Genomic DNA, 169,122 nt, shown 5'->3' with positions numbered 1-169,122 from the left:
CGGAAGTTAAGCTTCTCTGCGCCGATGGTACTGCACTCGGGAGGGTGTGGGAGAGTAGGTCACCGCCGGACAATCTTTCGAAGAAGCCCCACACGAACCGTGTGGGGCTTCTTCGCGTTCGGGGAGGGTCCCGGCTTCGGCCGGAACCCTTTTCCGCATTTCCGGCGGGGTGTTCCTCTTTCCAGGGTGTTTGTCGCGGGGCGCCGCGGGTGCTGGGGGTGGGCGGGCGCCGGCTCAGGGGACCCGCTCGTGGGTCGCCTCGACGGCCGATGGGCCGGTGGCCCGATGGGCCGGTGGCCCGATGGGACGGTGGGGCGCCGGATCGGCTCGCGGCTGGAGGCGCGCTGGTGTAAGGCGCAGGTACGGCTTCCGGTGGGTCTTAGTGGGTTCTGCCTCTGGTCAGTCCGAGCTGGCCCACTTCGGAGACTGAGGGCTCGTGTCCCGCCCTGCTCGGAGGAGGCTGAGGGGGCTTAGTCAGTTCCGCCTTGCAGGAGAGCCGTGGGGTTCGTATCCGGCCTCCGGTCCGATGTTCCTTCAGCGCCGTCCTTGGGGGCGGCCCTGCGCCTCCGCTGAATGTCGGCCGTTATCCGCCTGCGTGCGGTGGGCTAATCCCGCGATCGTAGACAGAGTTCAGGTGTCATCAGTCCGCAGACGCGCGGCACATCTTCGAGTTTCGAGGCCGGTCCCCGCCTACGCAGCCGATGGGATGAGACGGAGACGTTGGGGACGAACGGGGGGTGCGGCGTGCCCTTCGGCACTTGATGTATCCCGGCATATGCCACGCATCCCCGGACTGTCCACTTCACTCTGAGGCTTCCACGGGCTCTCGGGGCCTCTCGACCTCCTGGCCAGGTGCCCGGTGAGGAGGCTGGCTGGCCTCGATGCTCCGTCGATCTATGGAGTGGCGCTGGGTGGCTCTGCTGGTCGGAGCAGTGGGTTGGGGTGCCCTCGGATCGTTCTCCCCAGCAGAGTCGCTCACAGGTCCACCTACCGCGCACACGCAACCCGCCACCTCACGCGGTGCAGGGTTGGGGGCTGTGGGGGTGATGGTGGGGAGATGGGAGAAGGGCCTCACGCTGGGTGCGTGGGGCCCTTCTGTTGTTGGGGTCAGGATTTGGTGTTGACGTAGGTGACGGCGTATCTGGTGGCTACGGAGGTCCAGGGGACGGTGATCACTACGCCGTTGCGTTCGAAGACGCGGGCCTTCTCGGCCTCGGTGCCGTACTTCTGGGGGAGGGTGGCGAGTTCGGTGGCCTTGCCGGTGGCGGCGTCCAGGCGGATGAGGCGGGGGGCCAGGTCGCGGCGGTCGCCGGTTTCGACGGCCAGCAGCCCCTGGTCGTCGGCACGTACGTAGGTGAGGATCGTGTCGTGGGTGCCGGACGACTCCCACAGCTGCTTGCCGGTCTTGAGGTCGTAGGCGAGGGCCTTGTTGCGGGAGCGCATGCTCTGCGGGACGTTCTCCGGGAACGTGGCCAGGTAGAGGCGGTCGCCGTGGATGGTGTAGCGGCGTTGTTCGAACAGGCCGTTGACCATCGCCACGGTGTTCATGGCGAGCATGTCCACCTCGGGGGTCTTGAACTCGGTCACCTTGGTGGCGGCGTCGGAATAGACCGTGAAGTTGTTCTGGCCGCCGGACTCGCTGCGGATGATGGCGGGAGAGGCTGACAGGAGGCTGGTCATGAGGCTGAGCTGGCCCAGCGTGGCCTGCTTGGTGATCTTGCCGGTCTTGGGGTCGATGTACTGGAGGCGGGTGCCGCCTCGGAAGGTGCAGTCGAGGATGACGGCGACCCGGGTGGCGGCGGTGTTGATGTCCTTGATGTGGCAGCCGTCGTCGGCGGACGCGGCGGCGCTCCACAGTTTGTGGCCGTCGGAGAGGCGGTAGGCGACCACCGCGTCGTCCAGCTCGGTGACGGCCACGCCCTCGGCGCTCATGATGCGGGGGACGTTGATGGAGTTCGCGAGGTTGGACTTCTCGGCCGGGATCTTGATCTTCCAGGTGAGCTTGCCCGTGGTGGCGTCGATGCCGGCCAGGTGGTCGCAGGAGTTGCTGCTGCCGTACGCGATGGCGGCCTTGCCGCCGGACAGGTCCGGGGTGGCGCCGCAGAGCTGGGCGCCCGGCGAGGGGATGCCCCAGGAGCGTTTTCCGGACGTCAGGTCGTAGGCGAGGACGCCGTCCTTCTGGGCGCGGATGACGACCTTGTCGGTCAGCCAGCTGCCGAAGGCCAGGGCGGTGGTGAAGTCCCAGCTTCCGGCGTTGGGGAGGGGGACGTCCCATTCTGCCCCGTCGCCGCCTCCGTCGCCGAACGCGGTGATGCCGCCGCCGGGCGTTCCGGTGGTGGCGACGAACCAGGCGGTGCCCGTGCTGACGGAGAGGAGGACCACGGCCGCGCCGGTGGCCAGCAGGGCGGTCTTCCACTTGGGCCGGGGGCTCTGCTGCGTGGGCGTGGGCGCGCTGCCGTACGGTGTGCCGCTGCCGGGTGCGGGGGGCTGCGGGGGTTGGCCGTAGGGCGAGGGTGCGCCGGGGGAGGGAGGGTTCGGCGGGTAGGTGGGCTGGTTGCCCATGGGAGGCGGATATGGGGGTTGGTTGCCCGGTGGTGGTGAGTAGGGGGGTTGGTTGCCTGGTGGCGGTGGGTATGCGGCTGGGTTGCCCGTTGGCGGGGCGTACGCGCCAGGAGAAGGGGCGTACGGGTTGGCGGGCGGTTGCTGGTAGCCGGCGGGTGGGTAGGCGGCCGGTCCCGTGCCTTGCGGGGGGTACGCGGCCGGGTTCTGGGGCCACGGCTGCGCGGGCGGAGGGTAGGCGCCGGGGTTGGGAGCCGGCTGGCCGTACGGGTTGGGGGGTGGGGAGCCGTACGGGCCGGGTGGGGTGTTGGAGTGGTCGGTCATGGTTGTTCCCCGTTCAGGCCAGCTGCCCGCGGACGTAGGACGCCCACTGCCGTTCGAAGTCCGCCTTGCTCACGCCCAGCACCTTGAACAGTGCCGCCTCGCTGTCGTCGCCCTTGGCCCGGTAGGCCGCGATCACCGCGCTGGTCAGCTTCTGCTCGCCGTACCGCTGGGCGATGTAGCGCATGGCCAGGTGTCCCATCAGGTAGTGCACGTTCGTCATGCCGTTGGAGTCCCACGACGGGTTGTCGGGAAGCTGGCCCGAGAAGCGGGTGCTGAGGCGGCCGGCCAGGTAGGCGCGGCCTTCCTGGAAGCGGATGTTCTGGTTGATCGGGTGGCCGCGGTTGGCGGAGTACTCGGCGAAGCCCTCGATGACCCAGTTGGGCTTGCCGAAGAGGGAGAAGTCGGCGCTGTCCAGCCCGGCCAGCAGGGAGTGGGCCAGCTCGTGCGTGCTGATCTCCAGGATGCCCTCGGACGACCGGAAGAAGGACGTGGTGGTGTCCATGACCACCCGGGTGCCGCCGACCTTGACGTCGTCGCCCAGGGAGGCCCAGGCGAGCATGGGGATGGACACGCCCGCTTCGTGCGCCTTCTCCTTGCGGAACAGGTTGCCGAGCTGGTTCTGCCCCTCGACCAGCGCGACCGCGAACCCGGCCGGCACGGGTGCGGTGGCGTCGCCGTTACGCTTCCAGAAGTCCAGGTTCTTCTTCGCCGCACTGGCGACCACCGGGGCGACGCGCCTGGCCATGGCCGCGTCCTGGGGACGGGACAGGACGATGCTGGCGCCCGCGCGGACCACGGTGATGTCGGGCCAGATGTCCCATGGGCCCGGGTAGTACACGGACTTGCTGCCCTCGGTCACCATGGGCGGCGGCGCGCCGTCCACCTTGGTGACGACCAGTGGTGCGTCCTTGGACGCCTTCTCCAGCGTCCAGCGGTACCACTCCGAGACCGGCCGCAGGTCGATGCCGGCGAACCGGTGGACGAACGCGACGTCCTGGGTGAACTTCAAGGCTCGCCCGAAGCTGTCTTCGGCGCGGCCCTCGCGACGCATCACCTTGTACGACGCCTCGCTGAGCGGCACCTTGCGCAGGTTCGTGAACACCTTGCGCTGGTCGCGGACGAGGGCCGCGTTGCCCTTGTCGAAGATCGAGGTGAACGCGTCGGCGTTCCCGCTGCTCAGCGCCTTGCCGTGCTCGTAGACCAGCTTCTCGATCTCCTGGTCGGTGACGATCACGGCGTTCGGGTCGCTCTTACCCGCCGCCTCCTGGCGGCGCAGCGGGTCCTGGGCGCCGTTGATGCGGCCGCGCAGGACGAGACCGACGCCGGCGCCCACGGCGACCGCCACCACGAGCGAGACGATGCCCATGGTGACCCAGAAGCCGGTCCGGCGCCTGGGTGGAGAAGGAGGACTGGATGGAGGTGGTGGAGGCGGCGGCTGCATGGCCGGCCACTGTTGCTGCTGCTGTTGCCCCTGATACTGCGGAAAAGTCGGCCCCGTTGTCACTTTTGCCCCGAGAGTGCTGACAAACCCCGAAAGAGGGGAATCGTACCAGTGGCCACATCGCGCGTCTCCGGGGTGGTGGGGGTCTTTGTGGAGTGGTGAGTAGGTGAAGATGATTTCCGGCGACTCGTAGCGCGGTGTTGCCATTTTTCGTGATAATTCACCGCATGATCGCGGGCAGCCTGAGGACGCTTCCACGGCTGGCCATCGCGCTCGCCCTCCTGCCGCCGCCGCTGCTCGCCCCGGACACGGCCGCGGGCGCGGCGCTGACCACCCACGCGGCGCGCGGGACCGTGAGCGCGCGGGCGGTGACGCCGGGGACGGTGAGTAGGCACGCAGAGCCGGTGACCGTGCACGCCGCGCCCGGGCCGGTACGCATGCCGCACCGCCTCGGCCCCCCGGCGATCGCCGGAAAGGTCCCGGCCGAGAAGCCGAAGGCCGTGAAACCCGTCCCGGCCAAGAAGATCACCGAGCGGCTGGACCGCTTCCTGGCGGGCCGGCCGGGCCCGGTCACGGCCATGGTCAGGGATCTGACGACCGGCCGCGTCTACCGCTACCACCCGGGCGAACGGCTGATCACCGCCAGCACGGCCAAGGTCCAGATCCTGATGGCGCTGCTGCTCGGGAAACGGTGGCGCAAGCTGCCCGAGTCCGTCAGGCGCGACGCCGAGCTCATGATCCGCTACAGCGACAACCACGCGGCCGACCGCCTCTGGTTGCGGATCGGCGGCGCGGCGGGCTTCACCGAGGCCGGCCGGAGGTTCGGCCTCAAGCACACCAGGGGCGTGCCGGGGGACTGCGTCGACCTCTACTGCTGGGGCATCACCGAGACGTCGGTGGACGACCAGGTCCGCCTGATGAAGGCGCTGGTGTCCGGGAAGAGCCCGCTCAAGTCGAAGGAGCGCGCGCAGGTGCTCAGGCTGATGGGCGCGGTCGTCCGCGGCCAGGACTGGGGCCTGTCCGCCGCGGCCTGCGCGGGCGAGCGGGTGCGCCTGAAGAACGGCTGGCTGAAGCGCGTCTCCAACGGGCGCTGGGCCACGGTCAGCGTGGGGCTGATCCGGGGCCGCGGCCACGACTACGCGGTCGCCGTCCTCACCGAGGGCAGCGCCGAGGTGGGGGACGGCATCGCGACCGTCGAGGGCGTCGCCGCGCGGATCATGCGGGAGTTCCGGTGGTGCCCGGCGTGACCAGCCGGTAGCCGACGCCGCGCACGGTCTGGATGAGCTGGTCGTCGTTGTCGCCGAGGCGCGCGCGCAGCCGTTTGACGTGCACCGCGATCGTGTTCGTCGACGTGGTCGCGGCGGCGTGCCACACGTGCCGCATGATCTGCTCGCGGGTGACCGTGCGGTCGGCGTTGCGCATCAGGTACTGCAGCAGCTCGAACTCGCGCAGCGGGAGGTGCACGGCGCGGCCGTCGACGCGTACCTGGTAGGCGTGGACGTCCAGTTCGACGCCGCCGACGGCCAGGACCTTGCGGGACTCGGGGGAGGCCGCCTGGATGAACGGCAGCAGTTCCGGCACCCGGTAGGGCCGGGCCACGCAGGCCGCCGCCCCCGCCGCGAGCGCGCGTACGGCCTGTTCGGCGTTTCCCTCGCCGACGCCGAGCAGGACGGGCACGGCTCGCGCGAGCCGTACCGCGCGGACGAAGTCGACCGCGTCGATGACCGGGAGCGTGGCCGACACGAGCACCACGTCCGGCTGCAGCGCCCCCGCCTGCAGCAGCCCTTGGGCGCCGTCCGGCGCGCCGGTGACGGCCACGCCCTCGCGTTCCAGCGCCGTGGCCAGGTCATCGACCACGGCGTCGTCGGGGTCGGCGATGAGCAGTACGGGCTTGGTCCGCGTGTCCCCGTTCATCGTGGATGCCGCCTGCTGTGGGGTCATCAGCCGAAGCGTCCCGTGATGTAGTCCTCTGTCGCCTTCTCTGAAGGGTTGGTGAACATGCGGGAGGTCTCGTCCATCTCGATGACCTTGCCGGGCTTGCCCTGGGCGGCCAGGTTGAAGAACGCGGTCCGGTCGCTGACCCGGGCGGCCTGCTGCATGTTGTGGGTCACGATCACGATCGTGAACTCTTCCTTGAGCTGGGCCATCAGGTCCTCGATGGCCAGCGTCGAGATCGGGTCGAGCGCCGAGCACGGCTCGTCCATGAGCAGGACCTGCGGCTTGACCGCGATCGCGCGGGCGATGCACAGACGCTGCTGCTGACCGCCGGACAGGCCGGCGCCGGGCTTGTTCAGCCGGTCCTTGACCTCGTTCCAGAGGTTGGCGCCCTTCAGCGACTCCTCCACGATGCCGTCGAGGGTGGACTTGCCGACCCGGCCGTTGAGGCGGAGCCCGGCGGCCACGTTCTCGTAGATCGACATCGTGGGGAACGGGTTGGGGCGCTGGAAGACCATGCCGACCATGCGCCGGACCGAGACGGGCTCGACGGTGGGGGCGTACAGGTCCTCGCCGTCGAGCATGACCTTGCCCTCGACGCGGGCGCCGGGGATCACCTCGTGCATGCGGTTGAGCGTGCGCAGGAACGTCGACTTGCCGCATCCGGACGGGCCGATGAACGCGGTGATCGAGCGCGGCTCGATGGTCATCGACACGTCCTCGATCGCCTTGTGCGACCCGTAGTACGCGTCGAGGCCCGAGACCTGGATCTGCTTGGACATTGTGGCGGTTACCCCCTATCGGCCCCTGGCGGGCCTGCGCCACCAGGCGATCAGGCGCGCCACCAGGTTGAGCAGCATGACGATCAGGATCAGCGTGAGGGCTCCGGCCCAGGCGCGGTCGATGGCGGTGTCGTTGGGACGGGCCGCCTGGTCGAAGACGAAGAGCGGAAGGCCCATCTGCGGCCCGCTGAACGGATCGTTGTTGATGGAGTCGGTGAAGAACACCGTGAGCAGCAGCGGCGCGGTCTCGCCGGCCACGCGGGCGACGGCCAGCATGACGCCGGTGACGATGCCGGTGAACGCGGTCGGCAGCACGACCTTCAGGATCGTGCGCCACTTGGCCACGCCCAGCGCGTACGAGGCTTCGCGCAGGTCATTGGGCACCAGCCGGAGCATTTCCTCGGCCGATCTGACCACGGTCGGCATCATCAGGATCGACAGCGCCAGCGCGCCGGCGAAGCCGGAGAACGGGTTGCCCAGGAAGAGCACCCAGAAGGCGAGGATGAACAGGCCGGAAACGACTGAAGGGACGCCGGTCATGACGTCCACGAAGAAGCTGATGGCCCGGCTCAGGCGGCCGCCGTGGCCGTACTCGACCAGGTAGATGGCGGTGAACAGGCCGATCGGGACCGAGATGAGCGAGGCCAGCAGGACCTGCTCCAACGTGCCGACGATGGCGTGGTAGGCGCCGCCGCCGACGTCGCGGGCGCCGATGTTCCGCATCGAGTGGGTGAGGAACTCCAGGTCGAAGCGGGCCAGGCCGTTCGAGATCACCAGCCAGAGGACCGACACGAGCGGCACCACGGCCAGCGCGAACGCCAGGTAGACCAGCCCCTGGACGAACCTGTCCTTGATCCGGCGGCCGGTTGAGATGTGCTGGATGGTCATGCCCCCACCGCCCTGAACTCCTTGCGCCGGTTGATCACCATGCGTGCGCCCATGTTGACCAGCAGCGTGATGACGAACAGCACCAGACCGGAGGCGATCAGCGCGCCCCGGCCGACCTGCGTGGCCTCGCCGAAGCCGTTGGCGATGTTGGCCGCGATGCTGTTGGCGTGCGGGGTGAGGATCTCGAAGCTGATGTCGAAGGTGGCGGGGAAGATCAGCGCGACCGCGATGGTCTCGCCCATCGCGCGGCCGAGGCCGAGCATGGCGGCGCTGATGACGCCGGGCCGGCCGAACGGCAGCACGGCCATCCTGATCATCTCCCAGCGGGTGGCGCCGAGCGCCAGGGCCGCCTCCTCGTTCATCTTCGGGGCCTGGAGGAAGACCTCGCGCGAGATGGCCGCGATGATCGGCAGAATCATGATCGCCAGGACGATGCCGCCGGCGAGCATGGTCTTGCCGCCGATGGCCCCCTCGCCGGAGAACAGCGGGAACCAGCCGAGGTGCTCGTTGAGCCACTGCGACGGCGTGCGCAGCAGCGGCACCAGGAACGTCACGCCCCACAGGCCGTAGACGACGCTGGGCACGGCGGCCAGCAGGTCGACCAGGTAGCCGAGCGGCCCGGCCAGGCGGCGGGGCGCGTAGTGGGAGATGAACAGCGCCACGCCCACCGCGATGGGGGTGGCGATGACCAGCGCGATCGCCGAGCTGAGTACGGTGCCGAAGGCCAGCGCGCCGATGCCGAAGACCTGGCTGCCGTTGGGCTCCCAGATCAGGTCGGTGAAGAAGTTGCCCTTGTTCGCCTGCAGGGCCGGGACGGCCTCGCTGATGAGGAACACGGCGATGGCCGCCATGATGCCCAGCAGCAGGACGCCGGCGCCGGTGGAGACGAACTTGAACGGGCCTTCACCATGGCTGCGCCGCGAGGCGGACCGGCGCGTGGCCGGCCCGCCCCCACGGGTACGAACGTTGGTCGTCATGTTCTGCTAGGAGATCGCGCCGACGGCGGTGCGGACCTTGGTGAGCAGCTCGCCCGCGAGCGGGGCGTAGCCGAGGTCCTTCAGCGCGGCCTGGCCCTCGTCGCTGGAGGTGTAGGTGAGGAACTCCTTGACGAGCTTGGCCTGCTCGGGCGCGAGGCCCTTCTCGCAGGTGATCTCGTACGTCACCAGCACGATCGGGTACGCGCCCGCCGTCTTGGTGGCGTAGTCGATGCTCAGCTTCAGGTCGTTGCCGGTGCCGGTGATCTCGGCGGTCTCGACCGTCTTGGCCGCGCTGTCGGCGGTCAGCTCGACGAACTCGCCGGAGCCGTTGGCCACCTTGGCCTTGCTGAGCTGGGAGTTCTCGGCGAAGGAGAGCTCGACGTAGCCGATGGAGCCCTCGGTGCTCTTGACGCTGGCCGCGACCTGGTCCGAGCCCTTGGCGCCCTGGCCCTTGGCCTCGGCGGGCCACGCCTTGGCGGGCTCGTACGGCCAGCCGGCGGTCGCCTTGAGGAACTTGGTGAAGTTGTCGCTGGTGCCCGACTCGTCCGAGCGGTGGAAGGCCGAGATCGGCGTGGACGGGAGCTTGGCGTCGGGGTTGTCGGCCTTGATGGCCGCGTCGTCCCACTTGGTGATCTTGCTGTCGAAGATGCCGCCGATGGTCTTGGGCGACAGCTGCAGGCCGTCCACGCCGGGGAGGTTGTAGACCACCGCGACCGGGCCGGTCACCATCGGGATGTTGATGGCCTTGCCGGTCTTGCACCGGGCGTCGGCCTGGGCGGGCTCGCCCTTGTCGTCCTTGAGAGCGGAGTCCGAACCCGCGAAGTCGACCGTGCCCGCGATGAACGACTGCACACCGGCACCCGAACCGCTCGGCTGGTAGTTCAGGCTCACGCCCGAGTTCTTGGCCTGGAAGTCCTTCTTCCACTGGTCGATCGCGTTGGCCTGGGCCGACGAGCCGGCGGCGTTGATGGTGCCGCTCAGGCCGTTGTCGTTGCCCGCGGCGGGAGCGCCGGCGGAGCTGGTGGCGGTCGTGCTCCCGGAGCTGTTGTTGTCTGTGCCGCACGCAGCGAGCGAGAGCGCGCCGACGACGGCGACGGCGGCGAGCCGGCCTGCATACTTCACGGTTGGTTCCCCTCACTTGGTCCTTAGTCGTCCATGAAGTTATGCAGGCAAAGTGACTCAGACCCCCCAACAAGGGTGAACGTTCGGTGAACGCGCCTGGTCCTCTCCATCAATTTGACCAGCGAAGATGGGATACATGAGCTATCGCGTGTGTCTCGTGTGCATGGGCAACATCTGCCGTTCCCCGATGGCGGAGGTGGTGCTCCGCCGGACCCTGGAGGAGCGCGGGCTCGGCGGCCGGGTGGTCGTCGAGAGCGCGGGCACCGGCGGCTGGCACGCCGGCGATCCGATGGACGAGCGGGCGCTGGGCATCCTGGCCGAGCACGGCTACGACGGCGCCGCCCACCGCGCCAGGCAGTTCACGCGGGACTGGTTCGACCGCTACGACCTGGTGCTGGCGATGGACCGGGACAACGCGGCCAACCTGCGCCGCCTGGCGCCCGCCGGCGTCGAGGTGCGCCTGTTCCGCTCGTTCGACCCCGGCGCGCCGGACGGCGCCGAGGTGCCCGACCCCTATTACGGTGGCCGCGAGGGTTTCGAGGAGGTGCTGACCATGCTGGAGACGGCCGCCAAGGGCGTGGCCGCGCACATCGCCGATGCGATCGACTGAGGACCTCGGCTCCTCCCACGGATGGCGGCTGCAGCGCGGCGTCCTGGAGGACGGGCGGCAGGTGTTCGCCAAGATCGGGCCTGCCTCCGGCGTGTTCGCCTCCGAGGCCGCCGGGTTGCGCTGGCTGGGGGAGGCGATCACCGTGCCCGAGGTCGTGGAGGCCGGTCCCGACCGGCTGGTGTTGTCGTGGGTGCCGCAGGAGGCGCCCACCGCCGAGGCGGCCCTGCGGTTCGGCCGTGACCTGGCCCGTCTGCACCGCGCCGGGGCGGCCGGGTTCGGCGCGCCCTGGCCGGGGTTCATCGCCGAGCTGCCCATGGACAACTCGCCCGACGGCGACTGGCCGTCCTTCTACGCCTCCCGGCGGGTGTTGCCGTTCCTGCGCAGGGCGCGGCTGCCGGCCGCGGACGTGACGCTGGTCGAGCGGGCCGTGGCACGGTTCGCCGAGGTGGCCGGGCCGCCGGAGCCGCCCGCCCGCCTCCATGGGGATCTGTGGAGCGGGAACGTGTTGTGGTCCGGCGGCACCGGGGTGCTGATCGATCCGGCGGCCCACGGCGGGCACCGGGAGACGGATCTGGCCATGCTCGCCCTGTTCGGGCTGCCGTACCTGGACCGGGTGATGGGGGCCTATCAGGAGGAGTTCCCGCTCGCGCCGGGGTGGCGGGCGCGGGTGCCGCTGCACCAGCTCCATCCGCTGCTGGTGCACGTGGTGTTGTACGGAGCTTCCTACCGCGACTCGTTGATGAATGCGGTCGCCCGGGTGTTGTCGCTCTGAACAACCGATAAAGAAATAGGGGATCCAGCCCCGCGATGCATTTCTCCACCCAAGGGGAGAAAAGAGGACGGCGGCCGGGTAAAGTTGGCGGATTTCGTATCCGGCGGCCCCGGCCGAAAACTCATTAAGGCGTTTCCTTCTTCCCCCTGAGTCAATTGGAGGGCGCATGGCGGACGACCCCACGCACGGCGCACTGGCCCTGACCCCGCTGGTCTGGGGCCCGCCCGGAGCCCGGCCCGACGAACGCAGGCTGCGCCAGCTCGGGCAGGCGCTGGCCGAGGTGCTGACGGGCCGCCGCCCGCCGGAGTCGGTGGCCGACCGGCTCACCGGCGGGGCCTACCGCGACCTCGTCAGGGCCGGGCGGATGATCTCCGCCGATCGGCCGCCGTTCGTCGGGAGCCCGCACGTCAAGGAGCCTAGGGAAGGGGCCGTCGAGATGTGCGTGCTGGTGCACTGCGGCGAGCGCAGCCACGTCCTGGCCGTACGGCTGGAGCGGCACGGCCACCGCTGGTTGTGCACCGACTTCGAGACGGCCTGAAGCGGGCTCAGGAGGTGATCGTGGTGCCGTTGAGCCGGTTGAGCACCTCGTCGTGGAGGGCGCCGTTCGTGCAGACCAGGCTGCCGCCCTCCAGGCCGCGCACGCCGGCGAGGTCGGTCCAGACGCCGCCGGCCTCCTCGACGATCACGGTCAGGGCCGCCATGTCCCAGGGCGACAGCTCCGGCTCGGCGGACACGTCGACCGAACCCTCGGCGACCATCATGTGCGACCAGAAGTCGCCGTACGCGCGGGTGCGCCAGCAGGCGCGGCCGAGGTCGAGGAAGTTGTCCAGCTTGCCGAGCTCCTCCCAGCCGCCGAAGCTGGAGTAGGAGAAGGAGGCGTCCTCCAGCGCGGTGACCGAGGAGACGCTCATCCTGGTGGCCTTGGCCAGGCTCCTGCCGGTCCAGGCGCCGCCGCCGGTCGCCGCCCACCAGCGACGGCCGAGCGCGGGGGCCGACACCAGGCCGACGACGACCTTGCCGTACTCCATGAGCGCGATCAGCGTGGCCCAGACGGGCACGCCGCGCACGTAGTTCTTGGTGCCGTCGATGGGGTCGATGATCCACGACCGGGCTCCCCACCCGGTCCTGCCGAACTCCTCGCCCACCACCGCGTCGCGCGGCCGGGCCCGGCGCAGCGTGCCGCGGATGGCCTCCTCGACAGCGCGGTCGGCGTCGCTGACCGGCGTCAGGTCGGGCTTGGTCTCGACCTTGAGGTCGACCGCCTTGAAGCGCCGCATGGTCAGGTCGTCGGCGGCGTCCGCCATGACGTGAGCGAGGCGTAGATCGTCGTTGTAACCCTGCACGGTCAGCCACGCTATCGCGTCGGTCGTGCCGGACATCAGTCACCGGCGACCCTTTTCTGGTAACTCCCTTTTCACCTACTGACCAGTAACATGTCTCCTATGTCCACTGATGTAGGTGCCTTCCTTCTCGAAACCGTTCCATTCGCCCGGACGTTGGGGATCGTGTTCGACGCGGTCGAGGACGGCCGGGCGGAATGCCGGCTGCCCGACCGGCCCGAGCTGCACAACCACGTGGCCGGGCCGCACGCGGGCACGCTGTTCACCCTGGCCGAGTCGGCGTCGGGCGCGGCGGTGCTGTCCAGGTTCGGCGACCAGCTCAGCCGCAGCGTGCCGCTGCCCACGACGGCGACCATCGAGTTCCGGAAGGTGGCCCTGGGGGAGGTGCGGGCGCAGGCGCGCGTGGCCGCCTCAAGAGAGGAGGTCGTCGGCAGGCTGGACGCCGGCGAGCGGCCGGTCTTCGACGTGCTGGTCGACGTGCGCGACGCGGCCGGCACCCTGGTCTCCAGCCTCACCGTCACCTGGACGCTGCGCCCCAACCGCCCCTGACCGGCCGACGATCAGGCGGCGGGCTCGTCGGGGGCGCCCTCGCGGCTGGACAGCAGGCGGCGCAGCGACTCCAGGCGGGCCGGGTCGGCGTTGCCCGCGGCCGCCCAGGCGTCGAGCGCGCAGCCGTCGCCGAGGTGGGTGCAGCCCTTCGGGCAGGTGACCGTGCCCTCCACCAGGTCGGGGAAGGCGGCCAGCACGGTCTCGACCGACACGTGGGCCAGGCCGAAGCTGCGCACCCCCGGCGTGTCGATGATCCAGCCGCCCTCGGGCAGCTCCAGCGCGACGGCCGAGGTGGAGGTGTGCCGGCCGCGGCCGGTGACCGCGTTGACGTGCGAGACCGCGCGGTTGGCGTCAGGGACCAGGGCGTTGACCAGGGTGGACTTGCCCACGCCCGAATGGCCCACCAGCACGCTGATGCGGCCGGCCAGGTGGTCGCGCAGCTCGTCGAGCGAGCCGCCCTTGTGGACCACGATGTGCGGCACGCCCAGCGGCTCGTACAGGGCGACCAGCTCGTCGGGTGGGGCGAGGTCGGACTTGGTCAGGCAGAGCAGGGCGTCGATCTCGGCGTCGAACGCCGCCACCAGGATCCGGTCGATCATCCGGGGCCGGGGCGGCGGGTCGGCCAGCGCCGTGACGATCACGAGCTGGTCGGCGTTGGCCACGACCGGGCGCTCGATGCCGTCGGTGTCGTCGGTGTCGTCGGCCGAGCGGCGCAACATCGAGGTGCGCGGCTCCACGCGGACCACCCTGGCCAGCGTGTCGGGGCGGCCCGACACGTCGCCGACCAGGGCCACCCGGTCGCCGACCACGATGCCCTTGCGGCCGAGCTCGCGGGCCTTCATGGCGACGACGAGCCGGCGCTGCTGCTGCTTGCGTCTGTGGCCGCGGTCGGGCTCGACCAGGGTGGTGTAGCGGCCCCGGTCGACGGCGACCACGAAGCCCTCCACGGCGTCCTCGTGCGCGGGACGGATGCGGGTGCGCGGGCGCGAGCCCTTGCCCGGCCTGACCCGTACGTCGTCCTCGTCGTACTCCCGCTTTCTCAGCGGTCCGCTCCCATGCGCTCGCTTCCTCTCACGCCGGACCCTCCTGCGAAGTGCCCCCGCCGCCTGCCCCGAAACGCGCGACCATCACCGCTCATCGGGACTCCAGCATCGCCGCCCACATCTGGACGAACTCGGGCAACGTCTTGGCGGTCGTCGCGATGTTCTCCACCTCCACGCCCGGCACGGCGAGGCCGATCACGGCCCCGGCCGTGGCCATGCGGTGGTCGTCGTAGCTGTGGAACACGCCGCCGTGCAGCGGGCGGGGACGGATGAGCAGGCCGTCGGCCGTCTCCTCCGCGTCGCCGCCGAGGGCGTTGATCTCGGCGGCCAGCGCGGCCAGCCGGTCGGTCTCGTGGCCGCGCAGGTGGCCGACCCCGCGGATGCGGCTCGGCGTGGTGGCCAGGGCGGCCAGCGCGGCGATCGTGGGGGTCAGCTCGCCCACCTCATGAAGGTCGGCGTCGAGGCCCTTGACCTCGCCCGTGCCGGTGACGACCAGGTCGGCGCCGTCGCGGGTCACCGTGGCGCCCATGGTGGTGAGCAGGCCGCGCAGCGCGTCGCCCGGCTGGGTGGTCTCCGCCGGCCAGCCCGGGACGGTGACCGCGCCGCCCGTGACCAGCGCGGCGGCCAGGAACGGCGCCGCGTTGGACAGGTCGGGCTCGACCGTCATGTCCCTGGCCGCGATCGGGCCCGGCTCGACCCGCCACACGTCGCGCTCGGTGTCGTCGACCGTGACCCCGGCCTCCCGCAGCATGTGGACGGTCATCTCGATGTGCGGCTGGGAGGGCACCGGCGGGCCGACGTGCCGGATCGTCACGCCCTTGGCGAAGCGCGCCGCCGTCAGCATCAGCCCCGAGACGAACTGCGAGGAACCGGAGGCGTCGATCGTGACCTCGCCGCCGGTCAGCGGCCCGGTGATGGTGAAGGGGAGCGCGTCGTTGTCGAGGCGGGCCCCGAGCGTGCGCAGGGCGTCGAGGATCGGGCCCATCGGACGCCTGCGGGCGTAGGGGTCGCCGTCGAAGAAGACCGGCCCGTCGGCCAGCGCCGCCATCGGCGGGACGAACCGCATGACCGTGCCCGCCAGCCCGGCGTCGATGCGCGCGCCGCCGCGGATCGGGCCCGGCCGCACCTCCCAGTCGACCGCGTCGGTGGTCTCGCGCACGGCCGTCAGCGTGGCGCCGAGCGCGCGCAGGGCCGCCACCATGAGGTCGGCGTCGCGGCTGCGCAGCGCCTGGCGGACGACGCCCGGACCGTCGGCCAGCGCGGCGAGCAGCAGCGCCCGGTTGGTGACGGACTTGGAGCCGGGCAGGCGGACGGAGGCGTTGACGGGCGTGTCGGCCGTCGGCGCGGGCCAGTGCTGAGCGGGCATGTCCAAAGCCTACTGGCCCTGGTACGGCCCGTTCACGGCCTGTGGACGACGCGCCGCCCTCCCGCCGGCCGATCCGCCCCGGCCGGACGCGCCGCCCTCCCGCCGGCCGGACCGCCCCGGCCGGAGGCGAAGCCGCGAGCGCAGACCCGGACGTATGGCAATGTGGGGACATGTGCGGTAGATACGCCTCGGCGCGCAAGAAGCACGAGCTGCTGGAGGAGTTCCAGGTCGAGCTCGACGGCGAGCCCGACAAGGAGCTGGGCGCCGACTTCAACGTCGCCCCCACCAAGAACGTCTACGCGGTCATGAGCCGGTCCTCCAAGGAGGACGAGCACCCGGTCCGGCAGCTGCGGATCGTCAGGTGGGGCCTGGTGCCGGTCTGGGCCAAGGACCCGTCGATCGGCTCCCGGCTGATCAACGCCAGGGCCGAGACGCTGGCCGAGAAGCCGTCGTTCCGGCAGGCGTTCGCCAAGCGCAGGTGCCTGATCCCGGCCGACGGCTACTTCGAGTGGATGGCCGTCGAGGGCGAGAAGAAGAAGCAGCCGTACTTCATCCATCCGGCCGACGGCGGTGTGCTGGCCATGGCCGGCCTGTACGAGTTCTGGAAGGACCGTGCCCGCGACGACGACGACCCGCTCAAGTGGCTGGTGACCTGCACGGTCATCACCACGGACGCCGAGGACCAGCTCGGCCGCATCCACGACAGGATGCCCATGATGATCGAGCGCGACCGCTGGGCCGACTGGCTCGACCCGGGCCTCACCGACACCGAGCGCGCCTCACGACTCCTGGTGCCCGCGGAGGCCGGGAGGCTGGCAGCATATCCCGTTTCTACTGATGTCAATAATGTCCGGAACAATGGGCCGGATCTCATCAAACCGCTGCCCGACGAGGAGGAAGCCGGCCTTTTCTAAAGGTGTAAGAAGCATGGTAAGTGGGCATTCGGTGAGGAAAGCGATGCGACCGTTCACTCGGTGTCACCGCCACAACATGCCCCTTATCGCGCCGGGCGGGACAACCGGGGAGTCCTGGCCGCGGGCTTCCCCCTTTTCACCCGGAGGTGCGGATTCGTGGACGTCACGACCGCTCGTCAGCGGCTCGAAGACATGCTCGCGGAGCTGGACCGCTCGATCGGGGTGCTCCAGGGCGACCCCGTCGCGATCCGCGAGTACTCGGCGGCCGACGCGGGCTCCGACCTCACCGACGCCGACCGCGCCCAGGCCATGCTCACCGTGGCGACCGCGCAACGCCGCGCGGTGACCGAGGCGATCAGGCGCCTGGACGAAGGCGCGTACGGCAGGTGCGTCGACTGCGACCAGCCGGTGCCCGAGGGCCGGCTGGAGGCCCGGCCGGAGGCCGCCCGCTGTGTGCAGTGCCAGGGAAGACGCGAACGCCGCCGCTGACACCCGCGCGGAAGCCGGCGGCCGCCGGGAGCCGGGAGGCGGCTCAGCTCTTGCGCGCGCTGGCCACCAGGTGGATGCCCACCGTGTCGTCGTCGTCGGGATGGGCGTCGAGCTCGGTGCGCACGAGCCAGGTCAGGGCCCGCCCGTCGGACCCGAGCACGTGGTCCACCGTGGACGGCGACAACACCGTGCGCGGCCGCATCCACTCCACCTCGAGCCCCGCCCCCATCAGCAGCTCACGGAGCTGGCCGCTGCTGAAGCAGCGCGTGATGCTGCCGTCGGGCCAGGGCACCAGCATGACCTCGCCGGTCTGCCGCAGGTGCTGCCACTGCTCCTGCTCGGCCAGGATCGCCATGCCGAGCACCAGCGAGTCGACGCACACCAGCGCCCGCCCGCCCGGACGCAGCACCCTGGCCACGTCGCTCATCGCCGACTCGGCCATGAGCTCGATCGACATCGCGCGTTCCTCGGCGACCACCGCGTCAACGCTCTCATCGGGAAGAAACGCCAGATCGTCGGCGCGTACGTGCCGAACCCGGTCGGCGTCCCGCAAACGGGACTGCGCGTCCACGGTCCGGCGGAAGTCGAGCACTTCGATCACCCGGTGTCCCGCCCTCGCGGCCTGGCCGGACCAGCGTCCGCGGCCGCCGGACAGATCGAGGATCACCGACGGTTCGCCGGGGAGCCAGCGGTTCAGTTGCTCGGCGGCGACGGCGCGGTAGAAGGTCCAGTACGGCCCGAGCGTCCCAGAGCCGTTCAGTTCCTCGGCCGGAATGGGCAGCACACGCGACTCCTGAGTTCCGGAAAAAGGGCTACCAGCCGGTACGTATGGACGTTCCCCGCACCGGGTCCTCTGTACCTTCTATCTTGCGGGAACAGACAAGGGCGCGGGCGTGTTGCGACGAGCATGCTCACATTGGAAAGACCGCGCCCCGATGACCAGGAGGTCATCGGCCAGCGGGTATTCTCCCCTGAGTACGGTGTACCGCCACAGCCGGCCACCGGTGATCTTAGGGGGGTGGGTCCGGTGCCCGCGACAGGCGCGGAGACTCTGGAGCAGCGCAGCGAGCGGTTCGAGCGCGACGTCATGCCGTATCTCGAACAGCTCTACTCCGCCGCGCTCCGGATGACCCGGAATCCAGCGGACGCGGAGGACCTGCTTCAGGAGACCTTCGCCAAGGCGTTCGCGTCGTTCCACCAGTTCCAGGAGGGCACGAACCTCAAGGCGTGGCTCTACCGGATCCTGACGAACACGTTCATCAACAGCTACCGCAAGAAGCAGCGTGAGCCCAAGCAGTCCGGCACCGAGGAGATCGAGGACTGGCAGCTCGCGCGCGCCGAGTCCCACACCTCCAGCGGGCTGAAGTCGGCCGAGGTCGAGGCGCTGGAGCACCTCCCCGACGGCGACATCAAGCAGGCGCTCGCGGCGCTGCCGGAAGAGTTCAGGATCGCCGTCTACCTCGCCGACGTCGAAGGCTTCCCCTACAAGGAGATCGCCGACATCATGGGCACTCCCATCGGCACCGTGATGTCCAGGCTGCATCGGGGACGCAGGCAGCTCCGGGGCCTCCTAGAGGACTACGCCCGCGAGCGCGGCCTGGTCCCCTCGGAGGGATCGAAATGAGCTGTGGCAACCCGCACGACACCGACTGTCGCGAGGTGCTGGACAAGGTCTACGCCTATCTCGACGGCGAGCTGACCGACGGTGACGTCTCCGACATCCGCGTGCATCTCGACGAGTGCAGCCCGTGCCTGAAGGAGTACGACCTCGACAAGGCGGTCAAGGCGCTCGTGGCCAAGCACTGCGGCTGCGACCCCGTCCCCGCCGATCTGCGTTCCAAGGTGCTGGCTCGCATCGAGCAGGTGAGGTCGGAGCTGGCCGACTAGGATTCACGCCATGCGCGTCCTAGTCACCGGTGGTGCCGGTTTCATCGGGTCGAACCTCGTCGACCGCCTGCTCGCGGACGGACACGAGGTCGTGGCCGTAGACGACCTGTCCTCCGGCAGCAGGGACAACCTGGTCAACGCCGCCGAGAGCGACCGCTTCAGCCTGCACGTCCTCGACGTGCGAGACCCGGCGATCATCGGGCTGGCGGCCGAGCTGCGGCCCGAGGTCATCTGCCACCTGGCCGCCCAGATCAGCGTACGCAGGAGCGTCGCCGACCCCGTGCACGACGCCCGGCTCAACGTCGAGGGCACCGCGTCGGTGCTGACGGCGGCCAAGGAGGGCACCACGCGCAAGGTGGTGTTCGCCTCGTCGGTGGCGGTCTACGGCCGGCCCGCCACGATCCCCGTGCCCGGCGACGCGCCCACCGACCCGCGCTCGCCGTACGCGGCCTCCAAGCTGAGCGCCGAGATCTACCTGGCGACCTTCCGCGCCCTCTACGGCCTGGAGTACACCACGCTGGTGCTCTCCAACGTCTACGGCCCGCGCCAGTCGCCCGACGGCGAGGCCGGCGTCGTGTCGATCTTCACCGACGCCCTGCTCAACGGCACCCCCACCGTCCTCTACGGCGACGGCACCCAGACCCGCGACTACGTCTACGTCGACGACGTGGTCGACGGCTTCGTCCGGGCCTGCGGCAGCGAGGGCAACGGCCGCCGCTTCAACCTCGGCACCGGCATCCAGACCACCGACAGGCGCCTGCACTCGCTGATCGCCGACGCGGCCGGGGCCCCGGACAAGCCGGGCTTCGCGCAGCCGCGCGTCGGCGACCTGCCGGCGATGGCCGTCGATCCGGTGCCCGCCCACGAGGGGCTTCGCTGGGAGCCGCGCACCGACCTGCCGACCGGCGTGAAGAGCACCGTGGCCTGGGCGCGGAGTCGCGCCAGGTAGTTGCTTGATTACACTTTGCTTGCGATTTCCCGCTCGGCCCGTACGGTGACGTCCTGTTCTGTAGCGTGAGCTCCAGAAGTCGACGTGGAGGCATGTGGGATGTTGAAGGACAGGTTCACCCGGTCGCTCGCCGCCGTCATCGTGGTCACCTCGACGGTGGTCCTGGCCGGCATCGGCGCGCTTCCGCCAGGGGTTTCCTGGACCTGACCGCCGTAGGGGGCCGCAATGCGTGACCTGCCCTGGCCCGCGAGGGTCTACCTGGTCGCCGTGATCGCGGCGGCGGCCGCTCTCATCGGGCACAGCGCGATCGTCTCCGGCCCGCTCGTGGCGCCGGAGAATCTCGACATCCTGCTGGTGCTCGCGCTGCTCTTCCTGGTGTGCGAGTCGATGCCGACGCTGCTCAACGTGGAGCAGTTCGCGGTGTCGGTGAGCTTCTCGGCGTCGCTGGCCGCGGTCGTGCTGATCGGGCCGGAGGGCGCGGCGCTGGTGGGGCTCACCGCCGCGGTCAGCGTGCGCCCGGGGCTGCCGCTGATCAAGCGGCTGTTCAACGGCGCGCAGTTCGCCATCTGCGGCTACGCCTCCGGCTGGGTCTACGAGTGGCTGCACGGCACGGTCGGGGTGCCGCGGGTCAACGAGTTCGACAGCCTCATCGGCCCCTACGCCGCCGCGACCGCCGTGTTCGTGCCGCTCAACATCGTGCTCACGCTGACCATGATCAGCCTGGCGACCAGCGTGCGGGCCACGGAGGTGCCGCTGCGCGGGATGGTCCAGTTCCTGCTGTCCTATCTTGGTTACGGCACGTTCGGGCTGTTGGTGGCCGGGTTGTGGGCGACCGTGCAGTCGATCTCGGCGGTGCTGGTGCTGATGCCGCTGTTCGTGGCCCGGTGGGCGTTCGGCCAGTACCACGCCCAGCAGCGCTCCTACGACGCCACCATCGCCGCGCTCTGCCAGGCCGTCGAGACCAAGGACTACTACACCCGGGGCCACTGCACCCGCGTCTCGCTCGCCTCCAGCATGATCGCCGAGGAGATCGGCATGAGGCTCGAACGCCTGCGCGCCATCCGCTACGCCGGCATGCTGCACGACGTCGGCAAGCTGGGCGTGCCCACCAAGGTGCTGCAGAAGGACGGCCCGCTCACCGAGGGGGAGCTCGCCGCGATCCAGCTCCATCCGATGCGCGGGCTGGAGATCGTCCGCGGCATCGGCTTCCTCGACGAGGCCTACGCCGGGATCATGCACCACCACGAGCGCCACGACGGCACCGGCTACCCGATGGGCCTGGCCGGCGACGAGATCCCCGAGTTCGCCAAGGTGATCGCGGTGGCCGACGCGTTCGACTCGATGACCTCCGACCGTTCCTACCGGGGGGCGCGCCCGGTCGAGGTGGCCGTGGAGGAGCTGCGCAAGTGCGCCGGCACGCACTTCGACCCGGTCATGGTGGCCGCGTTCATCAGGGCGCTGGAACGCACGCCCTGGCAGCCGCCGCGCCGGGTCGAGGCGCCGCCGCCCGACGCCGCCGAGGCGACGATCAAGGACCACGACGACCCGACGATGCCGATCCAGGTCGTGAGCGGGCCATGACCACCACAGAGCGCGTCCGGCGCGCCGACCGGGCACCGGCCACCGTCCTGCGCCGGCTCGACTCCGGCCAGTTGTTGCTGATCTGCGCGGCCGGGCTGGTCGCCGTCGCGGGCGTGGCGCACACGGCGGCCGTGGGGCTCGACCGTCCGGAGATCGCCATCGGGTTCGGCGCGTTGATCGCGGTCGGCGAGCTGGCCCGGCTGACCATGCCGGGCAACCGGGAGGTCGCGCCCATCGGCGCCGCCGCGGCGCTCGGCTACACCCTGCTGCTCGACCTCAGCCAGAACCAGCTGCGCCACTCCGCGCTGCAGGTCGTGGCCGTGATCGCGGCCGGGATGATCGCGGGCGCGCTGCCCCACCTGGCCGTCGGCCGGCCGCCGCGGCTCGACGCGATGGCCCGCCGCCTGCTGACCGGCGCGCTGCTGGCCTTCGCCTTCCGCCCGCTGGCCGACCCGCTCTACCAGCTCACCAAGCCGCCGCCGGGCGCCCACACCTGGTGGCCGGCGCTCGTGGTGATGGTCTCGCTGATCACGGTGACGCTGCTGGTCGACGTGCTGATCGCGGCGCTGCTGAGGGCCGAGCGGCTGCGCACGGCGTTCCGGGTGGCGGTGCGCGACGAGATCAACATGGCGTTCCCGCTGGGCGCCGCGGTGGCGGCCTCCGGCGTGCTGCTGGCGCTCGCCACGCACAGCATGGACCTGGTGGCGTTGCTGGTGTTCGCCGCGCCGCTGCTGGTCACGCAGGTGGCCTTCCGCAAGTACGCCGGCATCCGCGCCACCTACCTGCAGACCGTCCGCGCCCTGTCGCGGGTCACCGAGGTCGGCGGCTACGTCGAGCCAGGCCACTCGCGCCGGGTGTCCCGGCTGGCCGTGGCGGTCGGCCGGGAGCTGGGCATGGCCGAGCCCGAGCTGCTGGAGCTGGAGTACGCGGCTCTCATGCACGACATCGGCCAGCTCTCGCTGCGCGACCCCATCCCGGGCGGCGCCACCGTGCTGGCCGATCCGGAGCAGGCGCGGCGCATCGCCGAGCTGGGGGCCGAGGTGATCAGGCAGACGGGCGTGCTCGACCGGGTGGCCGAGGTGGTCCGCCGGCAGTGCGACGAGATCGCCGACGACCCGCCGCTGTCCAGCCGCATCATCAGGGTCGCCAACGCCTACGACGACCTGGTGGGCCCGTCCACCGACCGCGACCGGTCGGGGGCGGCGCTGGAGCGCATCAGGCTCACGGCGGGCAGCGCGTACGACGCCGCCGCGCTCGACGCCCTGACCCGGGTGGTCGGCAGAGGCCGCGTGTAACTGATTGCCCGCCTTTGTGGGGTTCCTACAGATCATTCTCCGCTGATCGGTACTTCACGGGAAAAGGGACGAGCCGCCGCCGGTCATAGGGTTGTCCGCGTGATTGCTGAGACGCTCGGACCCGTTCTGATCGCCAACCGTGGTGAGATCGCCCGGCGGATCATCCGTACGGTCAGGCGGATGGGACTGCGTGCCGTCGCCGTGCATTCCGAGGCCGACGCCGGGCTGCCGTTCGTGCGCGAGGCCGACGAGGCGGTGCTGATCGGCCCGGCCGACCCCGCGCGGAGCTATCTCGACCCCGCCAGGGTGCTGGACGCGGCCCGCGCCACGGGAGCGGGCGCGGTCCATCCCGGTTACGGCTTCCTGTCGGAGAACGTCGCGTTCGCGCGGGCGGTGATCGAGGCCGGGCTCGTGTGGATCGGGCCGTCGCCGGAGTCCATCGACCGCATGGGCGACAAGATCAACGCCAGGAACCTCATGGAGCGGGCGGGCGTGCCCGTCGCCGCGGGCACCAGGGAACCGGTCACCGACCTGGTCGCGGCGCTCGACGCGGCTGAGCTGATCGGCTATCCGGTCATGGTCAAGACCGCCGGCGGCGGTGGCGGGATCGGCATGAGCGTGGCCCGTGACGACGCCGGGCTGGCCAAGGCGTTCGAGCAGGCGGCCAGGGCGGCGGCCAGGTTCGCCGCGGCGGCCGCGGCGGGCGGCGCGGGCGACGCGCTGGCCGGGCCCGCGGTCCTGCTGGAGCGCTACGTCGAACGTGCCCGCCACGTCGAGGTGCAGATCCTCGGCCTGCCCGACGGCCGGGTGCTGGCCCTGGGCGAGCGCGACTGCTCGGTGCAGCGCCGCCACCAGAAGGTCGTCGAGGAGTCGCCGTCCCCCGGCATCGGCCCCGAGCTGCGCGAACGCATGCTGGCCGCGGCCGTGCGGGCCGGCGAGGCCGTCGGCTATCTCGGCGCGGGCACGGTCGAGTGCCTGGTCGACGCCGACGCCCAGGACTTCGTGTTCCTGGAGATGAACACCAGGCTCCAGGTCGAGCACCCGGTCACGGAGCTGGTCACCGGCCTCGACCTGGTGGAGTTGCAGCTCCGCGTGGCCGCCGGGGAGAGCCCGGAGATCACGGTGGCGCCCGAGGGGCACGCGATCGAGTTCCGGGTCTACGCCGAGGACCCCAGACGTTTCCTGCCCGGCCCCGGCCGGATCACCACCTGGGACGAGCCCGCCGGCGACGGCATCCGCGTCGACTCCGGCTACGCGGCGGGCGACACGGTGACCATGTTCTACGACCCGCTGATGGCCAAGCTGTGCGTGCTCGGGGCCGACCGTACCGAGGCGCTGGAGCTGGGCCGCAAGGCGGTCGCGGAGTTCGTCGTCGAGGGGCCGAAGAGCAATCTGCCCTTCTGCGCCGAGCTGCTGGAGAACCCGGCATTCGTCGCGGGAGACTACGACACGGGTCTGGTCGGGCGAATGCGGCCCTGACCCGGTCGACATTGTTGGTGACGTCGGAAGAGGAGAGCGCCGGTGGCCGAGGTACGCGCCGAGATGGTGGCGAACGTGTGGAAAGTGGTCGTCCGGGAGGGCGAGGCGGTGTCCGAGGGGGACACGCTGGTCATCCTCGAGTCGATGAAGATGGAGATCCCCGTGCTCGCCGAGGACGGGGGCGTGGTGTCGCAGCTCAAGGTGGCCGAGGGCGACGTGATCCAGGAGGGCGACCTGATCGCCGTCATCGACTGAGGCGGGCCAGGAACCTGGCGCGGTCGACGACCGTCCGCTCGACCGTGCCGCGGCCCACGAGCGTGCCCTTCAGGTCGCGAGCCTCGAAGGCGAAGACCAGGCGGCGGCCGTCCACGCCGGTGAGCTCGGCGGTGAGCTGGACGTGGTCGCCGACGGCGCTGGCGGCCAGGTGTTCGAGCTCGACCCGGGTGCCGACGGACGTCTCGCCCTCGGCCAGGTGCGGGCGCACGGCCTCGACGGTGGCCCGTTCGGCCAGCGCGAGCAGCCTGGGCGTGGCCAGCACGGGAACGTCGCCGCTGCCGGCTCGCTCGGCTGTGTCCGATCTCTCGACCATGGTGAGCAGTTGCGAGCGGAGGCCAGGTGAGAGCGTCATGGGGGTCAGCCTACCGAGGGCGGTCCTGATCTCCAGGAAACGCGGACAACACCGCCCATAAGGCTCCAGGATAGGGTTTGTACGGCTTGCGGCATATGAGTGGCATATGGGGCTGCTGAGACAGGTACACTCTCGGAGTTTCCGTGACCACTGTGTTACCTCACCGCGACAAAAGTTCGCTTTGTTGGAGAACCGCGGGGTGGGCGAGGTTACCGATGTAGGGGGGTAGCGGGGGAGTCATGGTGGCCCAAGGCACGACGCTGGCGGGGCGGTATCGACTGGATACCCGCATCGGCGCCGGCGGCATGGGCGAGGTGTGGCGAGGCGAGGACATCGTGCTCGCCCGCACCGTCGCCGTCAAAGTGCTGCTCCCAGGCCGCATGGATGATCGCGGGTTCGTCGCCAGGTTTCAGGGGGAAGCCAGGGCGATGGCCACGATCAACCATTCCGGCGTGGTCGACGTCTACGACTACGGGGTGAGCGGCGACACCGTCTACCTCGTGATGAAGTTCGTGGACGGGGAGCCGCTCGACCGGCTGCTGGCCCGGCTCGGCCGGATCCCGCCACAGGCGGCCATGGAACTCATCGCGCAGGCCGCCTCGGCCCTGCAGGCGGTGCACGACCAGGGAATCGTGCACCGAGACGTGAAACCGGGCAACCTGCTCGTGCAGCGCGACGGCACGCTGGTGCTCACCGACTTCGGCATCGCCCGTTCCGACCTGGCAAACCGGCTGACCGACGCCGGCATGGTGCTCGGCACGGCCGCCTACTGCGCGCCCGAGCAGGCCGAGGGCGAGCCCGTCACGCCCGCCGTGGACATCTACGCGCTCGGCGTGGTCGCCTACGAATGCCTGGTGGGACAGCGGCCGTTCGACGGTGACAGCGCGGTCACGATCGCGCTCAAGCACATCCGCGAGGCCCCGCCGCCGCTGCCCGCCGACATCCCGCCGCAGATCCGGACGCTGGTGGAGGTGGCCCTGTCGAAGGACCCCGCCCGGCGTTTCCCGACGGCGAAGGCCATGAGCGAGGCGGCCCGCGCGGCCGGCCAGGGCCAGCCGATCACGCCGGTGGCCGAGATCGCGCCGCCGGCCACGGGCGCCACGATGGCCGCACCGCCCGAGTCGTACCAGACCGGTGCCTACCAGGCGGGCCACTCGCAGCCGACGGGCGCCCACCAGCCGGGCCAGCCGCCCGCCTACCCGGGAGGGCAGCCGCCGGCCGGGGCCGGCGCGTTCCAGACCGGGGCGCACCTGCCCGCGTCGTCGGAGGAGACCACCGCGGCCGTCGGCGAGCGCCGTCCGGGTGGCCGCCGCGCCGCCAAGGCGCCGCGCAGGACCGGCCTGGTCGTCGGCCTCGCGGTCGCGGTGGTGCTCGGCGTGGGCGCGGGGGCGGTCGCGCTGACGGGCATGGTGCCCGGCGCGCCGACGCCGACCGTCACGGCCTCCAACGATGGCGACAGCGACGACATCCCCGGCCCGACGAAGACCGGTTCCAAGAGGCCCAAGCCTTCGACGACGCCTCCCACGAAGACGGCCGTGCCGCCCACGACCCGGCCGCCCACGCACCCCGAGACCGAGGAGCCGACGGAGACGGCGGAACCGACGACCACGCCCACCACCACCCCGACCAGCACGAAGGGACCGACCAAGTCGCCGTCGAGCACGCCGACGACGACGGTCAAGCACATCACGGTGCCCAAGGTCGCCGGGCTGCCCTTCCTCAAGGGTCAGGAGATGGTCGAGGCGGCGGGGCTGCTGGTGCGCGTCCGCGACACGTCCGTGACCACCGACGACCCCGCCTGCCGCAGGATCACCAAGACGGTGCCGGCCGGCGGCACGGTCGTCCCGGAGACGAAGGTGGTCACGCTCTACGTCATCGACGGCATCTGCACGACGCCGACGCCGTCGCCGTCCCCCACGGCCACGCCGAAGTCGTAGGGGGTCAGATCCCGGTGGTGTTGCGCGGGTAGGCGATCTGCGGGTCGGTGGCGATGTTCACCATGTACGGGATGCCGGAGTCGAACGCCCTGCGCAGCGCCGGCCCGATCTCCGACGGCTTGGTGACCAGCTCGCCGCCGCCGCCCAGCGCGGTCACGACCTGGTCGTAGCGGCACTGCGGCTGGAGGTCGGCGGCCACGTCGTAGCCGTACAGGAACTGCATGGGGTGCTTCTCCAGGCCCCACATGCCGTTGTTGCCGCAGATCATGACGACCGGCAGCCGGTGGCGGACGAGGGTGTCGACGTCCATCAGGGAGAAGCCGGCGGCGCCGTCGCCGAGCAGGAGCACGACCTGCGAGGACGGGCGGGCCAGGCGGGCGGCGATGGAGTAGCCGAGCCCGGTGCCGAGGCACCCGTACGGGCCGGGGTCGAGCCAGTTGCCCGGCTGCCTGGGCTCGACGTACTTGCCGGCGTAGGAGACGAAGTCGCCGCCGTCGCCGATCACCACGGCGTCGTCGGCCAGGACCTTGCCCAGCTCGCCGTAGATGCGCATGGGGTGGATCGGGTCGGTGTCGGCGGCCAGCAGTTCGGCGTCGCCCTCGATCGCGGCGGCGGCGGCCTCGGACAGCGTGGACAGCCAGGAGGCGTACGAGCTGGGCTTGACCCCCGCGTCGCCGCAGGCCGCGCCGAGGCTCCAGAGCACCACCGACAGGTCGCCCGCGGCCTTGGCGGCGGGCTGCATGTGGGTGGCGAGCTGCGAGGGCGCGTCGGCGATGTGCACGACGCGGGCCGGCGCGCCGTCCTTGCCGCCGAACTGGCCGTAGCCGAGCCGGAAGTCGAGCGGGGTGCCGATCACGATGACCAGGTCGGCCTGGGAGAAGGCCACGCTGCGGGCGCGGGTGACGAGCAGTTCGTGCCCGGCGGGCAGGATGCCGCGGCCCTGGCCGTTGGGGATGACCGGCAGCCGCCAGGTCTCGGCGAAGTCGCGCGCGGCCTCCTCGGCCCGGTCCATCCACACGTCGGAGCCGTAGACCAGCACCGGACGCTCGGCCTCGGACAGCAGCCGGGCGATGGCGGCCAGGTCGTCGGGGTCGGGCTCCAGCGGCGAGGGCGACTGCGTGTGCACCTCGTGGGCGGGCGAGGGGGCGAACAGGTGGTCCATGTAGAAGTCGAGGAAGACCGGGCCGCGCTGGGGCGCGACGGCGGTGCGGAAGGCGGACTCGACGTCCTGGCCGATCGAGTCGGCGCCGGAGGCGGTGAACGACAGCTTGGTGATCGGGCCGAGCAGCGGCGGGTGGTCCATCTCCTGGAGGGCGCCGCTGCCCCAGCGCGACTGCGGGGCGCGGCCGCCCATGACGACCACCGGCGAGCCGTTGAAGTGCGCGGTCGCGATGCCGCTGACGCCGTTGGTGATGCCCGGCCCGGCGGTCAGCACGGCCAGGCCGGGCTTCCTGGTCAGCCGGGCCGTCGCCTCGGCGGCGAAGACCGCGCTCTGTTCGTGGCGCACGTCGAGGATGCGCATGCCCTCGTGGACCGCGCCGTCGTACAGCGGGAAGACGTGGCCTCCCGAGAGCGTGAACATGGTCTCGACGCCGTAGGCCTTGGACACGGCGACGGCGACGTCACCGGCGTGCTTCGCAGACTCCATGCCGGGAACTTACCAACCAGTGACAAGAGTAAACAGATCTCAAGGCTTGCGTCCGGCCGCGTCCTAGCCCTGTCCACAGCAGACGCGGACCGAGCCCAGCGGCGCCCGCGCCTCGACCTTCCGGGGCGCGCCCTTCACCGCGTCGACCTCCACCTCGGTGCGGCGACCCTCGGTCGTCACGTCGTAGGCCTCCGGCGGCAGCCGCAGGTCGACGTCGCCGGTGGCCCGCGCGACGGCCCTCACCGTGAGCGGCGGGTTGGCGAAGTCGAGCCGTACGTCGCCCGAGCCGGTCTCGACGTCGGCCTTGCCGCCGAGCATCACGTTGCCGGAGACGGACCCGGAACCGGACCTGGCCCAGACCTCGCCGGTGACGCCGTCGGCCCGCACGTTCCCCGACACGGTCGTCAGCCGCACGTCGCCGACCACGTTGCTGACCCCCAGTTCACCGACGGTCGTCCTGGCCTCGACCCCGGTCTCGAAGGGCACCAGCAGCGTGTAGTCCGCCCGGCACACCGGGCCGTCCGGCTGCCGCGCGGCCCCGCAGCGGATGTCCAGCCGCAGGGTGTCGCCGGTCCAGTCCTCGGTGATCACCGGCCGGTCGATCGAGGTCCAGTTCACGGACCGGGCGATCGTCAGCTCTCCCGCGGGGCCCGGCACGATCTCGACGCTCACCTCGCCGCTGCCCGTGGTGACCTTCAGCGTGTCCAGCGCGAACGGGACCGTCCTGGCCCGTGTCTCCTGCGGCGCGGTGGCGCGGGCGAACCCGTTCCAGACCAGCAGGACGGACAGCAGCAGGGCGGCCACCGTCGTCACGGCTCCCGCCGTCAGCCAGATGGTCCTCACGGCATGCTCCTGATCTTGAGGAACTGCAGGACGGCGAGGACCCGGCGGTGATCGCCCTCCGCGGGGGACAGGTCGAGCTTGGTGAAGATGTTGCCGATGTGCTTGCCCACGGCTCCCTCGCTGAGCACGAGGGCCTGGCCGATGCCGGCGTTCGAGCGGCCCTCGGCCATGAGCTTGAGCACCTCGTGCTCGCGGGGCGTCAGCCGTTCCAGCGGGTCGCTGTCGCCGCGCAGCAGGAGCTGGGCGACCACCTCCGGGTCGAGGGCGGTGCCGCCGCCGGCGACCCTGCGCAGGGCGTCGATGAACTCGGCCACGTCGGCCACCCGGTCCTTGAGCAGGTAGCCGACGCCGCCGGCCGCCGTGGACAGCAGCCGGGCGGCGTAGCGTTCCTCGACGTACTGGGAGAGCACCAGCACGGCCAGGCCGGGATGCTGGCGGCGCAGCACGAGAGCCGCGCGCAGCCCCTCGTCGGTGTGCGTGGGCGGCATCCGGACGTCGGTGATCACCAGCTCCGGCCGGTGCTCCTCGACGGCCCGCAGCAGGCCCTCGGCCTCGTCCACGGCCGCCACCACCCGCATGCCGGACGCGTCGAGCAGCCTGACCAGCCCCTCGCGCAGCAGGACGGAGTCCTCGGCCAGCACTACTCGCACGGCAGCTCCACCTCGATCGTGGTCGGCCCGCCGAACGGGCTGGACAGGCGCAGCGTCCCGTCCACGGAGTCGATGCGCTGGGCCAGGCCGCGCAGGCCGGTGCCGCCGTCGAGCCGGGCGCCGCCGCAGCCGTCGTCGTGGACGAGCACGTGCAGGCGGTCGCGCTCGCGCCGGACCGTCACCTCGGCCCTGGTCGCTGCGGCGTGTTTGGCGATGTTGGTCAGTGCTTCGGACACGATGAAGAAGGCCACCGCCTCGATGGTCGGGGAGGCGCGCCGGTCGATGTCGACGCGCAGGCGTACGGGGAGCGGGGCGCGGGCCGCGACGCCGGACAGCGCCGCGTCGAGCCCTTGGTCGTTGAGCACGGCCGGATGCAGGCCGCGGACGAAGTCGCGCAGCTCCTTGAGCGCCTGCTTGGCCTCCTCGTGGGCCCGCTCGATCGCCTCACGGGCGGGCTCGGGCAGGTCGGTGAGGGTGGCCCTGGCCAGGCCGAGGTTCATGGCGAGCGAGACCAGGCGCTGCTGGGCGCCGTCGTGCAGGTCGCGCTCGATCCTGCGGCGCTCGGCGTCGGCGGCGTCGATCACGCCGGCCCGGCTCTCGGTCAGCGTCTCGATGCGCTGCCCCAGCTCGGTGCGGCTGGGCCCGAGCAGCGTGCGCGCCACCGACAGGTCGAGCGCCGCCATGCCCCTGGCCAGGACCGGGGCGAGCAGCAGCAGCGCCAGGCCGGTCGCCGTGGTGATCCCCATGATGACCGGATCGCGCAGATCGACGAGGAAGACCAGCGGCGGCGCCTGCACCCGCGGCGGCACGAACGACAGCAGCCCCACCACGGCCCCGCCCCACGCCAGCGCGACGAGGAAGGCCGCCGCCGCGCCCACGAAGGGCGACAGCAGGTGGTAGGCGATCTGCCGCCAGGTGGCCGCCCTGCGCCAGCCGGCCGGCGCCACCGGCGGCGGGATGCGGACGCCGAGGAAGGCCGCGAACCTGGACCGCTGCACCCGGGTGAACACCGGGATGCCGCGCCGCAGCACCGGCGGGGCCACGGCCAGCAGCAGCGTGAGCCCGCCGAGCACCACGGCGACCGGCAGCCCGATCATCACGTGGGACGTGTCGAGCCAGGCACGCGCCGACCAGGGACGGGGGACTTTCATGCGTCAAAGGTATTGACCCACCAGACCCCCACGAAATGGGCCTGGTGTGCCGGTGGACGGTAGAGCTAACCCCACCCTCGAACAATTGCCGCAAAGCGAACATCTCACTCCCCAACAGACCAAGGGGAGGTTCGGATGTTCGCAGCAGGGGTCGCCGCGCTGGCGGCCGCGTCCACGGTCCTGGGCGGCTTACCGCACGGCATGTTGTTCCTGGAGAAGCACCCGCCCGCCAAGCAGTGGGAGACCTACACCGTCAAGAACTCCGCCACGCTGCCGCTCCAGCTCGACCCGTGCCTGTCGCACCGGCGGCGGGACGGCGGCCGGCTCACGGCGCGGGCCGTCCTGTACTCCAGCGAGGACGAGATGAAGTACGAGCAGCTCGTCGTCTACCGGAGCGTCCGGCACGCCGAGGCCGCCATGCGCGTCCTGCGCGCGGACCTCAGGCGCTGCGCCGACGTGGGCAAGGGCGTCAACCGCCACCGTTACTTCACCAAGCCCCTGGACGTCGGCGACGACGGCCTGCGCGCCGGCGGCCGGTTCTTCGAGAGCGGCGAGCACGCGATCGCGGTCAGGCGCGGCGCGGCGCTCTACATCGCCGGCGAGTCGGCCTGGCCCACGAAGAGCCTGCCGCTCAAGGGCTTCCGCGGGCTGATCGACCAGGCACGCCGGATGACCGTCAAGGTCTGCCGCCTGCCCGAGGCCGCCTGCTAGAGCACCCCCACCCGCCGCTTGAAGGCGGGCGGGTCGAAGGAACCGCCCAGCGTGGCGCCCAGCCCCTCGCGCGCCAGCTGGGCGAACGCCTCGCGGCCGAGTCGCCCGGCCCCTTCGGGCAGCACTCCCGCCAGCGGCCGCGCGGCCAGCATCTCCAGGTCGGCGACGTTGCTGCGCTCGGCGATCCCGGCCTCCCGCGGCCAGCGCCCGATCACCACGCCCGCCGGGTCGAGCCCCCGGTGCGCCAGCGCCTCCAGGGTCAGCGCCGTGTGGTTGAGCGCCCCGATCCCGGCCCCCGCCACGACCAGCACCTGCGCGCCCACCAGCCGGGCCAGGTCGGCGATCGTCGTGCCGTCCTCGTCGAAGCGCACCAGCAGGCCGCCGGTGCCCTCCACGACGACCAGCCGGTTGCTCTCGGCCAGCTCCTCGACGAACCGCGCGGCGGCCGTCAGCGACACCGGCGGCACCCCGGCCACCCGCGCCGCGGCGGCCGGTGAGAGCGGCTCGCCGAAGCGCGCCAGCTCGAACGTGGTGCTCGCCCCGGAGAGCCGGATCACCTCGTCGACGTCGTGCCCGCCGCCGGTCTGCGCCGGCTTCACCACGGCGACGGACGCCCCCCGCTCCCTGGCCAGGGCGGCCACCGCGGCCGTCACGACGGTCTTGCCCACGCCGAAGTCGGTGCCGGACACGACGAGAACGCTCATCGTCCCAGCCTAGAAGCCGCCGCCCGCCATCCCGGTCAGGGACGCCGCAGCCGCGTGACGAACTTGTACCGGTCGCCGCGGTAGAGGGACTGCGCCCACTCCACCGGGTGGCCGTCGGCGTCGAAGGCGTGGCGGGTCAGCAGCAGCATCGGCAGGCCGACGTCCACGCCCAGGGCCTTGGCGTCGTACGGGGTGGCGAGCACGGTCTCGATGATCTCCTCGGCGTCCGTGAGCCGTACGTTGTAGGCGTTGTGCAGCGTCTCGTACAGGGAGGCGTGCACCTCCAGCTCCCGGCGCAGGCGGGGGAAGCGCCGCGCGGACAGGTGGGTGGTGTCGATCGAGACCGGCTCGCCGTTGGCCAGCCGGAGCCGGTGGATGCGCAGCACCCGGCCGCCGGGGTTGATGGCCAGCCGCCGCGCCAGGGCCTCGTCCGCGGTGATGTAGCCGATCTCCAGGATTTTCGTGTCCGGCTCCAGGCCCGCCGTGCGCAGGTCGCCGATGTAGGAGGTGAGCTGGAGCACCTGCGCCACCTTCGGCTGGGCCACGAACGTGCCCTTGCCCTGGATGCGCAGCAGCCTGCCCTCCACGACCAGCTCGGTCAGCGCCTGGCGGACGGTGGTGCGCGAGGTCTCGAACCGCACGGCCAGCGTGCGCTCGGGAGGCAGGGCGGTGCCCGCGGGCAGGCTCTTGGTGAGCTCCAGAAGACTGCGTTTCACGTCGTAGTACTTGGGAACGCGGGGGCCGTCGTCGGTCACGCTCTCACCTTCACTTCTGGCACGGCGGTGAGGGCGTGTCTGATCACCGCGAGATCATCGGAACTCATATCGGCCCGAGCGGTCAACCACCTGGGAGGACGGCATATCCGCACGGAGCGCGCACACCGCCAAGTACGCGCGAATCCGGGCAGCTCAGACTGATTGTGAAGGATATCCACAGCAGCGTGCGCGATCGCAACCGAGGCCGGTGTCAGGCCCGCGTCGTCGAGGAGCCCCCCGCCCGTGTCGATCACCTCCGGCAATGCCCGTGAAGCCCCGTCATGGGGATCGAGCGATCCCGCCGTGTGACGGTTCTCACAGTATGAGATTCCCCGAAAGTCGCACCGGGTGCACGACGACGCACCCGTGCCGCGCCCGTGTCCCGCCGTGCGGAGTCCTTCCCCGGCCAGGAGCTGCGCATTCGATCAGGGGGTCGGTTTGGCTGTTGGCGGCGAAAGCACGCATGATGCACTCGTGCCGACTCTCAGCGACCTCGTCGCCCGCCACACCGCACTCGACGAGGCGGACCTCGACTGGCTGCACTCGCTGGTCTCCGACTGGCAGCTGCTGGCCGACCTGTCCTTCGCCGACCTCATCCTGTGGGCGCCGCTGCTCGGTGAGAACGGCTGGATCGCCATCGCCCAGATGCGTCCCACCACCGGCCCCACCGTCTACCACGACGACATCGTCGGCAGCGTGGCCGCCAAGGGCGAGCGCCACCTCATCGACACGGCCTGGAACGAGCGCCGCATCTGCCGCGAGGGCGATCCCGACTGGTCCACGGGCGTCCCGGTGCGCGAGGAGACGATCCCGGTGCGCCGGGCGGTCGACAACGGCGAGGGCCGCTTCCTCGGGGTGATCCAGCGCTCCACGAACCTGTCCTCGGCCCGCACCCCGTCCCGGCTGGAGCTGACCTACCTGCAGAGCGCGTCCGACCTGGCGCAGATGGTGGCCGAGGGGCGTTTCCCGTTCTCGGGGGAGGAGCCGATCCTGGTCCGCTCGCCGCGCGTCGGCGACGGCCTGCTGCGGCTCGACCGGGCCGGGCGGGTCACCTACGCCTCGCCCAACGCGCTGTCGGCCTACCGGCGGCTGGGCCTGCACGCCGACCTGGTCGGCGCCGAGCTGGGCCGGGTGACGGCGACGCTGTGCTACTCCGACGAGCCGATCAACGAAGACCTGATGATCGTGGCCAGCGGGCGCGCGGCCAAGGAGACCGAGGTCGAGTCGGGCGGCACGATCGTGCAGCTCAGGGCCATCCCGCTGATCGTCGGCGGCGGCCGCATCGGCGCGCTCGTCCTCATCAGGGACGTCACCGAGCTGCGGCGGCGCGAGCGCGAGCTGATGACCAAGGACGCCACGATCCGCGAGATCCACCACCGCGTGAAGAACAACCTCCAGACGGTCGCCGCGCTGCTGCGCCTCCAGGCCCGGCGCCTGCAGGTGCCCGAAGGACGCGAGGCCCTGGAGGAGGCCGTGCGCCGCGTCGGCTCGATCGCCATCGTGCACGAGACGTTGTCGCACGCGCCGGAGGAGTTCGTCGACTTCGACGAGATCGCCGACCGGGTGATCGCGATGGCGGGCGAGGTGTCGGCGGCCGAGGCGGCGGTCACGCCGCGCCGGGTGGGCGCGTTCGGCGTGCTGCCCTCGCTCATCGCCACGCCGCTGGCCATGGCGCTGACCGAGCTGCTGCAGAACGCGTTGCAGCACGGGCGTCCCAGGCGGATGGAGGTGCTGGTCGAGCCCGCCCCCGACCGGCTCAACGTCACCGTCTGGGACGACGGGCGCGGCCTTCCCGCGGACTTCGACCTCGACAAGTCCACCAGTCTGGGGCTGCAGATCGTCCGCACGCTGGTGGAGGGGGAGCTGTCGGGCAAGCTCACGATCGAGCCGCGGGAGGGCGGCGGCACGCACGTCGGGTTGTCGATCCCGTTGCCGTCCGCCTGAGAGTCCGCCGGGCCGGGCGGCCGTCGTCGAGGGCGGCGCCCGGTCCGTACGAGCCTGGCCGCCGCGTACGCGTCGCGACGGGGTCTTGGCGGACACATCGATCACGCCAAGCTGGGCGGCTCCTGCGGGGAAGGCAGGGTCGATCGGAGGGGGATCAGGCGGGGCAGATCAGATGAGGCAGGTCAGGCGGAGGCGCGGGCACGGGCGCGGGCGGTGCGGCGCTTGAGGGCGCGACGCTCGTCCTCGCTCAGGCCGCCCCAGACGCCGGCGTCCTGTCCGGACTCCAGCGCCCACTTCAGGCAGGCGTCGACGGCCGGGCAGGACCGGCAGACCTGCTTGGCCTCGTCGATCTGGCTCAGGGCAGGGCCGGTGTTGCCGATCGGGAAGAACAGCTCGGGGTCCACGTCACGGCAGGCAGCTCGGTGGCGCCAGTCCATGCGTCCACTCCTTAGTAGATGGAACCTTTGGTCGGCTCCGTGCGGCTACTACTTTGTGAAGAGTTTCACTAACTCGCGCGAACAATTACCCGAATCCAGGTGTTGGACCGGGGTTGTCCGCCTGACGGCCGGAGGGCCTTGGGGGTGTTAAAGGTCCTACGTTCCGACGTCAGTCTTGAGCCTTCCAGCCACGGAGAGTGCACGCAAGGGGGTTGGGGCGAAGTTTTGGCGGTTATGGATGTCGGATGCGTCACACAATGACCGAATGTAACCAGCTAGACCAGAACTTGTAACGCGTTCGGGGTAGACCGGAACGTTACGGATTCGCGTTCTCCCAGGTAGTCCCCGTCCAGCTGGAAGGCCACGGGACGGTCGGCGGCGAGGGTGAACTCGGCCTCGTCGTGCAGCTGGACGAGGTGCTTGCCGGACGGGAGGGCGTCACTCTCCGTGAGGATCTGCCGGATCAGCCCGGCGATCTGGACGGGCCCCATCCGCCTCAGCCCGAGCAGGTCGAGCCCGGTCTCGAAGCTCGCCCACGGCGTCGGCGTCACCGGCTTGGCCCCCAGGTACGTCCACGGCGAGGTGTTGGAGACGATCGCCATGAACACGCCCTCGGCCGCCGGGATGCCCGGCCCGGACAGGGTCATCGGGGCGTGCCGTTTGTCCGTGGCCAGATAGTGCCGCAGAGCGGTGTTCACGTACCGGGCAGGAGTGGCCTTCCGCCCCGTGCCCCGCAGGCCCTCCACGGCCCGTACGACCTCGGCGTCGTAGCCCATGCCCGCGCAGAACGTGAAGTACCGGCTCTCTCCCTCCCAGCGCGCCTGGCCCAGGCCCACGGTCCGGCGCCGGCCCTCTCGCAGCGCCTCCAGGACCGCGCCGGTGGCCTCGACCGGCTCGTTCGGCAGGCCGAGGGAGCGGGCGAACACGTTCGCGCTGCCGCCGGGGATCACGATCAGTCCGGGACGGCCGGAGCTCGGATCGTCGGCCGGCGGGACGTCGTGGCCGTTGACCGGGTTGAGCAGGCCGTTGACGGTCTCGTTGATCGTGCCGTCGCCGCCGAGCACCGCGACCACGTCGAAGCCCTTGGCGCGGGCCGTGGCCGCCAGCGTCGCGGCGTGCCCCCGGTAGCCGGTCTCCTCCACCGACAGCTCCACGGCCGCGCCCAGCGCGCGGATCAACACGTCCCTCGTGCGGGCGTTGGTGGTGGTGGCCTTGGGATTGACCAGCAACATTGCGCGCATATCGCCAGCGTAGTCGCTGATCGCCGACCCGTTCGGGGTGGGGGAACATCACCGGCGGGACCGGACCCGGGGGCGGATAGGGTTTGGCTGTGTCGAAGCGTCCGTGGAGTTTGCTCGTCGCCGCCGTCGTCGTGGCCCTGGAGGGGCTCGTCGCGCTCGGGCTCGGCGTCTACGTCGCGGTGGAGACGGTGGTGAGCACGCCTGACAGTCTCACCACGGCCATCGCGGAGTCGGTCTTCGGGCTGCTCATCGGAGCCGGGCTGCTCTGGGTCGCCTGGGGCGGCCTGCTGCGGGCGGAGCGGTGGGGGAGGTCGCCGGGCGTGCTGGCACAGATCTTCCTGCTGCCCGTCGGGGTCACGCTCATCCAGTCGGACCAGCCACTGATCGGCGTGCCGCTGATCGTGGTCGCCCTGACCGGGCTGGTGGCGCTGCTCGCGCCCCCCACCACCCATGCTCTCTACGGGGACGGTTAGTCCTCCGCGGTCAGCCCCTCGCGCAACTGGGCGAGGGTACGGGCCAGCAACCGGGACACGTGCATCTGCGAGATGCCCAGCTCGGTCGCGATCTGCGACTGCGTCATGTTCCCGAAGAACCGCAGCAGCAGGATGCGCTTCTCGCGCGGCGGCAGCCGTTCGAGCAGCGGCTTGAGCGACTCGCGGTATTCGACGCCCTCCAGCGACTCGTCCACGATGCCCAGCGAGTCGGACACCGCCGGGGCGTCGTCGTCGCCGGAGTCGGGCGCGTCGAGGGACACCGTGGAGTAGGCGTTGGCCGACTCCAGGCCCTCCAGCACCTCCTCCTCGGTCATCTTGAGGTAGGAGGCCAGCTCGGCGACCGTGGGCGCGCGGCCCTCGCGCTGCGACAGGTCGCTGATCGCCTTCGTCAGCGAGAGCTTCAGCTCCTGCAGGCGGCGCGGCACCCGGACCGCCCAGCCCTTGTCGCGGAAGTGCCGCTTGATCTCGCCGACGATGGTGGGCGTGGCGTAGGTGGAGAACTCCACCCCGCGCTTGAGATCGAACCGGTCGATCGACTTGATCAGGCCGATCGTGGCGACCTGGGTGAGGTCGTCGAGCCACTCGCCGCGGTTGCGGAAGCGGCGGGCCAGGTATTCGACCAGCGGAAGGTGAAGCTCGACCAGCTCGTCCCTGATGCGCTGGCGTCGCGGTTCCTCGGGACCCAGCTCGGCCAGCTCGGCGAAGAGCAAGCGGGCACGAACCCTGTCGGGTACGGCGTGTTCGCTGGTGGCCATGGCTCCAGTCCTTTCCGTCACGCCGGCCTCGCTGCGCCTCGGCGCTTACGCAGGACGATCGCCATGCGGTCGGGGGAGTCGGTCACGGCGTCGACGTCGTCGGCCAGGGCGGTCAGCACCATCCAGGCGAAGTCGTCGCGCTTGGGGGCGGAGCTGCCGACGGTGGCCACCTCGACGCCGACCTTCATCACGTCGCCGGTCAGCTCGAACTCGGCGGTCAGGTCGGTGCCCGGAACCGCCTCGCTCAGCAACATGGCGCACGCCTCGTCGACCGCGATGCGCAGATCTTCGATCTCGTCCAGGGTGAAGTCAAGCCGGGCGGCCAGGCCGGCGGTGGCCGTGCGCAGCACCGACAGGTAAGCACTCGCGGCGGGGAGCCTGATGCTCACCACATCGCGGATGCCCGCCACACCCTCCGCACGCGTCTCGGTTTCCTCGGTCACGTTCCTCCTCGCGTTTCCGACGCCAACTGCAACTTACCGTCCCCGGGAGGTCCTTGGCGGATTCAGACTCGCCATCAACGGAAAAGGCTCTGTGCGGTCTGGACCGCACAGAGCCTTTTATGCCGTTTAGGCGGCCTTGGTCTCCCAGAAGATCTTGGAGATCTCGTCGATCTTGGCCAGCAGCTCGTCGGCCTTGCCGCCGTCGACGGTGCCCTTGGCGGCCGCGGCGCCCGCGAGCTTGGTGGCCTCCCAGAAGAGCTGGTGCAGCTGGGGGTACTGCTCCAGGTGCGGCGGCTTGAAGTAGTCGGTCCAGAGCACCCACAGGTGGTGCTTGACCAGCTCGGCCCGCTGCTCCTTGATGATGAGCGCGCGGGTGCGGAAGACCGGGTCGTCGCTGGCCTCGTACTTCTCCATGATCGCCTTGACCGACTCGGCCTCGATCCGGGCCTGGGCGGGGTCGTAGACCCCACAGGGCAGGTCGCAGTGGGCGGAGGCGACATGCTTGGGTCGTAGCAGTCGTGCGAGCATCAGAAAGTCCTTCCTTGATGCTGAATCAGCTTGGTCCACAACCGACCTTACTCGGGTCCCAACGCCTGTGGAGTAGGGGGTCTCTGCCCATGAGAGTGCGTGTCGAGGGCGATTCGATGCGTCCGGCGCTGGTTCCCGGCGACTGGCTCCTCGTCCGCCGGGGAGCCGCCGTCCATCCGGGTGACCTCGTCGTGGCCCGGCTGCCCGGCGACCCCGATCAGCTCATCGTGAAACGCGCCCAGTGGCACGGCGAGGGCGGCTGGTGGCTGGAGAGCGACAACCAGCGCGCCGGCGGGCGTCGCGACAGCTGGGACTTCGGGCCGGTCGAGGAGATCGTCGGGCGCGTCGTCCTGCGGTACTGGCCGCTGGTGCGCCGCAGGTGACCTCCCAGAGGCCCCCTCAGCCCTCCTGGGCGCTCCTGCGGCGCCGGTAGGCCGCCACGTTGGCGCGCGTGGCGCAGCGGGGGGAGCAGTAGCGGCGGGAGCGGTTGGAGGAGGTGTCGAGGAAGGCGCGGGCGCAGCGCGGCTCGTGGCAGCGGCCCAGCCGGTCGGCGCCCACCTCGGCGACGACGGCGGCCAGGCCCATCACCGCGCTGGCGGCGGAGTCCTCGGCCAGGTGGAGGTGCCAGCCCTGGCCGTCGTGGTCCGACAGCCGCGGGTGCACCGGATAGCGCACGAGCAGGGCGTTGAGGCGCTCGGCCACGGCGCGCGCGTCGCCCGCGACGTCGAACACGGCGGCCAGCTCGGCGCGCAGGGCGGTCAGCTCCGGGGGAGGGGCGGGATCGTTGATCAGGCGGACCGCCCACTCTGCGTAAGAGGTCAGGTCCATGCGGGAGTATTACACGAGTCGCCGGGCCCCCGGCACCACCGGGGGCCCGGACGGCTCACTCCTCCGGGTGCAGCACCCGGTGCAGGAACGTGCGGGTGCGCTCGTGCCGCGGGTCGCCGATCACCTGGGCGGGCTCGCCGTCCTCGACGACGACGCCGCCGTCCATGAAGACCACCCGGTCGGCCACCTGGCGGGCGAAGCCCATCTCGTGGGTGACCACGAGCATGGTCATGCCCTCCTCGGCCAGCTTGCGCATGACCGTGAGCACGTCGCCGACCAGCTCGGGGTCGAGCGCCGAGGTGGGCTCGTCGAACAGCATCAGGTCGGGGTTCATGGCCAGCGCCCTGGCGATGGCCACCCGCTGCTGCTGCCCGCCGGAGAGCTGGGTGGGGTAGGAGTCGCACTTGGCGCCGACGCCCACCTTCTCCAGGTTCTCCCGGGCCACGACCTCGGCCTCCCGCCTGCCGCGCTTCAGCACGCGCTGCTGGGCGATCATGACGTTCTGCAGCGCGGTCATGTGCGGGAACAGGTTGAACTGCTGGAAGACCATCCCGATGCGGCGTCGTACGGCGTCGATGTCCACGTCGGGGTCGGTCACCTCCACGCCCTGCACGAACACCTTGCCCTTGGTGGGCTCCTCCAGCAGGTTCACGCAGCGCAGCAGCGTGGACTTGCCCGAGCCGGACGGGCCGATGACGCACACCACCTGGCCCGGCTCGACCGTCATGTCGATGCCCTTGAGCACCTCGTTCCGGCCGAAGTACTTGTGCAGCCCTCGTAGCTCGATGGCGTGCGTCATTGGCTCCTCCGCTTACGCCCCTCGAGCCGGGACGCGAGGTAGCCCAGCGGGATCGTGACGATCAGGTACGTCACGCCGGCGACCATGATGGGCGTGGCGTTGGCGTACTGGGAGGCCAGGTCGTTGCCGAACTTGGCCAGCTCGACGTACTCGCCCGAGACGCCCAGGAACAGCACCAGCGAGGAGTCCTTGAGCAGGGACACGAACTGGTTGGTGGTCGGCGGGATCACCATGCGGATGGCCTGCGGGATGACCACCGTCACCTGCGCCCGGGTCGCGGACATGCCGAGCGACCTGGCGGCCTCCGTCTGGCCCTTGGGGACCGCCTGCAGGCCCGCCCGGAAGACCTCCGCCTGGTAGGCGGCGCCGACCAGGCCGAGGCCCAGGATGCCCTGTCCGTACGTGCCGAACGGCACCTCGAACCCGGGCAGCGCCAGCGGCAGGAAGGTGATCATCAGGAAGATGAGCAGCGCCGGCAGGCCGCGGAAGATCTCGATGTAGACGGTCGCGATCCACCGGTACGGCCGCACCTGCGACAACCGCATGAGCGCGAGCAGCAGCCCGAGCACGAACGCGAAGACGAAACCGCCCACCGTGTAGATGATCGTGTTGCGCAGCGCGATCGTGAACAGGTCGGGCAGCGCCTGCTTGGCCACGTCGGCCTTGGCGAAGTTCTGGGCGAGGCTGGCCCAGTCGGCGTACAGGACGACAGCGACGAGCGCGGCGGCCAGCACGACGTACTGGACGGCCCGCGTGATGCGCTGTTTCTTCCGAGGGCTGAGCCCGGCCCGGCCGGGCTCAGCGGTCGTCGGCTGGTCGGCCATGGATCAGCCCAGCTCGCCGGGCTTCTTGCCGAACCACTTCACGTAGATCTTCTCGTAGTTGCCGTCCTGCTTGGCCTTGGTGATCTCTTCGTTGATCGTCTTGAGCAGGGTCGGGTCGGCGCCCTTCTTCAGGCCGATGCCGTACTGCTCGCCGGTGTCCAGGCTGGCGATCAGCTCGAACTTCTCGGCGATCTCGGGCTTCTTCAGCCAGGTCAGCACCACGGGAAGGTCCTGGACGATCACGTCGGCCTGCCCGGCCTGCAGGGCCAGCAGCTCCTTGGCCGAGTCGGCGTACTCGGTGGGGTTGAAGCCCTGCTTCTTGACGTAGTCGAGGCCGGTCGTGCTGGCCTGCGCGCCCAGCTTGAGGTTCTTGGCCTTGACGTCCTCGAGGGACTTGGCGCCCGAGCCCTTCTTGGCCAGCAGCGCCTGGGTGGCGTCGAAGTAGGGCTCGGAGAAGTCGATGTTCTGCTTGCGCTCGTCGGTGATCGTCATGCCGGCGGCGGCCACGTCGCACTTGCCCGCGGCCATGGCGGCGCCGCTCTTGATCACCGCGAAGTCGATGTCCACGATGTTCTGGGTCACGCCGAGCTTCTTCGCGGCGAGGTCGACGATGTCCACGTCGAACCCGACGATCTTGCCGCTGTCGTCCTTGAACTGGAACGGCTCGTACGGGATGTTCGTGCAGACCGTGAGCTTGCCGGGCTGGACGAGCTTCACGCCGCCGGCCGCGGAGGCGCTCGCGCCGGTCGTGCTGCCGGAGGAGCCTCCGGTGTCGCTGCCACAGGCGCTGAGGGCGAGAGCGGCGGTCAGGGCGAGCGCGCCGACAGCGTAGCCACGGCGGCCCTTGGGGCTGAGGGCCATGTACGGCCTCCTCGAAAGAGTTATGCCACGTAACTTGCGTTTTGTGCAGTTTAAATGGGGTTTAGCTGCGGTCCGTCATCCTGCGTTTAACGATGCGTCAACGGAACGGCGTCGGCTCCGACACCATCGACCATCTCACCATGTGGCACTATGGGGAGACGGGTGACCCCCGTAACCCCTCAGAGACGACCGACGAGGGGGAGCTTGGCAGCTACCGAAGCCAGCCCACTCGCGCTCGTACGCCGAAGGTCTCTTCCGCTCCGATGAATACAGGGGTCGCTGTGTCTGCCACGCCCGCTTCTGCTTCCGTCGAACCGCTCGACCTCGATCCGGCCTTCGCGCTCCACCGCGGGGGCAAGCTGGAGGTCCGCTCGACTATTCCGGTCCGCGACGCCGACGACCTGTCGCTCGCCTACACGCCCGGCGTCGCCCGGGTCTGCACCGCCATCGCCGACAATCCTTCGCTGGTCAACGACTACACCTGGGTCTCCAACGTGGTCGCCGTCGTCACCGACGGCACCGCCGTGCTCGGCCTGGGCGACATCGGGCCGTCGGCCGCCATGCCGGTCATGGAGGGCAAGGCGCTGCTGTTCAAGGAGTTCGGCAACGTCGACGCCGTCCCGATCTGCCTCGACTGCACCGACGTCGACGCGCTGGTCGAGACCGTCGTGCGCCTCGCGCCGTCGTTCGGCGGCGTCAACCTGGAGGACATCAGCGCCCCGCGCTGCTTCGAGGTGGAGGACCGGCTGCGCGACCTGCTCGACATCCCGGTCTTCCACGACGACCAGCACGGCACCGCCATCGTCGCCCTGGCCGCCCTGCGCAACGCCGCCCGCCTGACCGGCCGCGCGCTCGGCGACCTGCGCGCCGTCGTGGCCGGCGCCGGCGCGTCCGGCGTCGCCGTCACCCGCATCCTGCTGGGCGCCGGCATCGGCGACATCGCGGTCGCCGACTCCAAGGGCATGATCTACGAGGGCCGCGAAGGGCTCAACCCGGTCAAGGAGGCCCTGGCCCGCGAGACCAACCGGGCCGGCCACACCGGCTCCACCGAGGAGGCCCTGGCCGGCGCCGACGTCTTCCTCGGGCTGTCCGGCTCGACCGTGTCCGAGGCGGCCATCGCGTCCATGGCGCCCGACGCCATCGTCTTCGCGCTGTCCAACCCCACCCCGGAGGTCCATCCCGAGGTGGCCGCCAGGCACGCCAGGGTGGTCGCCACCGGGCGCTCCGACTTCCCGAACCAGATCAACAACGTCCTGGCCTTCCCGGGGGTCTTCCGCGGCGCCCTCGACGTGCGGGCCACGACGATCACCGAGAACATGAAGGTGGCCGCCGCCGAGGCGCTGGCCGCCGTCGTCGGCGACGACCTGTCGGCCACGTACGTCATCCCGAGCCCGTTCGACCGGCGGGTGGCCCCCGCGGTGACCGCCGCCGTGGCCGCCCAGGCCCGCGCCGACGGCGTCGCGCGCGCCTGATCCGCCGTCACGAGCGGGGGCCGATCGGCCCCCGCTCGTTCTTTTCCGGCATCCGCCCAGGTCAGACGACATTGCGGTTTCCCGCCCGCGGCATGGGTAGGTGAGTTCCCCGTCCAGGTGAGCCGGGTCCAGGTCCTGACCCCGAGCAGGACCGGCGAAGGGATTGCGATGGAGTTCGCGTGACCTTTGGGAACTGCCGAAAAGCCTTTACGCAACGTGCTATAAAAATAGCTCTCTGTAAGGATGCGGGCGCCGACTCCTGTGACGAGGAGAGCGATGGAACGCGAGCCTAACCGACTGCTCCAGCAGCTCATCGCGGAGGCGGGTTTCTCCCACAAGGGATTGGCCAGGCGCCTCAACGACCTGGGGGCCGCGCGCGGCACCCCGGGTCTGAAGTACGACCACAGCTCTGTGCTGCGGTGGATCGGGGGTCAGAAGCCACGGGATCCCGTCCCGTGCCTGCTCACGGAGATATTCGCGCTGCGGCTCGGCCGCCCGGTGAGCTCGGAGGACCTGGGCATGCCGACCAACCTCACGCCCCTCGATCTCGGTCAGGAGTTCACCCACACGTGGCAGGAGGGGGTCGCGACCGTGACGGCGTTGTGGCGGGCCGACGTGGAGCGACGGAGGTTTCTGATCGACTCCACCTTCGCGATCGGGGCAGGATCCGTCGGAGCCATCCGCTGGCTGACGGCGCCTCCCGAAGGGCGTCCCAACGGCACCGGGGCGCGCCGGGTGGGCAGGGCCGACATCGCCGCGATCCACGAGGTGACCCGGTCCTTCGGCGAGCTCGACAACCGCTTCGGCAGCGGCCGCGTCCGCTCGTCCGTCGTGAAGTACCTCGACACCGCCGTCTCCCCGCTGCTCAAGGACGGCAGCTACGGGGAGTCCACCGGCAAGCAGCTGGCCGCCGCGGCCGCCGAGCTCACCCGTCTGGCCGGCTGGATGGCCTACGACATGGAGCAGCACGGCCTGGCCCAGCGCTACCTCATCCAGGCCCTCCGCCTGGCCAGGGGCGCCGACGACCACACCCTGGGCGGCGAGATCCTGGCCGGCATGGCCCACCAGGCCATCTACATGGGCCAGCCGGCCCACGCCCTCGACCTGGCCAGGGCCGCCCAGCTCGCGGCCCGGCGGGCCGGCGTCCAGACCCTGCTGGCCTCCGCGCAGGTCCTGGAGGCCCACGCGCACGCGGGCCTCGGCGACCCGAGGTCCTGCGGGGCCTCCCTGCACCAGGCCGAACTGGCCTTCGACGCCCGCAGGCCCACCGAGGAGCCGCGCTGGCTCAGCTACTTCGACGAGGCCTACCTGTCGGCCAAGTTCGCCCACTGCTTCCGCGACCTGGGGGAGGGGGAGCGCGCCGTGCGGCTGGCGCGGCGCTCCCTCGACATGGACACCCGGTACGTGCGGGGGCGCATGTTCAACCTGTCCCTGCTGGCTGCCGGGCTGCTGGAGTGCGGCGAGCTGGAGGAGGCGTGCCAGGCGGCGGGCAACGCGCTGGCGCTGGCGGGGGAGCTGCAGTCGGCGCGGTCCCGGTCGTACGCGGCCGACCTGCGGCGGCGGCTGGAGCCCTACAAGAACGAGCGGGCCGTCATGGCGCTGCGGGAGCGTACGCGCGAGCTCACGTCCGTGTGACGGCCCCGGGACGGGCGAAGCCCCGGGCCGCCTCTGTGGCGGTCCGGGGCTTCGCGGGTGGTCCTACTTGAGCAGTTCGCCGTTCGGGCCGACGACGCTCTTGGTCTCGGCGTAGTTGGCCTTGTTGTAGACGTCGGCCACCTCGCCGTCGAAGTAGGCGGAGCTGATGAAGTCGATCCGGTCGTTGCCGTCCTGGTCGTGGAACAGGCTCGTCACGCCGTTGACGTAACCGGTGCGCTTGCCGTTGTCGTACTTCATGAGCCAGGGGCCGCCGTCGGCGCCGCCGGTCATGGAGCACTTGAGCACCTGGTGCTCCTCGACCCGGAAGGTGTTGACCTGGTACGTCTTGGTGCCGGTCTTGCCGGAGCACCACTTCGGGGTCACGCCGGTGTAGGGCTTGTCGCCGTCGGGGTGGCGGGCGGCGGGGTAGCCGAAGACGGTGACCTTCTGGCCGCGCGGCTGGTTCCACGCGAAGCCCTGGCCGCCGACGACGTCGCCGAGCCGGCCCATGTCCTTGGCGACGCCGATGACGTACTCCGGCATGAAGTACTTGCGCGACGTGCCGGGCTTCACCCACTTCTGCGTGTAGAAGTGGGTGATCGTGAAGTTGCCGAACTTGTCGGTGCCCTTCTTGCCGAGCCCCTTGTAGGCGTCGAGCTGGGTCTTGGTGACCTGCTCGACGACCGGCTCGCCGAACTTGTAGCCGTTCCCCTTGCCGACCTTGGCGGCCTTGTACGCCTCCTCGCCGACCTCGACCTTCTCCAGCACGGCGTTCGGATAGTCAGGCCCGACGACGTCGGCCGGCTTGTCCTCGCCCTCCGACCAGCAGTCGCCCAGGTTCAGCAGGCACTTCTCGAACTCCTTGGCGTCGATCTCGCGCGGCTTGATCCACTTGTCGCCGCCCCACGCCTTGAACTCCTTGGCCTCCACCTGCTTCTCGCCGGCCAGGGCGAAACCGTTGTGGACGGCGACGAAGGCGAAGTCCCCGTCGTAGTCGTCGTAGGTGTCGAGGTCATAGGCGGTGAAGGCGTAGGCGCCGACGTAGACGCCCCAGGGGGCCTTGCCCTGGTAGTAGCCGGGTACGAACACCCACTTGCTGTAGACGTCCTTGGCGGTCTCGTAGACGCAGTGGCCGGCGGTCGCCACCAGGTTCCTGTTGCGCGCCTGGATCGAGGTCGCCGAGCACCAGCGGTACTTGCCGGCGCTGTCGACGAAGAAGACCTTGCCGATGGTCTTGGGCAGGTTGACGTTCTTGCTCGCGCTGGGCTTCGGAGCGCCGGTGGGGGCGGTCAGGCCGGGCTTGCCGTCGGGCGCGGCGTTCTCCTCGCCGCGGGCGGCGACCAGCTTGGTGACGTCTTTGGCGTCCCACTGGTACTCGGTCGCCTTGCGCAGCGCGGCGCCGTTGGAGTCGAGCCAGAAGTACGCGGCGCTGTAGGCGTCCGAGGGCTTGGCGGTGAGGTCGTCGGTGACCCAATGGGGGTTGGCGTCGGCGGGGACGGCAAGCGCGGCGGCGCTCAAGCTGGCAGCAGCGAGGGGGATGAGCAGGCGCTTCAAGGGAGGCTCCACACGGGGTTGTCAAGAAGGGCGTCAAAACCCTATCGACCCTTAAGTCACTCTGGTAAGGGTTCTTCTCGGTTTGTCGCCGGAAAGGCCGAAGGGCCCGGCAGATGCCGAGCCCTTCGGGTAAAGCGGGGTTGAGCGGAGGTTTGGACCCTCAGCCCGGTGTCATACCGAAGATCAGCTGTCGGCCTTCGGGATGAGGCTGCCCGACCACACCTTCGCCGCCGAGGAGTAGACCGCGTTGGTCTCACCATCGAAGTACGGCGAGGACATGTAGTCCCAGCGGTCGTTGCCGTCCGTGTCGTACAGAACGCTGGTCACGCCGTTGACGTAGCCCATGCGCTTGGCGTTGCTGTACTTGAGGAGCCACGGGGCGCCGTTGTAGCCGCCGGTGACGGCGCACTTCAGCGAGATGTGCTCTTCGATCTTCAGGCTCGGAACCTTGGTGGCCTTCGCACCGGTCTTGCCGTAGCACCACTTCGGCGTCACGCCGGAGTAGGGCTTCGAACCGTCGGGGTGCTTGGCGAAGGGGTAGCCGAAGGTACGGACGTACTTGCCGGTCGGCTGGTTCCAGGCGAAGCCCTGGCCACCGACGTTGTCGCCCAGGCGGCCGACGTCCTTGATCTCGTGAACGTAGATGAAGAAGTCGGTGCGGTAGAACTTGGTGTCGGTGCCCGGCTTGTACCACTGCTGCACGTAGTAGTGCGTCAGGGTCGCGTTGCCCTGGCGGTCCACCCACACAGTCGCGGGGTAGTCAGCCGTGGGAGCCGGCAGAGGCTTGCCAGCGGTCCACTTCGGGTCCTGCTTGAGGATGTAAGCGACGGCCTGGTTGTAGGTCACGTTCTCGACGACGGGCTCGCCGAACTTGTAACCGTTGCCCTTGCCGACCTTGGCAGCCTTGTAGGTGCCCTCGGTGACCTCGACCTGAGCAACCTCGGCGCCCGGGAAGTCGGGGCCGGTGGCCTCGGACTTGGAGCCACGCGCACGGTGGTAGTACTCGGCGGTCTTCGGGTCGAGGCGGCCCTTGTGGAACTCCTCGCGGCTGACCTCGACGTCCTTGGCGTCCTTGGTGCCCTTGTAGGCGTCGAACTCGGCCTTCGTGACCTGCTTCGACTTGTTGAGCACGCCGCCGACACCGTTGTAAACGGTGACGAACGCGTAGTCGCGGTCGAAGTCCTCGTAGTTCGAGAAGTCGTAGTGCGTGAAGGCCTGCTTGCCCACGTAGATGCCCCAGGGAGCCTTGCCCTGGTAGTAACCCGGGACGAAGACCCAGCGGGAGACGACCTCGTCGTTGGCGGCGATGTCGTACACGCAGTGACCAGCGGTCGCAACCAGGTTGCGGTACTGGGACTGGATGGAGGTGCCGGAGCACCAGTACAGCTTGCCGTCGCGGCCCTCGAAGAACACCTTGCCGATGGACTTCGGCAGGTTCACGTTCTGGGACTTGACCGTGGTGGTCTTCTCGGCGCCGATCGGCTCAGACTGGCCGGGCTTGCCGTCAGCGACGTACCCACCCTTCTGAACGATCTTCTTGACGTCCTTGTTGTCCCAGTAGTACGCCGTAGCGCCCTTCAGGGCAGCGTTGTCGGACTTGGTCCAGAAGTCCAGGACCTCAGCGGCCTTCTGCTCGCTGGCAGCGAGAGCGGCGGCGTCGACGTCCGGGTCGGCCTGGGCGGCACCGGCGAGGCCGGCAGCCAGCAGACCGGTGGCCAGCAGGGCGCCACCGGCGGGGAGGAGGATGCGCTTCAAGGTAACTCCTTGCGCTGTCGTGGAACGCCTCTTGCGTCCCATGCGTCAGTAAAGGGATAGCCAGGAACATACAGTGTCGATCTTGAACTCGGGTAGCCGCTTTGAGAGGAAAAGATGCGACAAGCCGGGCGTTATCGTTCTGTGATGTTTAGGTCCCTGGTGCGTAGGAGTCGGTAGAAGTCGGGCTTCCGGCTGTTTGCCCTGATCAACATAAAGAAGGTGTGAGCCGGTTCGGCGGGCCCGGCGGCTGCCCTTGATCCGGTTCGCTCGGGCAGTGTGACGCAGATCACATTGGGTTGATGGCACCGATTCGGCGTCGCATGCGTCCAAACGCCTTCACTTTCCGGCCCGGAAACGCCGAAGGGCCCGGCGGATGCCGGGCCCTTCGGTTGCTGACGGTACCTACGAACGGTCAGGACCGGTCGTCGGAAGCCGTCATTCAGACGATCTTGCCGGACCAGACGTTGGCGGCAGCCTTGTAGACGACGTTCGTCTCACCGTCGAAGTACGGCGAGGAGATGTAGTCCACGCGGTTGTTGCCGTCCTGGTCGTTGAAGGTGCTGGTGACACCGTTCAGGTAGCCCAGGCGCTTGGCGTTGCTGTACTTGAGGAGCCAGGGACCACCGTCGGCGCCCTCGGTCATGGCGCACTTGAGCGCCACGTGCTCCTCGATCTTCTTGGCGGCCGAACCGACCAGCTTCTTGGTGGTCTTGCCGTAGCACCACTTCGGCGTGATGCCGGTGTAGTTCTTGTGGCCGTCGGGGTGCGGCGCGGCCGGGTAGCCGAACACGCGGACGTACTTGCCGGTGGGCTGGTTCCACGCGAAGCCCTGGCCGCCGACGTTGTCGCCGAGGCGACCGGCGTCCTTGGCGAAGCCTTCGACGATGAAGAAGACGGTCTTGTAGTACTTGGTGTCCGAGCCCGGCTTGTACCACTGCTGCACGTAGAAGTGCGTGATGGTCCAGTTGCCACGGGCGTCCTTGACGACCTTGGCCGGGTACTTTGCGGCGTCCTTCTTCTGGTTCTCCAGGTAGGTGGAAGCCTGCGAGTCGGTCACGATCTCGGTGACGGGCTCACCGAACTTGAAACCGTTGCCCTTGCCGACCCGAGCGGCCCGGTAGGTGCTCTCGCTGACCTCGACCTTGCCGGCCTCGGCGCCGGGGAAGTCGGGGCCGGTCGCCTCAGGCGCGGTGCCCCGCTTGACCCAGAAAGCCTCCGTGGAGGTCGGGTCGAGCTTGCCCTTGCGGAACTCCTCGCGGCTGATCTCGACGTCCTTGGCGTCCTTGACGCCCTGGTACTTGTCGAACTCGGCCTTGGAGACCTGCTTGGAGGTGCCGCTGCCGAGCTGCACGCCGTTGTACACGGTCACGAACGCGTAGTCGCGGTCGAAGTCCTCGTACACGTCGAAGTCGTAGTGGGTGAAGGCCTGCTTACCCACGTAGATGCCCCACGGAGCCTTGCCCTGGTAGTAGCCGGGGACGAAGACCCACTTGGACATGACGTCGGCGTTGGCGCCGGTGTCGTAGACGCAGTGACCGGCCGTGGCGACCAGGTTGCGGTACTTCGACTGGAGCGAGGTGGCGGAGCACCACTTCTTCTCGCCCTTGCCGTTGACGAAGAACACCTTGCCGATGGTCTTCGGCATGTTGACGTTCTGCGTCTTGGCGGTGGTCTTCTTCTCCTCACCAATCGGGGCAGTGGTGCCCGGCTTGGTGTCGGCGCTGTAGCCGCCCTTGCTCTGCAGCTTGGCGACGTCCGCCTTGTCCCAGACGTTGGACTCGGTGGCGGCCCGGAGGGCGGCACCGTTGCTCTCGGCCCAGAACTGGGCGATGGCCTTCGCGTTGGCCGCGCTCGCCGCCATCGCGTCGGTGGAGATGTCGCTGTCGGCCGAGGCCGTACCGGCGAGGCCGGCGGCCAGGAGGCCGGTAGCCAGGATGGCGCCACCGGCGGGGATGAGGATGCGCTTCAAGGGAACTGCTCCTTGGTCTGTCGTGGGACGCAACAGGTGTCCCATGCGTCAGTAAAGGGATAGCAAGGAACATAGCCAGTGATCTCCGCAGGTGAAAGCCGTTCTGAGGGGATCGGTAAGGGCCCGTTTCGCCGTTACCGTGCTGTTATCTGTCAGAGGCTTTGGCGTGATGTTACCGGAAAGAGATGTTTCCGCTGGCCCTGAGGGGAATCTGTCGATCGGGACGAAAGTTCCGTTAGGGATCTGTTGCTCTCTGTGACCAGATGAATGTGATCCAGATCACAGGAACCAGATTGGGGCCCCATCCGTCTAAATCGGCCCGCCGCTCACAGGTGATCTTCAGGTTCGCCGCAGAAGCCTTCAGGTTTCGACAATCTGCCCGATTTTGTAGGGCTCTGAGGTCCTGCCTGCCCTGCGTGGTGTGTGGCTGTTTGAGGTGTTTGTCGCTTTTGGGCATGGCGAAGCCAGGGCGGGTGGCGCTGGGGGACCTGAAGGGGTCAGGGCAGAAGGATGGTGCGGACCGTCCGCCAGGAGGCCGCGTCGGCCGCGTTCAGCAGGTCCAGCTTGGGGACGGACGGGCTGTACGTGGTGGCGTCGAGGTGGCGGGCGGCGCCGCCGGCCTCCGTCAGCAGCAGGACGCCCGGCGCGTGGTCCCAGGGGAGCGTCCGGTGGAACAGCAGGAAGTCCTGATCGCCGTTCAGGAGGCGGGGATAGTCCACGCCGGCGCACTTAGTCCCCGGGGTGAGGGCGGCGAAGCGGGGTTCGGCCGCCGCCACGCGGGCCTTGGCGTCGTCGTCCAGGAAGCGGGTGAGGACGGCGCCGCGCAGCCGGGCGGGGTCGGCGGGAGGCGCGGCGCGGTGGACGGGGATGCCGTTCCGCCAGGCGCCGGAGCCGAGCTCGGCGACGTAGACGTCGTCCTCGGCCGGCCGCACGATCCAGGACGCGACCGTCTGGCCCGACCGGACCAGGGCTGCCATCACCGCGTACTCCGGGCGGCCCGCGACGAAGTTGGCCGTGCCGTCCAGGGGGTCGACCAGCCAGGCGGTGGGGGCGTCGTGCAGGGCGGACAGGAGCGCCGGGTCGGCGGAGGCCGCCTCCTCGCCGACGACGGGGGCGTCCAGGAGGGCGCGGAGGCGGCGGCTGATCAGCTCCTCGGCCTCGCGGTCGGCCACGGTGACCACTTCGCCCGGGGTCTTCTCCGAGACGTCGCCGGCGGACAGGGCGCGGAACCGGGGGAGGATCGCGATCTCGGCGGTCTCGCGAAGGATCTCGGTCACCGCGTCGATCAGCATGGGTCTCATGCTAGACATCGGGCGCTATGGGGCTGAAGGGGGTCTTTGTCCGTGGGGGCGGTCCACAGGTGGGCGTGCCAGTGCAGCACGCTTGCCTGTGGTCGGCGGGGCCGCCCCTGCTCGTTTCGGTCCTTGGGCCGGGGTTTCGGGCAGGGGCCGGCTGTCGCGGTCTCGGCTAGATGGTGGCGATTCCGGCGGCGCGCAGCTCGGTGCCGGTGAAGCGGAGCGTCCCGGCGTCGGGGTTCTTGGAGTCGCGTAGCGCGTAGGCGTCGTCGATGCCGGGGATCTGCGCGATCAGGACGCAGGTCTCCACGTGCTCGCCCTGTGGACCGCCGCCGCGAAGCTGGGTGAAGGGCACGTCATCGAGGTTGCCGACGTACAGGTCTGTCATGAGTGCTTCCTTTCGTCTCGTCAGCGGCCCTCGGGGGGATCGCCTGGAAGATACAAGCACTAGACATGATAAGACCTCCCCATGCCTTGAACGAGGTCGTCATTTGTCCTTGTAGGTTCTGCGTCCCTTAGCGTTTTTCTATGGCCTTGGTGGACAAAAGCGACCGCATCGACCATGTCGGACCGAACCTGGTGTGGCGGCAACTGGCCGAGGACGTCGAGAACGACATCGCCTCCGGCGCGCTGGCTCCCGGCGCCAAGCTGCCCGCCGAGCTGGAGCTGGCGAGCCAGTACGGCGTCTCCCGGGTGACGGTCCGGCGCGCGGTCAAGGATCTGGCGGAGCGCGGCCTGCTGGTCGTCGTCCATGGGCGGGGGACGTTCGTGTCGCGTGGCTCCGCGTAGGTGGGCCTGGCGCTGGGGCGCCCGCTACTTGGCGCCGGTGAGCCGTCCGGCCCGCTCGTTCTGTCTTGGGTGGTCACCAGCTGCGGACGCGGGGGCGGCGGCGCATGCGTTCCAGCATCGCCTCGTTGAAGGCCGCGGACACGGAGGCGAACTCACCGTCCTCGACCGCTCGGTCGACGTACGCCTTGACGTGGGGGTCGAGGGTGATCGTGACCTCCGGGGCCGTCGTGGCGGGAGCGATCGCGGGCTCGTCCTGGTCCTCGGTCATACCGACATCTTGCGCCACAAGGACTGGCGAATCACGCCCCGAAACGCTGCATATTCGACAGGCGCTACCCGGGCCGTTGCGGCCAGATCCGGGTTCGTCGGGCATGGGCTCCCAGGAAGCCCGGCAAATGAGGGGTGCGCAACGGGCGCAGGGGGTCACGGCTTCTTGCCGAGAACGCGGAGCCGGGAGATGGGCGCGGTGGGTGACCGCGGCTTTCCGGTGGGGACAGGTGAGGGCCCCGGCGGCAAGGAGCAACGCCGGGGCCCTCTCTCCCCTGGTGAGGGTCTACTTGTAGAGCTCTCCGTCAGGCCCCACGATCTTCCCCGACGGGAAGTTGGTGGCCGCCTTGTACACGGCCGCCGTCTCGCCGTCGAAGTACGGCGAGGTGATGTAGTCGATGCGGTCGTTGCCGTCCTGGTCCGCGAAGGTGCTGGTGACACCGTTCACGTAGCCGAGGCGCTTGGCGTTGCTGTAGTTCAGCAGCCACGGGCCGCCGTCGTAGCCGGGGGTGACGGCGCACTTCAGGCCGACGTGCTCCTCGATCTTGAGCCAGGACGCGCCCACGGCCTTGGCCGTCGTCTTGCCGTAGCAGTGCTTCGGCGTGACACCGCTGTACGGCTTGCTGCCGTCGGGGTGCGGGGCCGCCGGGTAGCCGAAGGTGCGGACGAACTTGCCCGTCGGCTGGTTCCAGGCGAAGCCCTGGCCGCCCACGGCGTCGCCGAGCCGGCCGGCGTCCTTGGACAGCAGGATGTAGTAGTGGCCGCCCCAGGCGCGCTTCGGGCCGCTGAAGCGCTCGAAGTCCTTGCGGTCCACCTGCTTCACGCCGTCGAACTGGATGCCGTTGTAGACGGTGACGAACGCGTAGTCGCGGTCGTAGTCCTCGTAGTTGTCGAAGTCGTAGTGGGTGAAGGCCTGCTTGCCCACGTAGATGCCCCAGGGGGCCTTGCCCTGGTAGTAGCCCGGGACGAAGACCCAGTTGGACAGCGTGTCGCGGTTGCTGTCCGTGTCGTACACGCAGTGGCCGGCGGTGGCGACCAGGTTGCGGTTGCCCGACTGGATGGAGGTGGCCGAGCACCAGCGGAACTTGCCGGACCCGTCGACGAAGAAGACCTTGCCGATGCTCTTGGGCAGGTTCACGTTCTGGGACGCGCCGGCCTTCTGGGCGCCGGTCGGCGCGGTCATGCCGGGACGGCCGTCGGGGTCGTAGCCGCCCTTGGAGACGACCTTCCGCACTTCCTTGGAGTCCCAGGTGTACTGCGTGGCCTGGCGGAGGGCGGCGCCGTTGGAGGCGATCCAGAAGGAGGCGATCGAGGCGGCCTGGGAGTTGCTGCCGGCCATCGGGTCGTGGGAGACACCGCCGTCGGCCTGGGCGGTGGCGGAGAGCCCGGCGGCCAGAAGGCCGGTCGCCACGACCGCGCCGCCGACGGGGAGGAGGATTCGCTTCAAGGTAACTCCAGGTTGCGCTGACAGGAGGCGCCTCTTGCACCCCGAAATTCAGCAAACGGACGACCCGGAACCTATAACGCTGACAGGGCGATGGGAAATTTTCGGTAGATCGTGTCAGCGCTCCCAGGTGGCCCCGTTACCGTACCGAGATCAATGGATCGGCTGATCACGTCTTGTGATCACGTGGTTGCATGTGACTTACGCCACATTTCCCGGTGTGGTGAGCGAGGCGGCGCGTCGGTAGACCTCAGCGGTGGTCGTGTCGAAGTACGGCGACGACACCGCGTCGTAGGCGCCCTTGGCGTCGGTGTTCCAGGTCAGGCTGTTGACGCCGTTCATGCTGCCGAGCCCGCGGGCCGCGTCGTAGCCGACCAGCCAGGGGCCGCCGCTGGCGCCGGGGCTGAAGCCGCATGGCTGGAGCCGGACGCCCTTCTGCAGGTCCCGCGCGGGAGCCACGGTCCAGTACGTGACGCTGCCCTGGCACGTCCGCAGCGTCTTGCCGTCGAACGGATGGGAGCCGTCGGGCTGCGCGCCGGCCGGGAAGCCGAACGCCGTCATGGGGGTGGCCGCCGGCTTCCTGTTGATCTCCAGCCCCTGGCCGCCCACGTTGTCCTGGAGCCGGCCGACGTCCTTCATCGTGTACGTGCCGTCCTTGGCCTGCTCCCAGACGAACCCGCGGTGCACGGTCACGAACGCGTAGTCGAAGTCGTAGTCGCCCTTGCCGGACCAGTCCTCGTGCATGCTGAGCGCGGCGCCCACGTAGATCCCGTCGGGCGTCTCGCCGTTGGGGCCGGGATTGGGGACGAAGATCCAGTATTCGGCGGCCTTGGCCTGGCGGGAGTCGTACGCGCAGTGGCCGGCCGTGGCCACGACGCTGCGGTTGCGGGCGGCGACCGCGCTGGCCGAGCACCAGTACTGCTTGGCGCCGAACTTGAAGAAGACCTTGCCCATGGTCTTGGCGGCGCCGCCCCGCCTGGGCGGCACGGGCGCCGTGCCCTGCGTCGCGGACGTCCGCCGCACCGCCGTCACGGGCGAGGCGGGCCCGGAGACGGCGCCGGCCGAGGACGTCGGGGCCGCCTGCGCGCCCGGCGTGGCGGGGCTGTAGCTGTCGGCCTGCTTGAGCTGGTCGGGGCGCCAGTAGTCGGCGACCTTCTTCATGTCGGCGGCGGTCTTGGCCAGCGTGACGCCGAAGACCCTACTCGTCGGCGCGGCGTTCGCGACCCCCGTGAGGGCAGGCAGCAACAGCAGCGCGCCGCCCAGGGCGGCCGCCGCCAGTTGCCTGGCCCGGGAGATCATGAAATGCCTTTCTTAGGGTCGTAGGGGTGGATTTTTCCAGATCAACTGCCTGTATTGCAGCCCGGATAGAGATTCGTTACCTGATCAAGAGTGCACCGTGTGCGATAAGGACACCATCAGCCGATCCCTCCCGATACGCGCAAATGATCACGCGTGTCGGTCGTTGCCGCAGGTCAGAGGGCTGATAGAGGCTGCGCCTATGCACCGAATTCTCTGCATCGCCGCGCTTTCCTGCGCCGCATTCGCCGCCGCTCCAGTGGCGAACGCCACGACCGGACCGCCCGATGTCCGGACGTCGCACAAGGACCAAAGGCTTTTCCGGATCAGCGTCGGAGATCGGCAGGGCGTGCTGGAGTGCACCCCCGGCCGGGTCGCGCCGGGGCAGGTCGCGGCCTGTTCCGCTCTCGAACAGGTGGGCGGGAACCCGGCCCGTCTGAGCGGCCGTACGGGGGTCTCCTGCACCGCCGACTACGAGCCGGTGGACGTACGGGCGGAGGGTGTCTGGGACGGCGACCGCTACCGCTACTCGCAGACCTTCCCCAACGCCTGCGCCCTCGCCGTCGCCACGGGCCCGGTCTTCCGCCTCTGAAGCGCGGGTTCGAGGCGTACGTCCGAAACGCCGAGGACCGGGGAAGGCCCCGGATCCCGCCGAGGAGGATCCGGGGCCTCGACTGCGGGGCCGGATCACGGCATGGCGCCGGTCCAGCGGTTGGCGGCGGCCTTGTAGACGTCGTAGGTGTCGGTGTTGAAGTACGGCGACGAGAGGTGGTCGTAGCGGCCGTTGCCGTCGGTGTCCCAGGCGACGCTGTTCACGCCCACCAGGTAGCCGGTGCGTGAGGAGTTCCGGTAGTCGTAGAGGAACGGGCCGCCGTCGGCGCCGGCGGTGAAGGAGCACCGGAAGCCGATCTGCTCCTGCAGGTCGTACCTCCTGGCCTCGGGCATCGGAGCCGTCCTGCCGTAGCACCACTTCATGGTGCGGCCGGTGTACGGCTTGTCGCCGTCGGGGTGCCCGCCGGCCGGGTAGCCGAAGGAGAACACGTTCAGCTTCGTGCCGCGGTTCCAGGTGAAGCCCTGGCCGCCGACGTTGTCGCCGAGGCGGCCGGCGTCCTGGACCGTCCGGTGCCACCGGTTGCCGGTCTTCTCCCAGCTCACCTTGATGCCGTTGTAGACGTTGACGAACGCGTAGTCGAAGTCGTGGTCCTCCTTCACCACGAAGTCGTCGTGCGCGTTGAACGTCCTGGCGGCGTAGACGCCGTACGGCGCCTTGCCCTGCCACACATGGTCGCCGTCCCAGTACGAGGGGATGAAGATCCAGTTGTCGTGGAAGGCGTTCTTCCGGGTGTCGTAGACGCAGTGGGCGGCGGTCGCCACCAGGTTGCGGTACTTGCCCTGTACGGAGGTGGCCGAGCAGTACCGCCAGTTCTTCGGGTTGCGCGGGTCGGTGCGGGGCAGCGTGAAGAACACGCGGCCGACCGTGTCGGGCAGGTTGACCTGCCGGCTCCTGCCCGCCTTGGCCTTCTCCCCGCCGATCGGCGGGACGGATCCGGGCGGCCCGTCGGGGGTCTGGTCGCCGCCTCTGCCGTCCCTGCCGCCGTTGACGCCCCTGGACGACACGTCGAGCGCGCCGTCGTGGTCGGTGGCGAGCTTGATGCGGTCGGGCGTCCAGAACCGCACGGCCTGCTCGGCGGGGGTCGTGGCGTTCCTGGACACGACATCGGGAGGCGAGGTCGCCTCCGCCGCGGCGCCTGTGGTCGTGCCGGCGGCCACCAGCGCGGCGAGGGGGATCGCGATGCGCCTTGCTCGGGAATACATGGAACTCCTCTCGGTTCTCGGCGGCCCAGAGCGGGGTGCTGCGCCCCGGTGGGCCAGGAAAACGGTGAGAACGCTAATGAATGGCGCAACCCGCCAGCCAGAAAGCGACACGAAAAGGTCGGCCCCGGTGCCGTTTCGTTATGGAAATAGCGAGATCGCATGTATTCAGGAAGGGCATCTTCCCAGCTCACAGGCCCGACAAAGAGCCTGTGGCAACACCGGTAACGCTGATTATCAAACGCCACCACTTATCAACCGAATGTTGTTCTGGTTAGATGTCCGTATGGATCCACGCACCCCCTGTCTCATCGGCATCGCGCAACGCACCGTGCGCGAACAGCCCGGCCCGGAACCGCTCGATCTATGGGAATCGGTCGCCCGTGAGGCGGCCGACGACGCCCGGCTGCCCGCCGGCCGGCTCGACTCGATCCAGATCGTGCACACCGACTCCTGGCAGTACGACTCGCCGACCGGGCGGCTGGCCGAGCGTCTGGGCGCCACGCCGCGCCACACCGCCTACTCCAAGGTCAGCGGCACGGCCCCGCAGCTGCTCATCGGCGCGGCCGCGGCCCGGATCGCGGCGGGCGACCTGGACTGCGCGCTGATCACCGGGGCCGAGGCGCTGGCCACCCGGCGGGCCTACCGGCGGGCGGGCGAGCACGTGCCGTGGAGCCACGCCGCCGATCCCAAGCCGCCCTACGGCTGGGAACGGCCCCCGCACCCCGCCGAGCTGGCGCACGACCTGTTCCTGCCCGTGCACACGTACGCGATCACGGAGACCGCGCGGCGGGCGGCGGCCGGGATGACGGTCGAGGAGGAGATGCTCGACCGGGGCCGGATGATGGCGCCGATGACGGAGGTGGCCGCGGCCAACCCGCATGCGTGGCGGCGGACCGTGCGCACGCCGGAGGAGCTGGTGAAGGGCAACCGGTTCGTCGGCTGGCCGTACACCAGGAACACCGTGGCGGTCATGGAGGTCGACCAGGCGGCGGCCGTCGTCCTGGCCTGCGCGGAGCTGGCCGACCGGCTGGGGGTGCCGGACGAGCGGCGGGTCTACCTGCGCGGCTGGGCGTACGCCGAGGACACCTGGGAGGTGGCGGCGCGGCCCGCGCTCGGCTCGTCGCAGGCGATCGGCGCCGCCGCGGCGGCCGCCTTCCGGCGCGCCGGGCTCGGCCTCGCCGACATGGACGCCCTCGACCTGTACAGCTGCTTCGCCGTCGCGTTGCGGCAGGCGTGCGACGCGATCGGGCTCGACCCGTACGACCGGCGCGGCCTGACGGTCACCGGCGGCCTGCCGTACGCCGGCGGCCCGGCCAGCGACTACGTGCTGCACTCGACGGCCACGATGGCCGGGCTGCTGCGCGCGCAGCGGGGCCACGGGCTGGTGACCGGCGTGGGCATGCACCTGACGAAGCACACGTACGCGGTGTGGTCCAGTGAGCCCGGCGGGTCGTCCGGGGACGCCGTCCCGGTGTTCACGGCGGCCGGAGTGCCCGTCGTGGGCTCGTACTCCGGGCCCGCCACCGTGGCCGGTTACACGGTCGCGCACGGCCCGGACGGCGAGCCGGACAAGGGCATCCTCGTCGTCGACCTGCCGGCCGGCGGGCGGGCGCACGCGCACGTGCGGGAGCCGGAGCTGCTGGCCGACGCCATGTCCCGGGAGCTCGTGGGGCAGCGGGTCGGCCTGGTCGCGGGCGACGGGCCCAACGTGGCCACCTGGTGATCGCGCCGAGGTTGTGAAGTTGTGACCTCAGGCGGGGACTTCGCCGGGTTCGAGGGCTTGCGCGGGTGGATGTCGCTCAACTGAACTGGGGGTGAAGGGCGCAACCCGCACTAACCCGGCGAGGCACGTCGTGTCCGACCAGTTCGACGTCATCGAGGCAGGTGAGCGCGGCCGCCGCCGGTGGATCGGGCTCGCGGTGCTGCTGGCTCTGCTGGTGGTCCCGGCCGTCAGCCTGCTGCTCAGCCGCGACCCCGGGCCGGAGCCGCCCCCGCCGTCCGCCACCACGCCCATCCGCTCCCTCACCACGATCGAGAACGGCCCCAACGCGCTGCGGATCCCGGCCAGGACCAAGGGCCACGACGAGATCATCGACGTCGTCTTCCCCGACGGGCTGAAGGCCGAGGTGCGCTACCCGGCCGACCTCGACCTCAACGAGCTGGGGGTGCGGCCGTTCCAGGGCGGGTGGGTCGACGGGCGGTTCCGGCAGTTCAGCGTGCCGTACAACGGGGTCGCCGAGGTGACCGGCGGCGGCCGGCCGATCAGGAGCTACGGCCCCGGCGTCACCCTGTGGCCGCCTCAGCCCGGCGGGGGCAGCGGGCAGGTGCTGCTCTTCGCGTTCGGACGCTGGCGGGTGGCGATGCAGGACAGGGGCGAGGGGCTGACCTTCGACCAGCGCGCGGCCCTGGCGCGGGAGCTGCACGGGAAGGTGACCAGGGACGGCTACCTGGTGCTGTCGGGCGAGGGATCGGTGCGGCTGGCCCGGCCGGGGACCATGACCCAGGAGGGCCCGGCCGGGCCGCAGCTCTGGTTCGGCGGGGGAGTGCGGGAGATGGTGGTGCTGGCGCCCACGCCCGACTGCGTCAGGAAGGCCCGGCTGCCGAAGGCGATCGAGGGGCGCGGGCGTCCGGGGGAGTGGACGTGCCGGGGCGACGTGGAGGTCGCCGTCGCCGGCCCCGAGGAGTTCCGGCGCCGCGCCCTCGCCGGGATCCGGGTGACGGTCAAGCGCTGAGGCCCGGCCGGTGGCCCGGTCGGGCGGGGCGGTGTCGTGGGTGGCGGCCGGTCGGTTAGTAGGGTGCGGCCATGTTCGCCGTAACCGCCACACAGACCGATCCCGACAATCCGCTCGCCGGGCTGACGCTCGGTGAGCACCCCGAGCCGAAGGCACCCGACGGCTGGACGACCGTCTCGGTACGCGCCGCCGCCCTCAACCACCACGACCTGTGGACGCTCAAGGGCGTGGGCATCAGGCAGGACCGCCTGCCGATCGTGCTCGGCTGCGACGCCTCCGGCGTGGACGAGGACGGCAACGACGTCATCGTGCACGCCGTCATCGGCACGGGCGCGGACGAGACGCTCGACCCCAGGCGCTCGCTGCTGTCGGAGGTGCACGACGGGACGTTCGCCGAGCGGGTGGCCGTGCCGCGGCGCAACCTCGTGCCCAAGCCGGCCGCGCTCAGCTTCGAGGAGGCCGCCTGCCTGCCCACGGCCTGGCTGACCGCGTACCGCATGCTGTTCGACAAGGCCGGGCTCGAACCGGGCTCGACCGTGCTGGTGCAGGGCGCCGGCGGGGGCGTCGCCACCGCGCTGATCGCGCTCGGCCGCGCGGGCGGTTTCCGGGTCTGGGCGACCAGCCGGTCGGAGGCCAAGCGCGAGCGGGCCCGCGAGCTCGGCGCCGACCAGGTCTTCGAGACGGGCGCGCGGCTGCCCGAGCGGGTGGACGCGGTCATGGAGACGGTCGGCCAGGCCACCTGGGACCATTCGCTCAAGTCGCTCAGGCCGGGCGGCCGCATCGTGGTCTCCGGGGCCACCAGCGGCGCGGTCCCGCCCGCCGACCTCAACCGGGTCTTCTTCCTGCAGCTGTCCGTGGTCGGCACCACCATGGGCACCCGCGACCAGCTCCAGCGGCTGGCGGTGTTCCTGGAGCAGACGGGCGTGCGGCCGGTGATCGACCGGGCGCTGCCGATGACCGAGGCCCGGGACGGCTTCGCGGCCATGGCCGAGGGGGAGATCTTCGGGAAGATCGTCTTTACCGGCTGAATAAGTGCAGGGTTACTTGTCCGCCTTCCGGGTGATACAGGAAGAATGACGTCGTATCACCCTGGAGGCGTTCGCCATGAACGTTGAGCCGTTCGGCCCGGGTTCGATGCACTGGGACACCGCGGGCGAATACCGCAACCTGCTCGTGGCCGGCAGCGCGCTGGTCCTCCAGACCATGCATCCGGCGGTCGGCGCGGCCGTGGCCGAGCACTCGACGTACAAGGACGACCCGTGGGGGCGGCTCAACCGCACGCTCGCCTCCGTCCAGAAGTGGGTCTACGGCGGTGCGGGCGGCCTGGCCGAGGGACGGCGGCTGCGCGAGCTGCACCGCTCCATCAGCGGCGTGGACGAGCACGGCCGCGCCTACCACGCCCTGAACGGCGAGGCGTGGGCCTGGGTGCACCTGTCGCTGTTCGAGCGTTTCGTCACGCTCAACCGCTACTTCGGCACCCCGTACACCGAGGAGCAGCAGCGCCGCATGTACGCAGAGTCGCGGCAGCTCGGCGCGATCCTGCGGGTGCCGGAGCGGGAGATGCCGGCGGACCTGGAGGCGTTCTGGCGCTACTTCGACACGATGGTCGCCGAACGGCTGGAGCCGCACCCGACGGCGCTGGAGGTGCTCGCCGTCATGCGCGGCACGCCCGCCCCGCCCGGCCTGCCGGGGCCGCTGCGCCGCCTGTGGACGCCGGTGGGGCTGGGGTCGGGGGAGTTCAACCACTTCGTCACGGTCGGCACCCTGCCGCCGGCCGCGCGCCGGAAGCTCGGCCTGCGCTGGACGGCCCGGGACGAGCGGCGGCTGCGGCACCTCGGGCACGCCGTGGCGATGCTGACCGCGCGCCTGCCCGAGCGCCTGCGCTACATGCCGGTCGCCTACCACGCCCGCAGAGCGGCCCGCGGCCACGGACGCCCCCAACGCTCATTGCGCTCGGCCTGACGACGGCTCAGCGAGGGCCCAACGACGGCCCAGTGACGGTCCGGCGACGGTCCGGCGACGGCTCAGCGCTGGAGGATGTCGCGGATGCGGGCGGACGCCTCGTCGAGCACGGTGTGCAGCTCGTGCAGCTTCTGCGTGGTCAGGGCGGCGTCGGCGGCCTCCGTGCGGGCCTGGGCCACGAAGTCGGCGAGCAGCTCGCCCAGCTCGCTGTCGAGCTCGGTCCGGCGCACGGTGTCGCCGCCGAGCGTGGTCCAGATGTCCGACCAGATCCGGCGCCACTCGCCGGCCAGCCGGTCGCTCTCCACCTGCCACTGGTTGGCGTGCGCCATCCACTGCCGCTTCTGCTGCTCCTTGAGCCGCTTGAGCTCCTCGGCCCGCGCCTTGGCGTCGTCGTGGGCGCCGGTGCGCACGTCCTTGGCCATCCGGGTCAGCTCGTCGCGCAGCGACTTCACCGTGTCGCGAACGTCCTCCTTGACCTCGCGGGCGATGTCCCGCACGGAGGCGGAGATCTCCTGCTCCAGGTCGTCGAGCTCGTCGAGCCGGGCGTTGAGCTCCTCGCGGCCCTTGTCGGTGATGGAGAACACCTTCTTGCCCTCGATCACCTCGTGCGTGACCAGGCCCTCCTCCTCCAGGCGGGCCAGTCGCGGGTAGATCGTGCCGGGCGAGGGCGAGTAGACGCCGAGGAAGCGGTCCTGGAGCAGCCGGATGACCTCGTATCCGTGCCGCGGGCTCTCCTCCAGCAGCTTGAGCAGGTACAGCCGGAGCCGGCCGTGACCGAAGACAGGGCTCATTCCTTCTCTCCCTTGAGCAGCGCGACCTCGCCCGAGACGGTGTACGCCGACAGTGAGGCCATGCCGCCCCCCAGCCGTCCGGACAGGGTCTTGGAGCCGGGACTGTTGTCCGCCGACAGGCCGCCGAACGTGGAGCTCAGCCTGCCGGAGGTGGACCTCATGGTGACGTCGGACTCGACGTTCTCCGGCACCCGCACCAGGATGGCACCCGAGACGCTGTTGAGCGTCACATGACTCGTCGGCCGCAGCCTCAGGTCGGCGGTGATGCGGCCGGACACCGTGCTGGCCTTGAGCCGGCGCGGGCTGCCGTCGGCGAGGGTCAGCTCGCCCGAGACGGTCTTCAGCGCCAGGTCGCCCTCCATGGCCCGGCTCTCGATCGAGCCGGAGACCGTGGTGGCGCTCACCTCGCCGCTCACGCCGTCGAGGACGACCTCGGAGGACACGCTCTTGACCCGGGTGGACCGCTCGAACCCGGCCAGCACCGTGGACGCCGAGACCACCTCCGTGTTCACCCGGCAGCCCTTGGGCACGGTGAGCGTGAGGTTGGTCCCGCGCTTGTCGCGCCGCAGCCAGCCGAGCAGCCCGTCCAGGGTCAGGCCCTCGTAGGCGACGACCAGCTCCTTGGTCAGCGCGTCGTAGCTGACCAGCAACGGCGCGGCCGACTCGATCTCCGTCAGCTCCAGCGTGGGCGGGCCCTCGCTGGCCAGGACGGCCAGCCTGCCGGCGACGATCCGCACGTCAAGTGACTCAACCGGCCCGAACGTGAGCTGCTCGGGAGCGTTCAGCGTCCACTTCTCCATGAACGTATGCCTCCTCGACGAGTACGTCTCCTACGAGAACACGATATGTCGCGTTACTCGAAAACTCAAGATGTATCGCGTCTTGGCGGCGGAATCCCGTCAGTCGTCGTCCTCGTCGTCGAGGCGGGCCAGCCAGGTGGCCAGCCGCTCGATCGGGGTCTCGAACTCGGGGTTGAGATCGACGAACTCGCGCAGCCGCTCGCCCAGCCACAGCACGCTGACCTCTTCCTCGCCCCGCCGATCGACCAGCTCCTCGATCCCTCGATCGGTGAAGTACATGGGTTTCTCCTTCGTGCAGGCAGGGTCGGCACCCTGCCGGTCAACACAGAAGCCCCCGGCCGGACGGCCGGGGGCTCACTGGCGGCCTGCTCAGCCGAAGAGCTGGTGGAGGATCTCCTCCAGCTCGGTGTCGTGCGAGTTGTGCGAACCCGTCGCGGGCGAGCTGTTCGGGGTCCGCGAGACGCGGCGCAGCGACCGGCCGCCGAGCGTCTGCGGGTCTTCGGCCAGCTTCAGCGTCAGGTAGGGCCACGGGCCCATGTTCACCGGCTCGTCCTGGGCCCACACCAGCTCGGCCTGCTGCCCGTAGCGGGCCAGCTCGGCGGTGAGCTCCTCGGTGGGGAACGGGTAGAGCCGCTCGAGACGGACGATCGCGACGTCGTCGCGGCCCGTCTTGTCGCGCTGCGCGGCCAGGTCGTAGTAGAGCTTGCCCGAGACCAGAACGATCCGGGTGACCTTGGCCGGGTCGACCGTGGTGTCGCCGATGACCGGCTGGAAGGTGCCGGTGGTGAAGTCGGACGCCTTCGACGTGGCCGCCTTGTGCCGCAGCAGCGACTTGGGCGTGAAGACCACCATCGGCTTGCGCCGGTTCGACTCCACCTGCCAGCGCAGCAGGTGGAAGTAGTTGGCCGGCGTGGACGGCTGCGCGACCGTCATGTTGTCGAGCGCGCAGACCTGCAGGAACCGCTCGATCCTGGCCGAGGAGTGGTCGGGGCCCTGGCCCTCGTAGCCGTGCGGCAGCAGCAGCACGACCGAGGAGCGCTGGCCCCACTTCTGCTCACCGGACGAGATGAACTCGTCGATGATCGTCTGGGCGCCGTTGACGAAGTCGCCGAACTGCGCCTCCCAGGCCACCAGGGCGTCCGGACGCACGACGCTGTAGCCGTACTCGAAGCCCAGCGCCGCGAACTCGCTGAGCAGCGAGTCGTAGACGTAGAACTTCGTGGTGCCCTCGTTGAACTGCTTCAGCGGCGTGTGGTCGGCGCCGGTCATCCGGTCGACCAGCACCGCGTGGCGCTGGGTGAACGTGCCGCGCCGGGAGTCCTGGCCGACCAGGCGCACCGGGTGGCCGTCGATCAGCAGCGAGCCGAACGCCAGCGTCTCGCCCATCGCCCAGTCGATCGAGTCGGTCTCGACCATCTGACCGCGGCGCTGCAGCACCGGCGCCAGGCGCGGGTGCGGCGTGAAGCCCTCGGGCAGGTTGAGCTGGGTGTCGACGATGCGCTTGAGCGTCTCGTCGCTGATCGCCGTCGGCGTGTCGGCGTGGGACCACTTGACGACCTCGGCCGGGGGCACCCGCATGGCGGCCGCCTCCTTGGGCTTCTTGGCCGCCTCGCGCGTCTCGGTGAACGCCTGCTCCAGCTTGGCCTGGTAGTCGCGCAGCGCCGACTCGGCCTCCTCGACCGTGATGTCGCCCCGGCCGATCAGCGCCTCGGTGTAGAGCTTGCGGGTGGAGCGCTTGGCGTCGATCAGGTCGTACATCAGCGGCTGGGTGAAGGCGGGGTTGTCGCCCTCGTTGTGGCCGCGGCGGCGGTAGCAGATGAGGTCGATGACGACGTCCTTGCGGAACGCCTGGCGGTATTCGTAGGCCAGCTGGCCCACGCGCACCACGGCCTCGGGGTCGTCGCCGTTGACGTGGAAGATCGGCGCCTGGATCATCCGCGCGACGTCGGTCGCGTAGACCGACGAGCGGGAGGAGGCCGGCGAGGTGGTGAAGCCCACCTGGTTGTTGACCACCACGTGCACGGTGCCGCCGGTGCGGTAGCCGCGCAGCTGCGACAGGTTGAGCGTCTCGGCCACCACGCCCTGGCCGGCGAAGGCCGCGTCGCCGTGGACGAGGACGGGAAGGACGGTGAAGCCCTCCTCGCCGCGCTCCAGGAGGTCCTGCTTGGCGCGGACGACGCCCTCCAGCACCGGGTCGACCGCCTCCAGGTGGGAGGGGTTGGCCACCACGGACGCCGTGATCGTCTTGCCGCTCGGGGCGGTGAACTCGCCGCTCGCGCCCAGGTGGTACTTGACGTCGCCGGAGCCGTGGGCGGTGCGCGGGTCGATGTTGCCCTCGAACTCGCCGAAGATCTGCGCGTAGGACTTGCCCACGATGTTGGCCAGCACGTTGAGCCGGCCGCGGTGGGCCATGCCGATGACGACCTCGTCGAGGCCCTCGTCGGCGGCGTCGCTGATCACCGAGTCGAGCAGCGGGATCAGGGACTCGCCGCCCTCCAGCGAGAAGCGCTTCTGGCCGACGAACTTCGTCTGCAGGAACGTCTCGAACGCCTCGGCGGTGTTGAGCCGGGACAGGATGTTGAGCTGCTCGTCGCGCTCGGGCGAGGCGTGCGGCTTCTCCACCCGCGCCTGGATCCAGGCCCGCTCCTCGGGGTTCTGGATGTGCATGTACTCGATGCCGACCGTGCGGCAGTAGGAGTCGCGCAGCACGCCCAGGATCTCGCGGAGCTTCATCAGCGGACGGCCGCCGAAACCGCCCGTGGCGAACTCGCGCTCGAGGTCCCACAGGGTCAGCCCGTGGGACTGGATGTCGAGGTCGGGGTGCTTGCGCTGCTTGTACTCCAGCGGGTCGGTCTCGGCCATCAGGTGGCCGCGCACGCGGTAGGCGTGGATCAGCTCGATGACCCGGGCCGACTTGGCCACGTCGTCGTCGTGCGAGGCCGAGATGTCCTGGACCCAGCGCACCGGCTCGTACGGGATGCGCAGCGCCTCGAAGATCTCGTCGTAGAAGCCGTCCTCGCCGAGCAGCAACCGGTGGATCTGGCGCAGGAAGTCGCCCGACTGGGCGCCCTGGATGATCCGGTGGTCGTAGGTGCTGGTCAGCGTCATGACCTTGGAGACGGCCAGGCGCGACAGCGTGTCGGGCGAGGCGCCCTGGTACTCGGCCGGGTATTCCATCGCGCCGACGCCGATGATCGTGCCCTGGCCGGGCATGAGGCGCGGAACGGAGTGGACGGTGCCGATCGTGCCGGGGTTGGTCAGCGAGATCGTGGTGCCGGAGAAGTCGTCGACGCCCAGCTTGCCCGCGCGGGCCTTGCGGACGACCTCTTCGTAGGCCACCCAGAACTGGCGGAAGTCCATCTCCTCGGCGCCCTTGATCGAGGGCACGAGGAGCTGGCGCTCACCGTTGCTCTTCTGGACGTCGATCGCCAGGCCGAACCCGACGTGCTCGGGCTTGACCAGCGTGGGCTTGCCGTCGACCTCCGTGTAGGAGTAGTTCATCTCCGGCATCGCCTTCAGCGCCTTGACGATCGCGAAGCCGATCAGGTGGGTGAAGGAGATCTTGCCGCCACGCCCCCGCTTGAGGTGATTGTTGATCACGATGCGGTTGTCGATGAGCAGCTTGGCCGGGATGGCCCGGACGCTGGTCGCCGTGGGGACAGTCAGGGACAGGTCCATGTTGGCGGCCGTGCGCGCGGCGGCGCCGCGCAGCTTCACCTCCTCGGCGCCCTTGGGCACCGGGGTGGCCGGCTGCTTCGGCTTCTCGGCTGCCGGAGGCGCCTTCGGCGGCGCCTTGGGAGGTGCGGGCGCGGTCGCAGTGCCGTTCGCCGCCTCCCTGACCGGGGTCCGGCCCGGTCCGTAATCAGGGTTGTAGTCAGCGAAGAAGTTCCACCAGGCCTTGTCGACAGACTCTGGATCTTGAAGATACTTCTGGTACAGCTCGTCGACAAGCCACTCGTTCTGACCAAAGCTTGCCAGCGGGTTTGTCCGCGACGACTCAGACGACACGGCGGAAATCGCCCTCTTCCGCAGATCGGCGTTGATGTTAGAGAACCTGTCCAAGGCTACTCGCCCGGACCGGCAGCGCGCGCCGAAGAGCACGCGCCGCCTCGAACGATCCTCTCAGGACACGCCGAAGAGGTCACGCCCGCCTAGTCAATCCAGGGAGAGCCGCCATTGTTACTGTTTGGTATCAACGTATGGCCGGCAGGTTTATTTCCCTCCGGGCACGATTCTGCTGGTGATCCGCACCCCGGGTGACAGCTCCTCCAGCAGCTCCGCCAGCTCCTTGCCGGCCTGCTGGAGCTCCTCCATCGACATCGGCTCCAGCCGTTCGAGGAGGAAGATCGCGTTGGTCGTCTCCTCGGTGAGGCGGGTGCGCGCCACCTGACGCCAGTTCCACCGGCGGCAGGTCACGCCGGCGTCGTCGCGCCAGATCACCTCGCCGGGCTCGGGCTGCCCGAGCGCCTCCTCGGAGTGCTCGTCGCCGGTCGCCCGCACCAGCCGGGCCGGGCCCTGGTAGCGGTCGAGGTCCTCGCCGCCGATGGGCAGCGCGTGCTTGACGCTGATCGTGTTGTACGCGTCGACCACCCGGTTGATCTCGGGCAGCGGCATGCGCCGGGTCAGGGCGTCGACCGAGGGCCGGGTGCGCTGCGGCTTGGCGCCGAAGGCGCGGTAGGCGTCCTTCCAGGCGTCGATCTTGTCGGCCTGGACCTCGCGCGCCGACGCCTCGGCCAGCCAGGCGCGGGTGCGGTCGTCGGTGGGGCCGTTCCGCAGGCCGTGGGCCAGCATCACCAGCACGGCGAAGTCGGGGCGCAGGGCGAGGACGGCGTCGTCCACGCGGATGTCGTCGAGCATGCGCCCAGTCTAGAAGGGGGGCGAATTCGCAAAAATCACTTTGCAAAAAAGCCTTTGCGGTCTAGGGTCGTGCTCATGGAGGAGCAGTACAGGATCAGTGACCCGCAGGTGCTCAAAGTGGTCGCCCACCCCTTGCGGGTGCGGCTGCTCGGGCTGCTGCGCAGCGACGGCCCGGCCACCGCCAGCGAGCTGGGCCGCAAGGTCGGCGAGAGCTCCGGCTCGACCAGCTACCACCTGCGGGAGCTGTTCAAGTACGGCTTCATCGAGGAGGACCCCGACCGGCGCGACGGCCGCGAGCGCCGCTGGCGGGCCCGCCACCGCTACACCTCCTGGGACAGCGGCGAGCTGTCCGGCACCGCGGAGGGCCGCGAGGCGGTCCGGATCATGCGGATGCGCCAGGTCGAGGCGCTCGCCCGCGTCGCCCAGGACTACGACGAGCGCCGCTGGCCGCCGGAGTGGGTGCGGGCGGCGGGGATGAGCGACGACTTCGTGCGGCTGCCGCCGGCCGGGCTGCTGGAGTTCGACGAGCGGGTCGAGGAGCTGCTCCGCGAGCTGACCGCCCGCTACGCCGGGGACCCCGACGCCCGGCAGGTGCACGTCTGGCGGGGGGCCTTCCCCCGCGAGGGCTTCCCCCGGGCCGGCGACGACGAAGAGGAGCAGAACCGATGACCGCTCGTTCCGCCCTGCGGCGCTACATGCTCGTCAGCTTCCTGACCTGGCTGCCGCTGGGGCTCATGGTCGCCTGCATGGTGCTGCTGATGACCGAGAGAGGGCTCGGCCTGGCCCAGGTCGGCCTGTCGGTGACCGTCTTCTCGGTGGTCACCGCGAGCCTGGAGCTGCCCACCGGCGGCCTGGCCGACGTCGTCGGGCGGCGCGCGGTGCTGGCCTGCTCGGCGGTGTTCACCGCGGCGGCCCTGGCGCTGATGAGCGTCTCCACCGCGTTCTGGATGTTCCTGGTCAGCGGCGTGCTCAAGGGGGTGGGCAGGGCCCTGTCCAGCGGCCCGGCGACCTCCTGGTACGTCGACACGCTGCACGGCATCGAGGGCGAGGGGGCCGACCTCAAGCCCGGCCTCGCGCGCGGCGGCGCGATGGAGTCGGTGGCGTTGTGCGTCGGCGTGCTGCTGGGCGGGGCGGTACCGATGCTGGTGCCGCCGGAGCTGGTGACGCCGCTCGCCGTGCCGCCGCTGCTGGGGGCGGGCGCGGCCGTCGTGCTGCTGGTCGTGGTGATGTTCGCGCTGCCCGAGCCGGCGCACGCGCGGCGGTCGCTGGGCGGCGTGCTGCGCGAGGTGCCCGCCACGGTGGTCGCCGGGATCCGGCTGGCGGCCGGGGGCGCGGTGCTGCGCCGCCTGATGGCCGCCGCGGCGGCGTCCGGCGTGCTGCTGATGACGATCGAGCTGCTGACCCCCGGCCGCCTGGCCGAGCTGGCCGGCACGGCCGAGCGCGGCAGCCTGTTCTACGCCGTCGTGGCGGCCCTGGGCTACGCCGCCAGCGCCACCGGCAGCGTGCTGGCCCCACGCGTGGCGCGCCTGGCCGGGAGCTCGGCCAGGGGGGCCGTCGCGGGCGCGGTGCTCTGCGCGCTGTCGGTCGGCTCGCTGGCCGCCACCGCCGGGGTGGACGGCGTGCCCGGCCTGGTGGCGGCCGGGCTGGCCTACCTCGTCATGTTCGCCGGGCTGTCGGTGACCGGGCTGCTCTGCCTGGAGATGCAGCACAACGCGGTCTCCGCCGCCGAGCGCACGACGGTCACCTCGACGTCCTCGCTCTCGCTCCAGGCGGGCGGGGTGCTGGCCAACTCCACGCTCGGCGTCCTGGCCGCGCAGGCGGGCGCGTCGGCCGCCTGGTGGGTGGCCTCCGGGGTGGTGCTGGCCTCGGCGCTGCTGTTCGTCGCGATGCCGAGGCCGGGGGTCACAGGCTCCAGTCGAGTTCCGGTCCTACCGGAACGATCCTGCTCGGGTTGATGTTCGTCTGGGTCATGTAGTAGTGGCGTCTGATGTGGTCGAAGTCCGTGGTGTCGCGGAAGGCGGGGATCGCGTAGAGCCTGCGGGTGTACGCCCACAACGCCGGATAGTCGGTCAGCCGCCTGATCGAGCACTTGAAATGGCTGTGATAGACCGTGTCGAACCTGACCAGCGTGGTGAACAGCCGCACGTCGCTGTCGGTGAGCGTGCCGAAGAGGAACTCCGACTCCGCCAGGCGCACCTCCAGCAGGTCGAGCGTGGTGAACACCCGGGTGACCGCCTCCTCGTACGCCTGCTGCCCGCGGGCGAAGCCGGCCTCGTAGACCGCGTTGTTGAGGCCGTGGTAGAGGCGGTCGTTCATGATGTCGATGTCCGGGCGCAGGCGTTCGGGGTACAGGTCGGGCGCGCTGCCCCACGACGTCTCCAGGTCGAGGGTGATCTGCGGGAAGTCGTTGGTGACCAGGCGTTCTTCCTGGATGTCCCAGATGCACGGCACGGTGTAGCGGCCCGTGTAGCCCGGTTCGGTCGCGTGGTAGAGCTCCGACAGGTACGGCGGGTCGCCGTCGGGGATCCGCCAGCCCTTCTCGTCGCGGATGGGGTCGACGATCGTGACGTCCAGCAGGTCCTCCAGGCGGAGCAGGGCGCGGACGATCAGCACGCGCTGTGCCCATGGGCAGGCGTAGGAGGCGTAGAGCCGGTAGCGGCCGGGCTCGGGCGGCCCGAGCCGTTCGGTGAAGCGGTTCGGCTGCCGGACGAAGCGGCCATCGTCTGAGATCTCGCGGCTCAGCTTCATGACCCCTAGTAGAACATGATTCGGGACCAGAACTATATTCGGGGCCATGGCTAAGTTCGTGGTGACTCCTTCCAGCGTGGCGCAGCGTGAGGCATGGATGAGCGGGGCGGTTCCGGCGGTCGAGCGGGTCCGGCCGGGGCTGTGGTCGATCCCGGTGCCCATCCCGGTCAACCCGCTGCGGTACGTGCTGGTCTACGCCCTCGAACTGCCCGGCGGCGTGGCCATCGTGGACGCCGGATGGAACACCGACGAGGCCTACGACGCCCTGTCCGCCGGGCTCGCCGTGGCCGGCTACGGGATCGCCGACGTCAGGGCCGTCCTGGTCACCCACCTGCACCCCGACCACTACGGCCTGGCCGGACGCGTCCGCGAGGCGTCGGGCGCCTGGATCGGGCTGCACCCGGCCGACGCCAACCTCGTGCGCGAACGGTACGACGACGACGCCATCGACTCGCTCGTCCAGCGGGAGCGGGCCCTGCTCCGGCGCTCCGGCGTGCCCGACCTGAGCCTGGACGAGCTGGCCGGAGCCTCCATGATGATCAGGCACATGGTCACGATGGCCCGTCCCGACCGGCTGATCGAGGACGGCGAGGACCTCGGCCTGCCCGGCTGGGACCTGCGGGCCGTCTGGACCCCCGGCCACACGCCCGGCCACCTGTGCTTCGTCTCGCCGGAGCGCAGGCTGCTGCTCTCCGGCGACCACGTGCTGGCGAAGATCACGCCGATCGTGGCCGTGCACCCCCAGTCGGGTCCCGATCCGCTGGCCGACTACCTCGGCTCGCTGGCCGCCGTCCGCGAGCTGGAGGTGGACGAGGTGCTGCCCGGCCACGAGTACCGCTTCCTGGAACTGGCCGGACGCGTCGACCACGTGCTGGCGCACCACGACGAGCGGCTGGCCGAGATCGAGCGCGTCGTCGGCGAGGACGACGGCGTGACCTGCTGGGACGTCGCCACCCGGCTGAGCTGGTCGCGCCCCTGGGAGACGATCCCGCCGTTCATGCGCCGGGCGGCCAACAACGAGACGCTGGCCCACCTGGTATGGCTGGCCGGACGGGGCAGGGTACGCCGGGAGGAGGGCGAGCCCGAGCTCTGGAGACGCGCCTGAGCCGGTCGGTTATCGTACTCCTACCAGAATGTTGTTCTCTTGCTCTGGAGGTTCGATGCTTCGGTTCGATGACAGGGTCGCGATCATCACGGGCGCCGGGCACGGCCTCGGCAGGGCGCACGCGCTCCTGCTCGCCGAGCGGGGCGCCAAGGTCGTGGTCAACGACCTCGGCGGCGCGCTCGACGGCACCGGCGCCTCCACCGGCCCCGCCGCCGAGGTGGTCGAGCTCATCACCAAGAACGGCGGCCAGGCCGTCGCCAACGCCGACAACGTCGCCACCCCCGAGGGCGCGAGGGCGCTCGTGCAGACGGCCGTCGACGCGTTCGGCCGGGTCGACATCGTCGTCAACAACGCGGGCATCCTGCGGGACCGGTCGTTCGGCAAGATGACCGTCGAGGACTTCGACAGCGTGCTTGCCGTGCACGTGCGCGGGTCGTACCTGGTCAGCCAGGCCGCCTACCCGCTGATGAAGGAGGCCGGGTACGGCCGCGTCGTCAACACCTCCAGCCCGGCCGGCCTGTTCGGCAACTTCGGCCAGGCCAACTACTCCACGGCCAAGATGGGCCTGGTCGGGCTGACCAAGACGCTGGCCGTCGAGGGCGCGCGCAACGGCATCAAGGCCAACGCCATCGCCCCCATCGCCTGGACCAGGATGACCGAGGCGCTGCTGCCGGCCGAGTTCGAGGCCAAGTTCACGCCCGAGCGGGTGAGCGCGCTGGTCGCCTACCTCGTGCACGACTCGTGCGAGTCGAGCGGGGAGGTGTTCACCGTCGGCGGCGGGCGGGTGGCCCGCGTGTTCGTGGCCGAGGGGCCCGGCTGGAAGGCCGACGACCTCACCCCCGAGGCGATCGCCGACAACTGGGGCTCGGTGATGGCCGAGCAGCCGTACGTGCTGACCGCCGGCGACTCGATGAAGGCCATGCTCTAGCGCCGCGGCCTGCCGGAAGCCGGTCATCGCCCGCCGGGGCGGTGGCCGGCTTCCGTACGTTCGGGAGGGTTCCGGCGAACGTCTCATGCCAGGCTTTGTTCGATCTTCGGCATAAGTCCGCGAGGTTCGGTCGAATCAGACTCTTGATTTGCCGCATGAGTGATCTTATTGTTCCCGCATGACCCCCCAGCCGGGCTCGGCTGCCGACGTCCTGACGCTCATCAGCGCCGGATCGGCGACCACCCGTTCCGATCTCGCGCGCCTCACCGGACTGGCCAGATCCACGATCTCCCAGCGGGTCGACGCGCTCATCGAGCGCGGCCTGGTCGAGGAGACCGAGAGCGGCGAGTCCACCGGCGGCCGTCCCCCGCGCCAGCTCCGCCTGCACACCGAGGAGCACGCCTTCGCCGGCGTCGACCTCGGCGCCACCCACTGCCGGGTCGCGCTCATGGACCTGACCGGGGGCCTGCTGGCCGAGTGCGAAGACCCGCTGGAGATCGGCGAGGGCCCCGACAAGGTGCTCGCCCACGTCGACCAGCGGCTCGACCGGCTGCTCGTTGAGGCCGGGCGGCCCCGCGCCGCGCTGCGCGCCATCGGCATCGGCGTGCCCGGCCCGGTGGAGTTCGCCACCGGCCGCCCCAACAACCCGCCGATCATGCCCGGCTGGAACGACTACCCCGTCCCCGAGTACTTCGACGGCATCCAGGTGCTGGTCGACAACGACGTCAACGTCATGGCGCTCGGCGAGCATCGCAACGCCTTCGCCGGCACCAGCCACCTGCTGTTCGTCAAGGTCGGCACCGGCATCGGCTGCGGCATCGTGGCCGACGGCAAGCTCCACAGGGGAGCCCAGGGCTCGGCCGGCGACATCGGGCACATCCGCGTCAGCGGCCACGACGACGCCGGCTGCCGCTGCGGCAACAGCGCCTGCCTGGAGGCCGTGGCCGGCGGCGCCGCCATCGCCCGCCGGCTCGCCGAGCTCGGCCTGGCCGCCGAGAGCGGCGCCGACGTCGTCGCGCTCGTCCAGGCGGGCAACACCCAGGCGCTGCGGCTGGTCAGGGAGGCCGGCCGGCTCATCGGCGAGGTGCTGGCCGGCCTGGTCAACTTCTTCAACCCCGAGGTCATCGTCATCGGCGGCGCGCTGTCCCGCGTCCACGAGCACCTCCTGGCCGGCATCAGGGAGACCATCTACCGCCGGTCCCTGCCGCTGGCCACCCACCACCTGTCCATCACCCCGAGCCGCACCGGGATCAACGCCGCCGCTCTCGGCGCGGGCCTGCTCGCCATCGAGCACTACCTGTCACCGGACAACATCAACCGCATCGTCAACGCCTGAAGGGGACCCCCGATGCTGGTCATGAAGGGCATCGTCAAGCAGTTCCCCGGCGTGCGCGCGCTCGACGGGGTCGATCTCGACGTACGGGCGGGCGAGGTCCACTGCCTGCTCGGCCAGAACGGCGCCGGCAAATCCACCCTGATCAAGGTGCTGGCCGGCGTCCACCAGCCCGACGAGGGCACGATCGTCCTCAACGACGCGCCCGTCCGGCCCGCCGGCCCCATCGACGCCATCCGGCTCGGCTTCGCCACCATCTACCAGGAACTCGACCTAGTCGACGGCCTCAGCGTCGCCGAGAACATCTTCCTCGGCCACGAGCACGCCCGCTTCGGGTTCGTCAACCGCCAGGCCGGCCGCCGGGCCGCCCGCGAGGTGCTGGAACGCCTCGGCCACGGCGAGATCCGCCCCTCCACCGAGGTCGGACGGCTCTCACCGGCCGCCAAACAGGTCGTCTCGATGGCCCGCGCCCTCTCCCACGACGCCCGCCTGATCATCATGGACGAGCCGTCGGCCGCCCTGGCCCACGACGAGGTCGCCAACCTGTTCCGCATCATCCGCGAGCTCACCGCCCAGGGCGTCGCCGTCGTCTACATCTCCCACCGGCTGGAGGAGATCCGCGAGATCGGCGACCGCGTCACCGTGCTCAAGGACGGGCGCACCGTCGCCGTCGGCCTGCCCGCCCGCGACACGCCCACCGCCCGCATCGTCTCCCTCATGACCGGCCGCAACGTCGAGTACGTCTTCCCGCCCCGCCCCACCCGGCCGCCCGGCGAGGAGGTGCTGCGCGTGGAGAGCCTGACCGCGCCCGGCCTCTTCGCCGACGTCTCCTTCTCCGTGCGCGCCGGGGAGATCGTCGGACTGGCCGGGCTGGTCGGCAGCGGACGCTCCGAGATCCTGGAGGCCGTCTACGGAGCCCGGCCCGCCACCGGCCGGGTCACGCTCGACGGCCGCCCGGCCCGCCGCCGCGTGACCGGCGCCGTCCGGCAGGGCATGGGCCTGGCCCCCGAGGAGCGCAAGGCCCAGGCCCTGCTGCTCGACCAGAGCGTCACCGCGAACATCACGCTCGGCACGCTGCCGCAGTTCGCCAGGTTCGGCTGGATCGACCGCGGCCGCGAGCGGGCCGAGGCCGCCCGCCTGGCCCAGCTCCTCGACATCCGCCCGCCCGACCCCGAGCGCCCGATCAGGACCCTGTCGGGCGGCAACCAGCAGAAGGCCGTGCTCGCCCGCTGGCTGCTCGGCGGACGCAAGCTGCTGCTGCTCGACGAGCCCACCCGCGGCGTCGACGTCGGCGCCCGCGCCGAGCTGTACGCCGTCATCCGCGACCTGGCCGACCAGGGCATCGGCGTGCTGCTGGTCTCCAGCGAGGTGCCCGAGGTGCTGGGGCTCGCCGACCGGGTGCTCGTGCTGCGCGAGGGCGCCGTCATCCACGAGGGCGAGGCGGCCGGCCTGGACGAGCACCGCGTACTGGACATGATCATGGATGGGAGGGCCGCGTGATGAGCGACCCCATAGAGGCGCCAGAACGACCCGCCGCCGGGCTCTCCCGGCCGAGACCGTCCCTGCTGAACGGGGTCGCCGAGATCCGCCACCTCGGCCTGCTGGGCGCGCTGGCGCTGCTCGTCGTCGTCGGCCTGGTCACCCGGTTCGACAACTTCGCCACCACCTCCAACCTGGTCAGCATCCTGGCCCTGGCCGCCACGATCGGAGTGATCACCGTCGGGGCCACCTTCGTGATCATCGGCGGCGGCATCGACCTGTCCGTCGGCGCCGTCATGGCCCTCGCCTCGGTCTGGGCGACCACGCTGGCCACCCAGTCGTACGGGCCGGTGGTGATGGCCGTCTGCGCGATCCTCGTCGGCACCGGGGCCGGCCTGGTCAACGGGCTGCTGATCGCCTACGGGCGGATGGTGCCGTTCATCGCCACCCTGGCCATGCTGGTGGCCGCCCGCGGCCTGGCCCAGCGCATGTCCGACAGGAAGACGCAGCTCATCCAGGTCGAGGGCATCGTGCAGCTGTCCACCACCCGGCTGCTCGGCATCCCGCTGCTGGTCTACGTGTTCGCCCTGGTCGTGGTGCTGGGGTGGATCGTCCTGAACCGCACCACGTTCGGCCGCCGCACGTACGCGGTCGGGGGCAACCCCGAGGCGGCCAGGCTGGCCGGCATCGACGTACGCAGGCACACGATGCTCCTGTACGCCCTGTCCGGCTTCTGCTGCGGCGTCGCCGCGATCCTCATCATGGCCCGTACGACGACCGGCTCGTCCACCCACGGCGACCTGTACGAGCTCGACGCCATCGCCGCCGTCATCATCGGCGGCACCCTGCTCACCGGAGGCCGGGGCACGATCATCGGCTCGATCCTGGGCCTGCTGATCTTCACCCTCATCACGAACCTGTTCATCCTCAACGGGCTCAACACCAGCGACCAGCTGATCGCCAAGGGCCTGATCATCGTCGTCGCCGTCCTTCTCCAGCGGCGGAACCTGAAAGCGAGAGCATCATGAGTGAGAACGTCGCGCGCAGGGGATTCCTCGTCGGCGGGGCAGTGCTGTTAGCGGCGGGTTGCACCAGCAACGAGCCGGCGGCCGCTCCCTCGTCGGCGGCGCCCGCGCCCGCCCCCGCCGCGAGCGGCAACGACGAACCCGGCCAGAAGGTGACGATCGGCTTCTCCGCGCCGGCCGCCGACCACGGCTGGATCGCGGCCATCGCCAAGAACGCCGAGAGCGCGGCCAAGCAGTACGGCGACGTCGACTTCAAGGCCGTCGAGCCGACCAACGACATCAACCAGCAGATCTCCGCCGTCGAGTCGCTGATCGCGGCCAAGGTGAACGCCCTGGTCATCCTGCCGAACGACGGCCAGCAGCTCAACCAGGTCGCGCTGCAGGCGACGCAGGCGGGCATCCCGGTGATCAACCTCGACCGGGTGTTCCCCGACAAGCTGGCCTACCGCACGTGGATCGGCGGCGACAACTACGGCATGGGCGTCGCGGCCGGGCACTACATCGGCAAGCAGCTCAAGGACAAGGGCGTCGCGAACCCGGTGATCGTCGAGATCCAGGGCATCGCCACGCTGCCGCTGACCCAGGACCGCAGCAAGGGCTTCGCCGACGCGCTGAAGACGTACGGGTTCAGCGTCACGGCCAAGCAGGACGCCAAGTTCACCGTCGAGACCGGCAACCAGGTGGCGACCTCGCTGCTGCAGGCGCACAAGAAGATCGACGCCCTGTGGAACCACGACGACGACCAGGGCGTCGGCGTGCTGGCCGCCATCAAGGAGGCGAACCGCGACGAGTTCGTCATGGTGGGCGGCGCCGGCTCGCTGAACGCCATGAAGGAGATCCAGGCCGGCACGTCGGTGCTCAAGGCCACCGTCACCTACAGCCCCACGATGGCCTCCTCGGCCGTCAAGCTCGCCAGGTTGATCGCGCAGGGCAAGGGCATGAGTGACCTCGTGGAGAACCAGGTTCCCCAGTCGATCACCCTCGCGTCCGAGACGATCACCAAGGAGAACGTCGACAAGTATCTGGCGCTCGGATTCGAATCCTGATCGGGGGTTGCATGTCAGACAAGACCACCATCGGCGTGGGCATGATCGGCTACGCGTTCATGGGCCGCGTCCACTCCCAGGCCTGGCGGAGCGTCGGGGCGTTCTTCGACCTGCCGCTCGCGCCGCGCATGGCGGTGCTGGCGGGCCGGTCGAAGGAGCAGACCGCCGCCGCGGCGGCCCGGCTCGGCTGGGCCGACGTCGAGACGGACTGGCGGGAGCTGGTCCGGCGGGACGACGTGCAGATCGTCGACATCTGCACGCCGGGCGACTCGCACGCCGAGATCGCGATCGCCGCGTTGCGCGCCGGCAAGCACGTGATCTGTGAGAAACCGCTGGCCAACACCGTCGCCGAGGCCGAGGCCATGGTCGCGGCGGCGGCCGCGGCGCCGGGCAGGAGCATGGTGGCCTTCAACTACCGGCGGGTCCCGGCGGTCGCGCTGGCCCGCCGGTACGTCGAGGAGGGCAGGCTCGGCGAGATCCGGCACGTACGCGCCCAGTACCTCCAGGACTGGATCGTGGACCCGGAGTTCCCGCTGGTGTGGCGGTTGCAGAAGGACAAGGCGGGGGCGGGGGCGCTCGGCGACATCGGCTCGCACATCGTGGACGCCGCCGAGTTCGTCACCGGCCAGCGCGTGGCAGGCGTGTCGGGGCTGACGGAGACGTTCGTCAAGGAGCGTCCGCTGGCGGGGGAGTCGGCGGGGCTGGCGGCGTCCCGCGCCGAGGAGCGGGGGGCGGTCACGGTCGACGACGCCGCGCTGTTCATCGGCCGGATGTCGGGCGGCGCGCTGGCCTCCTTCGAGGCCACCAGGTTCGCGACCGGGCGCAAGAACGCGATGCGCATCGAGGTCAACGGGCAGCTCGGCAGCCTGGCGTTCGACTTCGAGTCCATGAACGAGCTGTGGTTCAGCGAGGGCGGGCGCGGGTTCGAGCGGATCCTGGTGACCGAGCCCGACCATCCCTACGTGGGGGCGTGGTGGCCGCCGGGGCACGGGCTCGGCTACGAGCACACCTTCACCCACGAGATCAAGGACTTCCTGGAGGCCGTCGCGACCGGCGCCGACCCTTCGCCGTCGTTCGCCGACGGGCTGCGGGTGCAGCGCGTGCTGGCGGCGGTGGAGGCGAGCGCGGCCGACGGCGGCCGGTACACCCCTGTGGAGGACTGATGAGACCAGTAACGCTGTTCACCGGGCAATGGGCGGACCTGCCGTTCGAGGACGTGTGCAGGCTGGCGGCCGAATGGGGCTACGACGGCCTGGAGATCGCCTGCTCGGGTGACCACTTCGACGTGGCGCAGGCGGTGGCGGACCCGTCGTACGTGGAGCAGAAGCGCGCCCAGCTCGACAAACACGGCCTGAAGGTGTGGACGATCTCCAACCACCTCGTCGGCCAGGCCGTCTGCGACCATCCGATCGACGAGCGGCACAAGGCGATCCTGCCGGCGCGCATCTGGGGCTCGGGCGACCCGGAGTCGGTGCGGCGGGCCGCGGCCGAGGACATGAAGGACACCGCGCGGGCGGCCGCGGCGCTCGGCGTGGACACGGTGGTGGGGTTCACCGGGTCGTCGATCTGGCACACCGTGGCCATGTTCCCGCCGGTGCCGGCGTCGATGGTGGAGGCCGGCTACCAGGACTTCGCCGACCGCTGGAACCCGATCCTCGACGTGTTCGACGAGGTGGGGGTGCGCTTCGCGCACGAGATCCACCCGAGCGAGATCGCCTACGACTACTACACGACGCAGCGGACGCTGGAGGCGATCGGGCATCGTCCGGCGTTCGGGCTGAACTGGGACCCGTCGCACATGGTGTGGCAGGACCTCGACCCGGTGGCGTTCATCCTCGACTTCAAGGACCGCATCTACCACGTCGACTGCAAGGACACCCGGGTCCGGATCGGCGACGGGCGCAAGGGGCGGCTGTCGTCGCACCTGCCGTGGGCGGACATGCGCCGGGGATGGGACTTCGTCTCGACCGGGCGCGGTGACGTGCCGTGGGAGGACTGCTTCCGGGCGCTCAACTCGATCGGGTACGACGGGCCGATCTCGATCGAGTGGGAGGACGCGGGGATGGACCGGCTGGACGGCGCCCGGGAGGCGCTGGGGTACATCCGGCGGCTGAACTCCATCACGCCGCCCGCCACGGCCTTCGACGCGGCCTTCTCCACCACGTAGGGCCTGCCGGTCACGGGCCGGGCGACCGCGCGCCCGGCCCGTGCCAGTCGTCGGGGGCGGGCCGGACGTCCAGGGCGGGCCGGCGCGCGGTCATCAGCCCGACGATCATGATCAGCCCGCAGACCAGGAACGGCCAGCCGTACGGCCGTCGTGGCGCCCACCCGTCGAAGGTGGTCGCCACCCCCACCAGGGTGACGGCCGCCGCCGCGAGCCACCCGAGTGCCCGCCCGGCCACGCGGGCGCGCAGCGCCGCCAGCAGGACCGCCAGCACGATCCCCGGCCAGGCCATGAGGACGAGGTCCCAGGCGTGCGCGGGGCCCGGCGCGTGGGCGCGCAGCGCGCCGTTCAGCGGGCCGGCGGCGAGGTAGAGCGGGAAGGCCATGACGACCATGGCCAGGTCGCCGTACCGGCCGTCGCCCAGGCGGCCGTCCTGGGTCAGCCAGGTCAGCGTCAGCACCGCGGCCCCGTACGCGCCCGGCGCGAGCGCCGCCGACAATCCCTGGACCCTGGCGATGGCTGCGATCATCGGACGCCTTCCCCTGCCATGTCACCGCTCCGGCGACCCCACGCTAGAGAGCCCGGCGGGCCGTGGCCGGGGACATGGGGAACCCTTGCCGGAACCGTTCAGGACGCGGGCGGCGGGCCGTCCCCGTCCTTGGCGCACGCCGGCGCGTCCGCCTCCGCCCCGCCCTCGCCGCCCTCGCTGCCGCCCTCGCTGCCGCCCTCGTCGCCGCTCTCGTCGCCGCTCTCGTCGCCGCCGGGGCCCCGTGGGACGCCCAGTTCGACGCAGCAGTGGCCCGGCCGCGGGATCAGGGTGGCCTGGACGGCCGGCGCGTCGAGGCCGTCGAGGAAGCCGGCCAGGAACGCGTGGTTGATGCCGCAGACCAGCTCGGGGGCCTTGGCGGCCAGGGGGTGGAAGGGGCAGTTGCGCAGCCGGACCAGGGTCGGGCTGTCGCGGCTGGGCTCGAAACCGTGGCGTTCCAGGACGTGCTGGGCGCAGGTCAGGGCGCGCTCGGGGCCGAGCCGGGCGCCGCGCAGCCCGCCGCGTTCGGTGTGGCCGAGGTCGTGGCCGCGCTCGCGGGCCAGGCGGCGGGCCGCCTGGCCGGCGCTCTCGCCGGGCGTCTCGGCCAGCACGGCGTCGAGCAGGATGCCGGCGAGCAGGACTGGTTCGCGCTGGGGGATGCTGACCTGGACGTCGAGGTCGGAGGGTTCGTACACCTTGGGGGCGCGGCCGACGCGGCGCAGCCCGCCCGGCTGTTCGTAGCGCGTGGCCAGCAGCCCGGCGTCCACCAGTTTGTCCAGGTGGAAGGCGGCGAGCTTGCGGGAGATCCCGACACTCTGGGCCGCCTCGTCGCGGGTGACGGCCCGCCCGGCGCGGCGGATGAACTCGTACATGCTGCGGCGCAGGTCGTCGCTGAGCGCGGCGACCGCCGCGAGGTTCGTGGAGTCGGACGTCACGCATCCACCTTAACGCCTAGAAAACTTGTGAATCATCGGAAGCCATGCCTTTGTGCTGGGGAGGTTGACGCCGCCATCGAATATGTCCAAGACTTGTTGGTGAAATAGGAGGTGGGTCATGGACGAGCTGACCGGCCGGGCCAAGCGGCCGGTGACCGCGCTGGCCGGGCCGTACGGGCACCCGGTGCACCCGATCCTGGTGACGGTGCCGATCGGGGCATGGGTGGCCAGTCTGGTCTTCGACGTCGCCTCGCACGTGGTGTCGCCGGGCGGCTTCCTGGCGCAGGGGTCGGTCTGGCTGATCGCCCTCGGCGGCCTCGGCGCGCTGGCCGCCGCCTCCGTCGGGTTCCTGGACCTGTTCGCCATCCCACCCCGTACGCCCGCATTCCGTACCGGCCTGGTGCACATGGCGCTCAACCTGGCGGTCACCGCCGGGTACGCGGCCGGGTTCGCCTGGCGGCTGGGCGGCGGCCCGCCGGGGCCCGTGCCGGCGGGGCAGATCGTGTTGTCGGCGGTGTGCCTGGCCGTGCTCGCGGTGTCGGGCCACCTGGGCGGCAAGCTCGCCTTCCGCTACGGCGTCCGGGTCGCCGGCGAGGACACCCAGGCCGAGGGGTTCACCACCACCCCGCCACGGTGAGGCGCCCCCTTCGGACACCCGCCTATTGACATACGAACGGCTCATCCTGGAAAGAAGGAAGATCGTGGAGATCGCGGCACTGATCACCTGGCTCGTCACCGCCGTCGGCGGCTTCTACATGCTCGGCACCTGGATCGCCCGCGGCGGCGTGGCCCAGCAGAAGGCCGGCGAGTCCCGGCTGCCCGCCCCGGTGCTCTTCGGGCACTTCCTGCTCGCCGCGGCGGGCCTGGTCGTGTGGATCATCTACCTGTTCGCCGACGCCCATGGGCTGGCCTGGCTCGCGTTCGCGCTGCTCGTGCCGGTCGCACTGCTCGGGTTCGTCATGCTCGCGCGGTGGATCCCCGTCCATCGGGCGCGCGTCGCCCGGCTCGGCTCCGGCCCGGCGGCGGCCGGCGCGCCGGTTCCGGCCGAACGGCACTTCCCCGTCGCGGTCGTGGCGGGGCACGGGCTGTTCGCGGTCGTGACCGTCGTCCTGGTGCTGCTCACCGCGCTCGGCGTGGGCGGGAGCTGACGTGCGCCGCGATCACCACGCCCTTCGTCCAGGAACAGGAAGAGGAGATCCGACATGCCTGCACCCGCGACCATCGTGATCGCCGGCGGCGGCCTCGCCGCCGCCAAGGCCGCAGAGGCTCTGCGCGGCGAGGGCTTCGACGGCCGGCTCGTGCTGGTCGGCAGGGAGACGCACCTGCCGTACGAGCGGCCGCCGCTGTCCAAGGACTACCTCCAGGGCACCGGCGAACGCGACAAGATCTTCGTCCACGACCGTTCCTGGTACGCCGAGCACGACGTCGAGCTGCGGCTGGGCGTCGAGGTCACCGGCATCGACCCGGCCGCCCATCGGGTCACGCTCAGCGACGGCGAGCAGCTCGGCTACGACCGGCTGCTGCTGGCCACCGGCTCCCGGCCGCGCCGCCCTGACCTCCCCGGGGCCGACCGGCCCGAGGTGCTGTACCTGCGTACCGTCGACGACAGCGAACGCCTGCGCGCCACCCTGGCCGGCGCCGGCCGCGTCGCGATCCTCGGGGCCGGCTGGATCGGCCTGGAGGTGGCCGCCGCCGCCCGCGCCGCGGGGGCCGAGGTCACCGTGATCGAGACGGCGTCCGCGCCGCTGCTGCGCGTGCTGGGACCGCACGTGGCCGGGGTGTTCACCGCGCTGCACCGCGAGCACGGCGTGACCTTCCTCTTCGACGCCCGTCCCGCCGAGATCACCGGCTCAGGGGTGCTGCTCGAAGGCGGCGCCCACGTCGAGGCGGACGTCGTCGTGGCCGGCGTCGGCGCCGAACCGGACACCGACCTCGCGCGGGCCGCCGGGCTGACCGTCGAGGACGGCGTCAAGGTGGGGGCCGACCTGCGCACCTCCGACCCCGACATCTTCGCGGCCGGCGACGTCGCCAACGCCTACCATCCGCTGCTGGGCCGGCACGTCCGGGTCGAGCACTGGGCGAACGCGCTCAACCAGCCCGCCGTCGCCGCCCGCGCGATGCTCGGCCGGTCCGGCGAATACGACAACCTGCCCTACTTCTTTACCGACCAGTACGACCTGGGCATGGAGTACGCCGGCCACGTCCCGCCCGGCCGCACGCCCGACGTCGTGGTCCGCGGCGACCTGGACGCCCGCGAGTTCATCGCCTTCTGGCTGGACGAGCAGGACAGGGTGCTGGCCGCGATGAACGTCAACATCTGGGACGTCACCGACCACACCCAGGCACTCATCCGGTCCCGCAAGCCCGTGGACCGCGCCGCGCTCGCCGACCCCGGCACCCCGCTCGACCAGCTCCTGCCCTCCTGACGCCGCAAGCGGCACGGGACGGCCCGTCCCGTGCCGCTCCCGGAGGAGGGTCAGCGCACGACGCGGCAGACCAGGGCGTCGGAGGCGCCGCGCAGCGCGGACATCACCACGTCCGTGGTGAGGAACTTGCAGGCCAGGTACGGGTCGCCCGAGCCCGCGTACGTCATCGGGCCGGGGCCGCCGGTGTAGCAGCGCAGGCCGCCGGACTCGTAGAAGCCGATCCACGAGGACGAGTTGACCTTGGCGTGACAGTAGTCGCCGATCGAGACCGGCCCGAAGGTCACGTCCACGACGGCCGCGTGGGCGGGCGCGGCGAGGGCGAGCAGGCCGGCGGCGGCGATGGAGAGCAGGGCGAGGCCGCGACGAAGCATGGTTACTCCTTGGGGGGGTGGTGGGCACTCATCCCGGAGTATCCGTTAGGAAACTTTCCTTAGCAATGGGTGCGCGACCGGTTCCGCCGATCGCGGCCTGACCTGCCCGGGGCCGGAGAGCAGGGGCCCGTTCTCCGGCCCCGGACCCGGGTCAGTCCATGATGACGATCTGGCGGAGCACCTCGCCGCCGCGCAGGGCCGCGACGGCGTCGTTCAGGTCGCCGAGCCGGATGCGGGCGCTGATCAGCGACTCCAGGTCGAGCTGTCCCGCCTTGTGGAGCTTGGCGAAGTAGGGGAAGTCGTGCCGCACGTCGGCCTCGCCGTACAGGCTGGACAGCAGTCTCTTGCCCTCGAACAGCAGGCTGAAGGCGGAGATGGAGACCATGTCGTCCACCGCGCCGGCGCCCACCACGATGACGTCGCCGCCCGCCCGGGTGAGCTGCCAGGCGCTCTGGATGGTCGCCGACTTGCCGACGACCTCGAAGCCGTAGTCGAAGCCGCTGCCGCCGGTCAGCTCGTTCAGGGCCTCGGGGACCTGCTCCGGCGTGATCGCGTGCGTCGCGCCGACCTTCCTGGCCAGGGCGTGCTTGGACTCCAGCGGGTCGACGGCGAGGATCGTCCTGGCGCCGGAGACCCGCGCGCCCTGGATGACCGACAGGCCGACGCCGCCGCAGCCGATCACCACGACCGTGGAGCCGGGACGCACCTTGGCGGTGTTGATCGCGGCGCCCACGCCGGTCGTGATGCCGCAGCCGATCAGCGCCGCCGCCTCCCACGACACGTCGTCGTCGATCTTGATCGCGCCCTGCCAGGGCACGATGACCTCCTCGGCCCAGGTGCCGCAGCCCGCCATGCCGAACGCCGTCGCGTTGTCGCCGCCGAAGCGGAAGTTGCCCTTGCTGAAGGACTCGATGACGTACTTCATGCACATGTACGGCTGCCCGCCCACGCACAGGTCGCAGGACTGGCAGGCCGGCCGCCAGCTGATCACGACGTGGTCGCCCGGCGCGACCGACGTGACGTGCTCGCCCACCTCGACCACCTCGCCCGCGCCCTCGTGGCCCGGGATCAGCGGCACCGGCTGCGGAAGCACGCCGGACATGGCCGACAGGTCCGAGTGGCACACGCCCGTGGCTCTGATCCGGACGCGGACATCGGTCGGCCCGACGGGGGCCAGGGTGATGTCGTCGCGGATGTCCAGCTTGTCGTTGCCTACGGCGTGCAGGATCGCGGCGCGCATGGGGTTCCTCCTCCGGCTACGGCTAGTCCTCTAGCGACAGGGCGGCTTTCGGGCAGGACCTGACCGCGCTGCGGACGCGATCCTGCATCTCGGGGGGTGGTTCGGGGAGCAGGATGTGCAGCTGGTCGTCGTCGTCCACCTCGAAGACCTCGGGCGCGAGCCCCATGCACACGGCGTTGGCCTCGCAGACCAGTTCATCGACCTTGACCTTCATGTGAGCCTCCTGTGATCCCATGAGACCACTTTGGTGCGCTCGACGACGTAGGCGATGCGTTTTCTGCCGGTCTGCTCGACGTAGGGGGTCAGCAGGTCGTCCGGCACGCCCGGCGTCATCCTGCGCGCGATCATCATGCCGATGGCGAGCACCCGGTCCCGGTCGTCCACCTGCTCGGCCACGCCGTACACCAGGACGCCGCGGAGCTGGTCGTAGTCGTCGCCCGCCTCGACCAGGCAGCTCACCCGCGGGTCGCGGGCCAGGTTGCGGGCCTTCTGCGCCTTGCCGTACGTCCAGAAGGCGATGCGGCCCTCGTCCAGCCCGTAGAACATGGTCACCAGGTGCGGTGTCCCGTCGGGGTTGATGGTCGCGAGCTGGACCTTGCGCGAACCCTCCAGGAACGCCGTGACCTCGTCGTCGGACATCGCGATGCGAGCGCGCTGATTCACGTGCCAAGTAGAACAGGTTCCAAAGAAGCACGGCAAGAGGTCGCTGGAATGTTGTTCGGTTCGGCTAGGGTGCATGCCTATGACGATGCCGCCGGAGCTGCTGCAGGCAGCGGAGCACGCCAAGGGATTCATGCCGCCGAAGGAGGGGCTGGCCCTGTTCGAGGCGGCCTGCCGCTACGGCGGCCTCGGGCCGCTCTGCGAGATCGGCACCTACTGCGGCAAGTCGGCGATCTACCTCGGCGCGGCGGCCCGGCACACCGGCTCGGTGGTCGTCACCGTCGACCACCACCGGGGCTCGGAGGAGATCCAGCCCGGCTGGGCGCACCACGACCCGGCCCTGATGGACCCGCGCTTCGGGCGGATGGACTCCCTGCCCTTCTTCCGCGCCGCCGTCGCCGCCGCCGGGCTGGAGGAGGAGGTGATCGCCGTCGTCGGGCGGTCCGACCGGGTGGCCGCGTTGTGGAACACGCCGCTCGGCCTGCTCTTCATCGACGGCGGCCACTCCGAGGAGCCGGTGACCCGCGACTACGAGGGCTGGGCGCCGCACGTCATGGAGGGCGGCGCGCTGGTCTTCCACGACATCTATCCCGACCCGGCCGACGGCGGGCAGGCCCCCTACCGGGTCTACCTGCGGGCCCTTGCGTCGGGCGCCTTCCGCGAGGTGTCCGCCGAGGGCTCGCTGCGCGTGCTGGAACGCGTCGGCCAGGGCGTCTAGCGCCGGTGGCGGCGGTTCCACGACCGGCGGGTGTGGGCCTGCCAGCGCTGAAAGTCCTCGTGGGTGTGGGCGTCGTGGCCGAGGGCCAGCAGCGCCTGGTCGGTCCAGGCGGCCGCCTCGTCGGGCGCGGCGTCGGCCAGGATCGGCACGGCCAGCCGCGCGTGGTCCGGCAGCGCCCCCGACCGCAGCCGCGCCGTGACCGCGAAGGCGCAGCCCTGGGCCAGGTGGGCGCGGAAGCCGTCGGCGCCGGCGTGCTCGGTCAGCCACCACAGCTCGTCGCTGTCGGCGCCGCCCGTGTACGTGGCCGCGAACCCCACGCCGCTCCACAGATCGGCCCGCCGGCTCGCCGGGAAGCCCGCGATGCGTGCGCCGACGTCGTCCGGCGAGGCGCAGTCGTGGTACCACAGCAGCCGGCCGAGGCCCTGGTCGAAGACCGCGCAGTGGGCGCGGGTGAGCAGGTCGGGCATGCTCCTGCGGCCCACCATGCGGTCCGCGCGCGACAGGCTCCACTGGAAGCCGAACCCGTCCACGGCCAGCCAGCGCATCAGCGGGTGCGCCCGCCGCGCGCCCCAGACCGGACGCAGCCGCAGCAGCGCGTAGCCGCGTCCGGCGCCGACGTACGCGGCGTGGCGGTGATGCTGGGCGGGGCCGGCCAGTAGCTCGTGAAGGCGCCGGCCCCGGGTCAAGGTGAGCAGGTCGAGCACGGTGCAGGCGGCCGCCGCGCCCTCGTGGCCGAAAGGCCGCTGCTCAGGTGGGAGGTCTTCGATCTTCTCGACTTCCCGCGACATGACCGCGTTGAAGCCGAACACGTACGACTGCTCGGAATCCGCGAAGACCGTCCGGGGAGCGCCGGGGCGCAGCCGGAACCTGCGCCGGCCCAGATCGGACTCCGAAGGATCCTTGGCCAGAAACCTCCGCAGTCCCCTCGCCGGGGACAGTGTCGGCTCGATCCTGACCTGGTCCAAGAACGCTGTTGTGCCCGTGTCGCCCACGCTTCCCCCGAAGACGCCTCCTACGGCCAGACACGAAGCTAGTAACCCCATTGCGCCGTTCACCGGCGGCGCACCGGATGTCCCCGGCAAAGAACCCGCAAAAGCCCTTGCGCCGCCGCCCTGCCGGATCAGCCGGGAGGCGCCGGCCTGAACGACTGACGTTCCACGCACCCGCAGGCCTCCGGGTCGGACACCGACGTGCCCGCGATGTCGCGGAACAGCCCGGAACCGGGGGACAGGCGCTGCAACGCGTCCGCGGCGAGGATGGCCGCGGCCGCGGTGTAGCCGGAGCGCTCGTGCGGGAAGTGCTTGCGGTTGACGAACTGCCAGCCGGTCCAGTACGAGCCGTCCTCGTGGCGCAGGTGCTGCACGTCGGCGAAGAGCGCGGCGGCCCGCGTACGGTCGCCCATGGCGTCCAGGGCCAGCACCAGCTCGCACGTCTCGGCCCCGGTCACCCACGGCTGGTCGGACACGCACCGGATGCCGAGCCCCGGCACCACGAACGTGGACCACTCGCGTTCCAGCAGCTCGACCGCCTGCCGCCCGCGCACCGCGCCGCCCAGCACCGGGTAGTACCAGTCCATCGCGAACCGGCTCTTGTCGGCGAACGCCTCCGGATGCGCCGACAACACGTGGGCCAGCCGGTCGGCGGCCAGCTCCCAGTGCGGCTGCTGGTCGCCCAGGTGGTCGGCGAGCAGCACGCCGCAGCGCAGGCCCTGGTGGATCGAGGCGCACCCGGTCAGCAGCGCGTCCGCCGCCGCCCGGCCGTGGGCGTCCCGCTCCCAGACGATCTCGCCCCGCTCGGTCTGCAGGCCCACCACGTAGTCGAGCGCGGCCTTGACCATGGGCCAGTGGCGCTCGGCGTGCTCGCGGTCGCCGGTGACGAGATGGTGGTGCCAGACGCCCGCGGCGACGTAGGCGGCGTGGTTGGACTCGCCGCCCGCCTCGACGGCCACGCCGTCCAGCAGCTTCATCGGCCAGGAGCCGTCGGGTCGCTGGTGGCGGGCCAGCCACTCCCAGCCGCGCCGCACCGGCTCGGCCAGCCCGGCCACGCACATGCCCATCAGGCACTCGACGTGGTTCCACGCGTCCACGTGCCCCTCGGGCCAGGGCACGCCGCCGTCGTCCTGCTGGATGGCCGCGATGCTGAGGGCCGTGCGGACGACCTCCTCGCGGGAGATCATGGCTTCTTGACGTAGAGGACCACGCTCTTGCCGATCAGCGGGTTGAGCAGCGCCTCGGCGATCCTGGTGGCGGCCGGGCGCTTCATGATGTCCCACACCAGCAGCTCGTGGTACGCCTTGGCGACCGGATGGTCGTCGTTGTTGACGCCCACCGCGCACTTGATCCACCAGTAGGGCGCGTGCAGGCCGTGGGCGTGGTGGTGCGGGCCGATCTCGAAGCCGACGGACTTGAGCTTGGCCGACAGCTCGGCCAGCGTGTAGATGCGCACGTGGCCGCCGGGGGCGGTGTGGTAGTCCTCGTCCAGGGCCCAGCAGATGCGCTCGGGCAGGAAGCTCGGCACGGTGATCGCCGCGGTGCCGCCCGGCTTGAGCACGCGGAAGATCTCCCGCATGGCGGTCATGTCGTCGGGGATGTGCTCCAGCACCTCGGCGGCGATGACCCGGTCGAAGCCGCCGTCCTCGAACGGCATGTCCAGCGCCGTGCCCTGGACGGTCTCGCCGGTCGCGCCCAGCGGCACCTCGCCCGCCTTGTCCATCGCCACGAACATGGCCGCCACGTTGTCCAGCTCGGCCTGGTCCATGTCGAAGGCGACGACGTCGGCGCCCTGGCGCAGCACCTCGAAGGCGTGCCTGCCGCCGCCGCAGCCCAGGTCGAGCACGCGCACGCCGGGGCCCACGGGGAGCCGGTCGAAGTCCACGGTCAGCACTTTGTCGCTTCTCCTTGATCAGCTCTTGGGGGCTTTTCGTTCGGGGGTCAGCGGCGGGCCTTGTGCGCCGCCATCGCCTCGCGGTACGCCTCGACCGTCCGCTTGGCGACGACGTGCCAGGTGTAGCGCTCCATGACCCGGTCGTAGCCGGCCTTGCCCACCCGCTCGCGCTCCTCGGGGGAGTCGTGCAGGCGGCGCAGCACGGCCGCCAGCTCCTCGGCGTCGCCCGGCGCCACCTGGACGGCCGCGTCGCCCACGACCTCGGGCAGCGCGCCCGTCCGGCTGGCCACCAGGGGCGTGCCGCAGGCCATGTGCTCGACGGCGGGCAGCGAGAAGCCCTCGTACAGCGAGGGGACCACGGAGATCTCGGAGGTGGCGATCAGCTCGCCCAGCTCGTCGTCGGAGATGCCGTGCACGAAGCGCACCCGGTCCTGCAGCGACAGCTCCTGCACGAGCCGCTCGGTCGGGCCGCCCGGGGTCGGCTTGCTGACCACGGTCAGGTTCACGTCGCGTTCCGTGGCGAGCTTGGCGACCGCGCGCAGCAGCGTGGCCACGCCCTTCATCGGCGAGTCCGCGCTGGCCACCGCGACGATCGAGCCCTTGCGGCGGGGCTTGTCCGGGCGCGGGTGGAAGTAGCGGGTGTCCACGCCGAGCGGGATCAGCCGCATGTTGGCCTGCGGGACGTTGAAGTCCCGGTGGATGTCGGCCAGCGACGACTCGCTGACCGTGAGGATCGGGCTGAGCCTGGGCGCGACGCGGGACTGCATCTTCACGAACCCGTACCAGCGGCGCATGGTGAGCTTCTTGTAGCCCGTGGCGGCCTCCAGCTCGATCCGCCGGTCGACGCTGATCGGGTGGTGGATCGTCCCGACCACGGGGAACAGCTTCTGGATGCCGAGCAGGCCGTAGCCGAGGGTCTGGTTGTCCTGGACGACGTCGAAGTCGCCGACGCGCTTCTTCAGCTCGCGGTAGGCGCGCAGGGAGAAGGTGAGCGGCTCGGGGAAGCCGGCCGTCCACATGGTGCCGACCTCCAGGAGGTCGATCCAGTCGCGGTACTCGGCCAGCTTCGGGGTCCTGAACGGGTCCTCGTCCCGGTAGAGGTCGAGGCTGGGCACCTCGCGCAGGACGACGCCCTCGTCCAGCTCGGGGTAGGGCGGTCCGGAGAACACCTCGACGTGGTGGCCGAGCGCGACCAGCTCACGGCTCAGGTGCCGGAGGTAGACGCCCTGCCCGCCGCAGGTGGGCTTGCTGCGATAGGACAGCAGCGCGATCCGCAGCGCCTCGCTCACGGACACCCCTTTCTCCGCCGGTAGGCCCATGTTTTCTGCGGTAAGGCCCCAAGAGGCGGGCGTGTACCGTGAAAGATGACCTTAGTCCGAGAAGGCTACCATTCGGTAGGTCACCTGGAATTGTTCACAACAGTCTCCACAGGCCGTGCGAACTGCGACATTAAGGTAACCGAGCGTGGTTCGGTGGAACAGGTTCTAGTGGGGTTTGGTGCTGCGTCCAGGCGCTTAGCTGTACATTCCCGTCCCAAAGGGACGCGGTGCGGGCCACCGTACCTACGTGATAGTTGGAGGACCCCTTGGCCAGGCGCGCTCTGATCACCGGCATCACCGGCCAGGACGGTTCCTACTTGGCCGAGCACCTGCTCGACCAGGGTTACGAGGTGTGGGGGCTGGCCCGCGGGCAGGCGAACCCGCGCGTCTCGCGCATGCGCAAGCTGCTGGCCGACGTCCAGGTGGTGCGGGGCGACCTGCTGGACCAGGGGTCGCTGATCTCCGCGGTGGAACGCGTTCAGCCGGACGAGGTGTACAACCTGGGGGCGATCTCGTTCGTGCCCATGTCGTGGGAGCAGGCCGAGCTGACCGCCGAGGTGACCGGTATGGGGGTCCTGCGGATGCTTGAGGCCATCCGGGTGTGTTCGGGCGTGTCGCGCGGCGGGGGATCGTCGTCCCCGGGGCAGATTCGCTTCTACCAGGCCTCGTCCTCGGAGATGTTCGGGCAGGTCACCGAGACCCCGCAGAACGAGCGCACCGCCTTCCACCCGCGCTCGCCGTACGGGGTGGCCAAGGCGTACGGGCACTTCCTCACGCAGAACTACCGCGAGTCGTACGGGATGTTCGCGGTGTCGGGCATCCTGTTCAACCACGAGTCGCCCCGGCGCGGCGCGGAGTTCGTGACCAGGAAGGTCACCCTCGGGGTGGCCCGGATCAAGCTCGGCCTGGCCACGGAGCTGCGGCTGGGCAACCTGGAGGCGCGCCGCGACTGGGGCTACGCGGGCGACTACGTCAAGGCGATGCACCTGATGCTCCAGGCCGCCACCCCCGAGGACTACGTGATCGGCACCGGGCGGATGAAGTCGGTGCGGGAGCTGGTGGAGGCCGCCTTCACGGCCGCCGGGCTGGACTGGGAGCGGCACGTGGTGGTCGACCGGACGCTGCACCGCCCGGCGGAGGTGGACCTGCTGTGCGCCGACCCGAAGAAGGCGCGGGCGCAGCTCGGGTGGGAGCCGCGGGTGTCGTTCGACGAGCTGGTGGCGATGATGGTCGAGAGCGACCTGCGCCTGCTGTCCGCCGGCGGCGACCCCGACCAGGACAGCTCCTGGCCCTAGAGCCGGTTCGGCACCCCTTGGCCCGCCCGGTCCGGTGCGGGCCTTTTCGCTGCTTACGGCCGCTCTTGGCGTGACTCATTGACAAAGAGGATTTTTACGTAAAAGATTGTTTTTGCGATGAGAGACGTCCTGTATCTGGAACAGATCGAGCAGGCCGAAGCGCTGCTCAAGCCGCAACGGGTCGAGGTGCTGAGGCAACTGGCCGAGCCGCGTACGTGCTCGGAGGTCGCCGAACGCCTCGGGCAGACGCCGCAGCGGGTCTACTACCACGTCAAGCGGCTGGTCGAGGCCGGTCTCGTGGAGCTGGTGTCCGAGCGCAAGGTGCGCGGCGTCCACGAGGGCATCTACCAGGCCGGCGCCCGGTCGTACTGGTTGTCGCCGCGGCTGGTCGGCCGGATCGGGCTGCGCAAGGCGCGCGACGAGCTGAGCCTGGGCTACCTGCTCGACCTCATGGAGGAGGTCCAGGCCGACATCGCCGCGCTCGACCGGGACGCGCCCGAGCTGCCGTCCATCGGCCTGTCCGGAGAGATCCACGTGCGTCCGGAGAGCCGCCAGCAGTTCCTGAACGACCTGCAGGGCATGCTGCAGGAGCTTTTCACTCGTTACGGCGGCGCTGAGGGTGACGCCTTCAAGCTCGCCGTCGCCTGTTACCCCAAGGGAGAAGAGCATGAGTGAGCCGATGATCGCCAAGGTCCGCGTCCAGGCGCCGGTCAAGGAGGTGTGGCAGGCGCTGACCGATCCGGCCGCGGCCCGGGTCTGGCTGGCCGAGCACGTCGAGGTGGACCTGCCGGACCGGTTCGCGTTCTGGGGCCGTACGACGCCCGAGGGCGACGCGCCGCACCAGCGGGTGTTGTCGGCCGACGAGCGCGGCGTGCGGTTCGCCTGGCTGCTGGACGGCGTCGAGACGACCGCCGAGCTCGCGGTCGAGGAGGACGGCGAGTCGGCGACGATCGTCTCGGTGACGCAGTCGCACTTCGACTTCCAGGACGTCGTCACCGGCGCCAGCATCCGGGGCGTGCTGCAGACGTACTGGTTCCAGGTGCTGGCCGGCCTGGCCGAGCACGTCGAGGGCCGCCCGCTCACGCCGCGCGCCGACTTCACCGCGCGCGAGCTGCGCGCCGAGGTCACCATCGACGCGGCGCCCGCCCAGGTCTTCGAGTCGCTGGTCGACTCGGAGACGGTGACCAAGTGGTTCGGGATGCCGATCGAGATCGAGCCGTACGTCGGCGGCCGGTTCGCCATGGGCGGCTTCGCGAACGACCCGTCGCCGGCCAAGGTGCTGGAGCTGGAGCCGGAGCGCCGGTTCTCCGTCGACTGGGGCGGCGCCGGGGTGAGCTCCTGGGAGCTCGCCGGGTCCGCCGGCCGGACGCGGCTGACGCTCGTGCAGAGCGGCTTCGACGCCGAGCGCCCGCCGTACGCGGCCTGGGGCGGGATGTTGTCCGGGGTGGCGGAGCTGCGGCGTTTCCACGAGGTGCCGGACTGGCGTCCGATGTGGGTGGCCTGACCGCGCCGGGTCAGCCTGGTCTGTCCTGCTCGCCGTCCGGCAGGTGGGCGAGGACGGTCTCGGCGATCGTGGCGAGCACCTCGATCTGCTCCCGCGAGAGCAGGTCGATGAAGTGCCTGCGCACCGACGCCACATGGGCGGGCGCCGCCTCCTGGATGGCCCGCAACCCGCCGTCGGTCAGCACGACCACGGCTCCGCGCGCGTCCCCCTCGAAGCCCTCGCGGGTGACCAGCCCCCGCTGCTCCATCCGCGAGATGTGCCGGGAGAGGCGGCTCTTCGACCAGAGCATGCGGTCGGCCAGCGCGGTGAGCCGCCACCGGTGGCCGGGCGTGGAGGTCAGCGCCGACAGGACGTCGTAGTCGGGGGCCGACAGCCCCGAGTCGCTCGCGAGGTCGCGGCTGACCTGGGCGTCGAGCAGCAGGCGCATCCTGCGATAGCCGATCCAGGCCCGGAACTCGGCGTCGTCCAGCCAGTTGGGCTCCATGACCCGGCAGTTTAGTTGACGTGTAACCGACCTCCGTTCTAGGTTTACATGTAAACCAAACCGGAGGGGGTCAGGTCGTGTTCGGACTGGGCATGTCGACGTCGGCGGCGCCGGGGGCCGATCCCGTGGGCGACGCCCGCGCGGCCGAGGAGCTGGGCTTCGACTTCGTCTCGGCCTCGGACCACCCGTGCGGCGTCGAGCCCACGTACGAGCTGTGGACGATGCTGACCTGGGTGGCCGCCGCCACCTCGCGGATCAGGGTGGCGACGCGGGTGCTGGGGGTGCCGTACCGGCCGCCCGCGATGGTCGCCAAGATGGCCGAGACGCTGCACCGGCTCTCCGGCGGCCGGCTGATCCTCGGCCTCGGCGGCGGCTACTCCGACGAGGAGTTCCGCGCGTTCGGGCTGGGGGTGCCCACGCCCCGCGAGAAGGTGGACGGCATGGTCGAGGCCGTTCACGTCATCCGCGGCCTGTGGTCGCAGTCGGACTTCAGCTACGAAGGCTCCCGCTACCGCACCGATCGGGCCACCATCGAGCCCAAGCCCCTCAGCCCCATCCCGATCTGGCTGGGCACGTACGGGCCGCGCGCCCTCGACGCCACCGGCCGGCTGGCGGACGGCTGGATCCCGTCCCTGGGGTTCGCGCCGCCGGAGCGGGCGGCGGCCATGCGCGACCGGATCCTGTCGGCCGGTCGCGCCGTCGAGTGCGTCTACAACGTCACCTTCCGGATCGGCGCCCCCGCCGAGATCGACGGTGTGGGCGCCGGTGTGGGTGACGGCGTGGTCGCCGGTTCGGCGGCCGAGGTGACCGAGCGCCTGGCGGCGTTCGTGGACCTGGGGTTCACGTCGATGAACTTCACGCCCCTCGGCCCCGGTCCGCGCGCCCAGGCCGAACGCCTGGCCGAGCACGTCCTGCCCGCCCTGCGCGCGCGAGCCTCCTGACCGGCGAGCGGCCTGCCGGGTGACCGCCGCCTGGACCGACGGGCCGCCGCGCTGAGCCGGGGATCACCGGTTGTCCACAGAACGCGGTTCGGCGCCGCGGGGGCCGGGGTGAGGCCGTCAGCCTGGACCCCGTGAACGCCGCACTCTCGCTGCTCGCCCGCGCCGAGCGCATCACCCGGTCCTGCCGGCAGGCCGTCGTCTGCCGGCAGACGGCCGCACACGTCTGGGGCCTGAGCGTGCTCTCCGTCCCCGAGGCCGACTGGCCGGTGGAGGTGATCGCCCCCGCTCACCTGGCGATTCCCGGCTGCGTCACGTACGTGGGCGAACCGCCCGCCGACGACGTCACCGGCCACCGGGGCGTCCGGCTCACCACCATGGCGGCGCGCGGCCCTCGACTGCGCCCGGTCGTTGCCGCGTCCTGAGGCGGTGGCGGCGCTCGACCAGTTCGCCCGGCGGGGCGTCGACATGGAGGCGCTGTGGCGTCGTCCGCTCAACTCCTGGCGGCTGCGCGACACGCTCAGCCTGGCCGACGCGGGCGCCGCCTCGCCCCGGGAGAGCTGGCTGCGGGTCGTCCTCGTCGACGACGGCCTTCCCAGGCCCGCCACGCAGCTCGCCGTTCCCCTGGGCGGCGGCCGGCGCGCCTACCTCGACCTGGGATGGGAGCCCTACCAGGTGGGGGTCGAGTACGACGGCCGGGAGCACCACACCTCGCCGGCGGACCGGCGGCGTGACGCGGCCCGCCGCGAGGAGCTGCGGCGGCTGGGCTGGCGGGTGATCGCCGTACGCCGCGACGTCATCCCCCTCCAGATCGCCGGCCTGCTCCGGCACGTCGCCGACGCGTTGATCGAGCGCGGCTGGGAACCCGGCCCGGAGGGCACGGTCCGCGTCCTCCGCCAGATCAGGGCGGCCCGCCGCGGAACCGCTCGCCACCCCCGGCGCCGGCGGTTCTCGTGAGGGCGTCCCCGGCGGCTCGGAGCGCTTCGCCCGGGTCAGGCGATCGTGACCGGGAGCTCCTTGATGCCGTTGATGAAGTTCGAGCGCAGGCGGCGGGCCGGGCCGGCCTGGCGGATGCGCGGCCGGCGTCTGGCCAGCTGCTCGAACAGGACACGCAGTTCCAGCTTGGCGAGGTGGTTGCCGAGGCAGAAGTGCGCGCCGCCGCCGCCGAACCCGATGTGCGTGTTGGGGGTGCGTCCGATGTCGAAGACCTCCGGGTCCGGGAAGACGGAGGCGTCCCGGTTGGCGGAGGAGTAGAAGACCACGACCTTGTCGCCGTCCTTGACGGGCTGCCCGCCGAGCATCTGGTCCGCCATCGACGTGCGCCGGAACAGGTTGACCGGCGAGACCCACCGGACGATCTCGTCGGCCGCCGTCCTGGCCAGCGTGGGGTCGGCCACCAGGCGGTCCCACTGGTCGGGGTGGTCGAAGAGGGCGAGCATGCCGCCGGAGGCCGCGTTGCGGGTGGTCTCGTTGCCCGCGACGATCAGCAGCAGGACGAACAGGTCGAACTCGTCCTCGCCGAGGGTTTCGCCCTTGTCGTCGGGCTGGAGGAGCTTGGTGATGATGTCGTCCTTGGGGGCGGCTCTGCGCTGCGCCGCGAGCTCGTTGGCGTAGGCGTAGACCTCCATGGCGGCGCCGGAGCCCTCCTCGGGCGTGGCCGCGTAGTCGGGGTCCTGGGCGCCGATCATGCGGTTCGACCAGGAGAACAACTTGTCGCGGTCGGTCGCGGGAGCGCCGAGCAGCTCGCAGATCACGTACAGGGGGAGGGGGGCGGAGATCTCGGTGACGAAGTCCACCTCGCCCGAGCACTTGTCGAGCAGGTCGTCGCAGATGTCGCGGATGTGCTGTTCGAGGGCGCCGATCGTCCGGGGGGTGAAGCCTCGGTTGACCAGCGAACGCCGTCTGGTGTGCTCGGGCGGGTCCTGGTTGAGCATCATCAGCCGCTGGAGGGCGATCTGGTCCTCGGGCATCTCGTCGAAGAGGGCGAGCTTCTTGGCCGAGGAGAACAGGTCGGAGTGGCGGGAGACGTGCACGACGTCCTCGTAGCGGGTGACCGCCCAGAACCCGGGCTCGCCCTCGTGCCAGTGCACGGGGGAGTTGGCGCGCAGCCAGGCGAGCTGTTCGTGGGGTGGGCCGGAAGTCGCGTAACGGTCCCTGTCGACGAGGTCGATATGCACGCGCGGTCACCTCTTGATCAAGCGCTTGGTTTATTCGTACTGAAACGTGTTCTATTACGCCACTGTACGCCCGTCAAGTAGCCCCACCCCACCACCATCACCCCCCGCCCCGGGCACCGGCTCCCGCCCCCCATAACCCGGCAGCAGACGAAACACCCCGCCGAACAGCGCCGGCCGGTCGGGGGCGCACGGCCTGGCCGGAGAGGGCGGCATGCCCGACGACGCGGGGAGCCTGTGATCCTCCCTGAGGCCCATGACGATTGTCATGCGGGATTCAGACTCCGGGCTGATGTGCCGACCCGGCCTGGTTACCTAGCGTGTTGTTCCATGAACAGAGCCACACATCCCGTCTGGGCGGTGCTGATCACCGTGGCCGCCACGTTCGCGCAGGTCCTCGTCGGCACCATCCCGGTAACCCTGCTGCTGGCCTCGGACCATCCCCTCTACCGGCCGCTCGGCATGATCGGCGTCACGCTGGCCGCGCTCGCGCTGGTCTACCTGATCCGGCGTTTCCTCGGCGGGCAGTCCTGGGCCGGGGTGGGCATGGAACGATCCCGGCGGGCCGTGCCGCAGCTGCTGCTGGGGGTCGTGGCGGGCGCGGTCCCGACGGTGGCCGCCATCCTGTTGTCGCTGGCGTTCGGCGTGACGTCCCTGGCGCCGGGAGAGACGATCCTCGGCGAGCTGGGCCTGGTGCCGTACGGCATCGCGTTCGCCCTGCTCAGCCAGGCGTTTCCGGAGGAGTTACTGTGGCGGGGGCACCTGTTCGACACGTTGTCGGCACGGTTGTCGCCGAGAGCCGTGCTGATCGTGGTGTCGGTGGGGTTCGGCGCGCTGCACATCCTCTCCAACAGCTCGGCCGATTCGCCGGCCGAACGGCTGCTCTACGTGGTGCAGGCCGTCGCACTCGGCTTCGCGTGCGCGGCGGCGCGGGCGCGCACGGGGGCGTTGTGGATGGCCGTCGGCGTGCACCTCGGCCTGCACCTCGGCAACCTGCTACTCCCGACGGAGGCCGTCCACTACGGCGTGCAACTCGTCATCCTGACCTGCACGCTCACCGTCAGCGGGCTGATACTGCTCCGGTACGGCAAGGGAGCGCGAGAGCAGCCGGCATGCCACCCTGGGCCCACCGCTTACGAGCCGGGCCGCTGAAGCCCTTCCGTTCCCCCAGCCGACAGCCGGCTCGCCTACGGGTGCACCTCGTCCGACGACCACGGCACGCATCAGACCCCGCCCGGCCGGACGTGGCCGACCGCCTATCCCCCGTCTCCACGTGCACCGCCCGCCGACCAGCGTCTCTTGGCTCACCCGGTCGGATGCTGGGGGACGTCCATGCCCGAGGCGCCGCTGGAGTCGCCCTGGATCCAGGCGTCTGACGGGCGAGGCGGTCAGGGGCTGGGGATGAGGGCGAGGGGTGGGAGGTACCTCCGATGTTTATGGAGGTTGGCGCGGATCGACGAAGGAGAGGAATCTTCGGAGGTATGGGGGCTGGGGAGGGTGGTTGGGTGGGGTTCGAGGTGTCGTCACTGGGTTACGGATCGGATGTATCCCGTTGCACGCCCTTGACATGCGCCGCCCTGTCGCAGCAGCATCGGAGGCACAGACATCCGATGAATGAGTGAAGGGTGCGGTGTGAAGCTGCTGCGAGTGGGACCTGTCGGACAGGAGCGGCCGGTGGTGATGGACGCCTCCGGCACCCTGCGCGACATCGGGGAGCCCGAGATCGACGGGGCTTTTCTCGCCTCCGGGGGAGTGGCGCGCGTGCGTGACGCGCTGGAGCGCGGCGACCTGCCCGTCGTCGACGCCGCGGGGCTGCGGGTGGGCGCGCCCATCGCCCGTCCGGGCAAGGTGGTCTGCATCGGGCTGAACTACCGCGACCACGCCGCCGAGTCCGGCGCGGAGCCGCCCGCCGAGCCCGTGGTGTTCATGAAGGCCGCCAACACCGTGATCGGCCCGTACGACGAGGTGCTGGTGCCGCGTGGCAGCGTGAAGACCGACTGGGAGGTGGAGCTGGCGGTCGTGATCGGCCGGCGGGCCCGCTACCTCGACAGCCGGGACGAGGCCCTCGACGTGATCGCCGGGTACGCGATCTCCAACGACGTCTCCGAGCGGGAGTTCCAGCTGGAGCGCGGCGGCCAGTGGGACAAGGGCAAGTCGTGCGAGACGTTCAACCCGCTGGGGCCCTGGCTGGTGACGGCCGACGAGGTCGGCGACCCGCAGAGCCTGGGGCTGCGCCTCTGGGTGAACGGCGAGCCGCGCCAGGACGGCGGCACCAAGGACATGATCTTCGACGTGGCCGAGATCGTGCGGTACCTGAGCCGGTTCATGGTGCTCGAACCCGGTGACGTGATCAACACCGGCACCCCGGCCGGGGTCGCGATGGGCATGCCCGGCCAGCCGTACCTGCGGGCGGGCGACGTGATGGAGCTGGAGATCGACGGGCTCGGCCGCCAGCGGCAGACGGTGGGGCAGGCCTGATGGCGTACAGGATCGTCGCGCTGGAGACGCACGACGTGCGTTTCCCCACGTCGCGGGAGCTGGACGGCTCGGACGCGATGAACCCCGACCCCGACTACTCCGCCGCCTACGTGGTGCTGAAGACCGACGACGGGGTCGAGGGGCACGGGTTCGCGTTCACCATCGGACGCGGCAACGACGTGCAGACCGGAGCGATCCGGGCGCTTGAGCCCCATGTGCTCGGCCGGGACGTCGAAGACCTTGGCGCGCTGTACAAGGAGCTGGTCGGCGACTCGCAGCTGCGCTGGCTGGGCCCGGAGAAGGGCGTCATGCACATGGCGATCTCCGCCGTGGTCAACGCCCTGTGGGACCTGAAGGCCAGGCGGGCGGGCAAGCCGGTGTGGCGGCTGCTGTCGGAGATGTCGCCCGAGGAGATCGTCGGGCTGATCGACTTCCGCTACCTGAGCGACGCGCTCACCCAGGACGAAGCCCTCCAGATCCTGAAAAATGCGGAAGAGGGGAAGGAAGAGCGGATCCAGCGGCTCATCGAGACCGGCTACCCCGCCTACACCACCTCCCCCGGCTGGCTCGGCTACGACGACGACAAGCTGCGACGCCTCTGCAAGGAGGCCCTCGACCAGGGCTTCGGCCAGATCAAGCTCAAGGTCGGCGCCGACCTCGACGACGACCTGCGGCGCTTCCGCGTGGCCCGCGAGGTCTGCGGCCCCGACTACCCGATCGCGATCGACGCCAACCAGCGCTGGGACGTCGCCTCGGCCATCGAGTGGGTCGGCGCGCTGAGCCCGTACCGGCCGCACTGGGTGGAGGAGCCGACCAGCCCCGACGACGTGCTCGGCCACGCCGCCATCGCCGAGGGCATCAGGCCGGTCCCGGTCGCCACCGGCGAGCACGTCCAGAACCGCATCGTCTTCAAGCAGCTGCTCCAGGCCGGCGCGATCTCCTACCTGCAGATCGACGCGGCCAGGGTCGGCGGGGTCAACGAGAACCTGGCGATCCTGCTGCTCGCGGCCAAGTTCGGCGTGCCGGTCTGCCCGCACGCGGGCGGTGTCGGGCTGTGCGAGCTGGTGCAGCACCTGTCGATGTTCGACTACGTGGCGATCACCGGCACGATGGACGGCCGCGTGATCGAGTACGTCGACCACCTCCACGAGCACTTCGTGCACCCGGTCGTCATCGTCAACGGCCGCTACACCGCCCCGACGGCCCCCGGCTTCAGCGCCGAGATGCACGCGGCGTCGATCGCCGCCCACACCTTCCCCGACGGCCAGGTATGGAGGGCCACGTCATGACGCTCAAGGCCATCGTGACCGGCGGCGGTTCAGGCATCGGCCTGGCCACGGCCACCCTGCTCGCGGCGCGCGGCATGCAGGTCGCCTGCCTCGACCTCGCCCCGCCCGGCGACCCCTTCGTGGGCATCACGGCGGACGTGGCCGACGACGCGTCCGTGCGCGCGGCGGTGGCCGAGGCCGCGGAACGGCTCGGCGGCATCGACATCGTGGTCAACAACGCGGGCGTCGGCGCCCAGGGCACGGTCGAGGACAATCCGGACGAGGAATGGCGGAAGGTCTTCGAGGTCAACGTGTTCGGCATCGTCCGGGTGAGCCGGGCGGCGCTGCCGTACCTGCGCAGGTCGGCGCACCCGGCCATCGTCAACACCTGCTCGATCGCGGCCACCGCGGGGCTGCCGAACCGGGCGCTCTACAGCGCGACCAAGGGCGCGGTGTTGTCGCTGACCCTCGCCATGGCCGCCGACCACGTCCGCGAGGGCATCCGCGTCAACTGCGTCAACCCGGGCACCGCCGACACCCCGTGGGTGGGGCGGCTGCTCGACTCGGCCGACGATCCGCAGGCCGAACGAGCGGCGCTGAACGCCAGGCAGCCCATGGGCCGCCTGGTCAGCGCCGAGGAGGTCGCCGCCGCGATCGCCTATCTCGCAGGTCCCGAGGCCGCCGCGACCACCGGCACCGCGCTCGCGGTCGACGGCGGCATGCAGGGGCTACGGCTCCGGCCAACCAAATAAGGAAGGTAACCCCCCATGAAGATCGGTCCGGTGGTCGCGAGCGCGGCCCTGCTGGCGGTCGTCGCCGCCTGCGGTTCCAGCGGCACGAGCGGCACGAGCGGCACGAGCGGCTCCACGGCGGAAGGGGGAGGCGGCGGCAAGGTGGGCATCGACCACCCGCGCGCCGACTCCGACTTCTGGAACTCCTACATGAAGTACGTCCCGCAGATGGCGACCGAGCTCAAGGCCGACCTGATGCCCGCCACCAACTCCCAGAACGACGTCTCCAAGCTGGTCAACAACGTGCAGGCGCTGGTCGGCCAGGGCGCCAAGGCGATCGTCATGGCCCCCCAGGACACCGGCGCCATCGCCAACACGCTCCAGCAGCTGGAGAACAAGAAGATCCCCGTGGTCACCGTGGACACCCGGCCCGACAAGGGCAAGGTCTACATGGTCGTCCGCGCCGACAACCGCGCGTACGGCACCAAGGCGTGCGAGTTCCTCGGCGAGAAGCTCGGCGGCAAGGGCAAGGTCGTGCAGCTTGAGGGCGCGCTCAGCTCGATCAACGGCCGCGACCGGTCCGAGGCGTTCAACGAGTGCATGAAGAGCAAGTTCCCCGGCATCACGGTGTTCAGCGAGCCGACCGAGTGGGAGGGCAGCAAGGCGGCGTCCATGCTCCAGACCCGCCTGGAGCAGAACCCGGACATCAAGGGCATCTATATGCATGCCGGCGGCGTGCACCTGGCCCCGACGCTGCAGGTGCTCAAGCAGAAGAACCTGCTGGTCCCGCCGACCGACCCCAAGCACGTCTTCGTGGTCTCCAACGACGGCATCCCGCAGGAGTTCGAGGAGATCCGCAAGGGCAACATCGACGCCACGGTGTCGCAGCCGGCCGACCTCTACGCCCGGTACGCGATCTTCTACGCCAAGGCGGCGGTCGACGGCAAGACGTTCCAGCCGGGCCCGACCGACCACGGCAGCAACATCATCCAACTGCCCAACGGCCTCGAGGACCAGCTCCCGGCGCCGCTGGTGACGAAGGACAACGTGGACGACCAGAATCTCTGGGGTAACCAGGTCAAGTGATGAAATATCACGTTGAAGCCCGAAATGTCGTCAAGCGTTTCGGCCCGACCACCGCGCTGAACGGCGCGGAGATCGCCATCGCCGAGGGCCAGACCCACGCCCTCGTCGGCCGGAACGGCGCGGGGAAGTCCACCCTCGTGTCGATCCTCACCGGGCTCCAGCGGCCGGACGAGGGCGAGGTGCTGTTCTCGGGCGAGACGGCGCCCGCCCTGGCCGACCGCGACGCCTGGCGGCAGCGCGTCGCCTGCGTGTACCAGAAGTCCACGATCATCCCGGCGCTGACGGTCGCGGAGAACCTGTTCCTCAACCGCCAGACCGGCCGCGGCCGGATGATCAACTGGCGGGCGCTGCGGGCCAAGGCGCGCGAGCTGCTGGACACCTACGAGGTGGACGTCGACCCGCAGGCGCTGGCCGGCGAGCTGGGCGTCGAGCAGCGGCAGCTCGTGGAGATCGCGCGGGCGCTGTCGTTCGGCGCCCGGTTCATCATCCTCGACGAGCCCACCGCCAGGCTCGACGGCCCGGCCATCGAGCGGCTGTTCACCCGTATGCGCTCGCTGCGCGAGCAGGGCGTCACGATGATGTACATCTCCCACCACCTGGACGAGGTGTACGAGATCTGCCAGAGCGTCACGGTCTTCCGCGACGCCCGGCACATCGTGACCCGGCCGGTCGCCGGCTTCCCCCAGGACGAGCTGGTCGACGCGATGACCGGCGAGGCCACGGCCGCCTACGAGTCCCGGCAGCGCACGCCGGGCGAGGCGGTCGTGTTGTCCGGCGCGGGCCTGTCGCTGACCGGCCGCTACCAGGACGTGGACATCTCGGTCAGGTCCGGCGAGGTCGTGGGCCTGGCGGGCTCGGCGAGCAGCGGCAAGGTCGGCCTGGCCGAGACCCTGGTCGGGCTGCGCAAGCCGGACACGGGCGTGGTCACGATCGACGGCACCCGGGTCAGGCCGGGCGACGTGCCCGCCGCCATGCGCGCCGGGCTCGGGTTCGTGCCCGAGGACCGGCACCACGAGGGTTTCGTGCCGATGTTGTCGGTGGGGGAGAACGCGACCCTGCCGATCGCCCACAAACTGGGCGCCTACGGCATCGTCTCGCCCGCGCGGCGCCGGGCCAGGGCCGTCCAGATGATCGAGAGCCTGGACATCAAGACCGAGGGGCCCGACCAGCCCGTCGGCGACCTGTCCGGCGGGAACGCGCAGAAGGTCGTGTTCGCGCGGGCGCTCGTGGACGACCCGAGGGCGCTGGTCGTGATCAACCCGACCGCGGGCGTCGACGTCAAGGCCAAGCAGGCCCTGCTCGGCGCGGTCGAGGACGCGGTCGGCCGGGGCGCGGGGGCCGTCGTGGTCTCCGACGAGCTCGACGACCTGCGCATCTGCGACCGGGTGCTGGTGATGTTCCACGGCAGGGTCGTCAAGGACGTGCCACGTGGCTGGACCGACCACGAGCTCGTGGCCGTGATGGAAGGCATACAAGAGTGACCACTTTGACTGCTCCGGCCCCCCGGCTGAGGCTGGCCAGGTTCCGCGACCTGACCCTGGTGCCGGTGATCCTGCTCCTGCTCGTCGTGGGCGCGTTCCTCGACCCGACCTTCCTGACGGCGGGCAACCTGACGAACGTGCTCCAGCAGCAGGCGGCGATCTCGCTGCTCGTGCTGGCCGAGGCGATGATCCTGATCGCCGGGAAGTTCGACCTGTCGCTGGAGTCGACGGTCGGCACCGCGCCCGGCATCGCCGTGATGCTGGCCGTCCCGGCCTCGGCGGGCGGGTTCGGCCTCGGGCTGCCCGGCTGGCTGGTGATCCCGCTGGCCCTGCTCGTGGGCGCGGCCATCGGCGCGTTCAACGGGTTCCTGATCATCAGGTTCCAGCTGTCGGCGTTCATCGTCACGCTGGCCATGCTGATCATCGTGGACGGCCTCCAGCAGGGGCTCACCCAGGGCAAGACGCTGTTCCAGCTCCCCGACTCGATGCTCTACCTCGGCAGCGCCACCTGGCTCGGCCTGCCCGCCGCCATCTGGATCGCCGCGGTGCTGTTCGCCGCCGGCGTCTTCGGCCTGACCTACCTCCGGCTCGGCCGCTCCCTGTACGCCATCGGCGGCAACGCCGACGCCGCCCGCGCCGCCGGCATCCGGGTGGACCGCGTGCTGTTCGGCGTGTTCGTGCTCGGCGGGATCCTGGCCGCCACGGCCGGCATCCTGGAGACCGGGCGTCTCGGCGCGATCGGCAACGAGATGGGCGACGGCTGGATCTTCATGGTCTTCGCCGCGGCCGTCATCGGCGGCGTCAGCATGGACGGCGGCAAGGGCACCGTCCTCGGCGCGCTGACCGGTGTGCTGGTGATCGGCCTGGTCCAGAACATCCTCACCCTCATCGGGGTCTCCGGCTTCTGGCAACCGGTCATCTACGGTGGCATCATTCTCATCGCACTGATCATCAGCAGGATCGCCGGCGGAAAGGCGCAGGACTGATGGAACGCCTCGCCCTGCGCACCAGGCTGCGGCCCGGATGCGAGGAGATCTACGACCGGGAGCACGCCACGATCCCGGCCGCCCTGGAGGCCGCCATGCGCGCCCACGGCGTGATCTCGTGGCGCATCTTCCGCGACGGCCTCGACCTGTTCCACTTCGTGGAGGTCGAGGACTACGCCGCGCTGCAGGCCGCGCTCAAGGACGACCCCGCCGACCAGGCCTGGCAGCGCCAGATGAACCGCCTGCTCGACGGCGACTTCGACAAGTCGGCGGGCGGCCTGCGCCAGGTCTGGGAGCTGACGTGATCGACCTGCCCCGCGTCGGCCTCGGCGGCGCCCCGCTCGGCAACCTCTACCAGGCGGTCTCCGGCGAGCAGGCGCGGGCCACGGTCGACGCGGCCTGGGACAGCGGCGTGCGCCTGTTCGACACCGCGCCCCACTACGGGCTGGGGCTGTCCGAGCGCCGCCTGGGCGCCGCGCTCGCGGAGCGGTCGGGTTACGTCCTGTCCACGAAGGTGGGTCGGCTGGTGGTGCCCGCGCAGGTGCGCGACGACGACGAGATGTTCGACGTCCCGGTCGGGCTGGGCCGTGAATGGGACTTCTCGGCCGACGGCGTGCGCGACTCCCTGGAGGACTCCCTGGCCCGGCTCGGCCTGCCGGAGATCGACATCGCACTCATCCACGACCCCGACGACCACCTGGAGCAGGCGCTGGCCGAGGCCTACCCGGCGCTGGCCGAACTGCGGGAGCAGGGCGTGGTCAAGGCGATCGGCGTCGGGATGAACCAGTGGCAGGCGCCGCTGCGCTTCGTCCGGGAGACCGGCATCGACGTCGTCATGCTCGCCGGGCGCTACACGCTGCTCGACCAGTCGGGGCTGCCGTTGCTGGACGAATGCGCCGAACGCGGCGTCCGGGTGCTGGCCGCCGGGGTCTTCAACAGCGGCCTCCTGGCCACGGCGGCCCCGTCCGGCACCTTCGACTACGCACCCGCGCCGGCGCACTTGCTGGACCGGGCCGCCCGGATCGCCGGCGTCTGCGAGCGCCACGGCGTCTCCCTGCCGCAGGCGGCCATGGCCTTCCCGCTGCGCCATCCGGCGGTCGCCTCGATCGTGCTGGGCGCCCGCGCGCCCGAGGAGGTCGTGGCCAACGCCGCGCTGTGGTCCCGTCCGGTCCCCGAGGAGCTGTGGCTGGAGCTGGCCGGCGAGGGCCTGCTGGGCTGACCGCGGCCGGGCCCCCGCCCGGCCGCCGTCCTCGTTCAGTGCACCTGGTTCAGTGCACCTGTACGGACGCGCCGAAGGCCAGCGCCACGTCCCACACCCGGGAGAAGACGATCACCCGGCCGCCGTCCAGCCCGCCGCAGGAGACCGGCTTGCTGATGGCCGACGTGATGCCCTGCGCCGCGACGTCGTCGAACCAGTTGGTGTAGGAGTAGACCGGGCCGCCGCTGTCGCCGTGGGCCACGGCGCAGCCGCCGACGACGCTCTTGGCCCTGACCATGTGCTTGACGTACTGCCCGTTCGTGTACGTGCCGCTCCACCCGGTCTCGGTCACCTTGATCAGGCAGTACTCGCCCAGCGACGCCCCCGAGTTGCAGACGAAGTTGCCGACGTACGCCTTCCACAAGGCGACCACCCGGTTGCTGGTCGAGGCCGCCGGACCGCCGTCGAAGACGTCGGCCGTGGCGTCGGCCAGGACGATCGCGGCGTCCCGCTTGGGCAGCCGCCACTGCAGGTCGCCCATGCGGTTCGCCGGGCTGCCCGAGCCGCCGCCGTCGTAGAAGGAGTCCCAGAACTCGCCGCAGTGGGCTGCGGTCAGGAAGCCGGGATTGCCGTTCTTGTCGTAGACGGCGAACCCCGAGCTGCAGCCGGAGCCGGTCCTGGCGTTCCAGGTCCGGCCGCCCGCGTAGTAGCTCGGGACGTCGTCCTGCCTGCTGTAGGCCGGGTCGAAGCGCTCGCCGCGCTCCAGCGTGATCGGCGCGGTCGCGCCGCCGGGCCGCTGAAGCTGGTCGGGGACGGTGTCCTCGTCCGGGACCGAGAGCCGCACGCCGCTCCCGTCGGCCTGCGGGGCGGCGCCCGTGACCTGCCCGGACTCGCTCCACTTGTCGGCCTCGGTGAGGAGGTCGGCGTAGGAGAAGGCGGACGGGAGCACGGAGACCGGGGCGGTCAGCCGGCCCTCGTCGACCACGGCCCGCACGGGCGCGGGCACCTGGCCCTTCCAGTACAGGCGGACCTCGTGGTTCTCGGGCGCGACGACCACGCCGCCGTACCCGTCGGAGGTCTCGGCCACGGCCGTGACGCGGTCGGCGACGGCGTTCAGCCGGGTCTGCTCGGCGAAGAGCGCGTCCCAGCTCGCGAAGCCGCCGGGGACCTGGCCGCGCGGGCCGGTCGAGTCCCTGGCCGGCGGCTTGCCTCCGGCGTCGGCGGACTGCCGGGTGAGGTCGGGGCCGGAGGCGGTGACCGCCGAGGCGGCTCCGGCGCCCAGGAAGGGCACGACGGCGCACGTCAAGATCAGCACCGTACGGCGTAAGCGGATGTTCTGCATGGATCCCCCCATGTCTGGATGAGGGGCCATCACAGCAGGCGATCCGGCACGCCTTCCGCGTCCAAGTACCGCCCCGCGCTGTGCTCTGCGGGCTTGCGGCCTCAGGAGGGGATGAACAGCCAGGACGTGGACGTGCCGGACTCGTAGCGGGAGTCCAGGCGTTTGGCCACCACGCCGGGCAGGCCCTGCTCGCGCGCCGCCTGCCGGACCGCGCCGGCCTCCCCGGGCCACGAGGGCGCTGTCTGCCAGCGGTGGCCGGCCAGCCCCAGTGACTCCAGGACGGCCCGCCGGTCGGCGAACGGCTCGTCCACCAGGGAGCGGCCCTCGTCGTACAGCAGGTCCTGGACGACCAGGATCTCGGTCCCGGCCAGCGTGACCACCTCGCCGTCCAGCACCGCCGTCCGGCTGCCGAACGACTCGGCCAGCGGGCGCAGCCAGGGATGCTCGCGGGCGGCCGTCGTGCGTCCGCCGTCGACGGGGACCAGGAGCCGGCGTCCGCCCCAGGCGAACTCGAAGGCGTAGGCGGCGGCGTCCCTGGGCGGCCGGGCGCGCTCGGTGGGCAGCATGGGCTCCACGTCGGGGAACGGGTCGCGGACGGGGGCGTCCATGCGGTGGATCATCCAGTTCTTGCCCCGCGTCCGGAACAGCACGAACCGCCCGGAGGCCCGCCGGCCGTGCAGGACGAACTTGACCTCGCGCTCGGACCACTTCTCGGTCTCGTACGTGCCGGTGTCCCAGACGGTCATGGTGCCGCCGCCGTACTCGCCCTTCGGGATCTCGCCGTGGAAGGTGAGGTACTCCATCGGATGGTCCTCGGTGTGCACGGCCAGGTGGTTGGTGCCGGGGTCGGCGGGCAGGCCCTTGGGGACCGCCCAGGAGGCCAGCACGCCGTCGTGTTCCAGCCGCAGGTCCCAGTGCAGGGACCGGGCGTGGTGCTCCTGGATGACGAACGCGGCGCCGCCACCGTCTCGGGGAGGGGTGGCGGGCACGGGCTCGGGGGTCCGGCTGGGGTCGCGTTTGCTGCGGTATCGCTCCAGTTTGTCGGCCACGACACGGTTACTACCCGGGGAACGGCCGCCGATCAGTCGAGGGCCTTGCGCAGCCACGCCTCCACGCCCGCCACGTGCACGGTGGCCCACGACCGCGCCACGTCCGGCTGGCGGGCGGCGATGGCCTCGTAGATCGCGGTGTGCTGCTCGCGGGTCTTCTCCATCGCGCCCTCCTGGGTGAGGCCGCGCCACACCCGGGCCCGAGTGGTCGGACCTGACAGGCTCTCGATGAACGAGCAGAGCACGCTGTTGCCCGACCCGCGCGCGATGCGCTGATGGAACTCCAGGTCGTTGGCGACCAGTTCCTCGACCGTCGGCTGCGCGGGCAGCGAGTCGAGGATGCGCCGCAGCTCCTCGATGTCCTCGTCGCGCATCAGCTCGGTGGCCAGGGCCGTCGCGGCCGGCTCCAGGATGCGCCGCACCTCGAAGAACTGGATCACCGTGTCGTCGCGGTGCAGGTCGAGCACGAACGACATGGTGTCGAGCAGCAGGTGCGGCTCCAGGCTGGTGACGTACGTGCCGTCGCCCTGGCGCACGTCGAGGACGTTGATCAGGGCCAGCGCGCGCACGGCCTCGCGCAGCGAGTTGCGCGACAGGCCGAGCCGCTCGGCGAGGTCGGCCTCCTTCGGCAGGCGGTCGCCCGGGGTCAGCTCCCCGGAGAGGATCATCTGCTTGATCTTGTCGATGGCCGCGTCGGTGACCGCCACACTCTTCTCCCTAGACATCGGATGTCTAGGAGTCTAGAGCCTGGAAGCGTACGGGATCGACGTTCGGGACGCGGCGGACCAGGCCCCGGGTCTCCAGCGTGCGCAGATGGGCCGCGGCCTCGCCGGCCGCCATGCCGCGCAGCACGGGGGCCAGGTCGTCCCAGGGCCGGTTCCAGGTCATCATCGAGGCGACCTCCCAGATGGTCAGCGGTCGCGACCGCTCGGCCATGAGGGTGCGCAACCGGATCAGCTTCTCCTCGTGATGGTGGCGGATCTCGGCGGCGCGCGCGGCAACATCGGGAAATATCCACTCGTGCGCCGGCAGGGCGTCCAGGGGGCCCAGCTCGCCGACCCGGTCGAGCGAGTCCAGGAAGTCGCCCAGCGGATCGATGTCGTCGCGGTCGTAGGGATAGATCCCGATGTGCGGGGTGATGTCGGGAAGGACGTGGTCGCCGGTGAACAGCCGGTCGGCGTCCTCCAGGTGCAGGCAGATGTGGCCCGGCGTGTGGCCCGGGGTGTGCACGGCGCGCAGCTTGCGGCCGGGCAGCTCCACCAGGTCGCCGTCGCGCAGCTCGCGGTCGGGCAGCGCGGGCGGCGTCGGCCGGGTGCCCATCGCCTCGCGCACCTCGCCGGGGCCGGCGCCGGCCCGCCTGAGCATGTCGGACTGGAAGCTCGCGTGCTCCTCCGCGGCGAACCGGTGCATGAGCCGGACCAGCGCCGCGTCCTCCTCGTGCATGGCGATCCAGGCCCCGGACGCCTCCTTGACCTGCCCGGCCAGCCCGGCGTGGTCGGGGTGGAAGTGGGTGACGACCACGCCGCTCACGGCCCCCACGTCGAGCCCGAGCGCGGCCAGGCCGCCGCTGAGCGCCTGCCAGGCGTCGGGGTGGTTCCATCCGGCGTCCACCAGCACCGGCCCGCGCGGCGACTCGACGGCGTAGACGAGGGTGTAGCCCAGCGGGTTGCCCGGGATGGGCACCGGCACGCTCCACACCCCGCCGCCGAGCTCCTGCGGCCGCTGTTCCGCGTACGGCCTGCGCCTGGTCTTCCCCACCGGTTCCCCCGATCGAGCACGTGCGTGTGAATGGTGGATCAGGCCAGGCGTTCGAGGATCGTCGCCGTGGCCAGGGCACCGCCCGCGCACATCGTGACCAGCGCGGTGGTGGTGTCGGAGCGTTCGAGCTCGTGCAGGGCGGTGGTGATGAGCCGGGCGCCGGTGGCCCCGACGGGATGGCCGAGCGCGATGGCCCCGCCGTTGACGTTGACCCGGTCGAGGTCGGGCTCGTGCACCGCGGCCCACGAGAGCACCACGGACGCGAACGCCTCGTTCACCTCGAACCTGTCGATGTCGCCCATGGTCATCCCGGCCGCCGTCAGCACCTTCGCGGTCGCCTCCACGGGACCGTCGAGATGATAGTAGGGCTCGGCCCCGACGAGCGCCTGCGCCAGGATGCGCGCCCTGGGCCGCAGCCCCTGCCGGCGGGCCTCCTGCTCGCTGGTCACCAGCACGGCGGCCGCGCCGTCGGAGATCTGCGAGGACGTGCCGGCGGTGTGCAGGGCGCCCTCGGCGACCGGCTTGAGCCCGGCCAGGCTCTCGACCGTGGTCTCGCGTAACCCCTGGTCCCTGCGGACGGAGCCGACGGGCACGATCTCCCGCTCGAACCGCCCGTCGGCCCAGGCCTTGGCCGCCAGGCGCTGCGACCGCGCGCCGAACCAGTCGAGCCGCTCCCTGGTCAGCCCGCGCCGCCGGGCGATGCGTTCGGCCGCGGTGAACTGGTCGGGCAGGTCGATGCTCCAGTCGTCGGGACGCGGCCGCGCGGGGCGCACGTTGCTGCCGAGCGGCGCCCTGCTCATCATCTCGACCCCGCATCCGACGCCGGCCTCGATGACGCCCGCCCTGATCATCGCCGCCGCCAGGTGCACGGCCTGCTGGGAGGAGCCGCACTGGGCGTCGAGCGTGGTGACGCCCGTCTGGTAGGGGAGGCCGGCGTAGAGCCACGAGTGGCGGCCGACGTGGCCGCCCTGCTCGCCGGCCTGCGTGACGCACCCGGCGAACGTCTGGCCGATCGTGGCCGGATCGATGCCGGCGCGCTGGATGAGGCCGTTCAGCGCGGCGGCCAGCACCTGCTGCGGCTTGAGCTCCGACAACCAGCCCGCCCGCTTGCCGATGGGCGTACGAACGGCTTCGACGATCACAGGTGTGCCCACAGTCGCCTCCAGAACGTTGCTCTGGCCGCGACTGTAACGCGTTCTACTTTCTGGTGGAAGCCTCGCTTCCGGCCGGGAACTCGGCACGCAGCCCGAAAGTGTCGAAAAGCCGCAGGTCAAAGAACATGGCGACGTGATTGACGCCTTCTTCGCGCAACGTCAGGACCATGATGGCGAAGCGGCGGTAGACGTCGTGCTCGCGGAAGTAGACGGCGAACGCGGGCTGGCCGTTGGCGGCCACGGGCAGCAGCCTGAGGTCGTGCGGCCGGCTGGCGGGGCACTGCGTGGAGACGAGCTCGCCGATCGCGTCGGGGCCTTCGTACCAGCCCACGTAGGGGGGCATCTCCCAGATCGCGTCTTTGGTGAACAGCGAGACCAGCTCGTCGACGTCGTAGTTCTCGAAGGCGGCGACGTAGCGGTCGAGCAGGTGTCGCTGCTCGGCGGAGAGCGGCTCGACCTGGTCGTCGAGGCTCGGCGAGACCTCGCTGAGCTGCGCGCGGGCCCGCTGCAGGATGCTGTTGACGGCCGCCGTGGACAGGCCGACCGCCTCGGCGACCTCGGCCGCCCGCCACCTGAGCACGTCGCGCAGGATCAGCACGGCGCGCTGCCGGGGCGGCAGGTGCTGGAGCGCGGCGACGAGCGCGAGCCGGATGCTCTCGCGCGAGGTCACGATCGAGGCCGGGTCGCCGGCCGCCTCGACCCCGGCCAGCGTGTCGGGCACCGGCTCCAGCCAGGGCACCTCGCCGTCCTGGACCAGCGGCTCGGCCGGCTCGGTGCTCGGGGCGCCGAGACCGGTGGGCAGGGGCCGCCGGCCGCGGCTGTCGAGCGCGGTCAGGCAGGCGGTGGTGGCGATGCGGTAGAGCCACGTGCGCAGCGACGACCGCCCCTCGAACCCGTCGTAGCCCCGCCAGGCCCGCAGATAGGTCTCCTGTACGAGATCCTCGGCGTCGTGCACCGAACCCAGCATGCGGTAGCAGTGTGCGAACAGCTCGCGCCGCATCGGATCGGCCAGCCGGAGGAAGTCTTCGCTCGTCGGCTTGTCGCTCATGCCCCCTGTATAGCTTCCGCCACCGACAAAAGCCGATTAGGGCATGACGGAGATGTCCGGAAGGGGCTAAATGTCGGCCAGGAGGCGGTTCGCGGCGGTCTCGATGCGCCGCTGGATCTGGTCGTACGTGCGCCGCCCGCGCAACATCTCCAGCAGCTCCTGCACCCACACGCTGGCCAGCGAGCCCGCGAGGTCGAGCTGCTCCTCGCCGGCCTGGTCGACGGTCAGCCCGTCGGCGGACACCCGCAGCAGCAGCCCGGTCATGCGGTCGCCGAACGGTGTCTGGACCTCGGCCATGATCAACGACCGGATCAGCGCGTCGGCCAGCTCCGGCTCGCGCATCAGCCCCCGGGTGGCCCGCATGAGCACGTCGACGGCCCGGCTGGCCGGCGTGGACGCCCCGGGCGGGCGGCGCTCGATGCTGCTCTCCAGCAGGTCGATCTCCTCGCCCACGACCGCCACGACCAGGTCCATCTTGGAGGGGAAGTAGCGGTAGAGCGTGCCCAGCGCCACGCCGGCGCGCTCGGCGACCGTGCGCATCTGCATCGCCTCGACGCCGCCGCGCGAGGCCAGCGCGGCGGCGGCCTGGACGATGCGCTTGCGGCGTTGGTGCTGGCTGCGGGTGCGGACGCTGCGACCGCCCGCCGCGGCGCGGCCCTCGGCGGCCCCCTCGGTGTCGCTGGGGGGCGCGGAGAATGACCCGGGCGAGGTACGCATAAGAACACGTTATCTGATTTCTCGGCAACGCGGCTTGTTACTCGCGAGTCACAAACAGGCCGTATCGGCCCATGTCTACGGCGTTACAGGACTATGTCGGAACATTGCTAAGAGGGCCGGTACTGGACAGATATTAGAATCTGTTCTAGTTTGCCATTCGGCTTACCTAGCGCTTGCTGGAGGCTCGATGATCGCGCAGACGCTGGCCGCCCTGCTCCTCGACCGGGCGCGGGACGACCGACCTGGGCTGATGTTCGAGGACGCGGTGTGGTCGTGGCGCGAGCACGTCGCCCGCTGCCGGGCGGCGGGGGCCTGGCTGAGCGGGCGCGGCACGGGGCTGCACGTGGGCGTGCTGGCGGAGAACGTCCCGGAGTTGCTTCTCGTGCTCGGCGGGGCGGCGCTCGACGGGCACGTGCTGGTCGCGCTGAATCCGACGCGCCCGGCCGGGGAACTGGTCCGCGACGCCCGCGCCACCGACGTGGACCTCCTGCTCTGGGACGCCCCCTTCGCCGCCACCGCCGCGACGGTCGCCGAGGCGCTGGGCGTGGAGAGCATGCCGCTGTCCCTGGTGTCGTCCCTGGGGGAGGACGGCGGGCGGGCCGGTGCGGCCGCGCCCGGCGACCTGGTGATGCTGATCTTCACGTCGGGGACCTCGGGGCGGCCCAGGGCCGTCCGGATCACGCAGCGCAAGCTGGCGCTGCCGGGGCTGAGCCTGGCCGCGCTGCTCACGCCCGCAGACGTCGTCTACTGCTCGATGCCGCTGTTCCACTCGGGAGCGCTGATGGCCGCCTACGCCCCGGCCGTGGCCTCGGGGGCGGCGCTGGCCGTGCGCAGGCGGTTCTCGGCCTCCGGCCTGCTGCCGGACGTACGGCGGCACGGCTGCACCTACCTGCACTACGTCGGCAAGGCCCTCTCCTACGTCCTGGCCACCCCCGAACGCCCGGACGACGCCGACAACCCCCTCAGGATCGCCTTCGGCAACGAGGGCAGCGCGGTCGCGACCAGGCGGTTCGGCGAGCGGTTCGGCTGCCGGGTGATCGACGCGTTCGGCTCCACCGAGACGGCCATCTCCTTCAGCCCGGACCCCGGCGCCCCGCCCGGCAGCCTGGGCAGGCTGGGCGCGGGCGTGCAGATCCTCGACCCCGCCACCGGCCGCCCGTGCCCGCCCGCCCGCATCGAGGGCGGCCGCCTGCTCAACCCGGACGAGGCCGTCGGCGAGCTGGTCAACACCGCCGGCCCCGGCCTGTTCGAGGGCTACTACAACGACCCGGACGCCGACGCCGAACGCGTCAGGAACGGCGCGTTCTGGTCCGGCGACCTGGCCTACGCCGACCCCGCCGGCCACGTCTTCTTCGCCGGACGCGGCACCGAACGCCTGCGCGTGGACGGCGAGAACCTGGCCGTCGCCCCCGTGGAGGCCGCCTTGCGGGAGTTCGGCGGCGTGGTGGAGGCGGCCGTCTACCCGGTGCCGGACGCGGCGGCCGGCGACCAGGTGATGGCGGCGCTGGTCATGGACGTCCCCTTCGACGCGGAGGCGTTCGCGGCGTTCCTGGCCGGGCGCACCGACCTGGGCCTCAAGTCCTTACCCCGCTATATCCGGATTTGTCGAGATCTTCCGCTGACCCCCTCCCACAAGGTCATCAAGCGGATCCTGGCCAGGGAGGCGTGGCGGACCGGCGACCCCGTCTGGTGGCGCTCGCCGTCCGGATTGCGCCCCCTGACCGGCGTGGACGTCAAGGCGATCGAGGACGAGTTCGTCGAGCACGGCAGGCACCACCTCTTGGAGAGCTGATGGATTTCAACCTGGACGAGACCCAGCAGGACCTGAAGAAGCTGACCGCCGAAGTCCTGGCCAAGCAAGGAGAGGGCGGCCCCGCGGCCGAGCAGGGTGCGGGCGGTTCGGCGGCCGAGGACGGGCTGTGGCGGGCCGGGCTCATGGGCGTGTGCGCGGCCGAGGAGGCGGGCGGCGCGGGGCTCGGCCCGGTCGAGATGGCCGTGGTGCTGCGCGAGGTGGGCGCGCGGGCGGCGGCCGTGCCGGCGTTGCCCGTCCTGGTGAGCACGCTGGCCCTGGCCCGGCACGGCAGCCCGGACCAGCGACGGCGGGTCACGCGCGGCACCCTGGCCCGGCGCGAGCCCGGCCGGGCGCCGGCCGATCCGCCCGCCACGGCCGCCCGGCGCGAGGGCGACGGCTGGTCGCTGACCGGGCGCAAGGTCGCGGTGCCCTACCCGACGGACGACGTCCTGGTCACCGCGGACGAGGGGCTGTTCCTGGTGGCCTCGCCGCCCGCGAGCCCCGAGTTCACCTCGACCGGCGAACCGGCCGCCACGGTCGTGCTGGACGGCACGCCCGCCGAGGCGGTGGCCGGCCCCGAGGCGGCCGCCGACGCCGGACGCCTGTTCACCGTGGCCGTCGCCGCGCAGGCGAGCGGCGTCCTGGCCGGGGCGCTCGACCTGACCACCGCCTACATCAGGACGAGACGGCAGTTCGGCCGGGCGCTGGCCGAGTTCCAGGCCGTGACCATGCAGATCGCCGACGTCTACATCGCCGGACGGGCCCTCGACGTGGCCATGTGGTCGGCGGCGTGGCGGCTGGCCGAGGGCCTGCCCGCCGACGAGGACGTGGCGCTGGCCGCGTTCCACGTCTGCGAGGCCGTCAAGGCGCTCTACACCTGCCAGCACCTGCACGGCGGCCTCGGGCTCGACGTCACCTACCCGCTGCACCGCCACTTCGCGCAGGCCAAGCACCTGTCCCACCTGCTCGGCGGCGCCGACGCCCAGCTCGACCTGATCGGAGCCCTCGTCTGATGCTGATCGACCTGACCCGGGAGCAGCGCGCGCTCCGCGACGAGCTGCGCGAGTACTTCCGCGGCTGCCTGACCGCCGAGGACCGCGCGAAGATCGCCGACGACCCGTTCGGCGAGGCGTACATGGAGCACTGCCGCCGGCTCGGCCGCGACGGCAAGCTCGGGCTGGGCTGGCCCAAGGAGTACGGCGGGGGCGGGTACGGCCCCCTGGAGCAGCAGATCTTCGCCAACGAGATCGCCCGCGCCGGCGTGCCGTACCCCATCATCACCGTGCAGACGGTGGGCCCGACCCTGATGCAGTACGGCACCCAGGAGCAGAAGGACCGGTTCCTGCCGCGCATCCTGGCCGGCGAGTGCCACTTCGCGATCGGCTACAGCGAGCCCGAGGCCGGCACCGACCTGGCCTCCCTGCGCACCACGGCGGTTCTGGACGGCGACCACTACGTCGTCAACGGCCAGAAGATCTTCACCAGCGGCGCGCACTACGCCCAGTACATCTGGCTGGCCGCCCGGACGAACCCCGAGGCCAAGAAGCACAAGGGCATCACGATGATGATCGCCGCCACCGACGACCCCGGCTTCTCCTGGACGCCGATCGTCACCATGGACGGCCGCCACCACACGAACTCCACCTACTACTCCGACGTGCGCGTCCCGGTGGACATGGTGGTGGGCGAGGTGGACCGGGGCTGGGACCTGATCGTCAACCAGCTCAACCACGAACGGGTCACCCTCGGCCCGGCCGGCAACCTCGGCCAGACCTACGACCGCTTCCTGGCCTGGGCCAGGCACGCAGGGCTGACCGACCATCCGGACGTACGCCGCGCCCTCGCCCGCGTGTGGGCCGCCTTCCGTACGAACGAGCTGCTCAACTGGCAGGTGGCGGCGAACATGGACCTCGGCTGGCTGGGCGCGCCCGACGCCTCGGCCACCAAGATCTACGGCTCCGAGCGCATGCAGGAGATCGGCCGGCTGGTCTGCGACGTCGTGTCCCGGTACGGCGACCCCGCCGACCCGGAGACGGCCGAGCTGGCCGAGCGCATGGACCACGGCGTCAAGGGCGCGGTGGTGCTGACGTTCGGCGGCGGGGTCAACGAGGTGCAGCGCGAGCTGATCGCGATGCTCGGCCTGAACCTGCCGAGGCCGCCGCGATGACCGACACGACGACCCCCGCGACGACCCCCGCGACGACCCCCGCGACAACCGGCACGACGACCACCGCGACGACTGACACGACGACCACCGCGATGACCGACGCGGAGCTGCACGAGCTGGCCGGCAAGCAGACGGCGATGGGGGAGCTGCGCGGCGCCCCCGCCGCCGACCCGGTGAACGCGCCCATGATCCGCCATTGGCTGGCGGCCATGGGCGACGCCAACCCGCGCTACCTGGAGGAAGGCGTGGCGCCGCCCGCGATGGCCCAGGTGTGGACCATGCAGGGGCCGGGCTCGCAGGCCAGGGACCGCTCGCCGGTGGACGACCTGCTGGCCGCGCTCGACGCCGCGGGTTTCACCGGGGTCGTCGCGACCAACTGCGAGCAGACCTACCACCGGTACGCCCGGATCGGCGAGCTGCTGACCCCCGCCACCCGCTTCACGTCGCTGGCCGGGCCGAAGCGCACCGCCCTGGGCGAGGGCTACTTCGCCACCTGGAACGTCACCTGGTACGGCGACGACGATCAGCCGGTCGCCGAGATGCTCTTCCGGGTGCTGAAGTTCCGCCCGAAGGCGCCCGCCCCGCGCGAGCGGGAGCCGTACCCGCTGCGGCCGGCGGTCAACGCGGACACCGCGTTCTTCTGGGAGGGGGCGCGGCACGGCGAGCTGCGCGTCCAGAGCTGCGCGGACTGCGGGGAGCTGCGCCATCCGCCCGGCCCGATGTGCCCGAACTGCCGCTCGGGGAACCGGTCGCACGTCGTCGTGAGCGGCCGCGGCACCCTCTACAGCTACGTCGTCCACCACCATCCGCCGGTGCCGGGGCGCGAGGTCCCGTTCGTGGTGGGCGTGGTGGAACTGCCGGAAGGAGTACGGATCGTGGGCAACGTCGTGGACTGCCCGGTCGAGAAGGTGGAGGTCGGGATGGCCCTGCGGGTGACGTACCGGTCGATGGACGACGAGCTCGTCCTGCCGATGTGGACGCCGGAGGAGCCGTGACCCCCGCCGCCGGAACGGCCCTGCCCGAGCTGGAGGTGGACCTGACGCCCACGACGGTGATCGCCACCGCCCTGGCCACCAGGGACTTCACCCCCGTGCACCACGACACCGCCAAGGCCCGCGCCCAGGGCTCGAAGGACATCTTCCTCAACATCCTCACCACCATGGGCCTGGTGGAACGTTATGTCACCGACTGGACGGGCCCGGAGGCGGTCATCACCGGCATCAACGTCAAACTGGGCGTCCCGGCGTACGCGGGGGACCGGCTGAGGTTCAGCGGCGTGATCGTCGAGCGCGACGGCGACCGGTACACCGCGCAGGTGCGCGGCAGGGTGAGCCTGGGCGACCACGCCACCGGCACCGTCACCTTCGTCCTGCCCGGGAGCGCGGGATGACCGGCGGGCGGGCCGCGATCGCGGGTATCGGGGCCACCGAGTTCAGCAAGGACTCCGGCCGGTCGGAGCTGCGGCTGGCCGCCGAGGCCGTGCTCGCCGCCCTGGACGACGCCGGGGTGCCGCCGTCCGACGTGGACGGCATGGTCACCTACACCCAGGACTCCAACCAGGAGATCGCCGTCGCCCGGGAGACCGGCGTGGGCGACCTCACCTTCTTCTCCCGCGTCGAGTACGGCGGCGGCGCGGCCTGCGGCACGGTCGCGCACGCGGCGATGGCCGTGGCCACCGGCATGGCCAGGACGGTGGTCTGCTACCGCGCCTTCAACGAGCGCTCGGGCCGCCGCTTCGGCCAGCCGAACGCCCGGCTGAGCGGGGAGCCCACCTCCCAGGGCCTGGAGATGAGCTGGCACGTGCCGTACGGGCTGATGACCCCGGCCGCGTGGGTCGCCATGTTCGCGCGGCGGTACATGCACGAGTTCGGGGCGACGTCGGAGGACTTCGGGCGGGTCGCGGTGGCCATGCGCAGGCACGCCGCCACCAACCCGGCCGCCTGGTTCCACGGGCGGCCGATCACGCTGGCGGAGCACCAGGCGTCCCGGTGGATCGTGGAGCCGCTGCACCTGCTCGACTGCTGCCAGGAGAGCGACGGCGCGGTGGCCCTGGTCGTGACGTCCGCCGAACGCGCGCACGACCTGCGCAGGTCGCCCGCGGTGATCACGGCGGCGGCGCAGGGGGCGGGCGCGGGCCAGATGATGATGACGAGCTACTACCGGGACGACATGAGCGGCCTGCCGGAGATGTCCGTCGTCGGCCGGCAACTGTGGGAGATGTCCGGGCTGTCCCCGGCGGACATCCAGACGGCCATCCTGTACGACCACTTCACCCCGTTCGTCCTGGCCCAGCTGGAGGAGCTGGGCTTCTGCGGACGCGGCGAGGCCCCCGGCTACCTGCGGGACGGCGGCATCGAGCTGGGCGGCCGCCTGCCCGTCAACCCGCACGGCGGCCAGCTGGGCGAGGCGTACATCCACGGCATGAACGGCATCGCCGAGGCCGTCCGGCAGATCAGGGGGACGGCCGCCAACCAGGTGGCCGGGGTGCGGAACGTCCTGGTCACGGCGGGGACCGGGGTGCCGACGAGCGGCCTGATCCTGTCGGCGTCGTGACGATTAGTTAACTAAAAGACACTCAGGGTAATTGTCACTGCATGAGCGGATTCTGGGGGATCCTGGCACAGCCGGAGTTGAAGATCGACTGGGCCAGGATGCCCACCTACAACACGATCATGGCGGTCGCCGCCGGCGTCGGGTTGCTGCTCGTGGTCTCCTTCGGCCGCCGGCTGCTCAGGGGCGACCCGCTGGAGCACGTGGACGGCTGGGCGCTGGCGTTCGGCGCGGTCGGGACGATCCTGGCGGTCACCGGGTTGCACATGACGCTCACCTGGCCGCTGGCCGGGCAGGGCTTCCCGTTCGACAACATCATCTTCGGGGAGCCCTCGCTGGCGTTCGGCGTGCTGCTGCTGGCCGCCGCGCTCTACCTGTGGAAACGCTGGGGCCTGAGCACCGTGGCGCCCGACCGGCGCAAGCTGGTGGCGCGCACGGCCGGGCCGATCTCGCTGTTCGTCTTCGCCATGGGGCTGGCCTGCTTCGGCATCGCGGCGGCGGGGTGGACGTACACGCTGTTCGCCGCGCCGCCGCAGGAGCCGATCTCGGGGGCCTTCGCCGGCCAGCCGCTGCTGGAGGCCACCTTCATCTCCGGCCTGTACGTGCTGGTCGGGGTGGGGGCGGTGCTGTTCCCGTTCGCGCTGCGGGCCAGGGGCGGCCCGGTCACGACCGTGACCGGGGTGTGCTGGGGGCTCGCCGGGGCGGCGTTCCTGCTGTTCGGCGCGCTGAACTACTTCACCCACATCGGGCTGATCGTCAACACCATGTAGGCGCTCATGGGCCCATGAACATCGGCACGGAGAAGAACACGATCATCGCGATGGCCACGCAGATCAGGAACCCGATCAACTCCCAGGCCCAGTCGTAGTGCCGCTCCCTGCGCCGCTTGAGCGCCTTCTTCTTCCTGGCCGCGGCCTTCTTCTTGCCCGCCGGCTGTTTGCGGCCGCCGGTTTTGGCGCCGCCTCTCCCCGGCGAGCGGGCCGGTTCTGCGCCGGGCTTGCGGCGGGAGGGTTCCTGGAGGTCGCGCGCGGGGTCCGGGTAGCGCGCCCGGTCAGCCTCCAGCTCGCGGGCGAGCTCGAAGGCGAAGTCCGCCGCGCGGCTGCGCCCGGACCCTGCCGCATCGGACCGAGCCGCATCGGACCGAGCCGCATCGGACCGAGCCGCATCGGACCGAGCCGCATCGGACCGAGCCGCATCGGACCGAGCCGCCTCCGACAGAGCCGCCTCCGACAGAGCCGGGTCGGACAGGGCCGGGTCGGACAGGGCCGAGGCGGGCGGGACCGGATCCGACAGGGCCGGGGCGGGTGTGGCCGGGGCGGATGAGGCCGGGGCGTGGGGTGGCTCGGGGGCGGGCATGCGGTAGACCGGTTCGGCGGCGGCCCGGGACCTCGGGGTGAACAGCGGCGCCGCCTCCTTGGCCGGCTGCTCCGCCGCCAGGGGACGCCGGGGAGCGGGGGCCGGCTCCGGACGCGCCGGGACGTCCCTGATCGCGGGCATCTCCTGGGTGATGGGCTCGTCGTCCAGCACGTCCGCGGGGATGGGCGCGGCCAGGAAGAAGGGCCGCTCCCCGGCCGGGGGAACGGCGGCCCCCGCCGGCCGGCCCTCGGCCGCAGCGGCGGGCGGCGCGGTGAAGTCACCCGTGCTGAACGGCCGTACGGACTCAGGCTGCGGGGGCTCGGAGGGCTGCGGGGGCGCGGGGGGCTGCGGCGGCTTGGGCAGGAACGGTCGTACGGCCGCCGCCCGCGCGGCCGGGTCCCGCAGCGGCCCCATCGAGTCCAGCGCCCCGAGCGGGTCGCGCAGCTTGGGCATCGGCGCGGTCGTCGCCTCGTGCACGGACGGCCGTCCGGCGGGCGGCGGCGTGAGCAGGTCCGCCGGGAAGATCCCGGTGCTGGTCGCCGGGTCGGCCTCGGCGAGCGGCAGCGGCCACTGCGGCGGCGCCGGCCAGAGCGGCTTGACGAACAGCGGCGCGGGCTCGGCCGGCACCGACCCCGCGACGTGCACCCGCAGGACCGCGGGCGGCTCCGGCCAGGGCAGACGTCCCAGGACGTCCCGCAGCGGCGCGACCGCGAGCGCGCCGTACACGTCGGCGACCGGCTTCGGCACCCGCCCGCCGGCCAGCGCGGTCAGGGCCATGTCCAGGACCTCGCGGAACCGGTGGCCCGCGCCGAAGGCGAGCTCGTCGGCGGTGTCGGGGGCGACGTCGAGCACCCAGGCCAGCTCGGCCCGGCTCAGCCCGCACACCGCGCACAGCACCAGCACCTCGCGCTGCTGCGGGCGAAGCTCGCGCAGCACGCGCTCGACCAGCGCCGAGGCCGGGTCGATGAGCGGGTCCACGACGGGCGGGGCGTAGACGACGTCCCGCCGGCGGATCTGGCGGCGGGCGTAGGCGTACAGGGCGGCACGGGGCGGGGCGACGTCGGGGACGCCGGACAGCACGGACGCCAGGACGTCGGACGCGGTGCCCGGATCGCCGAGCTGGTCGGCGCAGTACGCGAACAGCCCGGCGGCATGGCGGTCGTAGAGCTCTGCGATCAGTTCTGTGTGGGGGCGCTGACCGGTGAGCGGCTGGGACACGGGGCCGATCCTCTTGCTAAATGTGCGGACGCTGAGGTGAGGGGTACGCGTCTGGAGTTTGTGGAGGTAATCATGCCAACTCACCCAGGCCCGGCGCACCACTTGATCGGAAATTCCGGTAAATCTCCCTGGTCAGTGAAACGTTTAAGCCGATCCCCGTGGGGACACAGGGGTGAGGGTCGCCGTAGTCTTGTGGGCCACCGAGATCATGCGGCGGTCGTGGCAGGGGGGCCGCGGCCCTGCCATCGAGCGAGAGGTCACGCGTGATCACATTCGACGCTGTCACCAAACGCTATCCAGACGGCACCACCGCCGTGGACGCCCTCTCCCTTGAGGCGCCCACCGGCGAGATCACCGTGCTGGTGGGCCCCTCGGGCTGCGGGAAGACGACGTCCCTCCGGATGATCAATCGCATGATCGACGCTTCCGAGGGACAGATCCTCCTCGACGGGGTGCCCGTGAGCGGCATCGACCCGCCCACGCTGCGCCGCGGCATCGGGTACGTCATCCAGCAGGCCGGCCTCTTCCCGCACCGGAAGATCGTCGACAACATCGCGACGGTCCCGTACCTGCTGGGCTGGGACAGGAAGAAGGCCCGCGCGCGGGCCATGGAGCTGCTCGAACGCGTCGGCCTGGACCCGGCCTTCGCCGGCCGCTATCCCTTCCAGCTCTCCGGCGGGCAGCAGCAGCGCGTGGGCGTGGCCAGGGCGCTGGCCGCCGATCCGCCCGTGCTGCTCATGGACGAGCCGTTCAGCGCGGTCGACCCGATCGTCCGCACCAGCCTCCAGGACGAGCTGCTGCGGCTGCAGGCGGAGCTGAACAAGACCATCGTGTTCGTCACCCACGACATCGACGAGGCGATCAAGCTCGGCGACCGGGTGGCCGTGCTGCGCGTGGGCGGACGGCTGGCCCAGCTCGCCGACCCCAAGACGCTGCTGTCGGAGCCGGCCGACGACTTCGTCCGCGAGTTCCTGGGCCACGACCGGGGGATCCGGCGGCTGCAGTTCATCTCCACGAAGGGGCTGCGGCTGCGTACCGACCTGACCGTGCGCGAACGGGCTGCGAGCGACGAGCCGTGGTTGCTGGTCGTGACCGACGACAACAGGCCCCTGGGCTGGTTCGCCGGGTCGCGGCCCGACGAGCTGGAGCCGTACGGGACGTTCGTGCTCGGCCGAGACTCGATGCGCTCGGCCCTGGACGCCGCGCTGCTGTCGCCCTCCGGCTGCTCGGTCGCCGTGGACGAGGACGGCAGGGTCGTCGGCGTGGCGACCAGGGAGGCCCTGGACGAGGCGCTGGCGGAGGCCGCCGATGCGTGAGGGTCCGCCCAGCATCTGGGAGTGGATCGCGCGCAACTGGGACACCGGCCGCGCCGACAGCATCAGGAACCTGCTGACCGACCACCTGACCATGTCCCTGGTGCCGATCCTGGCCGCGCTGGTGCTGGCGTTGCCGCTCGGGCTGGCCTGCGTGCGCTGGCGGTGGCTCTACCAGCCCACCTCGGGCCTGATGAACGTCGTCTACGCGCTGCCGTCGCTGCCGGTGTTCATGTTGCTGATCTCGGTCACCGGGCTGTCGCAGACCACCGTGATCATCCCGCTGACCTTCTACGGCATGGCCGTGCTCATCCCGGCCGTGGTCGACGGGCTGAACTCGGTGCCCGACCACGTGCGCCAGTCGGCCGTCGCGATGGGCTTCACGCCCATGCGCCGCCTGCTGCAGGTCGAGCTGCCCATCGCCACGCCGGTGGTGCTGGCCGGGCTGCGCGTGGTCGCGGTCTCCAGCATCAGCCTGGTCAGCGTGGGCGCGCTGATCGGCCAGGGCGGGCTCGGCGGGCTGTTCACCCGGGCCTACCAGAACCCGTTCATGCCGCCGGTGGTCACCGGCATCGTGCTGATCGTCGCGCTGGCGCTGGTCGCCGACGGCCTGCTGGTCCTGGCCCAGCGCCTGCTCACCCCCTGGGTGCGCGCGCGGAAGGGGACGTCGTGAGCTGGTTGAGCTCGTTCTTCGGCTGGCTGGCCGACTTCTTCGGCACCGGGGCGAACTGGGCCGGCCCCGACGGCATCCCGGCGCGGCTGCTGGAGCACCTGGAGTTCTCGGCCCTGGCGCTGGTGCTGGCGATGCTGATCGCGGTGCCGCTGGGGCTGGCCATCGGCCACACCGGCAGGGGCGAGGTCGTGGTCGTCATCTCGGCGAACCTGGCCAGGGCGCTGCCGACGCTCGGCCTGCTGGTGCTGTTCGTGCTGCTGCTCGGCACGTCCTCGATCTGGCCGGTGATCATCCCGCTGGTGCTGCTGTCGGTGCCGCCGATCCTGGTCAACACCTACGAGGGCATCAAGGGCGTCGATCCGGAGCTGCGCGACGCGGCGTACGGGATGGGGCTGCGCGGCGGGCAGGTGCTCGGCCGGGTGCTGGTCCCGGTGGCGCTGCCGCTGATCCTGCTGGGGCTCAGGCTGTCGGCGATCCAGGTGGTCTCCACCACGACGGTCGCGGCGTACACGGGGCTCGGCGGGCTCGGCCGGTTCGTGATCGACGGTTTCGCCACCAAGGATTATGCGAGCGTTGTGGGGGGTTCAGTACTGATTGTGCTGTTCGCGCTTGTCGTGCAGATCGTGTTCGCCCTCATCCAGAGGGTGACCGTTTCGCCGGGGGTGAGCCAGAGACTGAAGGTTCGATAGTCTCCGGTATTACCTGCCGCTTTAGAAGGGAAATTCAGAGATGAGACGCATGATCGGCACCGCGGCGGTGCTCGTGTCGGCGACGCTGGCGCTGGCCGCCTGCGGTGGCGGGAGCGGCGGTGGGGGCAACCCGCTCGACACCACGAGCGCGGCGCCCAGCGGGTCGGCCGCGGCGGCCGGGGGCAAGGCCGTCATCGGCTCCTTCGACTTCGACGAGAGCGTGCTGCTCGCGTCGATCTACGCCCAGGCCCTTGAGGCCAAGGGCGTGCAGGTCGAGGAGAAGCCGCGCATCGGCAGCCGCGAGGCGGTCTACGACCAGGTCAAGAACGGCGGCCTGACCATCGTTCCGGAGTACAACGGCAACCTGCTGGCCTTCGTCGACCTGAAGAACACCGCCTCGACGACCGACGAGGTCAACGCCGCGCTGAAGGAGAAGCTCCCGGCCGAGCTCGAAGTGCTCGACTCCTCGCCCGCCGAGGACAAGGACAGCCTCTCGGTCACCAAGGACACCCAGACCAAGCAGTCGCTGAACACGATCGAGGACCTGGCCAAGGTCTCCAAGAACATGGTCGTCGGCGGCCCGCCCGAGTTCAAGAAGCGGTGGGAGGCGCGCTTCAAGGAGGTCTACGGGCTGGAGTTCAAGCAGTGGGAGCCGAAGGGCCCGGCCACGGCCGACGCCCTGAAGGACGGCTCGATCCAGGTCGGCAACGTGTTCACCACGGACCCCAAGATGCTGGCCAACAACCTGGTGCCGCTCCAGGACACCAAGAACATCTTCCCCGCCCAGAACGTCACGCCGCTGCTGTTCAAGGCCGGCGCGAACGACACGATCCGCACCACGCTCAACGGCATCTCGGCCAAGCTGAGCACCCAGTCCCTGCTCGACATGATGCAGAAGATCTCCGTCAACAAGGACGAGCCCGCCACGGTGGCCAAGGAATGGCTGACCTCCAACGGCCTCGCCTGACGCCCGCGGCGGGGGCCTCCGGCCGGAGGTCTCCGCTGTGAGCGAGTTCACGGAGGCGATGGCGCAACTGGCCGCGGGCGTCGCGGTGATCACCGTCCGGGACGGGCGTGACGACCTGGGCGTGACCGTGTCGGCGCTGACGTCCGTCTCGGCCGAGCCGCCGCTCGTGCTGATCAGCCTGGCCTCCCGCGGCTACCTCTGCGAGGTGCTGCTCCGGCAGGACCGGTGGGCGGCCTCGCTGCTGTCCTCCGGCCAGGCCGCGATCGCCAGCCGCTTCGCCACCGCCGGCCGTCCCAGCGCCCGCCTGCTGCTGGCGGGCACCCCCCACCACCGGGGGGCGCAGACCGAGGCGCTGGTGGTCGAGGGCGGTGTGGCGGCCCTGGAGGCCGAGACGACCCAGGTCGTCCCGGCCGGCGACCACACGCTCTTCGTCGCCCAGGTGCTCGCCGTCCCCTATGTCACCCCCGCGCTCCAGCCGCTGGTACGGCTGCGCGCCCGCTACCGGCCGATGGGATGCTGAATGCGCAGTTTCCTCTTCCTCCTGGGCGGCAACCGCCGTGACGGCAACACCGAGACCCTGGCCAGGCACGCCGCCGCCGCGCTCCCGCCGGACGTCGGGCAACGCTGGCTGCGCCTCGACGACCACCCGCTGCCGCCCTTCCAGGACATCCGCCACACCGGCGACGGCCTCTACCCCGTGCCCGAGGGCGCGGCGAAACTGCTCGCCGAGGCCACCCTCGACGCCACCGACCTGGTGATCGTCTCCCCGCTCTACTGGTACAGCGTCTCGGCCACCACCAAGCTGTACCTGGACCACTGGTCGGCCTGGATGCGCGTCCCCGGTTACGACTTCAGGGCGCGCATGGCGGGCAAGACCGTCTGGGCGGTCACCACGATCAGCGAGGAGGACGAGTCGGTGGCCGATCCGCTGATCGGCACGCTGCGCCTGTCGGCCGAGTACTTCGGGTCGTGGGGCGGCGCGCTCGTCGGCTACGCCAACCGCCCCGGCGACATCCTGCGCGACACCGGCGCCCTGGAGCGGGCCGCGGCCTTCTTCGGCCCCGGAGCCGCTCGTCGTGCCAGCCGGGCGTCGGACCCCGCACCGGGCTGAAGGCCGGCCTGATCCGGGTGACGGCCTTGCCGGCACGGGCGAGCGTACAAGATCGAACTACCTGATGATGTACCAACCGGGCAGAGAGAGCGGACCGGCGGCGGGCAGGCCCAGCTCGGCCGACAGGCGGGCCAGCGGCCCCCAGGCGTCGAGCCGCATCCTGGCCAGGGCGGCGGACTTGTCCTCGCTGGACTCCGGGCCGCGCAGGCGCTCCAGCGGGTTGAGCCTGGGATAGACGCGCACGGGGGCGTCGTCGGCCAGCCGGGCGCGCTCGCGGGCCAGGCCGAGGGCGTGCTCCAGACCGCCCAGCTCGTCGACCAGGCCGTTGGCGTGGGCGTCCGCGCCGGTCCACACCCGGCCTCTGGCCAGCTCGTGGACGCGCTCGCGGGTGAGGTCGCGGCTCTGGGCGACCTTGCCCACGAAGTCGTCGTAGATGCGGTCGAGCCAGCCGTTCACCCGGTCCCACTGCTCGGGGGAGAAGCCGCGGGCGGTGGAGAACATGCCGGCGTTCACCCCGTCGGCGACCAGTTCAGTATTTATCCCGATTTTTTGGAGCAAGTCAGTCATGACGGGCTTGCCGCCATAAACGCCGATCGAGCCGGTCAGGGTGCCGGGCTGGGCCACGATCACGTCGGCGCCCATGGACACGAAGTATCCGCCGGACGCGGCCAGGTCGCCCATGGAGACGATCACCGGCTTCACCCGGCGGGTCAGCGTCACCTCCCGCCACACCGTGTCGGAGGCCACGTACGAGCCGCCGGGGCTGTCCACGCGGAAGACCACGGCCTTGACGTGCTCGTCCCGGCGGGCCGCGCGCAGCGCCGCGCTGATCGTGTCGGAGCCCATCGCGCCGCCGCCGCCGAGCGGGCTGCGTCCGCTGCGGCCGCTCCTGATCTGCCCGCTGCCGTGCACGAGCGCGATGCCGTCGGCCATGGGATGCGGCAGCTTCCGCACCGCCGCGCTCCTGGCGTACCGGGAGACGAACAGCAGGTGGGCCTCGCCGCCCGTGGCCCGTCTGACCTCGTCGTAGACCTCGTCGCGGTAGGCGAGGGCGTCCACCAGACCGGTCTCCTGCGCCTCGGAGGCGGTGAAGGGGCCGCGGTCGATCAGCTCGCGCACCTTGGCGGGGTCGAGCCTGCGGCCCTCGGCGATGCCGTGGACGAGCTGCTCGGCGACCGACTCCACGATGCGGGTCATCGACTCGCGGTGGGGCTCGGTCATGTGGTCCTGGGTGAAGGTGTTGACCGCGGTCTTGTACTCGTGCCGCTGCCCGGCCTCGACCTGCACGCCCAGCTTGGTCAGCGCGCCCTTGAGGAACCGCTGCTCCATCGCCACCCCCGTGAGCCCGACGTCGCCGCTGGGCTGGAGGTAGACCCGCTCGAACGCGGTGGCCAGGTAGTAGGGCACCGTGCCGCCGCTGAACTCGCCGAACGTCTCGGCGTAGGCCACGGTCAGCTTGCCGGAGGCGCGGAAGCGGGTGACGGCCTCGCGCAGCTCCTGGACCATGGCCAGGCCCATGGGGTTGCCGCCGAGCTTGACCACCAGCGCCTTGACCCGGGAGTCCCGGGCGGCCCGCCGGAGGCCGGACAGCACGTCCGACAGACGGGTCTTGCGCATGGACAACACCGCGGCGACCGGGTCGGACGGCGGTCCTTCCGTGAGGCCCTCGGTGAGATCGAGCTCCAGGACCAGCGGGCCGGTGCGCCGCTGGCGAAGCTTGTCGACGGTTTCGAAGATCGCCCTGCCTGCGTCCATATAGCCACCCTAAGCGACACATTTCGTGTCGGGCCCGGAAGAGCTCCAGGCGGCCGCCCGGGTAGGGGCTCCGCCTGGAAGCTGGGCCGGGGCCGGGTCAGCGGCGGGTGTGCAGGGCGGCGTAGACGTTGATGCGGGGGGTGGTGACCTGGGTGCCCGCGCTGGCGTACGCGATGGGCTTGCCGGTGCGCTTCAGGGCGTCGAGGAGCTGGTCGGGGGTGGCGTGCGCGCGCTTCTGCCGCAGCAGCGCGAACGAGCCGGTGACGTGCGGGGCGGCCATCGAGGTCCCGTTCAGCGTGGCATAGGCGTTGCCGCTGATGGCGGCGGTGATCGAGACGCCGGGCGCGAACAGGTCGAGCAGGGCGCCCCGGTTGGAGAAGGAGGCCACGGCGTCCTGCTTGTCGGTGGCGCCCACGGTCACGACGTTGGAGACGCAGGCGGGCCAGGAGACGGCGGCGTCGAAGCCGTTGTTGCCCGCGGCCACGACGGTGGCCACGCCCTTGGCCTGGAGCTGGTCCACCTCGGCCTTGAAGTCGGCGCCCTCGCCCTCGTCGCAGGAGGTGTCGTACCTGCCGCCGCCCAGGCTCAGGTTGACCGCGGCGATGTCGTACTGGTCGGCCAGCACGTTCGCGTACGCCATGCCGGTCAGGACCGAGGAGTCGTAGGCGAGCACGCAGGACGCCGCGGCGCCGCAGTAGGGGGAGTTGTCGAAGCGGCTGAAGACCTGGATAGCGATGATCTTGGCCTTGGGGGCGACGCCGGGGTTCGGGAACTCCTTGGTGGCCTGGCCCGCGGTGATGCCCGCGACGTGGGTGCCGTGGTAGCACAGGCCGTACTCGGGCCTGGGGGCGTTGCGCAGGCACGCCTCGGTCTCGGAGCTGGCCGCGCCGTCGCCGATCTGGAACTGGCTGCCGTTGGGGCACAGCGGCGTCGAGCCGTCGGCCGGGTCGGTGGCGGAGAAGCACGCCTGCGCCGCGATCCTGCGGCCGAAGGCCGGGTGGTCGTTGTCGATGCCGGAGTCGATGATCGCGACGGCGGTGCCCTTGCCGGTGAAGCCCTGCCGGTGCGCCCGGTCGGCGCCGATCAGTGGCACGCTCTGCGCCAGCGAGGGCTCGTTGAGCCGGTCCTTGCGGATCGAGACGACGTCCGCCTGCTCGGCGACCTTCTCCAGCTCGGCGCGGGTGCCGCGGTAGACGAAGAAGTCGAGCTTGCCGGCCAGTTCGGCGGGCGGCGTGGCCACGACGTTCCGCCTGTCCTGCCTGACCCCTTCCGCGCCGGCCAGGGCCGACTGCACCTGGGCGGGCTGGCGGACGCGGACGATGACGCGGTGCTCACCCGTCGAGGTGACGGCCGGGTCGATCTTGGACTCGGGGTCGGCCAGGGCGGGGGTGGCGACCAGCGACGCAGCGGTGGCGGCGAGGGTGATCGCACCGGCCAGCAGAGACATGAGTCTCAACTGATCCTCCGGGGGGTCGGGGGGCGTTTGTGTAAAGAAGTGTAGATATTGGACAAGAGATGTCAGAGGGACGCTTGTGTTCTGTTATCGCTTCTTGTCCTGGTACGCGAAAGGGCCGGATCGTCGGGTCCGGCCCTCTCCTTGACGCTGCTCCCAGGCTCAGGGAGTGCTCTGGGCCGTGGCGCCGAACACGTCGATGCGGGCCGTGCGCACCTGGGCGCCGCCGGAGCCGTAGCCGATGCCGCGCCCCGTGGCCTGCAGCCGCTGCAGGTTCTGCGCCACCGTGAAGTCCGGGTGCGCCTGCCGCATGAGCGCGAACGCCCCCGCCACGTGCGGCGCGGCCATCGACGTGCCGCTCTTGTCGGCGTAGGTGTCGTCCGGCACCGACGACCTGATGCCCACGCCGGGCGCGAGCAGGTCGAGCAGCGGGCCGCGGTTGGAGAAGCCGGCCACCGCGTCCCGGTCGTCGGTGGCGCCCACCGCGACGGCGGAGGAGATGCAGGCCGGCGCCGCGACGCCGTCGGGGAAGCCGTTGTTGCCGGCCGCGACCACGGGCGCGACCCCGAAGGAGATCAGCGTGTCGAAGTCCGGCTTGAGTCCCGCGGCGCTCGGATCGGAGTCGCAGTTCTCCCGGTACGGCCCGCCGCCGCCCAGGCTCAGGTTCGCCGCGGCGACGTGCTGGGCCGCGGCCACCCGCGCGACGTACTCCAGCGCCAGCTTCTGGTCGGAGGTGTAGCTGAGGAAGCAGGGCGCCTGGGTGCCGATGACCGCGCACGTCATCGCGCTGTCGATGCGGCTGAACACCTGGATCGGCAGGATGCCGGCGGCGGGCGCGACGCCGTTGGAGGGCGCGCCCGTCGTCATCCGGCCCGCGGCGATGCCCGCGACGTGCGTGCCGTGCGAGCAGGCGTTGACCCCGTTCACGACGCACTGGGCGGTCTCGGCGTCCGCGGACCCCGGGCCGGTCTGGCTCGGCTGGTTGTTCGGGCAGAGCGAGACCGAGCCGTCGCTGGCGTCGGAGGAGGAGAAGCACGCCTCGTCCACGATCCGGCCGGCGAAGAAGGGGTGGTCGCGGTCGATGCCCGTGTCCAGGACGGCCACCGTGAAGCCCCGGCCCGTCCAGCCGGCCGCGTTGGCCCGGTCGGAGCCGATGATCCGGGTGCTCGTGTCCAGGACGGCCGGGCGCAGCTCGTCCTTGTAGACCGCCTGGACGCGGTCGTCCTTCCTGAGCTGGGCCAGCGTCTTGCCGTCCAGCTCGGCGACGAAGAAGTGGGACGACTGCGCCCCCTCCAGCACCCGGCTGCCCTCGGAGGCCTGTTCGAGGTCCTTGGCCACGGCCTGCACGTTCTGCCCCGGCTTGAGCTGGATGATCGACCGGACCTTGCTCTTGGCCTGGACCTCCGCGACGAGGGCGGGGCTGATGACCGGGTCGCCGGTGTCGCGCGCGTCGGCGCTCAGCGGTGGCGCCGCGCAGAGCACGGCGGATGTCGTGGCCAGCGCGGCAGCGCCGGCGAGCAGGGACCGTAGCCTCACTTAGTCCTCCGAGGGTCAGACCGTCCGGTGTGAGGTGTCCATCCCCTGGTGTGACAAGTGTGATGTCGGTGACCCATGGGAAAGCAGTGAACGCTGAGCTGCTTTTTGCCTTGTGACGGGAAAGACGAAAGGGGCCGGTCGGAGACGGCCGGCCCCTTTCAGCGAGGCTGCTTCGGAGCGAAGCGAGGCTGCTTCAGAGCGACTTGAGCACGTTCTTCGTCGCCTTCTTCAGGGCCGCCTTCGACGCCGCGCCGCTCAGCTGCACCTTCTCGGCGGCGGTCAGCACGGTGGTGCCGTTCCTGCCGTGCGCCCAGTTGAGCCAGGCCGTCAGCAGAGCGCGGTCCAGCTGGTCGCGGGACGTCTTCGTGCCCTTCAGCACCCGGTACGCCTTGCCCAGCGACGACGCCTTGGTCAGCTCGGGGAACACCTTGCTGGCCTTGCCGATCAGCTTCAGGTAGCAGTTCAGCGTGGCGTCGGGGATCGTCCCGCTGCTGCGGTGGATCTCCACGGCCCACTTGCCGGCCGTCAGCCTGGCGCCGGCCGTGCCGCGCGTGCAGACGGCGGCGGCCGACGGGGCGGGGGTCGGCGTGACGGTCACCGTCACCGTGACCGTGGGCAGCGGGACCGGCGTGACCGAGGACGTCGGGGCCGGCGCGGGCCGCCCGTCGTCCGTGGGGTCGGGCTGGGGCGTCGGGCCGCTGCCGTCCGTCGGGTCGGGCTCGGGGCCGCCCGGGGGGCCGGTCGTCGGCTCCTGCGTGATCGGCGGCTGGGTGCCGGTGCCGGCCAGGGCGGCGCCCACGTCCAGGCGGGGGGTGGTGACCTGGGCGCCGTTGGCCTCGTACTGGTAGGGGCGGCCCGTGGTCTTCAGCGTGTTGATCAGGTCGGCGACGGGCGTCTGCGGCGCGGCGGCCTTCATCAGCGCCAGCGCGCCGGCGACGTGCGGCGTTGCCATCGACGTGCCGCTGTGCGTGGCCATCTGGTTGTCCGGCACCGAGGACTGGATGTCCACGCCCGGGGCGAAGAAGTCGACCAGCGAGCCCCGGTTGGAGAAGTCGGCGATGGCGTCGGCGCCGTCGTTCGCGCCGACCGCGACCGCCGAGGAGACGCACGCGGGGTAGGAGGCGCCCTCGAAGAACTCGTTCCCGGCGGCGACCACGGTCGCGATGCCCTTGGCCAGCAGGGCGTCGATCTTCGGCTTGAAGACCGCGCCCTCCTCGGTGGCGTCGCAGTCGGTCTCCGACAACGCGCCGCCCAGGCTCAGGTTCACCGCCGCGACGGGCTCGGTGAGCGTGGCCACGTAGTCCATGGCCAGCCGCAGCGACGACTCGAAGGCCAGCAGGCACGACGACTCGCCCGTGCAGATGTCCTCGTCGTTCACCCGGCTGAACACCTGCACCGCGATGATCCCGGCGCCCGGGGCCACGCCGCCGCTGCCCGCCGCGATGCCGGCGACATGTGTGCCGTGCTCGCACAGGTTCACGCCGCCGGACAGGCACTTGGCGGTGGTGGCGTCGGCCGCGCCCTCGCCGGTCTGCTGGGGCTGCCCGTTCGGGCACAGCGACTCCACGCCGCTCTCCACGGCCGAGAAGCACGCCTCGCCCACGAGCCTGCCCCCGAAGTACGGGTGGTCGCGGTCGATCCCGGTGTCCAGGACGACGATGTTCTGGCCCGCGCCGGTGAGGTTCTTCTCGTGGGCCTTGTCCGCGCCGATCTGGGTGATGTTGGACCCCACCTCGGCCGGTGCGTACGTCCGGTCGCGGTGGATGGAGGTCACGCGCGGGTCCTCGGCCAGCTTCGCCAGCTCCTCGGCGGTGCCCTCCACCACCATGAACGACTGGCTCTGCGGCTGCAGCAGCACGTCGACGCTCTGGGCCGCCGCCACGCCGGCCACCGGCTCGTGCTGCGCGGCGTCGGTCAGCTCCACGATGGCGCGGGTGGTGTCGCCGTCGAGCGCGAGGCCCTCCTCCAGCTTGCTCTGGGAGGGCGCCGGCGTCGGCGTCGCCGCGGGGTCGTCGGCGAACGCCGGGACGGAGGCCGATAACAGGGCCAGCACGATCGAGCACACGATCAGGGGGCGAAATCGCACGCGTCCTCCGAAGGGGATGATCTCGGAGTTTAGGGCGATTTATCCCGCCAGCACAGAGCCTGGCCCTGTTTCTCATCGAACTTTCAGCGCACGCACCTCAAACGTTCAACGACCCCGCCGGCCCCGCGGACTCCGAAGCCTCCGTCGGCGCCTCCTTGGTCAGCCACACCGCGCCCAGCGGCGGCACCCGCAACGTCGTGGAGAACGGCAGCCCGTGCCACGGCTCGGCCGCGGCCTCGACCCCGCCCATGTTGCCCACGCCGCTGCCCCAGTAGTCGTAGGCGTCGGTGTTGACGACCTCCGCCCAGTGGCCGCCGTAGGGCAGGCCGAGCCGGTAGCTCTCGTGCGCGCCGCCGCTGAAGTTGACCACGCAGGCCGCCGCCGACCCGTCGGCCGCGTACCGGACGAACGAGAACGTGTTCCCCGACGCGTCGTCGGCGTCGATCCAGCGGAACCCCTCCGGCCTGGCGTCCTGCTCCCACAGCGCCGGGGTCTCCTTGTAGAGCCTGTTGAGGTCGCGGACGAGCCGCTGCACGCCCTTGTGCCCGTCGAACTCCAGCACCCACCAGTCGAGCCCGCGCTCCTCCGACCACTCCGAGCCCTGGCCGAACTCGCCGCCCATGAACAACAACTGCTTGCCCGGATGCGCCCACATGAACGCCAGCAACGCCCTGAGCTGGGCGAAGCGCTGCCATTCGTCCCCGGGCATCTTGCCCAGCAGCGAGCCCTTGCCGTGCACCACCTCGTCGTGGGACAGCGGTAGCACGTAGTTCTCGGAATAGGCGTAGATGAGGGAGAACGTCATCTGATGGTGGTGGTACTGGCGGAAGATCGGCTCGCGGCGCAGGTATTCGAGCGTGTCGTGCATCCAGCCCATGTTCCACTTGAACCCGAAGCCGAGCCCGCCCAGGTGCACCGGCCGCGAGACGCCGGGCCAGGCCGTCGACTCCTCGGCGATGGTCGAGATGCCCGGAGCCTCCCGGTAGCAGACCGAGTTCATCTCCTTGAGGAACTCGACCGCGTCGAGGTTCTCCCGGCCGCCGTAGACGTTGGGGGTCCACTCGCCCTCGCGGCGCGAGTAGTCGAGGTAGAGCATCGAGGCGACCGCGTCCACGCGCAGGCCGTCCACGTGGAACTCCTTCAACCAGTAGAGGGCGTTCGCGACCAGGAAGTTCTTGACCTCCCTGCGGCCGAAGTCGAAGACGTAGGTGCCCCAGTCGGGGTGCTCGCCCCTGGCCGGGTCGGCGTGCTCGTACAGCGGGGTGCCGTCGAAGCGGGCCAGCGCCCACTCGTCCATGGGGAAGTGGGCCGGCACCCAGTCCAGCAGCACGCCGATGCCGCGCTGGTGCATGCGGTCCACGAAGTGCCGGAACTCGTCGGGCGTGCCGAACCGGGCCGTCGGCGCGTAGTAGGACGTCACCTGGTAGCCCCACGAGCCGCCGAACGGGTGCTCGGCCACCGGCAGCAGCTCGACGTGCGTGAACCCCATGTCGGCGGCGTACTCGGAGAGCTGGTCGGCCAGCTCCAGGTAGGACAGCCCCGGCCGCCACGAGCCCAGGTGCACCTCGTAGACGCTCATCGGCCCCAGCTGCGCCGGACGCTCGCGCCGCGCGGCCATCCACTCGTCGTCGGCCCAGGTGTAGGCGGACTCGTCGATCACGGAGGCGGTCATCGGGGGCACCTCGGTGCGCCGGGCCATGGGGTCGGCCTTGTCGCGCCAGAGCCCGTCGGCGCCGAGGATCTGGAACTTGTACCGCTCACCGGCCTCCAGCCCCGGGACGAACAGCTCCCACACGCCCGACCGGCCGAGCGAGCGCATCGGGTAGGCGGTGCCGTCCCAGTGGTTGAAGTCGCCGACGACCCTGATGCCGCGCGCGTTCGGCGCCCAGACGGCGAACGCGGTGCCCCGCACGTCCTGATGCTCCATCACGCGGGCGCCCAGGACCTCCCACAGCCGCTCGTGCCGCCCCTCGCCGATGAGGTGCAGGTCCACCTCGCCCAGCGTGGGCCAATGCCGGTACGGGTCCCTGACCTCGTACGGCTCGCCACCGGCGTACCGGACGCGCAGGGTGTAGTCGGGCACCTTGTCCAGCCCGGTGACCGTGGCCTCGAACACGCCGTGGGCCTGGTGTCTCATGTCGTGGGCCGTGCCGTCGTCGAGCACCACCTGCACCCGCTCGGCCAGCGGGCGCAGCGTGCGGAACACCACGCCGCCCGAGACCGGGTGTGCTCCGAGCACGGAGTGCGGATCGTGGTGCGCCCCGCCAGCGAGGCGGTCGAGCTCTGTCCTCATGGGCATGCTCCCAACCCTGCCTTATGATGACCGTCCATCTCAGGCACTGCCCGCTTTCACGGCGACAATCACCGAATGTGCAAAATCCCGGGATGATCGCAGAAGTATGCGGGATCGTCATGGATGATCCTTGGCCGTGTCGTGGCCGGACAGACCCCGTACGAGGCGATCAGGCGCCCGCGGTGTCCGCCAGGAGGTCGTCCACCGGCATGCCGGCCCCTTCGGCCAGGCCGGCCGCCAGCGCCGCCGCCCCCAGCGCCGCCGTCACGACCGCCGTGATCCGGTCCACGTCGCCCCGCTCGCCCGCCGGCAGCGGCGCGCCGACGGACGCCCTGAGCGCCGCGGCCTTGCCGAGCAGCCGCGCCGCGTCCGCGTGCCGGCCGCCGAGCGCCCGCGCCCCCGCCAGCCCCTCCAGCCCGAGTGCGGTCGCGCGCGGGTCGCCCACCTTGCGGGCGGCGGCCAGCCCGCGAAGCTGGAACTCCAGCGCGCCCGCCGCGTCGCCGCGCAGCTCGGCCACGAAGCCCAGCTCCGCCAGGATCAGCGCCGCGCCCGGCTCGCCGGAGACGTCCAGCACCCAGTCCAGCCAGCTCAGCAGCAGCCGTTCTGCCTCGTCGAGGCGTCCCTGGCGGCGCGCGCCGAGCGCCAGCCCGATCTCGGCGAACTCCTCGGCCGGACGGTTCGACTGCGACACCGCCAGCCGCCTGGCCCGCTCGTGGTGGTCGTCGGCCGCCGCGTGGTCGCCCCGCAGCATGGCGATCCGGCCCAGGCGGGACAGCGCGTCGGAGACCGAGCTCCACAGGCCCAGCTCCTCGGCCATGCGCAGGCCCTCCGCGCGCAGCGCCGCGGCGCGGTCGTAGTCGCCGGTGATCTCGGCGTGGCTGCCCAGGCACTCCGCCGCCCGCAGCTCGCCCCAGCGGTCGCCGGTCCGCCGGAACAGCGTGAGGCCGCGCTCGCCGTCGCGCCGCATGCCCTCCAGGTCGCCGCGCATCCCCGCCCACCTGGCCCGGACGGTCAGGGTGGCGGCCATGCCCCACTCGTCGTCCAGTTCGGCGAACTCCGACAACGCCGTCTCGATCATTCCGGCGCTGACCGACAGATCGTCGTACCCGAACAGGGCGAAGCCGACGAACCACCGAGCCCTGGCCCGCTCCCTGGCGTCCTCGACCGCCGCGAACAGGCGCGTCACGTCGGGGCCGGGCGGCCGGCCCACCAGCAGCCGCATGCCCGCCAGCCACGCCCTGGCCCGCGGGGCGCCCGGGTCGTCGTCCGCCGCGATCGACAGCGCCGCCTCCAGCGCCCGCTTGCCCTCGCCCAGCCGGCCGCGCAGCACCCAGTACCAGGCCAGGGCGTTCACCAGCCGCAGCGCCTCGGCCGCCGCGCCGAGCCGCACCGCCGTCTCCAGCGCCGCGCGCAGGTTGCCGCCCTCGGCGTCGAGCATGGCGAGCGCGCGCCGCTGCCCGTGCCCCCGCAGGTACGGCTCCGCCCGCTCGGCCAGGCCCGTGTAGTGGCGCACGTGCCGGAGCCGCACCTCCGCCGGCTCGCCGGCCGCCTCCAGCCGCTCCACGCAGTACGCCGCCACCGACTCCAGCAGCCGGAACCGCGGCTCACCGTCGCCCCACGCCCGCACCACCAGCGAGCGGTCCACCAGCCTGGCCACCGCGTCCAGGACGTCCACGCCCGGCTCGGCGCAGACCTCCTCGGCCGCCTCCAGCGTGCACCCGTCGGCGTGCACGGCCAGCCGCCGCAGCACGACGCGCTCGTCCTCGCCCAGCAGCTCCCAGCTCCAGTCGATCATCGCGCGCAACGTCTGCTGCCGCGCGGGCGCGCCGCGTCGGCCGGAGGCGAGCACCCGGAACCGGTCGTCCAGCCGTTCGGCGAGCTGGCGCGGGGTGAGCGTGCGCATCCGGGTCGCGGCCAGCTCCAGGGCCAGCGGGATGCCGTCCAGGCGGGCGCAGATCTCGGCGACGTCGGCGTCCGGCTCGATGCCAGCGCGGGCGGCGAACAGCTCCGCCGCCGCCCGCGGTCCCAGCGGCGGCACGCTCCACAGCGCCTCGCCCTCGATGCGCAGCGACTCCTGGCTGGTGGCCAGGACGCGCAGCCCGGGAGCGGCCCGCAGCAGCCGTCCGGCCAGCGCGGCGACCTGCTCGACGACGTGCTCGCAGTTGTCCAGGACGAGCAGCGTCCGGGTGCCCTCCAGGACGTCGGCCAGCCGGGCGGTCAGGTCCTGCGCCGCGCCGCCCACGTCGTCACGCAGGCCGAGCACCCCCGCGACGGCCTCGGCCACCTCGACCGCCGGCGCCCCGGCGCGCAGCCCCGCCAGCTCCACCAGCCACACCCCGCCGCCGAAGCCGGGCGGACCGGGGGAGTCGGCCGCGGCGAGCGCGAGGCGGGTCTTGCCGACGCCGCCGGGGCCCGTCAGCGTGACCAGCCGGTTGGCCCGCAGCAGGGCGCGCACCTGTGCCACCGCCTCCTCCCGGCCCACGAGGCCGGTGAGCGGCGCCGGCAGGTTCGTCCGCCGCCGCTCCGGCCCGTCGAGCGCCGGGTCCTGCTCGAGGATCGCCTGGTGCAGCGCGGCCAGCTCGGGACCGGGGTCGAGCCCGAGCTCGTCGGCCAGCCGCGTCCGCAGGTCGGCGTAGCTGGCCAGCGCCTCGCCCTGCCGTCCGGCCCGGTACAGGGCCCGTACGTGCGCGGCCCGCAGCCGCTCGCGGAACGGGTGCTCGGCCACCAGGTCGGCCAGCTCGGCCGCCAGCAGCCCGTGCTCGCCCAGCCCGAGCCGCGCCTCGGCCAGCTCCTCCAGCGCCACCAGCCGCTGCTCGTCGAGCCTGGCCACGGCCGCCCTGGCGAACTCCTCGTCGGCGAACTCCGCGAAGGCGGCCCCCCGCCACAGGTCGAGCGCCTGCCGCAGCAGCCCGGCGCGGGTTCGCGGGTCAGCGCTGCGCTGCGCCTGCGCGAGGAGGGCGGCGAACCGTCCGGCGTCCACGTCCTCGGGCTCGACCCTCAGCACGTACCCCGGCGCCCGGTACGCCACCAGCTCCCGGTCGCCCAGCACCCGGCGCAGCTGCGACACCTTCACCCGGAGCGCGGCCAGGGCGTTCGCCGGCGGCCTGCCGCCCCACAGGTCCTCGATCAGCCGGTCGGCGGAGACCGGCCGCCCGGCGTGGATCAGCAGGTCGGCCAGCAGCGCCCGGACCTTGACCTCCAGCACCTGGACGGGCTCGCCGCCGGGCCCCCACACGGCGAGCGCTCCCAGCACCCCGAAACGCACTCCGCCCCCCATAAGCAACTCCGAATCAGACCATAACCCCCTGCGGGCAGGGTGAAGGCATCCGTCAGAACCTAAGGAATCCCGAAATGTCAGAAGAAATTTCCATCATCGGTCTCGGCCTCATGGGCGCGGCGCTCGCCGGCAGCCTGCTGGACGCCGGACACCGCGTCACCGTGTGGAACCGTTCGGCGGACAAGGCCGAGCCGCTGGTCGCCAGGGGCGCCACCCGCGCCGCGACGGTGGCCGAGGCGGTCGCGGCCAGCCCGCTGGTGATCGTCTGCGTGCTCGACTACCCGGCCGTGTACGAGCTGCTGGCCGACGTGCCGCTGGAGGGGCGCGTCGTGGCGAACCTGACCACCGGCCGGCCGGTCGAGGCCCGCCAGGCGGCCGAATGGGTGGCCGCACGCGGCGGCGACTACGTGGACGGCGGCATCATGGCCGTGCCCCAGATGATCGGCCGGCCCGGCGCGCTCGTGCTCTACAGCGGTTCGCAGGCGGCCTTCGACCGCTTCGAGGACGCGTTCGGCGCGATGGCCGAGCCGCGTTTCGTCGGCACGGACCCCGGCCTGGCCCCACTCCTCGACCTGGCCATGCTGACCGGCATGTACGGCCAGATCGCCGGCTTCCTGGAGGCGGTCACGCTCGTCGACTCGGCCGGCTATTCGTTGACCGACTTCACCAGCACCCTCCTGGTCCCGTGGCTCAACGCGATGGCCGCCGCGCAACCGGAGTGGGTCAAGTCCGTCGAGTCGCGCGACTACACGACGCTGGTGTCGAACCTGGAGATCAACAGGTCCGGCCTGGAGAACCTGGTGCGCGCCTTCAGGGAGCAGCAGGTCAAGCCCGACCTCCTGCTGCCGCTGAAGGCGATCGTCGACCAGCGCGTCGCCCGCGGCCACGGCGCCGAGGGCCTGCCCGGCCTGGTCGAAGAGCTGCGCTGACCCCCGGGCCCAGCCGGTCAGACGGGGCGGGGGTGGAAGGCGGCCAGCGGGATGGAGACCCACGACGGGCGGTTGCGGGCCTCGTAGACCACCTCGTACACCGCCTTGGACAGCTCGAACGCCCGCAGCAGCGCCGCGTCCCCGACCGTGATCACGCCGCCGCCCTGGCGGTAGCCGTCGAGGAAGGCGGTGCGGTTGCGGTCGGCCCAGGCCTCGGCCCGGGGCTGGAGCTCGGCGGCCTGCGGGTGGTCGGCCAGCAGGTGCCTGGCCGCGTAGTCGAACGAGCGCAGCATCCCGGCCACGTCCCGCAGCGGCGACGACAGCGCCCGGCGCTCGGCCAGCGGTTGCCCCGGCTCGCCCTCGAAGTCGAGCACCACCCAGTCGGTGGGCGTGCGCATCACCTGGCCCAGGTGGTAGTCCCCGTGGACGCGCTGTACGGGCACTTCCCTGGTGAGCAGTTCCACCTGGTGGTAGGCGTCCTCCAGGGCCGCCACGTGCCGCCGCAGCTCGGGCACCTCGGCCATGGCCCGCCCGAGCTGCCGCCGGAAGCCCTCCGCCATGCGTTTGACCTCGGGGATCTCGACCAGGTCCGTTGGGAACGCCGCGGCCAGCTCGTGGTGGACGCGGGCGGTGGCGACGCCCAGCCGTACGGACTCGGCGGCGAAGTCGCCGCCCGCCTCGGCGGCGGTGACCTCCGGCAGCGAGGCGTACAGGTCGCGGACGCTGGCCAGCGCGAGGTCCCAGCCGTCGTTGGCGTTGGACAGGTACTCCTGCATGAAGGCGAGCGTGGTGTCCGTGCCGTCCACGTCGGCCTCGATCCACCCGTACGGCTGGGCGATGTTCGGCGCGCTCCGGGCGGCCAGCGCGGTGATGATCTCCAGCTCCGGGTTGACGCCCGGGACGAGCCGGCGGAACAGCTTGCAGATGTAGGAGTCGCCGTACACCAGCGAGGTGTTCGACTGCTCGGCCCCCAGCACCAGGCTGCGCTGGGAGGTGTCGATGACGACGCCGGGCGCGTGCCGCATGCGCAGCCCGCTGCGGGTCTCGTCGCCCGCCATGCCCTCCAGCAGCCAGCTCATGGCGTCGGCGTCGTGGACGGCGTCATAGAACCAGGTGTCGCCGAGGGTGCCGATGAGGGCGTGGTTGAGCCGGTCGGGCAGGTCGTGCCGCTCGCCCAGGAAGACCTGGTACCGGTCCCGCGCGCCCTCCTGCCAGACGGCCACGATCAGGTGCCGGAGCCCTGGCCTCAGCTCGACGTCCGACTCGATCGACAGATCGTCGATCGGGCGCCCCTTGCCGCCGAACCATCGTTGGCGGCCGATCCATGCGGCAAGGAGCTCGTCTATCACGCCCTACTCCTCCTGGGTGTGTGCCGGTGGGAGTGTGAACCAATAGAACCCATGCCCGGGAAGCGTCAAAAGATACGGTAGTTCGCCAATTGCCGGGAATGGGACCCCTCCCATGGTTTCCACGGGGGAGACGCCGACGAATCTGCGCAGGTCAAGCTCGACCGGCTGCGGGAAGCGCGACAGGTTGTTGACGCACAACATCCGGTCGTCGCCCAGCTCCCGGACGAACGCGAGCACGCTGGGGTTGGAGGAGTTGAGCTCGGCGAACTCGCCGAGCCCGAAGACGGGGTGACGTTTACGGATCTCGATCATCCGCTTGGTCCAGTGGAGCAGCGAGCCCGCGTTCTTCTGGTGGGCCTCGACGTTGATCGCCTGGTAGCCGTAGATCGGGTCCATGATCACGGGCAGGTAGAGCCGTCCGGGGTCGCAGTCGGAGAACCCGGCGTTGCGGTCGGGGTCCCACTGCATCGGGGTGCGGACGCCGTCGCGGTCGCCGAGCCAGATGTTGTCGCCCATGCCGATCTCGTCGCCGTAGTAGAGCACGGGAGAGCCCGGCAGCGACAGGAGCAGCGCGGTGAACAGCTCGATCTGGTTGCGGTCGTTCTCCAGCAGGGGAGCCAGCCGCCGGCGTATGCCGACATTCGCCCGCATACGCGGATCTTTGGCGTACTCCGTGTACATGTAGTCGCGTTCTTCGTCGGTCACCATTTCGAGCGTCAGCTCATCATGGTTCCGCAGGAAAATCCCCCACTGGCAATGTTCCGGAATTTTCGGCGTTTGTGCCAAAATTTCGGAAATTGGGTAGCGGGACTCGCGGCGGACCGCCATGAAAATGCGGGGCATGAGCGGGAAATGGAAGGCCATGTGGCATTCGTCCCCGCCGCCTACCGGATCGCCGAAATATTCCACCACGTCCGAAGGCCACTGATTCGCCTCGGCGAGCAGCACCCGGTCCGGGAAGAGCCGGTCGACCTCACGCCTGATGCTCTTGAGGTATTCGTGCGTCCTGGGCAGGTTCTCGCAGTTGGTGCCCTCCTCCTCGAAGAGGTAGGGCACCGCGTCCAGGCGGAAGCCGTCGATGCCGAGGTCCAGCCAGAACCGCAGCACCTCCAGCATGGCCTCCTGCACGTCGGGGTTCTCGTAGTTGAGGTCGGGCTGGTGGTGGAAGAAGCGGTGCCAGTAGTACTGGCCGCGCACCGGGTCGTAGGTCCAGTTGGACGTCTCGGTGTCGATGAAGATGATCCGGGCGTCCTGGTACTTCTCATCGGTGTCCGACCAGACGTAGAAGTCGCCGAACGGGCCTTCCGGGTCGTGCCTGGAGGCCTGGAACCAGGGATGGGCGTCGCTGGTGTGGTTCATGACGAGGTCGGCGATCACCCGCATGCCGCGTTTGTGCGCCTCGTCGACCAGCTTCACGAAGTCTCCCAGGTCCCCGAACTCGGGCAGGATCTTCATGAAGTCGGCGATGTCGTAGCCGCCGTCACGCAGCGGCGACTCGTACAGGGGCAGCAGCCAGAGGCAGTCGACGCCCAGCCACTGCAGGTAGTCGAGCTTGCTGATCAGGCCTTTGATGTCTCCGGTCCCGTCGCCGTTGGAGTCGGCGAATCCCCTGATCAGAACCTCGTAGAAGACGGCGCGCTTGTACCAGTAAGGATCGCGCGGCTTCTCCTCGTCAAAGGTGTTGGGAATGGGTGTGGAGCTCATGGGCTCCCCCAGAGGGGGCTCATGAGGAGGGCGCTTTCACACACGTTGAAGACTCCCGCTGAATTCTGTTCTACCGTGGCGCGGCTCGTACGGTGAGAATGTGGGCAGGCTGGATGTGAGGGTCGAGACGCACATAGTTGCTCTGCCTCCAGCGGTAGGACTCGCCCGACAGCTCGTCGTCCACGACGAACTCGGCGTTCCAGTCGAGACCGATGGCGGGCAGGTCGAGATCTACCGTCGCCTCGTGGGTGTGGTGAGGATCCAGATTGACAACCGCCAGAACGACGTCGCCCAGCCCGTGCCTTCGTGTGGCCGTGTCATAGGCGCCCGGAAGCCGTTTGGAGAAGCAGACGATGTCCGGATGGTCGACCCTGTGGAACCGTAGGTTACGCAATTCCTGCAGCGCCGGATGCGCTCTTCGGAACAAATTCAGATGGGTGATGAGCGGGGCGAGGGTCCTTCCGTCGCGTTCGGCTGCCGCCCAGTCGCGTGGCTTGTACTGATATTTCTCACTATCAAGGTATTCCTCACTCCCCGGGCGCACCGGAACGTTCTCGGCCAGCTCGTACCCGGAGTAGACCCCCCAGGTCGGCGAGGTGAGAGCGGCCAGCACGGCCCTGATCCGGAACGCCGGCACGCCGCCGTGCTGCAGGTACTCGTGCAGGATGTCCGGGGTGTTGACGAACAGGTTCGGCCGCAGGAACGCCGACGTCTCGTGCGCGAGCTCGGAGAGGTAGGTCTCCACGTCGAACTTGGAGTTCTTCCACGTGTAATACGTGTACGACTGGTGGAACCCCGCCTTGGCGAGCGTCTGCAGCATCGCGGGCCGGGTGAACGCCTCGGCCAGGAACACCACGTCCGGGTCGGTCGCGTGGATGTCGGCCAGCAGGCGCTCCCAGAACGCCACCGGCTTGGTGTGCGGGTTGTCCACCCGGAAGATCCGCACGCCGTGGTCCATCCAGTGCCGCAGCACCCGCCGGACCTCGGCGAAGATGCCCTCGGGGTCCCTGTCGAAGTTGATCGGGTAGATGTCCTGGTACTTCTTCGGCGGGTTCTCGGCGTAGGCGATCGTCCCGTCCGCCCGGATGGTGAACCACTCCGGGTGCTCCTTGACCCACGGGTGGTCGGGGGAGCACTGCAGGGCGAAGTCGAGCGCGACCTCCATGCCCAGCTCGCGGGTGCGGCTGACGAACGCGTCGAAGTCCTCGAGGGTGCCCAGGTCGGGATGGACGGCGTCGTGCCCGCCGTCCTCCGAGCCGATGGCCCAGGGCGAGCCGGGCTCGTCGGGCTCGGGGCTCAGCGTGTTGTTGCGGCCCTTGCGGAAGGTCTGGCCGATGGGATGGATCGGCGGCAGGTAGACGACGTCGAAGCCCATCTTGGCGATGGCGGGCAGCCGCTTGGCCGCGGTCTGGAAGGTGCCCGACCTGGAGACGCCGGACTCGGTGACGACCGCGCCCTCGGACCTGGGGAAGAACTCGTACCAGGAGCCGTAGAGCGCCCTGCGCCGGTCGACCCTGACCTTGTACGGCTTGGCCCTGGTCACCAGCTCGCGGAACGGATGCGCCGCCAGCAGCGCGGCCGTCTCGGGGAGCTGGGCGATGGACAGCCGGGCGCGCGGGTCGAGCTCCTCGTCCCGCAGCGTGGCCGCCACCGACAGCAGCGCGGCCCGGTGGCCGCACGCGCTGTCGCCGTTGCCGTTGCCCTTGCTGTTGCCCGTGCCGTTCCTGGAGTGACCGTTGCCGGGGCCGCCCTGGCCGCCGGGCGCGGGGCACTCGGCCGTACGGACGGCCTTGGCGGCCCGCTCGAACAGCCGGGCCCCCTCCTCGCACATGAGATCGGTGTCCAGCCCACGCGGGATCTTGATCTCGGCGTCGTGCAGCCAGGTCGCGATCGGATCGCTCCACGCCTCCACGCGGAACATCCAGTCGCCCTCGGCCGGCAGGCACACGTCGACGCCCCAGCGGTCGGTGCCGGGGGCGAGCTCGCGCATGGGTTTCAGGCGGCCACGCTGTCCGTCGGGCGAGGTGAGCACCACGCCCGCGGCCACGGCGTCATGGCCCTCTCGGAAGACGGTCGCCGAGACCTGGAAGGTCTCGCCGGCGACCGCCTTGGCGGGCCACTGCCCGCAGTCGACGACGGGGGAGATGTCCGTGATGGGAATTCGTCCGATCATCGCATTCGCAGGGTTTGCGGCGGCGCGCTCGGCGCCGCCGGAGGCTTTCCGTATGTGCAAGATTGCGCAACCGCGTGGGACCGCTGGATACGGCCTACCCCGGCAGTAACGATCCTTGCACGTAAATACTGGACAGCAGCGGATAGACCTCCCGAGTGTGTTCCCGGGAGAGCCAACAAAGAGGAAAGTTGCCCCAATCGTCCGGCTTCATGCTTGTTCCGGGCTGGGGTTTGAAGGGGCTTCTTGGGGGTGAAGGACTGAGAGGTCCCTCCTAGCCCGTAGGGTGCAGAAACGTGAGAGCTATCCGCCGGTTTACCGTCCGCACCGTCCTGCCCACGGAGCTGGTCGCCCTGGGCGAGCTCGTGCACAATCTCCGCTGGTCCTGGCACCCGGAGACGCTCGACCTCTTCGCCGAGGTCGACGCGGCTCTGTGGGAACAGGTCGGGCACGATCCCGTGGCCCTGCTCGGCGCCGTCACACCGGCCCGGCTCAACGAGCTGGCCGCCGACCGCCGTTTCCTCCGCCGCCTGGCCGACGCAGCCGACGACCTGCGCGAATACATGACATCGCCGCGCTGGTACCAGACGCTGCCCGACGTCGCACGCGCCATCGCCTACTTCTCCCCCGAGTACGGCATCGCCGCCGCGATGCCCCAGTACTCAGGCGGTCTCGGCATCCTCGCCGGCGACCACCTCAAGGCGGCCAGCGACCTGGGCGTGCCGATCCTCGCGGTCGGCCTGCTCTATCGCCACGGCTACTTCACCCAGTCGCTGTCGCCCGAGGGCTGGCAGCTCGAGCACTATCCGGCGCTCGACGCCGGGGGGCTGCCGCTGACCCTGCTGAAGGACGGCGACGAGCCCGTCAAGATCCGTCTCGGCCTGCCCGAGGGCCGCGTCCTGCACGCCCAGGTCTGGGTGGCGCAGGTGGGCCGGGTGCCGCTGCTGCTGCTCGACTCCGACGTGGCCGACAACGACACCGCCGCCCGCGACGTCACCGACCGCCTCTACGGCGGCGGCACCGACCACCGGCTCATGCAGGAGCTGCTGCTGGGGGTGGGCGGCGTACGCGCCATCAGGGCCTACTGCCGCATCACCGGCCACGCCGAGCCCGAGGTCTTCCACACCAACGAGGGCCACGCCGGCTTCCTCGGCCTGGAGCGCATCCGCGAGCTGACCGAGTCGCGCCTGTCGTTCGACGAGGCGCTGGAGGCCGTCCGCGCCGGCACGGTGTTCACCACGCACACGCCGGTGCCCGCCGGCATCGACCGTTTCCCCTGCGACCTGATCGAACGCCACTTCGGCGGCGACTCCGCCTGGCCGACCGTGCCCGTCGAGCGCATCCTGGCCCTGGGCGCCGAGGCCGAGCCCGGCCGCTTCAACATGGCCGTCATGGGCATGCGCCTGGCCCAGCGCGTCAACGGCGTCTCCGAGCTGCACGGCGCGGTCAGCCGGGAGATGTTCAAGGACCTGTGGCCCGGCTTCGACCTCGACGAGGTGCCGATCGGCTCGATCACCAACGGCGTGCACGCGCCCACGTGGGTCGGGCGCGAGTTCATGGAGCTGGCCGGCCGCGAGCTGCCCTCGCTGATCGAGCGCGCCCGCGGCTGGGAGGGCATCCAGAAGATCTCCGACCGGGAGATCTGGGAGATCCGCGGCAAGCTGCGCAGGCGGCTGGTCGAGGGCGCGCGCGAGCGGCTGCGCAGGTCGTGGCGCGAGCGCGGCGCCTCGGTCGCCGAGCTGGGCTGGATCGACGACGCGCTCGACCCCGACGTGCTGACCATCGGCTTCGCCCGGCGGGTGCCGTCCTACAAGCGGCTCACGCTCATGCTGCGCGACCCCAAGCGGCTGGCCCGGCTGCTGCTCGACCCGGACAAGCCGGTGCAGATCGTGATCGCCGGCAAGGCGCATCCGGCCGACGAGGGCGGCAAGAAACTGATCCAGCAGATCGTCAAGTTCGCCGACCAGCACAACGTGCGCCACCGCATCGTCTTCCTGCCCGACTACGACATGACGCTCGGCCAGCTCATGGTCCAGGGCTGCGACGTGTGGCTGAACAACCCGCTGCGGCCGCTGGAGGCGTCCGGCACCTCGGGCATGAAGTCGGCGCTGAACGGCGGGCTCAACCTGTCGATCCGCGACGGCTGGTGGGACGAGTGGTACGACGGCACCAACGGCTGGGCCATCCCCACCGCCGACGGCGTCAGCGACCCCGACCGGCGCGACGAGCTGGAGGCCGGCGCCCTGTACGACCTGATCGAGCACGAGGTGTCCGACCGCTTCTACGACCGGCCGTTCGACGAGCTGCCGCGCAGGTGGATGGAGATGGTCAAGCACACCCTGGCCTCGCTCGGGCCCAAGGTGCTGGCCGGACGCATGCTCCGCGACTACGTCGTCGACCTCTACACCCCGGCCGCCAAGTCGGCCCGCGCGCTGTCGGCCGACAACTACGCCGCGGCCAGGGCGTTCGCGGCCTGGCGGGTGCGCGTCACGCGGGCCTGGCCGGGCGTGCGGGTCGAGCACGTCGAGGCGTCCGGCGTGGGCGACGCCCCCGAGGTGGGCGCCTCGGTCGAGCTGCGGGCCACGATCGCGCTCGGCGACCTGGAGCCGGGAGACGTGCTGGTCGAGGCCGCGTACGGCAAGGTGGGGCCGCACGACGAGCTGGTCCGGCCGCGGTACGCGCGGCTGGCCGTGGAGTCGCTGGAGGACGACGGCCACGCCCACTTCACGGGCCGGGTGCCGCTCGACCGTACGGGGGCTTTCGGATACACCGTCCGGGTTGTCCCGCATCACCCGTTCGCTGCCACTCCGGCGGAGCTGGGGCTGATCGCCGTCCCGGAGGAGCCGGTGGGAATGACGAACGGCACCTTGCGCTGATATATCCGGACGAGGTCGGCCCGGTGGTCGGGCGGTGCATAATCAGGACCGTGGACGACAGCGGGAACGGCCTGCGGGCCGACAATCTGGTGGCCACGGTCCGCGGTGTCCTGCCGTCCCTGACGCCTGCCGCGCAGACCGTCGCCCGGCTCATCCTGGAGGATCCGGCGACGGTCGCGCGCAGCACCATCACGGAGCTGTCGGCCGCCTCCGGCACCAGCGAGGCCACCATCGTGCGCACCGCGCGGCTGCTCGGCTTCGCCGGATATCCCCAGCTCAGGCTGGCTCTGGCGGCGGCGGCCGCGCAGCCCGACCGGCTCGTGCCCGGCGACCTGGCGCCCGACGACCCGCTGTCGGAGGTCATCCAGAAGGTCGCCAGGGCCGAGTCGGAGGCCATCAACGACACCGTCGCCCAGCTCACCAGCGAGCGCCTGGGCCTGGTCGTCGACGCGATCGTGGGGGCCAGGCGCATCGACGCCTACGGCGTGGGCGCCTCGGGATTAGTCGCCGAGGACGTCGCCCAGAAGCTGCTGCGCATCGGCCTGTCCAGCCACGCCTTCCAGGACGCCCACCTGGCCCTGACCAGCGCCGTCCTGCTGAAGGCGGGCGACGTGGCGATCGGCATCAGCACCTCGGGGGAGACCCCCGACGTGATCGAGCCGCTGCGCCGGGCGGGCGAGGCGGGGGCCACCACGGTGGCCGTCACCAACAACCCGCGCTCGACGATCGCGGAGCTGGCCGAGCACGTGCTGATCTCGGCCGGGCGCGAGACGGAGTTCCGTCCCGGCGCCCTGGCCAGCCGGATCAGCCAGCTCCTCGTCGTCGACTGCGTGTTCGTCGGCGTCGCCCAGCGCACGTTCGACTCCTCTCAGGAGGCGCTCGCGAGCACCAGGCGCGCCGTCAAGGAGTTCACCCGGAGAACGTCACCTGCACGTCGTCAGCCTTGACGTACATCACGCGGTGCCCGAACTGGATCTCCAAGTACTTCGTCTTGCCCCTGACCACCGTGTGGTCCTCCAGGTTGAAGGTGACCGCCCGGTAGTACTCGGTGGCGGCCGGCCCGGCCAGCGTGTACTTCTCGCCCGCCGAGAACGTGTACTGCAGCGGCGTCACCGCCTGGTACGGGATGCCGGCCGGGTACGCCTCCTGCTCCGGGTAGGCCCGCCCGAACACCGGCACGGTCGCCTTGCCCGGCTTGGGCGTGACGACGAGCCCCATCGACGGGATCGCGGTCGGGGCGCTCGCCGGGTTGTGGAACCACGCCTTCTGGCCGAGGTACCAGATCGCCGTCCAGTCGCCCTGGCGGTCGGCGACGGCGAAGCGCTGGCCGGTGCTGGCCCTGGCGCTGTGGTCGTACACGCTGTAGAGCGAGCCGCCGGTCGGGTGCTTGCCGATGTCCTTGATCAGCGGGGCGTCGTCGCGCGGCTCGGTGCGCAGCCACACGGTGCCGGCGCTGAGCGGCGGGCAGGCCGCCTCGGGGTTCTTGCGGTCGCAGCCGTAGAAGTAGGGCTTGTTGGTGGCGAAGTCCGGCTTGATCATGACCGAGCCGGCCTGCGGACCGCCGAACTGGTGCAGCGGCGCGCCCATGAGCTGGAAGTAGTGCGCCCAGTCCCAGAACGGCCCCGGGTCCTCGTGCATGCCGCGGACCGTGCTCGGGATCGTGCCGGGGACGTTGTCGTGGCCCAGGATGTGGGCGCGGTCGAGCGGCACGCCGTGCTTGAGCGCCAGGTACCGGACGAGCCGGGCCGACGAGCGGTACATCGCCTCGGTGTACCAGGTGCTGCCCTCGGCCAGGAAGCCTTCGTGCTCGATGCCGATGGACTTGGCGTTGATGTACCAGTTGCCGGCCTGCCAGCCGACGTCCTTGGTCTTGATGTGCTGGGCGATGTGCCCGTCACTGGACCGGACCGAGTAGTGCCAGCTCGCGCCGTAGTTCGGGTCCTGGTTGAGCCTGATCGACGGGAGGAAGTAGCCCTCCATGTCGTGGATGATGATGTAGTCGACCTTCTGGCTGACCGGGCGGTTGGCCAGGTCGTAGTGGCCGTAGTCGTCCGGCGGGAGCTCCTGGTAGGCCGAGGGGATCCACTCGCAGGAGATCGAGGCCGGGCACTCCACGCCGTCGCGCCGCGCGGGCCGCAGGCCGAGCTTCTCCAGCCACTTCTCGATCTTCTCCAGGTCCGGGACCTTGGGCAGGGTGACCTTCTGCCCGTCGTCCGTGGTGCGCTCGGCGCCCTCCTGGATGGTGGCGTAGACCTCGTCGGCGAAGAACTTGGCCGCGTCGGCCTCGTCGGCGCCGGAGTACTTGGCGACGGCTCCGTACCATTCGCCGGGGTTAGCGCTCAGGGGCGCGCCGAGGCTCTTCTGGTAGTCGGCGAGCAGCGCCGCGCCGCCGCGGATGTTGGCCGCGTCGTCGGTGCGCAGCCGCTCGTGGCTCTCGCCGGTGAGCTGCGCGGCGCGTTCCATCGTGCGCAGCGAGGCGGGGATCTCCGCCGGGGCGGGGGTCGCCGTGGGCGCGAGCGGCCTGCTCTCGTCGCCGCGGGCGTCCTCCTCGCCCTCTCCGTGGTGGTTCGAGCCGGTGTACGCGGCCGCGTCGGTCAGGTGCATCGGGCCGAACCCGGCGTCGCTCGACGGCTGGCCCGCGTGGGCGTCCCAGCGCGACTCCAGGTACGAGACGCCGAGCAGGACGCTCTGCGGGACCTTGAACTCGTCGGCCGCCGCGGCGAACGCCTGCTGCCGGTCGGCGGGCTCTGCGGCGTTGGCCGCGGACACTTGGGTTAAGGGCAACAAGGCGACGACGGCGATCGCCAGCGCTCTGCGCATGAACCGCTCCTTGACTGGGGGGCGTGGTGCGCGTTCAGCGTCTCAACATTTTCCTTCTCTGGCGAGAACTTTGCGAAGATATTTTTCATCCCTTAACAGACCGCCTGCCCGGCTCCGGCCGCCCGCCGGCCAGGACTAGCAGGTGACGGGCTGGGTAGGCGGCTCCCGGAGGAGAGGGGGAGCTGTCATGCCTCGACCCGGAAGTCACTCCTACGACAACGAGCGCCGCCGGCTGCGCAAGCAACTGGACCGGCAGGGGATGAGCGAGCAGGAGCTCAAGAAGCGCGTGGCCAGGAAACTCCAGTCGGATCCGGACAAGAGCCCGCGCAAGGTGGGCGGCGACCGCGCCGAAGGACCCAAGTCCGAACGGCCCCGCCGGGGGGAGCGCTGAGGCCCTGATGATCGGCATCATCGACCGCGTCGGCGTCCAGGACCTGCTCGCCACGCGCGACGCCCAGCTCGCCGAGGTGCTGCCCGAACGCGAGTACGCCTGGGCGCACCTGCCCGGCGCCGTGCACCTGCCGCTCGGCTCGCTCGACCGGCTGGCCGACGACCTGCTGGACCGGTCGCGTCCGGTCGTCGTCTACTGCCACGACTGGCTCTGCGACCTGAGCCCGCGCGCCGCCCACCGGCTGGCCCGGCTGGGCTTCGCCGACGTGCACGACTACGGCCTGGGCAAGATGGACTGGTTGTCGGCCGACCTGCCGTACGAGGGGGAGGCCCTCCTGGTGGGCTCCGGCGCCCGGCGCGACCCGGTCACGGCCGACCTGGAGGACCCGCTGGAGGAGCTCAGCGAGCGCATCGTCGCCGACCCGGCCGGGCTCGCGGTCGTGGTGGACCGGGACGAGGTGGTGCAGGGCGTCATCGGGTCGCGCGAGCTCAAGGGCGCCGACCTGACCGGCACCGCCGAGGCCGCCATGAACACCGGCGTCACCACCGTACGGCCCAGCGAGCAGCTCGACGCCCTGGCCGGCCGCATGGAGGGCGCGAACGTCGACCACGTCGTCGTCACCCGCGCCGACGGCACCCTGGTCGGCCTCTACGGGCTCGGCGACCTGCGCGAACCCGGCTGGGAATCCGATCTCGGATAGCGGACGGGATTTGGAGCCGTCACCCGGTGTCTGCTAGCGTCAACAGCATGTCAGTGATCAGCCGATTTTGGCGCTATGTGGCGGCTCCGGGTGGAGCCGAAGGTCACATGCGCTGACTTACTGATCACCCGGAGCCCAAAGGCAGAGACGTCCCGTCTCTGCCTTTCGTCGTTCAGGCGGACGGCTCCGGGGGCCACGGATGTGGGCCGTACCGCCTTCGAACTTCCATCGAAAGCGGAGGACCAGCCCATGACCACGACCAGCGACCTGCGCATCACCTCGTTCGAACCCCTGCCCACGCCCCGCGAGCTCATCGGTGAACAGCCGCTCGGCCCGCAGCGCGAGGCGCTGGTGGCGGCGAGCAGGAACGCCGTGCGCGACGTGCTCGCCGGCGACGACGACCGCCTGCTGCTCATCGTCGGCCCGTGCTCGGTGCACGACCCGGAGGCCGCGCTCGACTACGCCCGCCGCCTGGCCGCCGCCACCCGCGACCTCGGCGACGCCCTGTGCGTGGTCATGCGGGTGTACTTCGAGAAGCCGCGTACCACCATCGGCTGGAAGGGCCTGATCAACGACCCGGACATCGACGGCGGCCACGACGTCCAGCGCGGGCTGCGCCTGGCCAGGACGGTGCTGCTCGACGTGCTCGACACCGGGCTGCCGGTGGGCTGCGAGTTCCTGGAGCCGACCAGCCCGCAGTACATCGCCGACGCCGTCACCTGGGGCGCGATCGGCGCGCGCACGCCCGAGAGCCAGGTGCACCGCCAGCTCACCTCCGGCCTGTCCATGCCGGTCGGCTTCAAGAACGCCACCGACGGCGACGTGCAGGTGGCCATCGACGGCGTGAACGCCGCCGCGCACCCGCAGGTCTTCTTCGGCATCGACGACGAGGGCCGGGCCGCGGTCGTCTCGACCACCGGCAACCCCGACTGCCACGTCATCCTGCGCGGCGGGCGCACCGGCCCGAACTACGACCCCCAGTCCATCGGTGACGCGCTGGCGCTGCTGGCCAAGGCCGGGCTGCCGGAGCGGCTGATCATCGACGCCAGCCACGGCAACAGCGGCAAGGACCACGTCCGGCAGGCGGCCGTGGTGCGCGAGGTGGCCGGACGCCTGGCGGCGGGCGAGAAGGGCATCGCGGGGCTGATGGTGGAGAGCTTCCTGGTGCCGGGGCGGCAGGAGCCCGGCCCGGCCGAGGGCCTGACGTACGGGCAGAGCATCACCGACGCCTGCGTGGGCTGGGAGGAGACCGAGCGCCTGCTGGCCGAGCTGGCCGACGCCGTGCGCGCCGGCCGCGCCGCCGGCTGACGGCCTCCCGGCGGCCCGGTGGGCGGGCCGCCGGAAGGTCCGGCAGGGCCGCTCAGGTGCGGCGGTCCAGCCGGAACGTCGGATGCCCCGGCGTGCCCGGCTGGGCGTCCAGCGACTTGTCGTCGAGGATGGGCGCCGCGTCCTCGGCCACGAAGACGCGCACGTCCCCCTGCTCGATGACCTGGTCCCCGGCGTACGGCGTGCTCGCCAGCGACACCTCCAAGGCGCCCGCCTCGTCCGGCTTGGCGGCGATTCGCAGGCCGGCGTGCGCGGGCACGTCCTCGCCGACCATCAGGTCACGGATCGCGACCACGGCGTTGTCAGTCAAAGTCAGCACGATGCGCTCCTTCTCGCTGGAGACCCCCCGCCTCCCCCGCGACCAGGGCGGCAAACGCGCCGGGCCGGGATGAGCGCCCGCCGTGGGGGTAGCGGAACGTCATGGCTGACAAGGACGCCGACAAGGACAAGGGCGTGCTGGACGCCCTGCTCGAACAGTGCGGCCAGACGTTCGCCGCGGAGGCGGGCATCCGGCTCGCCGACCGGCCGCGGCCGCTGTACCAGCTCCTCGTGCTGGCCACGCTGCTCAGCGCGCGCATCTCGTCCGGGGTGGCGGTGGCGGCGGCGCGCGAGCTGTTCGCCGCCGGGTACCGCACGCCGCGGGACATGGCGCGGGCGAGCTGGCAGGACCGCGTGGACGCCCTCGGCCGCGGCCACTACCGGCGCTACGACGAACGCACCTCGACCATGCTCGGCAGGGGTGCCGAGCTGCTGCTCGACCGCTGGAAGGGCGACCTGCGCAGGTTGCGCGACGAGGCCGGGGGCGACCCCTCCCGTATCGGCGAGCTGTTGCGGGAGTTCCCCGGCATCGGCCCGACCGGCGCCGACATCTTCCTGCGCGAGGTCCAGGGCGTCTGGCCGCAGGTCGCGCCGCACCTGGACGGGCGGGTGCTGGACGGCGCGGCCCGGCTCGGCCTGCCGCGCCAGGAACGCGGCCTGGCCCGCCTGGCCCGCTCCGGCGACGAGCTGGCCCGCCTGTCGGCGGCTCTGGTACGCGTGTCGACCAGCAAGAAGGCCGCCGACGAGGTGAGGTCGGCCGCGGCGGGGTGAACGACAAGGCGGGCGACGAGGTGGGCCGCGGGGGTGAGCGGGAGCGCTCTGTTAGGTTCGGCTCATGGGTGAGTTTGTGAGCGTCGAGGTGGCCGACCAGATCGCCACGATCCGTCTTGACCGTCCGAAGATGAACGCGATCGACGTTCAGACGCAGCGGGAGCTCGTCGAGGCGGCGCTTCAGGTCGATGCCGACGACCAGGTGCAGGCGGTGATCCTCTACGGCGGCGAGCGGGTCTTCGCCGCCGGCGTGGACGTCAAGGAGATGGCCGACATGTCCTATGCCGACATGTCTGCCCACTCCCGCACGCTCCAGGCGTGCTTCACCACGGTGGCCCGCATCGGCAAGCCGGTCATCGCCGCCGTCACCGGCTACGCGCTGGGCGGCGGCTGCGAGCTGGCCCTGTGCGCCGACTTCCGGGTGGCGGGCGAGTCGGCCCGGCTCGGCCAGCCGGAGATCCTGCTCGGGCTCATCCCGGGCGCGGGCGGCACGCAGCGCCTGCCCCGGCTCGTCGGCCCGTCCCGCGCCAAGGATCTGATCTTCACCGGCCGGCACGTCCCCGCCGCCGAGGCCCTGGCCATCGGGCTGGTTGACCGGGTGGTGCCGGACGAGCAGGTCTACACGGCGGCCCTGGAGTGGGCGGCCACGTTCGTCGGCGGCCCGGCCGTGGCGCTGCGCGCCGCCAAGCAGGCCGTCGACCAGGGCGCCGAGGTCGACCTCGACTCCGGCCTGGAGATCGAGCGCCTGCACTTCTCCGGCCTGTTCGCCACCGACGACGCCCGGATCGGCATGCGGGCCTTCGCGGAGAAGGCCAAGGCCAAGTTCACCGGACGGTGACCGCCCGGCCGCCATACGAATGCAACCCTTTGGAATAGGCCGTCCAAGGGGAAGCGGGTTTGCCAGTATGGTGGCGTTTCATGATGCGCGTCCCGGTCCCCGCCCGGCTGCGTAAAGCCGTGCGTACGTGGTTCGACTCCCGTTACATCTCCGTCGCCGACCACCGGCAGGACATCCGGGACGCGCTCTGGGAGGTCCAGACCCTGCGCAGGGAGATGGCGACCCTGCAGGGCGAGGTCGAGCGGCTGCGGAACGCCCGTCCGCCGGCCGGGCCGGTGATCGACAAGGCCAGGGTCGACGACACGTACCGGCTGGCGCAGGAGACCGCGCAGGCCCTCGACGGCGTGCTCCAGAACGAGGTGCTCGTCTGGCAGGCCATCGACGACCTGCGGGCCCGCGTCCCCGAGGGGGGCCGGCCGTGCGCGTGACCTGGTCCGGCACCGAGCTGACCTTCCGCCTCGACCCTGAGGACGAGATCACCGGCAGGGCGGCCGACGACCATCCCGTCAAGCTGGCCACCAACTCCTGCTCGATCGGCGGCGTGCCCGACGACGCCCACCCCGACCTGTTCGCCGTGGCCGCCTGGACGATCGTGGCGCCCTGGACCAGGCGGCGGATCACGTTCGACCGGGCCGTCTCCGCCGAGGTGGCCGCGGCCCTGCACGACGGGTGGGGCATCGAGGCGGGGCCGGTCGGGGCCGAGCCGCGCCGGGCCGGCGACCGGCTCGCACTCTCCTACAGCGGCGGCGCGGACTCCGTGGCCGCGGCGGCCATCCATCCGTCGGCGCCGTTCGTGCACTTCCGGCGGGTGCCGCATCCGCGGGTGCCCAACCGGTGGCCGCACTACCGCTCCGACGTGCTGGCCAAGCTGGCCGAGCGGACCGGCCGCGAGCTCACCACCGTCACCTCCGACCTGGAGTTCACGCTTGCCGAGCCGCGTCCGGGCTACCCGGAGCACCACGCCGTCGCGGCGGGGGCGCTCCTGCTGGCCGACCGGATGAACCTCGGTGGCCTGGGCTTCGGCTATGAACTGGGTTCACGCTGGCTCGGCGGTGACCGTTACCTGTTGCGGTTCACGCCTGACAACCCGATGTGGGCGCCGCACGGCGCGTGGGGCCGGTTGTTCGCCGCCGCCGGCGTGCACATCGTGCTCCCGGTAGGCGGGGTGAGCGAGGCCGTCACCATGCGGCTGGCCCTGAACTCCGAGCTCAAGGACCAGGTGCGCTGGTGCCTGCGCGGCACCGACGGCCCCTGCCGCACCTGCGGCAAGTGCCTGTACAAGGAGCTCATCCAGGCCGCCGTCGAGCGCCGTCCCCTGGACACGCCTCTCACCGCCGACCGTCCCGTGGCCCGCAAGTGGCTGCGGCCGCCCCCCTTCGGGGGCCAGGAGATGGTCGAGTACGGCCTGGCCCGGATCCCCGGCGTCGAACGGTCCCTGTTCGCCAAGGCCCTCGACCACTTCGAGGCCACCGAGGAGTCCACGAGCTGGCTCGACCACTGCTACCCGCCGGCGATCGAGGAGATCCCCGAGCAGTGGCGGGCGGAGGCGGCCGCCTTCCTGACCTCCCAGGTCGGCCTCATGACCGAGGCGGAGGTACGGCGGGTGGAGACGTGGGGCGCGTGACCGTCCGCGGGACGGATCCGGCGAAGTGCGAGGAGTTGACTGCGTGAAGGTTTACCTGTCGGTGGACATGGAGGGCGTGACGGGGCTGACCGACCCCGAGGAGATGCACGCCGGCAAACGCGGCTACGACCGCGGCTGCGAGCTGATGACCGCCGACGCCAACGCCGCCGTCGAGGGCGCGTTCGCCGCGGGGGCGGGCTCGGTGCTGGTCAACGACGCCCACGGGTCCACCAAGAACCTGCGGATCGACCTCCTGGACCCGCGGGCCACCCTGATCCGGGGGCCGGGCAAGGCCCAGCGCATGGCCCAGGGGCTGGACGGCACGTTCCAGGCCGCGTGCTTCGTGGGCTACCACGCCATGGCCGGCGTCCAGCACGGCGTGCTCAACCACACGTGGATGGGCAAGGAGATCCAGAACGTCTACCTCAACGGCGAGCCGTGCGGCGAGACCCGGCTGGTCGCGGCGTGCGCGGGCTTCCACGGGGTGCCCGTCGTGCTGGTGACCGGGGACGAGGCCGTCGGCGAGGAGGCGCGCGAGCTGCTCGGCGACGTCGAGACGGTCGCGGTCAAGAAGGGGATCGACAAGTTCTCGGCCGAGTTGCTGCCGCCGAGCGTCGCCCAGGCGAGGATCCGTGAGGCCGCCGCTCGCGGGCTCTCCCGGTTGAGCGACTTCACGCCTTATCGGGTGGAGGCGCCGTACACGCTGGGGGTGGAGTGGAACTCGACCGCCATCGCGGCGGCGGTGGCGCTGGTGCCCGGCGTGAAGACGGCCGGCTCCCGGCACACCGAGTTCACCACCGACGACTTCCGCCAGATCATGGCGCTGCTCGGGATCTTCGCCACCATCGGCGGCCAGGTGGCCTGCGGCAGCGGGCCGTACGGCTGAGATGTCGGTAACTGCTGATTTAGGGAGCGGGTGACGGTGGAAGGCGCGGCGCTGACCCGGCGGGGGCTGCTCGTCGGGATCGGAGCGGTGGGCGGCGCGGGCGCCATGTACGCCGCCATGGGCGCGCTCGGGCTCGCCCCCTCGGAGCAGGACAAGGAGTTCGCCGCGCCGCGCCCCGGCGACTTCTCCCTGCGCGGCAAGGGCGCGGCCAAGGTGGTGATCCTCGGCGCGGGCGTGGCGGGGCTGACCGCCGCGTACGAGCTGGGCAAGGCCGGCTACGACTGCACCCTGCTCGAAGCCAGGGGCAGGGCCGGCGGCCGGAACCTGACGCTGCGCGGCGGCGACCGCCTGACCGAGCTGAACGGCCCGGCCCAGGACGTCAAGCTGGGCGAGGGCGTCTACTTCAACGCCGGGCCCGGCCGCATCGCCCCCTGGATGGTCACCCTCGACTACTGCAGGGAGCTGGGCGTCCCGATCGAGACGTTCGTCAACAACAACGCCTCGGCGTACGTCCACACCAACGGGAAGACCGTGCGGGCCCGCACCGCCCGAGCCGACATGTACGGATATGTCGCAGAATTGCTGGCCAAAGCCACGAATATCGGCGCGCTCGACAAGGCGATCACCGCCGACGACCGGCAGCGCCTGCTGGAGTTCCTCCGCCGGTTCGGCGACCTGGGCCCCAAGCTCGACTACGAGGGCTCACCCCGGCGCGGCTTCGCCAAGTACCCGGCCCTCGACGGCGGCACCCCCATCCCGCCGCCCGGCACCCTCCACGACGTGCTGGCCGCCGCCACCGGCCGCGCCATCACCAACGACTTCGGCTACGACATGGCCACCCCCATGTTCCAGCCGGTCGGCGGCATGGACGCGATCGTCAGGAAGCTGACCGAGGCCGTGGGGGCCGACCGGATCAGGACCGGCGCCAAGGTCACCAGGATCACGACCCTGGACGACGGCGTCGAGGTCACGTACGACGGCGGCAGCGTCAAGGCCGACTACTGCATCGCCACCCTCCCCCCGCATCTCCTCGCCAAGATTCCGCACAACCTGGGAGCGCAGGTCACCAGCGCCCTGAGCACCCCCATCCCGGTCGCCGCCGGCAAGATCGGCCTGGAGTACGGCAGGCGCTGGTGGGAGCTGGAGGACCGCATCTACGGCGGCGTCACCGAGACCGACCTGGACATCACCCACATCTGGTACCCCTCCCACGGCTACCACTCCGAACGCGGCCTGATCGTCGGCTACTACAACACCGAGCAGAACGCCGAGCTGTACGGCTCACTCACCCCCGAGGACAGAAGGCGCAAGGCCCTCACCCAGGGCAGGAAGATCCACGGCGACAAGTACCGCCAGAACCTGCTGTCCAGCGTGTCCATCGCCTGGCACCGCCAGGAGCACATCCAGGGAGGCTGGATGTACTGGCCGTCCTTTGATTCGTCCTTCACTCTTCTGCAACGCCCCGCCGGAAGGGTCTACTTCGCGGGTGACTGGCTCACCCACTTGATCGCCTGGCAGGCAGGCGCCATGGAGTCGGCCCGCAGCGCCGTCACCATGCTGCACCAGCGGGTGCTGCAGTCCACGTGACGTCGCACGCCACTTCCTCGACCGGCATAGGGTCGGTCAAGGAAGAGCGATCGAGGAGACGAGGATGACGTTGCACTGGGTGCCCGCGACCGAGCGCGCCGACCTGCTGGCCGGTCCGGTGGCGTTCGCCGTGCCGGGCGTCGAGGGCGCCGAGGTGGCGGAGATCGACCCCGACCTGGCCGACACGGCCGCGTTCTGCGAGCGCTACGGCGTACGGCTCGACGAGTCGGCCAACTGCGTGGTCGTGGCCGCCAAGCGCGGCGGCGAGACGCGTTACGCCGCCTGCATGGTGCTGGCGACGATGCGCGTCGACGTCAACGGCGTGGTGCGCAGGCACCTCGACGCCCGCAAGGCGAGCTTCGCGCCGATGGCCGACGCGGTCGAGCTGACCGGCATGGAGTACGGCGGCATCACCCCGCTCGGGCTGCCCGGCGACTGGCCCGTCCTGGTCGACGTGCACGTCGCCGAACATCCCAGAGTGGTGATCGGCAGCGGCGTGCGCGGGTCGAAGCTCGCCGTGCCGGGCGCCGCGCTGGCCGGGCTGAAGGGCGCCGAGGTCCTGTCCCTGACGACCTGAAGGCCCCGAAGCCGAACTGAAGCCAATTCGAGACCGTTGGATGGGAAACCGATGAGGCCGTATCGGACGTTGTACGAGTGGGAATGTGGCCTCATGGTTCATCTCGTGGGCGGGGATTAAGCCGGTATGGTGCTTCATGCCATGAACGATGACCGACTAGGCCCTTACCGGCTGCTCAGGCGGCTCGGTGAAGGCGGGATGGGCGTTGTCCACCTCGCTGTCGACCCCCAGGGGCGACAGGTGGCGGTCAAGGTCCTGCGCGGAGAGGTCGCCGGCGACGAGGTCGCCAGGCGACGGCTTTCGCGTGAGGTCGAGACCATGCGCCGGGTCCGCAGCAAATTCATCGCAGAAGTGGTCGATGCGGATGTAACCGGTCATCGTCCTTACATCGTCACGCGTTACGTGCCCGGCCGTCCTCTCGACGAGATCGTCAAGGACGACGGGCCGCTCGACCTGCCCGCGCTGGTCCGGCTGGCCCACGGCGTGGCCTCCGCGCTGGCCGTGGTCCACTCCGTCGGCGTGATCCACCGCGACCTCAAGCCGGGCAACGTGCTCATCCTCGACGGCGAGCCCGTCCTGATCGACTTCGGCATCGCCCAGGCGGTCGACGCGACCAGGCTGACCCAGACCGGCATGTTCATCGGCACGCCCGGCTACCTCGCGCCCGAGATCATCGAGGGCCAGGAGGCCGGCCCCGAGGTCGACATCCACGCCTGGGCGGGCACGCTGCTCTACGCCGCCACCGGCCAGCCGCCCTTCGGCAAGGGCACGCTGGAGATGATCTTCTACAACATCACCGCCGGCAAGGCCGACATCAGCGGCGTGCCGGCCGAGCTGCAGCCGCTGCTCAAGGCGGGCTTCCAGCGCAACCCGGCCAAGCGGCCCAAGGCCGCCGACCTGGCCGAGCAGACGGCCCGCATGTTGCCGAGGCCGCCGCGCGGCGTGCCCGACGAGATCTCCACCGTGCCGCGGCCCGACGCGCCCGACGACTTCCCGACCAGGCGGCCGCCGTTCGTGGGGGAGAAGCCGTCCTACGACGTCTCCACGCCGCCGATGACGCCGCGCCGGCTGATCGACGGCCAGGAGCAGCCGGTCGCGCCGCCCGCCGACCCGCACTTCGTCTCGCTGCTGCCCAACCAGGCGGCCGGGCTGCCCAACCAGGCGGCTCCGCTGCCCGGCGCCGGGCTGCCTGGCGCCGGGCTGCCCGAACCGGGCGCGGCGCCGGCGGACCAGGGCGCGGGCGACCCGTGGCCGACCCGCCGGGTCTCGCCGGAGGAGCTGCGCCAGATCCAGCGCGAGGCCGGGCCCAGCCAGCCCTGGCCGCAGCAGCAGCCCCCGCTCCACCCCCAGCCGCAGTCACAGCCCCAGCCGCTGCCCCAGTCGCAGTCGCTGCCGCAGGTCAACCCGCACGAGGCCGACGTGCCCACCCGGCGCGTGCGCCCGGACTCGGCCGAGTTCGGCCGGCTCAGCTCCGGCCCGCAGCCGGTCGACCACGGCCGTCTCGGGTCCGGCGCCCAGCCGCTGGACCACGGCCGGTTCAACGCCGGCCAGGAAGCGGCGAACTACGGCCCGGTGCCCGTGCAGCCGCCGCCCTACATCCCGGCGCAGCCGCAGTACCCGCCGCAGGAGCCGCAGGCCGCTCGCGAGCCGTACAACCAGGGCGGGCGTCCGGCGCAGGCGCTGCAGCGCTCGAAGGCGTACGGGGTGGCGAGCGCCATGCTGCTGATCCTCATGATCGTGGCGGCGGTGACGGCCCCCGTCCTGGTGGCGGTGGTGGCGATCCCGATCGCCGTGCTGCTGCGCGCCGCCGACCTCGCCCAGCCGGTGCTCAGCGGCCGCCGGCCTGCCGGGTCCGCCGCACTCGACGTGCTCAGGGTCTTCGCCCAGCCGCAGGCGCTGGCCAAGTCCGTGGGCATCACGGTCGCGCTCGTCCTGTACGCCCTGATCCTCGGCCTGCCGGTGACGCTGCTGCTCAGCGTGGTGGTCAGGATGAACTCGGCCAACGCCCTCGCGTGGGGGGCGGCGGTCGCGCTCTGGACCCTCTGCGCGGGGCCGGGCGTCGAGGGCCCGGGGCGGCAGATGCGCAGAACGCTCTCATCGCTCGTACCCTCTAGGACAGCGGCCATGGCGATGGCGGGAGTGCTGGCGGCGGGCGCCGCGCTCTCGCTGATCCTCGCCTACGGCACGTTCGGGGACACGCCAAGGGGGAGTGTATGGAGTCCACTGGACGTCACACCCGTGACAGAGCAACTCAGCAGCCTGAAGGGCGGCGGCTGAGCCGAGGAAGGTGGCGATGAGCATCCAAGCGCCGGAACGCCTCGGCCCCTACCGCATCGTCAGGAAGATCGGCGAGGGCGGCATGGGGGTCGTCCACCTGGGTCTCGACGGTGAGGGCCGCGAGGTCGCCATCAAGGTGCTCCACCCGCACGTGGCCGCCGACCTCAAGGCCCGCGACCGGCTCACCCGCGAGGTCGAGACCATGCGCCGGGTGCGCAGCCCGTACGTCGCCGAGGTCATCGACGCCGAGCTGGTGGGGGGCCAGCCCTACGTCGTGACCCGCTTCGCCCCGGGGCGCACGCTGGAGGAGACCGTGCTGACCGAGGGCGCCCTGGAGGCGCGGCAGGTCATCAGGCTGGCCCAGGGGCTGTGCCAGGCGCTGGTCGCCATCCACGCGGCCGACGTGATCCACCGCGACTTCAAGCCGTCCAACGTCATGCTGGTCGACGGCGAGCCGCTGGTCATCGACTTCGGCATCGCCCACCTGGTGAACGCGACCCGGCTGACCCAGACCGGCATGTTCGTCGGCACCCCCGGCTACCTGGCGCCCGAGATCATCCGCGACTCCGACATCACCCAGGCGGCCGACGTGCACGCGCTGGCCTCGACGGTGTTCTTCGCCGCCACGGGCGCGCCGCCGTTCGGCACCGGGACGTTCGAGGCGGTCTGCTTCAGCATCATGGAGGGGCGGGCCCAGCTCGACCGGGCGCCCGCGTGGCTGCGCGGCTGGTTGTCGCGCGCGCTGCGGGTCGATCCCGCCGCCCGGCCGGGCGCGCAGGAGCTGCTGCGGATGGCCAGGGAGCTCGACCCGTCGGTGACGACGTTCAACGAGATCGAGGGCCCGACCGGCACCAAGCGCATCGGCAGCGGCACGCGGGCCATGGACACGTTCTCCGACCTGCTGCCGCCGGTCGAGTACCGCAAGCCAGCGCCGCCGCCCCCGCCACCGCCCGCGCGGCGGGAGGAGCGGCCGCCGCCCTACGTGCCCGCGCCGACCTCGGCGCGCCCGGTGCCGCGCACCGACCAGCGGGTGGCCGGTTACCCGGCGCCGCCGCCGCAACCGCGCCCCTACACGCCGCCGCCCCAGCCACGCGGCCACGTGCCGCCGGCGGAGCGGAAGAGGTACCTGTTCGGCGCCCAGGTGACCGGGTTGCTGCTGCTGGTCACGCTGGTGGCGCTGACGGTCATGATGCCCGTCGTCATGGGGGCGGTGGCGGTCGCGCTGGCGGTGGTGCTGCGCGTGGGCGAATACCTCTTCGGCGACATGGTCAAGCGGCGCCAGATCCGCGGCAGCAGCTCGGCCGACCCGCTGCTCGCGCTGGTCGGCACGCCGTGGGCGCTGGTCAAGGCCGCGCTGGTGACGCTGGTGCACGTGCCGCTCGCGCTGCTGTTCGGCGCGTGCGTGTGGGGGGCGCTCCACTGGGCCGGCGGCATGGGCACCAACCAGGCCGCCGCCTTCGCGGCCGGCGCGTTCGCCGGGGGCCTGTTCGTGCTCCCGGGCGGCGGCGCGCCGCGCAAGGCCGTGACCCGTACGCTCACCGGCGTGCTGCGCAGCCCCGGCGCCGCGCTGGTCGCGGTCGTCGCGGTGGGCACGGCGGCGCTGTTCGCGGCGATGTTCGCGCTCGGCCAGGACCCGGTCTGGACGCCCTGGCGGGCCCCGCAGAGTGTGATCGACGACCTGGCGAGCGACGCCAGGCAGAGCACGATCGGGCTGATCACCGGCCTCATCGAAAGTCTGCTGGACGGGCTGGGGTTGGGCTTCCTGACTCCGTGGTCCTGAGTGTCCCCCTCGGTCCGACGGGGGAGAGATGAGGTATGAGCGAGCGCCTCGGCCCTTATGAGCTTCTCTCCAGGCTCGGCGCGGGCGGCTTCGGCGAGGTCCATCTGGCGCTCGACGCCCAGGGGCGCACGGTCGCGGTCAAGGTGCTGCATCCGCACGTCGCGGCCGACGCCCTCGCGCTGGCCAGGCTCGACCGCGAGGTGGAGACGATGCGCCGGGTCGGCGGGCCGCACGTCGCCGAGGTGCTCGACGCCTCGCTGGAGGGCCCCAGACCCTACCTGGTGACCCGCTACGTCCAGGGCCGCCCGCTCAGCGCCGTGCCGGTGCCCGTCGAAGAGCTGGGCCCCCTGGCCTCGGGGCTGGCCGACGCGCTGCTGGCCATGCACGAGGCCGGGGTGGTCCACCGCGACCTCAAGCCGGCCAACGTGATGATGAGCGAGGACGGCCCGGTCGTCATCGACTTCGGCATCGCCAGCGCGCTCGACACGTTGTCGGTCACGGCGTCGGGAGCGGTGGTCGGCACGCCCGGCTACCTGGCTCCGGAGATCCTCGAAGGCGGCGGCGCGGGCGTCGAGGCCGACGTGTTCTCCTTCGGCGCGACGCTCGCCTACGCCGCGACCGGGCGGCAGCCGTACGGGCAGGGGCCGGCCTCGGCGGTGGCCTACCGGGTCGTGCACCACCCGCCCGACCTGGAGGGCGTGCCGGACTGGCTGGCGCCGCTGTTACGCGAGTGCCTGTCCACCGATCCCGCCGCGCGGCCCACGGCCGCGCAGATCTGCGCCCGGCTGGGCGTCGCCCCCGTCCCGCACGTGCGGCAGGCCGGCCCCCGTCCCTCGGCCCCGGCGGCGCGTCCGCGGCCGGCCGACGACCTGAGCACGAGGGAGTGGCGGCCGGGCGACGGCCGGCGCGGCTCGGTGGAGGAGTCCAGGGCGCGGCACCGGGAGAAGGTGCGCAGGCGGTGGCTGATCGGCTCGGGCCTGTTCGTGTCGCTGCTGGCGGCGGCCGCCCGCGAGCCGCTGCCCGAGGTGGCGCTGTTCCTGCTGGCCGCCTACGTGCTGGCGGTGGTGAGCGACGCGGGGGTGGCGCTGCTCTCGCGCGGGCCGTACCGGCGCGGCCGGATGGTGGCCGACCTGGTGAGCGTGGCGGGGGCGGTGGGGCTGTGCTTCGGGCTGGCCGCGGTGTTCAGCACGTTCACACTGGCCCTGTTCGCGGGTACGGCCCTGGTGGTGGGCATCGTGTTCCTGTTGTCCGCCTGAGTTCCCCTGGGGGGCGATCGGAACGTACCGAATAAAGTTCGGTATGGTGGGAAGGGTAGGGGCTTGACGCGGGAACCGCCGGTTTGCGCGTAAGCTACCCACGGGTAACATGACCGCGGGAGCCAGGGCACGACTCTGACCCACCCCGTGTCAGGAGCCCGTCGGGAACCTGGCAGTCTGGTCAGCATTGCATTCGGCGCCTATCGCAGCGACGCGGTGGGCGCACGCGAACACGGGAGGTCGGCCACCGGCCATGAACATCGTCGTCTGCGTGAAGCAGGTCCCCGATACGGCGACCGAGCGCAAGCTGCGGTCCGATGACAACACGCTCGATCGTGACGCCGTCGACGGCGTGGTCAACGAGCTTGACGAGTACGCGGTCGAGGAGGCGCTGAAGCTCAAGGAGGCGCACGGTGGCGAGGTCACCGTGCTCACCATGGGCCCGGGCAAGGCCACCGAGACCATCCGCAAGGCCCTGGCCATGGGCGCCGACAAGGCGGTCCACCTGAGCGACGACGCGCTGCACGGCTCCGACGCGCTGTCCACCTCGTACGCGATGGCCCAGGTGCTCAAGAAGATCGGGTTCGACCTGGTCGTCCTGGGCTCGGAGTCGACCGACGCCCGCACCGGCGTGCTGGCCGCGATGCTGGCCGAGCGCCTGGGCACGGCCCAGCTCACCCTGGCCAACAAGGTCGAGATCGAGGGCTCCTCGATCAGCGTCCAGCGCATCACCGACTACGGCTTCGACAAGGTCCAGGCTTCGCTGCCGGCCGTCGTGTCCGTGGTCGAGAAGATCAACGAGCCGCGTTACCCGTCCTTCAAGGGCATCATGGCGGCCAAGAAGAAGCCGGTCGAGACGCTGGCCATCGCCGACGCCGAGATCGACGCCGCCCAGGTCGGCCTGGGCGCCGCCTGGTCCGAGGTGGTCGACTTCGCCGCCGCGCCGCCGCGCGCCGCCGGCACGATCGTCAAGGACGAGGGCGACGGAGGCTCGAAGGCCGCCGACTTCCTCGCCTCCAAGAAGTTCATCTGAGAACGGGGGTTTTACTGATATGTCGGAGATTCTCGTTCTCGTGGAGCAGGTCGACGGCGAGGTCAAGAAGGTCACGCTCGAACTGCTGACCCTGGCCCGCTCGCTCGGCACGCCCGCAGCCGTCTGGGCCGGCCCCGGCCTCGGCGACGCCGCCAAGGCCAGGCTGGCCGAGTACGGCGCCGAGACGATCTACAACGCCGGGTCCGCCGACATCGTCGACCACGTGGTGGCGCCCAAGGCCGAGCTGCTGGCCCAGCTCGTCGCCGAGAAGTCGCCCGCCGCGGTGCTCGTGGCCGCCACGGCCGAGGGCAAGGAGGTCGCCGGTCGCCTGGCCGTCAAGACCGACTCCGGCGTCATCACCGACGCCGTGGGCCTGTCCGAGGGCTTCGTGGCCGACCAGTCGATCTTCGGTGGCGGCGTCAACGTGCACTCCAGGGTGCGCAGGGGCACCCCGATCGTCGCCGTACGCCCGAACTCGACGGCCCCGCAGGCCGCCGCGGGCGCCGGCGCCGTCGAGGAGGTGTCGGTCGCGCTGAGCGAGGCGGCCAGGGCCGCCCGCATCGTCGAGCGCGTCAAGCAGGAGAAGGGCGCCAGGCCCGAGCTGACCGAGGCCGCGATCGTGGTCTCCGGCGGCCGGGGCGTGGGCTCCGCCGAGAACTTCTCCGTGATCGAGGGCCTGGCCGACGCGCTGGGCGCGGCCGTCGGCGCCTCGCGCGCCGCCACGGACGCCGGCTGGTACCCCCACCAGTTCCAGGTGGGCCAGACGGGCAAGACGGTCTCGCCGCAGCTCTACATCGCGGCCGGGATCTCCGGCGCCATCCAGCACCGGGCCGGCATGCAGACCGCGAAGACCATCGTCGCGATCAACAAGGACCCCGAGGCGCCGATCTTCGAGCTCGCCGACTACGGGGTCGTGGGCGACCTGCACCAGGTCGTCCCGCAGCTCACCGAAGAGATCAGCAAGCGCAAGTAGCGTCAGGGATCAGCGGGCGCGCACAGCGCCGATCGGAGGCGGCGCCGCACGACGTGCGGCGCCGCCCCCCCCCCGCGGCCGCCGCCCCCCGGGGGGGGGGCCGGCCGCCGCCGCCGGGGCTCGCCCAACCCCCCCGCGCAACCCCCCCCCGGCCCCCCCCCCCGCGACCCTGGCCCTCGGCTCGCTGG

At 71.1% G+C, this 169,122-nt stretch carries 160 protein-coding genes; 87 read left to right on the top strand and 73 right to left on the bottom strand.

Annotated elements, in window-relative coordinates; genetic code table 11:
* Positions 1 to 1,107: 1,107 nt before the first annotated feature.
* Both AB0J71_RS26075 and AB0J71_RS26070 read right to left on the bottom strand, forming a co-directional pair.
* A complete protein-coding gene (locus tag AB0J71_RS26075) occupies positions 1,108 to 2,562 on the bottom strand; it encodes a PQQ-binding-like beta-propeller repeat protein (protein ID WP_364416439.1) in 1,455 nt (484 codons plus the stop codon).
* A 334-nt stretch (positions 2,563 to 2,896) separates the two neighbouring features.
* The gene (locus tag AB0J71_RS26070; RefSeq protein WP_352322863.1) at positions 2,897 to 4,249 is read right to left on the bottom strand and encodes a hypothetical protein; all 1,353 of its coding nucleotides are present in this window, start codon (positions 4,247 to 4,249) and stop codon (positions 2,897 to 2,899) included.
* Between the two features lie 302 nt (positions 4,250 to 4,551).
* Between AB0J71_RS26070 and AB0J71_RS26065 the strand changes: the two genes are divergently transcribed.
* On the top strand, positions 4,552 to 5,571 hold the full coding sequence (locus AB0J71_RS26065; protein WP_364416437.1) for a serine hydrolase: 1,020 nt from the start codon (positions 4,552 to 4,554) through the stop codon (positions 5,569 to 5,571).
* Here the strand turns inward: AB0J71_RS26065 and AB0J71_RS26060 are convergent.
* The 5 genes from AB0J71_RS26060 to pstS are packed head-to-tail and all read right to left on the bottom strand — an operon-like array spanning position 5,540 to position 10,028.
* Positions 5,540 to 6,265 carry a response regulator transcription factor gene (locus AB0J71_RS26060; protein ID WP_364416435.1) on the bottom strand — a complete coding sequence of 242 codons (726 nt, stop codon included), beginning with the start codon at positions 6,263 to 6,265 and terminating at the stop codon, positions 5,540 to 5,542. The genes AB0J71_RS26065 and AB0J71_RS26060 overlap by 32 nt on opposite strands.
* Positions 6,265 to 7,041: a phosphate ABC transporter ATP-binding protein PstB gene (pstB, locus tag AB0J71_RS26055; protein WP_352322866.1), complete on the bottom strand. Its 777-nt coding sequence runs from the start codon at positions 7,039 to 7,041 to the stop codon at positions 6,265 to 6,267. Before pstB ends, AB0J71_RS26060 begins: the two co-directional genes overlap by 1 nt.
* 15 nt (positions 7,042 to 7,056) lie before the next feature.
* A complete protein-coding gene (gene pstA, locus AB0J71_RS26050) occupies positions 7,057 to 7,929 on the bottom strand; it encodes a phosphate ABC transporter permease PstA (protein ID WP_352322867.1) in 873 nt (290 codons plus the stop codon).
* Positions 7,926 to 8,906: a phosphate ABC transporter permease subunit PstC gene (gene pstC / locus AB0J71_RS26045; RefSeq protein WP_352322868.1), complete on the bottom strand. Its 981-nt coding sequence runs from the start codon at positions 8,904 to 8,906 to the stop codon at positions 7,926 to 7,928. The genes pstA and pstC overlap by 4 nt, the downstream gene beginning before the upstream one ends.
* A 6-nt stretch (positions 8,907 to 8,912) precedes the next feature.
* Positions 8,913 to 10,028, bottom strand: coding sequence for a phosphate ABC transporter substrate-binding protein PstS (gene pstS, locus AB0J71_RS26040; protein WP_352322869.1), 1,116 nt, complete (start codon positions 10,026 to 10,028; stop codon positions 8,913 to 8,915).
* Between the two features lie 136 nt (positions 10,029 to 10,164).
* On the opposite strand from pstS, the gene AB0J71_RS26035 reads away from it, so the two are divergent.
* From AB0J71_RS26035 to AB0J71_RS26025, 3 genes are all read left to right on the top strand, one after another.
* Complete coding sequence (locus AB0J71_RS26035; protein WP_364416433.1) at positions 10,165 to 10,638, top strand: low molecular weight protein-tyrosine-phosphatase; 474 nt, start codon at positions 10,165 to 10,167, stop codon at positions 10,636 to 10,638.
* Entirely contained in the window at positions 10,625 to 11,410 is a 786-nt protein-coding gene (locus AB0J71_RS26030) for a fructosamine kinase family protein (RefSeq protein WP_364416430.1), read from the top strand. Before AB0J71_RS26035 ends, AB0J71_RS26030 begins: the two co-directional genes overlap by 14 nt.
* Positions 11,411 to 11,576: 166 nt before the next feature.
* Positions 11,577 to 11,948 (top strand): Rv3235 family protein, encoded by a 372-nt coding sequence (locus AB0J71_RS26025; RefSeq protein ID WP_364416428.1) that lies wholly within the window; start codon positions 11,577 to 11,579, stop codon positions 11,946 to 11,948.
* Between the two features lie 7 nt (positions 11,949 to 11,955).
* Here AB0J71_RS26025 and hisN read toward each other — a convergent pair whose 3' ends face one another.
* Entirely contained in the window at positions 11,956 to 12,753 is a 798-nt protein-coding gene (gene hisN / locus AB0J71_RS26020; protein WP_352322898.1) for a histidinol-phosphatase, read from the bottom strand.
* 90 nt (positions 12,754 to 12,843) lie between these two features.
* Between hisN and AB0J71_RS26015 the strand changes: the two genes are divergently transcribed.
* On the top strand, positions 12,844 to 13,299 hold the full coding sequence (locus tag AB0J71_RS26015) for a DUF4442 domain-containing protein (RefSeq protein WP_364416426.1): 456 nt from the start codon (positions 12,844 to 12,846) through the stop codon (positions 13,297 to 13,299).
* Between the two features lie 11 nt (positions 13,300 to 13,310).
* Here AB0J71_RS26015 and rsgA read toward each other — a convergent pair whose 3' ends face one another.
* Together rsgA and aroA are read right to left on the bottom strand one after the other, a co-directional pair.
* Positions 13,311 to 14,342 (bottom strand): ribosome small subunit-dependent GTPase A, encoded by a 1,032-nt coding sequence (rsgA, locus tag AB0J71_RS26010; RefSeq protein ID WP_352322899.1) that lies wholly within the window; start codon positions 14,340 to 14,342, stop codon positions 13,311 to 13,313.
* 91 nt (positions 14,343 to 14,433) lie between these two features.
* Positions 14,434 to 15,708, bottom strand: a complete 1,275-nt coding sequence (aroA, locus tag AB0J71_RS26005; protein ID WP_364416423.1) for a 3-phosphoshikimate 1-carboxyvinyltransferase — start codon at positions 15,706 to 15,708, stop codon at positions 14,434 to 14,436.
* Between the two features lie 170 nt (positions 15,709 to 15,878).
* Between aroA and AB0J71_RS26000 the strand changes: the two genes are divergently transcribed.
* Positions 15,879 to 16,622 carry an SOS response-associated peptidase gene (locus AB0J71_RS26000; protein ID WP_364416421.1) on the top strand — a complete coding sequence of 248 codons (744 nt, stop codon included), beginning with the start codon at positions 15,879 to 15,881 and terminating at the stop codon, positions 16,620 to 16,622.
* 156 nt (positions 16,623 to 16,778) lie between these two features.
* The gene (locus AB0J71_RS25995) at positions 16,779 to 17,111 is read left to right on the top strand and encodes a TraR/DksA C4-type zinc finger protein (RefSeq protein ID WP_352322876.1); all 333 of its coding nucleotides are present in this window, start codon (positions 16,779 to 16,781) and stop codon (positions 17,109 to 17,111) included.
* 43 nt (positions 17,112 to 17,154) lie between these two features.
* Here AB0J71_RS25995 and AB0J71_RS25990 read toward each other — a convergent pair whose 3' ends face one another.
* Complete coding sequence (locus AB0J71_RS25990) at positions 17,155 to 17,895, bottom strand: methyltransferase domain-containing protein (RefSeq protein ID WP_352322877.1); 741 nt, start codon at positions 17,893 to 17,895, stop codon at positions 17,155 to 17,157.
* Positions 17,896 to 18,129: 234 nt separating this feature from the next.
* Between AB0J71_RS25990 and AB0J71_RS25985 the strand changes: the two genes are divergently transcribed.
* The 7 genes from AB0J71_RS25985 to AB0J71_RS25955 all read left to right on the top strand — a co-directional run bounded on the left by AB0J71_RS25985 (position 18,130) and on the right by AB0J71_RS25955 (position 24,557).
* A complete protein-coding gene (locus AB0J71_RS25985) occupies positions 18,130 to 18,735 on the top strand; it encodes a sigma-70 family RNA polymerase sigma factor (RefSeq protein ID WP_125648071.1) in 606 nt (201 codons plus the stop codon).
* Positions 18,732 to 18,998, top strand: a complete 267-nt coding sequence (gene rsrA / locus AB0J71_RS25980) for a mycothiol system anti-sigma-R factor (protein ID WP_352322878.1) — start codon at positions 18,732 to 18,734, stop codon at positions 18,996 to 18,998. Before AB0J71_RS25985 ends, rsrA begins: the two co-directional genes overlap by 4 nt.
* Positions 18,999 to 19,008: 10 nt before the next feature.
* Positions 19,009 to 19,947, top strand: coding sequence for an NAD-dependent epimerase/dehydratase family protein (locus AB0J71_RS25975; RefSeq protein WP_352322879.1), 939 nt, complete (start codon positions 19,009 to 19,011; stop codon positions 19,945 to 19,947).
* A 225-nt stretch (positions 19,948 to 20,172) separates the two neighbouring features.
* The gene (locus AB0J71_RS25970) at positions 20,173 to 21,528 is read left to right on the top strand and encodes an HD-GYP domain-containing protein (RefSeq protein WP_364416419.1); all 1,356 of its coding nucleotides are present in this window, start codon (positions 20,173 to 20,175) and stop codon (positions 21,526 to 21,528) included.
* Complete coding sequence (locus AB0J71_RS25965; RefSeq protein WP_352322881.1) at positions 21,525 to 22,823, top strand: HD domain-containing phosphohydrolase; 1,299 nt, start codon at positions 21,525 to 21,527, stop codon at positions 22,821 to 22,823. Before AB0J71_RS25970 ends, AB0J71_RS25965 begins: the two co-directional genes overlap by 4 nt.
* Before the next feature lie 99 nt (positions 22,824 to 22,922).
* Positions 22,923 to 24,302 carry a biotin carboxylase N-terminal domain-containing protein gene (locus tag AB0J71_RS25960; protein WP_364416417.1) on the top strand — a complete coding sequence of 460 codons (1,380 nt, stop codon included), beginning with the start codon at positions 22,923 to 22,925 and terminating at the stop codon, positions 24,300 to 24,302.
* Between the two features lie 42 nt (positions 24,303 to 24,344).
* The gene (locus AB0J71_RS25955; RefSeq protein WP_352322883.1) at positions 24,345 to 24,557 is read left to right on the top strand and encodes a biotin/lipoyl-binding carrier protein; all 213 of its coding nucleotides are present in this window, start codon (positions 24,345 to 24,347) and stop codon (positions 24,555 to 24,557) included.
* Here the strand turns inward: AB0J71_RS25955 and AB0J71_RS25950 are convergent.
* Positions 24,547 to 24,930, bottom strand: coding sequence for a thioesterase family protein (locus AB0J71_RS25950; RefSeq protein ID WP_352322884.1), 384 nt, complete (start codon positions 24,928 to 24,930; stop codon positions 24,547 to 24,549). The two genes, AB0J71_RS25955 and AB0J71_RS25950, sit on opposite strands and share 11 nt — an antisense overlap.
* Before the next feature lie 239 nt (positions 24,931 to 25,169).
* On the opposite strand from AB0J71_RS25950, the gene AB0J71_RS25945 reads away from it, so the two are divergent.
* Positions 25,170 to 26,867 (top strand): protein kinase, encoded by a 1,698-nt coding sequence (locus AB0J71_RS25945; RefSeq protein WP_352322885.1) that lies wholly within the window; start codon positions 25,170 to 25,172, stop codon positions 26,865 to 26,867.
* A 4-nt stretch (positions 26,868 to 26,871) separates the two neighbouring features.
* On the opposite strand, the gene AB0J71_RS25940 is transcribed toward AB0J71_RS25945, so the two are convergent.
* From AB0J71_RS25940 to AB0J71_RS25925, 4 genes are all read right to left on the bottom strand, one after another.
* Positions 26,872 to 28,515 (bottom strand): acetolactate synthase, encoded by a 1,644-nt coding sequence (locus tag AB0J71_RS25940; protein WP_352322886.1) that lies wholly within the window; start codon positions 28,513 to 28,515, stop codon positions 26,872 to 26,874.
* Between the two features lie 63 nt (positions 28,516 to 28,578).
* Positions 28,579 to 29,358 carry a DUF4097 family beta strand repeat-containing protein gene (locus AB0J71_RS25935; protein WP_352322887.1) on the bottom strand — a complete coding sequence of 260 codons (780 nt, stop codon included), beginning with the start codon at positions 29,356 to 29,358 and terminating at the stop codon, positions 28,579 to 28,581.
* Positions 29,355 to 30,008: a response regulator transcription factor gene (locus AB0J71_RS25930; RefSeq protein WP_352322888.1), complete on the bottom strand. Its 654-nt coding sequence runs from the start codon at positions 30,006 to 30,008 to the stop codon at positions 29,355 to 29,357. The genes AB0J71_RS25935 and AB0J71_RS25930 overlap by 4 nt, the downstream gene beginning before the upstream one ends.
* Positions 29,999 to 31,159, bottom strand: a complete 1,161-nt coding sequence (locus AB0J71_RS25925) for a sensor histidine kinase (protein WP_352322889.1) — start codon at positions 31,157 to 31,159, stop codon at positions 29,999 to 30,001. Before AB0J71_RS25925 ends, AB0J71_RS25930 begins: the two co-directional genes overlap by 10 nt.
* A gap of 135 nt (positions 31,160 to 31,294) precedes the next feature.
* Between AB0J71_RS25925 and AB0J71_RS25920 the strand changes: the two genes are divergently transcribed.
* Entirely contained in the window at positions 31,295 to 31,870 is a 576-nt protein-coding gene (locus AB0J71_RS25920; RefSeq protein ID WP_352322890.1) for a hypothetical protein, read from the top strand.
* Here the strand turns inward: AB0J71_RS25920 and bioD are convergent.
* Both bioD and AB0J71_RS25910 read right to left on the bottom strand, forming a co-directional pair.
* On the bottom strand, positions 31,867 to 32,574 hold the full coding sequence (bioD, locus tag AB0J71_RS25915) for a dethiobiotin synthase (protein WP_364416415.1): 708 nt from the start codon (positions 32,572 to 32,574) through the stop codon (positions 31,867 to 31,869). The two genes, AB0J71_RS25920 and bioD, sit on opposite strands and share 4 nt — an antisense overlap.
* 35 nt (positions 32,575 to 32,609) lie before the next feature.
* On the bottom strand, positions 32,610 to 33,329 hold the full coding sequence (locus tag AB0J71_RS25910; RefSeq protein ID WP_125648113.1) for a GntR family transcriptional regulator: 720 nt from the start codon (positions 33,327 to 33,329) through the stop codon (positions 32,610 to 32,612).
* Between the two features lie 474 nt (positions 33,330 to 33,803).
* On the opposite strand from AB0J71_RS25910, the gene AB0J71_RS25905 reads away from it, so the two are divergent.
* The gene (locus tag AB0J71_RS25905; protein WP_352322892.1) at positions 33,804 to 35,273 is read left to right on the top strand and encodes a histidine kinase N-terminal domain-containing protein; all 1,470 of its coding nucleotides are present in this window, start codon (positions 33,804 to 33,806) and stop codon (positions 35,271 to 35,273) included.
* Between the two features lie 182 nt (positions 35,274 to 35,455).
* Here AB0J71_RS25905 and AB0J71_RS25900 read toward each other — a convergent pair whose 3' ends face one another.
* Entirely contained in the window at positions 35,456 to 35,710 is a 255-nt protein-coding gene (locus AB0J71_RS25900; RefSeq protein WP_352322893.1) for a WhiB family transcriptional regulator, read from the bottom strand.
* Between the two features lie 275 nt (positions 35,711 to 35,985).
* Positions 35,986 to 36,951 carry a diacylglycerol kinase family protein gene (locus AB0J71_RS25895; RefSeq protein ID WP_364416413.1) on the bottom strand — a complete coding sequence of 322 codons (966 nt, stop codon included), beginning with the start codon at positions 36,949 to 36,951 and terminating at the stop codon, positions 35,986 to 35,988.
* 89 nt (positions 36,952 to 37,040) lie between these two features.
* Between AB0J71_RS25895 and AB0J71_RS25890 the strand changes: the two genes are divergently transcribed.
* Entirely contained in the window at positions 37,041 to 37,424 is a 384-nt protein-coding gene (locus AB0J71_RS25890) for a hypothetical protein (protein WP_352322895.1), read from the top strand.
* Here AB0J71_RS25890 and AB0J71_RS25885 read toward each other — a convergent pair.
* The 3 genes from AB0J71_RS25885 to sodN form a co-directional block, all read right to left on the bottom strand.
* Positions 37,421 to 38,200: an RNA polymerase sigma factor SigF gene (locus tag AB0J71_RS25885; RefSeq protein ID WP_352322896.1), complete on the bottom strand. Its 780-nt coding sequence runs from the start codon at positions 38,198 to 38,200 to the stop codon at positions 37,421 to 37,423. The genes AB0J71_RS25890 and AB0J71_RS25885 overlap by 4 nt on opposite strands.
* Positions 38,201 to 38,217: 17 nt before the next feature.
* Entirely contained in the window at positions 38,218 to 38,643 is a 426-nt protein-coding gene (locus tag AB0J71_RS25880; protein ID WP_352322897.1) for an anti-sigma factor, read from the bottom strand.
* Positions 38,644 to 38,769: 126 nt separating this feature from the next.
* The gene (gene sodN / locus AB0J71_RS25875) at positions 38,770 to 39,171 is read right to left on the bottom strand and encodes a superoxide dismutase, Ni (protein WP_352331376.1); all 402 of its coding nucleotides are present in this window, start codon (positions 39,169 to 39,171) and stop codon (positions 38,770 to 38,772) included.
* A gap of 89 nt (positions 39,172 to 39,260) precedes the next feature.
* Between sodN and AB0J71_RS25870 the strand changes: the two genes are divergently transcribed.
* Complete coding sequence (locus tag AB0J71_RS25870) at positions 39,261 to 39,554, top strand: S24 family peptidase (protein ID WP_352331378.1); 294 nt, start codon at positions 39,261 to 39,263, stop codon at positions 39,552 to 39,554.
* 16 nt (positions 39,555 to 39,570) lie between these two features.
* Here the strand turns inward: AB0J71_RS25870 and AB0J71_RS25865 are convergent, their stop codons facing one another.
* The 4 genes from AB0J71_RS25865 to AB0J71_RS25850 are packed head-to-tail and all read right to left on the bottom strand — an operon-like array spanning position 39,571 to position 42,483.
* A complete protein-coding gene (locus tag AB0J71_RS25865) occupies positions 39,571 to 39,999 on the bottom strand; it encodes a CGNR zinc finger domain-containing protein (protein WP_352331380.1) in 429 nt (142 codons plus the stop codon).
* 55 nt (positions 40,000 to 40,054) lie between these two features.
* Positions 40,055 to 40,798: an amino acid ABC transporter ATP-binding protein gene (locus AB0J71_RS25860; protein ID WP_364391392.1), complete on the bottom strand. Its 744-nt coding sequence runs from the start codon at positions 40,796 to 40,798 to the stop codon at positions 40,055 to 40,057.
* Positions 40,795 to 41,622 carry an amino acid ABC transporter permease gene (locus AB0J71_RS25855; RefSeq protein WP_364416411.1) on the bottom strand — a complete coding sequence of 276 codons (828 nt, stop codon included), beginning with the start codon at positions 41,620 to 41,622 and terminating at the stop codon, positions 40,795 to 40,797. The genes AB0J71_RS25860 and AB0J71_RS25855 overlap by 4 nt, the downstream gene beginning before the upstream one ends.
* Positions 41,623 to 41,625: 3 nt before the next feature.
* Complete coding sequence (locus tag AB0J71_RS25850; protein WP_364391396.1) at positions 41,626 to 42,483, bottom strand: ABC transporter substrate-binding protein; 858 nt, start codon at positions 42,481 to 42,483, stop codon at positions 41,626 to 41,628.
* A 263-nt stretch (positions 42,484 to 42,746) separates the two neighbouring features.
* On the opposite strand from AB0J71_RS25850, the gene AB0J71_RS25845 reads away from it, so the two are divergent.
* Together AB0J71_RS25845 and AB0J71_RS25840 are read left to right on the top strand one after the other, a co-directional pair.
* On the top strand, positions 42,747 to 43,955 hold the full coding sequence (locus AB0J71_RS25845; RefSeq protein ID WP_352327500.1) for an NADP-dependent malic enzyme: 1,209 nt from the start codon (positions 42,747 to 42,749) through the stop codon (positions 43,953 to 43,955).
* A 276-nt stretch (positions 43,956 to 44,231) separates the two neighbouring features.
* Positions 44,232 to 45,590: a hypothetical protein gene (locus AB0J71_RS25840; protein ID WP_364416409.1), complete on the top strand. Its 1,359-nt coding sequence runs from the start codon at positions 44,232 to 44,234 to the stop codon at positions 45,588 to 45,590.
* A gap of 63 nt (positions 45,591 to 45,653) precedes the next feature.
* Here the strand turns inward: AB0J71_RS25840 and AB0J71_RS25835 are convergent, their stop codons facing one another.
* From AB0J71_RS25835 to AB0J71_RS25815, 5 genes are all read right to left on the bottom strand, one after another.
* Positions 45,654 to 47,144, bottom strand: coding sequence for a hypothetical protein (locus AB0J71_RS25835; RefSeq protein WP_364416407.1), 1,491 nt, complete (start codon positions 47,142 to 47,144; stop codon positions 45,654 to 45,656).
* Between the two features lie 183 nt (positions 47,145 to 47,327).
* On the bottom strand, positions 47,328 to 48,899 hold the full coding sequence (locus tag AB0J71_RS25830) for a hypothetical protein (protein WP_364416405.1): 1,572 nt from the start codon (positions 48,897 to 48,899) through the stop codon (positions 47,328 to 47,330).
* A gap of 439 nt (positions 48,900 to 49,338) precedes the next feature.
* A complete protein-coding gene (locus tag AB0J71_RS25825) occupies positions 49,339 to 50,868 on the bottom strand; it encodes a hypothetical protein (RefSeq protein ID WP_364391401.1) in 1,530 nt (509 codons plus the stop codon).
* A 497-nt stretch (positions 50,869 to 51,365) separates the two neighbouring features.
* Complete coding sequence (locus AB0J71_RS25820; RefSeq protein ID WP_364416403.1) at positions 51,366 to 52,160, bottom strand: inositol monophosphatase family protein; 795 nt, start codon at positions 52,158 to 52,160, stop codon at positions 51,366 to 51,368.
* A gap of 175 nt (positions 52,161 to 52,335) precedes the next feature.
* Positions 52,336 to 52,551: a DUF397 domain-containing protein gene (locus AB0J71_RS25815; RefSeq protein ID WP_352323545.1), complete on the bottom strand. Its 216-nt coding sequence runs from the start codon at positions 52,549 to 52,551 to the stop codon at positions 52,336 to 52,338.
* Positions 52,552 to 52,691: 140 nt separating this feature from the next.
* Between AB0J71_RS25815 and AB0J71_RS25810 the strand changes: the two genes are divergently transcribed.
* Positions 52,692 to 52,952: a GntR family transcriptional regulator gene (locus AB0J71_RS25810; protein ID WP_352323544.1), complete on the top strand. Its 261-nt coding sequence runs from the start codon at positions 52,692 to 52,694 to the stop codon at positions 52,950 to 52,952.
* A 73-nt stretch (positions 52,953 to 53,025) separates the two neighbouring features.
* Here AB0J71_RS25810 and AB0J71_RS25805 read toward each other — a convergent pair whose 3' ends face one another.
* The 3 genes from AB0J71_RS25805 to AB0J71_RS25795 all read right to left on the bottom strand — a co-directional run bounded on the left by AB0J71_RS25805 (position 53,026) and on the right by AB0J71_RS25795 (position 55,962).
* Positions 53,026 to 53,220, bottom strand: a complete 195-nt coding sequence (locus AB0J71_RS25805; protein ID WP_352323543.1) for a hypothetical protein — start codon at positions 53,218 to 53,220, stop codon at positions 53,026 to 53,028.
* Between the two features lie 285 nt (positions 53,221 to 53,505).
* Entirely contained in the window at positions 53,506 to 54,666 is a 1,161-nt protein-coding gene (locus AB0J71_RS25800) for a hypothetical protein (protein WP_352323542.1), read from the bottom strand.
* A 198-nt stretch (positions 54,667 to 54,864) separates the two neighbouring features.
* Positions 54,865 to 55,962, bottom strand: coding sequence for a hypothetical protein (locus tag AB0J71_RS25795; RefSeq protein ID WP_352323541.1), 1,098 nt, complete (start codon positions 55,960 to 55,962; stop codon positions 54,865 to 54,867).
* Between the two features lie 346 nt (positions 55,963 to 56,308).
* On the opposite strand from AB0J71_RS25795, the gene AB0J71_RS25790 reads away from it, so the two are divergent.
* On the top strand, positions 56,309 to 56,551 hold the full coding sequence (locus AB0J71_RS25790; protein WP_364416401.1) for an SSI family serine proteinase inhibitor: 243 nt from the start codon (positions 56,309 to 56,311) through the stop codon (positions 56,549 to 56,551).
* A gap of 95 nt (positions 56,552 to 56,646) precedes the next feature.
* Here AB0J71_RS25790 and AB0J71_RS25785 read toward each other — a convergent pair whose 3' ends face one another.
* Entirely contained in the window at positions 56,647 to 57,774 is a 1,128-nt protein-coding gene (locus AB0J71_RS25785) for a serine protease (RefSeq protein WP_364416399.1), read from the bottom strand.
* A gap of 283 nt (positions 57,775 to 58,057) precedes the next feature.
* Between AB0J71_RS25785 and AB0J71_RS25780 the strand changes: the two genes are divergently transcribed.
* The 4 genes from AB0J71_RS25780 (at position 58,058) to AB0J71_RS25765 (ending at position 62,468) form a co-directional block, all read left to right on the top strand.
* Positions 58,058 to 59,497 (top strand): acetyl-CoA synthetase, encoded by a 1,440-nt coding sequence (locus AB0J71_RS25780; protein WP_364416397.1) that lies wholly within the window; start codon positions 58,058 to 58,060, stop codon positions 59,495 to 59,497.
* A 130-nt stretch (positions 59,498 to 59,627) separates the two neighbouring features.
* Positions 59,628 to 60,506, top strand: coding sequence for a hypothetical protein (locus AB0J71_RS25775; protein WP_364416394.1), 879 nt, complete (start codon positions 59,628 to 59,630; stop codon positions 60,504 to 60,506).
* 71 nt (positions 60,507 to 60,577) lie between these two features.
* Positions 60,578 to 61,534 (top strand): zinc-binding dehydrogenase, encoded by a 957-nt coding sequence (locus AB0J71_RS25770; protein ID WP_352323536.1) that lies wholly within the window; start codon positions 60,578 to 60,580, stop codon positions 61,532 to 61,534.
* Positions 61,535 to 61,610: 76 nt separating this feature from the next.
* Positions 61,611 to 62,468 (top strand): oxygenase MpaB family protein, encoded by an 858-nt coding sequence (locus AB0J71_RS25765; RefSeq protein WP_352323535.1) that lies wholly within the window; start codon positions 61,611 to 61,613, stop codon positions 62,466 to 62,468.
* A 62-nt stretch (positions 62,469 to 62,530) separates the two neighbouring features.
* Here the strand turns inward: AB0J71_RS25765 and AB0J71_RS25760 are convergent, their stop codons facing one another.
* The 5 genes from AB0J71_RS25760 to AB0J71_RS25740 all read right to left on the bottom strand — a co-directional run bounded on the left by AB0J71_RS25760 (position 62,531) and on the right by AB0J71_RS25740 (position 68,916).
* Positions 62,531 to 63,259 (bottom strand): helix-turn-helix transcriptional regulator, encoded by a 729-nt coding sequence (locus AB0J71_RS25760; protein ID WP_352323534.1) that lies wholly within the window; start codon positions 63,257 to 63,259, stop codon positions 62,531 to 62,533.
* Positions 63,256 to 64,059, bottom strand: coding sequence for a DUF4097 family beta strand repeat-containing protein (locus AB0J71_RS25755; RefSeq protein ID WP_364416391.1), 804 nt, complete (start codon positions 64,057 to 64,059; stop codon positions 63,256 to 63,258). The genes AB0J71_RS25760 and AB0J71_RS25755 overlap by 4 nt, the downstream gene beginning before the upstream one ends.
* Positions 64,060 to 64,158: 99 nt before the next feature.
* Positions 64,159 to 64,338, bottom strand: coding sequence for a DUF6104 family protein (locus tag AB0J71_RS25750; RefSeq protein ID WP_352323532.1), 180 nt, complete (start codon positions 64,336 to 64,338; stop codon positions 64,159 to 64,161).
* 90 nt (positions 64,339 to 64,428) lie between these two features.
* Entirely contained in the window at positions 64,429 to 68,067 is a 3,639-nt protein-coding gene (locus tag AB0J71_RS25745) for a multifunctional oxoglutarate decarboxylase/oxoglutarate dehydrogenase thiamine pyrophosphate-binding subunit/dihydrolipoyllysine-residue succinyltransferase subunit (protein WP_352323531.1), read from the bottom strand.
* Between the two features lie 204 nt (positions 68,068 to 68,271).
* The gene (locus AB0J71_RS25740) at positions 68,272 to 68,916 is read right to left on the bottom strand and encodes a phenylalanine--tRNA ligase beta subunit-related protein (RefSeq protein ID WP_364416389.1); all 645 of its coding nucleotides are present in this window, start codon (positions 68,914 to 68,916) and stop codon (positions 68,272 to 68,274) included.
* Positions 68,917 to 68,991: 75 nt separating this feature from the next.
* Here AB0J71_RS25740 and AB0J71_RS25735 point away from each other — a divergent pair, with 75 nt between their 5' ends.
* Both AB0J71_RS25735 and AB0J71_RS25730 read left to right on the top strand, forming a co-directional pair.
* Positions 68,992 to 69,585 (top strand): helix-turn-helix domain-containing protein, encoded by a 594-nt coding sequence (locus tag AB0J71_RS25735; RefSeq protein WP_352323529.1) that lies wholly within the window; start codon positions 68,992 to 68,994, stop codon positions 69,583 to 69,585.
* A complete protein-coding gene (locus AB0J71_RS25730) occupies positions 69,582 to 70,871 on the top strand; it encodes an MFS transporter (RefSeq protein WP_364416387.1) in 1,290 nt (429 codons plus the stop codon). The genes AB0J71_RS25735 and AB0J71_RS25730 overlap by 4 nt, the downstream gene beginning before the upstream one ends.
* Here AB0J71_RS25730 and AB0J71_RS25725 read toward each other — a convergent pair.
* Complete coding sequence (locus AB0J71_RS25725) at positions 70,819 to 71,664, bottom strand: glutathione S-transferase C-terminal domain-containing protein (RefSeq protein WP_352323527.1); 846 nt, start codon at positions 71,662 to 71,664, stop codon at positions 70,819 to 70,821. The two genes, AB0J71_RS25730 and AB0J71_RS25725, sit on opposite strands and share 53 nt — an antisense overlap.
* 46 nt (positions 71,665 to 71,710) lie before the next feature.
* Here AB0J71_RS25725 and AB0J71_RS25720 point away from each other — a divergent pair, with 46 nt between their 5' ends.
* The 8 genes from AB0J71_RS25720 to AB0J71_RS25685 all read left to right on the top strand — a co-directional run bounded on the left by AB0J71_RS25720 (position 71,711) and on the right by AB0J71_RS25685 (position 80,747).
* Complete coding sequence (locus AB0J71_RS25720) at positions 71,711 to 72,769, top strand: MBL fold metallo-hydrolase (RefSeq protein WP_352323526.1); 1,059 nt, start codon at positions 71,711 to 71,713, stop codon at positions 72,767 to 72,769.
* Positions 72,770 to 72,824: 55 nt separating this feature from the next.
* Complete coding sequence (locus AB0J71_RS25715; protein ID WP_352323525.1) at positions 72,825 to 73,697, top strand: SDR family oxidoreductase; 873 nt, start codon at positions 72,825 to 72,827, stop codon at positions 73,695 to 73,697.
* A gap of 178 nt (positions 73,698 to 73,875) precedes the next feature.
* Positions 73,876 to 75,033, top strand: coding sequence for an ROK family transcriptional regulator (locus tag AB0J71_RS25710; protein WP_352323524.1), 1,158 nt, complete (start codon positions 73,876 to 73,878; stop codon positions 75,031 to 75,033).
* Between the two features lie 12 nt (positions 75,034 to 75,045).
* Entirely contained in the window at positions 75,046 to 76,530 is a 1,485-nt protein-coding gene (locus AB0J71_RS25705) for a sugar ABC transporter ATP-binding protein (protein WP_352323523.1), read from the top strand.
* On the top strand, positions 76,530 to 77,537 hold the full coding sequence (locus tag AB0J71_RS25700; protein ID WP_352323522.1) for an ABC transporter permease: 1,008 nt from the start codon (positions 76,530 to 76,532) through the stop codon (positions 77,535 to 77,537). The genes AB0J71_RS25705 and AB0J71_RS25700 overlap by 1 nt, the downstream gene beginning before the upstream one ends.
* Positions 77,534 to 78,580 carry an ABC transporter substrate-binding protein gene (locus AB0J71_RS25695; protein WP_352323521.1) on the top strand — a complete coding sequence of 349 codons (1,047 nt, stop codon included), beginning with the start codon at positions 77,534 to 77,536 and terminating at the stop codon, positions 78,578 to 78,580. Before AB0J71_RS25700 ends, AB0J71_RS25695 begins: the two co-directional genes overlap by 4 nt.
* A gap of 11 nt (positions 78,581 to 78,591) precedes the next feature.
* Positions 78,592 to 79,743, top strand: coding sequence for a Gfo/Idh/MocA family oxidoreductase (locus tag AB0J71_RS25690; RefSeq protein WP_352323520.1), 1,152 nt, complete (start codon positions 78,592 to 78,594; stop codon positions 79,741 to 79,743).
* Positions 79,740 to 80,747 (top strand): sugar phosphate isomerase/epimerase family protein, encoded by a 1,008-nt coding sequence (locus AB0J71_RS25685; RefSeq protein ID WP_364416443.1) that lies wholly within the window; start codon positions 79,740 to 79,742, stop codon positions 80,745 to 80,747. The genes AB0J71_RS25690 and AB0J71_RS25685 overlap by 4 nt, the downstream gene beginning before the upstream one ends.
* Positions 80,748 to 80,757: 10 nt before the next feature.
* Here the strand turns inward: AB0J71_RS25685 and AB0J71_RS25680 are convergent, their stop codons facing one another.
* Together AB0J71_RS25680 and AB0J71_RS25675 are read right to left on the bottom strand one after the other, a co-directional pair.
* The gene (locus AB0J71_RS25680; RefSeq protein ID WP_364416385.1) at positions 80,758 to 81,273 is read right to left on the bottom strand and encodes a hypothetical protein; all 516 of its coding nucleotides are present in this window, start codon (positions 81,271 to 81,273) and stop codon (positions 80,758 to 80,760) included.
* A 98-nt stretch (positions 81,274 to 81,371) separates the two neighbouring features.
* On the bottom strand, positions 81,372 to 82,205 hold the full coding sequence (locus AB0J71_RS25675; RefSeq protein ID WP_364416383.1) for a transcriptional regulator: 834 nt from the start codon (positions 82,203 to 82,205) through the stop codon (positions 81,372 to 81,374).
* Between the two features lie 118 nt (positions 82,206 to 82,323).
* Between AB0J71_RS25675 and AB0J71_RS25670 the strand changes: the two genes are divergently transcribed.
* The 3 genes from AB0J71_RS25670 (at position 82,324) to AB0J71_RS25660 (ending at position 84,631) form a co-directional block, all read left to right on the top strand.
* Complete coding sequence (locus AB0J71_RS25670; protein WP_352324004.1) at positions 82,324 to 82,842, top strand: DUF2231 domain-containing protein; 519 nt, start codon at positions 82,324 to 82,326, stop codon at positions 82,840 to 82,842.
* A gap of 64 nt (positions 82,843 to 82,906) precedes the next feature.
* Complete coding sequence (locus AB0J71_RS25665) at positions 82,907 to 83,353, top strand: hypothetical protein (RefSeq protein ID WP_364416381.1); 447 nt, start codon at positions 82,907 to 82,909, stop codon at positions 83,351 to 83,353.
* A gap of 54 nt (positions 83,354 to 83,407) precedes the next feature.
* Positions 83,408 to 84,631, top strand: coding sequence for an FAD-dependent oxidoreductase (locus tag AB0J71_RS25660; RefSeq protein WP_364416379.1), 1,224 nt, complete (start codon positions 83,408 to 83,410; stop codon positions 84,629 to 84,631).
* 50 nt (positions 84,632 to 84,681) lie between these two features.
* Here the strand turns inward: AB0J71_RS25660 and AB0J71_RS25655 are convergent, their stop codons facing one another.
* The 4 genes from AB0J71_RS25655 to AB0J71_RS25640 form a co-directional block, all read right to left on the bottom strand.
* Positions 84,682 to 85,002: a hypothetical protein gene (locus AB0J71_RS25655; RefSeq protein WP_352324007.1), complete on the bottom strand. Its 321-nt coding sequence runs from the start codon at positions 85,000 to 85,002 to the stop codon at positions 84,682 to 84,684.
* 151 nt (positions 85,003 to 85,153) lie between these two features.
* Entirely contained in the window at positions 85,154 to 86,242 is a 1,089-nt protein-coding gene (locus tag AB0J71_RS25650) for a Zn-dependent alcohol dehydrogenase (RefSeq protein ID WP_352324008.1), read from the bottom strand.
* Between the two features lie 22 nt (positions 86,243 to 86,264).
* The gene (locus tag AB0J71_RS25645; protein ID WP_352324009.1) at positions 86,265 to 86,456 is read right to left on the bottom strand and encodes a ferredoxin; all 192 of its coding nucleotides are present in this window, start codon (positions 86,454 to 86,456) and stop codon (positions 86,265 to 86,267) included.
* The gene (locus tag AB0J71_RS25640; RefSeq protein WP_352324010.1) at positions 86,453 to 86,905 is read right to left on the bottom strand and encodes a pyridoxamine 5'-phosphate oxidase family protein; all 453 of its coding nucleotides are present in this window, start codon (positions 86,903 to 86,905) and stop codon (positions 86,453 to 86,455) included. Before AB0J71_RS25640 ends, AB0J71_RS25645 begins: the two co-directional genes overlap by 4 nt.
* Before the next feature lie 85 nt (positions 86,906 to 86,990).
* On the opposite strand from AB0J71_RS25640, the gene AB0J71_RS25635 reads away from it, so the two are divergent.
* On the top strand, positions 86,991 to 87,620 hold the full coding sequence (locus tag AB0J71_RS25635; RefSeq protein ID WP_352324033.1) for a class I SAM-dependent methyltransferase: 630 nt from the start codon (positions 86,991 to 86,993) through the stop codon (positions 87,618 to 87,620).
* On the opposite strand, the gene AB0J71_RS25630 is transcribed toward AB0J71_RS25635, so the two are convergent.
* The 4 genes from AB0J71_RS25630 to AB0J71_RS25615 form a co-directional block, all read right to left on the bottom strand.
* On the bottom strand, positions 87,617 to 88,585 hold the full coding sequence (locus AB0J71_RS25630) for a DUF1702 family protein (protein ID WP_352324011.1): 969 nt from the start codon (positions 88,583 to 88,585) through the stop codon (positions 87,617 to 87,619). The two genes, AB0J71_RS25635 and AB0J71_RS25630, sit on opposite strands and share 4 nt — an antisense overlap.
* 155 nt (positions 88,586 to 88,740) lie before the next feature.
* Positions 88,741 to 89,796 (bottom strand): prenyltransferase, encoded by a 1,056-nt coding sequence (locus AB0J71_RS25625; RefSeq protein WP_352324012.1) that lies wholly within the window; start codon positions 89,794 to 89,796, stop codon positions 88,741 to 88,743.
* Positions 89,793 to 90,503 (bottom strand): methyltransferase domain-containing protein, encoded by a 711-nt coding sequence (locus AB0J71_RS25620; protein WP_352324013.1) that lies wholly within the window; start codon positions 90,501 to 90,503, stop codon positions 89,793 to 89,795. Before AB0J71_RS25620 ends, AB0J71_RS25625 begins: the two co-directional genes overlap by 4 nt.
* A 47-nt stretch (positions 90,504 to 90,550) precedes the next feature.
* A complete protein-coding gene (locus AB0J71_RS25615) occupies positions 90,551 to 91,822 on the bottom strand; it encodes a glycosyltransferase family 4 protein (protein ID WP_364416377.1) in 1,272 nt (423 codons plus the stop codon).
* Positions 91,823 to 92,088: 266 nt separating this feature from the next.
* On the opposite strand from AB0J71_RS25615, the gene AB0J71_RS25610 reads away from it, so the two are divergent.
* The 3 genes from AB0J71_RS25610 (at position 92,089) to AB0J71_RS25600 (ending at position 94,621) form a co-directional block, all read left to right on the top strand.
* Entirely contained in the window at positions 92,089 to 93,117 is a 1,029-nt protein-coding gene (locus tag AB0J71_RS25610; protein WP_352324015.1) for a GDP-mannose 4,6-dehydratase, read from the top strand.
* A gap of 117 nt (positions 93,118 to 93,234) precedes the next feature.
* The gene (locus AB0J71_RS25605) at positions 93,235 to 93,792 is read left to right on the top strand and encodes a helix-turn-helix domain-containing protein (RefSeq protein ID WP_352324016.1); all 558 of its coding nucleotides are present in this window, start codon (positions 93,235 to 93,237) and stop codon (positions 93,790 to 93,792) included.
* Entirely contained in the window at positions 93,785 to 94,621 is an 837-nt protein-coding gene (locus AB0J71_RS25600; protein ID WP_364416375.1) for an SRPBCC family protein, read from the top strand. The genes AB0J71_RS25605 and AB0J71_RS25600 overlap by 8 nt, the downstream gene beginning before the upstream one ends.
* 10 nt (positions 94,622 to 94,631) lie before the next feature.
* Here the strand turns inward: AB0J71_RS25600 and AB0J71_RS25595 are convergent, their stop codons facing one another.
* Entirely contained in the window at positions 94,632 to 95,105 is a 474-nt protein-coding gene (locus tag AB0J71_RS25595; RefSeq protein ID WP_364416373.1) for a MarR family winged helix-turn-helix transcriptional regulator, read from the bottom strand.
* Positions 95,106 to 95,182: 77 nt separating this feature from the next.
* Here AB0J71_RS25595 and AB0J71_RS25590 point away from each other — a divergent pair, with 77 nt between their 5' ends.
* The 3 genes from AB0J71_RS25590 (at position 95,183) to AB0J71_RS25580 (ending at position 97,000) form a co-directional block, all read left to right on the top strand.
* Positions 95,183 to 96,046 carry an LLM class flavin-dependent oxidoreductase gene (locus tag AB0J71_RS25590; protein ID WP_352324019.1) on the top strand — a complete coding sequence of 288 codons (864 nt, stop codon included), beginning with the start codon at positions 95,183 to 95,185 and terminating at the stop codon, positions 96,044 to 96,046.
* Positions 96,047 to 96,177: 131 nt separating this feature from the next.
* The gene (locus tag AB0J71_RS25585; protein WP_352324020.1) at positions 96,178 to 96,468 is read left to right on the top strand and encodes a hypothetical protein; all 291 of its coding nucleotides are present in this window, start codon (positions 96,178 to 96,180) and stop codon (positions 96,466 to 96,468) included.
* A gap of 4 nt (positions 96,469 to 96,472) precedes the next feature.
* The gene (locus AB0J71_RS25580) at positions 96,473 to 97,000 is read left to right on the top strand and encodes a DUF559 domain-containing protein (RefSeq protein ID WP_364416371.1); all 528 of its coding nucleotides are present in this window, start codon (positions 96,473 to 96,475) and stop codon (positions 96,998 to 97,000) included.
* Between the two features lie 35 nt (positions 97,001 to 97,035).
* On the opposite strand, the gene AB0J71_RS25575 is transcribed toward AB0J71_RS25580, so the two are convergent.
* Entirely contained in the window at positions 97,036 to 98,220 is a 1,185-nt protein-coding gene (locus tag AB0J71_RS25575) for a cytochrome P450 (RefSeq protein ID WP_352324022.1), read from the bottom strand.
* A gap of 327 nt (positions 98,221 to 98,547) precedes the next feature.
* On the opposite strand from AB0J71_RS25575, the gene AB0J71_RS25570 reads away from it, so the two are divergent.
* The 9 genes from AB0J71_RS25570 (at position 98,548) to AB0J71_RS25530 (ending at position 107,466) form a co-directional block, all read left to right on the top strand.
* Positions 98,548 to 99,369, top strand: a complete 822-nt coding sequence (locus AB0J71_RS25570; protein ID WP_364416369.1) for a type II CAAX endopeptidase family protein — start codon at positions 98,548 to 98,550, stop codon at positions 99,367 to 99,369.
* A gap of 480 nt (positions 99,370 to 99,849) precedes the next feature.
* Positions 99,850 to 100,695 (top strand): fumarylacetoacetate hydrolase family protein, encoded by an 846-nt coding sequence (locus tag AB0J71_RS25565; protein ID WP_352324024.1) that lies wholly within the window; start codon positions 99,850 to 99,852, stop codon positions 100,693 to 100,695.
* On the top strand, positions 100,695 to 101,984 hold the full coding sequence (locus tag AB0J71_RS25560; RefSeq protein ID WP_352324026.1) for an L-fuconate dehydratase: 1,290 nt from the start codon (positions 100,695 to 100,697) through the stop codon (positions 101,982 to 101,984). The genes AB0J71_RS25565 and AB0J71_RS25560 overlap by 1 nt, the downstream gene beginning before the upstream one ends.
* Positions 101,981 to 102,715 (top strand): SDR family oxidoreductase, encoded by a 735-nt coding sequence (locus AB0J71_RS25555; protein WP_364416367.1) that lies wholly within the window; start codon positions 101,981 to 101,983, stop codon positions 102,713 to 102,715. The genes AB0J71_RS25560 and AB0J71_RS25555 overlap by 4 nt, the downstream gene beginning before the upstream one ends.
* A 15-nt stretch (positions 102,716 to 102,730) precedes the next feature.
* Positions 102,731 to 103,780, top strand: coding sequence for a sugar ABC transporter substrate-binding protein (locus AB0J71_RS25550; protein WP_364416365.1), 1,050 nt, complete (start codon positions 102,731 to 102,733; stop codon positions 103,778 to 103,780).
* On the top strand, positions 103,780 to 105,261 hold the full coding sequence (locus AB0J71_RS25545) for a sugar ABC transporter ATP-binding protein (RefSeq protein ID WP_364416362.1): 1,482 nt from the start codon (positions 103,780 to 103,782) through the stop codon (positions 105,259 to 105,261). Before AB0J71_RS25550 ends, AB0J71_RS25545 begins: the two co-directional genes overlap by 1 nt.
* A complete protein-coding gene (locus tag AB0J71_RS25540) occupies positions 105,258 to 106,247 on the top strand; it encodes an ABC transporter permease (protein WP_352324030.1) in 990 nt (329 codons plus the stop codon). The genes AB0J71_RS25545 and AB0J71_RS25540 overlap by 4 nt, the downstream gene beginning before the upstream one ends.
* A complete protein-coding gene (locus AB0J71_RS25535; RefSeq protein ID WP_352324031.1) occupies positions 106,247 to 106,552 on the top strand; it encodes an L-rhamnose mutarotase in 306 nt (101 codons plus the stop codon). The genes AB0J71_RS25540 and AB0J71_RS25535 overlap by 1 nt, the downstream gene beginning before the upstream one ends.
* On the top strand, positions 106,549 to 107,466 hold the full coding sequence (locus AB0J71_RS25530) for an aldo/keto reductase (RefSeq protein WP_364416360.1): 918 nt from the start codon (positions 106,549 to 106,551) through the stop codon (positions 107,464 to 107,466). Before AB0J71_RS25535 ends, AB0J71_RS25530 begins: the two co-directional genes overlap by 4 nt.
* Before the next feature lie 49 nt (positions 107,467 to 107,515).
* Here AB0J71_RS25530 and AB0J71_RS25525 read toward each other — a convergent pair whose 3' ends face one another.
* The 7 genes from AB0J71_RS25525 to AB0J71_RS25495 form a co-directional block, all read right to left on the bottom strand.
* Positions 107,516 to 108,787, bottom strand: coding sequence for a S1 family peptidase (locus tag AB0J71_RS25525; RefSeq protein WP_352322008.1), 1,272 nt, complete (start codon positions 108,785 to 108,787; stop codon positions 107,516 to 107,518).
* 101 nt (positions 108,788 to 108,888) lie between these two features.
* Positions 108,889 to 109,836: a DNA polymerase ligase N-terminal domain-containing protein gene (locus AB0J71_RS25520; RefSeq protein WP_364416358.1), complete on the bottom strand. Its 948-nt coding sequence runs from the start codon at positions 109,834 to 109,836 to the stop codon at positions 108,889 to 108,891.
* Positions 109,837 to 109,868: 32 nt separating this feature from the next.
* The gene (locus AB0J71_RS25515) at positions 109,869 to 110,543 is read right to left on the bottom strand and encodes a FadR/GntR family transcriptional regulator (RefSeq protein ID WP_352322012.1); all 675 of its coding nucleotides are present in this window, start codon (positions 110,541 to 110,543) and stop codon (positions 109,869 to 109,871) included.
* A 25-nt stretch (positions 110,544 to 110,568) separates the two neighbouring features.
* On the bottom strand, positions 110,569 to 111,594 hold the full coding sequence (locus AB0J71_RS25510) for an MBL fold metallo-hydrolase (RefSeq protein WP_364416356.1): 1,026 nt from the start codon (positions 111,592 to 111,594) through the stop codon (positions 110,569 to 110,571).
* 38 nt (positions 111,595 to 111,632) lie between these two features.
* Positions 111,633 to 112,748, bottom strand: coding sequence for a steroid 3-ketoacyl-CoA thiolase (locus AB0J71_RS25505; RefSeq protein WP_364416354.1), 1,116 nt, complete (start codon positions 112,746 to 112,748; stop codon positions 111,633 to 111,635).
* A 43-nt stretch (positions 112,749 to 112,791) separates the two neighbouring features.
* A complete protein-coding gene (locus AB0J71_RS25500) occupies positions 112,792 to 113,796 on the bottom strand; it encodes a sigma-70 family RNA polymerase sigma factor (RefSeq protein WP_352322017.1) in 1,005 nt (334 codons plus the stop codon).
* Positions 113,797 to 113,862: 66 nt separating this feature from the next.
* Positions 113,863 to 114,513: a TetR family transcriptional regulator gene (locus tag AB0J71_RS25495; protein ID WP_352322019.1), complete on the bottom strand. Its 651-nt coding sequence runs from the start codon at positions 114,511 to 114,513 to the stop codon at positions 113,863 to 113,865.
* Between the two features lie 187 nt (positions 114,514 to 114,700).
* Between AB0J71_RS25495 and AB0J71_RS25490 the strand changes: the two genes are divergently transcribed.
* The 7 genes from AB0J71_RS25490 to AB0J71_RS25460 are packed head-to-tail and all read left to right on the top strand — an operon-like array spanning position 114,701 to position 121,792.
* Positions 114,701 to 116,305: an AMP-binding protein gene (locus AB0J71_RS25490; protein WP_364416352.1), complete on the top strand. Its 1,605-nt coding sequence runs from the start codon at positions 114,701 to 114,703 to the stop codon at positions 116,303 to 116,305.
* The gene (locus AB0J71_RS25485) at positions 116,305 to 117,318 is read left to right on the top strand and encodes an acyl-CoA dehydrogenase family protein (RefSeq protein ID WP_352322023.1); all 1,014 of its coding nucleotides are present in this window, start codon (positions 116,305 to 116,307) and stop codon (positions 117,316 to 117,318) included. The genes AB0J71_RS25490 and AB0J71_RS25485 overlap by 1 nt, the downstream gene beginning before the upstream one ends.
* Positions 117,318 to 118,472 (top strand): acyl-CoA dehydrogenase family protein, encoded by a 1,155-nt coding sequence (locus tag AB0J71_RS25480; protein WP_352322025.1) that lies wholly within the window; start codon positions 117,318 to 117,320, stop codon positions 118,470 to 118,472. Before AB0J71_RS25485 ends, AB0J71_RS25480 begins: the two co-directional genes overlap by 1 nt.
* The gene (locus AB0J71_RS25475; protein WP_352322027.1) at positions 118,469 to 119,467 is read left to right on the top strand and encodes a bifunctional MaoC family dehydratase N-terminal/OB-fold nucleic acid binding domain-containing protein; all 999 of its coding nucleotides are present in this window, start codon (positions 118,469 to 118,471) and stop codon (positions 119,465 to 119,467) included. The genes AB0J71_RS25480 and AB0J71_RS25475 overlap by 4 nt, the downstream gene beginning before the upstream one ends.
* Positions 119,464 to 119,862 carry a MaoC/PaaZ C-terminal domain-containing protein gene (locus AB0J71_RS25470; RefSeq protein ID WP_364416350.1) on the top strand — a complete coding sequence of 133 codons (399 nt, stop codon included), beginning with the start codon at positions 119,464 to 119,466 and terminating at the stop codon, positions 119,860 to 119,862. The genes AB0J71_RS25475 and AB0J71_RS25470 overlap by 4 nt, the downstream gene beginning before the upstream one ends.
* Complete coding sequence (locus tag AB0J71_RS25465) at positions 119,859 to 121,025, top strand: lipid-transfer protein (RefSeq protein ID WP_352322030.1); 1,167 nt, start codon at positions 119,859 to 119,861, stop codon at positions 121,023 to 121,025. The genes AB0J71_RS25470 and AB0J71_RS25465 overlap by 4 nt, the downstream gene beginning before the upstream one ends.
* 41 nt (positions 121,026 to 121,066) lie before the next feature.
* Positions 121,067 to 121,792, top strand: a complete 726-nt coding sequence (locus AB0J71_RS25460; RefSeq protein ID WP_352322032.1) for a DUF981 family protein — start codon at positions 121,067 to 121,069, stop codon at positions 121,790 to 121,792.
* Positions 121,793 to 121,796: 4 nt separating this feature from the next.
* Here AB0J71_RS25460 and AB0J71_RS25455 read toward each other — a convergent pair whose 3' ends face one another.
* Positions 121,797 to 123,596 (bottom strand): sigma factor-like helix-turn-helix DNA-binding protein, encoded by a 1,800-nt coding sequence (locus AB0J71_RS25455; RefSeq protein WP_364416348.1) that lies wholly within the window; start codon positions 123,594 to 123,596, stop codon positions 121,797 to 121,799.
* A 263-nt stretch (positions 123,597 to 123,859) separates the two neighbouring features.
* Between AB0J71_RS25455 and AB0J71_RS25450 the strand changes: the two genes are divergently transcribed.
* Genes AB0J71_RS25450 through AB0J71_RS25425 form a run of 6 tightly spaced genes read left to right on the top strand, consistent with a single transcriptional unit; the run spans position 123,860 to position 128,349 of the window.
* Positions 123,860 to 124,912 (top strand): ABC transporter ATP-binding protein, encoded by a 1,053-nt coding sequence (locus AB0J71_RS25450; RefSeq protein ID WP_352322036.1) that lies wholly within the window; start codon positions 123,860 to 123,862, stop codon positions 124,910 to 124,912.
* Positions 124,905 to 125,582: an ABC transporter permease subunit gene (locus AB0J71_RS25445; RefSeq protein WP_352322038.1), complete on the top strand. Its 678-nt coding sequence runs from the start codon at positions 124,905 to 124,907 to the stop codon at positions 125,580 to 125,582. The genes AB0J71_RS25450 and AB0J71_RS25445 overlap by 8 nt, the downstream gene beginning before the upstream one ends.
* On the top strand, positions 125,579 to 126,271 hold the full coding sequence (locus AB0J71_RS25440; RefSeq protein ID WP_352322040.1) for an ABC transporter permease subunit: 693 nt from the start codon (positions 125,579 to 125,581) through the stop codon (positions 126,269 to 126,271). Before AB0J71_RS25445 ends, AB0J71_RS25440 begins: the two co-directional genes overlap by 4 nt.
* Before the next feature lie 40 nt (positions 126,272 to 126,311).
* Entirely contained in the window at positions 126,312 to 127,238 is a 927-nt protein-coding gene (locus tag AB0J71_RS25435; protein ID WP_364416346.1) for an ABC transporter substrate-binding protein, read from the top strand.
* Between the two features lie 37 nt (positions 127,239 to 127,275).
* A complete protein-coding gene (locus tag AB0J71_RS25430; RefSeq protein WP_364416344.1) occupies positions 127,276 to 127,758 on the top strand; it encodes a flavin reductase family protein in 483 nt (160 codons plus the stop codon).
* Complete coding sequence (locus AB0J71_RS25425; protein WP_352322045.1) at positions 127,759 to 128,349, top strand: NAD(P)H-dependent oxidoreductase; 591 nt, start codon at positions 127,759 to 127,761, stop codon at positions 128,347 to 128,349.
* A gap of 57 nt (positions 128,350 to 128,406) precedes the next feature.
* Here AB0J71_RS25425 and sppA read toward each other — a convergent pair whose 3' ends face one another.
* From sppA to AB0J71_RS25395, 6 genes are all read right to left on the bottom strand, one after another.
* Positions 128,407 to 130,104 carry a signal peptide peptidase SppA gene (gene sppA / locus AB0J71_RS25420; RefSeq protein WP_364416342.1) on the bottom strand — a complete coding sequence of 566 codons (1,698 nt, stop codon included), beginning with the start codon at positions 130,102 to 130,104 and terminating at the stop codon, positions 128,407 to 128,409.
* Between the two features lie 97 nt (positions 130,105 to 130,201).
* Positions 130,202 to 131,551, bottom strand: a complete 1,350-nt coding sequence (locus tag AB0J71_RS25415; protein ID WP_364416441.1) for a S8 family serine peptidase — start codon at positions 131,549 to 131,551, stop codon at positions 130,202 to 130,204.
* Positions 131,552 to 131,719: 168 nt separating this feature from the next.
* Complete coding sequence (locus tag AB0J71_RS25410; protein WP_364416340.1) at positions 131,720 to 133,093, bottom strand: S8 family serine peptidase; 1,374 nt, start codon at positions 133,091 to 133,093, stop codon at positions 131,720 to 131,722.
* A gap of 193 nt (positions 133,094 to 133,286) precedes the next feature.
* Entirely contained in the window at positions 133,287 to 135,179 is a 1,893-nt protein-coding gene (locus tag AB0J71_RS25405; protein ID WP_364416338.1) for a S8 family serine peptidase, read from the bottom strand.
* 97 nt (positions 135,180 to 135,276) lie between these two features.
* On the bottom strand, positions 135,277 to 137,472 hold the full coding sequence (gene glgB, locus AB0J71_RS25400; RefSeq protein ID WP_364416336.1) for a 1,4-alpha-glucan branching protein GlgB: 2,196 nt from the start codon (positions 137,470 to 137,472) through the stop codon (positions 135,277 to 135,279).
* Between the two features lie 169 nt (positions 137,473 to 137,641).
* On the bottom strand, positions 137,642 to 140,737 hold the full coding sequence (locus AB0J71_RS25395; protein WP_364416334.1) for a BTAD domain-containing putative transcriptional regulator: 3,096 nt from the start codon (positions 140,735 to 140,737) through the stop codon (positions 137,642 to 137,644).
* A gap of 86 nt (positions 140,738 to 140,823) precedes the next feature.
* Here AB0J71_RS25395 and AB0J71_RS25390 point away from each other — a divergent pair, with 86 nt between their 5' ends.
* Complete coding sequence (locus AB0J71_RS25390; protein ID WP_352322057.1) at positions 140,824 to 141,678, top strand: NAD(P)-binding domain-containing protein; 855 nt, start codon at positions 140,824 to 140,826, stop codon at positions 141,676 to 141,678.
* 17 nt (positions 141,679 to 141,695) lie between these two features.
* Here AB0J71_RS25390 and AB0J71_RS25385 read toward each other — a convergent pair whose 3' ends face one another.
* The 3 genes from AB0J71_RS25385 to AB0J71_RS25375 form a co-directional block, all read right to left on the bottom strand.
* Complete coding sequence (locus tag AB0J71_RS25385; protein WP_364416332.1) at positions 141,696 to 143,027, bottom strand: aminoglycoside phosphotransferase; 1,332 nt, start codon at positions 143,025 to 143,027, stop codon at positions 141,696 to 141,698.
* A 3-nt stretch (positions 143,028 to 143,030) separates the two neighbouring features.
* A complete protein-coding gene (gene treS, locus AB0J71_RS25380; RefSeq protein ID WP_352322061.1) occupies positions 143,031 to 144,731 on the bottom strand; it encodes a maltose alpha-D-glucosyltransferase in 1,701 nt (566 codons plus the stop codon).
* A 70-nt stretch (positions 144,732 to 144,801) separates the two neighbouring features.
* Positions 144,802 to 146,904 carry an alpha-1,4-glucan--maltose-1-phosphate maltosyltransferase gene (locus AB0J71_RS25375; protein ID WP_352322063.1) on the bottom strand — a complete coding sequence of 701 codons (2,103 nt, stop codon included), beginning with the start codon at positions 146,902 to 146,904 and terminating at the stop codon, positions 144,802 to 144,804.
* A gap of 293 nt (positions 146,905 to 147,197) precedes the next feature.
* On the opposite strand from AB0J71_RS25375, the gene glgP reads away from it, so the two are divergent.
* Entirely contained in the window at positions 147,198 to 149,777 is a 2,580-nt protein-coding gene (glgP, locus tag AB0J71_RS25370; protein WP_352322065.1) for an alpha-glucan family phosphorylase, read from the top strand.
* Positions 149,778 to 149,827: 50 nt separating this feature from the next.
* Entirely contained in the window at positions 149,828 to 150,724 is an 897-nt protein-coding gene (locus tag AB0J71_RS25365; RefSeq protein ID WP_352322067.1) for a MurR/RpiR family transcriptional regulator, read from the top strand.
* Here the strand turns inward: AB0J71_RS25365 and AB0J71_RS25360 are convergent.
* Entirely contained in the window at positions 150,687 to 152,597 is a 1,911-nt protein-coding gene (locus tag AB0J71_RS25360; RefSeq protein ID WP_352322069.1) for a peptidoglycan recognition family protein, read from the bottom strand. The genes AB0J71_RS25365 and AB0J71_RS25360 overlap by 38 nt on opposite strands.
* 187 nt (positions 152,598 to 152,784) lie before the next feature.
* Between AB0J71_RS25360 and AB0J71_RS25355 the strand changes: the two genes are divergently transcribed.
* The 3 genes from AB0J71_RS25355 (at position 152,785) to AB0J71_RS25345 (ending at position 154,996) form a co-directional block, all read left to right on the top strand.
* Positions 152,785 to 152,988, top strand: coding sequence for a hypothetical protein (locus tag AB0J71_RS25355; protein WP_352322071.1), 204 nt, complete (start codon positions 152,785 to 152,787; stop codon positions 152,986 to 152,988).
* A gap of 7 nt (positions 152,989 to 152,995) precedes the next feature.
* The gene (locus tag AB0J71_RS25350; RefSeq protein ID WP_352322073.1) at positions 152,996 to 153,688 is read left to right on the top strand and encodes a CBS domain-containing protein; all 693 of its coding nucleotides are present in this window, start codon (positions 152,996 to 152,998) and stop codon (positions 153,686 to 153,688) included.
* 249 nt (positions 153,689 to 153,937) lie between these two features.
* Entirely contained in the window at positions 153,938 to 154,996 is a 1,059-nt protein-coding gene (locus tag AB0J71_RS25345; protein WP_352322075.1) for a 3-deoxy-7-phosphoheptulonate synthase, read from the top strand.
* A 52-nt stretch (positions 154,997 to 155,048) separates the two neighbouring features.
* Here the strand turns inward: AB0J71_RS25345 and AB0J71_RS25340 are convergent, their stop codons facing one another.
* On the bottom strand, positions 155,049 to 155,333 hold the full coding sequence (locus tag AB0J71_RS25340; protein WP_352328823.1) for a Fe-S cluster assembly protein HesB: 285 nt from the start codon (positions 155,331 to 155,333) through the stop codon (positions 155,049 to 155,051).
* Between the two features lie 101 nt (positions 155,334 to 155,434).
* On the opposite strand from AB0J71_RS25340, the gene AB0J71_RS25335 reads away from it, so the two are divergent.
* The 12 genes from AB0J71_RS25335 to AB0J71_RS25280 all read left to right on the top strand — a co-directional run bounded on the left by AB0J71_RS25335 (position 155,435) and on the right by AB0J71_RS25280 (position 168,934).
* Entirely contained in the window at positions 155,435 to 156,103 is a 669-nt protein-coding gene (locus AB0J71_RS25335; RefSeq protein WP_364416330.1) for an endonuclease, read from the top strand.
* A gap of 64 nt (positions 156,104 to 156,167) precedes the next feature.
* The gene (locus tag AB0J71_RS25330; protein WP_352328820.1) at positions 156,168 to 156,941 is read left to right on the top strand and encodes an enoyl-CoA hydratase-related protein; all 774 of its coding nucleotides are present in this window, start codon (positions 156,168 to 156,170) and stop codon (positions 156,939 to 156,941) included.
* A gap of 80 nt (positions 156,942 to 157,021) precedes the next feature.
* Entirely contained in the window at positions 157,022 to 157,369 is a 348-nt protein-coding gene (locus tag AB0J71_RS25325; RefSeq protein ID WP_352328819.1) for a hypothetical protein, read from the top strand.
* Positions 157,360 to 158,565 carry a DUF6395 domain-containing protein gene (locus tag AB0J71_RS25320; protein ID WP_364416328.1) on the top strand — a complete coding sequence of 402 codons (1,206 nt, stop codon included), beginning with the start codon at positions 157,360 to 157,362 and terminating at the stop codon, positions 158,563 to 158,565. The genes AB0J71_RS25325 and AB0J71_RS25320 overlap by 10 nt, the downstream gene beginning before the upstream one ends.
* A 43-nt stretch (positions 158,566 to 158,608) precedes the next feature.
* Positions 158,609 to 159,451 (top strand): M55 family metallopeptidase, encoded by an 843-nt coding sequence (locus tag AB0J71_RS25315; RefSeq protein ID WP_352328816.1) that lies wholly within the window; start codon positions 158,609 to 158,611, stop codon positions 159,449 to 159,451.
* 30 nt (positions 159,452 to 159,481) lie between these two features.
* A complete protein-coding gene (locus AB0J71_RS25310) occupies positions 159,482 to 161,038 on the top strand; it encodes a flavin monoamine oxidase family protein (protein ID WP_364416326.1) in 1,557 nt (518 codons plus the stop codon).
* Positions 161,039 to 161,102: 64 nt separating this feature from the next.
* The gene (locus tag AB0J71_RS25305; RefSeq protein WP_352328812.1) at positions 161,103 to 161,615 is read left to right on the top strand and encodes a YbaK/EbsC family protein; all 513 of its coding nucleotides are present in this window, start codon (positions 161,103 to 161,105) and stop codon (positions 161,613 to 161,615) included.
* Between the two features lie 126 nt (positions 161,616 to 161,741).
* Entirely contained in the window at positions 161,742 to 163,892 is a 2,151-nt protein-coding gene (locus AB0J71_RS25300; protein ID WP_364416323.1) for a serine/threonine-protein kinase, read from the top strand.
* Positions 163,893 to 163,908: 16 nt separating this feature from the next.
* Positions 163,909 to 165,672, top strand: a complete 1,764-nt coding sequence (locus AB0J71_RS25295) for a serine/threonine-protein kinase (protein ID WP_364416321.1) — start codon at positions 163,909 to 163,911, stop codon at positions 165,670 to 165,672.
* Positions 165,673 to 165,707: 35 nt separating this feature from the next.
* Positions 165,708 to 166,928 carry a serine/threonine-protein kinase gene (locus tag AB0J71_RS25290; RefSeq protein ID WP_352329625.1) on the top strand — a complete coding sequence of 407 codons (1,221 nt, stop codon included), beginning with the start codon at positions 165,708 to 165,710 and terminating at the stop codon, positions 166,926 to 166,928.
* 253 nt (positions 166,929 to 167,181) lie between these two features.
* On the top strand, positions 167,182 to 167,961 hold the full coding sequence (locus tag AB0J71_RS25285) for an electron transfer flavoprotein subunit beta/FixA family protein (protein ID WP_352329623.1): 780 nt from the start codon (positions 167,182 to 167,184) through the stop codon (positions 167,959 to 167,961).
* A gap of 19 nt (positions 167,962 to 167,980) precedes the next feature.
* Positions 167,981 to 168,934, top strand: a complete 954-nt coding sequence (locus AB0J71_RS25280; RefSeq protein ID WP_364391469.1) for an electron transfer flavoprotein subunit alpha/FixB family protein — start codon at positions 167,981 to 167,983, stop codon at positions 168,932 to 168,934.
* The last annotated feature ends 188 nt before the right edge of the window (positions 168,935 to 169,122 follow it).

It is taken from the genome of Nonomuraea sp. NPDC049637, assembly GCF_040675235.1.
Taxonomy (GTDB): Bacteria; Actinomycetota; Actinomycetes; order Streptosporangiales; family Streptosporangiaceae; genus Nonomuraea.
The sequence above is the reverse complement of the archived record's forward strand: the minus strand, read 5'-3'. Positions and strand labels throughout refer to the sequence as shown.

What these genes read in the sequence shown, in the direction of transcription:
- AB0J71_RS26075 (WP_364416439.1), bottom strand. Translation starts at nt 2,562, where the DNA reads ATGGGCAACCAGCCCACCTACCCGCCGAACCCTCCCTCCCCCGGCGCA.
- AB0J71_RS26070 (WP_352322863.1), bottom strand. Translation starts at nt 4,249, where the DNA reads ATGGGCATCGTCTCGCTCGTGGTGGCGGTCGCCGTGGGCGCCGGCGTC.
- AB0J71_RS26065 (WP_364416437.1), top strand. Translation starts at nt 4,552, where the DNA reads ATGATCGCGGGCAGCCTGAGGACGCTTCCACGGCTGGCCATCGCGCTC.
- AB0J71_RS26060 (WP_364416435.1), bottom strand. Translation starts at nt 6,265, where the DNA reads ATGACCCCACAGCAGGCGGCATCCACGATGAACGGGGACACGCGGACC.
- pstB (WP_352322866.1), bottom strand. Translation starts at nt 7,041, where the DNA reads ATGTCCAAGCAGATCCAGGTCTCGGGCCTCGACGCGTACTACGGGTCG.
- pstA (WP_352322867.1), bottom strand. Translation starts at nt 7,929, where the DNA reads ATGACCATCCAGCACATCTCAACCGGCCGCCGGATCAAGGACAGGTTC.
- pstC (WP_352322868.1), bottom strand. Translation starts at nt 8,906, where the DNA reads ATGACGACCAACGTTCGTACCCGTGGGGGCGGGCCGGCCACGCGCCGG.
- AB0J71_RS26035 (WP_364416433.1), top strand. Translation starts at nt 10,165, where the DNA reads ATGAGCTATCGCGTGTGTCTCGTGTGCATGGGCAACATCTGCCGTTCC.
- AB0J71_RS26030 (WP_364416430.1), top strand. Translation starts at nt 10,625, where the DNA reads ATGCGATCGACTGAGGACCTCGGCTCCTCCCACGGATGGCGGCTGCAG.
- AB0J71_RS26025 (WP_364416428.1), top strand. Translation starts at nt 11,577, where the DNA reads ATGGCGGACGACCCCACGCACGGCGCACTGGCCCTGACCCCGCTGGTC.
- AB0J71_RS26015 (WP_364416426.1), top strand. Translation starts at nt 12,844, where the DNA reads ATGTCTCCTATGTCCACTGATGTAGGTGCCTTCCTTCTCGAAACCGTT.
- aroA (WP_364416423.1), bottom strand. Translation starts at nt 15,708, where the DNA reads ATGCCCGCTCAGCACTGGCCCGCGCCGACGGCCGACACGCCCGTCAAC.
- AB0J71_RS26000 (WP_364416421.1), top strand. Translation starts at nt 15,879, where the DNA reads ATGTGCGGTAGATACGCCTCGGCGCGCAAGAAGCACGAGCTGCTGGAG.
- rsrA (WP_352322878.1), top strand. Translation starts at nt 18,732, where the DNA reads ATGAGCTGTGGCAACCCGCACGACACCGACTGTCGCGAGGTGCTGGAC.
- AB0J71_RS25975 (WP_352322879.1), top strand. Translation starts at nt 19,009, where the DNA reads ATGCGCGTCCTAGTCACCGGTGGTGCCGGTTTCATCGGGTCGAACCTC.
- AB0J71_RS25970 (WP_364416419.1), top strand. Translation starts at nt 20,173, where the DNA reads ATGCGTGACCTGCCCTGGCCCGCGAGGGTCTACCTGGTCGCCGTGATC.
- AB0J71_RS25965 (WP_352322881.1), top strand. Translation starts at nt 21,525, where the DNA reads ATGACCACCACAGAGCGCGTCCGGCGCGCCGACCGGGCACCGGCCACC.
- AB0J71_RS25950 (WP_352322884.1), bottom strand. Translation starts at nt 24,930, where the DNA reads ATGACGCTCTCACCTGGCCTCCGCTCGCAACTGCTCACCATGGTCGAG.
- AB0J71_RS25945 (WP_352322885.1), top strand. Translation starts at nt 25,170, where the DNA reads ATGGTGGCCCAAGGCACGACGCTGGCGGGGCGGTATCGACTGGATACC.
- AB0J71_RS25940 (WP_352322886.1), bottom strand. Translation starts at nt 28,515, where the DNA reads ATGGAGTCTGCGAAGCACGCCGGTGACGTCGCCGTCGCCGTGTCCAAG.
- AB0J71_RS25925 (WP_352322889.1), bottom strand. Translation starts at nt 31,159, where the DNA reads ATGAAAGTCCCCCGTCCCTGGTCGGCGCGTGCCTGGCTCGACACGTCC.
- AB0J71_RS25920 (WP_352322890.1), top strand. Translation starts at nt 31,295, where the DNA reads ATGTTCGCAGCAGGGGTCGCCGCGCTGGCGGCCGCGTCCACGGTCCTG.
- bioD (WP_364416415.1), bottom strand. Translation starts at nt 32,574, where the DNA reads ATGAGCGTTCTCGTCGTGTCCGGCACCGACTTCGGCGTGGGCAAGACC.
- AB0J71_RS25900 (WP_352322893.1), bottom strand. Translation starts at nt 35,710, where the DNA reads ATGGACTGGCGCCACCGAGCTGCCTGCCGTGACGTGGACCCCGAGCTG.
- AB0J71_RS25895 (WP_364416413.1), bottom strand. Translation starts at nt 36,951, where the DNA reads ATGCGCGCAATGTTGCTGGTCAATCCCAAGGCCACCACCACCAACGCC.
- AB0J71_RS25885 (WP_352322896.1), bottom strand. Translation starts at nt 38,200, where the DNA reads ATGGCCACCAGCGAACACGCCGTACCCGACAGGGTTCGTGCCCGCTTG.
- sodN (WP_352331376.1), bottom strand. Translation starts at nt 39,171, where the DNA reads ATGCTCGCACGACTGCTACGACCCAAGCATGTCGCCTCCGCCCACTGC.
- AB0J71_RS25870 (WP_352331378.1), top strand. Translation starts at nt 39,261, where the DNA reads ATGAGAGTGCGTGTCGAGGGCGATTCGATGCGTCCGGCGCTGGTTCCC.
- AB0J71_RS25865 (WP_352331380.1), bottom strand. Translation starts at nt 39,999, where the DNA reads ATGGACCTGACCTCTTACGCAGAGTGGGCGGTCCGCCTGATCAACGAT.
- AB0J71_RS25860 (WP_364391392.1), bottom strand. Translation starts at nt 40,798, where the DNA reads ATGACGCACGCCATCGAGCTACGAGGGCTGCACAAGTACTTCGGCCGG.
- AB0J71_RS25855 (WP_364416411.1), bottom strand. Translation starts at nt 41,622, where the DNA reads ATGGCCGACCAGCCGACGACCGCTGAGCCCGGCCGGGCCGGGCTCAGC.
- AB0J71_RS25850 (WP_364391396.1), bottom strand. Translation starts at nt 42,483, where the DNA reads ATGGCCCTCAGCCCCAAGGGCCGCCGTGGCTACGCTGTCGGCGCGCTC.
- AB0J71_RS25845 (WP_352327500.1), top strand. Translation starts at nt 42,747, where the DNA reads ATGAATACAGGGGTCGCTGTGTCTGCCACGCCCGCTTCTGCTTCCGTC.
- AB0J71_RS25840 (WP_364416409.1), top strand. Translation starts at nt 44,232, where the DNA reads ATGGAACGCGAGCCTAACCGACTGCTCCAGCAGCTCATCGCGGAGGCG.
- AB0J71_RS25820 (WP_364416403.1), bottom strand. Translation starts at nt 52,160, where the DNA reads ATGCTGATCGACGCGGTGACCGAGATCCTTCGCGAGACCGCCGAGATC.
- AB0J71_RS25815 (WP_352323545.1), bottom strand. Translation starts at nt 52,551, where the DNA reads ATGACAGACCTGTACGTCGGCAACCTCGATGACGTGCCCTTCACCCAG.
- AB0J71_RS25810 (WP_352323544.1), top strand. Translation starts at nt 52,692, where the DNA reads ATGGCCTTGGTGGACAAAAGCGACCGCATCGACCATGTCGGACCGAAC.
- AB0J71_RS25805 (WP_352323543.1), bottom strand. Translation starts at nt 53,220, where the DNA reads ATGACCGAGGACCAGGACGAGCCCGCGATCGCTCCCGCCACGACGGCC.
- AB0J71_RS25795 (WP_352323541.1), bottom strand. Translation starts at nt 55,962, where the DNA reads ATGATCTCCCGGGCCAGGCAACTGGCGGCGGCCGCCCTGGGCGGCGCG.
- AB0J71_RS25785 (WP_364416399.1), bottom strand. Translation starts at nt 57,774, where the DNA reads ATGTATTCCCGAGCAAGGCGCATCGCGATCCCCCTCGCCGCGCTGGTG.
- AB0J71_RS25780 (WP_364416397.1), top strand. Translation starts at nt 58,058, where the DNA reads ATGGATCCACGCACCCCCTGTCTCATCGGCATCGCGCAACGCACCGTG.
- AB0J71_RS25770 (WP_352323536.1), top strand. Translation starts at nt 60,578, where the DNA reads ATGTTCGCCGTAACCGCCACACAGACCGATCCCGACAATCCGCTCGCC.
- AB0J71_RS25765 (WP_352323535.1), top strand. Translation starts at nt 61,611, where the DNA reads ATGAACGTTGAGCCGTTCGGCCCGGGTTCGATGCACTGGGACACCGCG.
- AB0J71_RS25760 (WP_352323534.1), bottom strand. Translation starts at nt 63,259, where the DNA reads ATGAGCCCTGTCTTCGGTCACGGCCGGCTCCGGCTGTACCTGCTCAAG.
- AB0J71_RS25755 (WP_364416391.1), bottom strand. Translation starts at nt 64,059, where the DNA reads ATGGAGAAGTGGACGCTGAACGCTCCCGAGCAGCTCACGTTCGGGCCG.
- AB0J71_RS25750 (WP_352323532.1), bottom strand. Translation starts at nt 64,338, where the DNA reads ATGTACTTCACCGATCGAGGGATCGAGGAGCTGGTCGATCGGCGGGGC.
- AB0J71_RS25740 (WP_364416389.1), bottom strand. Translation starts at nt 68,916, where the DNA reads ATGCTCGACGACATCCGCGTGGACGACGCCGTCCTCGCCCTGCGCCCC.
- AB0J71_RS25735 (WP_352323529.1), top strand. Translation starts at nt 68,992, where the DNA reads ATGGAGGAGCAGTACAGGATCAGTGACCCGCAGGTGCTCAAAGTGGTC.
- AB0J71_RS25730 (WP_364416387.1), top strand. Translation starts at nt 69,582, where the DNA reads ATGACCGCTCGTTCCGCCCTGCGGCGCTACATGCTCGTCAGCTTCCTG.
- AB0J71_RS25725 (WP_352323527.1), bottom strand. Translation starts at nt 71,664, where the DNA reads ATGAAGCTGAGCCGCGAGATCTCAGACGATGGCCGCTTCGTCCGGCAG.
- AB0J71_RS25720 (WP_352323526.1), top strand. Translation starts at nt 71,711, where the DNA reads ATGGCTAAGTTCGTGGTGACTCCTTCCAGCGTGGCGCAGCGTGAGGCA.
- AB0J71_RS25715 (WP_352323525.1), top strand. Translation starts at nt 72,825, where the DNA reads ATGCTTCGGTTCGATGACAGGGTCGCGATCATCACGGGCGCCGGGCAC.
- AB0J71_RS25710 (WP_352323524.1), top strand. Translation starts at nt 73,876, where the DNA reads ATGACCCCCCAGCCGGGCTCGGCTGCCGACGTCCTGACGCTCATCAGC.
- AB0J71_RS25705 (WP_352323523.1), top strand. Translation starts at nt 75,046, where the DNA reads ATGCTGGTCATGAAGGGCATCGTCAAGCAGTTCCCCGGCGTGCGCGCG.
- AB0J71_RS25700 (WP_352323522.1), top strand. Translation starts at nt 76,530, where the DNA reads ATGAGCGACCCCATAGAGGCGCCAGAACGACCCGCCGCCGGGCTCTCC.
- AB0J71_RS25695 (WP_352323521.1), top strand. Translation starts at nt 77,534, where the DNA reads ATGAGTGAGAACGTCGCGCGCAGGGGATTCCTCGTCGGCGGGGCAGTG.
- AB0J71_RS25690 (WP_352323520.1), top strand. Translation starts at nt 78,592, where the DNA reads ATGTCAGACAAGACCACCATCGGCGTGGGCATGATCGGCTACGCGTTC.
- AB0J71_RS25680 (WP_364416385.1), bottom strand. Translation starts at nt 81,273, where the DNA reads ATGATCGCAGCCATCGCCAGGGTCCAGGGATTGTCGGCGGCGCTCGCG.
- AB0J71_RS25670 (WP_352324004.1), top strand. Translation starts at nt 82,324, where the DNA reads ATGGACGAGCTGACCGGCCGGGCCAAGCGGCCGGTGACCGCGCTGGCC.
- AB0J71_RS25660 (WP_364416379.1), top strand. Translation starts at nt 83,408, where the DNA reads ATGCCTGCACCCGCGACCATCGTGATCGCCGGCGGCGGCCTCGCCGCC.
- AB0J71_RS25655 (WP_352324007.1), bottom strand. Translation starts at nt 85,002, where the DNA reads ATGCTTCGTCGCGGCCTCGCCCTGCTCTCCATCGCCGCCGCCGGCCTG.
- AB0J71_RS25650 (WP_352324008.1), bottom strand. Translation starts at nt 86,242, where the DNA reads ATGCGCGCCGCGATCCTGCACGCCGTAGGCAACGACAAGCTGGACATC.
- AB0J71_RS25645 (WP_352324009.1), bottom strand. Translation starts at nt 86,456, where the DNA reads ATGAAGGTCAAGGTCGATGAACTGGTCTGCGAGGCCAACGCCGTGTGC.
- AB0J71_RS25635 (WP_352324033.1), top strand. Translation starts at nt 86,991, where the DNA reads ATGCCGCCGGAGCTGCTGCAGGCAGCGGAGCACGCCAAGGGATTCATG.
- AB0J71_RS25625 (WP_352324012.1), bottom strand. Translation starts at nt 89,796, where the DNA reads ATGATCTCCCGCGAGGAGGTCGTCCGCACGGCCCTCAGCATCGCGGCC.
- AB0J71_RS25615 (WP_364416377.1), bottom strand. Translation starts at nt 91,822, where the DNA reads ATGGGCCTACCGGCGGAGAAAGGGGTGTCCGTGAGCGAGGCGCTGCGG.
- AB0J71_RS25605 (WP_352324016.1), top strand. Translation starts at nt 93,235, where the DNA reads ATGAGAGACGTCCTGTATCTGGAACAGATCGAGCAGGCCGAAGCGCTG.
- AB0J71_RS25600 (WP_364416375.1), top strand. Translation starts at nt 93,785, where the DNA reads ATGAGTGAGCCGATGATCGCCAAGGTCCGCGTCCAGGCGCCGGTCAAG.
- AB0J71_RS25595 (WP_364416373.1), bottom strand. Translation starts at nt 95,105, where the DNA reads ATGGAGCCCAACTGGCTGGACGACGCCGAGTTCCGGGCCTGGATCGGC.
- AB0J71_RS25570 (WP_364416369.1), top strand. Translation starts at nt 98,548, where the DNA reads ATGAACAGAGCCACACATCCCGTCTGGGCGGTGCTGATCACCGTGGCC.
- AB0J71_RS25560 (WP_352324026.1), top strand. Translation starts at nt 100,695, where the DNA reads ATGGCGTACAGGATCGTCGCGCTGGAGACGCACGACGTGCGTTTCCCC.
- AB0J71_RS25555 (WP_364416367.1), top strand. Translation starts at nt 101,981, where the DNA reads ATGACGCTCAAGGCCATCGTGACCGGCGGCGGTTCAGGCATCGGCCTG.
- AB0J71_RS25550 (WP_364416365.1), top strand. Translation starts at nt 102,731, where the DNA reads ATGAAGATCGGTCCGGTGGTCGCGAGCGCGGCCCTGCTGGCGGTCGTC.
- AB0J71_RS25545 (WP_364416362.1), top strand. Translation starts at nt 103,780, where the DNA reads ATGAAATATCACGTTGAAGCCCGAAATGTCGTCAAGCGTTTCGGCCCG.
- AB0J71_RS25535 (WP_352324031.1), top strand. Translation starts at nt 106,247, where the DNA reads ATGGAACGCCTCGCCCTGCGCACCAGGCTGCGGCCCGGATGCGAGGAG.
- AB0J71_RS25525 (WP_352322008.1), bottom strand. Translation starts at nt 108,787, where the DNA reads ATGCAGAACATCCGCTTACGCCGTACGGTGCTGATCTTGACGTGCGCC.
- AB0J71_RS25500 (WP_352322017.1), bottom strand. Translation starts at nt 113,796, where the DNA reads ATGAGCGACAAGCCGACGAGCGAAGACTTCCTCCGGCTGGCCGATCCG.
- AB0J71_RS25495 (WP_352322019.1), bottom strand. Translation starts at nt 114,513, where the DNA reads ATGCGTACCTCGCCCGGGTCATTCTCCGCGCCCCCCAGCGACACCGAG.
- AB0J71_RS25490 (WP_364416352.1), top strand. Translation starts at nt 114,701, where the DNA reads ATGATCGCGCAGACGCTGGCCGCCCTGCTCCTCGACCGGGCGCGGGAC.
- AB0J71_RS25485 (WP_352322023.1), top strand. Translation starts at nt 116,305, where the DNA reads ATGGATTTCAACCTGGACGAGACCCAGCAGGACCTGAAGAAGCTGACC.
- AB0J71_RS25480 (WP_352322025.1), top strand. Translation starts at nt 117,318, where the DNA reads ATGCTGATCGACCTGACCCGGGAGCAGCGCGCGCTCCGCGACGAGCTG.
- AB0J71_RS25475 (WP_352322027.1), top strand. Translation starts at nt 118,469, where the DNA reads ATGACCGACACGACGACCCCCGCGACGACCCCCGCGACGACCCCCGCG.
- AB0J71_RS25465 (WP_352322030.1), top strand. Translation starts at nt 119,859, where the DNA reads ATGACCGGCGGGCGGGCCGCGATCGCGGGTATCGGGGCCACCGAGTTC.
- AB0J71_RS25460 (WP_352322032.1), top strand. Translation starts at nt 121,067, where the DNA reads ATGAGCGGATTCTGGGGGATCCTGGCACAGCCGGAGTTGAAGATCGAC.
- AB0J71_RS25445 (WP_352322038.1), top strand. Translation starts at nt 124,905, where the DNA reads ATGCGTGAGGGTCCGCCCAGCATCTGGGAGTGGATCGCGCGCAACTGG.
- AB0J71_RS25435 (WP_364416346.1), top strand. Translation starts at nt 126,312, where the DNA reads ATGAGACGCATGATCGGCACCGCGGCGGTGCTCGTGTCGGCGACGCTG.
- AB0J71_RS25425 (WP_352322045.1), top strand. Translation starts at nt 127,759, where the DNA reads ATGCGCAGTTTCCTCTTCCTCCTGGGCGGCAACCGCCGTGACGGCAAC.
- sppA (WP_364416342.1), bottom strand. Translation starts at nt 130,104, where the DNA reads ATGGACGCAGGCAGGGCGATCTTCGAAACCGTCGACAAGCTTCGCCAG.
- AB0J71_RS25415 (WP_364416441.1), bottom strand. Translation starts at nt 131,551, where the DNA reads ATGTCTCTGCTGGCCGGTGCGATCACCCTCGCCGCCACCGCTGCGTCG.
- glgB (WP_364416336.1), bottom strand. Translation starts at nt 137,472, where the DNA reads ATGAGGACAGAGCTCGACCGCCTCGCTGGCGGGGCGCACCACGATCCG.
- AB0J71_RS25390 (WP_352322057.1), top strand. Translation starts at nt 140,824, where the DNA reads ATGTCAGAAGAAATTTCCATCATCGGTCTCGGCCTCATGGGCGCGGCG.
- treS (WP_352322061.1), bottom strand. Translation starts at nt 144,731, where the DNA reads ATGAGCTCCACACCCATTCCCAACACCTTTGACGAGGAGAAGCCGCGC.
- AB0J71_RS25375 (WP_352322063.1), bottom strand. Translation starts at nt 146,904, where the DNA reads ATGATCGGACGAATTCCCATCACGGACATCTCCCCCGTCGTCGACTGC.
- AB0J71_RS25360 (WP_352322069.1), bottom strand. Translation starts at nt 152,597, where the DNA reads ATGCGCAGAGCGCTGGCGATCGCCGTCGTCGCCTTGTTGCCCTTAACC.
- AB0J71_RS25355 (WP_352322071.1), top strand. Translation starts at nt 152,785, where the DNA reads ATGCCTCGACCCGGAAGTCACTCCTACGACAACGAGCGCCGCCGGCTG.
- AB0J71_RS25350 (WP_352322073.1), top strand. Translation starts at nt 152,996, where the DNA reads ATGATCGGCATCATCGACCGCGTCGGCGTCCAGGACCTGCTCGCCACG.
- AB0J71_RS25345 (WP_352322075.1), top strand. Translation starts at nt 153,938, where the DNA reads ATGACCACGACCAGCGACCTGCGCATCACCTCGTTCGAACCCCTGCCC.
- AB0J71_RS25335 (WP_364416330.1), top strand. Translation starts at nt 155,435, where the DNA reads ATGGCTGACAAGGACGCCGACAAGGACAAGGGCGTGCTGGACGCCCTG.
- AB0J71_RS25330 (WP_352328820.1), top strand. Translation starts at nt 156,168, where the DNA reads ATGGGTGAGTTTGTGAGCGTCGAGGTGGCCGACCAGATCGCCACGATC.
- AB0J71_RS25325 (WP_352328819.1), top strand. Translation starts at nt 157,022, where the DNA reads ATGATGCGCGTCCCGGTCCCCGCCCGGCTGCGTAAAGCCGTGCGTACG.
- AB0J71_RS25305 (WP_352328812.1), top strand. Translation starts at nt 161,103, where the DNA reads ATGACGTTGCACTGGGTGCCCGCGACCGAGCGCGCCGACCTGCTGGCC.
- AB0J71_RS25300 (WP_364416323.1), top strand. Translation starts at nt 161,742, where the DNA reads ATGGTGCTTCATGCCATGAACGATGACCGACTAGGCCCTTACCGGCTG.
- AB0J71_RS25295 (WP_364416321.1), top strand. Translation starts at nt 163,909, where the DNA reads ATGAGCATCCAAGCGCCGGAACGCCTCGGCCCCTACCGCATCGTCAGG.
- AB0J71_RS25290 (WP_352329625.1), top strand. Translation starts at nt 165,708, where the DNA reads ATGAGCGAGCGCCTCGGCCCTTATGAGCTTCTCTCCAGGCTCGGCGCG.
- AB0J71_RS25285 (WP_352329623.1), top strand. Translation starts at nt 167,182, where the DNA reads ATGAACATCGTCGTCTGCGTGAAGCAGGTCCCCGATACGGCGACCGAG.
- AB0J71_RS25280 (WP_364391469.1), top strand. Translation starts at nt 167,981, where the DNA reads ATGTCGGAGATTCTCGTTCTCGTGGAGCAGGTCGACGGCGAGGTCAAG.